Genomic DNA, 227,372 nt, shown 5'->3' with positions numbered 1-227,372 from the left:
CCCGCCGAGCACGCCCGCGTCAACCCGAACTCCTTCATCGAGGCCGCCGACGCCGACGAGTTGCGCGACTTCACCTTCGATGCGCTGTTCTTCGTCAGCCTGGCGGAGCTCGCGTGGGTGTTCGCGCGCTTCTACGACATCGCGGAGGAGCGCTTCTGGCAGATCACCCGCGAGGTGCTGCGCGCCCACGAGGAGCGGCATCCGCAGTGGGCGGCACGCTACGCCCTGTTCGACTGCCTGGCCGACGAGGTCGCTATCGAGATGCTGGCCAGCCGGCGCTTCCAGCCGGAGATCCGCCTGCGCACGCGGCTCGCCCCCAACCCGCTGGCGCAGGCCGGGGAGCGGTGATGAGCCTCAAGTCGCGCCTGCAGGGTAGCGAGCCGGTCTGCGGCCTGTTCTGCTCCACCCCCGCCCCGCTGACCGTGGAGCTGATCGCGGCCGCCGGCTACGATTTCGTCATCGTCGACCTCGAGCACACCCTGATCGGCGGCGAAACCCTCGCCGCTATGCTGCTCGCCGCGCGGGCGAGCAGCATAGCGGCGCTGGTCCGGGTTGCCGCCCCGCATCAGGTACTGCAGGTGCTGGATGCCGGCGCCGAGGGCATCGTCTTTCCCCGCATCCGCTCGGCCGAGGCCGCGCGCGAGGCGGTGCGTCTGAGCCACTTCGCCCCGGCCGGCGAGCGCGGGCTCAACGCCACCTGGCACAGCCGCTACGGGCGCGACGACCTCGTCACGGTGCTTGATGGCGTACGAGACCAGACTGTGGTGGTAGCGATGATCGAGGACCGCGACGGCCTCGAGCAGGCCGAGGCCATCGCCGCGGTGGAGGGCGTTGACGTCCTGCTGGAGGGCGCAGCGGATCTCTCGCAGTCGTTCGGCCTGCCCTGGCAGACCCGCGATCCCGAGGTGCGCGCAGCGGTTGCGCGCATCCATAACGCCGCGCGCCGGCACGGCAAGACGTTCTGTGCGTTGCCGCGTGCCCCCGAAGACTTCCACGCCTGGCGCTGGGACGCTGTGCGCATGTTCGTCCTCGGCGACGACCGCGGCATCGCCCGCCGCGCGATGGTAAGCCACCTCGCCCAGCATCGTATTCAGGACTCCGCACAATGAACCTGCAAGCCTTGCATCAGTACCTGCATGGGCGCACCGAACCCGTGTGCGCCTACCTCTACGACCTCGCCCATCTGCGCCGGCACGTGCAGGGGCTGCGCCGCAGCCTGCCCGACCAATGTCAGCTGTTCTATGCCATCAAGGCGAACAGCGACGCCCCGATCCTGCAGGCGCTGCTCGGCCATACCGACGGCTTCGAAGTGGCATCCCTGGGTGAGATCGAGCGCGTGCGCGCGGTGGACGGCGGCATGCCCATCGCCTTCGGCGGTCCCGGCAAGACCGACGCCGAGTTGGAAGGCGCGCTCGCGCACGAGGTCGCGCTGATCCACGTCGAAAGCGAGCATCAACTGCGGCGCCTGGACTGGATCGCGCGCCGCCGCGGGCGGGTTGCGGACATCCTGCTGCGCGTCAATCCCGAGCACGTACCGCAGCAGGCCGCGCTGCGCATGGGTGGGCAGGCGACCCAGTTCGGCATCGAGGAGGCACGGATTCCAGACCTGATCGAGCTCGCCCGGACCTTGCCGGGCGTCCGCCTGCGCGGGTTCCATATCCATGCCATCTCCAACAATCTGGATGCGCAGGCGCACCTCGCCCTGCTCGAGCACTACTTCGATCTGGCCGAAGCCTGGCACCAGCGCCACTGCCTCACCATCGACTGGCTCAACGTCGGCGGCGGCATCGGCGTGAACTACGCCGACCCGAGCGCGTCCTTCGCCTGGGAAGGCTTCTGTGCCGGCCTCAGCGCCCTCATCGCGGCGCGCCGGCCGGCGTGCCGCATCGTCTTCGAATGCGGGCGCTTCCTCACCGCCGACTGCGGCTACTACCTCACCGAGGTCACCGACATCAAGACCGCCCGCGGCCGCCACTTCGCCATCCTGCGCGGCGGCTCCCACCACTTTCGCCTGCCCGTGTCGTGGCAGCACGATCATCCCTTCGTCGTCCTGCCGCGCGATGTCTGGCCCTATCCCTTCGCGCGTCCGGCCGTGCACGGCGCCACGGTCACGCTGTGCGGCGAACTGTGCACGCCCAAGGACATCCTCGCGCGCGACGTCCCCGTCGAGCGCCTGCGCGCCGGCGACTGCATCGCCTTCCTGCTGGCCGGCGCCTACGGCTGGCACATCTCCCACCACGACTTCCTGAGCCACCCGCATCCGGAACGCGTGTTCGTGGACGGCTGATCCCTCGGGCGTCGTTTTCGAGTCGTGCGAGTGCCCGGAATGAGCGCGGCGAGCAAATCAAGGCATATTTAATGCGATAACTTCTCATTCGTATCTAACAGGGTGTTGCATTGCGCCGCACCCATTCATTTCGTCCACCAAGCCAGCCAGCACCCGCAGCCAGCCAAGCAAAACAGAAAATCCGGAGGTTCGACTGCATGAAGCACATAACATTGACACGAAAGACCGTCCTTTGCCTGGCGCTCGCCGCCGCCTGGCAGGCTCAGGCGGCTGACGACACCGCCACCGCAACGGGAGGCGAGCGCACCCTTGACACCGTCGAGGTCTTCGCCACCGAGGCGAACAGCTGGCGTGCCGGCAGCATCGGCGTGGGCGCCTTCCGCGACACACCGGCGAAGGAAGTGCCGATGACCGTAAACGTCATCGATCGCGATCTCCTCGACGCGCAGCAGGCCAACAGCCTGTACGAGGCGATGAAGAACACCGCCGGCGTCACCCGAGCCCAACTCGGCGCCACTGCCTACGACAACCTGTCGATCCGCGGGCTGCTGGTCGACAACCGCTCCAGCTACCGCCTGAACGGCGGCCTGCCGATCGTGAACCTCATCGACCTGCCGCTCGAGAACAAGGAGCGCGTCGAGGTGCTGAAGGGCGTGGGCGGCCTTTACTATGGCTTCGTGCCGCCCTCGGGCATCATCAACCTCATCACTAAGCGCGCCGGCAGTACGCCCGTCACGGCACTTCAGCTTTCCACCGACGACAACGGCAGCTTCGTTGCCGGCGTGGACGTGGGCAGGCGTTTCGGTAACGAGGGGCAGTTCGGCGCACGGGTGAACCTCGTCGGCGGCAAGTTGCAAAGCGCAGTCGACGGCGCCGACGGCGACCGCTACCTCTTCGCTGGCGCCTTCGACTGGAAGGTCACCGATCGCTGGCTGCTGAAGCTCGACGTCGAGGACATCGCGAAGGATGTCGTCGAGCAGTCGAGCATCCTCGCGCTGCCCGCGGTGAATGGCAAGATCACCCTGCCGCGGATCCCCGACCCGCGCAACCGCATCGCACCCGACTGGGCGAACTACGACGCCAAGGGGCAGAACGTGCAGCTGCGCAACGACTTCGCGCTGACCGACAACTGGGTGTGGACGGTGGAAGCGGGGCGTTCCGAGCTCGAACGCGACCGCAACTTCTCGCGGATGAGGAACTACGACGTGACGACCGGCGAGGGCATACTGGACATCTTCCGGACCAGAAACCAGAAGTTCATCAACCGCAACGTGCGGACCGAACTCGCCGGCCGCTTCGAGACCGGGCCGGTGACGCACGACTTCACCTTCGGTCATTCCCGCAACACCCTCAGCACGTCGCTCGGCAACACCCACACGGTCAGCGTTGCACAGAATCTCTACAATCCGCGCGACATCGCCGAGATTCCGGTGGCCCATGGCCAGGACGCGCGCTCCTCCCACACCCGTGACCGCGGCTGGTATGTCTTCGACCGCGCTGCGCTGGGCGACTGGCTGCTGATCGCGGGCGCGCGCGCGAGCAAGTTTGAGTTCGAGCATGCGACGGACAAGAGCCAGGACTACACCAAGCGCAAGATCAGCCCGACCGTCGCCGCGGTGTGGAAGCTCACCCCCGCCACCAACCTCTACGCCGGCTACCTGGAGGGCATGGAGGACGGCGGCATTGCGCGGCCCACCGCCGTCAATGCCGGCACTTCCCTCGAGCCGCTGGTGACGCGCCAATGGGAGGGCGGCGTCAAGACCGAATGGCGCGGCGTGCAGGCCAACGCGGCGCTGTTCCAGATAGAGAGGCCGATGAACGGCGAGGTGGACGGCATTTACCAGCGCCTCGGCGAGGCTCGCCTGCGCGGCGTCGAGCTGTCGGCCGGCGGCCAGATTTCGCCGCGCTGGGGCATCTTCTCGTCCATGCAGTGGATCGATGCCGAGTTCACCAAGGCCGAGAACGACCAGCGCATTGTCGGCAATCGCCCGGCCAACACGCCCGGGGTCACGGCGAGCCTCTTCGTCGAGCATCGCCTGGCGGCGATCCCGGGTCTGGCGCTGTCAGCCGGCGCCTACTACACCGGCAAGCGCGAGGTCGATGCGTTTAACCGGGCCGAGGTCGACGGCTTTACCCGCTACGACCTCGGCGCCCGCTACCGCACCAAGATCGTCGGCAACCAACTCGACCTGGCGGCAACCGTGGAGAACGTGACCGACAAGCGCTATTGGGCGGCCGCCGGCGACAGCAAGGTGGACTCGAACGCCCCGCTGCTCGCGGTCGGCATGCCGCGCACGCTGCGCGTGTCGGCGAAGATAAGCTTCTAAGCCGGGCCCGGGCGGGAATATCTCCGTGATCCACCTGCATCGCCGCCCGCCCACGAGCCGGGGGAATTCACAGAAGTGGCTGCGCCGCATCCATGCATGGTGCGGCCTGGCGCTCGCCGCCATGATGCTGCTCTTCGCGGTGACGGGCTTCCTGCTCAATCACCGGGCGGTGATGAAGATCCCGGCGCTCGATCGCACCGAGATCACGCACCTGCTGCCGGTCGAGCCGACGACGCCCGACCCGGCGGCGCTTGCCGCCGGGCTCGCCCCCGCGCTCGGTGTGTCGCCGGAAGCATTCAAGGCACGCATCGAGCCGGCGCGCACAGTCCTTTGGGCCGACGGAGAACTGCGCCAGCCCGAGCGCTGGCTGCTGCGCGCCGACACGCCATCCGAGACGGTGCAGGTGGAACACTGGGTGGGGAGCCGTCAGGCCGAGGTGAAGCGCACCAAGCCCAACCTGTGGCTCTACCTCGCACGGCTTCACATGGCGATCGGCACCGGTCCGACGTGGATTTTGCTGTCCAACGCAGCCGCACTCTCGCTCGGCTTCCTCGCCATCTCCGGCTTCTGGCTTTGGGGCCGGCTGCACGGCTCGCGCCGCCGACTCGTCGTGCTTGCTGGCGGCGGGCTGACGGCGGCCGTGATCCTCGCCTGGCTCGCCGGCTGAATCTGCGTTCCCGCATGCTGGATGGTCGTGGCGAGCCCTGCTTGGGCAGTCGCGTTCATGCCGAGGCTGGGCTATCTCGGGCTGCGGCTTGTCCGCTCCTGTCCTGACCTCAGAGCGGCTGCGCAAGCCCGGCGTGGGAAAGTGAGGGTCGGTGCCGGCAGGTCGGCTTGCGCAACATTCATTTCGGGGCCTGCTCAATGTTCACTCACGTTGCGGCCTGCGTGCTCGCCAAGTCCCTGAAGGACCCTCTACACTGAAGGCTTCAACCGCTTTGTTACCTCCACGATTGCTCCAGTTACTACCGGCCGGAGCGAAAGTTGTCGGGCAGGATTCGCACCCGCTGCGAAACAGCGCCTTGGCACGGCGCACGACAAAGTAAAATTACCAGCCCCCCAACAAACCGGCACAGCGGCGATTCACATTGTTTGCTGATGCGGCCTCCCCGGATGGCGATGGTATCGGCTCGACATCGCCGAGAGCCGATCCATGCAATCCGCCCTACCGTCCCGTTGGATGGCGCGCAGTGGCCTGTTGCTGGCCACCACCCTGGCGGCAGGCTGCGCGAGCGCACCGCCGTCGTCGCCTCCTGTCGCCCCAGCGCAAGCCGTCGAATCGGTGGCGCCACCACCGGATTACGTCCCGGTGGTGCGCTACGGCCGCTATACCCTGGTCGAGCTCGCACCGACCGCTGCCCAGCAGGACCTGCTGCTGCAGGTGGTCGACGTGGCCGTGCCGCACACCCTGCACGCCAGCGTTGGCGATGCCGTGCGACACGTCCTGCAGCGTTCCGGCTACCGCTTGTGCGACGCGCACGATGCCGATGCGCTGCTGACCTTGCCGCTGCCTGCGGCCCACTACCGGCTCGGTCCGGTCGTGCTGCACGATGCACTGCTCACCTTGGCCGGCCCGGCCTGGAATCTGCAGGTCGATCATGGCACACGCCGGGTCTGCTTCACCCGAGCACCTGGCGCACAGGTGGCCGTACTCGAAGGCCGTCTGGCCGACCTTGCCGAGCAGGTCGAACTGGTTCGGCGGCAACCCGCCGCCGTGGCACAGGCACGCTACGACACCGAGCACCGGGCCGTGACCCAGCGTCTGGCCGACATCGAACTGGCGCTGGGTGAGCGCTTGGTCGCCGGCGATCTGCGGCCTCTGCAGGATCGCCTGGCTCACTTGGAAGCGCGGCAGGCACAGCGCCCGATATCCCAAACCGCGCCGCGTCCCCCCGCCCCGGAGACACCCAGGCCGAAACCGGCCGGGCCGTCTTTCCAGGTGCTCGGTGTCGAGTTGCGCGCCGACGAGCGCTTCCTGTCGATCCGGCCTCATGGCGCGAGCGCGCTGTCCCAGGTCCGCCTGCTGCGTGTCGGCGAGGAAGAAGACGGGTGGCGGCTCGAAACCATCGAAGACGGAAGCGCCACGTTCCATCGGGCCGGCGAGCGGCTTCGCATCGCCTTCCCGGCGCATCAGGGCGGCTCACGATGAAGCGCCTCCACCTGGTTCCGATCCTCGCGGTACTCCTGTCGGCGCTTGCCCTCCCCCAGGCCGCCGCGACCGCACAGGACACCGGAGGCAGCACAGCCTCTGTGATCGTGCCCAGCCGCGAACGGCCGGTGACCACGATCCGCAGCGAGGAGCAGCAGGCACGCGACTGGGGCCTGCAGGCCGACGAATGGGCGCGCTACCGCGAACTGATGCAAGGCCCCCTGGGCATCTATTCGCCCAACCTCGACCCACTGACCGCGCTTGGCATCGAAGCGCGTTCCGACGAGGAGCGTCGCCGCTATGCGGAATTGCAGGTGCAGGTGGAAGCCCGCCGCGTCGAAAAGATGCTCGCCTACCAGCGCGCCTACGACGCAGCTTGGCAGCGGCTGGCACCCGGCATGCAGCGGGTCAGCCTGCCCGGTATCAGCCCGGCCGCATCGTCCGCCAGCCTCGCACAAAGCACTGGCCGCACCGCGGTCTTCGTCAAGGATGGCTGCGCTGCCTGCGACCAGGCGGTGCAGCGGCTGCAGGCGTCCGGCGCCGAGTTCGACGTCTACGTCGTGGGCAGCCGTGCAGACGATGCGCACATCCGCGACTGGGCGCAGCGTGCGCGGATCGACCCGGCCAGGGTGCGCGCCCGGCAGATCACCCTCAACCACGACGACGGGCATTGGCTGTCCCTCGGCCTGCAGGGCGAGTTGCCCGCCGTCGTGCGCCAGGTCGGCGGGCAATGGCAGCGGCTGCCCTGACCCGTTGCCACGCCATGCTTCTGCTGCTGGGAAGCGTACTGGCCGGCTTCGTGCAGGCGCAGGAGGTTCCGCCACCGGCCTACCAGATCGCGGCGCAGCGCGCGGGCATCCCCTCGACCGTGCTCTATGCCGTAGCGTTGCAGGAGAGCGGCACCCGCTTCAACGGTCGTCTCGCTCCCTGGCCCTGGACGCTGAACGTGGCCGGCGCCCCGCACCGCTTCGCCACCCGCGCGGAAGCCTGCACCGGACTGCACCAGGCCCTGCGCGAAGTCCTGCCCACCCGCATCGACGCCGGCCTGGGCCAGATCAACCTGGGCTACCAGCGCCATCGCTACGAGCAACCCTGCGAACTGCTCGATCCCTACCGAAATCTCGAGCTCGCCGCCGAGATCCTGCGCGAGCAGCACGCACCGGACCAGGACTGGCTGGTCACGATCGGTCGGTACCACCGGCCCGCCGGTGGCGCACCCGCCGCGCGCTACCGCCACAGCGTCGGCCGGCACCTGGCCCGTGTGCTCGGCGAACCGGTGCCGGACCACACCCCCTGGAGGACCTTGCCATGAAACGCGATCGCTTCCGCGCGGCTGTGCCGTGGGTAATGGGACTGCTGTCGCTCGCCGCGACGCCGGCCGCCCTCGCGCAGTCGCCGCCGTTGATCGTCGTCGAGGATCGCGGAGGCGCATCCGCGTTGCCGTACTACCAGGCGCTCGACCTCCAGCCGCGTGCCGGGGACGCGCCACCGCCACGCATCGAAGTACCCCGGATGCCAGATTACCCCTTCGATGAAGCGGCCATGCTGCCGGTACGCTCGGCCAGCCTGTCGCCGGGCGACGTGACTCGCCGGGTGATCCAGGCACCGGGACTCACCCCGCTGTTCCTGGTCGGCGACGATGACCGCTCGCGCGCCTGGCTGCGCCAACGGGCACAGGCCTTGCGCGATCTGGGCGCCGTGGGTCTGGTGGTACAGGTCGAATCGCCGCAGGCCCTGGCCGCGCTGCGGGCCCTGGCACCCGGCCTGACCCTGGCGCCCGTCTCGGGCGACGAACTGGCCCAGCGCCTGGGACTGCGTCACTACCCGGTACTGGTCACCGCCACCGGCATCGAGTAGTGAGGCCTGCGCCATGGCCCAGCCGCATGCCGTCGAAGTCCTGCTGCGGCCAGCGGTGGAGCTATACACCGTTGCCGTCTGCGCGGGCGCCGCGGTGGTGTGCGTGGTGGCACCGTGGTCGCTCGCGCTGAATCCGCTGATGGGTCTCGGCAGTGCGCTGGCGTTCCTGGCGTTCGGTGCGATCCGCCTGCACGATGCCTGGGCCATCCTGCGCTACCGCCGCAACATCCGCCGTCTGCCACGCTACGTGATGACCAGCCGCGACGTGCCGGTGAGCCAGCACCGCCTGTTCATCGGACGCGGCTTCCGCTGGGAGCAACGGCACACGCACCGGCTGGTGCAGACGTACAAACCCGAGTTCCGCCGCTACACCGAGCCGACGGCGTTCTATCGGATGGCGCGCCGGCTGGAAGCGCGGCTGGAGTTCGCGCCGCCACCGCTGTCGAAGCTGGCGCGCGTGCTGGCTTGGGACAGCCCGCTCAACCCGGCCCGGCCCCTGCCGCCGGTGGGCGGCCTGCCGCGCCTGCACGGCATCGAGCCGCACGAGGTCGACGTCACGCTGCCGCTGGGCGAGCGCGTCGGCCACACCCTGGTGTTGGGCACCACGCGGGTCGGCAAAACCCGCCTGGCCGAGCTGTTCATCACCCAGGACATCCGCCGCAAGGTGGGCGGCGAGCACGAGGTCGTGATCGTGTTCGACCCCAAGGGCGATGCCGACCTGCTCAAGCGCATGTACGTCGAGGCCCGCCGCGCCGGGCGCGAGGGCGAGTTCTACGTCTTCCACCTCGGCTGGCCCGACATCAGCGCCCGCTACAACGCCGTTGGCCGCTTCGGGCGCATCTCCGAGGTGGCCACCCGCATCGCCGGCCAGCTCTCCGGCGAGGGCAACAGTGCGGCGTTTCGCGAGTTCGCCTGGCGCTTCGTCAACATCATTGCCCGCGCCCTGGTCGAGCTGGGGCAGCGCCCGGACTACCTGCTGATCCAGCGGCACGTGGTGAACATCGACGGCCTGTTCATCGAGTACGCCCAGCAATTCTTCGCGAAAACCGAGCCCAAGGCCTGGGAGATCATCGTCCAACTCGAAGGCCGCCTGAACGACAAGACCATCCCGCGCCACATGGTCGGGCGCGAGAAGCGCGTGGTGGCGCTCGAGCAGTACCTGTCGCAGGCGCGCACCTACGATCCGGTGCTCGACGGCCTGCGGTCTGCGGTCCGTTACGACCGAACCTACTTCGACAAGATCGTGGCTTCGCTGCTGCCGCTGCTGGAGAAGCTCACCACGGGCAAGATCGCCCAGCTGCTGGCACCGAACTACTCGGACCTGACCGACCCGCGGCCGATCTTCGACTGGATGCAGATCATCCGCAAGCGCGCGGTGGTCTACGTGGGCCTGGATGCGCTGTCCGACGCCGAGGTGGCGGCCGCGGTGGGCAACAGCATGTTCAGCGACCTGGTGTCGGTCGCCGGTCACATCTACAAGCACGGCATCGACGACGGCCTGCCGGGCGCGGCCGCCGATACCAAGGTGCCGATCAACGTCCACGCGGACGAGTTCAACGAGCTGATGGGCGACGAGTTCGTCCCCCTCATCAACAAGGGCGGCGGCGCCGGCATGCAGGTCACGGCCTACACGCAGACGCTCTCGGACATCGAGGCGCGCATCGGCAACCGTGCCAAGGCCGGCCAGGTCATCGGCAACTTCAACAACCTGTTCATGCTGCGCGTGCGCGAGACCGCCACCGCCGAGCTGCTGACGCGGCAACTGCCGAAGGTCGAGGTCTATACGACCACCCTGGTGAGCGGCGCCACGGACAGTTCCGACATCCACGGCCCAACCGACTTCACCAGCAACGCGCAGGATCGCATCAGCACGTCGAGCGTACCCCTGATCGAGCCCGCGCACGTGGTCGGCCTGCCCAAGGGCCAGTGCTTCGCCCTCATCGAGGGCGGCAACCTGTGGAAGGTCCGAATGCCGCTGCCGGCGCCCGATCCGGACGAGGTCATGCCCAGGGATCTCCAGCACCTCGCCGGCTACATGCGCCAGCACTACGCCGAGGCCGGCGAGTGGTGGGATGGTCCGACGCTGCCCGCCCTGCAGGATGACGACACGCTGCCCGAGGACCTGATCAGGGAAACGCAGCCGGCAACATCCGACACGCAGGACGATGAGGCGCGGCCGTGAAGGACCCGGCTGTCACCATCCAGCAACAACGGGCACGCCAGCATGGACTGATCATCGGTCTCATCACCCTGCCCTGGCGCCTGTTCGGCGTGCTGGTCGCCTCGCTGCTGTTGTCCATCGTCATCGAGTGCGTCGGGATGCACCTGTTCTGGCCCGACCAGGGATGGCGCCACGCCCAAGGCATGCTCGATTACGAGCTCGAGCAGATCTCCACCCACTTCACGCGCAGCACCGTGGTGCAGGAACCCGGCCGCACGGCGCGCTGGGTGGTGGAAGGCGCCTACGAGTGGATCTTCGTGAAGACCGGCCTGCTCGAATGGATGCGCGACGCCTCAGCCCAGGCCAGCGCGCCCAGCCGCAGCAGCAGTCGCGACTTCCGCTACTACCTCAGCCAAGTCTACGTCTGGACCGAAAGCTACCTGATCGCCGCCGCCTTCACCACGCTGACCTTCCTCGTCCGCCTGCTGGTCCTGGTGCTGACGCTGCCGCTGTTCCTGCTCGCGGCCTTCGTCGGCGTGGTCGACGGGCTGGTGCGGCGCGACATCCGCAAGTTCGGCGCTGGGCGGGAATCGGGCTTCGTGTATCACCGGGCCAAGGCCGCGCTGATGCCGCTGGTGGTGCTGCCGTGGGTGATTTACCTGGCGTTGCCGGTGTCCGTGCACCCGCTGTTGGTCCTGCTGCCGGGGGCGATGCTGCTTGGACTGGCAGTGAACATCGCGGTGGGGAGCTTCAAGAAGTACCTTTGAAAAATCCAGTCGGCCATTGGCGGTTTTCTCCAGCAAGACCACACGTTACTTCTCAGTCAGAGTTCTGATCAGGTTTGGATGGCGACCGCCCACGCCATCATCAACAGGTCTAGCAAACCCACATGGCTAAACGGATGGATAGCGATTGACATTGGCCTTTACCGTCGCCTCTACCCTCAGACGCGCACATCCTTTGCTGGCGCGCGAGATGGGGTGTTGTGTGGGGCATCGAGTCTTCGACTTCATAGTCACTGGTCCTACCCTTGAGATCGCAGAAAAGTAACCTGCCGGTGCGGGAGTCTGCCAACTCAATCACTTGAATAGTCCGGGGTTCCTATCCGGCTGAAATAGGCACCAAATCGCTCGACCAACGAAGGAATAAACAACGGGGACAGCGAGGCGAAACGGAGGCCCGTGAGCTCATTGAAGGCCTGTTCGGCGGTGATGGCCTTTAAGTTATGGAACTGGACCATCCATGGACCTCTGGCTTGCCCGGCAGCGTCCCGCATTGGATGCAGGAAATGCTGTTTCGGCATTCCATCATGTTGTATCAGTTTCTTCATCTTATCCTTCGACTTACCGCTGTCAGTAGCCTCCAACTCTTTCCAACTGTTGGAGATGTCCTCGCAAAACGCCAACAGGATCGTTGCAACCTTTCCCTGGTTCGCCAAGTCGCAGCGTGGGGTAACCACAACCCATGATCCGCCTTCGTATTGAACAAGGTCACCGGTATCGAGTCGAGCCTTCAACGGGGGAACGAAATAAGCCTCTTCCGGGTGCGTTGCATCGCCACCAGCGTTAAGCATGGAGTCATGCACATGCGCAACAACATGACGAGCAACAACTTCGGTTAGATCCGCGCCGTGCACTGTTGAACTGGTCCAGTGACTCCAGCGGGGCCAGATCGAACGGAAGAATACCCTGGCCGTCTCTCTGTTGAACGCACTCTTAGCACCTCTCAGTCGCAGGAAGACATCCTTGTTCTCTCCCAGCCAAGTGAAGACCTGCTCCATACCGTCGGCCTTGTCCATGACCCTGACCTGAGGGCAGTCGTAGCTAGCCGTATCGGCATCAGCCTGCTGCCCTGTATAGACCACCACACCAAGAGGCTGGACTTCAAGAATGTGGCGAACCAGATCATTGCCCTGACTGTTGATCTCGGCAACACCTGGTTCAACCTGCAATCGGAGATCCACGACAGCGGCATCAAGTCGATGCAGATCAAGTTGCCGCTTAGCATCCGTGACGTTCTGGGAAGTCGTCATCTGGATACGGAAGCCCTTGTTCTCCTCGTCCGCATTGTGGGCGGCAATCGCATCCTTCCATTCGAGTATCTTTGAATCCTCGTCCTCCACGACGAGGATCTTCAATTCCGGGACTGGTGATATCATTTCTGCGGCGCCCTCTGCATCTCAATCGCGAAAGTTGTCTCATCCGCCTCGGCATCAAAGGCAACGTCCCCCTTGCTCGCCCGCATCGCCTCCCTGGCTATGGCGAGCCCGATCCCGGAACCCTCGGTCTTGAGAGAAAAGCCTGGGCTGAACATCCGCGCATGGAACCGTTCGTCGATCAAAGGCCCATTATTCGAGATCGAAATTCGAACGTACTTCTTTGACTGGCTGACGGAAAAGACGAGCCTTCTCGGTTTCGTCGGGCTCGTCCCAAGCCAATGGACGGCATTGTCGATGACATTGAGAACCGCAGCCATAAGATCAGACTCATAGCCAACGACGAGCGTGACCTCATTAGGCAGGTCATAGGTCACATCGATAGCCGTGTCGGCAATCGCATCACTAAAGAGCGTTAAGCATCGGCGCAACACCTCTTGGACATTGAATGCCTTGGGACGCCCACGCCTCTTCCCCGAAATGGGATCAAGCGACTTGAACAACTTGCTCAGATGTCCGGCCGACTGGCTGATTGAACCGGCGTCCTTTCCGAACGTGCTCCGAAAGTGCCTTCCGAAGGCGCTCTGCTCTTCAAGCCGCGGGGCTCCGTCGGCGAGTCTCTTGGACCGTGTAGAAATGTCAGAGAGGAATCGACGTCCATCATGCAGAACCTGGGCCACAACCAGACCGAGCGCTGATCTGGACGCCAAAGCCTGCTGATAGGTCTCAAGCTCGTCGATCGATGTTTTCAGTGCTGCACTGTCCTGCCTGATCGCGCGTTCGACCTTCTCCCGATACTTGAGCGGCAGATCCGCCACTACCCTGCTCGTCGCTCGCAGATTGGCCTTGCTTCTGACCTCACCGGTATCAACGGTCGTCTTTCTGCTGAGACCAGCACTCTGCCGGAAGTCCTGTCGCATCGACTCAACGTGAGCAAGTACGTCGGCTATCAGGCGCTTGAGCCGGACGAACGAGCCATTGTGTTCAAGACCTTCCCGGCTGCTCCGTTCGACTAGACCCGAGGCATTCTCATCGGGAATCTCTACCACACCCCAGACCTGATTCAGGCCCAACTTTCGTGAAGGATTCTGGACCCTCATGCGCTCCAGTTCGAGCCAATCGGTTTCCGCATCGCCATAGGGACGGATTCGAAAACCTCCTCGATAGATTCCTATCCCGATATTCTCATCAAGCACTCTTCTGGCATCAAGGCGGCCAATGGCCCCCAGACCCAGCTTCTGGAATAACTCCACAATCGCATCGCCTTCTCGATCGTAAATGTTCAATCGCAGGCTGGCCTTGCCGCAAGGCTCCTCTTCCGCTGTCAGCTCCGATGCAGGAATCTCGATGGACTGTGGCTTGGCGTCTCCACGCTGGTTTATAAAGGTCCCCTTGAAGCGCCCGTTCGCATCGAACGCCCCCTTCACCATGTAGTGGAAAACACGATCGATACTGAGGGGCCGGATCTCGGTGGGGTCCCGCGAGCCGGCGTCCTCACTCTCGATGAGATCAAGTGCGCCGGAGACCAGCCGCGGCCCATCGAAACCGTGTACGTCTTGCGTGAATCCAGACAAGTCGAGATATATCCGGAAGTCTCCCTCCTTGGTCGCGATGGGTGACACCATGCGACGCAGCTCGCGAACCAGAGCTTCCAGTTGCTTCTTCGTCCAATGGTCTCTCAGTGCTCTAATCTGAAGCGCAACCCCAGGTACTTCATCACGCTCGCCAGGCTTGGTAGCCAAGTCGATCTCCACCTCGTCGAGGTACTTGGATTGCTCAAAGTGCCTCCAGTCGATCTGGATTTCACTGACTTCAAGCCTGCGCCCTGATACCTTGCGTGCCGCCCGGAGGTGGAGCAACCGCCCGAGCCTGGCCGTCGCGAAACGGCCAACACCCTTGGCGCCGAGCATGATGCGACCGCCGGGGCTGAGACGTCGTTCCACCTTGTCGCTGGTCGCAGGCTCAAACCACTTGTCGACAAGATCTGCGGCCGACATACCGTGACCAGCGTCAGTCACCGTGATAAGGCCCGCATCACCCTCCCACCGCCCATCCTCAGGCGGAACGATCGCGATATGCACGGAGGGTGAGTCAGCATCAAAAGCGTTCTTGACTAGCTCGATGAGAGCTGCCTCAGGACCGCTGATGAGCTGGTCCCCAATGGTCCTGACTATCCTTGCCCGAGGTCTCAACCGCGGCATAGACGCTCCTATTTCTCTGTTCTGATACCTTCCTATCAAGGATGCTCTGCTGATAGGCCTAGTTGTGAAGCACAATACGTAATGTCGATCAAGTTTTAATCCGAAGGCAGGTGTAGCGCGTCCGATGTTTCTCCAGACCGGTGGCAGCCGGAAATCCGATTTCATTGACGAACTGTCGAAGGCGGCGCTGGCGTTGCTGCCGTGGCTGACCTACCTAGAGTTGCTGGTGCCCCAACCCCGTTGCTTAGCCCGCAGGGGGCTTGCGATGACCACGAATATCACGGCAGCGATGTTCTAAGAAGCATCCGTGCTTGGCGGAGATTCTATTCAATTTCCATATCATTCAGCAGCCTGCCTGGAACGTCGAGAAAGTCAGACCACCCACAGTCCACTTCGCTCGACTTTCAGGTTGATGTTCATAAGCAGACTGCAAATCGGGAATCTCAACGATCCGCTCGACAAGTTCAATCAATCCACGTTCAGCGGACTCCCGTGACGCGATTTCTGTCGCCAGCAGCAGTTGAGGCCAATTTGCATAAAGCGCCTTCCGCAGCAAGGCAATATCCTTCAACTGATGAGCATAATGCCTTGCGATAACCATTCGATAAATCTGAAGATCTGGAATGGTAGCGCGAAGCCGCAGAGCGCCTCGGAATCCTTCCTGCCCAACACTATAGAGCCAACTGTCGACGGTTTGCAGCCATCCATCGACCTGTTCCACAAGACGACCGCCGCGGGTTCGCTCCGTATGAAGATTGAATCCATAAAGATCCTGATGCTTCAATTGGCATAACAGGATGATTCCAGTAGTTCTCTCAATCACGACAAGATCGATGTCTGTCAGCATTTTCCCGTCGGACTTAACTTTTAAATTCTCAATAAAATCAAGCCCATTGAAGGACGCCCCCAGAATTCGTTTGACAGCCTTCTGCAGAGACACTTCTCTCGAGCACTGATTTCGGTCGTAATCCTTCTGAAAACGGAGCCTTAATGCCTCAAGCATATACCTCACAGGCTCGCTTCGCGCCCCCGAAAGACACCGAATGAACCCCTGCTCAGAGCATTGTACAATCAGAGGCGTCGGGGAGCCGGGCGCAGACACAAGCTCCAAGCTGTGCCTACCGCAGGAAAGAACATCAAACACAGTTCTCGCCTCATCCACTCCTAATTCTTCGAAGTCATCATAAGCGCTGCCAAAGTAGTTTACTGCCTCCCTTAGATCTGCAATAAACGGCTCAACGTCTGAGGTAATGGTGAGCACGTTCTCCAGCCTTATCGATCCATCCTTATTGACCAGCGCTTCCGCAAATCTCTCGTGCCTCATGGAATTCGACAGCAAGAAGGTGAGAGCGAGGACATAGTGCTGGTAACGCACACCTCCGAACCTCAGGGCATAGTGAAAGCTGTCGAAACCTTCCTGCAATTGGATACTGTGGTAGGCCAGACCGAAGAAGTAGTCGTCGAGCAGTGGATCGGCGTCATATCCAATGAAATGAGTTCCCCATGGTCGAACTAGGGCAGATAGCTTCTCCCCCACTTCCCTCTCCAACTTCCGAATCGGCTCCACCTGCATGAGACGCTCGAATCGCTTCTTGGATTCAGATGTAAACCCCTCAAGGACATCCTGCTCATGGCCGGAGCTGTTGACGAGTTTTTCTGGCAGCATCACGTTGAACTCGCCTTGCTCGCCTTCAGAAATTTCGCCCACGCCCATGGCAACGTACTGAGCGATACGGCGACCGTGTTGAATCATTCCCAGAGCTGAGGCCAGCTCCAGAACGGCCTTCGACAGTTCGGGCCGCCTTGGAAAAGAGACCACCGGGACATCGAACGATGGACGACTGCTGAGCGCGAGATGGATCAGTCGAACCACCCCAAGCTGGAGAATGTAGTAGTGCTCTTGCTGTTCGAAGGTTGGTTCTTGAGTTCTTGTGATGTTGTAGTAGTACCAGTCGAGCTCACTCAGCGCGCACCTGAGTTGGATGCCAAGACGGTCGCCAGCCAGCCGAGGAACCAGCTTGGCCTCTTCTTTGTTGAGTGATTCGAAAAAGTTACTGACCGCTGAGCCCATAGGCAAATGTTTCGCTTTATGGGCGCCTCGAAAAACCTCGGCACCTCTGTGATTGGTAAAATTGGATTGTCCTGATTTCGTTCTCTGCCGCCAGCCATGAAGAAACGCACCGCCATCAAGACCGACCTGTTCGCCGACGAGCATCACCGCAAGAAGATCGACACGCTCGGAGATCCACTGGCCGAAATCGAGTCGTACATCGACTTCGGGGCGTTGGCGGCGGAAGTGGATCGGGTGGCGCCGCGTCCGGTGAGTCCGCAAGGCGGTCGTCCGCCGTATCCGACCGAGACGATGGTACGCATTCTGGTGTTGAAGCGGCTGTACAACCTGTCGGATGAACAGATGGAGTATCAGTTGCTTGACCGGATGAGCTACAAGCGCTTCTGCGGGTTGGCCAGCGCGATCAATATTCCGGATCGAACGACGATGTGGACGTTCGAGAATCGCATCGGTGAAGCCGGCGCGAAGGTCCTGTTCGACGGCGTGTCGGCCCAACTGCTCAAGCGCGGTTTCATCGCCCGCGGTGGTCAGATCATCGACGCCACGCTGGTGCCCGCGCCCAAGCAACGCAACAGCCGTGAAGAGAACAAGCTCGTCAAGGAAGGGGCGATGCCGGCCGACTGGAAACCGGCCAAACGGCGCCAGAAAGACACCGATGCCACCTGGACCAAGAAGCACGGCAAGAGTCACTTCGGCTACAAGCTCTCGATCAACGTCGACAAGAAGTACAAGGTCATCCGCAAGATCGAGACGGGTACGGCCAGCATCCACGACAGCCAGCACTTCGAGAGCGTGTTCTACACCCTGAACACGAGCCGAGACGTCTATGCGGACCGGGGCTACACGTCCAAGGGGCGTGAAGACTGGTTGAAGGACAAGGGTTACCGGAACCAGATTCAGAGAAAGGGTACGCGCAACAAGCCGCTGTCTGAGTGTCAGCAAGGGCGTAACCATCGCATCGCCAAGACGCGCGCCCGTGTCGAGCACGTGTTCGCGGCCATCGATCAGATGGGCGGCAAGCTGATCCGCACGATCGGCCAGGCGCGGGCGAACTTTGCGATGACGATGATGGCCACCTGCTACAACCTGAAGCGGCTGGTGTACTTCCAGAAGGCCGGAATCGAGGCTTTTTGACGCCCGAAATGGGCCGAATCGCCGGTTTCCAGGGCGATTCGAAGAGAAAACGGGGCGACACCGCAGAGAAAAGCGGTGATTTGCCGGAGAAATTGAACCGAGTTCGGTCGCTGTCATTGTTTGGCGGCGGGATTCAACGAAAACCCCGCGTTATTCGAGGTGCCCTTATGTTCGAGCTGGCAGAAGGCATCCCGCTCGCGTTGAGAACCTAGCCATCAACCACAACCCCTTCCACACGCCCCTTTTCAAGGGCGTCGAGAAGAATCGCGCACTGCTTCTCGGTGGGAATTTTCGCAGGTATCTGCATGGCCACCCTGAGCACGCCGTCCTCCTTCGGCGTGAGCAGATCCTTCTCAAGCAGCGACTGATGAATGCGAGCCCATTCCGCAGCGGGAACAGCCAGCACTTTTCGCTGCGCCTCGATGCCGTTGTCGATCCTCTGCGTCTGCTTCGCAGTCTTCACGATCGCTGCCTGATCATCCTGCGGAACAAGTCGATCGTAGAACTCGGGCGGGAGGAGATTGGCAATGGCGTCGGTACGAGCCTGTATCCTCGTCCAGCACGCCTCCTTCTTGCACCACTCGGAAATGTTGGAAATGCCTTGCGGTGGTCTGATGATGTCGTCGTTCACGACCCCCGACACAACAGCGATGGCACTTTCGAGCACTGGGTCGACCTTCTGCGCATTCCAGATGCCCAGAAAGTCGATGCTCTCCTTCCTGAGCTTCGTAATGTCACCGAGTACCGCCAGCGTGTAGGCCACGATGTTTGCTCGGTACCCGCCGTTGTACCAGGGCTGTGCAGAAACGATGCGCTCCGTGGCGCGGAAGATCAACCCGCGCGCGACAGCCCTCTTGAAATAGAACTCATTGAACGCGTCGGATGATTTCTCCCACTCGCTGCCGATTCGGGCGGCGTAGCGCGCAAAGTTCTTCTGGGAGCCAAGATTCACCCACCTGGGGTGGTCATCCCAGACATTCTCGAACTTCGCAAGATCCGTCTTCGTGAACATCTGTGGCTTGGGATGCTCCGCCTTGAAGCGACGCTGTTCCGCAGGTGTGAGCTTCGACTGTGCATCGGCATACTGGCCGCGTGCGCGCTCATAGAACCACCGCGTCTCGCGCGGGGCGCCCTTCTGCGCCGGCGCCCAGATCCGCCGGGAAAACCCTTCCATCCGCACATGGAACGGGTGGTTCGAGAAGAAGTCTGCGGCATTCACCCGATTCTGGGTGTTCGCGTACTCCGATATCCTTGGAACGACCGTTTCGCTCTGTTGGCTGTCGATGACGGACAGCTTCAACTGGACGAATATCTGGGAAAGATCTGCCTTGTCCCGCTTCCGTGTATGGAACAGCGATGCTGTGGTCTGGCCCCCATTGACGATCTGAAGGTCGACAACCCTTGTGATCGCCAGACCGAAATCCGTCGTCGCGGTCTCGACACTCTGTGCAGTAGCCGTGATCCCGTTGTTGTAGGCAAAGAACATCCCAGGTTCGTTCAGGATCGTCGCCCTTATTCCCTGGTTCACATTGCCGCGCGCCTGCAGGAACGTACGGACGTTCTGCTCAAGCAAACGCGCTCCGAATCTTTCGTACAGGGTCGCCAGCACCTCGGCAGGCATGACCATCAGATAGGATTGATAGGCATCGGTCCCCAGGTGTGCGGGAAGGCAGGCGATGCCCGTGCCGAACATCTGCTCGAAGTCGAGGTCGAGTGGCTCCTTGTGGCTGCGGGAGCTTCGCTGACGATGAAGTCGTGAGATGTCCCAGATGTGGTGAGCAGCCGGAACACCTGCCACTTCCGCATCGGGAAGAGCCTGGAATTTGTCGCTGAGCGTGCGCTCGGAGAAGAGAACCAGGTTGACCTGCCGAATGGCATCCTTGCGATCGGCAATCTGCCTGGCAAGGCCGTACTCCGGCGATGTGACCTCCAGTTCGCCGGCCAGGCCCTTGTTGGCACTGGCCTCGAAGAAGTTAGCAACACGCTTGAATGCCGCGGCCACTTCCGTTCTCGTGAGCGATGCCAGCTCGTTTCGGGAGTCGAAGTCCGCGATGAAGAGGTCCAGAACTCCTTCGTCATTAAACCAGTAGCCGTCCACGCGCATACCACGCTGCGCCCGGAAATGGCAGAGTTCGAACCCTTCCGTGAAGCCTGTCTCGACAAGGTCGTTCGCGATGGCCTCCATGAATTCGGAGAGCTGGAAGCTGCCATTGGCCTCGGCGCCCGCCAGAAGTTCCTGTCGGAAGTCGTGGAAGAATTCTTCGCCGGTCTGTTCCATCAATCCTCCCCGAAGATGGCTGCTTCGTCACACTCGTACGGAGCAATCGTTTCCAGCCTGATGTCGTAGGCCACGTTGGCAATCCCTGGCGGCAGTTGCGACCGCATCAGACGCGGAAATCCGTCACCAACACGATAGCTGCGCACGTCGCTGACGACAAAGCGAGGCTCATCGTAGTCAGGGAGCGGCGCATAGCCGTGCGCAACCAGCTTCCGGTCAAAGGCCTCGACGGCGTCCGCCTCGCCGAGCCGTGCCTGGACTGCAGTGACGATCTCGTTGAGCGATCGAGCTCCTGCCGCGTCGACCAGACTGCTCAGCCGGTACACGCGCAGGAACAGCGCATCGTTCAGGGATTCGAGCTGGTCTTCCGATGAAATGCGGACGCTGCTCCGCTCTGCGCCAGAGAGCGATTTGACCTCGACGGCTGTGTTGCCAAAGATGAAATCCTGATGTGATCGTTCCGGACCGAGCCAGGCTTCGACGGCGTCACTGCTCAACATCTGCCGATCGATCAGTTCCGTCAGAAAGACGATTTCGGCGAAGAGACCGCGGACTTCCTCGATGGACAGGTGCTGACTCCGGCCTGACAGGAAGGTCTTCCAACGGCGGATGTGTGCCAGAGAGACTGCGAGAGAACTCGCCGAGTCGGTGGCGTGCTCCAGCGAGGATGCAAGGGTGCGGCACAGTCCTTCGAAGAGATCGCGGTCGACCTGCCTTTCTAGGGTGAGGACCAAGTGCTGCCGCCCCTGATCTCCGGCACGAAGATCGACATCGATGCCGTTCACCGTGACCGCATTCTTCCGGTACTCGGCTGCGTGGTCGCCCTGAAGCTCCACGATGAACAGGCAGGCGCCACCGGCATCACGCCCCCAGAAACAGGGCACGGCCGTTCCCGCCGCAACCTGGCGGACATTGAAGTCCGCTCCCGGAACGGCGATGTCATCCCACGGAGAGGACTCAGGCATCGTAGTCATCCTCCTCGTCAGGATCGTCGGCGTAACCCTGCATCTGCTGGAGCCAGACCTTGTTCACGACGACATTGATGGTCGTCGAATAGTCCCCGTAGGGAAAACTGACGCCGAAGGCGGCGATCGGTCCTGTCACGGCCTCGCCCTTGGGCTCCAGGCTGTGAATCATGAGGAGCGGCTTGTTCCGGACCATACGGTAATGTGTGTCGGATACCGCTCCTGAGCCATCTTCGCCGCCAGCCAGCGTCCTGGCCTCATTGCGTTGTGCGTCGCTGAGCCCGAGCTTCTCGTCGCCACGCGAGGCAACCCTGTCCTTGTTCAGGCGCCACGAAGTGCCGTTCGGCTGATCCTTCCCGACGACGCGCACCTGATTCCTCAGGGTGAACGGGGTTTCACCGCCTGAGCCACCCGAAGGGGAAATCAGCAGAACATCGGCCAGCGGGCGCTTCGTCGCAATCCGTTCGAGATAGCTCGCCACGTCCGACTTCTGTCCGGCAAAGGTCGAATGGCATTCGAACCGGGTGAGGAAGTCGTCGATCACCTCGATGGGCACGTCCCTGAAGATGACGCCCTTTTCGGTGGACTCCTCCGGTCGTCCGCCGAATCCACTCCGCCAGTGATCGGCGATCAGCGCAAGGTTCCTGGCATTCACGTCGGGGTCGGTGGAGACAATGTAGCTCTCCCGCAGTCGCCCACTGAAACTCTGCTCGACCGTGACCTCCTGGCCCGATCGCATCTTGTTCGCCGCCGTGATCAGCAGGCTGTCCGGATGCGAGCGGACGTACAGGCCAAAATCCTTCGGGCTGAGGCGATCGCGCCGCATGCGCTTGACCTGCTGTACAAGCTCTTCGGCGGCATCGGCGATGTGGGAGTACCAGTTGATCGAGTCGCGCGAGAGATGGACGCGGCAGAGGTCCTCGAAGCCCGGCCGGTAACCGAACCAGCGGCCCATCTGCATGAGGGTGTCGTACATCTTCGTGTTGCGGTACATATAGCTGACGGTCAACCCCTCGATGGTCAGGCCTCGGGAGAGGCTCAGACCACCGACCGCGACCGCGGTCAACCCGACTCCTTCCTTCGCGTAGCGGGCGTAGTCGAGCACTTCGTCACTCTTGCTGTTGATGACATAGAGGTGGAGATGCTCGAAGACACCGCTGAGGGCAGTCTTCACTTCCGCCCAGGTAAACCCAGCATCGGCATACTCGGCATCGAAGGCATGCTTCAGGCCCTGCATGTACGCGTTTCTTGAGGAAACCTCTTCCGGCATCGCGTAGTTGGCGAGAACCGCTTCCCTGATCTTCTTCTCCCTGAGACTCAGGAAGTCACGCACGGCCTTCTGAACGGGTACGAAGCGCGACACATTGACCATCATTGAGCAATGCTTGCCGGTCTGCCCACGCAGGTTCCGGATGGCGCGGGCGACGATGAATTCGTCGAGTGCGCGATAGAGGCTGGGGGGCAACTCGTGGACGGGATCGTCACGCTTGTGGGCGTACGGGATGAGATCCTCGCAATCGTCGATCGGCCTCACGATCGATTGACTGGTCGCCTCGTCGAGGAACACCTTCTCGGCACCGAAGTACGTCGTTGGCGCGTCCAGGCAATAGATGAAGTCGCGCGGGAACAGCTCCTCACGCACATCATCGCCATAGGCGTCGGGGTTGATGAAGATGTTGGCGAACGGTGTCGCCGTGTAGCCGACATAGCACGATTTCGCGAACAGCCCGAGGATGCGCCGGATCATCGCATTCGTTCGGGTCGGATCCAGATCCTCCTTGTTCGTGTTGATCGACGCGTTGTCGGCCTCGTCGTCAATCAGCAGCATCGGCACGTCGGAAATCCGGCCATCGCCCTCGGCGTTCAGCTCCTTCAGCCACTTGTAAAGAGCCGTGAGCGTCGTGACGTTCTTCTTGATGACCAGAATGATCGGCTTGCTGAAGTCGTTGATCTTCCAGCCGCTCTTTTCCGCCGTGTTCTTGTTGAAGTCCTCGTTGATGTTGGTGAGGGTGGCCGGATGCGGATAGCCCGGCGCGAGGCCGACACCGATGTTGCGACGATCCTCGGGATCGCTGGATCGGCCGATGAAAGCCTCATCGATGCGCTGCTGCGTCTGCTTTCGCAGATTGTTGTGAATGCCGGCGACGACGATGATGAACTTGTAGCCAGCGTCGGCGGCGCGTGCTATCAGGCCGGTGTAGTTGGCCGTCTTGCCCGACTGCACATGACCGATGACAAGTCCGCGACGGTTCCAAGTTGTGCCCTCGCTCAACGGGTCCTGCAGGTGGCCGAGAATGCGGGTCGTCACATCGCTCAGCGACTGGACCATCTGCGGTGGCCAACCTTCCTTGAGAAGAAAGTTTCCATAGGATTCCGCATAGGTCCAGGCGACATCCTCACGCTTGTGGACCCACTGATCATCATGCTTCGCAGTGACATCCACCAACGAAACACCGGCGCCCATGCGCGTGTCGACCGAGATCATCGCCTCGGTGACGATATTGCGGAGATCACCCGTATAGCCGAAGATCGCGGCGATCTGTCTCGCCTTCTCCTCCACCTGCTCGCGCGTCGGCGTCTCGGCCATGTTGGCAAGACCCGAGATGAGCGCGTTGGCGATGTTCCGTTCTTCCGTGATGACTGTGAGGCTCATGCAAAGGTCTCGCTGATGAATTTTTCGGCCAGTTCGATCTGGCCATCGAAAAGGTGCGTCGAGCGCACGATCTGGAGAAAGGCATTCGGGTCGCCCGGCCCGTCGCCGTAGAGCACCTTCCTGAGACTCTTCAGGCGCTCCAGAGTCTGACTTTCATCCACCCCCCTCTGGTTGATCTCGCGCGGATGGGTCGAGTAATCGGAATAGATCATCTCCACCGGCAGGGCGGCGGCAATCGAATCCAGCAGGACACGAAGCAGATCCGCATTCTCGGGCGAAAGTCTTGTGCCCAGGGATGCGATGAGCGGGTGCTGCTCGTTGATTGCGAAACGGATGCCGCCGTGATCGGCGTAGCGCTCCCAGAACGGGGCCTGGCTTTCCTGAAAAAGCCTCTGCCCGCGTCCCCGATGCACCGTCACGCTGCGGGCAGTGATCCTGTTGATGATCTGACGCAGGCGCTCCCGCACCGCATGCGGCGGGCGGGCACGCGATTTCTTGATGTCGATGGTCCAGGCTTCGTCCAGACTGTTGGGAAAGTCGATCTGTACCCGCGCCAACTTGGTGGCCTCACCCTTCGGCACGAGTCTGAACCAGTCGCCCCAGGCCATCAGACGGCCGTTTCGATAGATGTAGCCCCCCTGATTGGAGATGAAGTCGCTGCGATCCTGGTAGTAGTCGTACTCGGACGCGGACAGCCGACTGTGGTGAGGAAGCACGTAGGGCTGCAGACGCACCTCGGCATCACCAATGCGGACGATCTCCTCCGGAAGCACCTGAGTTGCAGGATTTTTCCTGCAGAAGGGATCGAAAGCGGCAATGGGACGGCCATTGATGGTGAGCGAAATTCTGGAATGCCCCTTGACCTCGCCCGAAAGGAATCGATGAAAAACGAGGGAAAGGTGCCGACCCACCGCCTCAAGCTTCTCGTTCACGATTTCCTGCCGACGATCGCCTGCCTCGTCCTCCATCAACCGGTCGAGTTCTCGCCAGATGACGGCAGTCCCGCGCTTGTCAAGGCGCTCGACATAAGGCAATGCCGCGATATCGCTCCCATCAAGAACGCTCAGAATCCAGTCGTCTGCAACATCGATGCGATCCAGGCTCCATTCGGCACCGGAGATGGAAGCACCCGTCGTAGTCACCACAGTCAGGGACCGGCATTGAGAGAACGACGCCGTCTTGAGCCCGAGACCAAAGCGCCCGAGATCCTTTGGTGAGCGTACCTGCCTAGGGTTGCCAGTTCCATGACGCATTGCAGCCAGCAGCTCGCGTTCCGTCATTCCCTGGCCGTTGTCGAGAATGACGACAAGAGGTTGCTCACCGGAGACATCGCAAACGATGTCGATCCTGTCTGCGCAGGCAGAAATGCTGTTGTCGATCAGATCCGCGATGGCCGTTTCGAGCGAGTATCCCAGATCCCTCATCGACGCCGAAAGGCAGGCCGCACTTGGTGGGTGTCTGTGTTCCCGTGCCATCAAGATACCCCTCGTGATTTCTCGCGAATCAGCTGCATGCTAAGCTTCCAGAAGCCCTCTCGCGGATCGCGTCCCCTCGACTGGATTGGCTGAGGATGCGTGAAGTAGTGGTTTCTGCAGACATCCAAGTGAAATGCCCCCAAGGCCATGCGCGTCCCGACCACCCCTCAGCGCAGCCGCATGATGTCGAACATTCGCGGAAAGGACACTTGGCCGGAACGGACTCTTCGCTCCCTTCTTTTCGCCAAGGGGTTCCGATATCGACTTCATGTCAGAACGCTGCCGGGCTCCCCCGACCTTGTGTTCCCGAAGCGCAGAGCGGTGGTGTTCATCCACGGCTGCTTTTGGCATCGACACGAAGGCTGCCGCTACACCACCACACCCCGGACCAACGAAGAGTTCTGGCAACGGAAGTTCTTGGGCAATGTCGACCGCGACAGGCGGCACGTGGAGGCGCTCCGGGCTCTTGGCTGGCGCGTGGCCACCGTCTGGGAGTGCGCCCTGAAGCGTTCGGTCGAGGACACTGCGCGATCGGTTGAGGAGTGGCTGCATGGCGATGACGAAGCTATGGTGATCGGTCAATCTGCCACTGCAAGCAACGGGACTTGAACCTTCTCGGAAACGCCGTGCTGTGCGCTTTCCATCGGTTTGTTGTACATGCGGTCACTGACTTGGCTGCAGTTCTTTCTGTTCATCTCGTTCAGCATGTTGCGCACGATCTTGGCCAACTTGTACGCCAGCAGCGGAGGAACGGCATTTCCAACTTGAGTATATTGCTCCGTGCGGTTGCCCGCGAAGAAATAGTTGTCGGGAAACGTCTGCAGGCGTGCCGCCTCCCTGACGGTGAGACTCCTGCACTGGGAAGGGTCGTAGTGAATGTAATAGTGGCCGTCTTTGGCAATATGCGCCACGACCGTGGTTGCTGGCTGGTTTCTGCACTGTACGCGGAACCGGTCCTTGAACGGAATGACGTCGGCCTCGCTCCGGAATTGCACATTGAGGTGATCGGGCAACAGCTCTGGTGGGAAGACATCCAGTCCAGGGGAATACCCCCGCGAATGGGCAAAGGCTGCCGAAAAAAGGTATCGGGCAAGATCGGAAGCCATGTGCGACCGCGCTTCATGCTGGCATATGCCTCCCAGGCTTCGATCATGCAGCCACTGCTGCAGCTCGGTCGGTTCTTTCGGCCTTCTGTACTTCCGCGAAATGAAGGCTCCTCCCGCGCTGGAGCTGGTCGCTGCAGCGGCAAAGGTACGCATCGAGTCCGTCATGGCGGCCTTGTCTTCCGCCCGCCATCCCTTTACGCAGGCAGGCGCGGCCTGAACGGCCTTTCGCCATGCTTCCGTCGAGTCCCCTCTGGAGAGTCTGCTCCGAATCCTCGGCAGATCGTCAATGGTCTGCCCGACAGTCACAGGCTTGAATACGGGCATCAACAACTGATGCTGAGGGACGCCCAGGCCCTTCCGAACTCCAAGCAGGATCACTCGATGCCTGCTCTGGGGAATTCCATAGCGTTCGGAATGGATGAGGTAGTCTGCGGGCTCCAGGGAGTCGCTGTTTCCCCTCTTGGTGAAAGAGCGAATTTCATACTCCAGCCCCTCTGCGGGCGAGGACAGATCCGCAATGATCTTCTCGAACATCGGGTTCCCTGAGTGTTTCGACGACAGCAGTCCCTTGACGTTTTCCATCACGAAGATGGTCGGTCTGTGAACCTGGATGATCCGCAGGTACTCCTTGTAGAGAAAGTGCTTCTCGTCCTTGTGAAAGTTCTTGTCGTTGGCACGCCGTGACCGTCCCGCCAGCGAATATGCCTGGCAGGGTGGACCTCCGATAAGTACCCAGGTCTCCTTTCCATTCAGTGCAGCCCGGATTTCGGCGTCGATGCTGGCTTCATCGGACTTGCCAAGCTCCAGGCATCTCGCCTCCCTGACGGCGTGCTCGAAGGCACTGGCCACGGCAGGGATCCGGCGAAATGTGGCCTCGTCGATCTCACCGCGTATGTAGCTGTAGTAATGCCTGACATCCCTGGTGCCGCGCAGGCGCCTGAATGCCGCTCGCAGCATCAGCGTGCGATGCGCGACCTGCGTCTTTTCGATAGATAGCCCGATCTCGAAGAATGGCTGCCGTCTGCGTCCCCTGAGAGACGCAAACCCCTCTCCGAGCCCTCCCGGGCCCGCAAAGAGGTCGATTATCGGAATCGGCATTTCTTGCCTTCCTGATGTTCGCCATTGATCGCAGATTTGACTGTGCCGATCTCACAAGAACTCATTCGTATCACATCCCCAGCTCCTGAGCCTGACGGCTCAGTTCATCCATGGCCTGCGCACTGGCTTGCTCCCTCGCGCCCTTGAACTGCAGCAGATCGGCAAGACGAATACGTCGGTGCTTGCCCGTGCGAAGAAAGGGCAGCTCTCCATCCTCCAAGAGCTTCACCAAGTGGGGTCTGGACACATTGAGCAGATCGGCGGCCTCCTGCGTGGTCAGCTCAGCGTGTACCGACATGACCCTGACTGCATCGCCTCTGGCCAGTCCGTCGAGAATTTCCTCTACGAGGCGCAGTGTCGAGACGGGCAGTTCCATCTCATGTGCACGGTCAGCGTCATCGAAGAACTGAACGCGCCTGGTTTTACGTTTGCCGGAAAGACAGAAGGCGAGAGCACGCTTTCCCCGGGAGGCCAGCTGGACTTCCTGTTCATCAGGCAGCTTCATGCGGGCATGCGCTGAGGTACTCATTTGTGGGCTCGGTCAGATGAAGTGCATGACAGCGCATTCTAGAACGGAACAGTCGAAAAACGAAATAAACGCAACATTGCAACGAGTGTTTCGACAGTGGTGGCAGGCCTTGTAGTTTGGCTGGCCGACTCCCGCTTCGATACACCAATCCGGTCACTCTGCTGTTCGCTTTGATTGAGGCATCTCCGATGACATTGCCGCAGCATCATGCCATTCACCCCGACGGGAATTGGCATGACGCACCGGATCGACAGTCAAGTGCTTGGGACGAGCCTTTCGGAGGCGCTGCTGCTGGCCGGACTCATGCTCTGGCAACCTGCAGCCACAGCAAACGACGCCGTCGAGCGCGAACAGCTTGTAGCCCTGGTTCGCCAAGTCGACCTGATCGACCGCTTGGTCGAGCACGCGGCCAACACCGCGCCGCAGGAACGCGCCCGCTATCACTTCGACTACGCCCGCCTGCAACAGGACGTCGAGCGCATCCGCCAGGGCCTCCACAATTACCTGACACCCCAGCGCGCCCAGCCGCGCGATCCGATCGAACTGCTCGGCGACTACCGCCAATCCAACCGCCCCTCCGACGGCGAGGAGGCCCAATGAACGCCGCCCAGATCAGCGCCTTTCAGGCCAACGGCGGCTTCACACCCTCGGTCGTCGCCACCGTCGTGCTCAGCCTCGTGTTCGCCGTCCTGCTGCTATGGGGCGTGTGGGCCATGCGCACCGCCTATACGGGCTGGGCCGAGCAACGCCTCTCCCAACGCCAGTTCCTGGGCGTCGTCGTGCGCTTCGTCGCGATGTACCTGGTGCTGACCTACTTCCTCCTGTCCTGACCCCGACGAAAGGCCCGACACCATGAAGACCCCTCCAATCTCCCGCCGCCTCACCACCTCCGCCCTCGCGCCGCTGGCATTGCTGGGCCTGCCGCTGTCGGCTATGGCGCAGGGTCTGCCGACCATCGAGGACCCGTCGCGTGGCACGGGCAGCGGCATCATGCAGACGCTGCAGAACTACGGCTACGACATCGTGCTGCTGGTTGCGCTGCTCGTGGTCGCCTCGATGTTCGTGGGGGTGTGCTACCACGCCTACACGCGCTATTCGGAGATCCACACCGGCCGCGCCACCTGGGGCCAGTTCGGGCTGACGGTGGCCGTGGGCGCGATCCTGCTGGTGGTCGGCATCTGGCTGCTCACCAAGGCCACGGGCGTGCTGTAAGGGCCGGCTGGTGATGGCCGCTTCGACCGATACCGCACACGATGGGCTGGTGACCTTTCTGCCGCACCGGCTGAACCGCCAGCCGGTCGTGGTCCGGGGCCTGACCGCCGACGAACTGTGGATCTGCGCCGGGTTGTCCGCCGTGGCGGGGTTCGTCGTCGGCGTGCCGCTGGCCTGGGCCACGCACAGCATCGCCATGGTGCCCACGGTGGTCGTGGCCGGGGTCGCGCTGGGCGTCTTTGCCGGCGGTGGTTTCCTGCGCCGCCAGAAGCGCGGCCGGCCCGACACCTGGTTGTACCGGCAGCTCCAGTGGCGCCTGGCGCTAAGGTATCCGCTGATCGCGTCCTGGCTTGGGGAACATGGTCTCATCACCCGCTCGGGCCGTTGGACGACGCGCAGGACCACCCGGCGCACTCGCGGACGAGGTGCGACATGAGCCGCTTCAGGAACGAAGTCTTCCATCTGCAGGCGCACGTGCGCACCTTGCGCCTGACCGCCGGCGCGCTGTTCGTGGTGGCGCTGCTGCTCGGCTTCGGCTGGTGGAGTGCACCCAAGCAGCTCACCATCCACGTACCGCCGGACCTGCGTTCGGGCAGCACCCGCAAATGGTGGGACGTACCGCCCGAGAGCGTCTACACGTTCGCGTTCTATGTCTGGCAACAGGTGCAGCGCTGGCCCACGAACGGCGAGGAGGACTATGCGCGCAACCTGCACGCGCTGTCGGCCTACATCACGCCCGCCTGCCAGGTCTTCCTGCGCCAGGACTACGAGCATCGTCGCCGCAGCGGCGAGTTGCGCCAGCGGGTGCGCGGCATCTACGAGATTCCGGGCCGCGGCTACGGCGACAACCCCACCGCGCGGGTAAAGACGGTTTCGAGCCGCGACTGGATCGTGACGCTCGACGTGAGCACCGACGAGTACCACGGTGGCGAACAGGTCAAGCGTGCGACGGTGCGCTATCCGCTGAAGGTGGTCCGCCAGGACGTCGATCCCCAGCGTAACCCCTTCGGCCTGGCGCTCGATTGCTATGCCGGCGCGCCGCAGCGCATCGAGGCACCACCGCTGGAGCAATCGCCGGCCGCCACGCCCAGCGGGGGCACCGGTTTCCCGCGTGGAGGCAATCCATGAAACGTCTCGTCCTGATCATCGCGGCCGGTCTGCTGGTGGGCCTCGGCCCGGTGCCGTCCGGCCACGCCATCGAGATCCTGCGCTGGGAGCGCCTGCCGCTGGCCGTGCCGCTGGTGGTCGGCCAGGAGCGCGTGGTCTTCATCGACCGCAACGTGCGCGTCGGCCTGCCCGCGAGCCTGGGCGGTCGCCTGCGCGTGCAGAGCGCGGGCGTCGCGATCTACCTGCGGGCGAGCGAACCCTTCGCACCGACACGGCTGCAACTGCAGGACGTGGAATCCGGCGCCATCATGCTGCTCGACATCGCCGCCGAGGACGCGAGGGACGGAGAATCGCCGCTGGAGCCGGTGCGCATCGTCTCTGTGGGTGCGGCCACCGGACACGGACGTGCCGCAGGTGCGAACGACCCGACGCAGACGGGACAGCCCGCCGCACGCCGCCAGACGCCGGTGCCCGTGATCCTGACCCGCTACGCGGCGCAGAACCTCTACGCGCCGCTACGCACCGTCGAGCCCGTCGCCGGCATCGGGCGCGTGAACCTGCGACGCGACCTCGCCCTGGACACGCTGCTGCCCGCGCTGCCGGTCCGGGCCCGCGCCATGGCGGCGTGGCGACTGGAGGACCAGTGGGTGACCGCGGTGCGCCTGACCAATACCTCATCCCGCTGGCTCGAGCTCGATCCCCGGGCGCTGCAGGGCGACTTCGTGGCGGCGACGTTCCAGCACCCTGACCTGGGGCCGGCTGGCGATTCGACCGATACCACCATGGTCTATCTGGTCACCCGGGGCCGAGGCCTTGCCGAATCGCTGCTGCCGGCGCTGAGCCCCATCGATGCCGGCATGAACCTGCCGCCGGCCGCTGCGGCCGGGAGGGACTCCCATGACGAGTAACCCGCTCCTGAAGTGGCTGCTGATCCCGATGGCGCTGCTGCTGGTGTTCGTCGGGGTCAAGCTGTTCTCCGGCGGCGACGCCGCGCCGAGCGCGCCGGATGCGACCAGCCAGCTCACGCCCGAGGAGATGAAGGCGCTGGGCATCGCAGGCGACACAGCACGCGATACCGTCGCCACGCTGGTCGCACAGGTCCGGCAGCTGCGCGCCGAGTTGCAGACCGCGCTGGGCGACAACCGCCAGCACAAGGCCGAGAACGAGCGCCTGCGCGCACGCGAGGGGGCGATCGACCAGCGCATCCAGAGCGCCCTCGACAGCGAACGCCGTCGCCTGGAGCAGGAGCGCAGCCAGGCCGCCAACGACCGGCAGCAGACGCAGGGACTAATGCAGGAACTGCAACGGCGCCTGGACGGCCTGTCCGCCAAGGGCGATGCCTCCGATCTGCCGATTGGTCTGGGCCTTGGCGAAGACGATGGCCTGCGGTTCGGCAAGGACGACATCCGCTGGATCGAACCGGACGATGCCCGGCACGACAGCAAGGGCGGCGCCTCCGGCACGCTGCTGCCCAGCTTCCCCAGCAGCTTCGGTCCGGCCGAATCGGCGCCGCCAACGGCCGCCGCCGTCGCCACCGACGAAAACGTCGCACGGGCGACGGGAAGCACGACCGAGGCCGTCTATACCGTGCCCGCGAACGCCACATTGATGGGCTCGGTCGCGATGACCGCGCTGATCGGCCGCGTCCCCATCGACGGGACGGTCAACGACCCGTATCCCTTCAAGGTGCTGATCGGCGCTGACAACCTCACGGCGAACGGCATCGAGATTCCCGACGTGGCCGGCGCGGTCGTCAGCGGCACGGCCTCGGGCGACTGGACGCTCTCGTGCGTGCGCGGGCAGATCCGCTCCATCACCTTCGTGTTCCACGACGGCACCATCCGCACGGTGCCCGAGGACGACGGCCGCCGCAGCCAGCACAGCACCAGCCTGCAGGACGGCCTGGGGTGGATCAGCGACCCTTACGGAATTCCCTGCGTCTCGGGCGAGCGGCGCAGCAATGCCCAGCAGTATCTCGGCTCACAGGCCCTGATCACCGCGGCCGGCGCGGGCGCGGCCTCGCTCATCCAGTCCGACAACGGTAGCGTGGCCGTGGTCTCCAACAGCAACGGTTCGCTGGGCACGGTCGGCATCAGCGGCAACGAGGCGATGGGCCGCATTCTCGCCGGCGGCGTGCGCGACATGGCCGACTGGGTGAACAAGCTCTACGGGCAGGCCTTCGCGGCGGTCTACGTGCAGCCCGGCGCCCGGGTCGCCGTGCATCTGGAGCAGCCGCTCGCCATCGACTACGACGCCAAGGGGCGTCGTGTGAACCACCAACTGGGAGAAGCGCATGTGCCCGACCTGGATTGACCGGCCGATGGCCTTGCTTGTTGTCGTCGCCTCGATCGCCCTCGGCGGCTGTGCGACCCATTCGGAGAAGCTGCTGCCGCGTGGCGAGCGCACCATGCTCGACATCTGGCAGCATGAGACCGGGGGCGGCCCGGGCGGTCAGGCCGGCCGCCAGTTGCTCGACGCGCGCCAAATTCTGCGCCGTCCGCTCACCGACGCTGATGCACAGGCGACGACCGCCCTGAACACGGCCTTCACCCGCAGTGCCGCCAACGAGATCCATCGCCAGTTCCACCGACTGCCGAATCCCGACCTGGTGATGTACGTCTTTCCACACCTGGCCGGCACCGATCCGGTGCCCGTGCCCGGCTACAGCACGGTGTTTCCGCTCTACCAGAGGGTGCAGTACGCGCTGCCCGGCGAGCGCGTGGAGGACTACTGATGGGCTGGAAGCTGCCGTGGCCGCGCCGGCCGGCATCCACATCGGCACAGGCCGCCGTGGAGCCGGATGCCTGGGAGCGGCATGTGGCGACCTTGGCCGCGCACGGCATCGGCGCGCCGGGCGCCGCAGCCGCACTCGCAAAGGGCGGACGCCGGCCGGCCACGCAGGCCGACCATGCCGCCCTCTACGACGTCGCGCGCTCCTTCGCCGACCTGCTGCCCTGGGTCGAGTACCTGCCCGGCTCGAAGTGCATGCTGCTGGAGGACGGCCAGTCGGTGGCGGCGTTCTTCGAGCTCCTGCCTATCGGCACCGAAGGGCGCGAGCTGGCCTGGCTGTGGCAGGCGCGCGATGCCCTGGAGAACGCGCTGCAGGATTCCTTCGACGAACTCGACGAGAACCCCTGGGTCGTGCAGCTCTACGCGCAGGACGAGGTCGACTGGGACCACTACCTGCGCGCGCTGACGAGCTATCTGCATCCTCGCGCGCGGGGCAGCGCGTTCAGCGACTTCTACCTGCGCTCGATGGCCCACCACCTGCGCGCAATCGCCAAGCCGGGCGGCCTGTTCGAGGACACCACGGTCACCCGCCTCCCCTGGCGCGGCCAGACCCGGCGCGTGCGCATGGTGGTCTACCGGCGCACGCCAGATGCCGCATCGACGCGGCGCGGGCAGACACCCGAGCAGGCGCTGACGACGATCTGCGAGCGCCTCGTCGGCGGCCTGGCCAATGCCGGCGTCAAGGCCCTGCGCATGGGCGCGGCCGACATCCACGACTGGCTGCTGCGATGGTTCAACCCGAACCCCACCATGCTTGGAACGGCGCCTGAGGATCGCGAGTGCTTCTACGCGCTGACGCGCTACCCCGAGGAGCTGGACGAGGGCGAAATCGAGCTCGCCAGCGGCACCGACTTCGCCCAGCGCCTGTTCTTCGGCCAGCCACGCTCGGACGTGGCGGCCGGCCTGTGGTTCTTCGACGGCATGCCGCACCGGGTCGTCGTCGTGGACCGCCTGCGCACGCCGCCCACCACCGGCCACCTGACCGGCGAGACCCGCAAGGGTGGCGATTCGATGAACGCGCTGTTCGACCAGTTGCCCGAGGACACGGTGATGTGCCTGACGCTGGTCGCCACACCGCAGGATGTGCTGGAGGCCCACCTCAACCACTTGGCGCGCAAGGCCGTCGGCGAGACGCTGGCCTCGGAGCAGGCCCGCCAGGACGTGCAGCAGGCACGCGGCCTCATCGGCAGCGCGCACAAGCTCTACCGGGGGGCGCTGGCCTTCTACCTGCGCGGGCGCGATCCGGCGCAGCTCGATGCCCGCGGCCTGCAACTCGCCAATGTCCTGCTCAACGCCGGCCTGCAGCCGGTGCGCGAGGAAGACGAAGTGGCGCCACTGAACACCTACCTGCGCTGGCTGCCCTGCGTGTTCGACCCGGCCGCGGACAAGCGCCAGTGGTACACCCAGCTCATGTTCGCGCAGCACGCGGCGAACCTCGCGCCGGTGTGGGGGCGCAGCCAGGGCACGGGCCATCCCGGCATCACCTTCTTCAACCGGGGCGGTGGCACGATCACCTTCGACCCGCTGAACCGGCTCGACCGGCAGATGAACGCCCACCTGTTCCTGTTCGGCCCTACCGGGTCGGGCAAGTCGGCCACGCTCAACAACATCCTCAACCAGATCACGGCGATCTATCGGCCGCGCCTCTTCATCGTCGAGGCCGGCAACAGCTTCGGCCTGTTCGGCGACTTCGCTGGACGGCTGGGTCTGTCCGTCCACCGCGTGCGGCTCGCCCCGGGTGCGGGCGTCAGCCTGGCGCCGTTCGCCGATGCCTGGCGCCTGGTCGATACGCCGAGCCAGGTGCAGACGCTGGATGCCGACGCGCTCGACGAGGACCTCGCCGAGGCCGGCGCGGCCGGCGGCGACGATCAGCGCGACGTGCTGGGCGAGTTGGAGATCACCGCGCGGCTGATGATCACCGGCGGCGAGGACAAGGAGGAAGCGCGCATGACGCGCGCCGACCGCAGCCTGATCCGCCAGTGCATCCTCGAGGCCGCGCAGCGCCGCCACGGCGAAGGTGGCGAGAAGCGCACGGTGCTGACCCGCGACGTGCGCGATGCGCTGCGCGAACGCGGGCACGACCCGAACCTGCCGGAAGCCAGGCGCGGGCGTCTGCTGGAGATGGCCGACGCGATGGAGATGTTCTGCCAGGGTGCCGACGGCGAGATGTTCGACCGGCCCGGCACGCCCTGGCCCGAGGCCGACATCACCATCGTCGACCTGGCGACCTTCGCGCGCGAGGGTTACAACGCCCAGCTCTCGATCGCCTACATCTCGCTGATCAACACCGTCAACAACCTCGCCGAGCGCGACCAGTTCCTCGGGCGGCCGATCATCAACGTCACCGACGAGGGCCACATCATCACCAGGAATCCGCTGCTCGCGCCCTACGTGGTCAAGATCACCAAGATGTGGCGCAAGCTCGGCGCCTGGTACTGGCTGGCGACGCAGAACATCGACGATCTGCCCAAGGCGGCCGAGCCGATGTTGAACATGATCGAGTGGTGGATCTGCCTGTCGATGCCGCCCGACGAGGTGGAGAAGATCGCGCGCTTTCGCGAGCTGTCGCCGGCACAGAAGGCGCTGATGCTGTCTGCGCGCAAGGAGGCGGGCAAGTTCAGCGAGGGCGTGATCCTTTCGAAGTCGATGGAGGTGCTGTTCCGCGCCGTGCCGCCGAGCCTTTACCTGGCGCTCGCGCAGACGGAGCCCGAGGAGAAGGCGGAGCGCTACCAGCTCATGCGCCGGCACGGCATCGGCGAACTGGAGGCGGCCTTCATGGTGGCCGAACAGATCGACCGGGCGCGCGGCATCACGCCGCCCGCATCGACGCTGCCGCCGCAGGACCTGATCGCCTCCGACGAAGCCGAAGGCACCGCCATGCCCGAATCCACCGAAATGCCTGCCGCAGCATGCGTTGAGCTTTCGCTGTTCGAAACCAACCTTGGTCGCCAAATCGAGGGCTTACTGACTGGCTTGTACGATGTCGGCTTGGCGACGTCATGCGAGGCGAGCAACGGATTGACTGCCAAGCCCGTCTGGCGGGAACCGCTTGCGCTCGCAGTGCCGGCGCGCTCTCCCCTCCTCGCCTACACGCACGTCCCGTTGCCCGAGGCGAGGCGCTACCCGATGGTGCTATGGGATCCGGCTGCCTGCGCGGGCATCCATCTGCAAGTCGATCGCATCCTTCACGACGTGATCGACGCCCCAATCGTGGCCGAGCGCGTCGCGTCCTCGGCCTTGATGATGACGCTCGTGGCTGCGGGCTACGGCACCGGCCTGGCGCCGACCGCACAGATCGTGGCCTATCGCCCACTCGGCGTGTTGATGCGACCACTGGCCGGGCTGTCGCCGCAGTTGATCGCCTACCTGCTGCGGCCGAAAGCAGAAGCCAGCGACAGCTTGTCTCGGTTCGCCCAGCGCGCCATATGCGTGGGCTCGATACATCTGGCCAATCGGGTCGGGGAGGCATCACCGGATCCGGCCTAGACCCACTCGCTGCGGTACCGTCACCATGCGTACCGGCCTGCGTTTCCCTCAGGGCGCCGGGCGCGGTTCACGTCGCGTTGCAAGACCGGGCGGCAGCCACCTTTTCGTCACACAGATCCGCCCAGTCCTGCCACAAGACCCGCAACTCGTCGCCGAACCGAGCCCGGTTGTAGGCGGCCCGCACACGATCCGCTTCCTTGTGAGCAAGTGCCACCTCGATCACGTCCGGCCGGTACTTGCCCGACTCGGTTGCCCATGTGGAAGCCATGGCGCGCAGGCCATGCACTTCCATTACATCGGCGAACCCCCAGCGCTTGCGCCAGTTGGTCAGGGTCATTCGATGCATCGGCTGCGACGGATGCCGGCGGTTTGGAAATACTGTGCCGTCAGCCTTCGACCCCAACTCACGAAGCAGCGTGACGGCCTGCCGGCTCAGGAAGACGCGATGCGCCTCCCTGCCCTTCATGCCCTCAGCCGGAATGACCCACGTCCCGGCTTGCAGGTCAAACTCCTCCCAACGCGCGCCGGTGACCTCGGACGTACGAAACCAGGTCAGTACCAGCAGTCGCAGCGCCGCCTTGGTCGTCGGATCGGTCTCAGGCGCATCGTCGAGGGTCTTCAGAAACTCACCCAGGCGATTGAGCGGCAGCGCCTTGCGCGGCACCTCCGACCGCTTCGTCGCATTCACCAGCGCGCGAGCGCGCGGTGTCGGGTTCGCATCAACCAGTTCCGCATCTTCGGCGTATTCGAAGATCTGCTGGATGTAACCGCGACAGTGGCGCGCGGTCACTGGCGCAAGCTGGTCAAGCTCGGTGAGCATTGAATGCAGTTCTTTCCGTGTGATGGCGCTGATGGACTTTGCGCCGATCGTCGGCATGACGTGCTTGTCGATCATGGCGCGGCGGTGCTCCACGGTCCTCGGAGCAAGGTTCGCGGCGGTGGCCTGTTGCCACTTCTCGGCGATTGCTCGAAAGGTGTGCTCGTCGAAAGCTTGGGCTTCTGCCGCCCGCCGCTTGGCTTCCTGCTCCGCGTAGCTCAGTGGGTGAATGCCGCGCGCCACGAGCCAGCGCGCCGCACGATGGGCGATGCGGGCATGCTCAAGAGAGACATCGGAATAGGCGCCGACCGTGAGGATCTGCTCCTTGCCACCAAGGCGGTAGCGGTAGCGGTAGCGCCAGACCTTTGCACCGCTCGGCGGGATATGGAGAGTGAGCCCCCCACCATCGGCGAACTTGGTGGGTGCCGCGCCCGGCTTCGTGGCGCGCACCTTTGCGGCGCTCAAGGCGCGGGTGAAGTCGTCCGACGTCAGCCGGTTCTCTTCGGACAGGTCGAGCAGGATGGCCAGCGGAGTGTGTGCGGACATGGCGGAATCTCTTCCGTTCTTTACCCACACGAGGACCGGAATGCAATGGACGAACAAAAACGCCCCTGGAAAGACCCAAGGGCGTAATTCTTTATTTTTCAGTTAATTACCGCGAAACACCAGACATCCATGGACCTCTCTGGATGTCCTCAGACCGGCATGTTCATGATGTCCTGGTAAGCCGTGACCAAGCGGTTGCGCACCTGCACCATCTGCTGGAAGGACAGACTCGCCTTCTGCAGGTTGACCATGACGTCCTGGAGATTGACGTTCGGGTCGCCGGCTGAGAAGTTCTGCGCCATTGCCCTGGCCTCGCCCTGGGCCGCACTGACGTCCTTGAGCGCGTTTCCCAGCACGTCGGCAAAGTTCACGCCACCGGCCGGCGCATCGGCGGGCGATACGGCCTTGCCTTGTGCAGCCTGCGACACCGAGCGCAGCTCGCTCAGCATCTGGTCGATTCCACGGGTATCCATGTGCGTTCCCCAGCCTCAGGGTGTTCGGTGACGTCAGTGTAGCAGAGCAAACGGCATGCCACCGGCTACGATGGCAGCGGCGACGGAGTCGCCTCGGCTCGCTTCAGGCCCTGCAAGCCCCTTGGTCATCCTGTCGACACCCGACAATCAGGCTCAGCAGTCATACCCTTCGGTACGGTACTGCTGCAGCTTGTAGCGCAGGGTGCGCTCCGAAATGCCAAGCTTTTCAACGGTCTTCTTGCGCGAGCCACCCAATTCGCGCAAGGTCGAGAGGATATGTTCGCGCTCCAGATCCTTCATGTTGGCAGGACGCTGGGGCCCGGCCCCGGAGGCCGCAGAAGCAGGAAGCAGGCCAGCATCTGCAGCCGCCGGCGCGGCCTGCAAGGGCGCCTGGGCCGGCGGCGTCGGGAAGATGGGCGCAATTGCCGACATCGAAGCGGCAGATATTGCCGACACAGCGGCAACATCTGCCGCTCCCGGGTTCCAGTGCGGCAGGCATAGCCTCACCGTTTCCGCGCTCACCTCATCCCCTGTGGTAAGGATGAGCACGCGGTGCATCGTATTCTCGAGCTCGCGGACATTACCGGGCCAGCCGTATCGCGGCAGCAAGGCCTCGGCCTCGGGCGAGAACCGCACCAGGCGCTTCAGACGGGCCGCATGGCGTGCAAGGAAGTGGCGTGCGAGCGGAACGATGTCGCCCGGGCGCTCGCGCAGCGCAGGAATCGCAATCGGGAATACGTTGAGACGGTAATAGAGGTCTTCGCGGAAACGCCCGGCAGCGACCTCCGCAGGCATGTTGCGGTTGCTGGTGGCCAGCACGCGGATGTCGAGTTCCACCGGTTTCTTGCCGCCCACGCGCTCGACCTCGCGCTCCTGCAGCACGCGCAACAGCTTGGCCTGCAAGCCCAGAGGCATCTCGGAGATCTCATCGAGCAGGATGGTGCCACCCTGTGCCTGCTCGAACTTGCCCGGCTGGGCGGACTGCGCACCGGTGAACGCGCCCTTCTCGTAGCCGAACAGCGTCGCCTCCAGCAGGTTCTCGGGAATGGCCGCGCAGTTGATGGCGATGAAGGCCTTGCCGGCGCGCGGCGAATGCTCATGGATGTAGCGCGCAAACACCTCCTTGCCGGTCCCCGATTCGCCCGAGAGCATGACCGTAGCGTCGGTCTCGGCGACACGCGCGGCGAGCGCGAGCAGGTTGCGCGTGTGCGGATCCTCGGCGACGGTATCCTCCGCATCGGGCTGCACGGCGGCATAGCGGCGCACGTTCTCGAGCAGCACCTCGGGCTCGAAAGGCTTCATGAGGAAATCGCAGGCGCCGCCGCGCATCGCAGCTACCGCTTTGTCCACGTCGCCGTAGGCGGTCATCAGCAGCACTGGCAGTTGCGGCCAGCGCGCGCGGATCTCATGCAGGAGCTGCAGGCCGTCCATGGGCTGCATGCGCAGATCGGTGACCACGAGGTTGAAATGCCCCTCTTCCAGTGCGGCCAGAGCAGCGGGCCCACCGTCGGCGCCGACGACGCCGTGGTGGGCCATCTCCAGGGTGAAACAGACCGCATCGCGCAGCGCAGCGTCGTCCTCGACGACAAGGATGTTCAGGGTGTCGATCATGTGGGTTCGTCCCCATTCGAAGCGGAGGCCGTGACCAGTGGCACGGTCAGCGTGAATTCGGCGCCCTGCCCAGGACTGGACCGCAGCGTGATGTCGCCGCCATGGGCGCGCGCAACACCGCGCGCGATCGCCAGCCCAAGGCCCGTGCCCTCGGCGCGTGTCGTGAAGAAGGGCTCGAAGAGACGCTCCTGGAGTTCGGGTGCGACGCCTGCGCCGCCGTCACGTACGGTGAAGCGCACTGCGGCGCAGCCGATGCCGGACTCTGCCGCATCGACCTCGACCGCAGCGAAAGCAAGCTGCCCCCCCTGCGGGCAAGCCTGGATGCCATTTTCCAGCAGATTGGTGAGCGCCCCACCCAAGGCCTTGCGGTCGCCCAGGACACGGGCCTGAGGGCAGGCACACGCGCTTTCGAAGCGAAGCTGGCGTGCGCGCGCCAGCGGTTCGAGCGTATGCGTGAGCTCGGTCACCAGTTCGCACACTTCGAAGCGGTGGCGCCCCGTGCTGTCGCCACGGGCGAACAGCAGCATGTCGCGAATCAGGCGCTCAAGGTAACGCAGGCGCTCGAGCGCGCGATCCGCCACATTGATGCGCTGCACCGGATCGAGCTCGGTCTGGCGCAGATTACCCGTGTAGAGCAAGGCGGCGGCCAGCGGTGTGCGCAGTTGGTGCGCCAGGCCGGCGACCATCTCGCCCATCGCCGCGAGACGTTCGTTACGCTCGGCGGTCAGGCGCATGCGGAAGGTATCGGTGATGTCATGTAGCAACACGATGCGCTCCTCGCCCGATTCCAGCTCGGCCTCGGTCATCGCGACGCGGCGCGCTTCGGCTCCGGGGTCGATGCGCGCCCCGCGCAGCAGGTACTCGCCGGGCGTCTCGGTTTCCTCCAGCGCTCGCAAGGCCTCATCCCGCCCACTACCGGCAAGATCACGACCAAACAGCTCACCAGCCGCACGGTTGGCCTGAACGATACGCCCCATCCGATCGAGCACGAGAACGCCCGCTGGCAGCGCCCCCATCAATACGGAGAGGCGCTCCGTGAGCTGCCCCACCTGCTCCTGCAGCGCCGCATAGGCCGAGGACAGCTCCTCCGATGCGCGACTGAAGAGCGCGAAGGCTTCGGCAAGCTGGGCGGCGTCGAGTGCAGGTGCAGGCGCCGCCATGCCGCCTGCCGGCGCAGTACTTGCAGCGGCGTCGGATGGTGCGATCTGGGCAGGAGTGTGCGCGGAATCCGTTTTCACGAGATGCACTGTAGCGGGGAAGAGCGCTATCTTAGCCGGCAAACAGGCGGCAAAAAATGCCGCTTATCGAATCACGGGACTTGCAGCGGCAGGCGGACAATGCCGCCATCGGAAGAAGCGCACGCGACAGGACAGCCACCATGGCCGCAGCAGACAATACCGCAGAGCTCCCACCAGGCACCGCACCCGCAGCAGCGGATTCCCGGCTGCAGCAGGCAATGCAGAACATCAACGCGCTGTCGCAACGGCAGAAGCTGGCCGCCGCCGCTGCGATCGCGCTTGCAATCGCGCTCGTGGTGGGCGTGCTGCTATGGAACCGGGCGCCCGACTACGCCGTACTTTTCTCCAACCTCGATGAGCGCGACGGCGGCCAGATCATCACCGCCCTGCAGCAGCAGAACGTGCCCTACCGCATGTCTGCCAACGGCAGCGCGATCCTCGTTCCGCAGGCGCAGGTTCACGAGACACGGCTGCGCCTGGCAGCCGAAGGCTTGCCCAAGGGCGGGCTGGCAGGCTTCGAACTGATGGACGGGCAGAAGCTGGGCATCTCGCAGTTCAATGAGCAGGTCAATTTCCAGCGCGCGCTCGAAGGCGAGTTGTCGCGCACCGTGCAGTCGATCGATGCGGTCGCGGGTGCCCGGGTCCACCTGGCAATGCCCAAGCAGACCTCCTTCCTGCGCGACGAACAGCGCCCGACCGCCTCGGTGATGGTCAACATGCGTCCGGGCCGGGTTCTGAGCCAGAACCAGGTCGCCGGCATCGTGCATCTGGTGTCGTCGAGCGTGCCGCGCATGACCGCCGATGGCGTCAAGATCATCGACCAGAATGGCAGCCTGCTCACCGAGCAGGCCGATCCGCTCATGAATGCCGGGCTCAATGCGCGCCAGCTCGAATACGTGCGGGCGATGGAGAAGGCCTTCATCGAGCGCATCGAGAACATCCTGATTCCCATGGTAGGCAAGGACAACTTCCGCGCCCAGGTCGCCGCCGACGTCGACTTCAACCAGGTCGAACAGACTGCAGAGACCTTCAAGCCCAACCCCTCCCCCGACCAGGCCATCCGCAGCCAGCAGACGAGCGAGTCGATCAACCCGCTGCAGGGGCCGCAAGGCGTGCCCGGCGCGCTCACCAACCAGCCCCCGGTGCCGGCCACGGCGCCCCTCACCGCCCCGCCGGTCGCGGGTGGCCCGGGCGGCATCGGCGCGGCAAACGTCAGCAGCAACCGCAGCGCGGTGCTCAACTACGAACTCGACCGCAACATCCAGCACATCAGGCAGGCGGTAGGACAGGTCAAACGCCTGTCGGTGGCCGTCGTCGTCAACAACCGCAACGTCCCGGGCACAGACGGTACGCCGACGAGCGTCCCGCTCACCGATGAAGAGATCGCCCGCATCACCAACCTGGTGCGCGAGGCGGTCGGCTACAACGCCGATCGCGGCGACAGCATCAACGTGGCCAACAGCCCCTTCGCCGACGATGGGGCCGAGCCCGCCCTGCCGCTGTGGAAGGATCCGGAGATCATCGAGCTCGGCAAGGAAGGCCTGAACTGGCTGCTCGTGCTGCTGGTGGTGCTGCTCGCCTACTTCGGCGTGATCCGCCCCCTGCTGCGCACCGTGCTGCCGCCACCGCCCGCACCCGAGTCCGCCGCAGGCGAGGAAGGAGAGGCGGCCCTCGGCGAGGACGAGGAAGGCGTGCGGGTCACGCTGTCGGGCGAAGCCGAAGAGACCTTCGAGGAGCGTCTCGAGCGCATCCGCCAGCTCGCCCGCGACGACCCGAAGACCATGGCCAATCTGCTCAAGAGCTGGATGGGCACGAATGAGGAGGCGCGCAAGTGACCACGCCTGAAGAAGGCCTAGAGAAGGCCGCCATGCTGCTGCTCACCCTCGGCCCTGATGCAGCCGCAGAAGTGCTGCGCCAGCTCGGCCCGCGCGAGGTGCAGAAGCTCAGCCTGAAGATGGCCGAAATGCCCGGCCACACACGCGAACGCGTGCTCCCCCTGCTCGACGAGGTCGACGCGCACTTCGGCAAGGGCGCGATGATCCAGCCCGACGAAGCCCAGTTGCGCGAGATGCTTACCAAGGCGCTCGGCGACGAACGCGCCGGACATCTCCTCGCACGCATGATGAGCGGCTCGGACACGGCGGGCATCGAAAGCCTGAAATGGATGGACGCAGCGACAGCCGCCGACCTGATCAAGAACGAGCACCCGCAGATCATCGCCACCATCCTCGTTCACCTGGAGTATGACCAGGCGGGTGAGATCCTCAAGCACTTCAACGACCGCCTGCGCAACGACGTTGTGCTGCGCATCGCCACCCTCGACGGTGTGCAGCCCTCGGCGCTCAAGGAGCTCAACGATGCGCTGACGCGAATGCTTTCGGGCGCGTCCAGCGTCAAGAAGGCGGCAATGGGCGGCATACGCCATGCGGCCGAGATCCTCAACTTCGTCGGATCGACGCACGAGACGGCGGTCATCGACAACGTCCGCGAATACGACCCGGACCTGGCACAGAAGATTCTCGACGAGATGTTCGTATTCGAGAACCTGCTCGACATCGACGACCGCGGCATCCAGACCCTGCTGCGCGAAGTCCAGTCCGACTCGCTCATCATCGCGCTCAAGGGGGCACAGCCTGACCTGCGCGAAAAGGTCTTCAAGAACATGTCGAGCCGAGCGGCCGAGATGCTGCGCGAAGACCTCGAAACCCGCGGCCCGGTGCGCTTGTCCGAGGTCGAGGCCGAGCAGAAGGAGATCCTCAAGATCGTCCGCCGCCTGGCCGAGGAAGGCCAGATCATGCTCGGCGGCAAGGGCGGAGACGATGGCTTCGTTTGATCCGCGCACGAGCGCTGAGCCCCGGGAAGCGGCATGAGCATCTCCCGCCACCAGGCCGTTGGCGCCTACAGGCGCTGGACGCCCGCCGACTTCGACGCCAAGGCCGATGGCGCCAGGGGCGATGACGCCGAGGCGCAGGCCGCCAACGCACTCGACGCCCCTGCGCCCCCGCCGCCTCCCCCGTCGCCGGCCGCCGCACCAGAAGTGCCGCAACTGCCGCCGGACTTCCGCCTGCCCACGGCGGAGGAAATCGAGCGCATGCACGAGGAAGTACGCCGGGCCGGCTTCGAGGAGGGCCGGCGAGAAGGCTTGGCCGAAGGCCTGGAGGCCGGACGCAGGCAGGGCTACGAGGAAGGCCACGCACTGGCAGCGGCGGAAGCGGCCCGGGTCGCACAGCTGGTGGCCGCGCTCGAGGACGCCATGCAGACCCTCGATGCCGAGGTCGCCGAAGAGGTCATGGCGCTCGCCATCGAAATGGCGCGGCGTATCGTCCGGGTCACCCTCGAACACCACCCCGAAAGCATACTCGACACCGTCCGCGAAGCCTTGCTCCAACTGCCCCAGGGACATGCGCAGATCCATCTCCACCCCGAGGACCTGGATCTCGTGCGCAGGAATGCAGGCGACCAGTTCGCGCACGGCGGCCACCGCCTGCATGAGGACCTGCGCCTTCAGCGCGGAGAATGTCGTGTCGAAGGCCAGGGCACGCTGGTGGACGCAACCCTGCAGACACGCTGGCGGCGTGTGCTCGAGTCGATAGGCCACGAGAAAGCGGCGTGGGCAACGACAGACACCGCCGGGCTGGCAGCAGACGACGCGGACGGGGCACCGCAGCCCCCCCTTCAGCCGGAGCCCGACGACGGCAACTCGACCGCCCTTCCCCCGCCGGATGACGAAGACGGGGTGCAACGACCGCGCGCAACTGGCACGGAGTCACCCGGCGCATGAACCCGCACACAGCCCTGTGGCGCAGCTTCCTCGCCGACGGTCGTCGCCTGGTGGAAGACTGCAGCCCGCTCGAGACATCCGGCCGTCTCACGCGCATCAACGGCCTGGTCATGGAGGCCGCCGGCATCAAGCTGCCGCTGGGCGCCGGTTGCCGCATCCTGGTACCGGGAGGCGGTTCGGTCGACGCAGAGGTCGTGGGGTTCAACGGCGACAAGTTGTACATGATGCCGACCGACGACGTCTTCGGTCTCGCTCCGGGGGCGAGGGTACTGCCGATCGAGGTCGGCGTACCGCGCCTCGTGCCCGGGCGGCGCATCGGGCCGCGCCGGCGCGCCGCCGACCGCGCCAAGCACCTGCCAGTCGGCGACGCGTTGCTCGGCCGGGTAGTGGACGGCGCCGGCCGCCCGCTCGACGGCCGCGGCCCACTCGGCACCCAGGAGACGCGCTCGCTGCAAGGCCGCGCCATCAACCCGCTGTCGCGGGCACCGATCACCCAGCCGCTCGACGTCGGCATCCGCGCCATCAATGCGCTGCTGACCGTCGGGCGCGGACAACGCCTGGGCCTGTTCGCCGGCTCCGGCGTCGGCAAATCGGTCCTGATCGGGATGATGGCGCGCTACACCGAAGCGGACGTGATCGTCGTCGGGCTGATCGGCGAACGGGGCCGCGAAGTGAAGGAGTTCATTGACCAGAGCCTTGGCGCCGAAGGCCTCGCGCGCTCCGTAGTGGTTGCGGCACCAGCCGACACCAGCCCGCTGATGCGTCTGCAGGGCGCCGCCTATGCAACGACCGTGGCCGAGCACTTTCGCGACCGTGGCAAGCAGGTGCTGCTGATCATGGACTCGCTGACCCGCTACGCGATGGCCCAGCGCGAGATCGCGCTGGCGATCGGCGAGCCCCCGGTGACGCGCGGCTATCCTCCCAGTGTGTTCGCCAAGCTGCCCGCGCTGGTCGAGCGCGCGGGCAACGGCCCCGAAGGCGGCGGTTCGATCACCGCGTTCTACACCGTACTTGCCGAGGGTGACGACCAGCAAGACCCGATCGCCGACTCGGCCAGGGCAATCCTCGACGGGCACTTCGTGCTCTCGCGCAACCTCGCCGACCAAGGCCATTACCCTGCCATCGACATCGAGCAGTCGATCTCACGCGCGATGCACAACCTTGTTGGCGACGATCACTTCGCCGTGGTACGTCAGTTCAAGCAGCTGTTCTCGCGCTACCAGCGCTCACGCGACCTCATTGCCGTAGGCGCCTACCAGGCCGGCGGAGACGCGGTGCTCGACGCCGCAGTGCGCCTGTACCCCAAGCTGGAAGCCTTCCTGCAGCAGGGCATCAACGAGCGCGAAACACATGACGGCGCGCTCCAGAAACTGGCTGGAGTATTCGGCTGAGGCCGGCCGGCCGCGCCACACCCGACGATACGCGGCAGCGCCGGTTCGGTAACCAGGCAATGACGATATACAATCGGGATTCCCGACCGCAGCCCACCGACCGGCAACCGATGACTTCGCGTTTCCATCTCCAGCCCTTGCTTGACCTTGCCGCCACCCGGACAGACGAAGCCGCCCGCAAGCTGGGCGAACTCGTCGCCGCAGAACGCGACCAGGCCCAGAAGCTCGAGATGCTCGAGGCCTACCGTGCGGAATACAACGAGCGTTTCATGCAGGCCGCGCGCGACGGCATGAGCCCCGACGCCTGGCGCAACTTCAGTGCCTTCATGGGCAAGCTCGACGAGGCCATCACGGCCCAGCGCAAGCTCGTCGAGCAATCGCAGGTGCGCACGGCACAGGGCCAGCAGAGCTGGATCGCCCAGCATTCGCGTCTGAAGGCCTTCGACACACTCTCGCAACGGCATCAGTCCGCACTGAACCGGGCCGAGGCCAGGCGAGAGCAAAAGCAGGCCGACGAGCATGCTGCGCGCAGGTACCACAGCGACGGCAACGACGATGACGAGCTGGCATAAAGCCGCTCACCCTTGATGGCATAAGCCTTGCTTCAGGCTGTTCAGCGGATCCTTCGATCACCGCCTGCCAGTAAGGGACCATGATATGTCTGCACTGCCTTCCGCATACGCCCCCGCGCGCACCCAGACCTCGGCCGTGAGCCTGCTCACCGGCCAGTCCGAAACCGCCTCGACCTCTGCCCGCAGCGCGCGCAGCGACAACCGTGGCGGTGTCCGCGCAGACGTCTTCTCCCAGACCCTGCAAAGCCGCATGCCCGAGCGCCCCCGCAACGATGGCCCGCGCACGCCCGACAGCCCCGGCCCGGAGCGCAAGACCACAAGCCCCAGCCGGGAGGCCTCCGCACGCGAGCGCCCAGCCTCCTCCACCGGCGAGCGCCAGGCTGACTCAACCCAGCCGGCAGATGCGCGGCCTGCAACACAGTCAGCAAACAGTGCCGGCAGTACCGAAGCGGCACGCGAGCAGACAGGCTCGCAGCCCGAATCTCAGCAGGCCGAGTCCGGCAGCAACGCCGATACGTCCGTACCGGCCTCGCTTGCCGGGTTGCCGGCAGCCATTGCCGCCCTGCTCGCCGGACAGCGGGACAACAAGGTCGTGGAAGACGGCACGGACAGCCTGCTCGCGAACGCCAACGGCGGCAAGAAATCACCGCATAATGCGTCCGCGCTGGCAGGGCTGGGCAAGAATGCCGCCGAGGCCCAGACCACCCCCGAGCTCCAGGCCAAGGCAGTCGTGACGAATGCCGTGTCGGCGACCATGGCCGCGCTGCGCACGGCGGACGCAAATCCGGCCCTGGCCAGGGACGGCGCCGACGCCCACACCCAGCTGCAGGGCAGCGCCATGCACCTGCACGCATCAACGCAGGTGCTGCGTCCAACCCAGGGCATGCAGGCTGCCACGCAGCTGCACGTCCCCACCCCGGTGGGCCAGCAGGCCTGGGCCGAGGACGTCGGCAACCAGGTGCGCTGGATGCTCGGCCGCGCCGAGAGCAAGGCGGAACTCGTGCTGACACCGCCGAACCTGGGCAAGCTCGAGGTGTCGATCAGCCTCAACGGCGACCTGACGACTGCGCAGTTTGTCGCCTCGAGCCAGGCAGCACGCGACGCACTCGAGCGTGCCATGCCGCAACTGCGCGAAATCCTCGAGCAGGCTGGCATCATGCTGGGCAATGCGGACGTCAGCACCTCCGGCCAGCAGGGCGGAGACGGCGAGACTGCGGGCCGCGAGCAGGGTCGTGGAGCTGGCGAGGGCGAAGGCCTCGCCGCGGGCACAACGCCAGGCGGCAGCAGCGCCTGGGTGAAAGAGCAGACGGGGATGGTGGACACCTTCGCCTGAAGCGCGCGAATTGGGGCTGCTCTGCCCCACTTATCGGCGCTTTGGCTTGCGTGCCCCTCCCTGATAATTTGATTCGTATACAAGGAGAAAGGCATGGCGAAGGCACCGGCAAAGACGGACGATGGCGATGAGGTCCCCAAGAAGAAGGGCAAACTCGGGCTGATCATCGTCATCTTGCTGCTCGTGGTACTCATCCTCATCGCGCTCGGCGTCGGTGCCTTGGTGCTGCTCAAGGGCGGCAAGGACAAGGGCGCAGACGAGGCCGCAGCGGCTCCGACTGCCGCCCCGCAAGCGCAGGCGCAGTTGCAGACTGCGGGCACGGTCGACCTTACCAAGCCGCCGACCTTCGTCCCGCTCGACGCCTTCACCGTCAACCTGCGCCGGGACGAGGGCGATCACTACCTCCAGGTCGTGGCCGTGATGCGCATTGCCGATGCCACCATGGAGGCCACGCTCAAGGCCTTCATGCCGGAGATCCGCCACCGCATCAACCTGCTGCTGTCTTCCAAGCTGCCTTCGGAGGTCGCCACCGTCGAAGGGCGTGAATCGCTGTCGCTGGAGATCACCCAGCAGGTCAACGAGGCGCTGGGTTTCCAGCCGGTACGCGACGCCAGCGGACGCCCCATCCCCAATGGCCCCGTCCAGGCGGTGCTCTTCACCTCCTTCATCATCCAGTAGGACGCTGAACCATGTCCTCGGACTTTCTCTCCCAGGAAGAAGTTGATGCCCTGCTGCGGGGCGTCACCGGGGAGTCGGACGAGCAGCCTCAGGACGAGAGCGACACCAAGGGCACCCGGCCCTACAACATGGCGACGCAGGAGCGCATCGTGCGTGGGCGCATGCCCACGCTCGAGCTCATCAACGAGCGCTTCGCACGCTATCTGCGCATCGGCCTGTTCAACTACATGCACCGCAACGTCGAGGTTTCGGTCGGCCCGATCAAGGTACAGAAGTACGCCGAGTTCATCCGCAACCTGGTCGTCCCCACCAACCTCAACCTGGTGACGGCCCGCCCGCTGCGCGGCACGGGCTTGATGATCTTCGACCCGAACCTTGTCTTCCTGGTGGTGGACAACATGTTCGGCGGCGACGGGCGCTTCCACACCCGCGTCGAGGGGCGCGACTTCACCCCGACCGAGCAGCGCATCATCCAGGGCATGCTCAATGTGGTGTTCACCGAATATGCCCGCGCCTGGGCGCCGGTATTCAAGTTCAATCTGGAATACGTGCGCTCGGAGATGAACTCGCAGTTCGCCAACATCGCCACCCCATCGGAGGTGGTGGTCGCGACCAGTTTCACGATCGAGCTCGGCGGCTCACCAGCAGAAATGCACATCTGCTTCCCCTACTCCATGCTCGAGCCGATTCGCGATCTGCTCTACTCGACCATGCAGAGCGACCAGCTGACGTCGGACCGCCGATGGATCAAGCTGCTGACACGTCAGCTGCAGACCGTCGACGTGGCCCTGACCTGCAATTTCGGTACCGCCGGCCTGAGGCTGCGCGACATCGTCGAGATGCGGGTCGGCGATGTCATCCCGCTCAACGTCCCTGCCGAGCTGGTCACCGAAGTGGACGGCGTGCCCGTCTTCAAGTGCCACCACGGCACCAAGAACGGACGCTACGCGGTCAAGCTCACGCAGTTTGTCCGTGCAGACGAAGGCGACATCCCCAGCCAACCCGGAGAACAAGATGGCTGATGACAATTCGAATGACACGCCGATCAGCGAGGACGACTGGGCGGCAGCAATGATGGAACAGGCGTCCGCCGAATCGGGCGGAGACGGCGAGGCAGAGCGTGTCGCGGCCGAACTCGCGGCGGCGGCGATGGACAGCTCGCCCTACCAGGCCAAGCCGGCAAGCCAGCTGTTCGAGGAGTTCGGTGGCAGCGGCGACAAGCAGAACTCGCTCAACGACTTCGACATGATCCTGGACATCCCGGTGCAGATCACCGTGGAGCTGGGACGCACGAAGCTGTCGATCCGCAACCTGCTGCAACTGGCCCACGGCTCGGTGGTCGAGCTCGACGGCCTGGCCGGCGAGCCGATGGACGTCCTCGTCAACGGCACCCTGATCGCGCAGGGTGAAGTCGTCGTCGTAAACGACAAGTTCGGTATTCGCCTGACCGACATCATCACGCCTGCCGAACGCATGCGGAAGATCCGCAACTGAGCACCCGATGCCTGCCCGACACCCCACCTTGCGCGCTCGACATGCTGTGATGGCCCTGCTCGCTGCGAGCCCGGGCGCGACGCTCGCGCAGGGCGCACCCGTGCCCGAACTGGGCGCCAGCCTGGTGCAGATGGCACTTGGCCTGGCTGCGGTGATCGCCGTCCTGCTCGCCAGCCTGTGGGCGATCCGCCGCCTGGGCGCACCGCGTGGCAGCGCCGCCGCGATGAAGGTGCTGGGCGCCGCTGCCGTCGGCCCGCGCGAGCGCGTGGTCCTGGTCGAACTCGGCGAGCAGGTGCTGGTGCTCGGCGTCGCGCCCGGCTCGGTGACCAAGCTTCATGAACTCAAGCGCAGCGAACTGCCGCAGGGACAGGATGCGTCCGGACAGGCAACACCGCCCGGGCGCAGCTTCGCCAGCTGGCTCAAGCAGGCATCGGAGCACCGCAATGCGAGCTGAACCAGGCCGCAAGCCTTGCCCGGCGGTCGGCCGCCAGCTGATCCTGGGCTGCCTGCTCGCAGGGCTGCCGCTGCTGGCCACCGCCCAGGCCTTGCCCGCGCTGACAACCACCGATGCCCCTGGCGGCGGCACCACCTACAGCCTCACCATCCAGACGCTGTTGCTGATGACGCTGCTGAGCTTCATCCCGGCAATGGTGCTGATGATGACCAGCTTCACCCGCATCATCATCGTGTTCTCGCTGCTGCGTCAGGCCATGGGCACGCAGACCGCGCCGCCAAACCAGGTGCTGCTCGGGCTGGCGCTGTTCCTGACCTTCTTCATCATGTCCCCGGTTGCCGAGCGCGTCTACACCGATGCCTACCTGCCCATGTCGGAGGGTGTCATCCAGTTTGACGAGGCACTCGAGCGCGCCTCCGTACCGGTCAAGGCCTTCATGCTCAAGCAGGTGCGTGAGCCGGATCTCGACCTGTTCGCCAGGCTTGCCGAAGTTCCGGCGGTGGACAAGGCGGAGGACCTGCCGATGCGCGTGGTGATCCCGGCCTTCGTGACCTCCGAGCTCAAGACCGCCTTTCAGATCGGCTTCATCATCTTCATCCCCTTCATCATCATCGACATGGTGGTCGCCTCGGTGCTGATGTCCATGGGCATGATGATGATGTCGCCGGTGATCGTCTCGCTGCCGTTCAAGATCATGCTTTTCGTACTCGTCGACGGCTGGACACTGCTCATTGGCTCTCTGGTACAGAGCTTTGCCGTCTGACGGCTGCCCTCAGGAGAATCACCATGACCCCCACCGCCGTCATCGAACTCGGGCGCCAGGCCGTCGAAGTCACCCTCATGGTGTCGGCACCGCTTTTCATCGCCGCGCTTGCAACCGGTCTGATCATCAGCATCTTCCAGGCAGCGACCCAGATCAACGAGATGACGCTCTCCTTCGTGCCCAAGCTGGTTGCGATCTTCGTCACCCTCGTGCTTGCCGGCCCGTGGATGATCACCCTGCTGACCGACTTCATGCGCCGGCTGATCAGTTCGATCCCGGTGATGATCGGCTAGCGCCCGCGCGCCGCGCCGACCGCCCCCGCACTGCAGTCCCCCGATGCTCAGCGTAACAGCTGCCCAGCTCGACGCCTGGCTCGCGGCGCTGATGTTCCCGCTCGGGCGCCTGCTGGGTCTGTTCACGTCCGCGCCGATCTTCGCCAACCGCGGCGTGCCAATGCGCATCCGCCTTGCCACCGGGATCGCGGTAGCGCTCGCCGTGCTGCCGGTCATGCCGCCGATGCCGGAGGTGCCGCCCAATTCCGGTCTGGGGCTGGTGATCTTCGGTCAGCAGGTCTTCATCGGCATCGCCATGGGCTTCATGATGCGCATCGTGTTTGCCGCGGTGGACATGGCAGGCGCGCTCATCGGCATGCAGATGGGGCTGTCGTTCGCGATCTTCTTCGACCCCGATGCCGGCGGCCAGACGGCGGTGCTGTCCGACTTCCTCAACCTGCTCGCCACCCTGCTCTTCCTCGCCGCCAACGGCCACCTGGTGCTGCTGGAGATCATGGTGCGCAGCTTCGAATGGCTGCCGGTGAGCGTCGAGCTGATCCGTGCGGACGGCTGGGCCTTCATCGCGCGCACCGGCGTCACGGTATTTACTGCCGGCCTGCTGCTGGCCATGCCGATCATCGGCATGCTGCTCGTGGCCAACATCTCGCTCGGCGTGCTCACACGCGCGGCACCGCAGCTGAACCTGTTCGCGGTCGGTTTCCCGGTCACGCTCACCGCCGGCTTCGTCGGCCTGCTGTGGCTCATGACCAACTTCGCACCGGTACTGCAAAGCCTGTTCGAGCGCGGCTTCGACAGCATATCGATGCTGCTCGACGCCCTCGCCCCCCTTCCCGCGCCGACGCGCTGAACCGCTGGCGCGTCAGTGCGCTTCAGAGCGTCGGGAACATGTGCGAGCGCACGAATCGGATCTCGGCGTTTGCGTAGCGGCGGGCAAAAGGCCGGGTCGATTCCACGCCCTCCTCGTAATGAACCACTTCGTAGCCTGCGAAGCCGCCAGCCTCTACGATATCGCGCGCATTGCGCGCAACGACCTGCCGCGCCTCGCCGTCACCACCGGTATTGAGCGCCTTCATACGCAGCGTCATGCGCACCCGGTCACGCCCGGCCTCGCGCACCTCGATCCGCCACGTCGGCGCGAGCGGGTCGTAGATCGCGAAGGCGACCAGTGCGCCTGCGATGTACTCGGGCTTGAGCATCTTGAGCTCGCTCAACATCATCGCGCCGCCCACGACCGCCGCAGCCGGGCCTGCCTGCTCGATGGCGACCTGCGCGGGCGCAGGCCCGGTGTCGCGGACCTGAGCCTCCTGGCCGGACGCGCAGGCCGTCAGGCAAGCCGCTACGCTCAGGGCGAGAACGGTACGCATGATCGGCCTCAGTTGAGATAGTTGAACAAGGACAAGCCCGACACCCGCATGAACGACTGCTGCGCCGCCTGCAGGTAGGTCTGCTGCTGCGTCAGCCGCGAGATCGCCTCGGCGTAATCGACATCCTGCAGGCCCGAAAGCGTGGTCGCATACTGGAGATCGAGATCACTGCCGAGATTGGCCAGCGCCTCGGTCTCGGTGAGCTGCGAACCGATCTGGGCGCGCGTCCTGAGCAGGCTTTCCTGGCCGGCATCGAAGGTCTCGAGCGCGAACGCAACTGCGCCGGTCATGCCCGACACACCCGGCTTTTCCAGGGCTGCGGCAAACATCGCCATATTGTTGAGCAGATTGGTCGAGGGCACGAAGACCTCATACGCAGCGGGGCTTGCGGCCGGCGTCGCGGAGAGGTCGAAGGTGATGCCGTCGATCGTGGGGGTGCTGCGGATCGCGAAGCTCCCCGGGCTCGGCGCCACGGGCTGGCCGTCCTGGCCGATGCGGGTGACCGAGTAGCTTGCCGCGAGGGCGTCGTATTCGAACTGGTAGCGCGTGCCCTCGCGCACGGCACTCGCGTCGACCGCGGTGACGGCGGGACCATCGGCGCCCGCAGCGCCCGCGCTCGAGTACACCTTGATCGACGCCGGGCTCAGCGCCAGCGTGCGATCGAATACGTCCGAGCCCGGCAGGCTGACCGCCATGTAGCGCGACGCCGAGACCTGGATGCTACGCTCGCCCTGGTCGCCGTTGTAGGCCACACCGGACAAGCCGCCGCTGTAGGGCTGCTGCTGCGAACGGTAGCCCCCGAAGATGTAGTCGCCCGTGCCATCCTGGCTGTTCGCCAGTGCCAGCATGGCCTCGAACTGCGCCTTCATGTCGGCTGCCATGTAGCGAAGGTCTTCCGACGCGAGGGTGCCATTGCCGGCCTGCACCGCGCGCTCGCGCGCGTACTGCAGCACACTGCCGGCACTCTGCAGGCGGGACTCGAGCAGCTTCATGGCATCGTCGGCATAGCCGATGTTGACCGAGAACTGGCTGTTGACCGCCTTTGTCTGCCCCAACTCGAGCGCCCGGGCCGAGGCAATCGGGTCGTCCGCCGGGGTGAGCACCCGGCGGCCGGTCGACACCTGCTGCTGGGTCTGCAGGATGTTCTTCCACTGCTGCTGGATCGAGCCGACGCCCTTGTCGTAGATCATGCTGGTCGAAACACGCATGATGAGCTCTCCTTGATGCCGGCTCAGCGGCCGATGCTGATGAGTTCGTCGAACAGGCGCTGCGCGACGGTCATGACACGCGCGGAAGCCTGGTAGGCGAGCTGGAAGCGGACGAGGTTGGCAGCCTCCTCGTCGAGATTGACGCCGGACATGCTGTCGCGCGCCGTAGTCGCCTGGGCCAGCAAGGCATCCTGGGCAGCCTCATTGACCTGCACCTCGCGGGTCTTGTTGCCGACCGTGCTGACGGTCTGCGCGTAGCTGGACTGGAAGGTCGCCGTCGGCCGGCCGTTGGCGTCTGCCAGCAGTACCTTCCTGGTCTGCAGCGCACCAAGGGCAACCGCGTTGCGGCTGTCCGACACGCCCGCGGCAGCGGGCGCAAAGTCGAAGCGGTCCCCGCTTTGCGGCGCACCGTTGATGTCGACATCGAAGCTGTAGCCGCCTGGCTCGGCGATACGGAAGCGGACACCGGACGCATCGGTGGTCGGGTTGAAGGCGGCACTCGCGGTCGCAGGCCCGCCCACCGGCACCCAATCGCCGCTGCTGGGCTGGAACTCCAGGCGCTGGATCGTGTACCCGCCCGTGGTCGGCAGATTCAGGTTGGCGCCGTCGAAGCTCAGCGCGAACGACGAAAATGCAGGCGCGGTACCGGGTAGATCGCCCACACTCAGCATCTCGATGCCAGAGGCCTTGGCCGTGCCTTGGTTGCTGAGCGGCAGGTTCGCCATCACCGGGCTACCGGCCGCGACCGAGTGCGGATCCGCGATCGCCACCGCGATGTCGCGCGCCGCATTGCGCGTTGCCTGGACCAGCGCCGTCTGGCCTGCGCCCAGGGTGCCCCCGGCAAACGCAAGCCCATCAATCTGGAAGGTGCCGGTCGCGGCGGGGTCGGTCGACGGCGGAAAGAGCTGGCCGTCCGACAGCCGCCGCACCCTGAAACCGCCTGCCCCCTCCCCCACGACCTGGTAATCGCTCGCCTGCAAGCGCGCCGCATCGGTGAGCGCCACCGTCACGCCGGTTCCCTGCGGCACGACGCCGATCGGAGGCATCTGGAAGAAGCCGTCCCCCAGCCTGCCCTCCAGCGTCACCCCCAGCGCATGCTGGTCATTGAAGGCCTTGGCCATGCCCAGGGCAATCAAGCCGAGCTCGTTCTGGACGCGGTCAAGCGAGCTCTTGCGGAACTCGAGCAGCCCCCCGAGTTCGCCGCCGCCGAGCAGCGACTCCGCGATCTCGATGGTGTTGCCGCCAGGCACCTTCATGGAGATCGCGCCCCGCTTCGGATCGACCTGGCTCGGGATGACCTCGAACTCCGACACGGTCCCGCGCAGGACGAGAGGCTGGCCCGAGCCGATGAAGACCGACACCCCGCCATTCGCCTTGGTGCCATCGGTCTCGGCCACCACCGAGATCTGCACCAACTTGTTGAGTTCTGCCAAAAGCTGGTCGCGCTGGTCGAGCAGGTCGTTGGCGGGCGTGCCCGCTCCACCGGCCTGCGCGACCACGATGCGCTGGTTCATCTCGGCAATGGCCTTGGCGTAGGTGTTGATCGACTCGACGGTCTGGACCAGATTGCCCTCGACGCCCTGGCGGATCTCCTCGAGGCGGGTGTTGAGCGCCTGGAAGCGCGAGGCCAGCGCCTGGCCGTTGGAGATCAGCGACTGGCGAGCGGCCACGCTGGTCGGGTTGGACGCCACCTCCTGCACGCCGGCAAAGAAGTTCGCCAGGGCCGGCGACAGGCCGGTGGTGCTGTCGGCGAGCAGGTTGTTGATCTGGCCGATCTGGCTACCGTAGGCCGCATACTGCGCACGACGGTTGTCGGCTTGCGTGACCTGCGCCTCCAGGAACTGGTTGTAGGAGCGCGTGATGCCGGTGACGTTGGTGCCCTGGCCGAAGAAGCCTGCGCCGGTAAACAGGGGCTCGCGCGCGCCCTGGCTGACCGTCTGACGGTGATAGCCGGTCGTCCCCGCATTGGTGATGTTGTGACTGGTGGTGTTGAGCTGGGCCTGCGCTGCATTGAGGCCCGAGACACCGATGTTGAGCATGCCAGCCATGATCCGAGTCCTGTTCCAGTGATTCCTTGCAGGTACTCAGCAAATACCTTGCCAGCCCGCGGGCGGCAATATCAGCCCATGCCTGCCAGCGCGTTGCGCAGGGTAGCGCCGCCGATGATGCGGGTGAGCTTGTCGGCATAGTGCGGATCGGTGGCATAGCCGGCGTCCTGCAGCGCACGAGCGAATCCGGCTGCGCTGGTCGAGCCCAGCACCGCGCCATAGCGCGGACTGCGCGTCATCAGCCGGGCGTAGTCGGCGAAGGACTCGGCATAGGACGAATAGGCGCGGAAACGCGAGGGTTCGGCATACGCCTGCCCGCCCGCATATTCGGTAACGGTACGGTCGACCGTCTCGCCCTGCCAGTTGGACCCGGCCTTGATGTTGAACAGGTTGTGGCTGGGGCGCCCATCGGCATGACGCAGCTGCTTTTCCCCCCAGCCCGTCTCCAGGGCAGCCTGCGCCACCATGAAGGCGGCCGGGATGCCGGTCTGCTTGCTGGCCTCCAGCGCATGCGGCCAGACATCGGCGACGAAATCGCGCACCTTGGCCACGACATCGCCAGCCGCATCGCGCGCCTGGCGGATCGCATCGGCGAAGCGCGACTGCGTGAGCGCAGACTCGGCCGCGGCAAGCGCATCCCCGCCGGCAAGCGGGTCGGTACCGGCGGACGACGTGCCGGCGGCAAGGCCGGCACGCTGCATCACGGCAGAAATTGCCGGCCGGCGCGCCACGCCGGCAAGATCGAAGCCGCCGGCGACGCCAGCCGACGGCACCAGCGCATCGATCGCGCTCGCGCTGTCGGGCCGGCCGCCGAGCTGGCGGAAGATCACCTCGGACAAGCCGGTGCCGCGGGACTGCGATGCATTGAGCGCAAGCTGCTGGTCGAGCAAGCTCTGGTACATGCGCGTCTGCTCGCTGTCGAACATGCTGCTCGAGGGCGTGGCCTCGCGCATCGACTTGAGCGCCATCTGCAGGAACAGCGCCTCGAACTGGCGCGCAGCCGCGCGCAGCGTCTCGTTCGACTGGCCGTCGGTGCGCGCCAGGCGCTGCAGGTCGCGCAAGGAGTTGGGGTCGAAGGCGTTGAGCTGGACGCCGGCGTTCATGGCTCGAGCCTCAGATGATCTCGAGTTCGGCGCGCAAGGCACCCGCAGCCTTCATCGCCTGCAGGATGCTGACCAGATCCATGGGCTTGGCACCCAGCGCATTGAGCGCCTTGACCACATCGGCGAGGTTGCCGCCGGCGCGCACGTTGTGGATGCTGCCACTGTCCTGCTGGATATCGACCTGGCCCTGGTTCTGCGCAGTCACCGTCTGGCCCTGCGACAGCGGATTGGGCTGGCTGACCTGCGTCTCGCTGTTGACGGTGACGGTGAGATTGCCGTGCGACACCGCCACGTTCTGCAGCGTCACGCGCTGGTTCATCACCACCGAGCCGGTGCGCGAGTTGACGATCACCTTGGCCACCTGCTGCTCGGGCGTCACCCGCAGGTTCTCGATCTGGGCGAGGAACGCGACCCGATACGACACATCGGTCGGTGCCCGCACCTCGACGCTGCGGCCGTCCAGCGCACGCGCCGATCCGGGCGACACCGCATTGATCGCATCGACGACGCGGCGTGCCGTACCGAAGTCGGTCTGATTGAGCTCGAGCATCACATAGTCACCCTGCCCCACCGAGGATGCGACCGCGCGCTCGACCGTCGCCCCCGCGGGGATACGCCCTGCAGCGAGGTGATTGATCGTCTGCGCCGCACCGCCGGCCTGGGCGCCGGCACCACCGACGACGAGGTTGCCCTGCGCCACTGCATATACCTGCCCGTCGGCGCCCTTGAGCGGGGTCATGATCAGCGTGCCGCCGCGCAGGCTCTTGGCGTTGCCGATCGACGACACCGTGACGTCGATCGCCTGGCCGGGCCGTGCAAACGCGGGCAGGTTCGCAGTGACCATCACGGCGGCCACGTTCTTGAGCTGCATGTTGGTGCCCTGGGGCACGGTCACACCCATGTTGCTGAGCATGTTGACGATGCTCTGCTTGGTGAAGGGCGTCTGCGTGGTCTGGTCTCCGCTACCATCGAGGCCGACGACGAGGCCGTAGCCGACGAGCTGGTTGTCACGCACGCCGGCGATCGAGGCGAGATCCTTGATGCGCTCGGGGGCAGCCTCGGCGGCAGAGGAGAGAAAGATGCCAGCGGCCACGGCAACCGCCACGGCACGCATCAGCAAGGTCTGGATCCGGAGCATGGCGAGCCTCGATCAGAAGGGCAGCACGGCAAGGAAGAAGCGCTGCAGCCAGCCCATGGTATTGGACTGGTCGATGAAACCGCTGCCGCGATACTCGATGCGCGCATCGGCCACCTGGGTGGACTGGACGGTGTTGCTGGAGGTCACGGTGTTGGGATCGACCACACCGGAGAAGCGGATGAACTCGCTGCCCTGGTTGATCGCCAGCATCTTCTCGCCTGACACCAGCAGGTTACCGTTGGGGAAGACGTCGATCACGGTGACCGTGACCGTGCCGTTGAAGGCGTTGTTGGCGCGCGCGCTGCCGCTGCCGCTGAAGTCGGAATCCACACCGGCCTCGACGCCCAGGCCGTTGAGCCCGCCCAAGGGCAGGCGCGAGGTCGCGGTGATGCCACCCGACATCTCGGAGCCACGGCTCGCGCTGGCGTTCGCGCTCTTGGTGGCCGTGTTGCGCTCGACCAGGTTGATCGTGATGATGTCGCCGACATGGCGAGCACGCCTGTCCTCGAACAGGGGCCTCGCCGCCGCAGCCTGGTAGATGGCACCGTTGGCCGGTGGCTGGGCCATGCGCTCGCCGGGGCGCACGCTCATGGGCTGATGCACTGCCGTGGGCGGGACGCTGTCGATGGATGCGCACCCCGACAGCAGGGCAAGGGCCAGGAGTGCGAAGCTGCGGATGACGGACATGGCCGCGCCCTCAAAGCTGGGTCAGCCGACCGAGCATCTGGTCGGATGTCGAGATCGCACGCGAATTGAGCTCGTACGCGCGCTGGGTCACGATCATGCTGACGAGTTCCTCGGCGACGTTGACGTTGGAGGTCTCGACGTAACCCTGGTTGATCACCCCGGCGCCATTGGTCCCGGGCTCGGTCGGCGTCGCCTCGCCGCTCGATGCGGTCTCGTAGAACAGGTTCTCCCCCGCGCTCTGCAAGCCACCGGGGTTGATGAAGGTGGCCACCTGGATCTGCCCCACCGGCTGCGGCTCGACCTGGTCCGGCACGGTAACGGTGACGGTACCGTCCTTGCCGACAGTGATCGAGCGGGCATTGGCCGGGATCTGGATGGCGTCGAGCAGCGGATAGCCGCTGGCGGTGACGACGTTGCCCTGGTTGTCCAGTTGCAGCGCCCCGTCGCGGGTATAGGCGGTGGAGCCGTCGGGCATCGAGATCTGCAGGAAGCCGTTGCCCTGGATGGCGAGGTCGAGCGCCCCCCCGGTCTGTTGCAGGCTGCCCTGGGTGAAGATGCGCTCGGTGGCGACCGGGCGTACGCCGGTACCGATCTGCAGCCCGCTCGAGACCTGGGTCTGCTGCGTTGTCTGCGCGCCGGGCTGGCGGATGGTCTGGTACAACAGGTCCTCGAACACCGCGCGCTGGCGCTTGTAGCCGTTCGTCGACACGTTCGCCAGGTTGTTCGAGATCACATCCAGCGAGGTTTGCTGGGCATCCAGCCCGGTACGGGCGGTCCACAACGAGCGGATCATGATGAAGTCCTCTGTTCTGCCTTGCCGCTGCGGCAAAGGCTGCCGCAGGGTGGCGGCGTTTGCCGCAATTTCACGGGATCAGTCTAGCCCTCGGACGGGCCAGGCGATTGCACGATAAGCAACGCAAAAACCGTGCTAATCGCCGCGCCCCGCGGGCAGGACATCAACGCCAGGACAGCACCTGGCTGGCGGCACGGTCATTGGCCTCAGCGTTCTGCAGCATGCGCACCTGCATCTCGAACTGACGCGCCAGCGAAATCATCTGCACCATCTGGTCAGCCACGTTGACATTGCTGCCCTCGAGGTAACCGCCTGCGACCTGGACATTGGGATCGACCGGCGCGGCGGCACCGTCGGCGAGGCGGAACAGACCGTCGTCCCCGCGCACGAGATCGGCCTCGGGCGGATTGACCAGCTTGAGCTGGCCGACGAGGTTCACGACCCCGTCGTCGGGGTTGATGGACGAAATCGAGCCGTCACGGCCGATGACGATCTCGGTATCGGGCGGCAGCGTCACCGGGCCACCGTCGCCAATCACGGGCAAGCCATCGCGCGTCTGCAGCACCCCTGCCGGGCTGAGCGCCAGACTGCCATTGCGGGTATAGGCCTCGCTGCCGTCCGGCTGCTGAACGGCCAGCCAGCCCTTGCCTTCGAGCGCAACGTCGTAGGGCCGTCCGGTGTATTGGATCGGCCCCGGAGCGAAGTCGTTGGCGATGCTGGCGTCGACCGCGAACGAGCGCGTGCGAAAGGCCTCGGTCTGGATCTCGACCGCTCTCAGCTTGTGCAACTGCGAGCGGAAACCGGTCGATGCCGCATTGGCGATGTTGTTGGACACCGCCGCCTGCTGGTCCATCGTGCCCTTGGCACCGGTCATCGCGGTGTAGATCAGGCGATCCATGTTCGACTCCCTTCGTTCTGTCGGCCGGCAGCCGGATCAGGCATCAGCGCAGATTCACCAGCGTCTGCAGGATCTGGTCCTGGGTGCGGATCGATTGCGCGTTGGCCTGGTAGTTACGTTGCTGGATGATCATCTGCACCAGTTCCTGGGTCAGATCGACGTTGGATTCCTCGACCTGACCGGCCGAGATCACGCCATTGAGCCCGTTGCCCGGCTCGCCGCGGGCAAAGCCGCCGGACTCCGGGGTCTCGACCCAGTAGTTGTTGCCGATGGGCGACAAGCCGTTGTTGTTGCGCACGGTCGTCAGGTTGACGATCGCGATGTCCTTGGTGATGCCGTTGGTGTAGCGCGCCTGTATGACGCCGTTGCGGCTGATCGCCAGGCCGGCGATCTCGCCCGGAGCCGAGCCGTTCTGGGTAAGCTCACGCGGGGTCGACTTGCCGCCGAACTGGGTGATCGAGTTCATCGCCAGTTCGATCACGCTCGGCGCGATCGCATCGCTGCCGAGCGTGGCGCTGAACACCGAGCCGTTCAGGGGCGGCGTGACCCCAGGAGCCGTCACCTGGGGCGTCACGCTGGCGATGCGGCCAAGGCCATCGAAGCCAAGGCGCGAGTTGTAGGTGAGCGAGGCCGTGTCGTTGTCGGCAACGGTGTACAGGTCCCACTCGCTGTAGGTCGGCGGCACGGTCGCGGCATCGACGACATCGGTGCGGCGCACGAAGTAGAACGATAGCGAGTGCTCCTTGCCGAGCGAGTCGAAGATCTTGAGCGCGGTCGAGTAGGTGTAGGTGCTGGCGTCGTTCGGGTTCGGCGGAACACTCCCTGGCAGGGCCGGCGGGGCGGGGTCGGGGATCGTCGCCGCATCCGCGCTCAGGTTCAGGCTCAGGCCCACCTCTGAGGTCGCAGCCGCACCGACGCCGGTCGACGGGATCACCATCGTGCGGAACGAATCCGCGGTGACCGAGGCGGGAGCACGCACGTCACCCGAGATGGGGTCCACGACCTGGTAGCCCATCAGCCGGTCACCAAGCGCCGTGATGATGTAACCCTGCTTGTCGATGTTGAACTGGCCGTTGCGCGTCAGCGCATAGCCGCCGTTCTGCAGTTCGACCTCGAAGAAGCCGTTGCCGTTGATCGCCATGTCCAGCGGATTGCTGGTGGTGGTGATGTTGCCCTGGTTGAAGGTCTGCCGCACCGCCTGTACCGCACTGCCGATGCCGATCTGCACCTTGGACACCGCACCGGTGAGGGAGGACGCATAGGCGTCGGCAAACACCGTGCCGGAGTTCTTGAAGCCCACCGTGCTGGCGTTGGCGACGTTGTTGGAGATGACGTCAAGCGCTTTGGAGGAGGAGTTCAGGCCACTGAGGCCCTGCTGAAATGCCATGGTCGCTGCTCCGGATCAGAGGATCTGCTTGATGTCCGCAACCTTGAACACGCCAAGGTCACCTACCTGGAGGTCCGTGCCGCTGTTGCCGCGCACGATGCTGGTGACCGGACCGAACTGCAGCGTGCGCCCGCCGACCGCCTCGTTGCCCAGCGTCGCCGACAGCGACAGGGTGTAGATGCCGTCGGCAGCGCGCGAACCGTCATCGGCCGAGCCATCCCAAACGAAATTGTGACTGCCAGCGGTAACCGCGTCGAAATCCATCTGCTTCACCGCGAGCCCGGCGCTGTCGCGCACCGTCAGCGTGACGCGGTCGGCCGGGCCGTCGATCTCGAAGCCGCCCACGGCCCCGGCCTCGGTGAGGGCCAGGCTGCGGCCTTCGACCAGCACCCCGCGACCAAGCAGCGCCGCCGCATTGAGCCCCTCCGACGACGCCCGGGAATCGAAGAAGGACTGCACCAGCTTGTTCAGCCGCTCGATGCCGTCGACCGTGCTCATCTGCGCGAGCTGGGAGGTCATCTCCGCGTTCTCCATCGGGTTCATCGGATCCTGGTTCCTCAGCTGCGTCGTCAACAGCTTGAGGAAGCGGCCCTGCTGGTCTTCCTCGGGCTTCTGGACGGGTTCGCTGCGGGCCAGGCTGGCCAGCACGCTGTTTGCAGTCTGGTTGTTCGAGACGGTGGTCATGGTGTGCTCCTGCTAGCGGCATCGTTTGCCGGACGGGCTTACTGTCCGATCTGCAGTGTCCTCTGGAGCAAGGTCCGTGCCGTGTTCATGATCTCGGCGTTGTTCTGGTACGAGCGTGAAGCGGAAATCATGTTCACCATCTCCTCGGCAACGTTGACGTTGGGCATCTCGACGTAGCCCTCCGCGTTTGCCGCCGGGTTGTTGGGCTCGTACACGAGCCGCATCGGCGCCGCACTGTCGACGATCTGCGTGACCTGGACGCCGATCGCGCCGGGTCCGGCGACCGGACGGGCGGCGAACACCACCTGCTTGGCGCGATAGGGTTCGCCGGTCTCGGTCGTGACGCTGTCGGCGTTGGCGAGGTTGGACGCCGTGGTGTTGAGGCGCATCGACTGCGCGTTGAGCGCAGAACCTGCAATCTGGAAGACGTTGAGCATGCTCATGGCTGGACTCCTTACTGACCGGTGAGCGCGGTGTTGAGCGAACGCAGCATGCCGTTGATGAAGGTCACGCTCGCCTCGTAGCGCAGCGCATTCTCGGCAAACGCGGCACGCTCGATGTCCATGTTCACCGTGTTGCCATCGACCGAGGACTGCAGCTCGGTACGGTACTTGGCGTAGTTCTCCGCGCTCGCAGAGGCACCACCCGTGATGTGTCCGGCATGCGTGGTCTGGAGCGCAACACCGCTGCGCGCGGCTGTCATCGCCCCTTGCAGGGCGCTCTTGAAGTCGATGTCGCGCGCCTTGAAGTGCGGCGTATCAGCGTTGGCGATGTTGGAGGCGAGCAACTCCTGCCGGTACGCCTGCAGGTTCAGCGCGGTCTGGTGGAAACGGAACTGGTTGTCGACTAGGGTCTTCATCGCATGGCCTCGGGAACGGGCTGCACCATCGCGGCACGGGTGAATGCGGCATGGCGGGCTTCCATGAACCCGTGGTCGCAGCTTTCATGCCAGCCATGTTACGAGGCATGGCGGGCCTCCACTCTCGCGATAAGACCGCGGAAAGCAGCCCTTCTTTGCCGCTTGCCCGCGCATCGCGGCAAAAGCTGCCGCCTTGCCCTGTCCCTCGGAGCGTGCTGCAATCCCACCCATGAACACGTCCGCGACCTCTTTCCCTCGCGCCCGCCCGGGCACGCCGGGACGCGGCCCCAGCCGCTGCATCGGCGCCCTGCTCGCCAGTACGATCGTGGCGACGGCCGCCTCCGCCCACCAGCCCTCGGAGCCGATCGAACACGCGGTGCAGGCGTTTCTGGAGCACGAGGTCCAGGGCATGCCCGGCGACATCCGTATCGGCGTAAACCGCTTCGACCCGACAAACCGGCTGCCGGCCTGCGCCAGCATCGTCCCCTTCCTGCCGCCAGGGGTGCGCCCGTGGGGTGCGATCAGCGTGGGCATCCGCTGCGACGCGCCGATGCCATGGACCGCCTACGTTCAGGCACGGGTGCAGGTGTTCGGCCCTTACCTCGTCGCTGCACGGGCCTTGCGCTCATCGGAGCGCCTCGACGCCGTCGATGTCGAAGTCCGCGAGGGCGAACTGAGCGCCCTTCCAGACAACGTCCTTTCGGCGCCGGAGCAGGCCGTGGGTCACATCACCCGCTTCGCGGTAGCCGAAGGCATGCCGCTGCGCGCAAGCGTGCTCCGGCAAGCCAACGCGGTCAGCCGCGGCCGCCCCGTCCAGGTGTACACTCAGGGCGAAGGCTTCACCGTCTCCGGCGAAGGACAGGCACTCAACGACGCAGCGCCCGGAGAACGCGTCCGCGTACGCCTGCCTGGCGGACAGATCGTCCACGGCGTGGCGCGTGCCGACGGCGGTGTCATGCTGGGTTTTTGATACGGCGAGGGCACACGCTTCGACATAGCGGATAATTCGCTAAAGTTTAGCGAAGGGGTGCCGTAGACCCTTTCGACTCATAGTGTTCCTGGAAACCATCATGAAGATCGAAAGCTCGGGCAAGGCCTACGTCCCCACGCCCGCACAGGACAACCGCGCGCCAGCTGCGCGTGCCAAGACCGAAGCACAGAGCAGCGCCGAAAGCGTCCAGATCTCGCCGATGGCCTCGCTCATGCGCAAGGCCGAAAGCACGATCTCCGGTACGCCCGAGGTCAACATGCAGCGCGTCGACGAGATCCGCCAGGCCATCTCCGAGGGCCGCTTCAAGGTCGACGCCAGCCGGATTGCCGACGGGCTCCTCGACAGCGTCAGGGAAATGCTGGGTTCGCGCGGGTAAGCCAGGAGCGTTAAGATTCGCGCACGCGAACTTCCTGCCCACGCCGGCCCGACCCCATGCAGACTACCGCCCAACCGCCAGCAGAACTCCAGCGCATCGCCCTCCTGGTCGAGGCCGAACTGCTCCAGCTGGGTGAGTTCCTCGCCCTGCTCGACCGCGAGGAGGCCGTGCTGATCAAAGGCGACACCGACGCCCTGCTGGCCATCGCCAACGAGAAGAACGAGCGCTATCGACAGCTGCAGCGGCTCACCGACGAACGCAGCCGCCTTCTGGGGCGTGCCGCGCTCACCAGCGCAGACGCGGCCATGCGCACGCTTTTCGGCAACCTGCCGCGCGTGCTGGTGCGCTGGGACGAACTGGTCAGCGCGGCCCGCCAGGCCCGCGACCGCAACGCGCTCAACGGCAAGCTGATCCTCGAACGCATGGCCGGCAACCAGGCTGCCCTGTCCATCCTGCTGTCGGCCGCCAACCACCCGCAACTGTACGACGCCGACGGCCTCTCCAAGCCTACCGGCGGCGGCCGCATGCTCGGCAGTGCCTGAATCTTTATCCAGTCCTGCAGTCTCATCAGCCACGCGCTCTCTGCTATCCTTGCGCCCTTCGTGACACCGAACGGGCGCGCAGCATGGCTGGCAAGCAAGACACTCCAAAGCAGTACGACGAATCGTCCTTCCGAGTCCTGAAGGGGCTGGAGCCGGTGCGCGAACGCCCCGGCATGTACACCCGCACCGACAGCCCGGCGCACATCATCCAGGAAGTGATCGACAACGCCGCCGACGAGGCGCTCGCCGGCTTTGCGAAAAAGATCCAGGTCACCCTGCACCTCGACGGCTCCATCACCGTCGCAGATGACGGCCGCGGCATTCCGGTCGGCCTTCATCCCGAAGAAGGGGTGCCGGTAGTGGTGCTGGCCTACACCCGGCTGCACGCTGGCGGCAAGTTCGACAAGCGCGAGGGCAACTCGGCCTACGCCTTCTCGGGCGGCCTGCACGGCGTCGGCGTGTCGGTGACCAATGCGCTGTCGACCCGCATCGAAGTCGAGGTGAAGCGCGACGGCAAGATCCACCGCATCGACTTTGCCGACGGCGGCGAGACGATCAGCCCGGTACGCATCGAGGGCGAATGCGGCCGCCAGACCGGCACCCGGGTGCGGGTGTGGCCGGACGGCAAGTATTTCGAGTCGCCGCGCGTGCCAATGAACGAACTCGAGCGCCTGCTGCGCTCCAAGGCGGTGCTGCTGTCGGGGGTCGCGGTGCGGCTCGACATCGAGCAGGCCGGCGGCCCGGTGCTGACCAAGACCTGGTCCTACCCCGAGGGCCTGGCCGGCTACCTCAGGGAACTCGCTGGCGACATCGAGGCGGTGGCGCCGATCTTCACCGCCGAGAAGTACGCGGGCAAGGACGACGCCAGCTTCGCCCCCGGCGAAGGCGCAGCCTGGGCGCTGGCCTGGTTCGAGTCGGCCGTGCCCAGCGAGTCCTACGTCAACCTGATCCCCACGGTGAATGGGGGCACCCATGAGTCGGGCCTGCGCGCCGGCGTGTTCGAGGCCATGAAGTCCTTCATCGACCACCACACCCTGCTGCCGCGCGGCGTCAAGCTGCAGCAGGAGGACGTGTGCGGGCGCATGAGCTTCGTCCTCTCGGCGCGCCTGCTCGACCCACAGTTCCAGGGCCAGGTGAAGGAAAAGCTCAACTCGCGCGAGGCGGTCAAGCTCGTCTCCAGCCAGTTGCGCGACCCCTTCGAGATCTGGCTCAACAACCACGTCGAAGCCGGCAAGGCCATCGCCGAACTGTCGATCAAGCAGGCGCTGGCGCGCCAGAAGAGCGCGCAGAAGGTCGAGAAGAAGAAGACCTCGGGCGTCGCCGTGCTGCCCGGCAAGCTGTCGGACTGCGAGTCCGAAGATCTCGCCGACAATGAACTCTTCCTGGTCGAGGGCGACTCCGCTGGCGGCTCGGCCAAGATGGCGCGCAACAAGGAGACCCAGGCCATCCTGCCGCTGCGCGGCAAGGTGCAGAACGCCTGGGAGATCGACCCGGATCGCCTGTTCGCCAACGCCGAGATCCACGACATCGCGGTGGCCTTGGGCGTGGATGCGCACAAGGCCGACAGCGACGTTGACCTCTCCGGCCTGCGCTACGGCAAGGTCGTCATCATGTCTGACGCCGACGTGGACGGTGCCCACATCCAGACCCTGCTGCTCACACTGTTCTTCCGCCACTTCCCAAAGCTGATCGAGCGTGGCCATGTGTACGTGGCGCAACCGCCGCTGTACCGCGTCGACGTACCGGCCCAGGGCAAGAAGCGCCCGCCGCGCCGGCTCTACGCGCTCGACGAGGGCGAACTCACCGCGATCCGCGACCGCCTCGAGAAGGAAGGCTTCAGGCCCGACGCGATCGAGATCGGCCGCTTCAAGGGCCTGGGCGAGATGAACCCCGACCAGTTACGCGAGACCACCATGGACCCCGCCACCCGCCGCGTGCTGCCGGTGAAGGTGCGCAGCGGCGCACTCAAGGACACGCTGAGGATGTTCACCCTGCTGATGGGCAAGGGCGAGGCCTCGGGGAGAAGGGCGTGGATGGAGGAGAAGGGCGACAGCGTGGAGGCGGATATTTAAGCGCCAGCGGGTACATCGACATTGCCCGATCAGACCACTGGAACTAAAGTAGTGACATTCACTACTTTAGTTTCTAGCGAAGGACCCGATATGCATACCGTCTCCGCTGCCGAAGCAAACCGACAGTTCTCCAGCCTGCTGCGCCAAGTGAGCCAAGGTGAAACCGTTACGGTCCTGTCCCACGGTCGCCCTGTTGCAACCATCAGCCCCGCTGTCGTCGGGACGGAACTCGACCACGATCGAACCAAGGCGCGCGCTCGCCTGCTTGCCCGGCTGGATGGGGAGCCCGTTGCGGACAACCGCAACTGGACCCGCGCCGAATTGTACGACCGCGGCCAATGAAGATCGCTCTCGACACCAACATCCTCGCCTATGCGGAAGGCGCCGGCGACAATGCACGTTGCGCTGCGGCCCGGGTGCTGCTCGGAACACTCTCGGCGAGCGAGGTGATGATTCCCGCCCAGACGCTGGGTGAGTTGTACCGGGTCCTGACCGGAAAGCTCAAGCGCGACGCCGAAGCGGTTCGCACAGCCCTGCTCGACTGGTCCGATGCCTACGAGGTGGCCGATTCGACCTGGCCGAGCTTTCAGGCGGCCATCGACCTGGCCTGCGATCACCGCATGCAGGTTTGGGATGGCCTGATCCTCTCGGTCGCTGCGGAAAACCGTTGCCGCCTGCTGCTGAGCGAGGACCTGCAGCACGGCTTCACCTGGCGCGGCGTCACCGTCATCAATCCTTTCGAGCATGTCGCACACCCGCTACTGCTCGCAGCCTGCAGTTCGAATACATGAGTACAGACACTCCCGATCTCTTCGATGCGCCTGACGCATCCGAATCCGTAACGCTCGCGACCTCAACGCCCACTGCAGTGAAGAGCACCTCAGGTACGGCGCAGGATACGGGCGCCGACGAGTCACCGACGGCCACCGGCGCGAACCTGCCCCCGCCCCCCGCACCGCCCGCCGCCCCCGAGCCCGAACCCGAGGACGACAGCACCCTGGCGCTCGACCGCTACGCCGAGCGCGCCTACCTTGCCTACGCGATGAGCGTGGTGAAGTCGCGCGCGCTGCCGCAGGTCGAGGACGGCCTCAAGCCCGTGCAGCGCCGCATCCTGTACGCGATGAACGAGATGCGCCTGTCGTCCACCTCCAAGCACGTGAAGTCGGCGCGCGTGGTCGGCGACGTGATCGGCAAGTACCACCCGCACGGCGACTCCAGCGTCTATGACGCCATGGTGCGGGTGGCGCAGGATTTCTCGCTGCGCTATCCGCTGGTCGACGGCCAGGGCAACTTCGGCTCGCGCGACGGCGACTCGGCGGCGGCGATGCGCTACACCGAGTGCCGACTGACGCCGATCGCCGAGCTGCTGCTGTCCGAGATCGACCGCGGCACGGTGGACTTCATCCCCAACTACGACGGCGCCTTCGAAGAGCCGCAGCTGCTGCCGGCGCGCCTGCCCTTCGTGCTGCTCAACGGCGCCTCGGGCATCGCCGTGGGCATGGCGACCGAAATCCCGCCGCACAACCTGCGCGAGGTGGCCGAGGCCACCTGCCACCTCATCCGCCACCCCGAGGCAACGCTCGAGGACGTGCTCGCCATCATCCCCGGCCCCGACTTCCCCGGCGGCGGCCAGCTCATCTCCACGCCCGAGACCATCCGCGACGCCTACGCGGCGGGCCGCGGCAGCCTGCGCCTGCGCGCACGCTGGAAGATCGAGGAACTCGCCCGTGGCCAGTGGCGGGTAATCGTCGAAGAGCTGCCGCACGGCGTCTCCGCCGCGCAGGTGCTGTCCGAGATCGAGACCCTGACCAACCCGCAGCCGCGCGCGGGCAAGAAAGAAGTCTCGCAGGAGCAGAAGAACCTCAAGCAGCTCGTGCTCGGCGTGCTCGACACCGTGCGCGACGAATCCAGCGACAAGGCCCCGGTGCGCATCGTGCTGGAGCCCAAGTCCAGCCGCCAGAACCGCGACGAGTTCATGGCGGTGCTGCTCGCCCACACCAGCCTGGAGACCTCGGCCTCGGTCAACATGACCATGATCGGGCGCGACGGTCGACCGCAGCAGAAGAACCTGGTGCAGGTCCTGCGCGAATGGATCGACTTCCGCTACGTCACCGTCGAGCGCCGCACCCGCCACCGCCTGGACGAGGTCGACCGCCGCATCCACATCCTCGAAGGCCGCATGATCGCCTTCCTGCATATCGAGGAAGTGATCCGCGTGATCCGCGAGTCGGACGAGCCCAAGCCGGCGCTGATCGCCGCCTTCGGCCTGTCCGAGACCCAGGCCGAGGACATCCTCGAGATCCGCCTGCGTCAGTTGGCCCGCCTCGAAGGCTTCAAGATCGAGAAGGAACTCGCCGAGCTCAAGGACGAGCGCGCCGGCCTTCAGCACATCCTGGACAACCGCGCGGCGATGACCAAGCTGATCCTCAAGGAGATCCAGGACGACGCGAAGAAGTATGGCGACGACCGCCGCACCCTGGTCGAAGCGGTGGCCGCGGTGGCACCTGCCGAGATCAGCGTGCCGGACGAGCCGGTCACCGTGATCGTGTCGAAGAACGGTTGGGTGCGTTCGCGCCAGGGTCACGGCATCGACCCCGCAGGCATCGCCTACAAGGCCGGCGACTTCGGCTTCGCAGTGATCGAGACGCGCACCACCTGGCCGCTGATCGTCATCGACAGCAATGGCCGCGCGTACACGGTAAAGGTGTCCGACCTCCCCGGCGGGCGTGGCGACGGTGCGCCGATCACCACCCTGGTCGAGTTCCAGGACGGCGGCAAGCTCGCCCAGGTGGTCACCGACACGCCGGACGCGGTGTACTTCTTCGCCAACAGCGGCGGCTACGGCTTCCTGTGCAGCGTTGCGGACGCCAGCAGCCGCCAGCGCGCGGGCAAGGCCTTCATGAGCCTGGAAAAGGGCGAGAAGGTATTGGCGCCGGCCAGGGTGTTCGGCGACTGGATCGCCGCGGCGTCCGAGAACGGCCGCCTGCTGGTCTTCCCCCGCCCCGAAATGAAGACCCAGAGCGGCGGACGTGGCGTGATCGTCATGGCACTGGACGAGGGCGAGACGCTCGCCGCCGTGGCCGTACCTGCAGACGACGCAGTGCTCACGGTCAAGGGCTCAGGCCGCGGCGGCAAGGCGGTGAGCATCGAACTGAAGCCCTCGCAGCGCGAACCCCTGCGCCACCGGCGTGCACGCAAGGGCGTGCCGCTGACCCCGAAGGTGAAGCCGGAACAGCTCTACTGAAGCAGCGCCCCGTGCCCCCAGCTTTCGGGCCGGGCACGGCCGGCATGCCCGGACACAAGCTAGTGCCGGGTGTTCCCGTTGCGCCCCTGCTCCACCCGCTTGTGCTCGATCATCTCGCCAATCAGCCGGATGACCTCGCTGCTGGCCGCTTCGGCGGCGCGCATCTCGTCCACGATGCGCTTGAAGACGGCCTCGTCGTGCAGCCAGTCTCCCCGCGAAGCCTCCACCGCACGCTGCACGCCGTCATGCACCGCATGGTGCGGCCTCTCCAGGCTGCGATAGGCGGGTGCTCCCGCGAACGCCCGTGCCCCGTCGCCTTCGTAGTACCAGTGGCCGAGCCGGCACGTGCGCGCCGTCACCGAGACTTCCTCGACGCGCTCGCGCCCGCCGCTCTCCACCGCGACATGGGCGTTCTGCATGTAGATGATGTGGTCGACCTTGACCAGCGTGCCGAAGACTCGCTCGCGGGCAGTACCGATCAGGCGGATGGTCTCGTCGGCTGACTGGGCCACGTCGGCGAACCCATCGGCAAAGAGCCTCACGCGGTCGGTAACCTCCGCAACCTGGCCGCTGACCCCACCGGTCTGGTCGACCATCTCATCCACGCAGGCGCGCAGGCTGCGTACGACCTTGCCGATCTCCTCGGTGGCCTGGCGCGTGCGATCCGCGAGCTTGCGCACCTCGTCGGCAACGACGGCAAAGCCGCGACCGACCTCTCCGGCGCGAGCAGCCTCGATGGCTGCATTGAGCGCGAGCAGGTTCGTCTGCTCGGTAATCTCGGAAATGAGCTTCACCGTGTGGTCGATCTCCTGGCTCGAGGCACCCAACTCCCCCGCCGCACTCCCCATGCGCTGCATCCGGCCATGCATCGAGGTCATGGTGGCGCGCAGGTCGGCCACCGTCTCGCTGCTGTCACGCGCCCCCCTGCCGTTGCGCTCCGCAATGTCGAGTACGTCGCTCATCAGCTCGGACACGTTGAGCATGTCGTTCTGGTTGATCCTGAGGTTCTTGAACAGCGAGCCGGCGTTCATCTCGTGCAGGTTGGCCGACAGGCGGTTGCGCCGTGAGAACTCGTCCGCCTTGAGCATGGCCTCGAGCGCGTGATTGATCTCGTGTTCGGACTTGCCGAAATCCCCCGGCATACCCATGGGGAGCGCAGGGCGGGTAAAGTCGCGCCGTGCAGCCCGCTCGAAGCAGTTCGACACATCCTTGAAGTAGGTTTCGACCACATCCATGAGGTCGTTGAAGTTCCAAGCAACGTGGCCGATCTCGCCCAAACCCGAGACATTGGTGATGCGATGGTGGGTATTGCCCTTGCGCGCCGCCACGATCGCCTCGTTGAGGCGGGTCACCGCGTCCAGCGTACGGCGGTGATGCACGAAGGAAAACACGACGTAGGCCAGCGTCCCCAGCGGCAGCAAGGTGTTGAGGACATTCCAGCCCGAAGTCCATACATTGAAGCCAGCCAGCATCCAGACGGTGCCGATGTAGATTGCACACATCAGGGTGAACTGCTGCGACGCAAACAGCCGCCCGCGGCTGGTCCCGCTCGTTTGTGCGAGAACTCTCGTGCTGCTCATCGACTCACTCCCCGTTCTTCAGGTGGCGCTTGTAGCAATCGAGCACGAAGGCCTCGTAGCTCGTGCTGCGGGCCTCGAGCTGACGCGTGAGCCAGGCGATCGAGGCATCCGGCGCATCCTTGGCGCCTGCGCGGGCCTCGATTGCGCACATCTCGCGATACAGCGGCTCGATCTCCCGTATCGCGCCGGTCGGCGCCTGCCGGCGCACCGAGTAATAGCCGATCAGCCGGCCGTCGGAATGGTCGGGCGTGACGTTCGCGAACACCCAGTAGTAGGCGCCATCGGCGGTGATGTTCTTGACGAAGCCGAACCACTCGCGGCCTTCGCCCAGGGTTTTCCAGAGCAAGCGGAACGCCCCACGCGGCATGTCGGGATGACGGATCACGTTGTGCTGCTTGCCAAGCAGTTGCCGCTCCGAAAAATTGGCAACACGCATGAAGACGCGGTTGGCATAGGTGAGGATGCCCTTGACGTCGGTCTTGGAGACGATGATCTCATGCGCATCGAAACGCACCTCTCGATCCACCGGGATAATGCCGCTCTTCATTCAGGTACCACTCCAGGAAGCAGGACGCGGGCAAACCAGTCGCAACGCATGCAGCGAGGGCCTGCGAGTGCAGGTCCAGGGCATACGCCGCATGGCCGTATCATCGCTCATATCGGCCTGCCAGCGACCAACTTGAGGGCGCTTGTAAACATATCCTGCGCCCTGGAGACGGCCTGCAAGCTGAGGCGTGCGGCGTTGCCCGGCGGCTCAGAATCCGTCGGGCAGGATCGAGCGAATCGGATCGCCCGCAGGGATGCTGGCCGGCCGCGGATCGGGGGCGACGTCGGCCGTCCGCGACTCGATCAGGATCGTCACCCGCCGATTGCGGCCACGCTCTTCTTCCGTGCTGTTGCCGGCGACCGGGCGCTGGTCCGCGTAGCCCGCCACCGTCAAGCGATCGGGCTGCACGCCACTGTCGATGAAGAGCCGCGCCACCGTGGATGCACGCACCGCCGAAAGCTCCCAGTTGGACGGAAAGCGGAACGTACTGATCGGCACTGCATCGGTATGGCCCTCGACGGTGATCGGAAACCCCGCCGGCGCCAGCACCTGGGCAACGGCCCGCAGCGCATTGACCGCCTGCGTGCCGAGCGCTGCATCGCCGGGTGCGAACAACAGGCTGGCGTTGATCTCGACGCTGACGCCGAATGCCCCTTCGGTGACGTTGACCTGGCCGGCCTGCGTCAACGGGTTGAGCACGCGCCGGATGTCGTCCGCCATGTTGCGCATGCGCTGCGCCATCTCCCGGCGCCGGACCTCGGCCTGCGGATCGACCGCCGGGACGGCCTGCGCAGTGACTGGTCGGGGTGGCACCACGGTGACCTGGGGCAGCGCGATCTGCTCGCTGCTGTCGTTGACGGTGACGTTGCGAAACGCCTGGACGAGCGAATCGGACAGCACCCGATACTTGCCCTCGTTGATCGAGGACAGCGAATACATCACCACGAAGAAGGCAAACAGCAGCGTGATGAAGTCGGCATAGGAGACCAGCCAGCGCTCGTGGTTGTCATGTTCTTCGTCGAGCTTGCGCCTGCGCCGCATGGCCGCCCCGCCCTCAGACGACGTAGCCCTGCATGCGGCTGGCGATGATGCGTGGATTGTCGCCGTTGGCAATGCCGACCAGCCCGTCGATGAACATCTCGCGCTGGGTCGTGAGGGTGATGATATGGGCTACGAGCTTCTTCGCGATCGGCAGGAACACCAGGTTCGCGAAGCCGACGCCATAGATCGTCGCGACGAAGGCCACGGCAATGCCGGCACCGAGCCGCGACGGATCGGAAAGGTTCTCCATCACGTGGATCAGGCCCATGACTGCGCCCAGGATGCCAATGGTGGGGGCGTAACCGCCGGCCGCCTCCCACACCCGCGCGGATTGGCGCAGCTGCCCTTCCCAGACGCCGACCTCGACCTCCAGTATCTCGCGCAGACGGTTGGGCTCGACACCGTCGACGAGCAGCTGCAGCCCCTTGCGCATGAAGGGGTCGGACAGCCTCTCGATCTGGTTCTCGAGCGTCAGCAGCCCCTCCTTGCGCGCCACATGGCTCCAGTTCTCGACCTGCTCGATGACCGCCTGGGAGCTCATCGCCGGCGGAACGAACACCCAGCGCGCCATGCGCATGCCTTCGACGAAGCTGCGCAGCGGGCTCTGCAGCATCACCGCACCCAGCGTGCCGCCAATCACGATCAGGAAGGCCGTGGGCTGCACCAGCGAGGAGATATGCCCGCCCTCGAGCACCTGGCCGATCACGATGGCCGCAATGCCGAGCGTCAGGCCGACGAGGCTGATCTTATCCATGATGAGGCGTCAAGATACGCACACGCATCCTTGTCAGGGCTTGTGTTCAGTTGGCCGCCTTCTTGGGCGGTCGCCCGCGCCGGCGTTGTGGTGGCAGCGTGGAGCTGCCTTCGAAGAGCCCCGCACGCAGGCGCGCCACGGCCTGGCCGTGCAACTGGCAGACCCGCGACTCGGTCACGCCGAGAACCGCACCGATCTCGCGCAGATTGAGCTCTTCGTCATAATACAGGGCCATCACCATCTGCTCGCGCTCGGGCAACGCGCAGATCGCGTTGACCAGGCGTTCGCGCATCTCGCTGTCCTCGAGCAGGTCGAGCGGATTGCTGTCCGTGGCTGCCAGGTGACGCTCGAGGAAATCGTCGTCCTCGTCGCGGTTGAAGTCCTCGAGATAGACGAGCTGGTGGCCGCGTGCCTCCTGCAGCATGCGCTGGTATTCGTCGAGCGAGACCCCGAGCGACTCGGCAAGCTCCGTCTCCGAAGGCTGGCGGCCGAACTGCTGCTCGAGCGCATGGATCGCCGCCTCGATACGCCGCATGTCGCGGCGCAAACTGCGCGGCAGCCAGTCGTTCTCGCGCAAGCCGTCGAGCATGGCGCCGCGGATACGCTGCACTGCATAGGTCTCGAACTGGGCACCGAGGCCTTCTTCATAGCGGCCGAGCGCATCGAGCAGCCCCATGAGGCCGTTCTGGATGAGGTCATCCACATCCACGCTGGCCGGTAGCCGGGACATGAGCTGGAAGGCGATGCGCTTGACGAGCGGCGCATACGCTTCGATGAGGCTGCTCTTGTCGAGGTTGCCGTTGGCGTCGTACATCCATTCAACCTGTATCTTGGGACGACGCGAGCCCCTGCCCGCGCTGGCTCCGCTAACCGGAGGCGGTGATTTTCCCGCAGCGGGGGCGGGATTACCAGCGGGAATATTGAAAGCCATGACGGGACTCAGGCACGCATCACACGTGGTGCGCGTGCCATGGCATTGATACGACGCATGAATGCAGCGCCTGCGTCGCGCGAATTCCACTGCAGCGGCTGGCGCAGACCATTGGCGATGTCATCGCGTTCGACCTCGCCGAGCCAGGCCAGCGGCACACCGACATGTCGGCGCACGAGTGCTTCGAGCGTGGCGAAGAAGGCTTGCGCATCGCTGCGGTCGCGCGCCCGGCTGACGGCAACATGCACCGAACCTGCACCTGCCGAAGCCAGACCCTTGATCACCCGATAAGCCTCGGTCGCACCGCTCGCGCAGGCCTCTGCCACCACCAGCCGGCATGGCGCCGCATTGACGAAGGGCGACGGCTGCGCTGCCGCCTCGCCCGCGCCATGCACGAGGACGAAGCCCGCATGGCGGTGCAGCAAGCGAAGCGCCTCGACCAGGCAGGCACGGCGTGCATCGTCGAGCAACGGCAAGGCCAGCGCGGCCGCCGCCACGGGCACCCGCCCCACCAGACCGGGCACCGGCTGCACCACCGCGGCAAGAGTCGTACGCCCGTCCAGCACCTGCAGCAGGTCCGTGCCCTCGCCCGTACCCAGCACGCCGCCCAGGGCGTCCTGGCCCTGGGCCTCGTCCAGAATCAGCACGCGCTCGGCGCGGCCGGCCAGCCGATGAGCAGCAAGCACGGCCGTGTGGCTGCGCTGCCGGCCACACGCATACAGCGCCACCACCACCGGCGGCGCGCGGCGGAACAGGCGCCTGAGGCCTGCCGCCTGGTCTTCGCGTCCGTCGATCATGTCAGGCTCCCATGCCGGCTGCGGCGAGCAACATGCCCGCCTCGTCGCCATCGAGGCGCCACGGTGACTCGCCCGCATGCTCGCGCAGCGCGCGGTGCAGCAAGTAGGCGCGATTGGGCAGGTGCAGATCCTCGGGCACACGCTGACCATTGGTCAGATAGCGGATGTCGAGCTCATGACGCACGGCCACGTCGAGCGCCGGCGCCAGCGCCGCGGACTCATCAACCTTGGTGAAGATGCAGCCGGCGAGGTCGTTGCCGGCGTAGGCGCGGACGACGTCGTCGAGCGTATCCCCGCGCGCGGTGGCGTTGAGCAGCAGCAGACGGCGCACGTCTCCGGCCGCCGACAGCATCGCCGCCTGCTCGCCGACCAGGCGATCGCGCTGGCTCATGCCCATCGTATCGATCAGCACCATGTGCTTGTTGCGCAGACCCGCCAGAGTCTGGCGCAGGTCGGCACCATCGCGCACCGAATACACCGGCACCCCCAGGATGCGGCCATAGATGCGGAGTTGCTCCTGGGCGCCGATGCGGTAGCCGTCGGTGGTGATCAGGGCCAGCTTGCCGGCGCCATGGCGCACCACGCAGCGCGCCGCGAGCTTGGCCGTGGTCGTGGTCTTGCCCACCCCGGTCGGCCCCACCAGGGCATACACGCCGCCGCGATCGAGCAGATCCTCGTCGGACGAGCGCGCACGCATCATGCGGTCGAGCATGCTGCCCACTGCCTCGCGCGCTTCGGTGCGGCTCGCATCCTCGGGGACGGCCTCGACCAGCTTGCGCGCGATGGCCGCCGAGAACCCAGCCTCGAGCAGCTCGCCCAGCATCGCTGCGCGCGCGGGCGCGTGGCGCCGGGTCTCACCCCAGGCGAATCCGGCCAGCTGACGCTCGATCATGCCGCGAATGCCGGCCAGTTCAGACATCAGCCGGGCGTTGGTCTCCTGCAATTCGCGCACACGTGCGCCGCCAAACTCGTCGCCCTGCGCCGCCGCACGGGTGACTGCCGGCGCACTCGCCTGATCGCTGCGACCGCGCGCCGATGCCGACCGCAGCACGGCTTCGCGGCCACGCATGGCGTAATCGGCGGTCTCGATCCGCGGCGGGTTGAACGGGCGCACCACCGGGCCGGTGCTCTCCGCGCTCGGCTCCGCACGCTGTCCGCCGCGCGCCGCCGAGCGCGCTGCGCTCGCCGCCAGGGCAGACAGACTGACCTGGAAATCGCCTTCATCGGCCAAGGGGGCGGGCGCACGCTGAACGGCCTCGGCCTGGGGGCGGGAACCGGACGCAGACTCGTCCGCCACCCTGCCCTGGCCACCGCTGCGCGCAGCCATCGTGGCGCGGTTGGCCGCCTGCAGCGCACCGACGGCGTCGCCGGGCAGGGCAAGAATCTCGACGCCGCCGTCGACCGCACGGTTCGACAGCACGATCGCATCGGGACCGAGCGCCTCCTTCAGAGCGCGAAGGGCTTCACGGGCGGTAGGGGCAAAGTAGCGTTTGACGTTCATGGCGGTTCTCCCGGCGGTCGATGTCGACCACTGCTTGATGGGAATTATCGCCACACCCCGTCAATGCCCAGGGGCCGAATAAAGCGGCTTTACCCCGTCTATTCGGACCTCACTGCGCGCGCCGCGCGATACCCTGGCGCGCGCCTGCGGTCAGCCCTGCGCCCCCACCATGGCGGTAACGCGGATGGTGCGGCTCTCGGGCACCTCGGAGTTGGAGATGACCTTGAGGCTGGGCACCGCACGGCGCAGGAAGCGCGACAGCAGCGTGCGCAACTGCGAGGGCACCAGCAGCACCGGCGGCAGGCCGATGTCCTCCTGGCGCTGGGCGATCTGCGCAGTCTGGCGCAGCAGGGTGTCGGCCAGCCCGGGTTCGATCGCCCCGCCTTCGCTGCCCACGCTCATGGCCTGCAGCAGGATGCGCTCCAGCCCAGGCTCCAGCGCCATGACCTGGACTTCGCCATTGCCCGGGAAGAGGCTCTGGATGATCGCGCGCCCAAGCGCCTCGCGCACGCGGGTGGTGAGCTGCAACGGGTCCTGGGTACGCGGTGCATGCTCGGCCAGCACCTCGATGATGCTGCGCATGTCGCGGATGTTGACGCCTTCCTCGAGCAGGTTCTGCAGCACGCGCTGCAAGGTACCGATCGCCAGCGTCTTCGGCACGAGATCCTCGATGAGCTTGGGCGAATCCTTGCCCACGTGATCGAGCAGCGCCTGCGTTTCCTGGCGACCGAGGAGTTCGGCAGCATGGTTGAGGATGACATGGTTGAGGTGGGTGGCCACCACCGTGCTCGCGTCGACCACCGTATAGCCCAGGGCATGCGCCTGGTCACGCGTAGCCGTGTCGATCCACACCGCGGGCAGGCCGAACGCGGGATCGGTCGTCTCGCGCCCGGCCAGCGGGCCGGACACCCGCCCCGGGTTGATGGCGAGGAACTGGCCTGGATAGGCCTCGCCAGCACCGACCTCGACGCCCTTGAGCGCGATGCGGTAGCCGTTGGGCTTGAGCTCCAGGTTGTCGCGGATATGCACCGGCGAGGACAGGAATCCGACCTCCTGGGCAAACTTCTTGCGCAGGCCGCGGATACGCTTGAGCAGCTCGCCGTCCTGGCCCTTGTCCACCATCGGAATCAGGCGGTAGCCGACCTCGAGGCCGAGCACGTCCACCTGCGAGACGTCGTTCCAGCTCGCCTCCAGCGCATCGGCCTGAGGCTGCTGCACGGGCGCCTCGGACTCGGGCCGTGCTGCCGCTACCTCCTCGGCAACGCGCTGCCGGCGCAGCCACGCGAGCGCCCCGAGGCAGGCCGCAATCAGCAGGAAGACCAGGTTGGGCATGCCCGGGATCAGGCCGAGCACGCCGATGATGATGGCGGTCAGGGTCATCACCGTGGGGTTGGAGAACACCTGCGCAATGACCAGCCCACCAATGTCGCCCTCGTCGCCGACGCGCGACACCACCAGGCCGGCGGCCACCGAGATGATCAGCGCCGGAATCTGCGCCACCAGCCCGTCGCCGATGGTGAGCAGGGTGTAGGTGCGCCCCGCCTCGCCCACCGCCATCTCGTGCTGCATGACGCCGACGAAGAGGCCGCCGAGGATGTTGATCACCAGGATGATGATGCCGGCAATGGCGTCACCGCGCACGAACTTGGAGGCACCGTCCATCGCACCATAGAAGTCCGCCTCCTGGGCGATCTCCTTGCGCCTGCGCTTGGCCTCCTTTTCGTCGATGAGGCCGGCGTTGAGATCGGCGTCGATCGCCATCTGCTTGCCGGGCATCGCATCCAGGGTGAAGCGCGCCGACACTTCCGCGATACGCCCCGCACCCTTGGTGATCACCACGAAGTTGATGATGGTGAGGATCACGAACACCACCAGGCCAACCGCCGTATTGCCGCCCACCAGGAAGCTGCCGAAGGCCTCGATCACCTTGCCTGCCGCGTCGCCGCCACCGTGGCCTTCGAGCAGCACGATGCGGGTGGACGCTACGTTCAGCGCCAGGCGCAGCAAGGTGGTGACGAGCAGCACCGTGGGGAATACCGAGAAGTCCAGCGGGCGCTTGGAGTACATCGCCACCAGCATCACCATCACCGAGATCGCGATGTTGAAGGTGAAGAACACGTCGAGCAGGAACACCGGCAGCGGCAGCACCATCATCGACAGGATCATGACGATGAGAATTGGCGCGGCAAGCTGGCGCAGGTTGGCCGAAGTCAGCAGCTGGCGCAGATTCAGGATGTCGTTCATGGGCATAAGTCAGGCGTTCATTCCCCAGGCACGCCGGGATCCATGCCGGCCGGAACCGGCAGCGCAGCCGGCACGGCCGGCGGCAGGCCACCCTGCTTGATCCAGGCGTCGAGCTGGTACACATAGGCCATCACCTCGGCCACCGCGGTGTACAGCGCGGCCGGGATGGAGGCTTCGAGTTCGCAATGGGCGTACAGCGCACGTGCCAGCGGCGGCGCCTCGAGCATCGGCACGCCATGTTCGGCGGCAATCTCGCGGATCTTCAGCGCCAGCTCGCCACGCCCCTTGGCGACCACCACCGGCGCCCCCATGCGTTCGGCGTCGTACCGCAGCGCAACCGAGAAGTGCGTCGGGTTGGTGACCACCACATCGGCCTTGGGCACCTCGGCCATCATGCGCCTGCGCGCCATCTCGCGCTGCAAGGCACGGATGCGGCCCTTGACCATCGGGTCGCCCTCCTGCTCCTTGTTCTCGCGCTTGACCTCTTCCTTGGTCATGCGCAGCTTCTTCTGGTACTGCCAGAGCTGGAAAGGCACGTCCATGAGCGCCAGCAGGCCCAGGCTGAGCGCGATCAACAGCGCGCCAAAAGCCACGATGCTGGAGAAGTCGGCCATGCCGACCTCGAGCGGCTCGACCATGAGGTCGAACAGGTGGTCCTTGTTCATCCACAGCACCAGCGACGCCACCCCGCCCACGACCAGCGACTTGAGGATGGCTTTCACCATCTCCGCCAGGCCATGCACCGAGAACATGCGGCCCAGGCCCTGGATGGGATTCATGCGCCCGAAGTTCGGGCCCAGCGCCTTGGGCGCGAAGACCAGCCCACCGAGCAGCACCGGTGCCGCAACCGCCGCGATCAGCAGGATGAAGAACAGCGGCATCAACGTCAGCAGGGCTCCGCTGAGCATGCGGTTGAGCACGTCGAGCATCAGCACATGGTCGAACACCGTCGCACGATCGAAGGCGAAACCGTTGCGCACGACCCCTGCGATGCGCGTCGCCATCCAGTTGCCCAGCAGCAGCAGCGCCGCAGCGCCGGTCACGGTGACGAGAAAGGTCGACAGCTCCCGCGATTGCGGGACCTGGCCTTCCTCGCGTGCCTGTTCCAGACGTCGCGGTGAGGGGGCTTCTGTCTTCTCGAGGTCGCTTTCTTCGGCCACGGCCGGCTCCGTCCGCCCCCCGCTCCGCCCGGATGGACCTGGACGCGAGAAGACGTGTGCGGATTATCGGCGCACGGCGGCAATATCTGCCGCCCGATAAAAGCCCGGAAAGCCAGCTAATTCCTGTCTTGGCCCGCGTCGGCAGGCCGCTGTTCAGCGTGCCGGGGGCAGTGCAGCAAAGCCGCGCAGCACGTCGCCCGCCTGGATGCCACGTTCGGCGAACCAGCCGATGTTCATCTCCAGCGCGAAGCGCGCCGGGGCTGCTGCACAGTGGCTGGTCTCGGTCTGTGGCTGCATGTCCTCTATGTTGATGATCCTGGCCTCGGCGTCGAGGAAGGCAACCGACAAGGGCAGGAAGGTATTGCGCATCCACATGCAGTGCCGCGCATCCTCTGGGAACACGAACACCATGCCACGATGCAAGGCCATCGCCTCGCGGTTCATCAGGCCGACCTGGCGCGTCTCGAAGGTATGCGCAACCTCGGCCTCGATGCGGTACATGCCCGCGCCCAGTTCGGCGACCGGCATGGCAATCTGCGCCAGTGCCGCAGCGCCGGGCACAAGCGCGACAAACGACAGGCAGGCATGGGCAAGCAGGCGGCGAATCATCATCCTCGGGACCCCGTTCGAGACATCGTGCGCCGCATCTTACCTGCGCCCTGCATGGGCTGACGAGCCGCAGCCCGCTCCCCTTTGCCGTACCCGCCCCGCGCCGTCGCGCCCCCGCCCGCCCCGGGTAGCGGCGGCAAGTCGGCGGCAGCCGCCTCGCGCCACTGCCCCGGCGCCAGTCCGTGCAGGGTCCACGGCCCGATCGCCAGCCTCACCAGGCGCAGGGTCGGGCACCCCACCTTCGCGGTCATGCGCCTTACCTGGCGGTTCTTGCCCTCGCGCAGCACGATCTCGAGCCAGCTTGTCGGCACGCTCTTGCGGAAACGCACCGGCGGCTCGCGCGGCCACAGCCAGTCAGGCTCGCCAACGCGCCGCGCATCACATAGCCTGGTATGGAAGTCGCCCAGGTCCACACCCGCGCGCAAGCGCGCCAGGGCGGCATCGTCGGGTTCGCCTTCGACCTGTACGAGGTAGGTCTTGGGCAACTTGTGGCGAGGATCCGCAATGCGGTGCTGCAGCCCGCCGTCATCGGTCAGCAGCAACAGGCCCTCGCTGTCGGTATCGAGCCGGCCCGCCGCATAGACGCCCGGCACGGCGACATAGTCCTTCAGCGTGCGACGCCCATCTTCGTCGGAGAACTGGCACAGCACGCCGTAGGGTTTGTTGAGCAGGATGAGACGGGACATGGCAGGCGGACCGAGGCGTGCGGGAGGGCAGATTATCGCGCGATCGCCCCGTGCCGCAGTGCCGCAGCATGAAACGGAGGCGGCTCGGGGCCAATGGGTCGCTGGGCAGGACCTTGGTCTACGTGCGAAAGGAGTTCCCCTTGAAGGTCAATCCTCCTCTACCCGAAGCTCAGCCGGCGGCCCTCGCGCACAAGTGCGGAAAAGGCGTGCGCCTCGAGCGGAGCGCTGAAAAGGTAACCCTGCATTTCATCGCAGTTGTGGCGGCGCAGGAAGTCGAGCTGGGCCCGTGTCTCGACCCCTTCGGCAACCACCGTCTGGCCGAGACTGTGGGCGAGCGAGATCACCATCAGCGCGATTGCGGCATCCTCGGCTGAGGTCATGAGATCGGTCACGAAGGTCCGGTCGATCTTGATGCTGTCGATGGGAAAGCGCTTGAGGTAATTGAGGCTCGAGTAGCCGGTGCCGAAGTCGTCCAGCGAAATCTGCACACCGAGCGCCTTGAGAGCCCTTAGCGTGGCAATGGTGGCCGCAGGGCTGCGCATCACACCGCTTTCGGTGACCTCGACATGCAGCTGCTTCGGCGCGACGTTGGACGAGCACAGCGCCGCTGCGAGCACACCGACGAGGTTCTCGTGCTGGAACTGGCGGGCCGACACATTCACCGCGACGCTCACATCGCACAGCCCCTGCTCGCGCCAGTCGCGCAGTTGCCGGCACGCGGTCGCAATCACCCACTCACCGACGGGTACGATCAACCCGGTCTCCTCCGCAAGCGGAATGAAGTCGCCGGGCGGGATCAGCCCGAGGGACGGGTGGCGCCAACGGATCAGCGCCTCGGCGCCGACGACGCAGCCGGTGCGCAGCTCGACCTTGGGCTGGTAGTGCAGTTCCAGTTCGTCGTGCTCAAGTGCGTAACGCAAGCCGTTTTCGAGCTCGAGCCGCTCGAGCGTGCGCGCGTTCATCTCGGGTGCGTAGAACTGGAAGCGATTGCCGCCGAGATCCTTGGCGCGGTACATCGCGACGTCGGCATTCTTCACCAGGGTCGGGACGATCGCACCATCACGCGGGTAGAGCGACACGCCAAGGCTACCGTTGACAACCAGGTCATGCCCCGACAGCCTCATCGGCGCCGCCACGGCCACCAACAGCTTGGACGCGATGGTCGCCGCGTCATCCTCGGCGCCGAGTTCCGGCAGCACGATCATGAATTCGTCCCCACCCAGCCGCGCCACCGTGTCGCCCTGGCGCACGCAAGCGGCGAGACGACGAGCGACCTCGCAGATCAGCTCGTCGCCAACAGTATGGCCGAGACTGTCATTGACGAGCTTGAAGCGATCCAGGTCGAGCAGCATCACTGCCACCGCCCAGGCACTACGCTCGGCATGGACAATCGCCTGCTGCAGTCGGTCGTTGAGGAGATTGCGGTTCGCAAGGCCGGTCAGCGCATCGTGATTGGCCTGCTGCTCGAGCTGCTCCTCGTAGCGCATGCGTTCGGTCAGATCATTAAGGATGGCGATGAAGTGCGTCACCCGGCCACCGTGATCGCGCACCGACGCCAGCGCGATCTCGTTCCAGAACAAGCTGCTGTCCTTTCGATAGCAGCGCAGCGTGACGCGGGCATCGCGTCCCCAGCGGACCGCCTCGCGCAACCGCTCGATGTCGGCTTGGTCCCAGTCGCGACCGATCAGCAGGCGCGCATTGCGACCGATCGCCTCATCGGGCCCATAACCGGTCATCAGCGTGAAAGCGGGATTCACGTAGAGAATCGGATTGTCGGCCGCCTGGTCGGCCGCGCTGATGACGATCGCATTGATACTCTCCTCGATCGCACGATTGTGCAGCCTGAGCGTCGCCTCGATGCGTTGCTGGGCAGCGCGCGCGCGCAGGGTGCGGATGCCGTAGGCGATGTCGTCGGCGAGTTCGACGAGAAGCTCGACCTCGTCGGCGTCGAAAGCATCCTTCTCGGCCGCGACGATGCACAGCACGCCAAAGCTGTCGGATTCGTGGGCCAGCGGAAGCACGGCCGCAGCATTGAAGCCACGTTCGAGCGCCACCGCCCGCCAGCGCACGACACGCGGGTCGCTGCCGATGTCATGCACCACCTGAGGCTTGCCGGTGCGCACTGCCTCACCCGCCGGGCCGCGGCCAAACTCGTTGTCGGCCCACGAGAGGCGGAACGAGTTCAGCTGCCCGGTGTCGTCCCCCGCACTCGCGACGGTCTCGATCGTGCAATCCTGATCATGCCGCGCCATCCCAATCCAGGCCGAGCCGTAGTTGCCTAGCGCGACGAGAAAACCACACATTTCCTCAAGCAACTGGCGCTCGTCGGTCGCACGCACGAGCGTGCGGTTGCACTCGGCCATCACTCTGCGGGCACGCAGCACCCGCCGCAATTGTCCTTCGGCACGCTCACGGGTCGCGACCTCGCCCGCAAGGTCAGCGGCCCGCCGCTCGAGCTGGCCGTAGAGGTTCCAGTTTTCGTAGATGTGGCCTGCCTGCGCAGCATGGGCGCCCGAGATCCATTCGTCCTCAGCGGTAAACTCCGACGCACCGAGCTTGTCCAGCAAGCAGACCCAGCCGAACACCGAGGTCGCCGAAGCGATTGGCGCTGCAACGCCGCAATGCACGGCAGGGAAATCGCGCGGCAGCCCCACACCTTCAGGCCGCCCGTCGGCATTGACGAAGCGCACGGGCCTGCGCTCGGCGAGCACGCGCCGAAACGGCCCCTCGTCGAATCTGCGACCCTGCAGCCCCTGTGCCTGCTCCGGCGACAGGCCGCAACCGAGCACGAAAATCGATCGGCCGTTGCCGCGGTGCTCGAAGCAGAGAATCGCGTAGCGCGCTCCCGTCAGCGAACGCGCGCCCTGGCACACCTTGTTGAGCAGCACTAAAGTATCCCGCTCGGCAGACAACTGCAGGTTCAGCTCGGTGAGCGCCGCGAGGCGCTGGTTGGCACGCTCGAGCTCGGCAGCCTTCTCGGCCAGCTTGTCAGTCAGCACCCGCAGGTGTTCGCGGTCGAACGCCTCGTCGGTGCCTACGGCAGCCGCCCCCTTGGGCTCGTTCGCGAGAGCCTCGTCAATGGCTGCGAGGATCGCCTCGGGGCCGGAGGGTTTGGCCAGGATCCTCGACACGCCAAGAATCGTCGCCAGCTTGCTCGCCTCGCGCTCATGGTAGTTCGCGGTGTAGAACATCACCTGGGTGTCGGCAACCGCCGGCTCCGCGCGCAGCCTACGCACGAATTCGTATCCGTCCATCGTCGGCATCAGGATGTCGCAGATCACCAGTTGCGGGCGCTCGGCCCGCACGATGGCGAGTCCCTCGGCGCCATCGCCAGCCTCGAAGGTCTCATGACCATCGTAGCCGGCAAGGGTGGCGATCAGCTCGCGATTCGCCGGATGATCATCGATGATCAGAAGCTTCGCCATCTCACTGCTCCTCTACGGCCCAGACGATGAACCCGCGTGGCGCCGCCCGGCCTGCAGGAACTTCTCAACCTCGCCGATGAAAGACTCGGGCACGATGGGCTTCGACAAGTAGCCGTCGAAGCCCGCATCCATCACGCGTGTACGATCGGCCGCCATCGAGAACGCGGTGACCGCGATCACGGGGAGCCCGTCCAGGGTCGCGTCCTGACGGATCCGGCTGAGTAGCTCGAAGCCGTCCATCACTGGCATCCTCAGGTCGCTGATGACCAGATCCGGGCGGGGCAGCTGATGCACGAGCGCAAGCGCCTGCTCCCCGTCCTCGGCGCGCAGTACGGTGTGGCCACCCGCCTCCAGCAGGTAGCCGACCAGTTCCAGGTTGGCCTCGTTGTCATCGACGATGACGATGCGGGCAGCCATGGTCATCCTCCCGGCAGCACGAGTGTGAAGCTGCTGCCCCGGCCCGGCGCGCTCTGCACAATGATCCGCCCGCCCAGCGCCTCTGCAAGCTTCTGGCTAAGGTGCAGACCGAGTCCGGTACCCTCGGCCCCCTCGGCGCCCTTGCCGCGTTTCGCGGTAATGCGCGAGAAGGGCGCGAACAGGCGTGTCTGGTCCTCCTCGCTGATGCCCATGCCGGTGTCGCTCACGGTCACTGCGACCACCCCCGCCGCACCTTCCCGCATCCGCGCCAGGCGCAGGACCACGCAGCCTTCCTCGGTGAACTTGATGGCGTTCTGCACGAGGTTGATCACGATCTGGCTGAACGCACGCCGGTCGGTGCTGAGCGGGCAGGCTCCCGGCGGCGCCTCGACGCTCAGATCCAGGCGCCGCCGCTCGGCCTCGGGGCGCAAGGTCCCGACGATATCGTCGATGAGCGCCCGGCAATCGATGATCTCGGGGCTGAGTTCGATCTTGCCCGCCTCGATCTTCGCAATGTCGAGCAGGTCGTTGATCAGCGCAAGCAGATGCTGGGCGCTCGATTGCACGGTGCGCAACTGCTTGTGCTGCGCCTCGTTGAGTGGGCCCGGAAGCTTCATCAGCAGCGTGCCGGTGAAGCCGATGATCGCATTGAGCGGGGTACGCAGCTCATGGCTCATGTTGGCGAGGAAGTGGTCCTTGGCCGCGTTCGCCCGCGCCAGTTCGACGTTCTTCTGCTGCAATGCGCACTCGAAGCGCTTGCGCTCGGTGATGTCGCGGATGGCACTGGAGACCAGCATCCCATCCTCGGTCTCGAGCGGGCTCAGACTGATCTCGACCGGAAACTCGTCGCCGTTCTTGCGCCTGCCATACAGCTCAAGTCCCACGCCCATCGGCCGCACGCGCGGATCGGCGAAGAAGGCCTTGCGGTGCCCCGGGTGTTGCGACCGGTAGCGCTCGGGCAGCAGCATCTCGATCGACTCGTCGGCAAGCTCCGTGCGCGTGTAGCCGAACAGCCTCTCGGCCTGGGTGTTGACCAGCACGATGCGGCCCGCGCGGTCGACGATGACCATCGCATCAGGAGCCGACTCGAGCAAGCCCCGGAACTTCTGCTCCGCCTTCTTTCGCCCGCTGACATCGCGGATCGCGCTCATGACGAAAGCGCCCTCATCCGTGGCGAGCGGACTCAAGCTGATCTCGACCGGAAACTCCGTACCATCCTGGCGCAGACCGAACAACTCCAGGCCACTCCCCATCGTACGCGTGCGCAGCTGGCCGAAATAAGTGACGCGATGCCTCACATGCGCGCCACGGAAGCGCTCGGGCAACAGCGACTCGACCATCCTCCCGTGTAGCGTGCCCGAGGCATAACCGAACATGGCCTCGGCCTGACTGTTCGAGAATACGATGTACCCGGCCGCATTGATCATCACGATCCCGTCCGGCATGGATTCGAGCAGGTTCCGATAGCGCGCATCCATCAGCTTCGCATCACGGGCGGCCTTGAGCTCGGTGACGTCCTTGATGGTGACGACGACGTGCTCGGCTTGCCCCGAGGCATCCGGCACCGTCCTGCACAAGATGGAGACGTAGAGGAGCGAACCATCCTTGCGCCGGCGCAATGACTCGATCGCGGCGTAGCCATTCTCGAGCACCTCGCGCATCATCCCGCGCTCATCGTCGAGACCGTCGGCGGGCACCAGGATCTCGCTCAGCGCGCGCCCCACCACCTCATCCGCGCGGTGGCCAAAGATCTCTTCGGCACGACTGCCCCAGTACAGCACCGTCCCCCTCGGATCAACCACCAGGACGGCATCGGGACCCTCTTCGAGAAAAAGTCCGCACGCATCGGTTGCCATGCCTACCCCCTCCGCAAGCTGCCGCACCCGCTTGCCCACAAGCTGCCAGGTTGTGGAATCTGCAGCGGCACTGGTGGCAAAGGGCCGGACGCTCAAGCCGACGATCAATTCGGTCTGCGCGGCATCGACAGCCATGCTCATGACAAAGATATAGCAGCGTCCCACCCGAAGATCAAACTGCGCGACCGGATTGATCGTCCGCTACCGATCGCCGCGAGACACCACCCGCGAAGCGGCGACACCCCCTTCGCGGGGCTCGGTCGACCAAGGGGGAGGCTCGATGTGGGCGGCTTTCGCCCGCACGATGGAGGGCGATTGATGATTGAGGTGCGCACGACAGAAGGGCGCGCAGGAGCCGGAACCATGCAAACGGGGGTGGCGGAGGCGGTGAGATTCGAACTCACGAGGGGCGTAAACCCCTGACGGTTTTCAAGACCGTTGCATTCAACCGCTCTGCCACGCCTCCGCAAGGCCGCGGATTATAGCGCAAGGGCCGACGGTGCGCATTTGCCGCAAGCGTCACCCATTTCCCGCAGCCATGCTAGCGAACACCCCCAGCGTTTGCCCCCACTGTAGGAGCGGCGCCAGCCGCGAGGGAGTGGGAGCGATAGGCGTGAGTGTTCGCGCCAAAGATCTCGCGGCTGGCGCCGCTCCTACAGTGGGTTTCATGCGGCTGCGGGCCGTTGACGGTGTGGTGCTGCACGGCGCAGCTCATTGCCGCGCCGTGCGACGCTCTGTCAGGCGTCCTGGCCCTGGATGCGCATGTCCAGGCGTTCGAGCAGGCTGCGGTCGCGGCCGGTCTGCGGGTTGGGGGTGGTAAGCAGGTGGTCGCCGTAGAAGATCGAGTTGGCGCCGGCCATCAGGCATAGCGCCTGGAGCGCCTCGTCCATCTGCTCGCGGCCGGCGGACAGGCGCACGTAGCTGGTGGGCATGGTGATGCGGGCGACGGCGATGGTGCGTACGAACTCGAACGGGTCGATCGGATCGACGCCGGCCAGCGGGGTGCCGGGGATGGGCACGAGGTTGTTGATCGGCACCGACTCCGGGCAGGGCTCGAGGTTGGCCAGCTGGGCGATCAGGCCAGCGCGGTGGCTGCGCGTCTCGCCCATGCCGACGATGCCGCCGCTGCACACGTTGATGCCGGCAGAGCGCACGTTGTCGAGGGTGTCGAGGCGATCCTGGTAGGTGCGCGTGCCGATGACCTTGCCGTAGTACTCGGGCGCGGTGTCGAGGTTGTGGTTGTAGTAGTCGAGGCCAGCCTCCTTGAGCGACTGCGCCTGGTCCTGGTCGAGCATGCCCAGAGTCATGCAGGTTTCCATGCCGAGCGCCTTCACCTCGCGCACCATCGCAGTGACGCGCTCCATGTCGCGCGCCTTGGGCGAGCGCCAGGCGGCGCCCATGCAGAAGCGACTGGCGCCCTGGGCCTTGGCGGCGCGCGCGGCGGCGATCACCTCGTCTACCGGCATCAGCTTGGCGGCCTTGACGTCGGTCTCGAAGTGCGCGGACTGCGAGCAGTAGCCGCAGTCCTCTGCGCAGCCGCCGGTCTTGATCGACAACAGCGTCGACAGCTGGATCTCGCTCGGGTTGAAGTGTTCGCGATGCACCTGCTGGGCGCGAAACACGAGGTCCATGAAGGGCAGCGCGAACAGTGCTTCGACCGCCTCCACCGACCAGCGTGCCTGGCCCGTGGGCGACAGGGTTGCGGGCGCGGCGCTGCGGCGCAGGGATTCGGGCGAGATGGTGGCCAAAGTGCTCATGGTGTCTCCGTTGTAAGGTCTTGAGTCTTGAAGAGTGTGTGCAATGCGGGAACGTTGAGGTAAGGCGCGATGGCCTCCGGCGTCGGTGCAGGCAGGCGCGGGATCAGGCCCAGGCAGGGCGCACTGCCCAGCCCGTGGGCAAGTGCGTCGAGGTTCTCGGCAACCCACGGCATGTCGGGGTCGACAGTGTTGGCCACCCAGCCGCACAGGTGCAGGCCGCGGGCACGGATGGCCTCTGCACTGAGCAGGGCGTGGTTGATGCACCCCAGACGCAGGCCGACCACCAGCAGCACCGGCAGGCCAAGCTCGACAGCGAGGTCGGCGGAGTCCCACGCCCCGTCCGGCCCGGCGGCGTCGCCCAACGGCACGCGGAACCCGCCCACACCCTCGACCACGACGCGGTCGGCACGCTGCGCCACGGCCGCGACCGCTGCAAGCACGCCGGCACGCTCGATACGCCGGCCCTCGAGCGCGGCAGCGACATGGGGTGCGCAGGCAGCGGCGAACTGATAGGGGCAGATCTCAGCGGCGGTGATCGGCATGGAGGCTGCTGCGCGCAAGGCGTACACATCCTCGTTGATGCATTCACCATCGATAAGCTCGGTACCGGCTGCGATCGGCTTGAGGCCAGCGGCGCGCAGGCCGCACTTGCCGAGCAGGGCAACGATGGCCGCGCTGACCCGGGTCTTGCCGATTTCGGTGTCGGTGCCGGTGACGAAGATGCCTTTTGAGGCGTCGATCAAGGGTGCTCTCCTTCACTCGCGAGCTGCGCCAGTGCGGCGCACAAGCGGTCTACGTCGGCGCGGCTGTGCGCCGCGCTCAGGGTTATGCGCAGGCGCGCGCTGCCTGCCGGCACGGTGGGCGGACGGATGGCGGGGACGCGCAGCCCGCACGCCTCCAGCGCCGCCGACAGTGCGACCGCGGCAGCATTGTCGCCCACGATGAGCGCTTGGATGGCGGTCGCGGACTCGGCGAGCCGCCAGCCGCAGTGCGGGTGTGCGGCGATGACAGCGGCGAGCCCGGTGCGCAGCGCTTCGACCAGCGCATTCAGGTGACCGCGCCGCGCCGCGCCCTCCTCGCCCGCGATCAGCGCCAGGCTTGCCAACTGTGTGTGGGCGAGCGCCGGCGACGGCGCCGTGGTGTAGATATAGCTGCGCGCGCCCTGCACCAGGGCTTCGACAACCAGCGGGTGGGCGGCGACGAAGGCACCGCTCACGCCCGCAGCCTTGCCCAGCGTACCCATGTAGATGATGCGTTCGCTGCGCAGGCCGAAATGAGCGAGCGCGCCCTGCCCGCCTTCGCCCAGCACGCCAAAGCCGTGGGCGTCGTCCACGATCAGCCAGGCATCGTGGCGCTCGGCCAGGGCGAGCAGTTCGGGCAGCGGCGCAATGTCGCCGTCCATGCTGAACACCGCATCGGTGACGATGAGCCGCAGCGCCGCGGTGCTGTCGGCAAGCATGGCGTCGAGCAGGTCGAGCCGTGCATGCGGGTAGCGCCGCATCCTGGCCTCGGCGAGCAGGCCGCCATCGATCAAGGAGGCGTGGTTGAGCTTGTCGGCGAAGATCACCGCCTCAGCGTCGGCCAGGGTGGTGAGCAAGGCCAGGTTGGCCATGTAACCCGAACAGAAGCCCAGCACCGCCGCCTGCGGGATGTACGGCGCCAGCCAGCGCGCGAGTTCATCCTCGAGCGCCGCATGGGGCGTGGCGTGGCCGCTCACCAGTGCCGATGCGCCGCTGCCCACGCCCCAGCGCCGCGCGCCCGCGGCAAGCGCGTCGATCAGCACGGGATGCGCGGCCAGGCCGAGGTAGTCGTTGCTGCAGAAGGCAAGCAGCGCACGCGTGCCCTCGCCACCCTCGGCCAGATGCTGGAGGGGAGCGCACGCTGAGTCAGCGACACGCCGCTGCCGCCACAGTGCGGCCGCCTCGCGCTCACGCAGTCGGCGGTTCAGGTGTTCGAGCAACATGATGAGGCGCGGCCCGGGCCGCATCGGCCAGGGTCTGTTCAAGGGTGTCGAGGGTGCGGGCGGCCAGCCAGGCCGCGAGTTCGTCATCGAGCACGTAGGGCGGCATCAGATACACGGTGCGACCGATCGGGCGGATCAGCAGCCCCCTGGCCCTGCCGGCAAGGTGGAAGCGCTCGGCGAAGCGCTCGCCGGCATGGGGCTCGCGCACATCGAAGGCCCAGATCATGCCGCGCTGGCGCAGGTGTTCGATACGTTCATCCTCGGCCAGCGGCGCCAGCGCCGCGCTCAGCGCGGCGGCAGGTGCGCGGTTACGCGCGATCACATCGTCCTCGGCAAAGCGGTCGAGCACGGCCAGCGCCGCCCTGCACGCCAGTGCGTTGCCGGTGTAGGAGTGCGAATGCAGGAAGCCGCGCGCGATGTCGTCATCGAGAAAGACGCGATAGATCTCGTCACGCGTGAGCACCAGCGACAAGGGCAGGTAGCCACCGCTGATGCCCTTGGACAGGCACACGAAATCCGGCCATACGGCGGGCTGGGCGGGCGCGGCTGCCTGCTCGAAGGCGAAGAAGCTGCCGCTGCGGCCACAGCCCACGGCAATCTCGTCGGCGATCAGGTGCACCTCGTAGTCATCGCACAGGGCGCGCAAGCCGCGCAGATAGGCCGGGTCGTGCATCGCCATGCCGGCAGCGCATTGCACCAGTGGCTCGACGATGAAGGCAGCGATGTGTTCGTGACGGGACTCGAACAGGACGCGCACCTCGGCCAGCGCACGCGCGGCCACGTCGGCCGGGCTCTCGCCCGCGGCAGCAAGCCGTGCATCGGGCGAGGCGACGAGGTGGGCGCGCATCAGCAGCGGGTCGTAGGCGTCGCGAAACACGGCGACGTCGGTGACGGCCAGCGCGCCCAGGGTCTCGCCGTGATAGCCCTGGCGCACGCAGACGAATTCGCGCTTGTTGCCGCGCCCGCGGTTGCGCCACGCATGGAAGCTCATCTTGAGCGCGATCTCGACCGCAGAGGCACCGTCGCTGGCATAGAAGGCATGGCCGAGGACGCCGCCGGTGAGCGCGTTCAGGCGCTCGGCCAGTTCCACCGCCGGCGCATGGGTGCAACCGGCCAGCATGACATGGGGCAAGGTATCGAGCTGGTCGCGCAGCGCGGCATTGAGGCGGGCGTCGGCATGGCCGAACAGGTTCACCCACCACGAGCTGTTGGCGTCGAAATAGCGCCCGCCCTCGTAGTCGTACAGCCACGGCCCGCTCGCGCGCGCGATCGGCAGCGGCGGCACCGTCTGCGCGCGCTGCATCTGGGTGCAGGGGTGCCATACGCTGGCGAGGCTGCGGCGCTGCCAGGCAGCGTTCGGCGCTTCGCCCGCAGTGGACGAGAAACGAGGGTCTGATGCGGGACTCACCACGAGCTCATTTTGTATTCATAATTACGGACAGACGGCGCGCCATTCTCCCAGCACGGGGGGCAAATGTGAACCCTCGCTACGGCGACCCGGCCCACTCTTTCAGCCGCGCTCGAAGAGCGCGACCGACTCCACATGCGAGGTCTGCGGGAACATGTTGGCAATGCCCGCCCCACGCAGCACGTAGCCCTTCTCGCGCACCAGCACGGCGGCGTCGCGTGCCAGCGTCGCCGGGTTGCAGGACACATACACGATGCGCGCTGGCGAATGCTCACCGCCAAGCGCCTTCGCGACCGCAATCGCACCTTCGCGCGGCGGATCGATCAGCATCTTGTCGAGCGGGCCGAGCGCGGCCAGGCTGTCCTCGGTGGCCTCGAAGAGGTTCGCGGCGTGGAACTCGGTGAGGTTGTCGAGGCCATTGCGGCGGGCATTGTCGAGTGCGCGCGCGACCAAGGCATCGCTGCCCTCGACGCCAATGACCCGGGCCCCAAGACGCGCGATCGGCAGGCTGAAGTTGCCCAGGCCGCAGAACAGGTCGGCGATGCGCTCACCCGCACGCGGCGCGAGCAGTTGCATGGCGCGGCGGATGAGCAGGCGGTTGATGTGTACGTTGACCTGGGTGAAGTCGGTCGGGCGGAAGTCCATGCGCACGTCGAACTCGGGCAGCGTGTAATGCAGCGCACGCTCGGCGGACGGATCGAAAGGTATGGCCGTGTCTGGCCCACCCGGCTGCATCCAGGCCTGGATGCCCTCGGCTGCGGCGAAGGCGGCGATGCGCTTCTCGTCTGCGCGGCTGAAGGGCTGCAGGTTGCGGAACACGAACACCGTAGCGTCGTCACCGATCGCGATCTCCACCTGCGGCAGGCGGTCGGCGATCGACAAGCCGGCGATCATCTCGCGCAGGCGCGGCAGCAGGGCCGAGATGCCTGCGGGAAGAACCGGGCACTCGCGCATGTCAACGATGTAGCTTGAACGCCGCTCGTGAAAGCCGATACGCAAGCCGCCCTTGCTCGGCACGAGGCGAACGCCAAGACGGGCGCGATAGCGGTAGCCCCAGGCCGGTCCATTGACTGCCGGATAGATGATGGCGGGCCGCAGTTTGCCGATATGCCAGAGCGCATCTTCCAGGATGCGCTGCTTGGCCGCGGCCTGGGCGAGCGGGTCGAGGTGCTGCATCGAACAGCCGCCGCACACACCGAAGTGAGCGCACCGCGGCTCGACCCGCTGGGCGCTGGAGCGCAGGATTCGCACCGCAGTCGCCTGCTCGTAGTTCGGCCGGCTGCGCTGGACCTCGTACTCGACACGCTCTCCGGGGAGACCGCCTTCGATGAAGACGGTCTTGCCGCCGACATGGGTAACGCCACGGCCTTCGTGGTCGAGTGATTCGATGGTGGCGATGCTCATGACGGTGCGCAGGCGGGGCGGGAAACTCGGGAGGGCAATTCTACCGCGGGAGCACTGCACCGCGCGCGGCGCCCCGGTGCAGCACCCGAGCACACCCGGCATCTGACATCCGGATACAAAGTCGCTCGAAACCAAAACGCCAAGCCATTGTTTACAAGCATGTTGTCAACAACCCGAAAGCTATTGCGCTGCAGCAGTCCGAGCAGCCGTACATGCTAATATGCCCGCGTCCAGTCAGCCCTCGAGGTTGGCAGACACCTACACAAACCAAGAATCCCTTCTACAAAAGGAAGACACGTGATGAAGCATCCCCTTCTCGTTGCCGCCCTCGTCGCCGTTGCCGTTGCCGCTTGCGGCAAGAAGGAAGAGCCCGCCGTCCAGGCTCCGCCTTCGGCTCAGGAACAGATGAAGGAGTCGGCAGCACAGGCCGTAGAGGCCGCCAAGGAAAGCGCAGCTGCTGCGGGTGAAGCCGCCGCTGCCGCAACCGAAGCTGCCAAGGAAGAAGCTGCAGCCGCGGTCGAAGAAGCGAAGGAAGGCGCCGAAGAGGCCAAGTCGGCAACCGACGCCGCTGTCGAAGCGGTCAAGGAAGAAGCTGCTGCTGCGGTCGAACAGGTCAAGGACGCCGCCGAGGCAGCAAAGGCCGAAGCGGCCGCTGCGGTGGACGCGGCGAAGGAAGCGGCCGGCGCAGCCGTCGGCGCTGCCAAGGAGGCGGCGAAGGACTGAGTCGCCCTCGCCACCCAACAAAAAAGCCGGCTTGCGCCGGCTTTTTTGTTTCGTGCGCAGTGTCGATCAGCGCAGTTGTTGCTGCAGCAGGCCCAGCATGCGGCGAGCGGTGTCCGAGTTATCGACGCCGCCCTCGCGGCTGAGCACACTGACGCGCGATGCGTCGCCCTGCCCTTCCACACGCAGGCGGTATTCACTGCCAGCCTGGGCCGGCTTGTCGTCACTGCGCCAGAACGCGAGGCGGGACAGGAAGCCCTTGTTGGGGCTGCGGTTGTCCGCATCCGGATCAACGTAGCGGACGTAGTACAGGCCCTGTGCGCGATCGCGGTCCTCGACCGTGAAGCCGATGCGGTCGAGTGCGAGGCCAACCCTGCGCCAAGCGCGGTCGAAGGGCTCCTCGACCTGCAACGCAGCCTGACCATCGGCCGCGGAAACGACTCGCGCGCGCTCGGGCGCGGCTGGCGCAACCAGTGCAGCCTCGGCACGCGCCTCCTCGGCCCCGAGGTGCACCATCAGGCGCCGCAACATCTCGGCCTCGAGCTCGGGGTCGGCAGGACGCGGCTGCCAGATGGTCGAGTCCTTCGCCTCAGTCGGATAGATCTCGATCATGCCGCGGTGACTGACGTAGATCTCCAGCGTCCCGGCGTCCTTGCCCTGCTCGAAGCGGGTGCGGAACTTGTCGCGCTCGGGGGTCGAGAACAGGCCGTCGAGTACGCGGCCGATGGTCGAACGCACGAAGTCCTGCGGAATCTTGGCACGGTCTTCGGCCCAATCGGTTTCCATCACGCCGATTTCCGGGCTGTCGATGTTGAGGATGAACCCCATCTCGAGCCAGAAGTCCTTGACCTTGGGCCACAACTCGGCGGCATTGCCACCGACCACGAGCCAACGCTGGCTGCCTGCGCGCTCGATGCGCATGGTGTCGGAGCCGGCCAGCACTTCGGGACTCCCGCTCGCGACCGTCGAGCGTCCCGCACGGTCGGCCTCATAGGCCGAGTAGGTCGCGATACCGGTGCCCGCGGTATCCGGCACGGCAAAGCGGTCGTCGCGCCGCGGCGCGGTCAGGTCGGGCGGAACCTCGAGCGGCCGCTCGATCTGGCGTGCGCTCTTGTAGTCGATGCGCTTGCCTTCGAACATCGAAGTCGAGCAGCCGCCAAGCGCCAGCGAGAGCGCGACCAGGGAAAGGGAAGTGCGCGTGGAACGATTCATGGAATACCTGGACAGAGGGTTTCGGTTCAGAACTGGATGCCGGCCTTGCTCAAGGCCTTGCGCACACGCTCGTGGTACGCCTCGGCCAAGGGCGTGAGCGGCAAGCGGATGCCATCGCCGATCAGGCCCATGCGAGCAACCGCCCACTTGACCGGAATGGGGTTCGCTTCGCAGAACAGATCGCGATGCAGACCCGTGAGCGCAGCATTGGTTTCACGCAGGGACTTCATGTCACCCGCAGCGGCCGCTGCGCACAGCTGGTGCATGGCACGCGGCGCCACGTTTGCGGTGACCGAGATGACGCCATGGCCGCCCAGCATCAGGAAGGCGGCAGAGCTCATGTCGTCGCCGCTGTAGAGGCCGAAGCCCGCCGGCGCGCGCTCGATGAGGTCGCAGGCGCGATCGAGGTTACCGGTAGCGTCCTTGAGGCCGACCACGTTGGGGATCTCGGCCAGCCGCAGCGTGGTGTCGTTGCCGAGATCTGCAACCGTGCGCCCGGGCACGTTGTAGAGGATCAGCGGCAGTTCGACCGCCTCGGCAATGGTGCGGAAGTGCCGGTAAAGGCCTTCCTGCGACGGCTTGTTGTAGTAGGGGACGACCGACAGGTGGGCATCGGCGCCGGCACGGGCAGCAAAACGAGCCAGCTCGACCGCCTCGGATGTCGAGTTGGCACCTGTTCCGGCGACGACCGGGACCCGCCCAGCCACGTGCTCGACGGTGCAGCGGATCAACTCGCAGTGTTCATCGACACTGACCGACGGCGACTCGCCAGTGGTGCCGACGATGACGATGCCGTCCGTACCTTCGGCGATGTGCCAGTCGATGAGCTTGCGCAAGCTCGGGAAATCAAGACTGCCGTCGTCATGCATGGGCGTGACGATGGCGACAAGCGATCCGGTAATCATGGCGTGGGGGCGTGCGTAAAAGATTCGATTCTAACCGATCGCCGGATTCGGGCCAGCCTCGCGCGCGTGGAGGTCACGCACGCCGGGCCAGCCCGCAGCGGCAGGCTCAAAGATCTGCAAGCGCCTTGATGTGGGCAACGACCGAGCGCGCCAGCGACGACAGCGAATAACCGCCCTCGAGGATGGACACGATGCGGGTATGCCCACAGTCCGCAGCGACCCCCTTGATCTGCTCGGTCGCCCACACGTAGTCGGCCTCGACCAGGCCAAGCGAGCCCATGTCGTCCTCGTAGTGGGCATCGAAGCCGGCAGAGATGAAGATCATTTGCGGGTTGTGGCTGCGCAGCGCAGGTACGACGACATCGCTGAAGACCTGGCGGAACGCATCGCCGCGGGTCCCCGCCGGCAAAGGCACGTTGCACATGTGCGCGGGCGGATTGTCCGTTCCGCTGTAGGGGTAGAAGGGATGCTGGAAGATCCCCGCCATCATCACCCGCGGATCGTTGCGGAAGATGTCCTCGGTGCCGTTGCCATGGTGGACGTCGAAGTCGACAACCGCGACGCGTTCGAGCCCATGGGCCTCGAGCGCATGCCGTGCTGCGATGGCGACGTTGTTCATGAAGCAGAAGCCCATCGCCTTCGCACGCTCGGCATGATGGCCGGGCGGACGCACGGCGCAGAAGGCGTTCTCGATCTCGCCCTTCATGACCAGGTCGGTGGCGAACACCCCGGCACCGGCCGAGCGCAGCGCCGCCTTCATCGTGCCCGGCGACATCGCGGTATCCGGATCGAGGTGGCGAATGCCGTGCTCGGGCACGTTGCCCACGAGGTCGTCCAGGTACTCGGCCGGATGTACGCGCAGAATCTGCTCGCGCTCGGCAACGGGCGCGTCGTAAAAGGAGATGTACATGTCCAGACCAGCCGCGATAAGCCGGTCGTTGATCGCCGACAGCCGGTCCGCGCATTCGGGGTGCATCGATCCCATGTCGTGCAGCCAGCAGTCACGATGCGTGATGAATGCCGTCGTCGTCATACTCCTCCCTCTCATCTCGAGAACAATGATTCGGCCTCAAGTGGCGCGTGCGCGCCCGGGCCCATTATTGACCTGGCAACGTCACCCCTTGCCGCGGGAGCGCTGCTCTTTGTCGTCTATTATCACCGCTTCCAAGCCAATTTCACAGTACGCGCCACGATGCCCCTGCACCATGCGAATCGCCTGCTCGACGCAGCAGGCCGGATCATCCTCGGCAAGGACCGGGAGCTGCGTCTCGCCCTTGCCTGCCTCGTTGCCCGCGGCCACCTGCTGATCGAGGACGTTCCGGGCGTGGGCAAGACCACGCTCGCGCATGTCTTCGCAAGGCTCACCGGGCTGCAGTTCCAGCGCATCCAGTTCACCAGCGACCTGCTGCCGGCCGACATCCTGGGCGTGTCCGTGTTCGATCGCGAGTCGAGCGCGTTCCGCTTTCATCCAGGGCCGGTGTTCGCCCAGCTGATCCTCGCCGACGAGATCAACCGTGCCACCCCGAAGACGCAGAGTGCGCTGCTCGAGGCCATGGAGGAGGGCCAGGTCACCGCCGACGGCGGCACCTTCGCGCTCCCCGAGCCCTTCTTCGTGATCGCAACGCAGAACCCGGCACACCAGATCGGCACCTTCCCGCTGCCGGAGAGCCAGCTCGACCGCTTCTTGCTGCGTATCAGGCTGGGCTATCCCGATCGCGAGGCCGAGCGTGCACTGCTGATGGGCGAAGACAGGCGCGGCATGCTCGGGCGCCAGGCTGCTGTGATCAGCCCGGCGGCGCTCGTCGAGTTGCAACAGGCGGCCATGCGTGTCCATGTCTCGGCGGCCCTGGTCGATTACCTTCAGGCTGTGCTCGAGGCCAGTCGCGGCAACCCCGAGCTTGCCGGCGGACTCAGCCCGCGCGCGGGCCTGGGCCTGCTCGCGGCAGCGCGCGCCTGGGCGCTTATCGAAGGTCGCGACCACGTCCTGCCCGAGGACGTGCAGACCCTCTTCCCCCACGTCGCCGGCCATCGGCTGCACCTGGCCGGCGACGGCCGCCCGGTACCGGCGGCAACGCTGACGCGTCTGCTGCACGCGGTCAAACTCGTCTGATGATGAGGCCAGGGCAAGGCCGCGCGCTGCGCATGCTGGAACGGGCCGAGCGCTGGCTGTTCCGTATCGGCACCCCGGAGCCGGCGCCGATCCGCCTGGTGCAGCGACGCATCTACGTACTGCCTACCCCGGCCGGACTCGCCTTCGCCGCCGCCCTCGCGACCATGTTGCTGGCCTCGATCAACTACAACCTCAGCCTCGGCTACGGCTTCGTGTTCCTGCTCGGCGGGACGGCCATGGCGAGCATGGTGCATGCGTTTCGCAACCTGCTTGGCCTGTCCATCCGCGCCGAGCGCTGCGAGCCCGTGTTCTGCGGCGACACCGCCGGCTTCGTGTTCAGCATCGACAACACGCGTAACCGTCGACGCCCTTCGCTCAGCCTGCGCGCACACGGCCAGCAGGTCGGCTTCGACGCCGGCCCCGCACAGCTCACCCGGGTATGCCTGCCCTGCCCGACGACACGGCGCGGCCAGCTCAGCCCTGGGCGCACGGTCATCCAGACGACCTGGCCGCTTGGCCTGATCCGGGCGTGGAGCGTATTCGTGCCCGAGCAGCACTGCGTCGTATACCCTGCGCCCGAACCGGATCCGCCCGCGCTGCCGGAAGATGCCGGTGCCGATGCCGGAATGCGCGGACGCAGCCGCGACGGCGACGACGATTTCACCGGCCTGCGCACCCACCGCAGCGCGGACTCGCCGCGCCACGTTGCATGGAAGGTACTGGCGCGCGGCGGGCCGATGCTCACGAAATCGTACGCCAGCTGGAGTTCGCCCGACCTCGTGCTCGACTGGTCGCAGCTACCACAGCAGCTCGACGATGAACGCCGGTTGTCGCGCCTGACAGCCTGGCTGCTCGCGGCAGAACAACACAACCGGCGCTACGCTCTCAAACTGCCCGGATGCGAAGTCGCGAGCGGCCAGGGCAAGGCCCACCTCGCGTGCTGCCTCGGCGAGCTTGCCCGCTTTGGCGCGCCACGGGAGGAGGCATGATCGGCCGGCTGCTGCGCGCCCTTCCCATCCGGCGCCACTCAACGGCGCCGCCGGAGCGCGCCCTGGACCGTCGTCAGGGCGCCTGGCTGTTGGGCGGCGCCGCGCTTACCCTCGCCCCGCATGCGCTATGGCTGCCGGCCTGGGCGAGCGCTCTTGCAGCCCTGCTGCTGGGCTGGCGCGGGCTGCTGTGGCGAGGCAAGCGGCCACCGGCGCGCCTGCTGCTGCTTGCCGTCGCGGTAGCGGTTGCCGTGGGCGTCCGCCTCGAGTTCGGCCATTTTTTCGGCCGCGAACCAGGCGTGACCCTGCTGGCCCTGCTGCTCGGCCTCAAGCTGCTCGAGTCGCGCGCAGCGCGCGACATTCGCGCCGGGGTGCTGCTGTGCCTGTTCCTGCAACTCGCCATCTTCCTCGAAGATCAATCCTTGCCTGTCGCTGCCCTCGCCCTGGCGGCAAGCCTGGTCACCCTGGGCGCGCTGGTGGCGCTTGCCGACCCGGGCGGACCGCAACGCGAACACCTGCGGACGGCGACACTCCTGGTCGTCCAGGGCCTGCCCTTCATGCTGCTGTTCTTCGTGCTGTTCCCGCGCGTGCAGGGGCCGCTCTGGGGCTTGCCTGCAGATGCGTTCAGCGCGCGCACGGGTCTGTCCGAAACCATGGATCCGGGCTCGATCAGCGAGCTGAGCCTGTCCAGCGCGATCGTCATGCGCGCGGTGTTCGACGGCGCACCGCCCGCGCCGACCCAACGCTACTGGCGCGGCCCGGTGCTCACCGAGTTCGACGGCCGCACCTGGCGCGCAGCCCCCTTCGTTGAGGCCGAGACGCCGTTCTACGCGGTGTCCGGACCTCGGCTCGACTACACCCTCACCCTCGAACCCCACAACCGGCGCTGGCTGCTTGCCCTCGACTTTGCCGGCGGCGCAAGTCCGGCGATACGCCATGCAAGCGACTACCACGCCCTGGCGGTGACCCCGCTGCGGGTACGTAGCCGCCTTGCCCTCACCGCTTACCCTGACACCCTCACTGGGCTCGAGGAGGACGCCGACGTGCTGTCGGCCGCCTTGCGCCTACCGGCCGACAGCAACCCGCGCAGCCGCGCGCTTGCAGCCGAACTGGCCGCGGGTGCGGCATCCGACCGGGAGACACTGGCGCGCGTGATCGACTACCTGCGCTCGGGCCGCTACATCTACACGCTGCGCCCGCCTCTGCTCGGTCGCCATAGTGCGGACGAGTTCCTGTTCGACACACGCAGAGGCTTCTGCGAACACTTCGCCTCGGCGTTCGCCGTGCTGATGCGCGCAGCCGGCGTGCCGACACGGGTGGTGACCGGCTACCAGGGCGGCGAGATCAACCCGGTCGACGGCAACCTCGTCGTGCGTCAGTCCGATGCGCACGCCTGGAACGAGGTCTGGCTCACCGGCAGCGGCTGGGTGCGCGTCGACCCTACCGCGCTCGCCGCCCCCCAACGCATCGACGACGGTCTCGCGGCTGCGCTTGCCGAGTTCGACGGCCTGCCGCTGATGCTGCGCGCCGACATGGAATGGCTACGCGCGCTGCGCTACCAGTGGGAGGCGGTATCGAATGCCTGGAACCAGCGCGTGCTGGGTTATGACACCGAGCGCCAGCGCGCCCTGCTCGCCCGCATCGGGTTCGAGCGCGTCGATGCGACCACGCTTGCTGCAATCCTGAGCCTGGCCACCGCTGCACTGTTCGGCGTGCTTTATCTGTGGGCCATCAGGCAGCGGCGTGCGCAGGACCCTCTGGAGCGACAGTGGGCCCGCTTCTGCACGCGCATGGCGCGCCAGGGACTGGGGCGCGAACCGTGGGAAGGCCCGCTCGACTACGCCGACCGGCTCGCGCGCGCGCGCCCCGGGCAGGCAGATGCGTTACGTACGATCTGTGCAAGCTACGCCAGCCTGCGGTATGGTCGGGACGTCGACAAGGACGCGCTCAATGCCCTGCGCCACCGCATCGATGCCCTTCGCAACCCGTAGCCACCGAATGCCATGCCCCGCCTCTCAGCCTCCAGGCCGCTGCGCCAGCTCGCAGCACTGCTTGCACTTGCCCTGCCTGCCCCCCTGCTTGCCTCCTACGCCGACCGCGATGATGCGCGCAGCTTCATAGCCGAGGTCGCCGCCCGCCACGATTTCGACCCAGCCGAGCTCCACGATGCGCTCGGCCGCGCCCGCCACGACGCCAGCGTCATTCGCCTGATCACCCCGCCTGCGCGCCGCGGCGCCAGGTCATGGCAGAACTACCGCAGCCGCTTTCTGGACCGCACCCGGATCGAGGGCGGCCTCGCCTTCTGGCGCGAGCATGAGCACGAACTGGCACGCGCCGAGCGCAGCTTCGGCGTACCTGCCGAGGTCATCGTAGCCATCATCGGCGTGGAAACGGTGTATGGCCGCCAGACCGGCAACTTCGAGACGCTGTCGGCCCTTGCCACCCTGGCCTTCGACTATCCGCCCAGGGCTGAGCTGTTCCGCCGCGAACTGGAGTCGCTGTTCGTGCTCGCACGCCAGCAGGGCCGCGCACCGGACAGTTTCACCGGCTCCTTCGCGGGAGCTCTCGGCTATCCCCAGTTCCTGCCCAGCAGCGTGCTTGCCTACGCGGTCGACTTCGATGGCAACGGCCGGATCGACTTCGAATCCGACGCCATCGACGCCATCGGCAGCGTGGCGAATTACCTCAAGGTGCATGGCTGGCAGACTGGCGCCCCCGTCGCCGAGCGCGCCCGGCTGGCGCCGACCACCGACGCAGCAATGCTCGTAGCCGCCGGCATCGAGCCAGCTCTGGACCCTGCCACCCTCAGCGCTGCCGGCGTGTCCACCCTCGACGGCGGCAGCGCGGCAGCCACGGCAACCCTGGTGGACCTCGAAACGCCCGGCGCAGACACCGAGTACTGGTTCGGCTACCGCAACTTCTATGTCATCACACGCTACAATCGCAGCAGCTTCTACGCGATGTCGGTATATGAGCTTGCCGAGGCCCTCAGGCTGCGGCGCCTGGTAGACGAGGTCCGCGCCCAGAGGCGCTGAGGAACACAGCGATGAGCCCGATGCCGAACACCGAATCCGCGGCCACCCTGCAGCCGGCGCCGCTCACACTCGCCGACCTGAAGGCGGCGATCGCGACGGGTATTGCACAGTATCGCGCTGCACCAGGACTCAGTAGCGCCTTCGCCGGCGTCTTCGTCGCGCTGGGCCTGCTCATGTACGTCGTCCTCGAGTTCGCGACCATCGCACCGATGAGCTTGTCGCTGGCGGGCGGCTTCATGCTCGTGGGGCCGGCGCTGCTTGCCGGGTTCTTTTCGGTGGCGGACAAGCTTCGCGCTGGCCGACGGCCAAGCGTGGGCGACGTGTGGGACGGCTTCAGGCAACTGCCACGCGGCGGGTGGGTGATCTCGTTCGTGTGCGGGCTGCTGTTCCTCATATGGATCACCGACGCCGGCATTCTTTACGGCTTCATGGTCGGGCGTGAGCCGATCGGCTTCCTGCGCCTGCTCCACCTAGAGGAGATCGTCGTCAGTTATGCCGGCTACAGCGCCATCATGGGTGCCGTGCTGGCATTCATCCTGTTCGCCGTGTCGGCGTTCTCGCTACCGCTCATCTTCGATGGCCGGGCGCAACTTGTTTCCGGCGTGGTCGCGAGCGTACGCGCGGTGTTCGGCCGCTTCGCCGTGATGATGTGCTGGGCCGGCGTATTGTCCTTGGTGATCATCGCCAGCGCCCTGTTCCTGCCGCTGCTGCTCGTCAGCCTGCCGGTCATGGCCTACGCGAGCCGCGAGCTTTATCTGCGCACTTTCCCGCGCTGAGCCACGCCGGCAGGACAAACGCTAAAGCAGTGCGTCGCGCGAGATGCCGTGCCGCTTCAGGATGCGACGCAATTGACCCAGCGCTTCGAGCTGGATCTGGCGTACGCGCTCACGGGTAAGCTCTAGCCGGCTGGCGAGCTCTTCCAGGGTCAGCAGTTCGCACTCGTCGATACCGTAACGATGCCGGATCACCATGCGCTGCTTTTCGCTGAGCATCTTGATCCATGCACGTACCAGATCCTCGATCTCCGCACAGTGAATCTGTATCTCGGGCGTAGGCTGGTGCTCGTCGGCGAGCGATTCGCCGATCGAGAGGTTCGGATCGATATCGAGCGGCGCGTCGAGCGAGGCCGTGTGTTCGCTCAACGCGAGGGTACTGCGAACCTCTTCGACCGTCTTCCCCAGCCGCGCCGCGATATCCTCGAGCGTCGAAATGCCATTCGAGGCAGCCTCGATACTGCGCTGCGCACGCAGGACCTGGTTGAGCTCCTTGACCACATGTACCGGCAGACGGATCGTGCGCGACTGGTTCATGATCGCGCGCTCGATATTCTGGCGGATCCACCACGTCGCGTATGTCGAGAAGCGGAAGCCACGCTCGGGATCGAACTTCTCCAGCGCGTGCATGAGCCCGAGATTGCCTTCCTCGACCAGATCGAGCAAGGGAATGCCGCGGTTGAGGTAATGCTTGGCGATATTCACGACCAGGCGCAGATTGCGCTCGATCATGGTCTGGCGCGCCTCGAAGTCGCCGCTGCGCACGCAGCGAGCCAAGCGCAACTCATCTTCCGCCGAGAGCAGCGGGTTGGCACCGATCTCGTTCAGATAGAGCTGCGTGACGTCACTGAAAAAATCGTTCTCGACGACCGGCGTGGGGTGACTGGCAAACACCTCCACTTCGGGCGGAAGATCCGGTTCATGACTCTCCAGGTCGTCAAGACTTGCCGGCTCCTCCATGCGTCCCCCTTATCGTGCGGGCAAGTATCCCATCGGATCGACGGCCTTGCCCTGCTTGCGAATCTCGAAGTGCAGCTTGGGTCGATCGGCTTCCGAACTGCCCAGCTCGGCGATCTTCTGTCCCTGCACCACCTCGTCGTCTTCCTTGACGAGCAGCTTGTCGTTGTGAGCATACACGGAGTTGTACTCCTGGTTATGCTTGATGACGATCAGCTTGCCATAACCACGCAGACCGCTGCCAGCGTACACCACCTTGCCCGAGGCCGCGGCATGGACCGGATCGCCAACACGACCGGCGATATCCACACCCTTGTTGGTCGCCTCGTTGAATCCGGCGAGGATCGCCCCATTGGCCGGCCATCGCCATTGCCCACTGACCGCGGGCCCGGCGGGCGGTGCAACAGTCGGCGCGGGCGGCGGCACGACCGGCTCGGCGATGGTCACACGGCCACCCACCGGCTCCTGCTTGAGCGGCACCACGCCAGCGTCCGCTCCGCTGGGCGGAACAGGTGTGGCGATCGCACCCGTCGCGGGCGAGGGCACGGGCGTGACGGCCGCGGTCACCGTGCCCGGCGGCGCGACGAGCAGGGTCTGGCCGACCCGAAGCTGATTGGGATCGGTGATGCCATTCCACGACACCAACTCGGGGAGCGTCACCCCATACTGGCGCGCGATCGCGAGCAGGGTCTCACCCTGGCGCACGGTATGCAGCCCCTGAGGCTGGGCCGGCACGCCCCCGACAGGCGCAGCCGGTGCCACTACACCACTGCCGTCGCGAACCGGCGCCGTCACCTTGGAGGCGCAGCCGGCGAGAAGACCAACCGCCAGCAAAATCGCTATCGAGCTTGAACGTGTTTGCATCCGAAAATACCGTCTCTCATTCTGTACCTCCGAGAAGCGGAACGAAGCGGACTGCCTCGTGCCACGTTTCCCGGAATAGGTTGCCTTGTCGCTCTACCAGGAGCAAGCGCTGTTCGCCGCCCCCGACCGGCACGATCAGACGCCCACCGGGCGCCAATTGTTCCTTCAGCGCAGGGGGCAGGCCCAGAGCCGCCGCCGCAACGATGATGGTGTCGAACGGTGCCGCCTCTGGAAGACCCAGACTACCGTCAGCAAGTTTCAGGCGTACGTTGGGAAGCCGCAAGGGCCGCAGGTTCGCGCGCGCACGATCGAGCAAGGGCCGTATGCGCTCGACAGCGTAAACCTCGGTCGCGAGTCGGGACAACACCGCAGCCTGATAGCCACAGCCTGCCCCCACTTCGAGCACACGCCCCAGCGAACGCCCAGCCTGCAACAGCTCGATCATCCTGGCGACCACGAAGGGTTGCGAGATGGTCTGCTGATAGCCGATCGGCAACGGCGTATCGTCGTAGGCGCTGAACGCCAGACCCTCGTCGACAAAGGCGTGACGCGGTATGGCCTGCATGGCAGCGAGCACGCGCTCGTCACGGATACCCTGGCTGCGCAGCCGCTCCACCATGCGCGCACGCGCGCGTGTCGCCTGCCCAGCGTCGCCAGTCCTTGCGATCACTGCTTCAACCAGTCGAATACCGGCGAAATGAGGCCGGTGTGGGTGAGATCGATCTGCAGCGGCGTCACCGAGACAAAGCCATTGGCGACCGCATGAAAATCCGTGCCCTCACCAGCGTCGGCCGCGCCGCCCGCAGCGCCCACCCAGTAAACCGTGTCGCCGCGCGGGGTCACGCTACGCACCACGGGCTCGGCCTTGTGGCGCTTGCCCAGGCGGGTGACCTTGACGCCTTGCAGACGGTCGTATGCCACATCGGGCACATTCACGTTGAGCAGGACAGGATGCGGAAACGGGTTACGCATGAAGCGTTCGGCGAGGTCGCGCGCGACACGCGCAGCCGATGTGAAATCGCTTGCCGACTTGCTCACCAGGGACACTGCGATCGAGGGTACGCCGAGCAGGAAGCCCTCGGTTGCGGCGGCGACGGTTCCGGAATAGACCGTATCGTCACCCATGTTGGCGCCATGATTGACACCCGAGACAACCATGTCCGGGAGATGCTCGAGCATGCCCGTGACAGCCAGGTGTACGCAGTCGGTCGGCGTGCCGTTGACATGATAAAAGCCGTTGGCCGTACGCTTCAGCGAAAGCGGACGATCGAGCGTGAGCGAGTTACTGGCCCCGCTGCGATCGCGCTCTGGCGCGACCACCGTGACCTCACCGAGGGTGCCGAGGGCTTCGGCGAGCGCCGCAATCCCGGGGGCGAAATAACCGTCGTCGTTGCTGACCAGGATACGCATCTGAAATCGGAGCAGAGTGCCGTCTGATGCGGCAGGGGAAGAAATGTTAGCACAGCGTGCTGCCACTGCCGGGCAGCGAGCGGTGAAAACAAAAAAACCGGCAAAGGCCGGTTTTTTTGATTGGTCGGGGCGGCGGGATTCGAACTCGCGACCCCTTGCACCCCATGCAAGTGCGCTACCAGGCTGCGCTACGCCCCGACACAAGCCGCCATTATAGCAGCGTTTTCAGAAATTACCAGAAACTGCTTCCGAAATATTGCTCATGCACGCAAGACCTCGAGCACCTTGACCAAGCCTGCACGGACCTCGGCCACCACCGCCTTGTATCGCTCGACCTCGACCCCGTTCTCCTGCTCCTGGATCGCAGACTCGCCGAGGCGATTGCGCGCACCGGAGATGGTGAAACCCTCCTGGTACAACAGCTGCCGGATGCGCCGGATGAGCAGAACCTCATGGTGCTGGTAGTAACGGCGGTTGCCGCCCCGCTTAACCGGCTTGAGCTGGGTGAACTCCTGCTCCCAATAGCGCAGGACGTGAGGCTTCACGCAGCAAAGGTCGCTGACCTCTCCGATCGTGAAATAGCGCTTCGCCGGAATTGGCGGCAGCGCTTCGACGCCGATTTCAGGGCTGCTTGCTTGCATCGCTGAGTTGCTCCACCGCGGCCTTCAGTTTCTGGCTGGCATGGAAGGTGACCACCCGCCGGGCGGTGATCGGGATCTCTTCACCAGTCTTGGGATTGCGCCCGGGGCGCTGGGGCTTGTCACGCAACTGGAAGTTGCCGAAGCCCGACAGCTTCACGCTGTCGCCCCGCTCGAGCGCCATCCGGATCTCCTCGAAAAAGCCCTCGACCATGTCCTTGGCTTCGCGCTTGTTCAGCCCGACCTGATCGAACAGCAGATCGGCGAGTTCGGCCTTCGTCAAAGTCATGTCAGTCCCCTGCTCCACGCAGACGTGCGCCGAGTACCGCTTCGGCCTGCCTGACAAGTAGTGTGACGACTGCCTCAACTTCGCCCTCTTCGAGTGTGCGCTGAGTATCTTGCATCGATACCCTGAAGGCAAGACTCTTCTTGTCCGGGTCGATGCCCTTGCCATGATAGACGTCGAACAGCTCGATCTCGCGCACGATGGCCGGCGCAGCGGCACGCAGCACCTCCACGACCTTGCCGGCATTGACCTCCACGCCCACCACAAGGGCGAGGTCACGAGTCACTGCGGGCATGCGGGAAATCTCGGCGTAGGCCGGCATCTCTGCAGCGAGCAGTGCATCGAGCTCGATCTCGAATACGACCGGCGCACTGCCGAGCTCATAGCGCTGCACCCAGACCGGGTGCAGCTCGCCGAGGATGCCGATGCTGCGCCCGTCGAGACGGACGCTTGCAGCGCGCCCGGGGTGCAGGGCTGGATGCGACAGGCGCTCGAAGTCGAGCCGGCGCGGGGCGAACAGCGCTTCAAGGTCGCCCTTCACATCGTAGAAATCGACGTTGCGCGCCTTCTCGCCCCATTGCTCGGGCACTACCGTGCCCGCCGCCAGTGCGGCGAGCTTCATGACCTGATGAAAACCGGCAACCGGCTCGCCGTCAGCTTTGCGCTCGAAGGTGCGAGCGATCTCGAACACGCGTACGCGGTCGGTCTGGCGCTTGCGGTTGGTGGCGAGGTTACCGACGAGGCCACCGATCAGGCTCGAGCGCATGACGCTGAGCTGGCTGGCGATCGGGTTGGCGAGGCGGATGGGTTCTTCGTTGGCGCAGAAATCGCGCTCCCAGGCCTCCTCGACGAAGGCAAAATTGATCACCTCCTGATAGCCGCGCGCCGCCACCAGATGGCGCAGCGCCCATACCGGACGGCTGCGCTCAGAGCGCGGCAGCATCATCAGGCTGCCCTGCGGTGCAACCGCGGGAATGTTGTCGTAGCCGTGAAGACGCGCAAGCTCCTCGATAAGGTCTTCCTCGATCTCGATATCGAAACGCCACGACGGCGGCGTCACAAGGAAGTCATCACCGCTGCGCTCGACTGCAAGGTGAACGCGCCGCAGGAGTTCGAGCATCGCCTGGTCGTCCAGCGTGATGCCGAGCACACGGCGCGCGCGCGCCGGCCGCAAGCGTACCGGCGCGCGCGCCGGCAATGCGTCGGCAGCGACAGCCTCTTCAACCGGTCCGGCCTCGCCGCCGCAGATATCGAGGATGAGGCGGGTCGCACGCTCGATGGCAATGCGCGCCAGCTCGAAATCGACGCCGCGCTCGAAGCGGTGCGAGGCATCCGAACTGAAGCCGTAGCTGCGCGCCCGCCCGGCGATGGCATCGGGGGCGAAGAACGCGCTCTCGAGAAAGACCTCGGTGGTGTCGAGCGTGATGCCGCTCTCCTCACCGCCCATGATGCCGGCCAGCGCAAGCGCGCGCGATTCGTCGGCGATGAGCAGCGTGTCAACCGCGGGCGTCACGGTTTGCTCATTGAGCAGCAGGACCGTTTCGCCCTCCTGCGGCAAGCGAACGTGGATCGCGCCCTGCAGTCGGGTGTTGTCAAAGGCATGCAGCGGCTGGCCGAGCTCGAGCATGACGTAGTTGGTGACATCGACCAGCGCGCTGATCGCACGGATGCCACTGCGTGCCAGTCGGCGCACCATCCATTCCGGCGTGCGTGCGCGCGCATCGACGCCGCGCAGGATGCGACCACAGTAACGCGGGCAGGCCTGCGGTGCATCGAGCACGATGCCGCGACGGGCCTCGAAGCTCGGTGCGACCGGGATGACCGCCACGGGGCGCAACTCGACACCGGTCACCGCCGCCACCTCGCGTGCGACGCCCGACAGGCTCAGGCAGTCGGCGCGGTTGGGGGTGAGCTTGATGGTGAACAGGGTGTCGTCCAGCCCCAGGTAATCGCGGATGTCCGCGCCCACAGGGGCGTCATCGGGCAGGGCATAAAGGCCGCCATGATCTTCCGAGAGCCCAAGCTCGCGCGCCGAACACAGCATGCCGAAGGACTCCACTCCACGCAGCTTGGCAGCCTTGATGGCGAAATCGCCCGGCAGCACGGCACCCACGCGGGCGCACGGCACCTTCATGCCGGCCGCGGCATTGGGCGCCCCGCAAACGATCTGCAACAGCTCGGCGCCACCGGCATCGACCTTGCACAGCTTGAGCTTGTCGGCGTTGGGGTGCTTGTCGGCCTCGACAATGCGCGCGACCACCACGCCGCTGAAAGCGGGTGCCGCCGGCTCGGCCTCCTCGACCTCAAGGCCCGCCATCGTCAGCAGGTGGCCAAGTTGGGCGCTATCGAGTTGCGGATCGACGAAGGTCCGCAGCCACTGTTCAGAGAATTGCATGATTCCTTAACCCGGATTGCGTGAATTGGGCGATGCGAGGGGGCAGCGCAGGCTCAGCGGAACTGGCCCAGGAAGCGCAGGTCACCCTCGAAGAACAGGCGCAGGTCGTTGACACCGTAGCGCAGCATGGTCAGGCGATCCGGCCCCATCCCGAAGGCAAAGCCGGTGTAGCGCTCGGGGTCAATGCCACCGAAACGCAGTACGTTCGGATGCACCACGCCGCAACCCGCGATCTCCAGCCAACGACCTTCCAGTGCGCCGCTCATGAAAGCGACGTCGATCTCGGCCGAGGGCTCGGTAAACGGGAAGAAGGAGGGGCGGAAACGGACCTGCAGGTCATCGGTCTCGAAGAAGCGGCGCAGGAAGTCGGCCACCACGCCCTTGAGATCGGCAAAGCTCACCTTCTCGCCCACCCACAGGCCTTCGACCTGATGGAACATCGGCGAATGCGTGGCATCGGAATCCACCCGGAACACCCGTCCGGGCGCAATGACGCGCAGATCGGGCATGGTGTCGAGATCCTTGCAACGCTCGACATGCGCCTGCATCGCACGGATCTGCACAGGACTGGTGTGCGTGCGCAGCAGCACGTCGTCGTGGCCTTCGAGATAGAAGGTGTCGTGCATGGAGCGCGCCGGATGGTTCTCAGGGGTGTTGAGCGCGGTAAAGTTGTGCCAGTCGGTCTCGATCTCGGGGCCGTCGGCAACGACGAAGCCGATCGACGCGAACAGCTGCTCGATGCGCTCCAGCGTACGACTCACCGGATGCAGCCCGCCCTGGACGCCACCGCGCCCCGGTAGGGTCACGTCGAGCGCCTCGGCAGCAAGCTGGGCCAGCAGCGACGCCTCGCGTAGCGCATTGCGCCTGGCCTCGAGCGCCCCCTCGATGGCCACCTTGGCGGCATTGATCGCGGCACCCGCTTCGCGCCTGGCCTCGGGCTCGAGCTTGCCGAGCGACTTCAGGCGCTCGGTGAGCGAACCAGCCTTGCCCAGGTAGCGCGCCTTGGCCTGTTCGAGCTGCGCGCCATCGGCGGCGGCGGCGAAATCGAGCGTCGCCTGTTGTACGAGTTGATCGAGCTGTTCCATGTTCCTGCCCTGGCCGAATGCGGTGTTGCTTGGAAAGTCGTGCAAAGTTCAGAAAAAAAAGGAGGCCAGGCCTCCTTTTTTCGGACTGCGTTCGATTACGCAGCGAGTTTGGCCCGGGCTTGTTCGGCAATCGCGGCAAAAGCCGGCTTGTCGAACACAGCCAGGTCGGCCAGCACCTTGCGGTCGATCTCGATCGCAGCCTTCTTCAGGCCATTCATGAAGGTGCTGTAGGTCAGGCCGATCTCGCGGGCAGCCGCGTTGATACGGGCGATCCACAGGGCACGGAACTGACGCTTGCGCTGACGACGGTCGCGGTAGGCGTACTGGCCAGCCTTCATCACCGCCTGCTTGGCGATGCGATAGACATTCTTGCGACGGCCGCGATAACCCTTGGCCTGGACGAGGACTTTCTTGTGACGAGCGCGGGCGGTTACACCACGTTTAACGCGAGGCATTGCGGTCTCCTATCAAGCGTACGGAAGCATGGCACGAATCAGCTTTTCATCGGCAGCATGAACTTCGGTCATGCCGCGCAGCTGACGCTTCGCCTTGGTCGTTTTCTTGGTCAGGATGTGGCGCTTGAACGCCTGGGACCGCTTGATCCCACCGCTGGAGCGGACCTTGAAGCGCTTCTTGGCGCCGCTCTTGGTCTTCATCTTGGGCATTGCTGAGACTCCATGTTTTTGGATGACACCAGGTAGCGCCGATGAGCCCCGACGCATTTTGTTACCCGGCACCACTTGTTTTCCGCCGGCAGGACCATTCCGGCCAGCGGTCTCACCCCTTGCGAGGCAATTTCGTCACAACCGAGCCGCGCGGCTCAGTGCTTCTTCTTTGGCGCGATGATCATGATCATCTGGCGCCCTTCCATCTTCGGCATCTGTTCGACCTGACCCTGTTCTTCAAGGTCCGCCTTGATGCGCTCGAGCTGACGCAGACCGAACTCCTGGTGGGCCATCTCGCGGCCGCGGAAGCGCAAGGTCACCTTGCACTTGTCGCCTTCATCCAGGAAGCGCTTGAGGTTGCGCAGCTTGATCTGGTAGTCGTTTTCGTCGGTTCCGGGACGGAGCTTGACCTCCTTGACCTGAACCTGTTTCTGCTTGAGTCGGGCTTCGTGGGCCTTTTTCTGTTCCTGATACTTGAACTTGCCGAAATCCATCAGCTTGCACACCGGCGGTGCAGCCATGGGAGCAATTTCGACAAGGTCCAGCCCGGCGTCTTCGGCCATGTTCAGGGCTGTGTTCAGGGACACGATTCCGAGCTGTTCGCCTTCTTCGCCAACCAGCCGGACCTCGGGCGCGTTGATCTCCCTATTTACGCGCTGCTTCTTATCTTGAGCGATGGTTCAACTCTCCACGAAAACCAAAATCAGACCGCACCGGCCTTCGCTTCAACCTCGCGAAGCCAGCGTTCGATCAGCGAATCGAGGGACATTTGGCCAAGATCCTGGCCACCCCGCGCACGTACGGCCACCAGGCCCGCTGCTTTTTCCTTGTCGCCAATGACGATCTGGTAAGGCAGCTTCTGCACGCTATGTTCGCGGATTTTATAGTTAATCTTCTCGTTGCGCAAATCCGCCTCGACGCGGAAGCCCGCTTTCCTGAGCCTGGCAACGACGTCAGCCGCATACTCACCCTGGGCTTCGGAAATGTTCATCACCACGGCCTGCACCGGCGCAAGCCACAGCGGCATGGCGCCGGCGTGGTTCTCGATCAGGATGCCGATGAAGCGCTCGAGCGAACCGAGGATGGCGCGGTGCAGCATGACCGGCACCTTCTTGGTGTTGTCCTCGTCCACGTACTCGGCACCAAGCCGCACCGGCAGGTTGAAATCGAGCTGCAAGGTACCGCACTGCCACACGCGCCCCAGGCTATCCTTGAGCGAGAACTCGATCTTGGGCCCATAGAAGGCCCCCTCGCCCGGCTGCAGGTCGTAGCTGAGCCCCTGTGCGCCGAGCGCCGCAGCGAGCGCCGCCTCGGCGGCATCCCACTGCTCGTCGGTACCGACACGCTTCTCCGGCCGCGTGGACAGCTTGACCAGCACGTCGGTGAAACCAAAATCGGAATAGACCTTCTGCAGCAGGCGAATGAACTCGGCCGACTCGGCCTGCACCTGACCCTCGGCACAGAAGATGTGTGCGTCGTCCTGCACGAAGTTGCGCACGCGCATGATGCCGTGCAGCGACCCAGAGGGCTCATTGCGATGGCAGGAGCCGAACTCGGCCATGCGCAGCGGCAGGTCACGATAGCTCTTCAGACCCTGGTTGAAGATCTGGATGTGACAAGGGCAGTTCATCGGCTTGACGGCATAGTCGCGCTTCTCGGACTGCGTGGTGAACATCAGGTCCGAGTACATGCCCCAGTGACCCGACTTCTCCCACAGCGAGCGATCGACGATCTGCGGCGTCTTCACTTCCTGGTAGCCATGCTCGCAGATGATCCTGCGCATGTACTGCTCGACCTGTTGCCACAGCGTCCAACCCTTGGCATGCCAGAACACCATGCCCGGTGCCTCGTCCTGGATATGGAAGAGATCGAGTTGGCGACCGAGCTTGCGGTGGTCGCGCTTCTCAGCCTCCTCGATCATGTGCAGGTAGGCGTCGAGCTCGTCCTTCTTTGCCCATGCCGTGCCATACACACGCTGCAGCATCTCGTTCTTCGAGTCGCCCCGCCAATAGGCTCCGGCCAGCTTGGTCAGCTTGAAAACCTTGAGCTTACCGGTCGACGGCACATGCGGCCCGCGACACAGGTCGATGAAATCGCCCTGCCGATAGAGCGAGACTTCCTCATTGGCCGGAATCGAGGCAATGATCTCCGCCTTGTAGTGCTCGCCGACACCCTTGAAGAACTCCACCGCCTTGTCGCGCGACCATACCTCGCGATGCACCTGGATCTCGCGCCTGGCGATCTCGTTCATGCGCGCCTCGATCGCGGCGATATCCTCAGGCGTAAACGGGCGCTTGTAAGAGAAGTCGTAGTAAAAGCCGTTATCGATGACCGGGCCGATGGTGACCTGCGCCTCCGGGAAGAGCTCCTTCACCGCGTGCGCAAGCAGGTGCGCCGTGGAATGGCGAATGATCTCCAGCCCGTCCTCGGACTTGTCGGTAACGATCGCCAGTGCCGCATCTGTCTCCAAACGATGAGAGAGATCGACTAGACGATCACCAACCCGCCCCGCCAAGGCCGCCTTGGCCAGACCAGCGCCGATCGAGGCAGCCACCTCCCCCACCGTCACGGGGTGATCGAAGCTGCGTACAGAACCGTCAGGGAGCGTGATGTTGGGCATGACTTGAGCCTCGATCCGGATTCAGTCCCGACCAACGACCGGGATGCGATGCAAAATTGTGGACGAAAAAAAAGCGCGGTCTAGGCGCGCTTTTTTCTCTAGCAGACAAGCGGAGCCGACCTGATCAGTTTCCGGCCTGAGTGGTAGTTCGGAACATGAATCGACTCCAAAATCTTGGTAGGCGCGATTGGATTCGAACCAACGACCCCCACCATGTCAAGGTGGTGCTCTAACCAACTGAGCTACGCGCCTGCTGAAGACACGCATTATAGACAGCTCTTCAGCATTGTCAAAGACTTTTTTGAAGAATCGCTACAAGCTGGATTGTCCTCAGGCTTTGAGCCGGCGCACCACGAACAGGATCACTACTGCGCCCACGACCGCACCAACGAAGCCGGCAGCCTCTCCCACATGGTAGATCCCGAGGAACTGCCCCCCATAGGTGGCAAGCATCGAGCCTCCGATGCCCAACAAGGCCGTCATGACGAGCCCCAGCCCGTCCTTTCCGGGATGCAGCAGGCGTGCGATGAGGCCCACAATGAGGCCGATGAGAATGGTGCCGAGGATGTCCATGAAGCGCCCCTCCGAAGTACCCTTGGCTGGCCCAGGCGCTCACGCCGTCGGCCAGGCCTCCAAAAACTGCCGCCAGTGCGGTGCATCCAGCCGCGCCAACGCGCTGCGCACGACCTCGACCTCGTCGGCCCACGCCTTGGCGTCGAGGTGGCCACGCATGCGTTCGAACCGCAGGTATACCAGATAAGTATTGACCACATCCGTCTCGCAATAGTCGCGGATCTCGGCAACCCGTCCGTCCTGGAAGGCCTGCCAGACTGCTGAACCGTCCATGCCGAGCTTGCCCGGATACCCCATCAGCTTGGCCAGGTCATCCAGCGGCGCATTGGCGCGCGGCTGATACATGGCGAGCAGGTCCATGAGATCGAGATGGCGGCTGTGGTAGCGCCCGATGTAGTTGTTCCACTTGAAATCGCGCGAGTCGTGGTAGTCACCCTCACCCTGATCCCAGTAGCGCGGCGCACAGACACCATGGAGCATGCCACGGTAATGCAGCACCGGGAGGTCGAAGCCGCCGCCGTTCCACGACACGATCTGCGGCGTGTAGCGCTCGATCCCATCGAAAAAACGCTGGATGATCTCGCCCTCGCCCACATCCGGCTCGGACAGCGAGAACACGCGGAAGTGCTGTGCGTCGCGCAGCACACAGGAAATCGTCACCACGCGCTGCAGGTGGTGAGGCAGGAAATCCGTGCCATGGCTCGCCCGGCGCTGCTGGAAGGCCCACTCCGCGACCTCGAAATCCGACAGTGCGGCAGGCAGCTCACCGAGCGCGCGAATGCCGTCGACATCCGGAATGGTCTCGATGTCAAAAACGAGGACGGGCATCACTTGCGGACCCAGTTGCCGCCCTGCTGCACGTACCAGCCGGGCTGCGCGCGGTCGATCCAGCGTTGCGCAAAAGTGCGCCGGACATCGGCCTCCCACTCGGGACGGCCATTGGCGCGCGCGATCTCGCGATACAGCGCCGCACGATCGGCGTTCTCTGCGGCGAGCAGGCTATTCGCTTGCGCGCGCTGCGCCAGCGGGATCGCGCTGGCGTCGCGCAGCGCGACACTGCCATCGGCGGCAAGACCGATTGCCCCCGCCGCGTAAAGCGGCGCAAGCTGGGCGTGACGCTGCTGCATCGACTGCCGTAGTGCCGAGACTGCAGGCGTATCGATCTCGAGGTTACCCTGGGCATGAACGGCGCTCATGCCTCCGAGCGCCAGACACAGCAGCACGCACCAGCGTGTGAGTACCATCGACAGGTTCATTTGGAATCTCCTTGTGCGGCGGGCGTCTCGGCTGCAGCACCCTCGCGCAGTTGCCACACCTCGTCGATGATGCGATCGGCCGCCTTCTCTGCCGCTGCGGCAGGAAAGTAGATGTTGATGGTGACACAGGCCGAGGCCACGACGGCGAGCACCGTGACGGCTAGGCGACGCAGCCACGGCGCAGCCTGGGACGGCATGGGCACGGTGGACGAAACGGAATTGGATGCCACGGGATCCTCCTGCATGGGTTCGGAAGCCGGCGCTCAGCGCAGTTCGGGAGAGACGTTGTCGGCCATGACGCGCTGCAGGCGTTCAACCAACTCGTTCCAATTGACGCGTCGATTGTAGCCGATGACATCCAGCGCCGGGACGCCCCCGCCACGCACGATCACGAAGCCGCCATCCGCGCGCGCGCCGCCCTCCACACCATCCATCATGCATACACCGGCGCGCAACCGGCATGTCAGCCCGAGCTCGCGATAGCCGAAAGTATCGAAGATGCCCAGCAGGCTGCGCTGAACGGCCGCCATCGCCCCGCCACCGCCCAGGGCGCTGATGTTCTGCACTGCACGCTGGCTGATGCGGCGCGGATAGCGCCCCGGGCTGCTGCTGATACGGGCATCGAAAGCGACCGGACGCCAACGCACCAACTCCAGGCCTGCGAGGCTCAGGTCCACGAAGCCCGTGACGCTGCCGAAACTGAAGGTATCGGTCAATTGGGAAAGGTCGAGACGGCGCCCCTCGATGTCCGCGCTCAAATGCGAAGCAACCCCGAAGGGCTCGACAAGACGCAGGCCGGTGGCCTGAAGATAGCCATCGAACACCGATACGACGAGCGCACCATTCAACGTAATTTCACCCGGACTGACCCGTACGTCGGGCAGGGAAGCCGCGAGCACGCCCCCCATCCGTGGCATCTCGAGGGCCTCGGTCAGAAGCGGCATCGACACCGGCTCGATCACCACGCCCCCCACGCCCTGCCAACCGGCATCCGTGTGCGCGAGCGTGAGGTGCTCGATGACGAGGGCGCCGTCGAGCACAGGCAAACGGGCGGGCGCCAGGCTCAGCGAGCGCCCGTCGAGGCTGGCCTCGAGCTCGAAACTGCCCAGCGCGATCCGCTCCCATTGCCCACCACCAATCCGCAGCCGGCTTGAAGTGCTCGCACCTGCGTGCCACGCGAGGGTGCCACCGACAGGCCCAAGCGCGAAGCCGCCCCCGCCCGCAGCGCCGACGAAACCGAACCCAGCACCTTCCAGCCGGACATCGATTTGGGCCAATACCCCGTCCTGCAGCCGTAACAACCCGTCCAGTTGTCCGCCGAAGTACATGCGGTCGGCACTCGCCGGCGCAATCAAGGGCGCGATCCAGCGCGGCCCAAGCACACCGAGGTCAGCGTTGGTCAGTTCGAGTTCAAGCTCGAGTACGGCTGCCGTGTCGAGCTCGACACGCGCACTCGCATCCAGCCTGCCCACCCCCTCCAGCGCCACCTCGCTGCGCTCCACGACGACGACCCCACCCTGCAGGCGCCCCTGCGCACGCACGCTCGGGCCAGCCTCGAGGTACAGCGGGTGCAGATAGGCGGCCCCATGTCGCCACTCGACCTCGCCCTGCCACGCCCAACCGTCGTCGAGCGCCCGTGCCGTGCCTGAGATTGCGAGCTCGAGCGACTCGCCCGCCTGCAAACCGTCCGCGCTACCGAAGCCGGCATCGAACAGGCGCACATCGATGCTGACGCGCGCAGGCGAATTGCCGTCTGCACCCCAGCGCAATTCCCCATCCAGGGTAGCAACAGGGCGGAAACGCTCGAAAAGTGTGTCGATGTCGGCGTCCAGACCCGCCAGCACCGCGTGCAGCTTGTCCAGAGCAAGCCGATCCGCCCTCGCCCGCAGGCCGCCACCCTCGAAGGTGAGTCCGAGTCGCCCGCCATCGGCGAAGGTCAGACCGAGCTCGCCTCGACCATCGCCAGCCAGCTCAAACTCGGCCACCAGCGGCAAGACCCTGCCGGCGACGCTCAGGCGCGCAGCACCGCAGTGCACCGCATCGAACGTCAGGGTGGCATGGCTGCAGCGCAACGCCAGGTCGCGCCACTGTCGCTGCCCCAGGCGCAGCCGGTCCACGCGCAACACCGCCGCGCCAGACTCGTATTCCAGGCTTAGCCGCTGCAGGGCCAGCATCGGGCTGGCGAGGTCGCCCAGGCGCAGCGCCAGGCGGTCGACGGCAGCCGCGGGCGCAAGTGACCACAGCACAGCCGCCGACAGCAGGAACAGAATGAGCAGCCGGCCCCGGCAGACCGTGCCGCGCAGCGAGAGCTCAGGCGGGGAAGACACCCGTCGACAGGTAACGGTCGCCACGGTCGCAGACAATCGAGACGATCACCGCGTTCTCGACCTGCTCTGCTACGCGCAGCGCGACATGCAGCGACCCGCCCGACGAGATGCCTGCGAAGATGCCTTCCTCGCGCGCCAGCCGGCGCGTCATCTCCTCGGCCTCGGCCTGACTCACACGCTCGACCCGATCGACGCGTGGACGCTCGAAGATCCGCGGCAGATAGGCCTCCGGCCACTTGCGGATACCGGGAATCTGCGAACCCTCCTCGGGCTCGCAACCGATGATGCAAACCGCCGGGTTCTTCTCCTTGAGGAACCGGGAGGTACCCATGATGGTGCCCGTCGTGCCCATCGAGCTGACGAAGTGCGTCACCGTACCAGCGGTCTGCTCCCAGATCTCGGGTCCCGTGCCCTCGTAATGGGCGAGCGGGTTGTCCGGATTGGCAAACTGATCAAGGATGATGCCCTTGCCCTCGTCGCGCATACGCTCGGCGATATCGCGCGCCATCTCCATCCCGCCCGAGGTCGGCGTGAGCACGAGCTCTGCGCCGAACGCGCGCATGGTCTGGCGCCTTTCCACGCTCTGGTTCTCGGGCATCACCAGGATCATGCGGTAACCGCGCATCGCGGCAGCCATCGCCAGCGCGATCCCGGTATTGCCGCTGGTGGCTTCGATCAGCGTATCGCCGGGCTTGATGTCTCCGCGAGCCTCCGCCCGCATCACCATCGACAGCGCCGGACGGTCCTTGACCGAGCCCGCCGGGTTGTTGCCCTCGAGCTTGGCGAGGATCACATTGTTGCGGCCGGCGTTGATGCGCTTGAGGCGCACCAGCGGAGTGTGGCCGACGTAGTCTTCTAGGGTCCTGAAGTCCATTGTGTTCATTCGCGCTCGTTGGAAAGGGGAGACACTGGATGGTTACCGCGATCGAACGCGGAGACGATGCTCAGGGCACGAGATCGAACTCTTCCGTTCGTCGCGGCGGATAGGTTTCCCAGCCACCGCAGGCAGGGCAACGCCAGTGGAACTGGCGTGCCTTGAAACCACACGCGTCGCACCGATAACGGGCCACGCGCCGGGTGTGGCCATGGATCAACTGCTTGACCAGTTCGATATCGCCACGCTGCTCGACGGGAGCCGCAAGCAGGGCTGCCTCGAGCAGTTTGTCCAGACCGAGCAGGGTCGGATTGCGCCGCAACTCCTCACGCACCAGCTCGTACGCCGCCTTCGGCCCTTCGCGCTCCATCTCCCACTGAAAGAGCTCGTCGAGCAAATCCAGCGAGGCATGGGACGACAGCCAGGCGCTCAGCAGCTGGTGCCCCTGCTCCACCAGGCCGCGCCTGCCATAGGCCTCCATGACACGCTCGGCGACCAGCGAAAGGTAGATCGGGTTCTGGTTCTCCACCCGCTTCCAGGCTTCGAGTGCTGCCTCATCGTCGCCGTTCGCGGCGTGCAGATCACCAAGCAGCAGACTGGCCCGCACACTACGTGGATTGACCACAAACGCCCGCTCCAGGTGCCCGCCAGCCTCATCGGGGCGGGAGTTGGCTATCGCAGCCGCAGCAAGCTCGCAGTGAAAGTTGGCGACCTCGGTGCGCCACAGGTGACTCTCGTGTTGAGGCAGGGCCTGCGCGACATCGATCGCCTTGGCCCAGTCCTTCTCCTGCTGGTAAATCTCCAGCAGGTAACGCAGCGCGACGTCGTTCGCCGGCGTGCCGCGCAGCCGCACGAAGACGGCCTCGGCGCGATCGAGCAGTCCCGCCTTGAGGAAATCCTGGCCAAGCTCGCCCAGGGCCTGCAGGCGCTGCTCCTCGCTGAGGTCTTCGCGATCGACGAGCAGCTGGTGGATACGGATCGCGCGGTCGGTCTCTCCACGCCGCCGGAACAGGCTGCCGAGCGCAAAATGGAGCTCAACCGTGTGCGGGTCGATGCGTACGGCCTCGACGAAGGCGTCGATCGCCTTGTCGGGCTGCTCGTTGAGCAGGAAGTTGAGTCCGCTCAGATAGGAGCGCGGCAGGGAGCGCGACTCCTTGACGACCTGGCGAATATCAATGCGCGCAGCCAACCAGCCGAGCGCGAAGAACAGCGGCAGGGCCAGAAGCCACCAGAACTCGATTTCCATGAGGCCTCAAGGCATGGGCAACTGGGCTTCGCCCGCTGCCGGGCCGACCTGAGGTTGCGCCCTGTCGCGCTCGGCTTGCTCGAGCTGACGGCGCAGGCGGGAGATCTCCCGACGCTGACGCATGAGCGACGCAAGGGTCGCCGTCACGCCCAGCAGGGCCCCTGCCGCGAAAGTCAGGAGAATGACGAATACCAGGGGAAGCTGCCACTGACTGCCGAAGAAGAAGCTCAGGGTCACAAGATGATCGTTCTTGATCGCGAACCCGAACAGCAGAAAGAACAGCACCAGGCGGATGAACCAGATGATTGCGCGCATGGCCGGCATTATCCCCGAGCAATGAACAAAAAAGAAGGCGGCCGCAGCCGCCTTCCATTATTGCCTGTAAATCCGATCGCCGCGCGGTCACGTGCCGCTGAGGTCCACCCGCTCGCGCAACTCCTTGCCCGCCTTGAAATGCGGGACGTATTTTTCCGGCACATGCACCTTCTCGCCGGATTTCGGGTTGCGCCCGGTACGGGGGGGACGGTAGTTCAGCGCAAAGCTGCCAAACCCGCGGATCTCGATGCGATCACCGCGCGCCAGCGCGTCAGTCATCGCATCGAGGATCATCTTGACCGCGTAATCGGCGTCCTTTGCGACCAGCTGGGGAAAACGCTCCGCCAGCTGGGCGATCAGCTCCGATTTGGTCATGATCGGTCAGCTTACTGCTTCTGCTCGTTCAGCTTGGCCTTGAGCAGGGCACCCAGGTTGGTCGTGCCAGCCGAGCCCGAACCTTCCGAGGCGAGCTTGTTCATGGCTTCGGACTGCTCGGCCTGATCCTTGGCGCGGATCGACAGGCTGATCGAGCGGGTCTTGCGATCGACGTTGATCACCAGCGCCTCGACCTCGTCACCTTCCTTGAGGACGGTGGTCAGGTCATCAACGCGATGGGCAGCCGCTTCGGAAGCGCGCAGGTAGCCTTCGACGTCGTCACCCAGCGAGATCACCGCACCGCGGGCCTCGACCGACTTCACGGTGCCGCGCACGAGGCTGTTCTTCTCGTGGGTGGCAATGAAGTTGGTGTAGGGGTCGCCTTCGAGCTGCTTGATGCCGAGCGAGATACGCTCGCGCTCGACGTCGATCGCCAGCACCACGGCCTCGACCTCGTCGCCCTTCTTGAACTTGCGCACAGCGTCTTCGCCGGACTCGCTCCAGGACAGGTCGGACAGATGCACCAGACCATCGATGCCGCCTTCCAGGCCGATGAACACGCCGAAGTCGGTGATCGACTTGATCTGGCCACGGACCTTGTCACCCTTCTTGTGGTTGATGGCGAAATCGTCCCACGGGTTCGACATGCACTGCTTCATGCCCAGAGAGATGCGGCGACGGTCTTCGTCGATCTCGAGGATCATCACTTCGACCTCGTCGCCCAGCTGGACGACCTTGGTCGGGTGGATGTTCTTGTTGGTCCAGTCCATTTCGGACACGTGCACCAGGCCCTCGATGCCCTGCTCGACTTCGACGAACGCGCCGTAGTCGGTGATGTTGGTGACCTTGCCGAACAGACGGGTACCCTGCGGGTAACGACGCGAGATGCCGACCCACGGATCTTCGCCGAGCTGCTTGAGGCCGAGCGAGACGCGGTTCTTTTCCTGGTCGAACTTGAGCACCTTGGCTTCGATCTCGTCACCGACGTTGAGCACTTCGCTCGGGTGACGGACGCGGCGCCAGGCCAGATCGGTAATGTGCAGCAGGCCATCGATGCCACCCAGGTCGACGAACGCACCGTAGTCGGTGATGTTCTTGACGATCCCCTTGATGACGGTGCCTTCCTTGAGGTTCGAGAGCAGCTTCTCGCGCTCTTCGCCCATCGACTCTTCCAGCACGGCACGACGCGACACCACGACGTTATTGCGCTTGCGGTCGAGCTTGATGACCTTGAATTCGTATTCCTTGCCTTCGTACGGCGTGGTGTCCTTGACCGGACGCATGTCGACCAGCGAACCCGGCAGGAAGGCGCGGATGCTGTTGGTCATGACGGTCAGGCCACCCTTGACGCGGCCAGTGATGACGCCCTTGACCAGGGAGCCTTCGTTGAGCGCCTTCTCGAGGTCGTTCCAGGCGGCGATGCGCTTGGCCTTCTCGCGCGACAGGCGGGTTTCGCCGTAGCCGTCTTCGAGCGCGTCGATGGCCACATGGACGAAGTCACCGACGTTGACCTCGAGTTCGCCGCGATCGTTGCGGAACTCCTCGATGGGCACGTAGCTTTCGGACTTCAGGCCGGCGTTGACGACGACGAAGTTCTGGTCGATGCGCACGACTTCGGCGGTGATGACTTCACCGGCGCGCATTTCCTGGAGGGCGAGGCTTTCCTCGAAGAGGGCGGCAAAGCTATCTTCGAAGGAGGGGGTGGCGTTGGACATAGGGATAAGGATCCGGCACCGCCGTGGGACGGCAAACATGGTTGGTTCAAGAAAAAACGCGCCGAAGCCCACGCTTCTGCGCGACGGTTTCAGGCCGGACGCCTAGCCACCCGCCCGAACGAGGTCGAGCACGAAGGCCACGGCCTCGTCGACGGACCTCTCGGTGGTATCGAGCAGCACCGCATCCGGCAGTTTCACGAGGGGCGCGACAGGCCGGGCGGCATCGCGCGCATCCCGTTCCTGAAGGTCCTTCAGAAGACTTTGGATATTAGCAGGCATTCCCTTTTCCATCAACTGCTTATAGCGGCGCTCGGCACGCGACTCAGCGCTGGCGGTCAGGAACACCTTCACCCCGGCGTCGGGGAACACCACTGAGCCGATATCGCGCCCCTCGGCCACCAGGCCGGGGCCGATGCGATAGTCGCGCTGGCGGTCGAGCAGGGCCTCGCGCACCTGCCCCAACACCGCCACCTTCGACGCCCCGACCGAGCAGGCCTCGGTGCGGATCGCATCGCTGACATCCTCGCCTGCGAGCAGGATAAGGCCGTTCTCGAAACGTGCCGGGAGGTCCGCGGCAATCGCTGCGACGCCCACCTCGTCATCCAGCGCAATGCCTGCACGCATGGCCGCAAGCGCAACCAGTCGGTACAGCGAGCCGCTGTCCAGACAATGCCAGCCCAGCGCCTCCGCCACGCGCGCCGCCACCGTCCCCTTGCCCGAAGCCGACGGCCCATCGATGGCGACGACCGGCACGGCTCGCGCCACCTGCCCGAACACGTCGAAATAGCCCGGGAAGGTCTTGTTGACGCAGCGCGGATCGTTGATGCGGAGCCGGCATCCGCCCAGCGTGACGAGCGAGAAGCACATGGCCATGCGATGATCGTCGTAGGTATCGATCGCTGCCGGCTGCAGGCGCGCCGGCGGCGTCACCACGAGGTAGTCCTCGCCCTCCTCGATCTGCGCCCCGACCTTGCGCAGCTCGATCGCCATCGCCGCGATGCGGTCGGTCTCCTTGACGCGCCAGCTGGCGATATTGCGCAGCCGGCAGGGACCGTCGGCAAACAACGCTGCCACCGCCAGCGTCATCGCCGCGTCCGGGATGTGGTTGAGGTCCAGATCGAAGGCCTTGAGGCCTCCCTCGACCGGCGCCGCGGCCTCGATCCAGTTGTCTCCCATGGTGATGCGGGCGCCGAGTTGCTCGAGCGCTTCGGCAAAGCGTACATCGCCCTGGATGCTCGCCCGCCCCACCCCTTCGACCCGCAGCGGGCCACCGCCGATCGCACCCGCCGCCAGAAAGTACGAGGCCGACGACGCGTCGCCTTCGACGAACACCGTTCCGGGGCTTCGATAGCGGGCGCCGCCGGGCACGACGAAGCGCTCCCAGCCATGCTGCTCGACCTGCACGCCGAAGCGCGCCATCAATTCGAGCGTGATGCGGATGTAGGGTTTGGAGATGAGTTCGCCGACGACCTCGACCGTCGTTTCCACCCCTGTCAGCGGCAGCGCCATCAGCAGGGCGGTAAGGAACTGGCTAGACACGTCGCCCCGCACCCTGACCACACCGCCCGGGCGGATGCTTGCCGGTCGCAGGTGCAGCGGCGGATAGCCCTCGTTGGCCGTGCACCTGATGTCGGCACCGAGTGCACGCAGCGCGTCGACGAGGTCGCCGATCGGGCGCTCATGCATGCGCGGCACACCCGAGAGGCGGTACTCGCCCCCCGACAAGGCCAGGGCTGCGGTCAACGGCCGGAAGGCGGTACCGGCATTACCAAGGAAGAGCTCGGCATGCTTGACCGGAAACGGTCCGCCAACGCCCCGCACGCGGTAGTCAAGCGAGTCGCCATTGCGCTCCCAGCACACGCCAAGCGTCTGCAGGGCGTCGAGCATGCGCTCGACATCGTCCGACAGCAGCAGATCGCGAATCTCGGTCTCGCCCTCGGCAAGCGCAGCAAGCAGCAGGACCCGGTTGGAAATGCTCTTCGAGCCCGGCAGGCGAACCGTACCGGCTGCACCGAGCATCGGCGGCAAATCGAGAAATTCCATCATCACCTCTCAGGGATCGCCCCACGATGCGGGGCGGGAAGAACGGGGGCGGCTCCAGCGGCGAGCACAGCGGTCACAGCGCCACTCTCGGGTCGGCCAGGACTGCAGCCGATGCGGCGGCACCGCCGCGCTATTCTGCGGCCTGTACCGGCAAGCCCTCTGCCCATGCATTGCGCGCCCGGCGTGCACGCTCGAACACCGCCTCGAGACCGGCGCCATCACCGGCCTCGAGCAGCCCACGCAGGTGCGCGAGCTCACCGAGATAAGCGTCAAGCTCGTCGAGCAAGGCGACCCGGTTGGCGATGCAGATATCGCGCCACATCTCGGGATGACTGCCCGCGATGCGGGTGAAGTCGCGAAAGCCGCCCGCCGCATGGGAAAACAGCAAGGGCGCGTTGGGTCTGCGTGCGAAGTCATCGACCAGGCCGAACGCCAACAGGTGCGGCAGATGGCTGACCGCCGCAAAGACCCGGTCGTGCTCGCCGGGGCTCATGTCCACCACGCGTGCACCACAGGCTTCCCAGGCGGCACGCACGAGCTCGACCGCTGCTGCGCGACTCTCGGGCAGCGGGGTCAACACTGCCTTGCGTCCGATGTAGAGCTCGGCAAACGCGGCTTCGACGCCGCTCTTTTCCGCACCTGCAATCGGGTGCGCAGGCACGACATCGGCAAGTGCGCCGGAGAGGTGGCGGTGCACCGCCTCGATCACGTCACGCTTGGTGCTGCCCGCATCCGTGACTACCGTACCTGGCCGCAGGTGAGGCGCCATCGCCGCCATGATCGCGTCCATCTGGCCAACGGGCGCTGCAAGCAGGACCAGGTCGGCGCCGTCGAGCGCATCCGCCCAGCCGGCCGCGACCTCGTCGATCACACCCAGCGCGAGCGCCCGCTGCAGGGGCTCGGGGCGCCGCCCCACGCCGACAACCCGCCCCACCTGCCCGGCACGGCGCAAGGCAAGGGCAAAGGAGCCGCCGATGAGGCCGACGCCGCAGATGACGAGCTTGCCGATCAGGGCCATCCTGCACCCTCCACTCAGGACAGGGCGCGGCGAAGCGCAGCGATGAAACGGGCGTTCTCTTCGGGCAGGCCGATCGAGACACGCAGCCAGTGCGGCATGCCATAGGCTGCAATCGGACGCACGATGACGCCCTGCTTGAGCAGTGCCTGGTTGATACCGATCGCATCACCGACCTTGAAGGTGACGAAGTTTCCAAACGACGGAATCCACTCCAGCCCCAGTTCGGCAAAGGCCTGGGTGAGTTGGACCATGCCGCGTCGGTTGATCTCGGCACTGCGGGCGATGAACTCTTCGTCGCCCAGCGCCGCCTCGGCCGCCGCCAGACCGACGCTGGTCACGTTGAACGGCTGGCGAACCCGGTTCATCAGATCGGCCACCTCGGGATGCGTCACTGCGTAGCCGACGCGCAGCCCGGCCAGGCCATAAGCCTTGGAGAAGGTGCGCGAAACGAGCAGGTTCGGATAGCGCCCTACCCAGGCCATCGCATCGTAGCGCTGCTCGGGCGCAAGGTATTCGGTATAAGCCTCGTCGAGCACCACCAGCACATGTTTGGGCACCGCGCTGATGAACGCCTCCAACTCGCCCCCCGGAACGAAGGTGCCGGTGGGATTATTGGGATTGGCGACGAAAACCACGCGCGTCTGCGGCCGGATCGCAGCCAGCATCGCTGCCAGATCATGACCGAAGTTGCGCGCAGGCACCTCGATTCCACGCGCGCCGCGCGCATGCGTCGCCAGCGGATAGACCGCGAACGCGTGCTGCGAATAGACCGCCGACAACCCCGGCGCCAGAAAAGCCTGCGACACCAGTTCCAGGATGTCGTTGGAGCCGTTGCCGACCACGATCTGCTCAGGGGCCACGCCAAACTTGTTGCACAACGCGCTCTTGAGCGCGAAAGCGCCACCGTCCGGGTAGCGCGCCACATCGCCTATCGCATCGCGTGCGGCGTCGCGCGCCGCAGGGCTCATGCCGAGCGGATTCTCGTTCGATGCGAGCTTGACGATGCTCGATTCGGCCAGCCCCATCTCGCGAGCGAGCTCCGAGATGGGCTTGCCCGGCTGGTAGGCCATGATCGAGCGGATGTAGTCGGGTGCCAGCGAGGCGATGCTCATCGTCTTCTCCTGTTTGTTCTGCATGCCGGTCGGGCTGCAGCATCAAGCGTCGCGCACCGGCGCCAGCCGCGCGCGCTCGCGCTGTGTCAGATTGCCGCCACCGGATACGAGCCGATGACCTTGACGAACGCTGCGCGATCGTTGAGTTCGGCAAGCGCAGCCGCCACCTCGGGATCGTCGCGGTGTCCATTGATGTCCGCGTAGAACACATACTCCCACAGCCCCGAGCGCGCCGGCCGCGACTGCAGCTTGGTCATGTCGACCCCATGGCGGGCCATGGGTTCGAGCAGGCCATGGATGGCGCCCGGACGGTTCGGTGCCGAGAACACCAACGAGGTGCGATCCTGGCCGGAGGGGCCCGCGTCGTGGTCGGCGATGACCAGGAAGCGCGTCGTGTTGTTGGGATCATCCTCGATGTTGGGGGCGAGAATGTTGAGGCCGTAGAGTTGCGCGGCCGCCTCACCGGCAATGGCGCAGGACTCCGGATCCTCCGAGGCCATGCGCGCGGCCTCGGCATTGCTCGCCACCGGGATGCGCGGCAGATGCGGCAGGTTGCGGTTCAGCCACTCGTGGCACTGCGCCAGCGACTGGGCATGCGAGTAGACACGGCGGGCCGCGCCGATGCCGTCGGCGCGCGACATCAACTGCTGGTGGATGCGCAAGCGCACCTCGCCGCACACCTTGAGCGGATTGGCGAGGAGCAAGTCAAGCGTGCCGCCCACCGCCCCCTCGGTAGAGTTCTCCACCGGCACCACGCCGTAGTCGGCATTGCCTGCCTCGACCGCTCGAAAGACGTCGTCGATCGCCGCCATCGCCATGAAATTGGGCGCGGAGCCGAAATGCTTGCGGCTGGCACTTTCGGAGAAGGTCCCGGCCGGGCCGAGATAGGCCACGCGCAGCGGCTGCTCCAAGCCCAGGCAGGCCGACATGACCTCGCGGAAGATGGTCTTCACCGCATCGGGTGACAAGGGCCCGGGGTTGAGCTCGGCCAAGCGGCGCAGCACCTGGGCCTCGCGCTCGGGGCGGTAGTACATGACGCCGCGTTTGATCTCCCCGACCCGTTGCGCGCAGCGCGCGCGCTCGGACAGGCGGGCGAGGATTTCCTCATCGAGGCGGTCGATCTCGTTGCGCAGTTTCAGCAGTTCGTCGCTCATGCTCGGCCCATGGCCCCCTTCAAGTTCCGCGTGTGGTTCTCGTTCGTGTGCTGCCCGGCGCGCTCAGCCGCGGCGAGCAGCGAAGTCGCGCATGAAATCGACCAGCGCCTGCACGCCTGCGATCGGCATCGCGTTGTAGATCGACGCCCGCATGCCGCCGACCGACTTGTGCCCCTTCAGCTGCACCAGGCCGGCCGCTCTCGACTCTGCCAGGAAGGCCTCGTTCAAGGACTCATCCTTCAGGAAGAAGGGCACGTTCATGCGCGAACGGCAAGCCGGGTCGATGCGATTCTCGTAGAAGTCGCTGGCATCGAGGAACTCGTACAGCAGCTTCGCCTTGGCGATGTTGTGCGCCTCGACCGCCGCCAAACCGCCCTCGCGCTTGAGCCACTGGAAGACCAGGCCGGCGATGTAGATCGCGTAGGTGGGCGGCGTGTTGTACATCGAGCCGTTGTCGGCCACGGTCTTGTAGTCGAAGGCGCTCGGGCAGTGCGGCATCGCGCGCCCGAGCAGGTCCTCGCGCACGATCACGATGGTCAGGCCCGCCGGGCCGATGTTCTTCTGTGCGCCGCCGAAGATCAAGCCGTACTTGGCCACGTCGATCGCGCGCGACAGGATGTGCGAGGACATGTCGGCCACCACCGGCACCTCGCCGCGGCCGATCTGCGCCAGATCGGGCTCGAAGGGGTACTCGACGCCGCCGATGGTCTCGTTGGTGCAGGTGAACACATACGCCGGATCGGCAGACAGCCTCCAGTCCGTCATCGGCGGCACGGTCGCGAAGCCGCTCGCCTCGGAGGTGGCCGCGATGTTCACCTCGGCGTACTTGCGCGCCTCCTTCTGCGACTTCTGCGACCACGCGCCGGTAACCACATAGTCGGCCACGCGCTTGCCGCCCATCAGGTTCATCGGGATGATCGCGTTCTCGGCGATCGCGCCGCCCTGCATGAAGAGGATGCGGTAGTTCGCCGGCACCGCCAGCAGCTCGCGCAGGTCCGCCTCAGCCTGGGCAGCAATGGCGGTGAACTCCTTGCCGCGATGGCTCATTTCCATCACGCCCATACCGCTGCCTTGCCAGTCGAGCATCTCGTCGGCGGCCTGGCGCAGCACCTCTTCGGGCAGCGCCGCTGGACCCGCGCTGAAGTTCCATACGCGACTCATCAGGCGCCACCCTCCTCGCCATCGGCAGATCCGTCAGCAGCATCGCCCGCCTCGCCCGCAGGCCTCTGCACCGAGGCGGCTGCCTCCTCCTCGGTCTCACCTTCGCCATTGACGCGCATGCTCTCGTCCGACTCGGACTCGGCCACCTTCTCGACGCTGGCAAGCCAGGTGCCTTCATCGAGGCTGATCAGCGTCACGCCCTGGGTCGAACGACCCATCTCGCGGATGCTCTCCACACCAGTGCGGATGAGCACGCCGCCGGTCGAGATCAGCATGATTTCGTCACTGGGCTCGACCAGCACCGCAGCCACCAGCTTGCCGTTGCGGTCGCTGGTCTGGATCGCGATCATGCCCTTGGTGCCGCGGCCATGGCGGGTGTATTCGGCCACCGGCGTGCGCTTGCCGTAGCCGTTTTCGGTCGCAGTCAGCACCGACTGCGACTCGTCCTTGGCCACCAGCATGGCGATCACCGACTGGCCGTCCTCGAGCATCATGCCGCGCACGCCGCGCGCATCGCGCCCCATCGGGCGCACGTCGGTCTCGGCAAAGCGCACCGCCTTTCCGGCGTCGGAGAACAACATCACGTCGCACTGGCCGTCGGTGATCGCCACCCCGATCAGGTGGTCGCCGTCGTCCAGATTGACGGCGATGATGCCGGCCTTGCGCGGGTTGGAGAACGCGGTGAGCGCCGTCTTCTTGACCGTGCCTTCCGAGGTCGCCATGAACACGAAGTGCTCCTCGTCGAACTCCTTGATCGGCAGCACCGCAGTGATCTTCTCGCCTTCGATCAGCGGGAAGAGATTGACGATGGGCTTGCCGCGCGAGTTGCGCGTACCTTCGGGCACCTCGTACACCTTGAGCCAGTAGCAGCGCCCGCGGCTGGAGAAGCACAGCACGGTGTCGTGGGTGTTGGCGACAAAGAGATGGTCGATGAAGTCCTCGTCCTTCATCGAGGTGGCCTGCTTGCCGCGGCCGCCGCGACGCTGGGCACGGTAGTCGGCCAGCGGCTGGCGCTTGAAGTAGCCGGTGTGCGACAGGGTCACGACCATGTCTTCCGGCGTGATCAAGTCCTCGATGTTGATCTCGGCGGTGTTCATCACCAGCTCCGAGCGGCGCGGGTCCCCAAACTGATTGCGGATCGCACCGAGCTCGTCGACGATGATCGCAGTGATGCGCTCGGGGCGCGCCAGGATGTCGAGCAGGTCGGTGATGACGTCCATCACCTCGCGGTATTCGCCGACGATCTTGTCCTGCTCGAGGCCGGTCAGACGCTGCAGGCGCAGTTCGAGAATCGCCTGGGCCTGGGTTTCGGACAGACGGTAGCCCTGCGCCTGCAGGCCGTACTGCGGATCCAGCCCTTCCGGCCGGTAGCTGTCGGCGAGCGCGCGCGACAGCATCTCTTCGACCAGCGCCGAGCGCCACTCGCGCGCCATCAGTTCGCGCTTGGCGTCGGAAGGCGTGGGCGCGGCCTTGATCAGCGCAATAATCTCGTCGACGTTGGACAGCGCCACCGCCAGACCTTCGAGGATGTGACCGCGGTCACGCGCCTTGCGCAGTTCGAAGATGGTGCGGCGGGTGACGACCTCGCGACGATGCTCGAGGAAGCACACCAGCATCTGCTTGAGGTTGAGCAGGCGCGGCTTGCCGTCGACCAGCGCCACCATGTTCATGCCGAAGCTGTCCTGCAGCTGGGTGTGCTTGAACAGCTTGTTGAGCACCACCTCGGGCATCTCGCCGCGCTTCAACTCGATCACCAGGCGCATGCCCGACTTGTCGGACTCGTCGCGGATCTCGCTGATGCCCTCGATCTTCTTCTCGTTGACCAGCTCGGCCATGCGCTCCTGCAAGGTGCGCTTGTTCACCTGGTAGGGCAGCTCGTCAACGATGATGGCCTGGCGGTCGGTCTTGCCGATGGGCTCGAAGTGGGTGCGCGCACGCATGATCACGCGACCGCGGCCGGTGCGGTAGCCCTCGCGCACGCCAGCAAGGCCGTAGATGAGGCCCGCGGTCGGGAAGTCCGGCGCCTGGACGATGTCGATCAGCGCCTCGATATCGGTGTCCGGATCCTCGAGCAGCTTCAGGCAGGCGTCGACCACCTCACCGAGGTTATGCGGCGGGATGTTGGTCGCCATGCCGACCGCGATGCCGCTCGAACCATTGATCAGCAGGTTCGGAATGCGCGCCGGCATGACCAGCGGCTCCTTCTCCGAACCGTCGTAGTTCGGGCCGAAGTCCACCGTTTCCTTGTCGATGTCGGCCAGCAGCTCGTGGCCGATGCGCGCCATGCGGATTTCGGTGTAACGCATCGCCGCCGCGTTGTCGCCATCAACCGAGCCGAAGTTACCCTGGCCATCGACCAGCATGTAGCGCAGCGAGAAATCCTGCGCCATGCGCACGATGGTGTCGTACACCGCAGTATCGCCGTGCGGGTGGTACTTACCAATGACGTCACCGACGATACGCGCTGACTTCTTGTAGGCGCGGTTCCAGTCGTTGGACAGCTCATGCATCGCGTACAACACGCGCCGATGCACCGGCTTGAGGCCGTCGCGCGCATCCGGGAGTGCCCGACCCACGATCACGCTCATTGCGTAATCGAGGTAGGAGTGCCGCATCTCCTCTTCAAGGCTGATCGGCAGAGTTTCCTTGGCGAACTGAGTCATGCTGGGAGCGGGCGTACCGCGTTTACCAAAACGCGAAATATTAACACGCGCGCCCTCCGCCCGCCCCGCCTTGGGCATCGGCGCATGCTCAAGACACGATCACTCCAGCGCGGCGATGGCATCCTCGCGCCAGAAACGTAGCGCTGCGTAATACCCCTCCCACACGCAGCCGTTGCAACCGCGCCCGCAGCAGCTGTCGGGCACTGGCGGTGGCGCGCGCAGGGCAAGGCCGCGCGCCTGCAGCGCCAGCTGCACCAGACTCACCAGCGCTTGCGCCTCGGCAAGATTGCGCATCGGCAGCGCAACCAGATCGCTCGTTCGCATGCTTCAGTTCCTCGGCCGAAAAAATGCGGCTCCAGCCCTTGAAATGACCAGACCGACCCCAATTTACCAGCGTCAGGAATTTACGGGAGCCTTATCCATGCAGGAACAGAACCCTTCGACGACGCCCGCCGATGAACTGGAAGTCCAGGCTACCACCGCCGAACACGCCGCCAGCGATGCGTCCAACGCGATCGACAGCATGCCCAGCCTCGAGGAGAGCCTGCGACAGGCCGAACTGAAGGCCGCCGAGCATCACGACGCCTGGCTGCGCGCCAAGGCCGAGACCGAGAATGTGCGTCGCCGCGCGCAGGAAGACATCGGCAAGGCCGCCAAGTTTGCCGCCGAGAAGTTCGCCAGCGCGATGCTGCCGGTCAAGGACAGCCTGGAGGCAGCCCTCGCGGTGGACAACCAGACCGTTGAGAAGCTGCGCGAAGGCGTCGAGTTGACGCTCAAGCAACTTGTCGCCGCTTTCGAAGGCGCGAGCCTGGCCGAAGAGAACCCCGTTGGCCAGAAGTTCGACCCGAACAAGCATCAGGCGATCAGCGCGGTCGAGTCGGACGCCGAACCCAACACCGTGGTCACGGTGCTGCAGAAGGGCTATCTGCTCAACGAGCGCGTCCTCCGCCCGGCACTGGTCATGGTGGCAAAGGCCAAGGGCCAGTAAGGAATCTGCGCGCGGCGGCTTGAAACCGTTGCGCGCCCCCCCATATTCGATCCAGACCGGCGCGCTACGAGCCGCGCCTCCAAATAAAGACTGAACTGACTGAGAAGGAACACTCATGGGCAAGATCATCGGCATCGACCTCGGCACCACCAACAGCTGCGTCTCCGTGATGGAAGGCGGCAAGCCGAAGGTCATCGAAAACTCCGAAGGCGCGCGCACCACCCCGTCGGTGGTGGCCTACGCCGAGGACGGTGAAATCCTGTGCGGCGCGCCGGCCAAGCGCCAGGCCGTCACCAACGCCAAGAACACCCTGTTCGCAATCAAGCGCCTGATCGGCCGTCGCTTCGAAGAGAAGGAAGTCCAGAAGGACATCGCCATGATGCCCTTCACCATCGCCAAGGCCGACAACGGCGACGCCTGGGTTGAAGTGCGCGGCAAGAAGATCGCACCGCCGCAGGTTTCCGCCGAGATCCTTCGCAAGATGAAGAAGACCGCCGAGGACTACCTCGGCGAGGAAGTGACCGAAGCAGTCATCACCGTGCCGGCCTACTTCAACGACAGCCAGCGCCAGGCCACCAAGGACGCCGGCCGCATCGCCGGCCTCGAGGTCAAGCGCATCATCAACGAGCCGACCGCGGCCGCGCTCGCCTTCGGCATGGACAAGAAGCCGGGCGACTCCAAGATCGCCGTGTATGACCTCGGCGGCGGCACCTTCGACATCTCGATCATCGAGATCGCCGACCTCGACGGCGAGCACCAGTTCGAAGTGCTGGCGACCAACGGCGACACCTTCCTGGGTGGCGAGGACTTCGACCAGCGCATCATCGACTACATCGTCACCGAGTTCAAAAAGGAACAGGGCGTCGATCTCAAGAACGACGTGCTCGCACTGCAGCGCCTGAAGGAAGCGGCCGAGAAGGCCAAGATCGAGCTGTCCTCGGGCCAGCAGACCGAGATCAACCTGCCCTACATCACCGCCGACGCCTCAGGCCCGAAGCACCTGGCGATCAAGATCACCCGCGCCAAGTTCGAGTCGCTGGTCGAAGACCTGATCGAGCGCTCGATCGCGCCCTGCCGCATCGCCCTCAAGGACGCCGGCCTCAAGGTGTCGGACATCGACGACGTGATCCTGGTCGGCGGCCAGACCCGCATGCCCAAGGTCATCGACAAGGTGAAGGAATTCTTCGGCAAGGAACCACGCCGTGACGTGAACCCGGATGAGGCCGTCGCCGTCGGCGCCTCCATCCAGGGCGGCGTGCTGCAGGGCGAGGTCAAGGACGTGCTGCTGCTCGACGTCACCCCCCTGTCGCTGGGCATCGAGACCCTGGGCGGCGTGATGACCAAGCTGATCCAGAAGAACACCACGATCCCGACCAAGGCCAGCCAGGTGTTCTCCACCGCCGACGACAACCAGAGCGCGGTGACCATCCACGTGCTGCAGGGCGAGCGCGAGATGGCCTCGGGCAACAAGAGCCTGGGCCAGTTCAACCTCTCCGACATCCCGCCGGCGCCGCGCGGCATGCCGCAGATCGAGGTCACCTTCGACATCGACGCCAACGGCATCCTGCACGTGTCGGCCAAGGACAAGGCCACCGGCAAGGAGAACAAGATCAAGATCCAGGCCAACTCCGGTCTGTCGGACGAGGAAGTCGAGCGCATGGTGCGCGACGCCGAGGCACATGCCGAGGAAGACAAGAAGGCCCACGAACTGGTCGACGCCCGCAACCAGTGCGACGCGCTGATCCACTCGACCAAGAAGGCGCTGGGCGAGTACGGCGACAAGCTCTCCGACGACGAGAAGGCCAAGATCGAAGCCGCAATCAAGGACGCCGAAGAGGCGATCAAGAGCGGCGACAAGGACACCATCGAAGCCAAGAGCCAGGCCCTGGCCATGGCCGCGCAGAAGCTCGGCGAGCAGATGTACGCCCAGGCCCAGGCCGAAGGCGGTGCCCAGGGCGCAGCCGGTGGCCAGCAGGCTGGCGGCAAGGCCGAGGATGCCGACGTGGTGGATGCCGAATTCACCGAAGTGAAGGACAAGAAGTAATCGTCACTCTGGCGACCCCTTCGCGGCCGAGCCCCGCCGGAGCCCTGCTCTGGCGTCGGCTCGGCCTTTGCTTGAGACCAGACTGAGCGACGCACCATGTCCAAAAGGGATTACTACGAAGTCCTCGGCGTCAACCGCGACGCCGGCGACGATGAGATCAAGAAGGCCTACCGCAAGCTGGCCATGAAGTTCCACCCGGACCGCAATCCGGACAACAAGGAAGCGGAAGAGAAGTTCAAGGAGGCCAAGGAGGCCTACGAGATGCTCTCCGACCCGCAGAAGAAGGCGGCCTACGACCGCTACGGCCACGCTGGTGTCGACCCGTCGATGGGTGGCGGCGGTCAGGGCTTCGAGGGCGGCTTCGCCGATGCCTTCGGCGACATCTTCGGCGACCTGTTCGGCGGCGGAGGCCGCGGCGGCCGCTCCAACGTCTATCGCGGCGCGGACCTGCGCTACAACCTCGAGATCACGCTCGAGGAGGCTGCGCGTGGCGCGGAGAAGACCATCCGCATTCCCACGGTCGAGGAATGCGGCACCTGCCACGGCAGCGGCGCCAAGCCCGGCACCCAGCCCAAGACCTGCCCGACCTGTAACGGCCACGGCCAGGTGCGCGTGCAGCAGGGTTTCTTCTCGATCCAGCAGACCTGCCCGAAGTGCCATGGCAGCGGCAGGATCATCCCCGACCCCTGCCGCGACTGCGGCGGTGCCGGCAGGGTGAAGAAGCAGAAGACGCTGGAGGTGAAGATTCCCGCCGGTATAGACGAAGGCATGCGCCTGCGCCACGCCGGCCATGGCGAACCCGGTGTCAACGGTGGCCCGCCGGGCGACCTCTACGTCGAGATCCACATCCGCAAGCACGCGGTGTTCGAGCGCGACCACGACGACCTGCACTGCGAGATGCCGATCAGCATCACCACGGCAGCCCTCGGCGGCGAGATCGAGATTCCGACCCTCGAAGGCATGGCGCGCCTGAAGATCCCGGCCGAGACCCAGAGCGGCAAGGTCTTCCGCCTGCGCGGCAAGGGCATCAAGAACGTACGCAGCCATGCGCATGGCGACCTGATGTGCCACGTCGTAGTCGAGACGCCGGTCAGTCTCACCGATCGCCAGAAGGAGTTGCTGCGCGAGTTCGAAGAGATCTCCAGCGGTAACGCCGACCGCCACAACCCCAAAGCCAAAGGCTGGATGGACAAGGTGCGCGACTTCTTCGGCAACTGAGCCCGGGCTACCCATCGGAAGAACGCCCGCCCTGCAATGCAGGAGCGGGCGTTTTTACATCTCTTGCAGTCCGTGGCCTGGGCCTCGTGCGCCGGTGCGCACTACCTCAGGCGTCAGGCGCGGCGCCAGGTCGTGCCGCCAGGCCCGTCCTCGAGGACGATGCCGGCCGCAGTCAGCTCGGTCCGGATCCGATCAGCCTCGGCGTAATCCTTTGCCTTCTTGGCTGCGGCGCGCGCGGCAATGCGGGCTTCGATCTCCCCGGCGTCAAGGCCTGCCGCATCCGCAGCGCCGGCCTGCAGGAAAGCCAGCGGATCGCGCTGAAGCAGGCCCAGCACGCCTGCCAGAGCCTTGAGTTGCCGCGCCAGAGCGGGCGACACACTGCGGTTGACCTCGTTCGCCAGCTCGAACAGCGCCGCGACCGCCTCCGCGGTGTTGAAGTCGTCGTCCATCGCCGCGCGGAAACGCCGGGCGTGAGCCTCTTCCCAATCCACCTCGGCATCGCCCTGCACCGGCACGTTCTTCAGCGCGGTATAGAGGCGCGTGAGCGCGTTGCGGGCGTCCTCGAGGTGGGTGTCGGAGTAGTTGAGCGCGCTACGGTAGTGCGCACGCAGGATGAAGAAGCGCACCACCTCGGGGTCGTACTTCTGCAGCACCTCGCGGATGGTGAAGAAGTTGCCGAGCGACTTCGACATCTTCTCGTCATCGACGCGCACGAAGCCGTTGTGCATCCAGTAATTGACGAAGGCGTGGCCGTGCGCGCCCTCGGACTGGGCGATCTCGTTCTCGTGGTGCGGGAACTGCAGATCCATGCCGCCACCGTGGATGTCGAAGTGGTCGCCAAGCAGGTCCGAGCTCATTGCCGAGCACTCGATGTGCCAGCCGGGCCGGCCCTCGCCCCACGGCGACGCCCACTTCACCTCGCCAGGCTCTTCGGTCTTGGCGTGCTTCCACAGCACGAAGTCGAGCGGGTCGTTCTTGTCCTGCGCCACGTCGACGCGCTCGCCGGCGCGCAGCTCGTCGAGCGACTTGCCCGACAGCTTGCCGTAGCCCTCGAACTTGCGCACCGCGTAGCACACGTCGCGGTTGGCTGCGACGTAGGCGAGGCCTTTGTGCTCGAGGCGCGAGATCAGCGACTGCATCTGCGCAACGTAGTCGGTGGCGCGCGGCTCGTGGTCGGGGCGCAGCACGCCCAGCGCATCGGCGTCCTCGTGCATCGCCGCAATGAAGCGGTCGGTGAGCGCGCGGATGGTCTCGCCATTCTCCTGCGCGCGACGAATGATCTTGTCATCGATGTCGGTAATGTTGCGCACGTAGGTGACGTCCAGCCCGCTCGCACGCAGCCAGCGCGCCACCATGTCGAACACCACCATCACGCGTGCATGCCCGAGGTGACAGAAGTCGTACACCGTCATGCCGCAAACGTACATGCGGACCTTGCCAGGTTCGATGGGCGTGAAGACTTCCTTGTTGCGCGACAGGGTGTTGTAGATGTTGAGCATCGGGATGACGGAAATACCGAAGATGAAGCACGCTGTGAGCGCGATTGTGAGGGGTGGGGCTTGTTGCTAGAATCTTGCGTCCAGCGGGCTCCAGGCCCGCATCGGCAGGGCGCAAATATACCACGGCAGCGGACCTCGCCCTTTCGTCATCCCTGCCTGCAAGGAAGGTTCGCGACATCTGTGCGAGAGCCTGCGCCAGTCCTGAGATGCCTTCACGCCCGTGGCCATGCGGCCAAGCACCGGAGACCCCATGAAAAAGCAATTGATCGCCTTTGCAGTGCTCGCAGCGAGTGCCTTGAGCACGCTGGCCGCCAACCCGATGGTCGAACTCAAGACCAACCAAGGCGAGATCGTGGTCGAACTGTTCGCCGACAAGGCGCCGAAGTCGGCAGAGAACTTCGTCCAGTACGTCAAGGACGGTCACTACAACGGCACCATCTTTCACCGTGTGATCGATGGCTTCATGGTCCAGGGCGGTGGCTTCGACGCCGACATGAAGCAAAAGAGCACCCGCGCCCCGATCGAGAACGAAGCGAAGAACGGCCTCAGGAACGAACCCGGCACCCTGGCCATGGCGCGCACCGCCGACCCGCACTCGGCCTCGGCACAGTTCTTCATCAACCTCGTCCCCAACACCTTCCTCGACTACCCTTCGCGCGACGGCTGGGGCTACGCCGTGTTCGGCAAGGTGGTGAAGGGCATGGACGTGGTCGACAGGATCGCCAAGGTCCCGACCGCGAACCGCGGTTTCCACCAGAACGTGCCGGTCGAGCCCGTGATCGTGGAAAGCGCCCGCCTGCTCGACGCTCCGGCAGGCAAGGCCGGCAAGTAAGAAGGGCCCTTCAATGGACGGGCGAGCGCACGCACTGCCCGGACGACAACAACCTCCCCAGGAGAGCACCACATGGCAGTCAAGTTGCACACCAACCACGGCGTCATCACCCTCGAACTCGACGCCGACAAGGCACCGGTCACGGTCGCCAACTTCCTCGCCTATGTGGAAGCCGGCCACTACGACAACACCATCTTCCACCGGGTCATTGACGGCTTCATGATCCAGGGCGGCGGTTTCGAGCCCGGCATGAACCAGAAGCCCACCGGCGAACAGATCAAGAACGAAGCCGACAACGGCCTGAAGAACGAACGCGGCACCATCGCCATGGCGCGTACCCAGGCGCCCCACTCCGCCACCGCGCAGTTCTTCATCAACGTTGCCGATAACGACTTCCTCAACCACCGCTCGCCCGACACCCAGGGCTGGGGCTACTGCGTGTTCGGCCGTGTCACCGAGGGCCTGGATGTGGTCGACTCGATCCGCAAGGTCAAGACCGGCTCCAGCGGCTTCCACCAGGACGTGCCCAAGGAGGACGTGGTCATCGAGCGCGCCGAAGTCGCCTGATCGTGACCACGCGCAGCGCCTCGCAAGCCAGCCCGCAGCCGGCGGTTCCGGACGGGTCTGGCGCGCCGATGCCGGAGGCCGCACGCGCGGCCCTTCCGGCATTGTTCATCTCCGACCTGCACCTGAGCGAAGACGAACCAGCCAACGTCGAGGCCTTCCTCGCCTTCCTGGAGGGCCCGGCACGCGAGGCGGCGAGCCTGTTCATCCTCGGCGACCTGTTCGAATACTGGGCGGGTGACGACGATCTTGCCACGCCCTTCAATGCGCGCATTGCAGAAGCAATCCGCACGCTCTCGTGCAGTGGCACCGCAGTGCACTTCATGACCGGCAACCGCGACCTGCTTGCCGGCCCGGCCTTTGCGACCGCGATCGGCGCGACCCTGCTCGATGACCCCGCATGCGTGCGCTTCGGTGACGCGGCAAACGCCCCCGTGCTCCTGCTCTCACACGGCGACGCCCTGTGCACAGACGACCTCGCCTACCAGGCCTACCGCCGCCAGGTACGGGACCCTGCCTGGCAAGCCGGCTTCCTCGCTCAACCCCTGGCTGCACGCAAGGCATTCATCGCCAGCCTGCGCCAGAAGAGCGAAACCGCCAAGGCCGGAAAATCGATGGAGATCATGGACGTCAACGCGGAGGCGGTCGCAGCCCTGCTCCGCAGCCACGACTACCCAATCCTTGTTCACGGCCACACCCACCGCCCGGACCTCCACGCGCTGAAGGTCGATGGCCGCGAGTGCGCGCGCCACGTGCTCTCCGACTGGCGGGGCGCCGCCTGTTGGCTAGCCTTCGACGGCAGCCGGTTCAGCGCCCACACCGACACAAGCGCCGGCTGAGCAATCCGGCTGTGCGCTCAGCGCGCCAGGCCGCGCGCCAGGTCTTCCTTGATGTCGTCGACGTGCTCGAGACCGACCGCCACGCGCAGCAGGCCGTCGCCGATCCCCGCGCTGGCTCGCGCCTCGGCGCTGATGCGGCCGTGAGTGGTGGTCGCAGGATGCGTGATCGTGGTCTTGGTGTCGCCCAGATTGGCCGTGATCGAGATCAGCCGGGTCGAGTCGACCACCTTCCAGGCGGCATCGCGACCGCCCTCGACGTCGAAACTGACGATTGCTCCACCCGTCTTCTGTTGGCGCATTGCCAGTTCGTGCTGGGGGTGAGAGCGCAAGCCAGGGTAGTACACCCGCGCCACACCAGGCTGGGCTTCGAGCCATTTCGCCAGCTCCAGCGCGCTCGCCGACTGCGCCTCCATGCGTACGCGCAAGGTTTCAAGACCCTTGAAGATCACCCAGGCATTGAAGGGCGACAGCGTCGGCCCGGCTGTGCGCAGGAACTTGAACACCTCGTCGGTAACGAGCTTGCGGCCCGCCACGGCCCCGCCCAGTACCCTGCCCTGGCCGTCCAGATACTTCGTCGCCGAATGCACGACGACATCCGCACCCAAGTCGAGCGGACGCTGCAGGGCCGGTGAGCAGAAGCAGTTATCGACGGCCAGCAGCGCCCCGGCCTCGTGTGCGATGTCTGCCACGGCCGCAATATCGATCACTTCGGTCAGCGGATTCGAGGGCGTCTCGGTAAAGAACAGCCGTGTCCTCGGCTGCGTGGCATCGCGCCAGGCATCGAGGTCGGTGGTCGGGACGAAGGTCGTTTGAATGCCGAACCTGGAAAGGATGCCGCCGAACAACTGCTGCGTGGCCCCGAACAAACCATTGGACGCGACCACATGGTCGCCCGCCTGCAGCGTCGCCATTGCGAGTGCAAGAATCGCCGACATTCCGGAGGCAGTCGCTACACAGCCCTCTGCGCCTTCAAGCGCAGCAAGCCGGGTCTGCAGCGCACTGACTGTCGGGTTCGAGAAACGGGCATAGACATAGCCCTCCTCCTCACCCGAGAAGCGCGCCGCCGCCTGTGCTGCGTTCTCGAACACGAAGCTGGAGGTCAGGTACATCGCCTCCCCATGTTCTCCGAACTGGCTGCGCTCGATGCCCGAACGCACGGCGAGCGTGTCGGGGTGAAGAGAATGCGGATCTGGAAGGCTCATGTTCGCTGCAATCGGATGTTCAGGAGGCTTGCGTGCAGGACGTCAGCAGGCTCAGTGGTCGCCAGCGGAGGCGAGATTGAGGTCGAGCTGGCCGCCCTCGCCGCCCTCGCCGTCGTCGCCATGGTCGCCGGCATCACCCTTGCCCGCCGCGGGCTCGCTACGCTGATTCTCGACGCCGTTCAGATACTCGGCCGTGATGTCGCCGGTAATGTAGCTGCCATCGAAACAGGACGTCTCGAAAAAGCTAAGGGCGGGATTGAGCGCCCGCACGGAAGCCTTCAGATCGTCGAGATCCTGGTAGATGAGGCCGTCAGCCCCGATCTCGCGGCAAATCTCCTCATCGTTGCGATCCGAGGCGATCAGCTCACCGCGCGTGGGCATGTCGATCCCATACACATTGGCATAGCGCACGGGAGGCGCCGCAGACGCGAGGTAGACCTGGGTCGCGCCAGCTTCGCGCGCCATATTCACGATCTCCTTGCTCGTGGTGCCACGGACGATCGAGTCGTCGACCAGCAACACGCTCTTGCCCTTGAACTCCTGGTGAATCGTGTTGAGCTTCTGGCGCACAGACTTCTTGCGCGTCGCCTGGCCCGGCATGATGAAGGTGCGCCCGATGTAGCGGTTCTTGACGAAACCCTCGCGGAAGGGCAAGCCCAGGCGATGCGCCATCTGCATGGCCGACGGCCGGCTCGAGTCCGGGATCGGGATCACCACGTCGATGTGCACCTTGGGCATGGTCCGCTTCATCTTGTCGGCCAGGAACTCGCCCATCTTCATGCGCGACTCATAGACCGACACGCCGTCGATGATCGAATCGGGTCGCGCCAGGTAGACGAACTCGAACATGCATGGCGCGTGCACCGTCTTGGCCGCGCACTGGCGGCTGTGGAAGCGCCCCTCGATATCGACCAGCACGGCCTCGCCCGGCGCGACGTCACGCAACAAGCGGAAGCCCAGCACATCGAGGGCGACCGACTCGGAGGCGACCAGCCACTCGCTGCCCGCAGCCGTGTCGTTGCGGCCGATGACCAGCGGTCGGATCCCGTACGGATCGCGGAACGCCAGCAGCCCGTAGCCGGCGATCATGGCAACGACCGCATAGGCACCACGGCAGCGCCGATGCACGCCGGCCACTGCGGTGAAGATCGCGTCCTCGTCGAGCTTGAGCCCCTTGCTGGCTGCCTGCAGTTCATGTGCCAGCACATTCAGCAGCACTTCGGAATCGCTGCTGGTGTTGATGTGGCGCAGGTCCGAGAGGTACATCTCGCGCTTGAGTTCGTCCGCATTGGTCAGGTTGCCGTTGTGCGCGAGCAGCAGCCCGAACGGCGAGTTGACGTAGAAAGGCTGTGCCTCGGCCGCGTTGTAGGCCGAGCCCGCGGTCGGATAACGCACATGGCCGATTCCCCAGTTACCGGTCAAGTTGCGCATGTTGCGCGTACGAAAGACGTCGCGCACGAGGCCCGAGCCCTTGTGCATGTGAAAGCGCCCGCCCTCCGAGGTAGCAATGCCCGCCGCATCCTGGCCGCGGTGCTGCAGGACCTGCAGTCCATCATAAAGAAGCTGGTTGACCGGAGAAGTCGCGACGACACCGAGAATTCCACACATGGAGGTATGCCTATCTGAATCGAATCTTGTCGGCCACCTCGTCGGGCAGCCAGGGTTTTGCAGCAATCACGGCCGATTCCATCGGCGCCGAAAACAGCGCCTGCGACCACCAGGGCTCGCGCGCCACGCCCGCGATACCGCCGACCAGGACGACGACGAACGCGACCGCAAGCCCGCGTGCAACGCCGAACAATGCACCGAAGAAGCGGTCCGTCGCCCCCAGGCCGGCAGCGCGCAACAGCTCCCGCAGCAGGTAGCGCAGCAAGGCCGCGATCAGCAGCACTGCAACCACCACCAGCGCGCCGCCCGCAACCTGCCTCCACACCGGCTCCACGATCATGCCGGTGAAGAACGCCGCTGCCTGTTCGTTATAGCGCCAGGCCGCAAAAAGTGCTGCCACCCAGGCCAGCAGGGCGACAACCTCGCTCACCAGCCCTCGCCACATGCCGATCGCAGCCGAAAAGCCGAGCACACCCAGGAAGACGTAGTCGAACACTGTCATGGCTGCGTCTCAACGCGGCTGCAGGACGGCCTGATGGCCCGACGCCTTCAGGCGCGCGGCCACCGAGTCGGCTGCCTGCCGGCCCGTGATCGGGCCGACGCGTACTCGTGTCACGCTGCCCGAGCGCTCGGTGAAGGCCTGGAAGCCCTGCGCCTTGAGTTCATCGGCAAGGCGGGCAGCCTTGGCGGCATCGCTGAAGGCGCCGACCTGGATCACGAAGGCCTCGCCACGTGGCGGCACGGGCTGGCCCGAAAGGATCGCGCGCACCCTCGCCTCCTCGTCGGCATCGGTTGCCGCTCGGCTTGGCGCCGGCTTTGCCGCCGGCGATGCCTCCTGGCGCACCGGCGGCGCCTGAGGCGCCACCGCAGGCGGCCGCGCTGTCGTGGCAGGCGCAGGCGGCGGAGCCGCAGGCGTTTTCTCTACAGGGGGCGGCTCGACCGGATCGACCGCAACCAACTGCGGGCCATCGGCGGCCACATCGTCATCCTCGGATACGGCAGGTGGCACGGCCGCCACAGACTCCGCGGGAGCAGCCGGCCGTTTCAGCGCAGGGGCTGCGGCCCGATCGGGGATCGTGATCTGGATGTCCTGCACCGAAGGGTGCGGCTCCGGGTCCATCATCATGGGCAACACGATGGCAGCCAGCAAGGCGAGCGCAACCGCGCCGACCAGACGTCGGCGCGCGCGCTTCTTGATATCCACGTTGTCAGCGTCACTCACCGGGAGAACCTCATCGCTGGCGTGCGGCCTTGATCGCCGCAAGCACATCGGCCACTGTCAGGAACGAGCCAAAGACGACGATTCTATCACCCTCGGCTGCAGCATCTTGCGCTGCAGCAAACGCAGCAGCCGGCTGTTCGTAGCAACGGATATCGCCCGCACCGCCAGCCGCGCGCACACGTGCGGCAAGGTCTTGTGCCGAAAGGCCGCGCGCGCCGGGCAGGTCGGCGAGCAGCCAGTGGTCGACGCGCCCAGCCAGACGCTCGACCACCCCCTCGACGTCCTTGTCTGCCAACATGCCGAGCACGGCCCATGTTTCCGGAAAGAAACCCATGCTGCCGAGGTTCTCGGCCAGCACACCCGCTGCCTGCGGATTGTGCGCGACGTCGAGCACCACCGCCGGGCGCCCCGGCAGCACCTGAAAGCGCCCGGGCACCTCGACCAGCATCAGTCCCTGACGCACATGCTGCATGGACACGGGCAGCCGCGCACGCAACAACTCGAGCGCGGTGATGACCGCAGAGGCGTTGAGCAACTGGTTGGCACCGCGCAAGGCCGGATATGCCAGCCCGCCACGCTTTACGAGACCGCCCTGGGCACGCGGCCGCTCGTACCGCCAGTAGCCCCACTGCTGGCGGTCACCACCAAAACCGAAATCCCGGCCGCTGATCCACAGCTCTGCCCCAATGGCCGCAGCATGGTCCACCAAGGTCGCAGGTGGCTGGGGGTCTCCGCACACGGCCGGACAACCCGTGCGAAAGATACCCGCCTTCTCGTAGCCAATCGCCTCGCGCGAATCGCCGAGGAACTCCATGTGGTCCATTGCCACGCTGGTCACGATCGCGCAGTCGGAATCGAAAAGGTTGACCGCATCGAGCCGGCCACCCAGACCGACCTCCAGGACGATTACATCGAGCCCTTCGCCCGCCAGCACCGACCACGCCGCAAGCGTGCCATGCTCGAAATAGGTCAGCGGCGTGTCGCCGCGCACCGCCTCGACGGCGGCAAAGCCTTGCACCAGGCGCTCGTCGTCGACATCCCTGCCGTCGATGCGAACACGCTCGTTGTAGCGCAACAGGTGGGGCGATGTGTAGCAACCGACGCGATAACCTGCCGCCAGCAGAATGCCCTCGAGCATCGCACAGCACGAGCCCTTGCCGTTGGTACCGCCGACGGTGATGACCAAGGCCTCGCTGCCTGCAGCCATCGCCTGCTGGACCTTGCGCACACGCTCGAGACCGAGCTCGATGCGTTGCCCATGGCGCTGCTCGAGCAAGGCCAGCCAGCCCTCGAGGCTGGCTGGCAGCCCCGGATCCGCAACCACCGCAGGCCTCACGCCGAAACCGCGTCCGCAGGCTGGCGCGTCAGCATGGCAAGCACGCCTGCGATCTCGTCGCGCATCTCGCGTCGATCCACGATCAGGTCGATCGCCCCTTTGTCGAGCAGGAACTCGGCGCGCTGGAAGCCTTCTGGCAGCTTCTCGCGCACCGTCTGCTCGATGACGCGCGGGCCGGCAAAACCGATGAGCGCGTTCGGCTCTGCGATCACCACGTCGCCCATGAAGGCAAAACTGGCGGACACGCCCCCCATGGTGGGGTCCGTCAGCACGGTGACGAAGGGCAGCCTGCGCTCGGCAAGACGCGTGATCGCAGCCGTGGTCTTGGCCATCTGCATCAGCGACAGCAACCCCTCCTGCATGCGAGCACCACCCGAGGCGGTAATGCAGATGAAGGGGATGCGCTGCTCGTAGGCACGCTTGGCGCCGCGCACGAAGCGCTCACCCACGACCGAACCCATCGAGCCGCCCAGGAACTCGAATTCGAAGCAGGCCACGACCACCGGCAGGCTCTTGATTGCGCCCTGCATCACCACCATCGCGTCTGCTTCGCCTGTGTCGGCGGTCGCGGTCGACAAGCGCTCCGGATACTTGCGCGAATCCTTGAACTTGAGCGCATCGACCGGCGTCACCTCGGCACCGATCTCGACCCGCCCCTCGGCGTCGAGCAGCACGTCGAGGCGCCTGCGCGCGCGCAGGCGATGGTGATGCCCGCACTTGGGGCAAACGCCCAGGCTGCTGTCGAGGTCCGAACGGTAAAGCACCGACTCGCAGCCTTCGCACTTGCTCCACAAACCCTCGGGAATCGACTTGCTGCGCGCGGACACCTCGCCGCGCTTGATCTTGGGCGGCAGCAGCTTTTGCAACCAACTCATTGAGTCACTCCTTTACCGGTGGCGAGGTCGTCAAGCGCGCAGCGGATGTCGCGCATGAAGGCGGCAACGCGTGCAACCTCCTCGCCAGGGTTGTTCTCGATCTCTTCGATGATGCGGCTGCCGATCACCACCGCGTCGGCCACTGCACCAACCGCGCGCGCACTCTCCGCATCGCGGATGCCGAAACCGACGCCCACCGGCATGCCGACGGCCGCGCGGATGTCCGGAATGCGGCGCGCAACCTCCTCGACGTCCAGCTTTGCGCTACCGGTGACGCCCTTGAGCGAAACGTAGTAGATGTAGCCGCTGCCGGCAGACGCGACGTCCGCATAGCGCTGCTCGGACGAGGTCGGCGCGAGCAGGAAGATCGGATCGAGGCCACCGGCCTTGGCCGTGGCGGCAAAACCGACGCACTCTTCTGGCGGGTAGTCGACCACCAGCACGCCATCGACCCCGGCTTCGGCCGCGGCACTGACGAAGCGCTCGGCCCCCATGGCCTCGATCGGATTTGCATAACCCATGAGCACCACCGGCGTGGCGGCATCGGTTGCGCGGAACGCCCGTACGATCTCGAGCACCTTGCGCAGGCTCATGCCCTGAGCCAAGGCACGCTCGGATGCGCGCTGGATGGTCGGGCCATCGGCCATGGGGTCGGAGAACGGAACGCCCAGCTCGATGATGTCGGCGCCCCCGTCGACGAGGGCCTGCATCAGCGGCAGGCTCAACTCAGGACTCGGGAAGCCGGCAGTGACGAAGGGGATCAGCGCCTTGCGGCCTTCGGCCTGCAGGCGCTGGAATACGGTCTGGATTCTTGACATGTCTCGATCACACAGCGGGCCACCATGGCGGCCCGCGTTGGTTCAGAACTCGATACCGGAACGCTCGGCGACGGTGTGCATGTCCTTGTCGCCACGGCCGGACAGATTGACGAGCAGGACCCGGTCCTTGGGCAGGGTCGGCGCCAGCTTCGCGGCATAAGCCAGCGCATGCGAGGACTCGAGCGCGGGAATGATGCCCTCGAGCCGGCAAAGATCGTGAAAGGCCTTGAGTGCCTCGTTGTCGGTGATGCCGACATAGGCGGCACGGGCACTGTCCTTGAGCCAGGCATGCTCAGGACCGACACCAGGATAGTCGAGCCCTGCCGACACCGAGTGCGTCTCGATGATCTGTCCGTCCTCGTCCTGCAGCAGGTAGGTACGATTGCCGTGCAGCACACCCGGCCGACCAGCCGTGAGCGAGGCCGAGTGGCGACCACTGTCGAGACCGTCGCCCGCCGCCTCGACACCCACGAGCTTGACGCCGGGGACGTCGAGGTAAGGATGGAAGATGCCCATCGCGTTCGAGCCGCCACCGACGCAGGCGATGACGTAGTCGGGCTGGCGCCCCGCCATCTCCGGCATCTGCTCGATACACTCCTTGCCGATCACCGACTGGAAGTCGCGCACCATCATCGGATACGGATGCGGCCCCGCAACCGTGCCGATGATGTAGAACGTGTCGGCGACGTTGGTGACCCAGTCGCGCATGGCCTCGTTGAGCGCATCCTTGAGGGTCTTCGAGCCGGACTCGACCGGCACCACGGTGGCACCGAGCAGCTTCATGCGATAGACGTTGGCCGCCTGGCGCTTGACGTCCTCGGCGCCCATGTACACCACACACTCCATGCCGTAGCGCGCGGCCACGGTGGCGGTGGCGACGCCGTGCTGGCCTGCGCCGGTCTCGGCGATCACGCGCGGCTTGCCCATGCGGCGGGCCACCAGGGCCTGGCCGATGCAGTTGTTCACCTTGTGCGCGCCGGTATGGTTGAGGTCCTCGCGCTTGAGGTAGATCTGTGCGCCACCGAGCAGACCCGACCAGCGCTTGGCGTGGTAGATCGGACTCGGACGACCGACGTAGTGCTTGAGTTCGTATTCGAACTCGGCGATGAATTCCGGATCGGCCTGGCAGGCTGCGTAGGCTTCGCGCAGCTCGGCCAGTGCGGGCATCAGCGTTTCGGAAACGAAGACGCCCCCGTACGGGCCGAAATGCCCGCTCGCGTCGGGAAACTGGTAAGGCGTGTCAGCCATCTGCATGTCGAACTCCGGCTATGAAGGCAGCGATCTTCGCCGCATCCTTGATTCCCTTTTCACTCTCGACCCCGCTCGACACATCGACCGCCCACGGGCGCAGTCTGCGCACCGCGTCGCCGACGTTGTCCGCATCCAGACCGCCGGACAGCACAAGCCGGCCGCCGAACCCGGGAGGGATCAGCGACCAGTCGAAAGTCTTCCCGCCGCCACCATAGCCATCGACGAACGCGTCGACCAGAATACCGCTGGTGCCGGGATACGAAGCTGAGAATTCTACCAGATCGACCCCGGGGCGCATCCGCGCGGCCTTGATCCAGGCCCGCCCGAAACGCGCGCACTCGGCCTGCGCCTCATCGCCATGGAACTGCAGCAACTGCAAAGGCACGCGCGCCAGCACGGCTTCGACGTCCGCCGCCGCTGCATTGACGAACAGACCGACGGAACTCACGAAGGGCGGCAACAGGGCAACCAGTTCGGCCGCCTGTTCGATGCCGACTGCACGCGGACTGGGCGGATAGAACACGAAGCCGATGGCGTCAGCCCCCGCGTCGACGGCGGCGCGCACGTCTTCCGGCCTTGTCAGGCCGCAGATCTTGATTCGGGTACGGGGCATTCAGGCGAGGGGTAGCTGGGGCAGCGCGATGATACGCCCATCGTCCGGCAGCGGCCAGCGCGACGGGTAGCTCACGCCGCACAGGTAAAGCCCGTCAGGCGCAAAGGTGGGCGCAGCCCCGCAACGATCGCAGGACTCGAGCAACTCACGCATCCAGGGCACGGGATAGCGCCCCTTGCCAACGTACACAAGCGCACCGACAAGATTGCGGATCATATGGTGCAGGAAGCCATTGGCACGAAAATCGAACAGCAGGTAATCGCCTTGCCGGGAAACCGCCGCCTCATGCATCAGCCGCACGGGCGTCTTCGCCTGGCAGCCGGCGGCGCGGAAAGCGCTGAAATCATGCACGCCCACCAGGCACTCCGCGGCGGCGGCCATACGAGCCTCATCAAGCGGCAGGTGGAACCAGCCTACCCTGCCCGCAAGCAGCGCCGGGCGCGTTGGCGTGTTGTGCAGGATGTAACGATAGCGCCGGTCGGTGGCGAGAAAGCGCGCATGAAAGGTGTCGTCGACCTCCACTGCCCAGCGCACCACCACCGCCGCTGGCAGCAAGGCATTGACGCCGCGGACCCAAGCGCTCGCCGGACGATGCGCATCGGTGTCGAAATGCGCAACCTGCACGCTGGCGTGCACCCCGGTATCGGTACGGCCGGCACAGTGCAGCCGCACCCGCTGCGCCGCAATCTGGCCAAGCGCAGACTCCAGCACGTCCTGCACGGTACGCCCGTGCGCCTGACTCTGCCAACCACAGAAGGCATCGCCGGCGTACTCCACGCCGAGCGCAATTCGCTTCATGCCACACTCCACCAGATCAGCGCCGCGAACACAGCGATCGCAACCAAGCCATCGACCAACCCCAGGCGTTCTCGGAGGATACGCACCGATTCGCCGTCGCCTCCGCCCTCGTCACGCCCAGTCGTATCCGCTCGCCCACGCTCGCACTCGTCTTCCAGCCAGTGCCTCCAGTCACCGTGCTGAGTGCCGCGCGGACTCGCCTCGACCAGGCGCAGGACGAGCAGCAGCCGCAAGGCGAGCCGCTCGGGCGGCACGCCGAGCACACGCAGGGGCGAGGCAAGCGCATGCAGGCCACTGACCAGGCGCTCGATCGGCAACCGCTCGAGCAGCAACGCGACCGCACACACGACTGCGAGCAGGCGCCCCGCATGAAGCAAGGCGAGCATCGCCCCTTCACGGCTGGGCCCCAGTCTCGGCCAGTCGACCCACAAGGCCTCCCCTGGGGTGAACCAGGCAAACAGGACCACGATGGCGAGGAGCAGGATGCGGACACGCCGCACCAGCCTCCATGCACGCACGCGCGCCCACAGCAGTGCGGCGCACGCACAGGCAAGGACGGCAACGCCGAGCGCGGATATCGGCAACAACTGCACCGAAGCAACCGCGGCCAGCCAGAGAAGAAGGATCAGGCCTGAATGCATCTTCGTGAACGAACCGGGCCGCTGCAGGCTGGCCCGCAGCGGCCCGTGACATGGCCAGCCTCAGCCGAGGCGGGCGATCATCTCCTGCGCCGTCCGCTGTTGCCTGGACGACCCCTCGCCGAGCACCTCCTGGAGCAGTTCGAGCGCGCCTTCGTTGTCGCCCATCTCTTCGTAGGCACGCGCGAGCTCAAGCTTGGTCTCGGCCTCCTCGTTGTCGGCTTCATCAGCCGCCGCCTCGACGACCTCGGGCAGCGGTTCGTCATCGACCGCCTGCGGGCGCGGTTGGCCGATGTCGGTGGATTCTGCCTCGAAAGGTACCGCTGTCATCTCCGGCACACCCTGATCGTCGAAATTCTCCAGATCGAGGTCGATCGAGGTCAGGTCCAGCCCAGCTGGCCCCATGGTTGCCGGGATATCGGTTGCAGAAGGCGTATCGATATCGAAGTCGAACTCGAGCAGGCTGCTGTCGAAACTCGTCTTCTCGAGATCGACGATGCGCTCGTCGCCCTGCACCTCGCGCCCCTCGACACTCGAGACACCCTCGGCATCCGCCGGGAACGCCTCATCGCCGTCACCGGATGCCGGGAGGCTAGAAGCGACGACGGTGGCGTTCAGGTCGAGCAAGCCGGATGCGGGCGGCTCGGACTCCATGTCAGGCAACTCGAACTCGAGCCCGCTGACCAAGCCATCGGTGCTCTCGAACTGGGTCGCAGTGGCATCGCTGGCAGTCGGCTCGGGGAGATCGCCAAGCTCGGGCGCCTCCTCCACCTCAAGCGCCTCAGCAGCACCAGCGGGCGGCTCGGCTGCCGCTGCAGGCACTTCAAAATCGCCGATGTCCAAGTCGAACACCAGCCCACCGTCCTCCTCCTGGCGAGCCTCGACCGCCGCAGCCTCGGCCGCAGGCTCACCGGACACCGCCAGATCGAGCGAAGCGACGTCCTGCACCTCGTCAAGATCGAGTTCGAAATCGATCACCTCATCGTCGATCTGGAGCGCGGCCTGATCCTCCTCGACGGAGGCTTGCGGCGGCAGGGTGTCGGGCAGCTCACCTTCGGCGTTGGTGAGACGACTCAAGTCGCCCGGAACCGTCCAGGTGTCGCGCAGCTGGGACTGACTGGGCTCAACTGGAGACGAGATGGTGAAATCGAGCGCGGACAACTCCTGCGCGGCCTGCTCCTGCTGATCGCCAGCAGCGGCAGACGGTACCTCTTCTGCCTTGACCGCAGCCGTCGCCAGAGCCGCTCCGGCTGCTGCCAGCGCGACACCCTGATCGACCGGGGCGCGCGCACCGCCCTGCTGAGTAGGCGCATCATCCAGCGCCGTCGCAGGTGCAGGTGCCGACGCTGCTGCCGGTGCCGCTGCGGCAGCGTAAAGCGGATTATCGGGATCGAGCTTGCGCCCCATCGCCGCGGCCTTCTCCCAATCGCGGCCGTTGCCAGCGCTCTGCGCGTACAGCTCGGTCGCCACGGTCTCGAACTGGCGCGCGCTGCGTCGCTGCGCGTAGATCTCCAACAGCTTGAGATGAATCGCCGTGCGACCCGGATCGGCCTTGAGCGCGTCAAGCAGAATCTCCTCCGCCTGAGCATCGCGACCGTAGGCCATGTAGACGTCAGCCTCCGCCACTGGATCGACCCCCTCGTCGGCGTCGATCGCGGATAGTCCGGATTGGCTGAAATCCGTGTGCATGATGCTCGTGGCACCCGTATCCACGCTCTGCCCGCCGCTACCGAAGACGGCCTGGCTGTTGCCACCCAGGGCATCGGCGTCGAGCGCCGAGGAAGCAGCCTGGATTTCCGCCTCCTTGCGTCGCTGACGAAGCTTCAAGCCGAGCAGCGCCAGCAACAGTGCGAGTACGCCACCACCCCCTGCGAGCACCGCGGGATCAGCCATCAGGCTGTCGACAAGACTGGGCTGCGGCGCAGGCGCTGCCGGCGCGACGGCGGGTGCGGGGCGTTCGGCTGCGGCCGGCGCGGAGACCGGCGCCTGGTCGGGCTGGTCCGAGACGGCTGCGGGTGCGGCTGCGGGTGCGGCTGCGGGTGCAGGCGCGGGTGCGGGTGCCGCCTCCTGCGCCACCGGCTCGGCGGGCGCAGCCCCTTCCTCGTCGCTCACAGGCGCAGTCTCGCCCTTCGCCTCGGCTTCGTCCTGGACGGTTGCCGGCAAGGTCTCGGTGACGGCACCCGGCGCAGTCGCCGACTCGGCCGCGGGCGCAGCCTCGGCCTGCTGCTGCAGCTGCCCCATCGTACCGCTCTGCAGTTCGAGCAGCTGCTGCAGATCGCGAATACTCTTCTCCAGTTGCGCCAGCCGCTGATTTGCCTCCTCCAGCGCACGCTCGCGAGACCCGAGCTCTTCCTCGAGCGCAGACAGGCGGGCCTGGGCGTCACTGTCTCCACCACCGGTCTGCGTCCGCGACACACGCACCTGGTCGCCAGCCTGCTCGACCCGGGCTGCCTCCTCCACGCGCGGCGTGATCCGGCCCACGCTCTCTTGTTCGGTACGAGCCGTCACGGGCGCCTGCTGGGCGGCCGAGCGCGCAAGTCCGCGCCGGTAGGCCTCGAAATCGGCGGACTGGGCACGGATCTCGCGCCTTGCCTCGGCAGCGTCGATCGCGCGCACCGCATCCGCCCCCGGCAGGGTCAGCACGGCACCGCTGCGCAGGCGGTTGATGTTGCCGTCATCGAAGGCCTGGGGATTGGCACGCAGCAAGGCAACGAGCATCTGGTCCAGCGTCGATCCCGGCTGGGCGTGAGCGGTCGCGATACGGTGCATCGTGTCGCCGCGGCGCACGGTATAGGTACCGGAAGGCGCGCGTACCGCAGCCGCCCTTTGAGCAGGTGCTGGGGCTGCTTGCGGGCGCGGCACCGGCGCTGCTGCCGGCGTGTCCACGCTCGCCGCCAACGGGCGCGGCGCAGCGATATCGACCGGATCGAGCAGGAAGGTGTACTCGCGTACGAGCCGCCCGCCCCCCCAGTCGAGCTCGACCAGCAGATCCACGAATGGGTCGTTGACCGGCCGATCACTGGTCAGTCGCAGCACCGGCCGCCCGCCCCGCGTATCGACACTGACACGAATCGCGCTCACCGCACTGCCATAGGTCAGATTGGCCTGGCGGAACGCATCGGCTGAAGCGATACGTGCATTGAGGGTCTGCAACTCCTCTGCAGTCGCGCTGACCTGGATCTCAGCCCGTAGCGGCTGCCCTAGGCCGCTGTACACGTTGATTTGCCCAAGCCCCGCAGCCTGGGCGGCAAACGGCATGGCTGCGATCGAGAGGGCAATCAGGGACGCCCTGAGCGACTTTGTCATAGTGTGTTTCAAACCGCGTTTCCCCCGAAGCTGAAGTCGACGGTCAATAGCGCCATGGAATTGCCTAGGAATTTAGCATTTTCCGCGACTTCCCGCATGCCGGGGCCGCACTTCGACGAAACAGACGTGACCGAATACCTAATTCCCGCGCCCCCTCACAAACAAAAAGGGGGCAAGCGCCCCCTTTCTTAACGTCACTGACGAGCAAATCTTAACGCTCGAGCAGGATGCGCAGCATGCGGCGCAGCGGCTCTGCCGCGCCCCACAGCAACTGGTCGCCAACAGTGAAGGCGCCAAGGTACTCCGGCCCCATCGCCATCTTGTGCAGGCGGCCGACCGGAATGCCCAGCGTACCGGTGACGGCGGTCGGGGTGAGCTCGCGCTCGGTGGTCTCGCGATCGTTGGGCACCACCTTCACCCACGGGTTGGCACCCGCGATGATGTCGGTAATCTCGTCGAGCGGCACGTCCTTCTTGAGCTTGATGGTCAGTGCCTGCGAATGGCAGCGCATCGCGCCGATGCGCACGCACAGGCCGTCGATCGGGATCGAGCCCGGGCTGCGGAAGGCCGGATTGCCCAGGATCTTGTTGCACTCGGCGCCGCCCTTCCACTCTTCCTTGCTCTGGCCATGCTCGACCGGTACATCGATCCAGGGGATCAGGCTACCGGCGAGCGGGGTATTGCGGAAGTTCTTCTTGGGGAAAGCGTCCGAGCGCATGGTCTCGGCGACCTTGCGGTCGATCTCGAGGATGGCCGAGGCCGGATCGGCGAGCAGATCCTTGACCGAGTCATGAATGGTGCCCATCTGGCTGATGAGTTCGCGCATGTTCTGCGCGCCGGCACCCGAGGCCGCCTGGTAGGTCATCGCCGAGATCCACTCCACCAGACCATGCTTGAACAGGCCGCCCAGGCCCATCAGCATCAACGATACGGTGCAGTTGCCGCCGATCCAGTTGCGCCCGCCCTTGGCAAGTGCAGCATCGATGACGTTGCGGTTGACCGGGTCGAGAATGATCACCGCGTCGTCATTCATGCGCAGCGCGGAGGCCGCATCGATCCAGTGGCCATTCCAGCCCGTGGCGCGCAGCCTGGGGAAAACGTCCTTGGTGTAATCGCCGCCCTGGCAGGTGATCACGATGTCGCAGGCCTTGAGCGCGTCGATGTCGGTCGCGTCCTGCAGCGGCGCAGCCGCCTCCTTGCCGCCGAAGGACGGCGCCTTGCCGCCAGCGTTGGAGGTGGAGAAATAAACCGGCTCGATGAAGGCGAAGTCGCCCTCTTCCACCATGCGCTGCATCAGCACGGAACCCACCATGCCGCGCCAGCCAACCAGACCAACTCGATTCATGTTCATCACTCTCAGCTAAGACGTTTTCTGAAATCCAACCGCGAAGCAACAGCTTACAGCGCAGCGAGCACCGCGTCGCCCATCTCGCGCGTGCCGACCCGCTTCGTACCCGGTTCATGGATGTCGCCGGTACGATAACCTTGGGCGAGCACCTTCTTGACCGCACTCTCGACTCGCCGGGCAGACTCCTCCTGATTGAAGGTATAGCGCAGCATCATCGCCGCCGACAGGATGGTGGCGAGCGGGTTGGCAAGGTCCTTGCCGGCGATATCCGGCGCGGAACCGTGCGAGGGTTCGTACAGGCCCTTGTTGTTGGCGTCGAGCGAGGCGGAGGGCAGCATGCCGATCGAGCCGGTGAGCATCGAGGCTTCATCCGACAGGATGTCGCCGAACATGTTGCCGGTGACCATCACGTCGAATTGCTTGGGCGCACGCACGAGCTGCATGGCAGCGTTGTCGACCAGCATGTGGCTGAGCTCGACGTCCGGGTAGTCCTTGGCGAGCTCCTCGGCGATATCGCGCCACAGCTGTGTCGTCTCGAGCACATTCATCTTGTCGACAGAGCACAGGCGCTTGCCACGCTTCTGCGCCGCCTCGAAGGCCACCTTGAGGATGCGGCGGATCTCGTACTCGGCATAGATCATGGTGTTCCAGCCTACGCGCTGCTGCGTGCCCTCGACCTCGCGCACCTCGATGCCGCGCGGCTGACCGAAGTAGATGTCGCCCGTCAGCTCGCGCACGATCAGGATGTCCAGGCCAGCGACGATCTCGGGCTTGAGCGAGGAGGCGTTGGCGAGTTCGGGGTACAGAATCGCCGGGCGCAGGTTGGCGAACAGCCCGAGGTCCTTGCGGATGCCCAGCAGGCCGCGCTCCGGGCGCTGGTCGCGCGGCAGCGTATCCCACTTCGGACCACCGACTGCTCCGAGCAGCAGCGCATCGGCCGCGCGCGCGAGCTTTTGCGTGGCTTCCGGATAGGGGTTTCCGGTGGCATCGACCGCGCAACCGCCGATCAGCGCCTCTTCCATCTCCATCTTGAGATCGAGCGCCTTCAGCACGCGCACGGCCTGCGCCATGATTTCGGGACCGATGCCGTCACCCGGCAGCACGCAAATCTTCATCGAAGTGTTTTCCTTGGTTTCACTAAGCGCTGCAGCTTCGAAGCCGCACGCTCAGGCAAAGTAATAGGGATGTTCGGTACGGCGCTTGTCTTCGAAGGCGCGGATCTTGTCGGCATGACGCAGGGTCAGACCGATGTCGTCCCAGCCGTTGAGCAGGCATTCCTTGCGGAAGGGGTCGATGTCGAAGGCGATCGACTTGCCATCCGGGCGGGTGATCGTCTGGGCGGCCAGATCGACACGAAGACGATACCCTTCAGCGGCCTCGCACTGGCGGAACAGCTCGTCGACCTCGGCGGCGTCGAGTTTGATCGGCAGCAGGCCGTTCTTGAAGCTGTTGTTGAAGAAGATGTCCGCGAAGCTCGGCCCGATCAGGACGCGGAAGCCATAGTCCTCGAGCGCCCAGGGGGCGTGCTCGCGCGAACTGCCGCAACCGAAATTGTCGCGCGTGAGCAGGATCTGCGCGCCCGTGTAACGCGCCTGGTTGAGCACGAAGTCGGGGTTGAGCGGGCGCTTGCTGTTGTCCTGGCCGGGCTGGCCGACATCGAGATAGCGCCACTCGTCGAAAGCGTTGGGGCCGAAGCCGCTGCGCTTGATCGACTTCAGGAACTGCTTGGGGATGATCGCGTCGGTGTCGACGTTGGCGCGGTCGAGCGGCGCAACCAGACCGTCGAGCGTGGTAAACGGCTTCATTATTTGACTGCCCTCTGGATGGCCTCGCCACCCTTTTCGATGTCCTTGCCGATGCCCTGCACGGTGTTGCAGGCGCCGAGCGCAAGCACGGCGAACACGGCGGCGCAGAGGCTTGCGATGGTTCTCTTCATCGGAAACGCTCCTCGGGAAGCGCGCGCTCAGGCGAGCGTGCGCACGTCGGTGAAGTGGCCGGTCACCGCGGCGGCAGCGGCCATGGCCGGGCTCACGAGATGGGTGCGCCCGCCTGCGCCCTGGCGGCCCTCGAAGTTACGGTTCGAGGTCGAGGCACAACGCTCGCCCGGCTCGAGGCGGTCGGCGTTCATCGCCAGGCACATCGAACAGCCCGGCTCGCGCCACTCGAAACCAGCGGCGAGGAAGACCTCGTGCAAACCCTCGGCTTCGGCCTGACGCTTGACCAGACCGGAGCCCGGCACCACCAGCACGCGCTTGACGTTGGCGGCCTTCGTGCGCCCCTTGGCAACCGCAGCGGCCTCGCGCAGATCCTCGATGCGCGAATTGGTGCAAGAGCCGATGAAGACCTGGTCGACCTTGATCTCGGTGATCGGGGTGTTGGCCTCCAGCCCCATGTACTTGAGCGCGCGCTCGACACCCTCGCGGCGTACGGGGTCTGCAACCGCAGCGGGATCCGGCACGCAGCCATCGACTGTGGTGACCATCTCGGGCGAGGTACCCCAGGTCACCTGCGGCAGGATGTCCTCGGCCTTGAGCTCGACGACCTTGTCGAACTCCGCGCCCTCGTCGCTGTGCAGACTGCGCCAGTAATCGACCGCCTTGTCCCAGGCCTCGCCCTTGGGCGAGAACGGACGGTCCTTGAGGTAGTCGATGGTGGTTTCGTCCACGCCGACCATGCCGGCGCGCGCGCCCGCCTCGATCGCCATGTTGCAGATCGTCATGCGGCCTTCCATCGACAGCGCACGAATCGCACTGCCGCCGAACTCCATCGCGTAGCCGGTGCCACCGGCCGTGCCGATCTTGCCGATGATGGCGAGCACCACGTCCTTGGCCGTGACACCGGCGCCAAGTTGGCCGTCGACCCTGACCAGCATGGTCTTCGACTTCTTCTGCAGCAGGCATTGGGTGGCCATGACATGCTCGACCTCGGAGGTGCCGATGCCGTGCGCCAGACAGCCGAAAGCGCCATGCGTGGAGGTGTGCGAGTCGCCGCACACCACGGTCATGCCAGGCAGCGTAGCGCCGTTCTCGGGCCCGATCACGTGCACGATGCCCTGGCGCTCGTCCTTGAATGGGAAGTAGGCAAGCGAGCCCACCTCGCGAATGTTGGCATCGAGCGTCTCGACCTGCTGGCGCGACACCGGATCCTGGATGCCCAGATCCCAATGGTCGGTCGGCGTGTTGTGGTCCGCCGTGGCCACGATCGAGCTGATCCGCCATGGCGTGCGCCCGGCCAGCTTGAGGCCTTCGAAAGCCTGCGGGCTGGTCACCTCATGGACAAGGTGGCGATCGATGTAGATCAGCGCCGTACCGTCAGCCTCCTGATGGACGACGTGACTGGACCAGAGCTTTTCGTACAAGGTTTGAGCTTGCATCCCGGGGATTCCGCGTCAAGAAAAATATCGATTATTTCACAAAGGCTGCGAGACTGAACAGCCGCCCGACTCAGCGCCATCGGGCTCAGCGCCGCGCAGCCTGGTACAGCGGCATGACGCGGGCGGCGTACTCAGCCAGGTCGCGCTGGCGACTGGCGTGCGAGGGGTGGGTCGACAACCACTGCGGCGGCGCCCCAGCCGACTGGGTCGACATCTTGTTCCACAAGCTCACCGCGGCACGCGGGTCGTAGCCCGCGCGCGCGGCAAGCTCGACGCCGATTCGGTCGGCCTCGATCTCATGCTCGCGAGAGTTGGGGAGCTCGAAGGTCACTTTTGCCACCGTGCTCATCAGATCCTGCCCAACCTGGCCGACGCCAAGCAGGGCACCAGCCACTGAGACCCCCAGCCCGGTGGCCATCGATTTCGACACCTGCTCGCGGGAATGCTCGCGCAGCGCATGCGCGATCTCGTGCCCCATCACGGCGGCGATCTCGTCATCAGTCAGCCTCAAGCGCTCGATCAAACCGGTGTAGATGGCCATCTTGCCGCCCGCCATGCACCAGGCGTTGAGCTCGTTGGAGGAGAACACATTCACCTCCCACTGCCACGCCGGCGCATCGGCGCGGAATACGCCCGTCTGCGCAGTCAGTCGTGCGACGATGGTGCGCACGCGCTGGACCATGGCCGGATCACGATTGAGCGCATTCTTCTGCCTCGCCTCGGCAAGCATCTGCTGGTACTGCTGCCGCGAAGCCTGCTCGACCTCCTTGGCGGACACCATCATCATTTGCGAGCGTTGCACACCCACGGCGCCGCCGCCCGTGGTTTGCACCGTCTGACACGCAACCGTCATCGTCGCCACGATGACCACGGGCAAAACGCCCCTCACAAGTCCCTTCATCGTTCCAAGCTCCTCAACCCGCTCGTCCTTCGTCCGCATCGGCAGCTACCCGCCAGCCAGCCAGCAGCCAGACCAGGCCAGCCAACGCGAACACCGAGCCCATCGTATAGGTCCAGGCCGCACCCAGCGTTTCCCAGGTGTAACCGCTCAGCAGGCCACCGAGCATGCCGCCGGCACCGAAGGAGATGCTGCCGTACAAGGCCTGCCCACGCGATTGGAGCCGTCCCGGGAACCAGAGGTTCACCACGGCGATCGCTGCCGCGTGGTAGGCGCCGAAGGTGGCACCGTGCAACAGCTGGGCGAGTACCAGCAGAGCGAGGCTGTCCGCCCCCCAGCCGATCATCGCAAAGCGCAGCACCGCACAGGCAAAGGCAAAGAGCAGGATCGTTCGCAGCCGGACGTAGCGCACCAGACGCGGCATCAGCATGAAGACGACAATTTCGGCAAGCACACCCAGCGTCCACATCCAGCCCACCAGGGATGTGTCATAGCCATGCTCGACCAGGAAGATCGAGTAGAACACGTAGAGCGCGCCGTGCGCAGCGGACATCAGGAAACAGGCGCCGAGCAGCGCACGCACCTCGGGCCGGCGCAGGGTCTCGCCCATGCTGGCCGCCGCGCGCGGCTCGGGAGCGCGCGCAGCCTCCGGCACCACCAAAGCGCACACGAGGATGCCGGCGAGGATGGCTGCGGTCACCCACAGCACGGCATCGATCGGCAGATGGTCGAGCAGGTAGCCGAGCCCGAGCACGGCTGCGATGAAGCCGACCGATCCCCACACACGGATGCTGCCATAGCGGTGCGCGGCCGTCCCGAGGTGGGAGAAGGTCAGGCCCTCCACCAGCGGCAGCGCCGCGCTCCAGAAGAAGGCCATCAGCGCCATGGCCGCGAACAGGCCGGTGAACTCGGTGGTGAGGAAGAAGCCAGCGAACCCCGCCAGTGCCGCGATCGCCGACAGGCGCACGATGGCAACGCGTGCGCCAAGCTTTTCGGCGAGCCAGCCCCACAGGTTCGGCGCCAGCACCCGCATCAGCTGCGTCAGCGACATCAGGATGGCGATGTCCGTGGCCGACAGGCTGACCGACTGCAGGTAGAGCGTGAAGTAAGGCGAGAACGCGCCGACGAAGGCGAAGTAGAAGAAATAGTAGGCGGACAGGCGCCAGTAAGGGACCATGCCGACGAAGTCCGCAACAGCCGCGCGTCAGCGCGGCGAAGGCAGGCGCTGGTGCCCCTGGGGCGCGAGTGCGGCAATCCGCGGCGTGTCGGTACTGACGTCGCCGCACTGCGCGCGGTGGCGCAGCGCGTGGTCGATCAGAACCAGCGCGAGCATCGACTCGGCGATCGGCGTGGCGCGGATACCGACACAGGGATCGTGGCGCCCGTGCGTATTGACGATGACCGGGTTGCCGGCGCGGTCGATGGAGCGGCGGTCGAGGCGGATGCTCGAGGTCGGCTTGATCGCGATGCTGGCGATGACGTCCTGGCCGGTGGAGATGCCCCCCAGCACGCCGCCGGCGTGGTTGGACAGGAAGCCCTCGGGCGTCATCTCGTCACCGTGCTCGGTGCCACGCTGGGCGACTGAGGCAAAGCCAGCACCAATCTCGACGCCCTTGACGGCATTGATGCCCATCATCGCATAGGCGATGTCGGCGTCCAGGCGGCCGTAGACCGGCTCGCCCCACCCCACGGGCACGCCGCTGGCGACCACATCGATGCGCGCACCAATTGAATCGCCCGACTTGCGCAGCTCGTCCATGTAGGCCTCGAGTTGCGGCACGATGGCGGCATTGGGAGCGAAGAAGGGATTGCCATCGACCTCGTCCCAGGACACGAAGGGAATCTCGATAGGCCCGAGCGCGGTCATGCAGGCACGGATGACGATACCGTAGCGTTCCTGCAGCCACTTGCGCGCGATCGCGCCCGCCGCGACGCGCACCGCAGTCTCACGCGCCGACGAACGTCCGCCGCCGCGGTGATCGCGCAGGCCGTATTTCTGCAGATAGGCATAGTCCGCATGCCCGGGGCGGAAGGTATCGGCGATGTTGCCGTAGTCCTTGCTGCGCTGGTCCTGGTTGCGGATGAGTAACGCGATCGGCGTGCCGGTGGTCACGCCCTCGAACACACCCGACAGGATCTCCACGGTGTCGGGCTCGCGGCGCTGGGTAACGTGGCGCGAAGTACCCGGCTTGCGGCGATCGAGTTCGGCCTGGATATCGGCCTCGCTGAGCGCGAGCCCCGGCGGACACCCGTCAACCACGCAGCCGATGGCCGGGCCATGCGATTCGCCAAAGGACGTGACGGTGAAGAGCGTGCCGAAGGTGTTGCCGGACATGGAAGGATTCGCCTCTCGTAAGCGCCGCACCTGACCGCAGAGGCCACGGCTGCAGCGCGACTGGTTGCATCATGGAAAAGGGGATGGGGCGTGAGTCTAGCACGCAAGCCCATCCCCTCTGCGCCGCCGGGCCGATGACCGCAGCGGTGCCACGCACCGGCGCTCGGGCGATCAGTGGAAGAAGCTCTCCAGACGCTCGAAGACCTCGTGCTCGGCGCCGTGCCGGCGTACCGCCAGCACGTCTTCGAGCTTCTCGACCTGGCGCACCATCTGCTCCAGGCGCTGGTCGTCGAACACCAGCAGCCAGATACGCGAGCGCTTGCCGTCCGATACCGGCATGCACAGGATGCCCTCGACGTTGAACGCCCTGCGCGCAAATAAATTGCAGATGTGGCTCATCACCCCGGGGTGGTTGTTCACATCAATTTCGAGAACGACCTTGGCGCAGCTCGTCTGCGGCAGCGGGTCGGCAACCTGTTCGATCATCATCAGCCTCCGATCATCTCGGTGTTGGCCGCACCGGGCGGCACCATGGGATAGACAAATTGTTCGCGGTCAATCGTCGCATGGATCAGGCACGGACCCGGAGCACGCAGGGCTTCGGCAAGCGCCATACGCGGATCTTCGGCCTTGTCCAGATCCACCGCAGGCACGCCGAAGCCTTCAGCGATCTTCACGAAATCGGGCTCGGTGCGGTACTTCGAGGCGAACAGGCGCTTGCCGTAGAACAGCGTCTGCTGCTGGTACACCAGGCCGAGCGCATTGTTGTTCATGAGCACGATCTTGACGTTCAGGCCTTCCTCGGCCAGCGTCGCGAGCTCCTGGATGTTCATCTTGAAGCTGCCATCGCCCGAGAAGCACACCACGGTGCGCTCCGGCTCGGCAAGCGCCGCACCGATCGCCGTCGGCATGCCGAAGCCCATCGTGCCCAGGCCACCAGAGGTGAGCCACTGGCGCGGACGACGGAAGGGATAGGCCTGCGCAACCCACATCTGGTGCTGGCCGACGTCGGTGGCGATCACCGCCTCGTCATCGAGCGCATCGGCCACGGCCTGGATAAGCCCGTAGTGGCTGCGCGGATCCTCGATGCCGGGGAGTTGCATCGGGAAGCGCGTCTTCAGGTCCGCGACCTTCGACAGCCAGGCCTCCCGGATGATCGGATCGATGCGCGGCAGAAGCGCCGCCAGGGCGACATTCACATCGGCATGGATGGCGACATGGGCATTCTTGATCTTGTGCAGCTCGGAGCGGTCGACATCGATATGAACGATGCTGGCCCTCGGGCAGAACTGCGCCGCCTTGCCAATCGCGCGATCGTCGAAACGGGCGCCGACGCAGATCAGCACATCGGCTTCCTCGAGCACGAAATTGGTGTAGCGCGCGCCATGCATGCCGAGCATGCCGATCGACAGGTGGTGATCCATCGGCATTGCGCCAAGAGCCATCAAGGTCATCGTGGTCGGCAGCCCGGCGCGCTCGGCCAGCTGGACCGCAAGCGGCGCCGCACCCGAGTGCACCACGCCGCCACCGAGATAGAGCACCGGCCGCTGCGCACCGTTGATCATGCGCGCTGCCTCTTCGATGGCAGCGAGGTCGAGCGCGGGCGTGGGGTCGGGCACCGCTGGCGGAGGCAGCTCCTCGATGCTGATGAGCTGGTTCTGCACGTCCTTGGGCACATCAATCAGCACCGGACCGGGACGGCCGGACATGGCAATGCGGAAGGCATCAGGGACGACCTCCAGCAACTCTTGTGCCGAACGCACAAGGAAGTTGTGCTTGGTGATCGGCACCGTGATGCCATAGATATCCACTTCCTGGAACGCATCCGTGCCGATCATGGCCTGCGGCACCTGGCCGGTGATGACCACCATCGGGATGGAGTCCAGGCAAGCGTCGGCGATGGCGGTGACCAGATTGGTCGCACCCGGGCCACTGGAGGCGATGCACACCTGGGGCACGCCGCTCACGCGTGCCATGCCCTGGGCCATGAAGCCCGCACCCTGCTCGTGGCGGGCAAGCACGTGACGGATCAGCTCACTGGACGACAAGGCGTCGTAGAACGGCAGGATCGCGCCGCCTGGCACGCCAGCGACGGTACGCACGCCCTGACGCTCGAGAAGACGCACGATAAGTTGCGCGCCGGTAAGTTGAATCATGTTGCTCTCCTTCGTTGCGGATTCGACAGCCAGACCGACGAGCCAAAAAAACAAAACCCCCGCCGGCCTTGCGCGCCGACGGGGGTTTGGAATCTTGCTGCTGGAGTGTTCTGTCCCGTTACGACGCGCGTTGTCCTACGCTTACTACGCGTACTACGACGACAGCGAGGAAACGGGCGGACAGGGTCATTACGGATTATCGACTTGAACTCGGAACGTCTCTTTGCAGACTGCGGCCGATTCTAATGACTAATCGCCGCATTGCACAAGAGACTTTTTCGATTGGCAGCCCGCTGCGCCCTGGCGGGAGGACTGATCAAGCCGGCCCAACCAGCCCAACCAGCCCCGACGCGCGCGCAACCATCAGGCAGCCCCACGCAGCTCCCGGCGCAAGATCTTGCCCACGTTGCTCTTGGGCAGTTCGTCGCGGAACTCGACATGGTGCGGCACCTTGTAGCCGGTCAACTCCTTGCGACAATGCGCAATCAGCGCCTCGGCGGTGAGCGCGGGGTCCTTGCGCACCACGAACACCTTCACTGCTTCGCCGCTGCGCTCGTCGGGAACACCAACAGCGGCCACCTCGAGCACGCCCGGATGACTGGCAACGACATCCTCGACCTCGTTCGGATACACATTGAAGCCCGAGACCAGGATCATGTCCTTCTTGCGGTCGACCAGCGTGATGAAACCCGCTGCATCGATGACCGCAATGTCACCCGTGCGCAGATAGCCGTCAGACGTGAATACTCTCGCCGTCTCTTCAGGGCGATTCCAGTAACCTCGCATGACCTGAGGCCCACGCACGCAAAGCTCTCCACGCTGCCCGACTGGCTGCTCGACCCCATCGTCATCACGGATACTGATGTCGGTCGACGAGATCGGCAAGCCGATCGCGTGGTTGAACTCCTTGAGATCAAGCGGATTGAGAGTAACCGCCGGAGACGTCTCGGTCAGCCCATACGCCTCGACCAAAGCCACGCCGGTCACCTTCTTCCAGCGCTCGGCAACCGCTTGCTGCACCGCCATTCCTCCGCCCAGGGACACATGAAGCGAAGAGAAATCGAGCTTGGCAAAATCGGGGTTGTTCAGCAAGGCATTGAACAAGGTGTTCACGCCGGTGATCGCCGTGAAGCGATGCTTCGCAAGCTCCTTGACGAAGCCCGGAATGTCACGTGGATTGGTGATCAGGATGTTCGTCGCGCCCACCTTGAAAAAGGTCAGGCAGTTCGCGGTAAGCGAGAAGATGTGATATAGCGGCAGCGCGGTGATGATGATCTCCTGGCCCTCGCGCACCACCGGCCTGATCCACGCATGCGCCTGCTGCATGTTGGCAATGATGTTGCGATGCGTCAGCACCGCCCCCTTGGCCATGCCGGTCGTACCGCCGGTGTACTGCAAGAAGGCAATGTCTTCATGTCCCACATCGACCGGCTTCAAGGCATGGCGGGCACCGCGCTGCAACGCGTCCGAGAAGCGTACGCTGCCGGGCAAGGACCACGCAGGCACCATCTTGCGTATCCGGCGCACGACGAAGTCGACGATCGCCCCTTTCGGGAAGCCGAGCAGCTCGCCAAGACTGGTGACGACCACATGACCGAGGGAGAGCTTGCCGATGACGCTTTGCAGCGTATGGGCAAAGTTCTCGAGGATCACGATCGCCTCGACGCCCGCATCCTTGAGCTGGTGCTCGAGCTCGCGCGCCGTATAAAGAGGATTGACATTGACGACTGTGTAGCCGGCTCTCAGCGCACCATAGAGCGCTACCGGGTACTGCAGCACATTCGGCATCATCAGGGCGACACGAGCCCCCTTTGCGAGCCCCAACTCCCCCTGAAGAAAAGCGCCGAAGCGCGCACTCAGGGCGTCGAGTTCGGCATAGGTGATCGTCTTCCCCATGCAGTAGAAGGCATCACGCTGCGAAAACTGCGCGACGCTCTTCTCGAACAGATCACCGAGCGAGCGGAACTGGTCGACGTCAATTTCGGCCGGTACGCCCGCGGGATAGCTCTTCAGCCAGATTTTTTCCACGCTACCTCCTCCTGTTGCTGGAAACTGCCGAACCGCATGATTGCCGTTCGGCCCCGCCCTCCCGAGGCGTCGGGTCAACCCGTGAGGGCAGCCCCGCAATTCCAACTTGATCGCGCCCGATTATTTTGGGTTGGGCGTCAATCGGACGAAAACAGATTCGTCACGGAGGCGTGGCGACACGGTCGCCACAAGCCGGAGTCGCTACTCCAGCGTCTGTTCAGCGCTCCTCCTGTTCGGCCTCAGGCCAATTCCTGATGTAGTTCTTGAGCATTCGGTTCTCGAAGCTCTGCTCTTCGAGCACCGCCTTGGCCACATCATGAAAACTGACGACACCCAGCAGCGTATGATCTTCCATGACCGGCAGATAACGCTGGTGATGCTCGACCATGAGGCGCCTGAGCTCGTCCATCTCCATGTTTGGCGAAGCAGCGAGCGGATCTCTCAACATCACGTCCTCGACGCACAGAGCCTGCCAGTCAGCGCCGCCCTTCTGCACGGCCTGGAGGACCTGACGGAAGGTCAGCATGCCCACCATTTCGCCACGCGAGAACACGACGAGCGAGCCCACGTCCTGCTCGTTCATGATCTCTACGGCTTCTGCAATGCTCTTCTTCGGGGAAATGGTGAAAAGCACCTTGCCCTTGATCGCCAGGATCTCGCTCACCAGCATGTCGTTCTCCGAACCTCGTCGGTTTCAGTGTCAAGTCTGCGCCATATTAGTGCATCGATGCGGCAGCGCATAGCCGCCATGCACGCCGATGGGTGCAATCAGCGCACAAGCTCGTCGAGCTTACCCTTGACCTTCGCCCAGTCCTCAGCATCGGGCAAGGGATCCTTGCGCTCGACGATCGGCTTCCACTGCCTGGACAGCTCCGCATTCAGCGCAATGAAGTGCTGCTGATCCGCAGGCACATCGTCCTCTGCATAGATCGCTTCCACCGGGCACTCGGCCACGCAGAGCGTACAGTCGATGCACTCCTCGGGATCAATGACGAGGAAGTTGGGCCCCTCGCGGAAGCAATCGACCGGACACACGTCCACACAGTCGGTATATTTACAGCGAATGCAGCTTTCGGTGACGACGTAGGTCATCGCAGGATCTCCGTTTGTCAGGCGCCCAGACCACCCATCGACGAGGCGCAGGACGTGAATATAGTCCAGCCCATTGTTTTTTTGCCACGCCTCGGCGCTCAGTTTATTGGTCAGCCATCAATCACGCTTGACGGCCGCCGAACCTTCGCATAAGTTTCGCCAAGCTTCCTTTCCGGAAGGCTTCCCCTTCCGCCAACCGCGCCCCGTAGTCCAGCCCACCCCTACCGCACAACGGCTCGGGAGGCAATCGTCGAGCGCGGCGTCCAGCAGCAAGCCCCATACAAGCATCACAACACAACGAAGTCATCGGCTTTCGTCAACACCCGCTAGCCCTTAAGTGAGGAATCATGAGCGAGCATATCCACTATGTGACTGACGGCAACTTCGAGTCCGAAGTGCTGCAGTCCCAGACCCCGGTGCTGGTCGATTACTGGGCCGAATGGTGCGGCCCCTGCAAGATGATCGCGCCCATCCTCGACGACGTCGCCAAGGACTACGCCGGCAAGCTCAAGATCGCCAAGCTCAACATCGACGAGAACCAGGAAACGCCGGCCAAGTACGGCATCCGGGGCATCCCGACGCTGATGCTGTTCAAGGGCGGCAACGTCGAGGCGACCAAAGTGGGCGCCCTTTCCAAATCTCAACTGACCGCCTTCATTGACAGCAACATCTAAGCCGGACCAGGCTCCGGCCCGCTCTCGCGGCTCCTCGCGTGCCCGTCGCCGTGGCTCGCGTAACCGAGACGGTAATCCCCCCCAGAATCAGCAGAACGACAACGATCTGTTCGACGTCGACAACGGTGGCGAGGAAGGCAACTCCACGCCCCGCGATCCCGACGTGCCTGCTCTGCACCTGTCCGAACTCAAGGCCCTGCATGTCAGCGAACTGCTGCAGATGGCAACGGACGCCGGTGTCGAGGGCGCGAACAGACTGCGCAAGCAGGAACTCGTATTCGCGCTGCTGCGCAACCGTGCCCGCAGGGGCGAACCGATCTGTGGCGATGGCGCACTCGAAGTGCTGCCTGACGGCTTCGGCTTCCTGCGCTCCCCGGACACCTCGTATCTCGCTGCGACCGACGACATCTATGTGTCGCCATCGCAGATCCGGCGCTTCAACCTGCGCACCGGCGACACGATCGAGGGTGAGATCCGCACGCCCAAGGACGGCGAGCGCTATTTCGCGCTCACCAAGCTCGACAAGATCAACGGCCGCCCGCCGGAAGAGTGCAAGAGCAAGATCCTGTTCGAGAATCTCACGCCCCTGCACCCGCAGGAGTGCCTGAAGCTCGAGCGTGAGGTCCGTGGCGAGGAGAACATCACCAGCCGGGTGATCGACATGATCGCGCCGATCGGCAAGGGCCAGCGCGGCCTGCTCGTGGCCCCACCCAAGAGCGGCAAGACGGTGATGCTGCAGCACATCGCGCATGCGATCACGGCCAACCACCCGGACGTAAAGCTGATCGTGCTGCTGATCGACGAGCGCCCGGAGGAAGTGACCGAGATGCTGCGCTCGGTGAAGGGCGAGGTCGTAGCCTCCACCTTCGACGAGCCCGCCACCCGTCACGTCCAGGTCGCCGAGATGGTGATCGAGAAGGCCAAGCGCCTGACCGAGCACAAGTACGACGTGGTGATCCTGCTCGACTCGCTCACCCGCCTCGCACGCGCGTACAACACGGTGCAACCGGCCTCGGGCAAGGTACTGACCGGCGGCGTGGACGCCAACGCACTGCAGAAGCCCAAACGCTTCTTCGGCGCCGCGCGCAACATCGAGGAAGGCGGCTCGCTCACCATCATCGCCACCACGCTGGTCGACACCGGCAGCCGCATGGACGACGTGATCTACGAGGAGTTCAAGGGCACCGGCAACATGGAGCTCCACCTCGACCGCCGCATGGCGGAGAAGCGGGTCTATCCAGCGATCAACGTCAACCGTTCCGGCACCCGTCGCGAGGAGCTTCTGCTCAAGGCCGACGTGCTGCAGAAGGTTTGGATCCTGCGCAAGCTCCTGTACGGCATGGATGACATCGACGCGATGGAATTCCTGCTCGACAAGATCAAGGCCACCAAGGGCAACGCCGAGTTCTTCGACGCAATGCGCTCAGGCCGAGGCTGATTCACTTGCCCTCTGCATCAACACAAACGCCACCTCACGGTGGCGTTTGCATTTGGGCGCCGCCGGCTCCTCCAGGGCTTGCGCCCCGGAGCGCCGAGCGCATCACTTCGCGGGGTAGTCGAAGAAGCCCTTTCCACTCTTGCGCCCGAGATAGCCCGCCTCGAGCATCTCGACCAACAACGGCGCCGGGCGATACTTCGGATCCTTGGTGCCCTCGTACAGCACCTGCATCACAGCCAGTTCCACATCGAGACCGATGAGATCACACAGGGCGAGCGGTCCGATCGGATGGTTGCAGCCCAGCTTCATCGCCTCGTCGATCTCTGCCGCAGTCGCCAGCCCCTCGCCGAGCGCGAATACTGCCTCGTTGATCATCGGGCACAACAGGCGATTGACAACGAAACCCGGGCTGTTCTTCACCTTTATCGGGGACTTGCCGATCGACCGCGCAAGCGCCTCGACGGCTTCATAAGTCGCATCGGAGGTCTGCAGCCCCTTGATGAGCTCTACCAGCGCCATCATCGGCACCGGATTGAAGAAGTGCATGCCGATGACCTGGGCCGGCCGCTGCGTGCTGGCAGCAAGGCGGGTGATCGAGATCGACGAAGTGTTGCTGGCGAGAATGGCCTCAGTTTTGGTCAGCGCATCCAGCTCTGCGAAGATCTTGAGCTTGAGATTGACGTTCTCGGTCGCAGCCTCGATGACGAGGTCGCAATCAGCCAACGCGGAAAGCGCCGTCGCCGTGCCGATGTGCGCCATTGCCGCAGCCTTCTGCTCGGCACTCATCTTTTCCTTCTTCACCAGGCGATCGAGACTGGCGCCAATGGTATCGAGGCCACGCTTAACCTGCGCCTCGGCCACGTCCATCATCACCACATCCATCCCTGCAACCGCGAAGGCTTGGGCAATACCATTGCCCATCGTCCCTGCGCCAACGACACCAACCTTGGTGATACTCATCGTACTTGCTCTCCCGACTGGTTATAAGACACGCACGGACAGACGCACAGGCACGCCCTTTTTCCATACCGTAGCGTATGTTATGAACTTTAGCTGATTCTGCTCACCAGCACCAGCCGGGAAAGCAAAGGCGAGATGGGCACAGATGGGGCAATGGAAAAAGCCCCGAGTCAGAAACCTGACTCGGGGCTTTTTGGTGGCGGAGTGGACGGGACTCGAACCCGCGACCCCCGGCGTGACAGGCCGGTATTCTAACCGACTGAACTACCACTCCGCGCTGATCGACTTCGTGTTTCCACGAAGCTGCAGATTGATCTTTATGACGACCAAGCTGCAATGTTGGCGTCCCCACGGGGATTCGAACCCCGGTTATCGCCGTGAAAGGGCGGTGTCCTAGGCCTCTAGACGATGGGGACTGCAAGCCTACTACTGCAAAAAACCATTTGGTGGAGGTAAGCGGGATCGAACCGCTGACCTCTTGCATGCCATGCAAGCGCTCTCCCAGCTGAGCTATACCCCCACAACAAGTCGGCGATTATAGCTTCTGATCAAGCTCACCGCAAGTGCATCGAATTGTCACCTTCGCTGCACATCAGAGCAAAGCTCTGTTGAAACTGGCGGAGTGGACGGGACTCGAACCCGCGACCCCCGGCGTGACAGGCCGGTATTCTAACCGACTGAACTACCACTCCGCACTAACCTGCACCGGCCTTGCCGGCTTTGCCCCCAGCTCAATGCTGGGCGCTTTGTCTGGCGTCCCCACGGGGATTCGAACCCCGGTTATCGCCGTGAAAGGGCGGTGTCCTAGGCCTCTAGACGATGGGGACTGCGTACTACCAATTCTTCTTTGTGGTGGAGGTAAGCGGGATCGAACCGCTGACCTCTTGCATGCCATGCAAGCGCTCTCCCAGCTGAGCTATACCCCCGTCACCGAAGAGCGCGCATTATAGGAACTAACCCCCACCTTGTAAACCCCCTTGTCACACAATTTCAATTCCTGCCCCCATCTCGCCCTTCTCGCTCAGGCACGCAGCGACAGGACCTTGCCAGGATTCATCAAACCCAGTGGGTCGAGCGCGCGCTTCACAGCCCGCATCATGTCGAGCTCGACCTCAGACTTGTAGCGCAGGATCTCATCGCGCTTGAGTTGGCCAAGCCCATGCTCGGCGGAGATCGACCCGCCAAGGGCTGCAACCTCGTCATGCACGATGCGATTGATCTCAGCCGTGCGCGCTATGAAGGCCGCGTTGGCCTCGACCAGGGGTTGCGATAGATTGTAATGGAGGTTGCCATCGCCGATATGGCCGAAGGCGACGATACGAACACCGGCGTAGCGCGCCTCGAGCACTGCCTTCGTGCGCTCAAGAAACTCCGGTATGCGACTGACCGGCACCGATATGTCGTGCTTGATGCTGACTCCCTCCAGACGCTGTGCCTCGGAGATCTGCTCGCGCAAGACCCACAACTCAGCCGCCTGCGCCTCGGAGGTCGCAAGCACGGCGTCGAGTACCAGGCCACGAGCCATCGCCACCGCCAACGCCTGCTCAAGTTTGGTCGCCAACCCTGAATCGAGCTGTGGGTCGGTCAACTCCAGCAGCACGCCCCAGTCGTGGCCCCGAGCCAATGGGGCACGTGCCCTGGGAATGTGAGCGAGTACGAGTTCAAGCGCGCTGCGACCGACGATCTCAAACGCGCTCACGCGCTCACCGCAGGCGTCGCGCATCAGCCTCAGCAGGTGCACGGCCGCGCGCGGATCGGGCACACCGACCCAGGCGGTGGCACGAGCCCGCGGCAGCGGAAACAGCTTGAGCACTGCTGCGGTGATGATGCCTAGCGTACCTTCCGCCCCCACGAACAGGTGCTTGAGATCGTAGCCAGTGTTGTCCTTGCGCAGGCCACGCAGTCCGTCCCAGATCCGTCCGTCAGGCAGCACTACCTCGAGCCCCAGCACCAGCTCGCGCATATTGCCGTAGCGCAGCACCTGCACGCCGCCAGCGTTGGTCGACAGGTTGCCGCCGATCTGGCAGCTACCCTCAGAGGCCAGTGACAGCGGAAACAGCAGATCTTCGGCGGCAGCAGCGGCCTGCACGCTTGCAAGCGTGCATCCGGCCTCGACGCAGATCGTGCCGTTATCGACATCGAGCGCGCGCACACGGTTCATTCGCCCCATGCCGATCACCACCGCACGCCCGTCGGCGAGCGGCGTGGCACCGCCACACAGGCCGGTGTTGCCGCCCTGAGGCACCATCGGCACGCCCGCGTGCGCGCAGGCGGCCACCACGGCAGCGAGTTCTGCGGTGGTGGCCGGCCGGACGACGGCCTGAGCGGTGCCGTGATAACGCCCCCGCCAGTCGGCAAGGCTCGGCGCCATGTCACCGGCCGCGGTAAGGACGTTCGGCGCCCCCACAATGCCTTGCAAGAGCTCGATCAGGGATGCCATGCCCGCCTCCTCAGTCTGACCTGCCGGTGAGCTCGCGCAACACCGTACGCACGCGGCCGACGGCAGCGACGCCTTCGGCAATTGCCTCATCGGCGCGATGGTAGTCCATCAGGCCGAGCTGGCCGACGCGCGGCGAGATGAGCACGTCGGCAGGATCGCCTGCAAGGCGACTACGAGCGATCCGGACCTGCATGATGTTGATGCTGGAGCTGATCACTGAAGCGAGTGAAGGCGAACTGTCGCTACCGAATGGGATTGCCGCCGACAAGGCATCAATGTCGTCACGCGAGAGTCCCAGGCCGGCCAGCAGGCGCTCGGTCCAGCCGGCCTCGGTTTCCTCGATCGGCACGGGCGCCGCAGCCGTTCGGCGCAGCGCACGCCCGACCATATCCGACCCCAGATCGACCGCAATGACCACATCGGCACCCATCGCCCTGCACAAGGACACCGGCACGGGGTTGACCAGCCCGCCATCTACAAGCAGATGACCCTGGTACATCACCGGCGTCATCAACCCGGGCAACGCAATCGATGCTCTCACGGCTGCGGACACGCTGCCGTCGTGCAGCCAGACTTCACGGCCACTACCCAACTCGGTCGCCACGCAGGCAAAGCGAGCATCGAGCTCGGAGAAGTCGCGATCGATGAAATTGCGCTCGAAGAAACTGATCAGCTTCTGGCCCTTGATCAGGCCACCACGCAGCGACACGTCGAGCAGGGACACGACGTCCTGCCACTTCAGTGTCTCGGCCCAGCGCGTGAGCTTGTCGAGGTCGCCCGAAGCCGCAGCTGCACCAACGAGCGCGCCGATCGAGCAGCCGCTGATCACACGCGGCGCAATACCCTCCTCTGCCAGCGCCCGCAGCACCCCCAGATGCGCCCACCCGCGCGCGGCACCACTGCCCAGCGCCAGGCCAATGACCGGCTCGTGGCCACCATCACGCTGCGGCGGCAGGGCGAACGCCCCCGGAGGAGTCAAGGCCCTGCTCCTGAGACGAACGCGTTTGCCGCGCCGTCAGTCGAGCCTTTCGGCGTAGAGGTCATGGACATCGCAATCCGTGATGCGGACTCGCACGAAGTCGCCCGGCTCCAGCCCTTCGGCATCGGGGATGATCACCAGGCCGTCGATCTCGGGTGCGTCACCTGGCGAGCGCGCCAGCGCGCCATCCTCTTCGATCTCATCCACAAGGACGGTCATCTCGCGGTCGATCTTTGCCTCAAGGCGCTGCGTGGAGATATCTTCCTGGAAGTCCATCAGCCGCGCCCGTCGCTCCTCGCGTACCTCGTGCGGGACGGCATCCGGCAGCTCGTTTGCCGCGGCCCCCTCGACCGGCGAATAGGCAAATGCCCCCACGCGGTCAAGCTGCGCCTCCTCAAGGAAGTTGAGCAGCATCTCGAAATCTTCCTCGGTCTCGCCGGGGAAACCGGTGATGAAGGTCGAACGAATAGTGAGTTCGGGACAGATGCTGCGCCACTTGCGCACGCGCTCGAGCACGTTCTCGGCATTGGCGGGCCGTTTCATCGCCTTCAGGATGCGCGGGCTGGCGTGCTGGAAGGGTACGTCGAGGTAGGGCAGGATCTTGCCCTCGGCCATCAGCGGGATCAGCTCGTCGACGCTCGGGTACGGATACACGTAGTGCATGCGGATCCAGATGCCGAGCTCGCCCAGCGCACGCGCCAGGTCCACAAGGCGGGTCTTGAGTGGCCGCCCACCCCAGAAGCCGGTCCGATACTTGACGTCGACGCCGTAGGCGGAGGTGTCCTGGGAGATGACGAGGATTTCCTTCACGCCAGCATCGGCAAGCGCCTCGGCCTCGCGCATGACCTCGTGGATAGGTCTGCTGACCAGGTCGCCACGCATGGACGGAATGATGCAGAAGGTGCAGCGGTGATTACAGCCCTCGGAGATCTTGAGGTAGGCGTAATGCTGCGGCGTCAGGCGAATGCCCTGCGGCGGCACCAGATCTGTGAAGGGGTCATGAGGCTTGGGCAGGTGCTTATGCACCGCATGCATGACCTCTTCGGTAGCATGCGGCCCGGTGACCGCGAGTACCTGGGGATGCGCCGCCAGCACGACATCGTCTTTGGCGCCAAGGCAGCCGGTGACGATGACCTTGCCGTTCTCGGCCAGCGCCTCACCGATGGCATCGAGCGACTCCTCGACCGCGGCATCGATGAAGCCACAGGTGTTGACCACCACCAGGTCGGCGTCGTCATAGGTGCCGGAGATGCTGTAGCCCTCGGCGCGCAATCGGGTGAGGATGTGCTCGGAGTCGACGGTCGCCTTCGGACAGCCGAGGGAAACGAAGCCGACGCGCGGCAGGTTCGGGGTCTTGAAAGTGGTCATGCGTGGGGAAACCTGTCCGGGGGTCGGCACGAGGGGGTGGCAGAAAGGTTCAGCCGCCCCGCTCGCGTCAGGGCATCACTTGTGGGCGTCGCCCTTGCCGGTCGCGGCGGGCGCATCGGCGCGCTCGTCGCCGGATTTGACGTAATTGGGGAACTGGAAGCCGGTGAACATGTTGCGCGTCTGGCTCTCGAGCTGGCTTTGCATCTGCTCGAACATCTTCTTCGACTGGTCGACGTAGGCGCCCATCATGCTCTGCAGCGCGGGCCCCTGGAAATTGAGGAACTGCGCCCACAGGTCCTGACCGACCGGGCTGTTCTCGCCATAGATCGCGCGCGCCTGGTCCTGAAGCTTTCCCTGCATCTCGGTGAACGCCTTGATGTTGCTTTCAAGGTACTTCCCCATCATGCCTTGCATGGCGTTGCCGTAGAAACGGATCATGTGCGCCAGCAGGTCGCTGGTGAACATGGGCGCACCGCCCGCCTCTTCCTCGAGAATGATCTGGAGCAGGATGCTGCGCGTGAGCTCCTCGCCGGTCTTCGCATCGACGACCTGGAACTCCTCGTTGTTGAGCACGAGCTCCTTGACGTCCGAAAGCGTGATGTACGAACTCGTACGCGTGTCGTACAGGCGACGATTGGGGTACTTCTTGATCAGGCGCTGCTGTTCCTGCATTTCTCCATCTCCTCGACGGCGGTCCGTCCCGCTCTGGGTTGCGGGATCGATTATATCGCGGTGCGAAAACGAAACCCCGCCATTCGACGGGGTTTCGTGATTTCACGCATGCTGCAATGCAGCCATCAGCACATGTGCAAGCCGCCGTTGATGTTGATGGTGGCGCCGGTGATGTAGGCTGCCTTGTCCGACGCGAGGTAGGCGCACAGATCGCCAATCTCGTCCGGACGACCGAGGCGCTTCATCGGCACGGTGTCGATGATGCCTTGGCGGATGTCGTCGCGAATGGCCATGACCATGTCGGTGCCGATGTAGCCCGGTGCGACGGCATTCACGGTGACGCCCTTGGTCGCCAGCTCGGCGGCAAGCGCCTTGGTGAAGCCGAGCACACCCGCCTTGGCTGCCGAATAGTTGGTCTGGCCAGCCTGGCCCTTGACCCCGTTCACCGAGGAGATGTTGACGATGCGCCCCCAGCCACGCTCAGCCATCTTGGCCGACACATGGTGCGTGACGTTGAACAGGCTGTTGAGGTTGGTGCTGATCACCGCGTCCCACTGGCCCTTCTCCATCTTCGGGAAGAACTTGTCGCGGGTGATACCGGCGTTGTTGACCAGCACGTCGATCGGGCCGACCTCGGCCTCGATGCGGGCAACCATGGCGGCGCAGGACTCGTAGTCCGAGACATCGCCCTCAGCCGCGACGAAGTCGAAACCCAGGTCGCGTTGGGCAGCCAGCCAGCCTTCCTTCTGGTCGAAGCCAGGCAGGCAGTTGGCGACAACCTTCATGCCATCCTTGGCCAGCGATTGACAGATCGCGGTGCCAAGCCCACCCATGGCGCCAGTGACGAGAGCGATTTTCTGGGACATCTTGAGATCCTTCAGGAGCAATTTTAGATGCCGACACTCCAGGCTAGACCGGATCCTGGATCACATTCGGCGCTTCTTGCGGCAGCGCATCAACTGCCTTGCGTTCGCATTATAAACACTGTTGACAAATCTTGTTGCAACGCAATAGAACGTGGCATCGAGGCGAAAAAAAAGCGCCCCCTCAGGAGCGCTCCACTGCCGGCTCGGCAAGCCTGCAGGCAGGAATCAGAACATGTGCTGACCGCCGTTGATCGAGATGTTCGCGCCGGTGACGAACGCCGCCTCTTCCGACGACAGGTAGGCCACCAGACCGGCGATCTCTTCCGGCTTGCCAAGGCGCGACACGGGAATCTGCGGCAGGATCTTCGAGTCGAGGATCTCCTGCGGGATGGCCATCACCATCTTGGTGCCGATGTAGCCCGGCGAGATGGTATTCACGGTCACGCCGTTACGTGCGACCTCGAGCGCAAGCGCCTTCGTGAAGCCGTGCATGCCGGCCTTGGCAGCTGAATAGTTGGTTTGACCGAACGCCCCCTTCTGACCGTTGACCGAGGAGACGTTGATGACGCGCCCCCACTTGCGCTCGACCATGCCGTCCATGACCTGCTTGGTCATGTTGAAAACCGAGTCGAGGTTGGTGCTGATCACCGCATCCCAGTCCGCCTTGGTCATCTTCTTGAACGTCATGTCGCGGGTGATACCGGCATTGTTCACCAGCACATCGACCGGTCCCACTTCCCGAGTCACCTGCTCCACGCAAGCCTTGGCCGAATCGAAATCGGCAACGTCGCAGGGATAGGCCTTGAAGCCGTAGCCCATGTTGTTCATGGTCTGCAGCCACTCTGCCGCCTTGCTGTTACCCGGCGAATGCGTCGTCACAACCTTGTAGCCCAGCGCCGCGAGCTTGATGCAGATCGCCTCGCCCAGACCACCCATACCACCGGTTACCAGTGCAACTCTAGACATTGTTCTCTCCTCTCCCTAGACGGGGTTCTTGTGTGCCGGACGGGCTTCAATCGTGACGACAGCGCCCGCCCCAACGCTGTCGCCGCAAATCTGGTCGAGACAGACGGATCAGGCACGCTCCTTCACGTAGCGTCCCGGAGCCGGCTCGATCGGCTCATAGCGCGTGCTGCCGAGACGCCCTCGCGCCGCAACCTGCTTGCCGCCATGCGGACGCAACCATTCGATCCAGTTCAGCCACCAACTGCCCTTGTGCTCTGTCGCACCTTCGAACCACTCATCAGGGTCGGTCGGCCGCCCTTCAGCGGTCCAGTAGCTGCGCTTGTTCTTGGATGCCGGGTTGATCGCACCAGCGATATGCCCGCTCGCGCCGAGCACGAACGTGGTGTCGCCGCCCAGCAGGTTGCGCGCAAGGTAGGCGCTCTTCCATGGCACGATGTGATCTTCGCGTGCCGCAAGCAGGTAGGCGGGCATATCCACCTTGGCAAGATCGACCTTCTGCCCCAGCATCCGGAGCTTGCCCGGCACTCGCAGGTTGTTCTCGAGGTACATGTTGCGCAAGTACCAGGTCAGGAAAGGCCCGGGCAAGTTGGTCGAATCAGAATTCCAGTACAGCAGGTCGAAGGCCGCAGGCTTGTTGCCCTTGAGGTAGTTGCCGACGACATACTGCCAGACCAGATCGTTGGCACGCAGGAAGGAGAACACGTTCGCCAACTCCTGCCCCTTGAGCACGCCGCCCTTGCCGATCGCTGCCTCGCGCGCGGCCACGCCGGCCTCATCGACCAGGCAGCCCAGCTCGCCCGCATCCGAAAAATCGAGCAGCGTCGTCATCAGAGTGAGGCTCGCCACCGGGTCCTCACCACGCGCCCGCGCCACCGCGAGCGCCGAGGTCAGGATGGTGCCGCCGACGCAAAAACCGAGCACGTTGGGTTTCTTTACGCGGGTCACCGCGCGCACGACATCCAGCGCTGCCAGCGGCCCCTTCTCCAGGTAATCGTCCCAAGTGAAATGCCCGCCCGACTCCGGACGGGGGTTCCGCCAAGACACCAGGAATACGGTGAAGCCCTGCTCTACCGCGAATCGAACCAGGGAGTTCTCCGGCTGCAGATCCATGATGTAGAACTTGTTGATGCAGGGCGGCACGATCAGCAGCGGCGCCTGCGCCACCTTCTCGGTCAGCGGGGCGTACTGGATGAGCTGCATGAGCTCGTTCTCGAAGATCACCGAGCCCGGCGTCAGTGCCAGGTTACGGCCGATCTCGAAGGCCGAGTCATCGGTCATCGAGATGCGCCCCTTCTCGAGGTCGCCGAGCAGGTTCTGCACGCCACGCGTGATGCTCTCGCCCTTCGTCTCAAGCGCGGTCTTGATGAACTCGGGATTGGTCGCCGCAAAGTTGCTCGGCGACAAGGCATCGATGTACTGCCGGGTCAGGAACTGAATGCGCGACTTCGCGCGGCCGTCGGCGATCGGCATGGCCTCGGCAACCTGGGTGAGCAACTCGGCGTTGAGCAGGTAGGCTTGGCGCAGGTAGTCGAACACCGGACTCTCACTCCACTCCGGCGCGGTAAACCGTCTGTCGCCCGGCGGCGGCTGAACAACGGCCGGCGCAGGCTCGCCGTCCTTACGCGCAAGCATCGACGACCACAGCTGGGCGTGCTTCTCCGCGTAGGCCTTCTGGATGGCGCCAAGGGTCTCCGTCTCGGGCAGCGGCAGCTTGGGAGCCGCTACGCCCGAGGAATCCTGCATTGCCGCATGCTGTCGCGCCAGCGCGTCGAAGAAGGTCTTCGCCATGGACTGTCCCGCCTCGAACATGGCCTGCACGCCAGGCGGCGTCCCCTTACCCGCTGAATCCGACATTCACATCTCCCCAAGCTGGTGGCGACGGCCGGCGGCCATCGCGTGCTGATTTGTGCTGCATGGCAATCCCGATCCGGCGTCGCAGCGGCGCTACAATTGGCGCATGTACCTGATTCCGATTGCCTGGCTCTATGTCGCCATCCTCGTCGCCGTGTCCGAGGACACCGTCGTCGCTGGCGTGTTGACCTTCGTCTTTTGGGGCATCGCCCCACTCGCCCTCTTCATGTGGATCTTCGGTACCCCGGCCCGCCGGCGGCGCCAGCGCGAACGCGAAGCCCTTGACCGCAACGATAGAGCCGAAACGGGCCCTGATCAATAGCCCAAGCCGTTTGGAGGTCGATGCGAAGCGGGTGCCGGCCATGCCGGAGCCCGGAATCAGTGCGCATCGAGCCAGACCAGAGACGCAAAACGGCCCGTCCTTGCATCACGGCGATAGGAATAGAACTGCCGTGGCGACGAATAGGTGCACGCCCCGCCGCCATCGACACGCTCAACGCCAAGCCTGCGCAGGCGCAGGCGGGCAAGCATGAAGAGGTCAGCCATCCACTTGCCAGGCGCAGCGCCCGCCACGAAAGCCTGCGCGGCCTCCTCATCACTGTCGGCGAGCGCGCACCGGACATCGTCACCGACCTCGAAGGCACCAGGGCCGATCGCCGGCCCCAACCACGCACGCAGGCTGGATGGCGCAACCGCCATATGCGCGACCGTCGCCTCGACGATACCCGCCGCCAACCCGCGCCATCCGGCATGCACCGCTGCCACGACCGTGGCGTCGTCATCGCACAGCAGCACCGGCAGGCAGTCCGCCGTCATCACGGCGCACACCCGGCCCGGCGTCCTTGAAACTGCGGCATCCGCACGAACATGGCCCGTCACCGACTCGGCGTCGACCACCGTGCATCCATGTACCTGATCGAGCCAGGCCGGCTCCGAGGGCAGATGGGCGCGCAACCGTGCGCGATTCGACGCCACCGCCGCCGGGTCGTCACCTACATGAGCACCCAGATTGAAGCTGGCAAAGTCGCCCGCACTAACCCCGCCCTCGCATGTCGTCAGCAATGCACCGACACCCTTGGGCAGAGCCCAGTCCGGGCACAACAAGCCAGGAACCAGCGGCCGACCAACCGTCGGCGAGTGCCCCCCGCTCACGCCAGTTCCTCACGCAAAGCCTGCAGCAGCATGGCGAAGTCGGCGGGCATGGGACACTCCCACGCCATGTCATCACCACTCTGCGGATGGCGCAAACCCAACCTGAAGGCGTGCAGCGCCTGGCGCGCAAAGCTGTCGAGCAAGGCTGAGCCCGTGCGACGCTGACCATAAACGGCGTCGCCCACCAAGGCGTGGCCAACATGCGCCATATGGACCCGGATCTGGTGCGTGCGCCCTGTCTCCAACCTGCACTCGACCAAGGTACAGCGCGCAAAACGCTCTCGCACAAGGTAATGGGTGACGGCCGGGCGGCCGTTGCCGACCACCGCCATCCGCGTGCGCAGACTGGGGTGGCGCCCGATCGGCGCATCGACGCTTGCGCCCGCCGTGAGTTCGCCCTTGACCAGCGCCCAGTAGTGGCGCTTGACGGTTCGCGCCTGAAGCTGGCGCACCAACTCCGTCTGCGCAGCGAGCGTCCTGGCCACGACAAGCAAGCCGCTCGTATCCTTGTCGAGCCGGTGCACGATACCCGCCCGCGGCACTGCCGCCAGCGCCGGGTCGTGGTGCAGCAGTGCATTGAGCAGCGTACCGCTCCAGTTGCCGCTGCCAGGATGCACGACCAACCCGACCGGCTTGTTGATCACGAGCAGGTGCGCATCCTCGAAGACGATGTCGAGCGGGATGTCCTCGGGCTGCTCGGCGCCAAGTTCGGGCGCGGGCGGCGGCGCGATCTCGACGCATTCACCGCCCCACACTTTGCGCTTCGGGTCAGGTGCGTTGCCATCGAGCAGGACGTAGCCATCGCGCATCCATGACTGCAAGCGACTGCGCGAATGCTCAGGGCGCAAGCGGGCGAGCGCCTGGTCCAGGCGCAGGCCTGCAAGTTCATCAGGAATCGTCAGCGCTTCGAGCGAGTCGGGCTCGTCGGCTGGGATATAATCGGCGCGTTCATTCACGCGAGTGTCTTCGATGGCCAGGTTCACCCTCGGAAGTTTAACGGCAAAAGCTGTTCTTATTGGCGCCCTGCTGGCCGGTGGCTGCGGGCTACTGCCCGATCAGGTCGACGAAACAACCGGCTGGAACGCCCAGCGGCTGTATTCCGAGGCAAAGACTTCGATGTCCGAAGGCGCCTACGACCGGGCTGTCACCCTGTTCGAGAAGCTCGAGGCACGCTATCCCTACGGCAGATTTGCCCAGCAGGCCCAGATCGAGGTCGCCTATGCGTACTTCAAGCAGGGGGAACAGGCGCTGGCACTGGCAGCAGCAGACCGCTTCATCCGGCTGCACCCCAACCATCCCAACGTCGATTACGCCTACTACCTCAAAGGCCTGATCAACTTCAACGAAAACCTTGGCCTGCTCGCCAACCTGTCGCGCCAGGATCTCTCCGAGCGCGACCCCAAGGGCGCTCGCGAAGCGTTCGACAGCTTCCGCGAACTCGTCGAGCGCTTCCCGGACAGCCGCTACGCGGACGACTCGCGCGCGCGCATGCAGTACCTGGTCAACTCGCTCGCCTCGCACGAAGTTCACGTCGCGCGCTATTACTACAACCGTGGCGCCTACGTTGCCAGCATCAACCGCGCTCAGACGGCAGTTACGAACTTTCCCCAGGCGCCGGCCATCGAGGAAGCCCTGTTCCTGCTCGTCAAGAGCTACGACGCGCTGGGCATGACCCAACTGCGCGACGACGCCGAGCGCGTCATGCGCACGAACTTCCCTGACAGCGTCTATTTCCGTGGCGGACCGGCAAACACCAAACCGTGGTGGCAGCTGTGGTGAGATAGCCCCGGGCAGGGGCTATGCCCTGCAGGACATGAAGAAAGGCGCCCACGGGCGCCTTTCTTCATTGGCCCACCGACCGAGCCGCAGCCGGTGGCGCAGCGGGCCTCGACCCGCTGCCGATCCAGATCAGGCGCCGAAACGGGCCTTGAACTGCTGGCGATAACGATGCAGCAGCGGCTCAGTGTAGCCGCTGGGCTGGGCGCAGCCTTCGAAGATCAGCGCACGCGCAGCCGCGTAGGCCACGGAAGCACCAAAGTCCGGCGCCATCGGGCGATACAGCGGATCACCGGCATTCTGGCCATCGACTACCGCAGCCATGCGCTGCAGCGTGGCCTCCACCTGCTCGGCGCCGACCACGCCGTGGCGCAACCAGTTGGCGATGTGCTGGCTGGAGATGCGCAGCGTGGCACGGTCCTCCATCAGCCCGACGTTGTTGATGTCGGGCACTTTCGAACAACCGACGCCTTGCTCCACCCAACGCACCACATAGCCCAGGATACCCTGGCAGTTGTTGTCGAGCTCCTGCTGCAGCTCGGCCTCGCTCCAGTTCGCCTGCTCCACCACCGGGATGGTGAGCAGATCGTCGAGCAGGGCCTCGGCCTGCGCGTTGAGATCGAGCTTCTCGATCTCCTGCTGCACCGCGGCCACGCTGACCTGGTGATAGTGCAAGGCGTGCAGTGTGGCGGCAGTCGGCGACGGCACCCAAGCGGTGTTGGCGCCCGCCTTGGGGTGGGCGATCTTCTGCTCCAGCATCGCCGCCATCAGGTCCGGCATGGCCCACATGCCCTTGCCAATCTGGGCGCGGCCACGCAGGCCGGCGGCAAGACCGATCAGCACGTTGCGGCGCTCGTAGGCCGCGATCCACTTGCTGTTCTTGATGTCGCCCTTGCGCATCATCGGACCGGCTTCCATGGCGGTGTGCATCTCGTCGCCGGTGCGGTCAAGGAAGCCGGTGTTGATGAAAGCAACACGCGCGGGCGCAGCGGCAATGCAGGCGCGCAGGTTCACGCTCGTGCGACGCTCCTCATCCATGATGCCGAGCTTGACCGTATGGGCCGGCAGGCCGAGCAGCTGCTCGACACGGGTAAAGAGTTCGTCGGCAAAAGCGACTTCGGCAGGTCCGTGCATCTTGGGCTTGACGATGTAGATGCTGCCCTTACGCGAATTGCCGCGGCGGCCGAGGTCGCGCTTGGCGATCAGCGTGGTCACCACCGCATCCATGATGCCCTCGGGAATCTCCTTGCCCTCACCCCACAGGATGGCAGGATTGGTCATCAGGTGCCCCACGTTGCGCACGAACAGCAGCGCACGGCCATGCAGTTTCACCACCTTGCCATCGGCGCCGGCGTACTCGCGGTCGGCATTCAGGCGGCGGGTCATCTGCTTGCCGCCCTTCTCGAAGCTGTCCTCGAGCGTGCCGCTCATCAGACCAAGCCAGTTGCGGTAGGCAACGATCTTGTCGTCGGCATCGACTGCAGCGACCGAGTCCTCGCAGTCCATGATCGTCGACAGTGCGGCCTCCATCAGCAGATCATTGACGCCAGCCGCATCGGTCTTGCCGATGGCGCCGTCGCGATCGATCTGGATCTCGATGTGCAGGCCGTTGTTGCGAATCAGGAGCGCGCTCGGCGCTGCGGCCTCGCCCTGGAAGCCGATGAACTTCTCGGGCTGTTGCAGGCCGACGGTACTGCCATTGCGCAGCGCAGCCACCAGCTCGCCAGCGGACACGGTGTAAGCGGTGACATCGGCGTGCGAGGCGCCGGCAAGCGCTGCGGCCTGGTCCAGCACCTGGCGACCGAAGGCGATCACCTTCTGTCCACGCACAGGATTGTAGCCCTTGGTGAGTTCGGCGCCGTCCTTCTGGGGAATCGCATCGGTGCCGTAGAGCGCGTCGTAGAGCGATCCCCAGCGCGCATTGGCAGCATTGAGCGCATAGCGCGCATTCATTACCGGCACAACGAGCTGGGGCCCCGCCTGAACGGCGAGCTCGTCATCGACATTGGTGGTGCTGACCTTGGCATCAGCCGGGACCGGGAGCAGGTAGCCGATGGAGGCCAGGAAGGTCTTGTAGGCAGCCATGTCCTTGATGGGGCCTGGATTGGCACGATGCCAGGCATCAACCTCGGCCTGGATGCGATCGCGCTCAGCGAGCAGGGCTGCGTTTCGGGGGGCCAGATCATGCACGAGCGCATCGAACCCGCTCCAGAACGCGGCAGGGTCCACACCGCTGCCCGGCAGGGCCTCTTCCTCAATGAATCGCTTCAGGCTGGTGGCCACCTGAAGACGCTCGCAGGTCACTCGTTCGGTCATGTTCGGGCTCTCTGTACTTGATGTTGACACCACGCCCCTCCTTCGAGGGTGCTTAACCAACGAAGGATGCGATCGAATCGCGCGCGGGTCAATACTCTGAAGCCAAAAGTCTTCTATAAGACACAACATATATCGAGATTCTCCGCACAAGCGCTCAGCCCTCCCCAAGCCGACTGCTCGAGAGGTCTCTGCACGACGACCTCGTCGCCGCGGATCACCGGACGTATCATGCGTTTACCTGCCATGGAATGAACGCCCCCAGAGAACACACACAGTGCGCGCCAACCGATGAACCTTCGTGCCCGGTTCCTTGAACTGCAGACCTTGCTAGCTGAACACGAAGAGATCTGGCGCCCAGCTCCGTTTCATTCAGTCAGTCCCCGGTGGAGGGACCACAGACCCGCGCTTGCGACCGCTCTGGAGGCGCTGGACGACGAGGCGGTCAAACGCTTCGGGCTCGACCCCGAAGCCTGCGCAGACTGGCTCGCGGCTTACCTGCCCGCGCTAGGCATGGTGAACAAGCTCTCCGAAGTCCCTGCGCTGCCCGCTCGCTCACTACCTGCTTCCCGTGCGCGCGAGGATGACGGCATGCCAGGACGCAAGCGCGCGCAAGTCGAAGCATTTGTCCGTCACATCCCGGCCACCGTGACCCCTGCGCTTGAGTGGTGCGCAGGCAAGGGCCACCTCGGCCGCAAGGTTGCACTCACCGACCAGGTACCGGTGGTCTCGCTCGAGCTCAACCCCGCGCTGTGCGCCGACGCCAAGAGCCTTGCCACCCGCAAGGGTGTCGACCAGGAGATCTTGTGCGCCGACGCGCTCACCGCGAGCGGGCACGAACACGTGCGCGGTCGCACAGTCTTCGCGCTCCACGCATGCGGCGAACTCCACCGCAGCCTGGTACGCAACGCACATACTGACGGTGCCGAGGCTTACCGGATTTCTCCGTGTTGCTATCACCTGGGAAGCGAAGACCCCTACCAACCCCTGAGCAGCGACGCCTCGCTGATGCTCGACGCCTCAGCACTACGGCTCGCTGTAACCGAGTTGGTTACCGCACCAGAGCGCGATCGCACTCGTCTCGCGCGCGACCAAGCCTGGAAGCTTGGTTTCATCGCGCTACGCACTGAAGTCGAGGGTGAAACGCGACGCCCTTTCCGTCCCGTACCTGCGGCCTGGTTTGACGGCAGCTTCGATGACTTCTGCCGCAGACTGGCGATCCGCGAGCATGTAAGGCTGCCCGCGAATCCGGCATGGGCGGACTGGGAGCATGTCGGCTGGAAGCGACGTGACGAAGTACTTCGCCTAGAACTCGTGCGCCACGCCTTCCGGCGCGGTCTGGAATTGTGGCTGGTACTCGATCTCGCGCTGGGCCTGGGCGAGCGTGGTTTCGACGTTGTCCTGGGAAGGTTCTGCGAACGCAGCCTGACACCACGCAACCTGCTCGTTATCGGACAGCGGCGACCAGATTCACGCACTGCGACATAGCGAAGCGCCCGTTTTACGCTACCGCCCAGCCTACTCCACCACGATCTGCCCCGAGCGTCCTGGACCGCAAGGGAGTTCGATCGTGACTGATGTGCCCTTGCCTTCCTCGCTCTCGATCCTGACTCGCCCACCCAAGATACCGGTCACCAACTGGTGGGTTATGTGCAAGCCCAACCCAGATCCCCCCTGCCCCATCCGAGTGGTGAAAAATGGATCGAACACGCGCTTGAGATTAACGGCAGAAATACCGCAGCCGTCGTCGCTGACGACCAGCCTCAGCCAATCCTCCCCAGCGGGAGCTGCCGTGAGGGTGATCGCACCCCGATCACGTCCCTCGAAAGCATGGACAAGGGCATTGTTGATGAGGTTGATCAGCACCTGCCCGAGCGGCCCGGGATAACTGTCCAGCTTCAGCCCAGCGGGCACCTCGTCCACCAGCCGGAAGGGGGTACGGCGGATACTCGGCTTCATCGCCAGCCCCACCTCCTGCACGACCTCGCGCAGATCGAATGGGCGACGCTGATCGCTGGTCTGGTCCACGGCGAGCTGCTTGAAACTGCCGATCAGCTCGGCCGCCCGACTGAGGTTGCGTTCGATGATGCGCCCCGCCTCGTCCACACAGGCAAGGAAGTCGTTGAAGACCGATCGCGTGAAACCCGTCGCCACACGTGCGTTGAACTGGCGGTAGACATCGTTCAGCGTACTCGACGCAGTGACCGCGTTGCCGATTGGCGTGTTGAGCTCGTGGGCCACGCCCGCGACCAGGGCGCCAAGCGAAGCCAGTTTCTCGCTCTGCAGCAGCTCGTCCTGGGTACGGCGCAGATGCTCGAGCGCAGCCTCGAGTTCGCGCGTCCGATCGGCGACTCGACCCTCTAGTGTAGTGCTGCATTTTGTTTGGAACTTAAGCGGCTGTTTGCGCGGATGACCTTCTGCAGGATGTCGCGAGCGCTCTTGGTCCAGATGAAGGGCTTGGGGTCAGTGTTGTGGTGAGCGATGTATTGATCAATGGCGGTGATGAGTTCGGAAACGCTGGTGAAGACCCCACGGCGCAGTCGCTCGGTGGTGATGTCACGAAAGAAGCGTTCGACCATGTTCAGCCAGGAGGTCGAAGTAGGCGTGAAATGCATGACGAAGCGCGGATGCTTGGCCAGCCACTCTTGCACGACAGGATGCTTATGTGTCGCGTAGTTGTCGGCGATCAGGTGCAAGGTCTTGTCCTTGGGCGTTTCACGGTCGATCTTTTTCAGGAACTTCAACCATTCGGCGTGGGTGTGCCGCTGCTGACATTGGCCGATGACTTGCCCATCGAGCACGTTGAGCGCGGCAAACAGGGTCGTCGTGCCGTTGCGCTTGTAGTCATGAGTCATGGTGGCTGCCCGGCCCTTTTTCAGCGGCAGTCCCGGTTGTGTGCGATCCAGCGCTTGCACCTGGCTTTTCTCGTCGCAGCACAGCACCAAGGCGTGTTCGGGCGGGGCCATGTACAGACCGACGATGTCTTCAAGTTTCTCGACAAACTTCGGATCGCGCGAGACCTTGAAACCACGCACGATATGCGGCTTCAAGCCGGCCGCTTTCCAATGGCGCGAGATGGTGGTCGCGTGAACGCCCAGTTTCGCCGCCATCTTGCGGCTACTCCAGTGCGTAGCCGTTTCCGGTTTGCTCTGCGTGGTCAGCTCCACCAACTGCGCCAACTCCACCTTCTTCGGCGGCGCACCCCGTGGCAAGTCGCGCTCGATTCCCGCAAGCCGCATCTCGGCATAGCGCCCACGCCAGCGGGCCGCTTGAATTCGCCCGATGCCCAAATGTTCCGCAATCTGCAGGTTCTGCATGCCCTCGGCGGCCAGCAACACAATGCGGGCGCGCTGCGACAACCTGACGCTCGTGAGCCGCGAACTCGTCAGCTTCATCAACTCCGCTCGTTCGTCCTCGGTCAAAACAATCTCTGGCGCAACCCGCATTCGACCCTCCGCTCCGCATGCATGAAGCATGATAGCGGAAGTCGTCAATTAAGTATGCTTAAGAGCGCAGCACTACACTAGCGTAGCGTTCAACTCGAGCACTTCACGTTCACGCTGCTTGCGGACACTGATATCGCGCGCGACACCGATTACCAGCCGCTCGCCGTTTTCGTCGAACCCACTCAGCGCCACCTCTGCATCGAAGGTGCCACCGCCGCCGCGCGAGTGAACCCATTCGAAGCGTTGCGGCTGCCCCGCACGCGCCGCGGCCAGGTAGCGCGCAGCCAACTCGGCGGAGGCGCCCCCACGCTGCATGGGCGGTGACAACGTCAGGGGCGAGTGCCCGATGATGTCCTCGCGTGCCCGCTCGTACATCACCAGCGCGGCGTCGTTGCAGTCGATGACGATGCCGTCGCGAACGAGGAACATGGCGTCATTGGAATGCCGCACCATGTGCGCCAGCCGGCGCATGTGCTGGGCGGCCTGATCCCGCTCGATGGCGGCGCCGATCCAGCGCGCGAGCAACTCCACGAAGTACTTCTCACCGGCGCTGAAAGGCGTCTGTCTCGCTTCAGCCGCAGCGAAACCGAGGCAACCGTATAGCCGTCCGCCCACCTCAAGGCGGATACCGATGTAGGTCTCGAAGCCAAGCATGCGGTAGCTCGGGTGATCGCGCGCGGCCGAGGCCCCAACGGACTCGAAGGCCTGGATGCAGCCCGCACGCACCGGCAGGTCGCAGTAGCTCGACGCGAGTTCGAACTCGCTGCCCTGGACCAAGCCGGACTCACTCGAGGCATGGATCGCCGTCACTCGGCAGCGCTCGTCATGGATCTCGCAGATCACCGCGATCTCGATACCCAAGAACTCGGCCCCCAGACTCAGCGCAGTGGACAGTTGCTCGGCAAGCGTGAGCGCACTGCGCGACGCGATGTCGTTGAGCACCGCAAACGCCCTCACCTGGCGTTCGACCTCGAGCGCAGCCTGCTTCTGATGAGTGATATCGAGCACGAAACCGTCGAGATAGCGCGGCCCGCCATCGCGTGGCGGAACAACCGCACCGTACTCCGCCATCCAGTGCACCTGCCCATCGGCGCCCAGCATGCGGTACTCCATCTCCCAGCTCCCAGCCTCCTCGACGGCATGCTTGACCAGCTCGGATACCCAGGCGATATCCTCCGGATGCACGCAGCCGCCCAGGGTCCGCCCCCCGGCAACGAGGAAATCCGCCGTCGGATAGCCGACGATATGCTGATCCCTGCCGCTCATGAAATGTGCTGTCCAGTTCTCGTCGTCAAGGCAACGAAAGACCGTGCCCGGGAAGTGCTCGATCAGTGTACGTAGCTTGGTTTCACTGTCCTGCAGTGCGCGCTCCGCCGCACGCCGCTCGGCAATCTCACGACGCAGTGCCTCGACGACCTTGCGGCGCTGCCGCAAGATGAAGCTCAGCAGCCCGACCACTGCAAGAAGCAAGGCAGCAAATACGGACAGTGCGATCGTCAGGTGCTGCGCACGCTGCGCGAGTCGGGACGCGCCCCTATCCTCGCTCGCGACCGTACCGACCGGAGCCGCGCCCTGCCCCTCTCCCCGCGCCGACAACCCAGTCGGGGAGAAGTCGACACCTGCCGGCACCTGCTGAACAGCGGCCTGCGGCACGGCAGCATGCACGCCAAGCGGAACGGCAGCGATCAACAGCAACACCGATAACCCCGCCGCGAACCATGCGCGTGGCAATGATGGCATTTGCATCGACTGTGACCCCACTGGAGCATGCCGCGAAACAGGGGGCGCAAGACCTGGCCAAGGGGCGTGCGACTGATCGCCGGTTGCCATCGGGCTGCGCAAGGACGGGCCTGTCAGCGAGGCCACCCAAGCATTGTCGCCAAGTTCGACAGACGTTTCCAGTGCGCGTCTACAAGTGCGAATTGGGGCTGCATGCGGACCTTCGGCAATGAGCGCTCCCGTCTCCCGACGCCTGTGGGCCGTCACATCGTCCGGCCGACTGGCTTGCGCAGCATCAATACACAGGTCCTCATGGACTCCAGCGGAGACGTCGGAACGTGTGATACGCCGCCACGACACCTCCACATCCGACTCAGCAGGCAAAATGCGCCAGAAATGGCAGCAATCACCGCCATCTTAGGCAGCAGAAGTCACTCCAAAGCCGGCGTCTTGTCCCGAGGCTCCAGCTTTGGCGCAGATATTTCAAGCGCAATCCTGCTTCCGCAGAGTTGGCACGCCGATTGCGCATGCCTTGACAGAGCGAGGCCTGGCCAGCACGGGAAGCCATTATTTTTAGCTATCAAAATTAATCACTGAATAAGGTTGCCATAAATATTAGAGCACTCTAATGTTATAGCCATCGAAAGACACTCCCGTCTCCCTAGGAGCACGATCATCGAAAACGCACAGCAATTCAGCTTTCCCCGCCTGAACGTACCGGCCCCTGGAGCCGAACCGCAAGGAAGAACGATGAACGCCCCCGCCTCCTCCGCCACGCCCGCCGCTGCGCACGACGCGCATGGCGGACGGCTCGCACATTTCCCGGTCGCCCTGTTCTCCACCGTGATGGGCATGGCGGGCCTCACCATTGCCTGGCTCAAGGCCCATCACATCGGTGGCATGCCGATCGAGATCGGCGTCGCGCTGCGCTGGCTGGCGAGCGCGCTGTACCTGTTCCTCCTCGTGATGTACGGAGCCAAGCTGCTGCGCCACCCCGAAGCGGTGAAGGCCGATCGCGCCCATCCGGTGCGTCTGAACTTCTTCCCCGCCATCTCCATCGGCCTGCTGCTGCTGTCGATCGCCTGGGCGCAGGACGCCCCGACCGTCGCGCCGTGGATGTGGGGCATCGGCGCCGCGGTGCATCTCATGTTCACACTGTTCGCCATGAGCAGCTGGATCCACCACACCCACTACGACATCAAGCACGCCAACCCGGCCTGGTTCATCCCCGTGGTGGGCAACATCATCGTGCCGATCGCCGGCGTGCGCTTCGCGCCGGCGGACATCAGCTGGTTCTTCTTCAGCATCGGGTTGGTGTTCTGGCTGGTACTGATGACGATCGTGCTGTACCGGCTGTTCTTCCACGAACCGCTGCCCGCGCGCCTTACACCCACGCTCTTCATCCTGATCGCGCCGCCTTCGGTCGGCTTCCTGGCCTATGTCGCACTTACCGGCCAGGTCGACGCCTTTGCCCGCGTGCTCTACTTCACCGCGCTGTTCCTGACCCTGCTGCTGGCCAGTAACGCCGTGCGCTTCTTCCGCCTGCCCTTCTTTATCTCGGCGTGGGCCTACTCCTTCCCGCTGGCGGCGATGACGATCGCCACCTTCGAGATGAGTGCGCGCAGCGGACTGCCTTTCTACGCGGGGCTTTCCTGGCTGATGCTCGCGGTGCTCAGTGGGGTCGTAGCGCTGCTCGCATGGAAGACCTTGGCTGCGGCTCACCATGGCAAGATCTGCTTGCCGGAATAGACGTGCGACACGAGCGCATCCTGCGCGATGAGCGCATTCTCAACACTTCAACATGGAGGTTTGGCCATGCAACGTGCTGACATCCAATCCTTTTTCGATCCGACCACCTTCACCGTAACGCATATCGCCTCTGACCCGGCTAGCCGCCGCGCGGCAATCATCGACAGCGTGCTCGACTACGACCCCAAATCCGGGCGCACATCGCGCACCTCCGCCGACAAGGCCATCGCTTACGTACGCGAGACCGGTCTGACGGTCGACTGGCTGCTCGAGACCCACGCCCACGCCGACCACCTGTCTGCCGCGCCTTACCTCAAGCAGCAGCTCGGCGGCAAGATCGGCATCGGCGCGCATATCCGCCAGGTGCAGGGCGTGTTCAAGGACATCTTCAACGCCAAGGACATGAACACCTACGGCGCCGAGTTCGACCACCTGTTCGAGGACGGCGAGCGCTTCCGCATTGGTGAGCTGGACGTCGAGGTGATGCACACCCCCGGCCATACGCCGGCCTGCCTCACCTACATCGTCGGACCGGACGCCTTCGTCGGCGACACCCTGTTCATGCCCGACTACGGCACCGCGCGCTGCGACTTCCCCGGCGGAGATGCAGCCATGCTGTTCCGCTCGATCCGCAAGGTGCTCTCGCTGCCACCCGAGACGCGGCTGCACCTGTGCCACGACTATCCGCCCGACGACCGCGCCCCGGTGTGGGAAACAACGGTCGCAGAGCAGAGGGCGAAGAACATTCACATCCATGACGGCGTGACCGAGGCCGACTTCGTCGCCATGCGCACCGCGCGCGACCGTACGCTGGCCATGCCGACGCTGCTCCTGCCGGCGATCCAGGTCAATGTGCGTGCGGGCGAGCTGCCACCGGCCGAGGACAACGGCGTGCATTACCTGAAGATACCGATCGATCTGCTTTAGGCACGCCATCCCATGCCCACGACGACGGCCGCCGCCCCCCGCACCCTGCTCGCGCGCTGGCACGACTACCGGCTCGGTGCACTCAGCGACGACCTGATCGCGGCAGTCATCGTCACCATCCTGCTGGTACCGCAGAGCCTGGCCTACGCCATGCTTGCCGGCCTGCCGCCGGTGGTGGGCGTGATGGCGAGCCTGCTGCCCATCGTCGCCTACGCCGCCTTCGGCTCCAGCAGCAGCCTCGCCGTGGGGCCGGTGGCGGTGCTGGCGATGATGACGGCGCAGGCGGTCGGCGGCGTCGCCGCCGCGCATCAGATCACGCCGCACCTGGCGGCACTGGTACTGGCGCTGGAGATGGCGGCGGTATTTCTCATCGCCGCGCTGTTCCGCCTCGAGACGCTGGCGGCGCTGCTCGGCACGCCGGTGCTGCACGGCTTCATCACCGGTGCCGCGCTGGTGATCGCGATCGGCCAGCTCCCCGCACTGCTGGGGGTGCAGGCTGGCGGCAGCACGGTAGTCGCACTGTGGCAGTCGCTCGCCGGCGCCAGTCACCCGTTGCCCCATGCGACCACCGCACTCATCGGCGTGCTGGCGCTTGCGCTGATGTGGGCCCTGCGCCGGCACGGCAGCCCCGTGCTGCAAGGCCTGGGCTTCAGGCCCCGGACTGCGCAGTTGCTGGCGCGTACCGCGCCCATCGTCGTGGTCGCGGCTGCGATCGCCTGGGTCGCCGGCTTCCCGCACCTGAATGAGGGAGTCGCCCTGTCGGGCGGCATCAGCCTTGGCGAGGGCCTGGCCTTCCCAATGCCGTGGACGGCGCCCTTGCCGGTGTGGCGTGAACTGCTTGCCCCGGCGGTACTGCTGGGACTGGTGGCGTATGTCGAGAGCCTCGCCGTGGCCGAGGCCCTCGGCGCACGCCGCGGCGAGAAGGTATCGCCCCGGCGCGAACTCTTCGGCCTGGCAGCGGCCAACGCCGCGGCCAGCGTGTCCGGCGGCATGCCGGTCACCGGCGGCTTCGCGCGCAGCATCGTCAACTTCGACGCCGGCGCTCGCACGCGCATGGCCGGCGTGTGGACCGCGCTCTTCCTCGCGCTGGCGATCGCGCTGCTGGGCGACGTGCTGCACTACCTGCCGCGCGCCGTACTTGCCGCGACCATCGTCGTGGCCGTACTGTCGCTGGTGGATTTCGCGCCCTTCGTGCTGGCGTGGCGCTACTCGCGCACCGAGTTCGCCCTGATGCTGATGGTGGCGGTGCTGACGCTGACGGTGGGGGTGAAGGAGGCCTTGCTCGCCGGTGTGGTCGGTGCCGTCGGCCTGCTGCTGCAGCGCACCGCCCGCCCCCACTGGACCGAGGTCGGGCGCCTGGCCGGCACCGACGTATTCCGCAACGTCAATCGCTTCGAGGTAGAGACGCTGCCCGAGGTCCTGTCGATCCGGGTCGATGAGAGTCTGGTGTTCACCAACTCACGCTGGATCTCCGAGACGCTGTCGTCTGCCCTGGCGCGCCGCCCGAACCTGCGCCACGTGGTGCTGATGATGAGCGGGGTCAATGGCATCGACCTCACCGGCCTAGAGGTCCTGATGCAGCTAGATCGCGAACTGCGCGCCAAGGGCCTGCAGCTGCATTTCTCGGAACTGAAAGGTCCGGTGCGGGACCGCCTGGACCGGACCGGGGTGACAGCGTGGCTGTCGGGCCGCATCTTCATGACTCAGGCCGAAGCCTTCAATACCCTCGCCAGAAACTGCTGCGGCGCCCACTGACGCGGGCGCAATGCACGCCTTGACGCAGCCACTGCGGCCTGCGTCCGCCTAGCTGGCGTCGCGCGCGTGATCGTGCGCCACTGCGGGCTTCTCCACGCCCCGCGAGCCGGCACAAGTGCTCACAGCGTTCCGTGACGCCGCGCTCTGGCGCACAACCTTCCACCGCTGCCACTTTGACACTTCAAGGGTGCACGAACTGCCACATCTGCAGACAGCAGCAGTGACAGCCCTCTCCCCTGAGCAAGGGATCTACCCGCAAGTACCTTGATTCAACTCAAATCCAGCCCATTCGGCGACGCTGGCACGGGACTTGATAAGCACCCCCTTATCAAAAGGAGTTCCGCATGAACCTGCCAGATCAAGGCCTGCTGCGCCATCTCGTCGTCGTCGTACTGATCAAGCTCGCGCTGATCACGGCGCTGTGGTGGGCCTTCATCCGCGACGCACGCGTATCGGTCGACAGCTCGACCATGGCCGCACAGGTTTCCCGTTCAACTCCGCCATCGCATCGACCACCTCCAGGAGAAACCCATGGTCAGTGAGCAACTCGTCGACCTGTCGCGGCTGCAGTTCGCAGCCACGGCGATGTACCACTTCCTCTTCGTGCCGCTCACGCTCGGCATGGTGTGGATGCTGGTCATCATGGAAAGCGTCTATGTCATGACCGGCAAGACGATCTACAAGGACATGACCCGCTTCTGGGGCAAGCTCTTCGGCATCAACTTCGCACTGGGCGTCACCACCGGCATCACGCTGGAGTTCCAGTTCGGCACCAACTGGGCCTACTACTCGCACTACGTGGGCGACATCTTCGGTGCGCCGCTGGCGATCGAGGGTCTGATGGCCTTCTTCCTCGAATCGACCTTCATCGGTCTGTTCTTCTTCGGCTGGGACCGCCTGTCGCGCCAGCAGCACCTGCTGGTGACGATCCTGATGGCGGTGGGCACCAACCTGTCGGCGCTGTGGATCCTGATCGCCAACGGCTGGATGCAGAACCCGGTGGGTTCCGAGTTCAGTTTTGAAACCATGCGCATGGAGCTCACCGACTTCTGGGCGGTGGTGTTCAACCCGGTGGCACAGGGCAAGTTCGTGCATACGGTGTCGGCGGGCTACGTGACCGGCGCCATGTTCGTGCTGTCGATCTCGGCCTGGTACCTGCTGCGCGGGCGCGATGTGGAGTTCGCCAAGCGGTCGTTCCGCATCGCTGCGGCCTTCGGCTTCGCCTCGATCTGCTCGGTGATCGTGCTTGGCGACGAATCCGGCTACGCGCTCGGCGAAGCACAACAGACCAAGCTCGCGGCAATGGAGGCGATGTGGGAGACCGAACCAGCCCCGGCCAGCTTCAACGTCATCGCCGTGCCCAACGAAGCCGAGATGAAGAACGACTTCGCCATCCATATTCCCTGGGTGATGGGCCTCATCGGCACGCGCTCCCTCGACAAGGAGCTGCCCGGCCTGAACCAGATCTACGCCCTGAACCGCGAGCGCGTAACCGTAGGCGTAGAGGCGGTGAAGCTGCTCGAGGCGCTGCGCAAGAACCCGCAGGACGCAGCACTGCGTGAAGCCTTCGACAAGGTCAAGAGCGACCTCGGCTTCGGCCTGCTGCTCAAGAAATACGTCGCCTCGATGGACGACGTCACCCCCGCGCTGATCGACCGCGCCGCGCGCGACACGCTGCCCAAGGTGGCGCCGCTGTTCTGGACCTTCCGCATCATGGTGGCTTTGGGCTTCGCGATGCTGGCGCTGTTCGGCCTGGCGCTGTGGTACTCGATCAAGGGCGACTTCGCACAGCGGCCGTGGCTGCTCAAGTGGGCGCTGTGGTTCCTGCCGATGCCGTGGCTGGCCTGCGAGATGGGCTGGTTCGTCGCCGAGTACGGCCGCCAGCCGTGGACGATCTACGGCGTGCTGCCCACCCACCTGTCGGTGTCCACGCTGACGGTGGAAAGCCTGTATGGCTCGCTGGCTGGCTTTGTCGGCTTCTACACCCTGCTGCTGATCGTCGAGATGGTTCTGATGATCAAGTTCGCCCGCCAGGGGCCGGGCAGCCTGGGCACCGGCCGCTACATGAACGAAACCCAGCACGCCCACGCCTGATCCCGGAGCGGACATCATGATCTTCGACTACCCGACCCTGAAACTCATCTGGTGGCTGCTGGTGGGCGTGTTGCTCGTCGGCTTCGCCATCATGGACGGCCACGACATGGGCGTGGGCACCCTGCTGCCCTTCGTCGGCCAGAACGACGAGGAGCGCCGCGTCGTCATCAACACCGTCGGCCCGCACTGGGACGGCAACCAGGTGTGGTTCATCACCGGCGGCGGTGCCATCTTCGCCGCCTGGCCGATCGTCTATGCCACAGCCTTCTCGGGCTTCTACTGGGCGATGCTGGCGGTGCTGTGGGCGCTCTTCTTCCGCCCGGTGGGCTTCGACTACCGCAGCAAGATCCACAACGCCGCCTGGCGCAGCACCTGGGACTGGGGGCTCTTCATCGGCGGTGCAGTGCCGCCGCTGATCTTCGGCGTGGCCTTCGGCAACCTGCTGCAAGGCGTGCCCTTCCACTTCGACGACACCCTGGTGTCCCACTACACCGGCAGTTTCTGGGGCCTGCTCAACCCCTTTGCGCTGCTCGCCGGCGTGGTGAGCACGGCGATGATCACCTTCCACGGCGCGATCTATCTTGCGCACCGTACCGAGGGCGACATCCAGCGCCGTTCGATAACCGCCGCGCTGGTTTTCGGCGTGCTGATGCTGGTGGGCTTCACCGCCGCCGGGCTATGGATCGCCAACGGCAGCTTCGGCTACGCCATCACCTCGGCGGTGGACACCGCGGCGCTGCCCAACCCACTCGCCAAGACAGTCGAACTGCAGCCCGGCGCCTGGCTGGCCAATTACGCCAAGGCGCCGCTGACGATGCTGGTGCCGGCGCTGGGCTACGCCGGCGGCATTGCCGCGCTGTTGCTGGTCTGGAAGGGGCGCACCCTGGCCGCTTTCGTTGCTTCGTCGTTCGCCATCGTGGGCGTGATCGGCACCGCTGGCGTATCCATGTTCCCCTTCGTGATGCCCTCCTCGACCGTGCCGGGCGCCAGCCTCACCGTGTGGGATGCGGTCTCAAGCCAACGCACGCTGGGCATCATGTTCTGGGCCACGCTGATCTTCATGCCGATCATCGTTGCCTACACCAGTTGGGCCTACAGCGTGATGGCAGGCAAAGTCACCGCGGCCTACATCCGCGAGAACGAGCACTCCGCATACTGAGCGCGCACACGAAACAAGGAGAACGACATGTGGTATTTCGCCTGGGTCCTGGGCATCGGCTTCGCCGTGCTGCTGGCCATCCTCAACGCCCTGTGGGGCGAAAATGAACAGGCGCGCGAAGAGGCACGCGCCGACGCGCTGCGACAGCCCCGTCTCGACGCCGATCCGGTTCACCCGAACGGCAGCGGCGCACACTGAAGGCGGCAAGGAGGCCACGATGAACACGAAGGTCGCCCCCCACCCGCCCGCCGCGCCGACCGGCGGGATCAGCCTGCTGCCGCTGCTGACAGCCATCGCGATCATGCTCGGCATCACCGCCTGGCCCGCCGCCCTCTCCGGTCCGCAGGGCGGCGCGGACCACTGGGCCGCTATGGCACTGTTCTGGGCCATGAGCGCGGGCTTCGTGCGTGGCGTCGGCTTCGTACCACGACACCTGGCCTGGCGCCTGATGTTCTCGGGTACCGCCTGTCTGCTCGGCATCGCCCTGGCCGTCGTACGCCTGGCGTCCTTGCACGGCAGTCCTGTGTAACCTCGGTGACATAGCGCTGATCACACCGCCTGTCTGCGCGAGAGCGGCTTTGCCAAAGCACGCTACGTCATCAACGGTTTCCAGGGCGAAGTGATCAAGGAAGGAACACAGGCCGGATTCCGCCTCAAGAACGGCTGGCAGAACAGCGGCCAACCGTGGTCGCCCAAGATGAACGCTGACAAGGACCATCGCCTCGGCCTGCGCCGCGTAAACGCAAAAAAGCCCCTCGAAACAAGGGGCTTCAGTGCTCTGGCGGAGACGGAGGGATTCGAACCCTCGATGCGAGTTTTAGCCCGCATGCTCCCTTAGCAGGGGAGTGCCTTCGACCTCTCGGCCACGTCTCCATCAGGAAGGCGCGATCATAGCGAGTTCGGGGCTATCGGTCAAACACGTTCACGCGCCTTTTTCATGCATCGCACCATTGGCCGAATCGAGCCGCCCCCCCCGAAGGAAGGTCAGCACACGACGGCGTCAAGCTGAACTATTAGTGCCATTGTCGTATCCAATTTGACGTGAAAGTGCCTCGTCACTACCGTTGAAGGCGTCAGGACAGGAATTTGCCGGAGGACGCCGGCAGACAGAGCACATCAGGCAAAAAATCACAGATTTCAACTAAAACAACAAAAACCACATTGTATGAGGAAAGGATAGTGATCTATACTTCATACACCCTATGACTTAGGTCATAGGAAACCCATTCACCCCATGCCAGAGTCGACCCCGTTGCCGTGTCCACCTTGGTCAAGAGAAAAAGGAATACCGTAATGAAAGTCACCGAAAAAATCGATGTTCGCGAAATTCGCCGAAAGCTCGGCCTGAACCAGTCGCAGTTCTGGTCCAAGATCGGCGTGACCCAGAGTGGCGGGTCGCGTTACGAAAGCGGGCGCAACATTCCTCGCCCCGTGCAGGCGCTGCTGCGCCTGGTGCATGTCGAGCAAATCGACATCAACAAGGTCAAGCGCGACGACGTGGATGTCGCCGAGTACCTCAAGGCGACCAACCCCGAGCTTTACAAGACGCTCAAGAAGGAAGCTCGTGCCAAGCGCAAGGAGCGCTGATCACCGGGCAATCGAACTCAAGGGCTGACGGATACCGTCAGCCCTTTTTTTCTGATGCGCTCGGCAATCGCTTCGAGTTCGTCGCTGGTCAAGGCGCTGAGTCGTGACGCCTCCGCCTGCATGGACGGACGTGCAACTCCGTACAGCAGCACCCCGCGCAAGTGCTCCAGTCCGGCCGCCTCGAGCACCCCGAGATAAGCCTCGATGTCCGCGTCCGCGGGTACCTGACCATCCCAACGGAACATGCAGGTCTGAACCCAGGTCGGACAGGCCAGCGCGCAGCGCTGCAAGTTGCGCGCGACGGCCTCCGGCTCCAGGTGTACGCCATTGATGCGCTCGATACCGTCCACCGTGCCTGCATCGACCTTGAACCACACCTCTCCCCCCGCATCCGCCAGCCGGCGCACTGCGGAGAGGACGCGTGCCTGGCCCAACAGGCTGCCATTGGTGATCAACCTGAGCGGCACGGCATCCGCCGCAAGGCCGAACTCCGCCTTGAGCCCGGCAACCAGCTCGACCGCCTCGCCGAAGACCGCCGCACTCGTCGGCTCGCCGTTTCCAGAGAAGGCAATGTCGCGAATGACACGCGCACCATCGGGAACGTGGCGCGCCATCCAGCTGCCGTGGATGAGGTCGGCGAGGAAGCCGCGCAATTCGTCCTGCAGTCGGGCAAGATCGATCTCCGGTGCCTTGCCCCGCACCAGGCCAGGCACCTGGCAATACACGCAATGCCAGTTGCAGGCATTGTTCGGGTTGAGGTTGATGCCGATCGACACCCCACCTGCTCGCCTTGACAGCACCGGATACACATAGGTGAGCCCGGCGAGATCGCGGTCGTGGTTTCGGATGTCCAGGGTGCTGGCACGGTTTGCCGGTGCACCCGAAGAAATGGAAGAATTCATCGTCAGCTCAGAGACTTGCAATTTCCGTGGACACCGGCAGCAGCGCCCCCGGTGCTATAATCCGCGCCCCCACAAGAGAGAGTCGCCATGCGCATCACCCGCCGCCTCGAGTTCGATGCCGGTCACCGGATCCCCGACCATGCCAGCCAATGCCGCCACCTTCATGGGCATCGCTATGCGCTCGAGATCACCCTTTCGGGCGAGGTGATCAAGGCCGACGGCCTTCCGGTCAATGGCATGATCATGGACTTCGCCGACGTCAAGCGCATCGCCAAGGAACTCGTCGTGGACCGCTGGGACCACGCTTTCCTGGTCTATCGTGGCGACACCCGGGTGCTCGACTTCCTCACCTCGATGCCCGAACACAAGACCGTCGTGCTGGACCTCGTTCCCACCGCCGAGAATCTCGCCGCGGAGGCATTCCGCCTGCTCGATCCCGCCTACCGCGACACCTACGGCAACCATCTGCGGCTCGAGCGCGTACGACTATACGAAACGCCCAACTGCTGGGCAGATGCCGTACGCACCTGAAGAAGCCCGGCCTGCCGGGCGCCGCTGTTCAGACAGCGTAGCGGCGCAGGCGCAGGGCGAACTCCTGCAGCTGGGCAATCCCGCTTTGCTCGGCGCGCGTAACCCAGTCCTGCAGTTGCGCCAGCAGTTGCTCACGCGATGCATTGGAGCGTGCCCAGATCGCCGCCAGCTCCTCGCGCATCGCAACCACGGTTGCCAGCGCCGGGCTCATGCCGACGGCGACGCGCACCTGCTCCTTCTGCGCGTCGCCAAGGTGGCGCTCCTCGCCGGACAGCACCCAGCGCCGCACTGCCCTGACGTCCAGACCGCTCACCGCATCGCGCTTGACACGCTTCAACTCGGCAGCGCAAAGCTTGCGCAGCGAATGCATGTAGTTCGTCATCACGTCGTAGCGGTGGGTGACGACCGCCTGCAAGGTATCCAGGTCCGGCACCGCCTTGGCCTCGACCAGGCGCGGCTTGGGGATCGTCTTCTTGACCTTCGCCAGACCAAGCATCTCCAGCATGCGGATGTACATCCAGCCAATGTCGAACTCATACCAGCGCGCCGACAGCTTGGCCGACGTCGCGAAGCTGTGGTGGTTGTTGTGCAGCTCCTCACCGCCGATCAGGATGCCCCAGGGCAGGATGTTGCGCGATGCATCGCTGCAATCGTAGTTGCGATAGCCCCAATAGTGCGCGAGCCCGTTGACCACGCCTGCCGCCCAGAAAGGGATCCACACCATCTGCACCGCCCAGATCGTCAGGCCGATCGGACCGAACGCAATGAGATCGATGACCAGCATGATCGAGACGCCGAGCACGGAATGGCGATACACGTTGCGTTCGAGCCAGTCGTCCGGCGTACCGTGGCCGTAGCGTGCGAGCGTTTCGGCATTCTTGGCCTCGGCACGATAGAGCTCCGCCCCCTGCCATAGCACCTTCGCCAGGCCACGCGTCTGCGGGCTATGAGGATCTTCGACCGTCTCGCATTTGGCGTGGTGCTTGCGGTGGATCGCCGCCCATTCGCGCGTGACCATGCCCGTCGTGAGCCAAAGCCAGAAGCGGAAGAAGTGACTGGGCACAGGGTGCAGGTCCAGCGCACGGTGCGCCTGGTGGCGATGCAGAAAGATCGTCACCGCAGCGATGGTGACGTGGGTGAGCGCGAGTGCGACGACGACATAGCCCCACCAGGGAAGATCGAACAGCCCGTTATACATGCGTGACAACACCTCTGAGGAACACAGCGCTTGGATTCTACGCCAGCGCGCGCAGCAAACCGGAAACCACTACCCGGAACGCGCCGCCGCGCGCATACGCCAGCTTGAGACCGGCGCGCACGACCAAGCGTTCAATACGCTTTCACGCCGTCCACAATCGGGTCAAGGCCGCCATGGCAGCGACTTGACAGGCGTAGCTTCGGCACGGTGGCGCAGCCAATTGTCGCGGTAGGCGCGTGCCAGCTCGCAATGTCCGCGCACGATGAGCAGATTTTCCGCGTTGCGATTGTGTGCCGACCAGGTGAAGTTGTAGGAGCCGGTGAGCACCGCACAGGCCGGCCCCTCGGCATCGGCAATGATGAGCTTGTTGTGGGCGGCGTTGTACTTGGTCTCGAAAGCGACCGGCACCCCGCCCGCCAGCAAGCGCGGGATGGCATTGCCCTTCTCGCGGCGGTTCATCTGCGCGTCGGCCAGCACCTCCACCTTCACGCCACGCTGGCGCGCCGCCACCATGGCATCGGCGATGCTGCGGCTGGTGAACACGTAGGCCTGCACTTGCAGGCTTTTGCGCGCAGCCGCAATGAGATCGATCACGACCTGCTCGGTGTTGTCCCTGGGCGAGAAGGCCAGCTCTACCTCGCCCTTGGCGGCAAAGCGCTGGCTGGCCAGCGCCGGCGTAACGAATACCACACCGGCCGCGAGCAGCACTCCGGCGCAGATACCAAGGCCGCAGCGCGCGTGCTCAAGCCTCGGCACGGCGCTCCATCACGGCAGCAAAGAACCCGTCGGTGTCGTGCACATGGGGCATCAGGCGCAGGCGCTCGCCAGTGGCGACGACCACCCCCTGCTTGTCGAGGATGTCCTGGGCCGACAGCTGCGCGAAGCCAGGGTGCGCAGCCAGGAAGGCGTCGACGATGGCATCGTTCTCTTCCGCGAGCAGACTGCAGGTGGCATACACCAGGCGGCCTCCCGGGCGCACCAGACGCGCCGCCGCAGCCAGGATCGCCCCCTGCTTGGCGACCATCTCCTCGACTGCTGCAGGCGACTGGCGCCATTTCAGGTCCGGATTGCGGCGCAAGGTACCCAGGCCGGTGCATGGCGCATCGACCAGCACGCGGTCGGCCTTGCCGGCAAGGCGCTTGACCTTGGCATCGGCCTCATGGGCAATCAGCACCGGGTGCACGTTCGACAGACCGGCGCGGGCCATGCGCGGCTTGAGCTTGGCCAGCCGCTTGTCCGACACATCAAAGGCATACAGTCGGCCAGTCGAGCGCATCAGCGCCCCCAGCTGCAGCGTCTTGCCACCCGCGCCAGCGCAAAAATCGACCACCAACTCCCCGCGCCGCGGCTGCACCAGCAGGCCAAGCAGCTGGCTGCCCTCGTCCTGGACCTCGAAGCTGCCGTCCAGGAACAGCGGGTGCTTTTGCAGCGCCGGTTTGGCCGCGAGCCGGATGGCCTGCGGCGACAGCCTGCCGGGCTCGGCGGCAACACCACCGGCCTGCAGCTGCGCCAGCACCGCGTCGCGGTCGGCCTTGAGCAGGTTCACCCGCAGGTCGAGCGGCGCCGGCCGGTTCAGCCCATGTGCAAGCGCCACCAGCTCGGCTTCGTCCATCTGCTGCAGCAGCCGCTCAGCCAGCCAGTCGGGCAGGTCGACGCGCTCGGCGAGACTCATCTCGCCAGCGTCGGCAGCCTTGACGGAAGCAAGCCAATCGCTCTCGGTAGCGCTCACCAGGCCCTCGAAATTACGCATCGGCCAGCCTTCACCACGCGCGAACCAGGCCAGCAGCAGCATGCGCGGCGTGGCCTCCGCACCGGCCAGCCGGCGCAGCCAGCGCAAACGGCGTAGCACGCCATACACCGCCTCGGCAATGAAGCCGCGGTCGCGATGTCCGAGCTCGCGGTTGTCACGGAAATGGCGCGACAACACCGCATCGGCCGGGTACTCGAAGGCGAGCACTGCCCCCAGGGCCTGGGTTGCCTGAATGAATAGCTGCCGCGAAATCCCCGCCCCGGTGACAGCGCCTGCCTCTTGCGGGCGCGCCGCCCTGTCGGTTCGGCCGGTCGTGGCAGTTCTGCCTGCCGTGCGCGGGCGGCCGGGTTTGCTCGTCTTGGTCATGTCAGTTCTTGGTTCCTGTTGCGGTCGCCGCCGGGCGTCCCGTTTCAATCGCGGCGGCGCGCTGATCCAGCACTCCGCCCTTTTCGTCCTCGATGCGGATGCGCACCGGCAGCAGCCCATGGTCTACCGACAGCCAGATCCGGATGTTCAGCCCGCCATCCTCGGCGTGCGCGCGCAGGCGCAAGGTCTCCACCTTGCCGATGGGCAGGCTCAGAGACTCCTTGCCGTCCGGCTCCAGCACTGCGTCCTTGACGCTCTTGTTGGTGATGACCTGAAGACTGACAGGCCTGCCATTACGGGCGACGTGGCTGGCCTGGTGCCACAGGCTGAGCAGATCCTGCGCCCCCGCCTCGAGCGTACCGCTGCGCCGCTCCGCACCATCGCGGCGGATGCTGACACGCCCTGCCGGCCAGTCGAAATGCGCTGCCTCGCTCTTGCGTCCGCGCTGCTCGACACTGAACAGCTCGGGCCGCAAGCCCGCCCCGCTCAGCAGCCCACGGCTGTGCTGACGGTACTGCAAGCCGAACAGACCCGCGAGCCCGCGCGCCTCAAGCTCGAGTTCGAGCTCATAGCGTCCATCCGCAAGGGACCAGCTGTGCTGGGCACTGCCAACCTTGAAGCCTTGAGAACCGTAATGAACGTCGAAACGCATGCTGCCAGTCGCCGGCGGATCGGCAAAACCCGCTGCTGCGGCCGCGGGCACCAGGCAGGCCAGGGAGAGCAGCACGACAAAGCGCAGGCTGCCGCTCACGACACGCCCCCACCCGAGGGCTCGAGGCGCGGCGAAACAAGTGCAGGCAGCGGCTCATCAGGCGCGTCGCGCAGGCTCACCCGTCCGTGCGCATCAATGGACAGCCGCCCGTCAACGAACCAGCGCACGGCCTGCGGATAGATGCGGTGCTCCTGCTCGAGAACGCGCGCGGCCAGTGCCGCCTCGTCGTCACCGCAGCGCACCTCGACCGCCGCCTGGACGACGATCGGGCCGCAATCGAGTTCGGCAGTTACGAAATGCACCGTCGTGCCGTGCACCCTCACCCCGGCCTCGAGGGCGCGGCGATGCGTGTTGAGCCCGGTGAAAGCAGGCAGCAGCGAAGGGTGGATATTGAGCAAACGGCCCTCGTAATGGCGCACGAAGCCAGCAGTGAGCAAGCGCATGAAACCGGCAAGCACCACGAGATCCGGACGGTGGGCGTCAATGGCCTCGATCAGCGCCGCGTCGAAACCCTCGCGATCCGGATAGGCGGTGTGGTCGACCACCGCGGTGTCGATGCCGTGCTCACGCGCAAAGACAATGCCCGGCGCCTGCGGCCGGTTGCTGATCACCGCGGCGATGCGGGCGCCGGGTATGCGTGAACGCACAATGGCTTCCATGTTGCTGCCGCGGCCGGAGATAAGGATGACGATGGACTTCATGGCAATGAGGGAGTCGGGAAACAGGGTCCAGCACGGGCACTTTCAAAGTAGCTGGCTGGCTCAATACACAGGCAGGAAGACCGCGGTGCCGAGGTTCTGGACCACGCGTGTGACGGTGCGGTCGGTTTCGTCCTCGACGATATCGGCGAGCGCATCGAGCAGCCCGATGATGCGACCGAACTCGCGCTCGAAGCTCAGGTTGGCAACCTCGCCCATCTCGTTGGACAACAACAGCGGGCGCCCCGAAGGGTCGCGCGCCGTCGCGAGCTTCCACGCTGCAATCTCTACGTTACGGGCGGCATTGTAGATGTGCTGGGGCTCCAGATCATCCAGCATGTAAAAAACTTCGCGATCGCCGAGGGCGGCCTGCACCATGCTGGCGAGCCCGACGACGAGGGCCTGGACCCGGTCGCCGCGATACTCCGGATGCAGCGCAATCTGCATGGCGTCGAGGTCGCGACGGTTACCCAGCGATGCAAAACGCCAGCGATGCTTCTCGTCGAAGATCCTCGAGATCGCTGCCTCGGCACTGCCCGCACCGCCCTTGCGCCACTCACCGGGATTGCGCTTGTACAGCTTGTCGGCAAGGCGGCGCAAGCTGGCGAACACATGTTGCTGATGGCGCTCTGCGACGCGGTTGATATCGGTCTTGAGCAGCTGGCGCAGGTCGAAACCACGCGCGCGCTGCTCAGAAGGCGCCGTCCCCGGCGACGAGCAACCACCGAGCGCCACCGCTAGCGCCAACATCAGGCAGGCCACACCGAGGTGGGCGCCTGCGGCCCGTGCCGGCAACCCCCGCTCAGCTTGATGCATCTGCCCTGTGCCCCCGCTATTGCCCCTGACCCTGGATCATAACCGAGCGCTTGCCGATCATGCCCTGCCCCTCGAGCCAAGGCGCGCACGGCCGGCGCCGCGGCCCGGCCTGCAGCTCAGCGCCTATAATGCGAGGCCGCCCAGCCGTCGGCTCATCATCCAAGCACGCCATGCCCCACATACACCGCCTTCCCGACCTGCTGGTCAACCAGATCGCCGCAGGCGAGGTTGTCGAACGCCCGGCCTCGGTCCTCAAGGAGGTACTCGAGAACGCAGTGGATGCCGGCGCGCGTGCGATCGAGGTCCAGCTCGAACAGGGCGGCGTGCGCCGCATCAGGGTCACCGACGACGGCTGCGGCATCGATCGCGAGGAGCTTGCCCTCGCCCTCGAACGTCACGCCACCAGCAAGATCGCGTCGCTCGACGACCTCGAGCGCGTCGGCACCATGGGCTTTCGGGGCGAAGCGCTCGCGGCAATTGCCGCCGTCGCCCGCACCACGATCACCAGCCGCGCCGAAGCTGCGACTCACGCCTGGCGCATCGACGGCAGCGATCGCAGCATCGCGCCTGCCGCGCTCAACCAGGGCACCGTGGTCGAAGTCGCCGACCTCTATTTCAACACCCCGGCACGACGCAAGTTCCTAAAGACCGAGGCCACCGAGTACGCGCACTGCGACGACGTGTTCCGCCGCGTCGCACTCGCCCGTCCGGACATCAGCCTGCAGCTCGCACACAACGGGCGCGTGACCCATCGCCTGCCGCCCTCACCTTCCGCGCAACGGGTTGCAGCCTTGATGGGGGACGACTTCGTTGCCCAGGCGCGCCAGGTGGAAGCAGATGCCGGGCCGCTGAGGCTGGCCGGCTTCGCCTCACTGCCCGCCTACTCGCGGTCGAGCCGCGACGCGCAGTTCTTCTTCGTCAATGGCCGTTTCGTGCGTGACAAGCTGCTCACCCATGCAGTGCGCGAAGCCTATGCCGACATCCTGCACGGCAGCCGCCATCCGGCGTATGTCCTTTTTCTTGAGCTCGACCCGGCGGGCGTCGATGTGAATGTGCACCCAGCCAAGATCGAGGTGCGCTTTCGCGAGGCGCGTGCGGTCCACCAGTTCATCTACCACGCGCTGAAGCGCACGCTCGCCGAAAGCGGTGCAAACCGCATCGAATCGGACGCGAGCTCGACTGCGCCGCAGCATCGGGCAGCGTCCGCCGACGGCATGCTTGACATGGCCGCCACGTCTGCGCTCACCGGCAGCAGCACGGGCAACGCCGGGACTCAGACCTGGCACGCCTGGTCTGCCGCCCCAGCGCGCCAAGGCCAGCTCGCCATGGAAGCCGCAAGCCGCAGCTACCTGGACTTCGCCGCTGGCGCCCGCCCTGTCGGCGGCGCTGCGCCAGTCCAGGCCGCGGCAAGCACAACCGCATGGCCAACCAGGGCCCTGTCTGCAGACGAGGGCGCGGCGCCACCGCTCGGCTTCGCGCTCGCCCAACTGCATGGGGTCTATATCCTGGCGCAGAACACGCATGGCCTGGTGCTGGTGGACATGCATGCAGCGCACGAACGCATCCTTTACGAGCGCCTGAAGACGGTGCTCGATGGCCGGCCCGCCGTCCAGCGCCTGCTCATTCCAGCCGTGTTCTCGGTCAGCACCAAGGACATGGCCGCCGCAGAGGAATGCCGCGAAGTCCTCGCCGGCATGGGGTTCGACGTGAGCACCGCCGGGCCGCAGGAACTCGCCGTACGCAGCGTGCCTGCCCTCCTCGCCGGCGCCCCCGTGGCCGAACTGATGCGCCAGCTCCTCCAGGAACTGCGCGAATACCCCGCCACCGAGGTGGTGACGGCGCGCCGCAACGAACTGCTCGCTACGATGGCCTGCCATGGCGCAGTACGTGCCAATCGCCAGCTCACCCTGCCCGAGATGAATGCGCTGCTGCGCGACATGGAGGCCACGGAGCGCGCAGACCAGTGCAACCACGGACGTCCGACCTGGACGCAGTTCAGCATGGCAGAACTCGACCGCTTCTTCATGCGCGGCCAGTAGTGCCAGCACCCCAGTAGCGCCGGCGCGCCAAGACGCGAGCCCCTGCGCGTACCTATAAGCTGTAGATCAGCGCCCCCATCACGACCACGGCGACCGTCGCCCACCCCAGGCGGTCGACGTAGCGATGCAGCACGGCCTCCATGCGCTCGCCGCCCCAGGCCATCAGCCCGGCTACAAGGAAGAAGCGCGCCCCACGGCCCACCAGCGAGGCCAGCACGAAGGGCGCCAGCGCCATCGACGCCACGCCCCCTGCGATCGTGAACACCTTGTACGGAATCGGCGAGAAGCCCGCGACGAAGATTGCCCAGAAACCCCAGGTATCGAACCAGGCTACCGCCTGCTCGTAGGCCGCCCAGTAGCGTGTCTCCCGCAGCCACGGCTCAATCGCGTCGAATGCGAAGTACCCGATGAGATAGCCAAGCAAGCCGCCCGCAACCGAAGCCAGCGTCGTGAGCAAGGCGAACCACATTGCCCGCCGCGGGTTTGCCAGGCACATCGGCGCCAGCATCACATCAGGGGGAATCGGGAAGAATGACGACTCCGCAAAGCTGAGCCCACCTAGAAACCAGGGGGCGCGTCGATGCCGCGACCATGCCATCGTCCGCGCGTACAACGGCGAGAAGATCTTCAAGACAACACTCCGGAGGGATTTCGAAGACGAACCCGGTTCCAGCAGCGACCGGGCGAGGCGCGATGATAACCGCAAGTCCATGACCTGCGCTTGTCGGCTTCGTCGGCACCGCCTTGCGGATGACCCTGGCTTGCGCACTTCCCCACAAGGTCCGAGAATCAGGGCCTTAGCGACTGCCAGTCCGTAACGCGAACCAACGCCATGCCGACCCGCCTCCTGCAATCCATCTCCCTGCGGCTCGTGCTGATCGTGCCCTATGTGCTGCTCCTCGTTGGCCTCGCCGTGGCCCTCGGGGTGCTCTCCTATTCGGCGGGAAGCCGCGCCCTGTCTACAGTCTCGGGTCAATTGCTGCTCGAAACCGTCGGTCGGATCACTCAGGCAGTCGACCGGCACGTCGTCGGTTCGAGCGCAGTGCTCGAGTCGGCCTTCCCCGAGGGCATGCCCGCACCACCGACCATCGAGCAGGACTTCCACGACATCCGCAACCGCTTCTGGGTGGCAACCTCCATCCATACCGACCCGAACGACTACGTTTACTATGGCAACGAAGCTGGCCAGGGGCTCGGGCTGTATCGCCGCTCGAGCGAGGAGGTCGAGCTGCGCATGAAACTGCGCGCGGATGAACATCGCGCCATCTACCGCTACCAGGGTGTCGACGGCCACCTCGAGTTCGTCCGCCGGGAAACCACGCTGTTCGATCCGCGCACACGCCCGTGGTATGCAAACGGCAAGACGACCGACGGCCACACCTGGACGTCGGTTTACATCGATTTCGGCACCCTGCAGCTGGTCGCGACGCGTGCGCGCCGCGTGCTGGGACCCGACAATGAATTCGCCGGCGTGGTCGCCACCGACGTCGCGCTCAAGGCGCTCAATGACTTCGTCGGCCGCCTCAAGGTATCGCCCAACGGCATCGCCTTCATCGTGGAGCCGGACGGCAATCTGATCGCCTCGTCAGCGAGCGCCAACGTGGTCGTGCTGCCCGATGGCAGCTACGGGCGGCTGCAAGCGGCGGAGAGCGACCACCCCTTGCTCAAGGCGAGCTACCTGACGGTACGCGACCGCATTGCGGTCGTCAGCGACGAGAAGCTGCCGCGGGTATTCGAGTTTGTCGACCCCGAGGGCAACCAGATCCATGCCGCCATCGACCGCGTGCGCGATGCAGCAGGCCTCGACTGGGTTACCGTGGTCGCAATGCCAGCCAGCGACTTCCTCGGCGACGTCATCGAGAACGTACGCCGCACGGTCGTGCTGGCGACCATCGCCGTGATGGTCGCGGTCGCGATCGGCCTCGGCATCCTGAGTTGGGTGTCGCGCGATCTGCGCAGCTTGGCGGCCGTCGCCAGCCGCATCGGTGACGGCGACCTCGAGACGCCGGTCGGCATCGTGCGCCGTGACGAGATTGGCGAGCTTGCACGCAGCTTCGAGCGCATGCAGGACCGCCTGCGCACCGACCGCCTGACCGGGCTCGCCAACCGCGAGGCCCTGCTCCAGCAGTTGCAGCGCCGCATCGAGCACGCACGCAACGACCGGCGCAACCCACATGTCGGCGTGCTGTTCATCGACCTCAACCGCTTCAAGAGCATCAACGACAACCACGGTCACGAAATCGGCGACCAGGTGCTGCAGGAGATTGCCAACCGTCTCGCGCACAGCGTTCGCGCGGAAGACCTCGTCGCCCGCTACGCCGGGGACGAGTTCGTGATCGTCACCGACAACGTCACCGACCGCCCCGCACTCGATCAGGTTCGTCTCCACGTCGAAGCGGTACTGCGCGCGCCCCTCACCACACCCCAGATCGCAGGCCTCGGACTGAGCGTCGGCGGCGCGATCGGTGGCGCACTCTATCCCGACGATGGCGACAGCCCGGAGAGCCTGCTCCGCCATGCCGATCACGCGATGTATGCGGACAAGCTCGACCGGCGCAGATCCGAGCCCTCGGGCGTGGTCCGTTTTCCCCAGCGACCGTGAGCAGCCCTCGGGACAAGCTGTGGATAAATGTGGCAAGCCCTTGACGCATCGAGAGTCGGTGCCGCTGCCTCTATTTTAGGCAGCGGCATTCCAGGCATGTGTGTCCGCAACTGCAGCGTTCAACACCCCTTCCTGGCTCGGGTGGAGGATAATCCGCGCCAACGCACTCATCTCCAGCGCAGCATGCGTGCCCCGGCCTCCATGACCCGCACGCCGACTGCTGCTACCGGATCCACTTGAGCAACTCGAACCCCTGTCGCGCAGAAGCCGCGGACACCGCCCCCTCCTCCCTCACCGCATGTGCAGCTGAGGGATTGCCGCGCCCACCCGCCCTCCTCCTCCTCGGGCCGACGGCCAGCGGCAAGACGGCCTGTGCGCTCGCGCTTGCGCAACGGCTCCCGGTCGAGATCATCAGTGTCGACTCGGCCCTGGTGTATCGCGACATGGACATCGGCACGGCCAAACCCAGTGCCGAAGAGCAGGCCTCCTGCCCGCATCACCTGATCGACATCATCTCCCCGGAAGAAAGCTATTCCGCGGCCCGCTTTCGCGCCGACACGCTGCGCCTGATGTCAGAGATCACGGCGCGCGGGCATGTTCCATTGCTCGCAGGAGGCACCATGCTGTACTTCAAGGCCCTGCGCGACGGCCTGTCGGATTTGCCGGCGGCAGACGCGACCCTGCGCCGCGCCATTGACGACGAAGCGGCTGCGCGTGGCTGGCCAGCCATGCACGCCGAACTCGCCCGCCTTGACCCCGAGGCCGCGGCCCGCCTGGAGCCCGGTGACGCCCAACGCATCCAGCGTGCCCTGGAGATCGTGCGCCTGACTGGCCGGCCCCTGGCCGAGAGTTATGAGCGCAAGGAAGACAGCACCCTGCCCTGCAGACTGCTGCCCATCGCACTTGCACCCTCGGCTCGCGAGGTGCTCCACACTCGCATCGAGCAGCGCTTCGACGCCATGCTGCATGCCGGTTTCATCGACGAGGTCCGCCAGCTGCGCCACGACTATCGGCTCGACCCGGCCATGCCGTCGATGCGCTGCGTCGGCTATCGCCAGGTCTGGGAGTATCTTGACGGTGACCTCGGCTACGATGAACTGCGCTTCAAGGGCATCGCTGCCACCCGCCAGCTCGCCAAGCGCCAGCTCACCTGGCAAAGACAGTTCCGCGAAACATGGCCGGACCTGATCGAGCTCGACTGCCTGCGCCCGGACCTCACCGAGGCCGTGCGCGCGGCGGCATTCCGCCTGCTCGACAGCTGAGCGCAAGTACCCCGCCGCCCCACTCCCACCAGCCCATTTCTTACCCCAAGCAACGGAAACCCATGGACGAACAGATCATCAGCGACGTCGAGCAGTGGCTCGACGAAGTCGTCATCGGCCTCGAGCTCTGTCCCTTCGCCGCCAAACCACGGCGCGAGGGGCGCGTGCGCATCGCCGTCAGCCATGCGCACGACGAGGAAGCGCTGCTCAACGACCTGCAGGCCGAACTCGAGCGCCTGTCGGACACCCCGGCGGAACAGCTCGAGACCACGCTGCTCGCCATCCCCGACATGCTCGAGGACTTCGCCGACTACAATGATTTCCTCGATGCCGTAGACCTCTGGGTCGAGCACTTCGGCTGGGAAGGCGAACTGCAGGTCGCAAGCTTCCATCCCCAGTACCAATTCGCCGACACCGACAGCGATGACCCGGGCAACCTCACCAACCGCTCGCCGTGGCCGCTGCTCCACATCATCCGCGAAGAGAGCCTGGAGAAGATCATCGCCCACTACCCCGACGTGGATGCCATCCCTGAGCGCAACGTCAAGCGCATGAAGGCGCTCAGCGCCGAGGAGCGCCACAGACTCTTCCCCTACCTGTTCGGTTGAACGCCCGCGCCGCGCCCCACAGCTCAGCGGGGCCGGGTACAGGTCGGCTGCAGTAGGCGCGGCGCCAGCCGCGAGGGGTTGAAGACGACGCCGCGGGAACATTGCCCCAGAAAAAGCTCGCGACTTGCGTCGCTCCTACAGCAGGGCTGCATGCCGTGCGATTTTCCGCTTGGGCGCCAGCCGCGGGGGCTTGCAGGTCACGGGCAGACACTCGCGGAGGCACAGGGAGAGGAGTAGACTGCAGCTAACAGATCGCGACTTTTCCCAAGCCTGAAATGCAGGAGAGCCTATGTTTCCCGAATACCGCGAACTGATCACCCGTCTCAAGAACACCGACCGTCACTTCACCCAGCTCTTCGAGCGCCACAACGAACTGGATCACAAGATCAAGAACGTCGAGGCGAACATCGAGCTCGGCACTCACGAAGAAGTCGAAGTGATGAAGAAGGAAAAGCTGCTGATCAAGGATCAGATCTATGCGCACCTGAAGAAGGTCGAGACCGCAGGCTGACAACGGCACACACGGTCAACGGGGCCCGCACTCACGCCACGGGCGGGGTGCGGGCCCGATCGCTTGTTCAGGTCTGGATCTGTGCCGATGCCCCGTCTGGCAGCGCCTCACGCTCACGACGCGCCAGCAGCGTGTAGACGGTCGGCACCACGAACAGCGTGAAGAAGGTACCGATCAGCAGCCCGCCGACAATCACCCAGCCGATCTGCTGGCGGCTCTCGGCACCGGCACCGGTCGCCAGCGCCAGGGGCACCGCCCCCAGCACCATCGCCCCAGTCGTCATCAGGATCGGGCGCAGTCGCAGCACCGCGGCTTCGACCACGGCCTCGCGCAGGGCTTGACCCTGCTCGCGCAGCTGGTTGGAGAACTCCACGATCAGGATGCCATGCTTGGTGATGAGGCCGACCAGGGTGACCAGGCCGATCTGGCTGTATACATTGAGGGTGCCGCCAGTCAGCCACAGCGCACCAAGCGCCCCGGTCATCGACAGCGGCACGGTGAGCATGATGATGAAGGGATCGCGAAAGCTCTCGAACTGCGCCGCCAGCACCAGGTAGATGAAAGCCAGCGCGAGCACGAACACCAGCGCCAGGCTAGCCGAGCTCGACTTGAACTCGCGCGACTGGCCGTCGTAGTCGGTACCGTAGCCCGGCGGCAGGAGGCGCTCTGCGGTCGCCTCCATCCACTTCAAGGCCTCGCCCAGCGTGTAATCGGGCGCCAGGTTGGCCGAAATCGTCACCGAGCGGCGCTGGCCGAAGTGGTTGAGTTCGCGCGGCGCGACGCGCTCGCTCACCTTAACGACGCTCGCCAGCGGCACCATGTCGCCGTTGCGCGCCCGCACATAGATGTCGCGGATGTCACGCGGGTCACGGCGATCGTCCGCCGCCACCTGGACGATCACTTCGTACTGCTCGGCGTCCTGCTTGTAGCGCGTGACCTGGCGGCCGCCGAGCATGGTCTCCAGCGTACGGCCGATGACATCGACGGCCACCCCGAGGTCTGCAGCGCGGTCGCGATCGACCTCCACCGCCAGCTCGGGCATGGTGAGCTTGAGGTCGGTGTCGGGCGACACCAGGCCAGGGTTGTCGCGCATCGCATCGAGAAAAGCCTCGGCGACGGCGGCAAGCTCCTCGTAGCTGTCCGAGGTCGACACCACGAAGCTCACCGGCCGCGAACGTGCCCCCTGACCGAATGACGCCGGCAGGCTGGGAAAGGCATTGACCCCGGTCACGGCACGCATGCGCGGCTGCAACTCGGAGGCGATCTCGGATGATCTGCGCGCGCGCGCGCTCCAGTCGGCGAACCCGACAAAGGAGATACCCTGCGACACCGTCGGGTTGCCGGTGATCACGAGGTAGCGGTCTACCTCCGGGATGCTGGCGTAGATCTCCTCGAGCTCGCGTGCGTAGCGCGCCATGTAGTCCAGCGTCGCGCCTTCCGGACCGTTGAACAAGCCGACCACGCGCCCTCGATCCTCGAGCGGAGCGAGCTCGGTCTTGAGCTGCCCCATCAGCCACACCGAGCTCCCGGCAACCACGGCAAACACCAGCATCACCAGCCAGCGCAGCTCCAGCGAGGCCGACAACACGCGACGATAGCCATGAGTCAGCCCGCTCAGGAAACGTTCGATGGCGTTGTACACCGGTCCATGCGTGCGCTCGTGGCGCAGCAGCTTCGCGCACATCATCGGCGACAGGGTGAGCGCGACAAAGCCCGACACCAGCACCGCCCCCGCCAGAGTGAGTGCGAACTCGGTAAACAACTTCCCCGTGCGCCCGGTCATGAAGGCCACCGGCGCATAAACCGCGGCCAGGGTGATCGTCATAGCCACGATCGCGAAACCGATCTCCCTGGCACCCTGGAAGGCTGCCGCCAGCGGCGCCATGCCTTCTTCGATATGGCGATAGATGTTCTCCAGCACCACGATCGCATCGTCCACCACCAGCCCGATCGCCAGAACCAGCGCCAGCAGGGTCAAGGTGTTGATCGAGAAGCCCAGGGCATACATCAGCGTGAAGGCGCCGACCAGCGACACCGGGATCGTTACCAGCGGCACCAGCATCGCACGCCAGCTGCGCAGGAAGAACAGGCACACGCCGGCCACCAGCAGCACCGCCTCCCAGATCGTGGCGAACACCGCATCGATCGAGCGCTCGATGAACACCGTAGTGTCGTTGGCAATCGTCATCGACATGCCTTCCGGCAGCTCCGCCTGCAGGCGTGGCAGCATCTCGTCAAGGCCGCGCTTGAGGTCGAGCGGATTCGCAGTGGCCTGCTTGATGAGGCCGATAGAGATCGCCGGCCGGCCCATGAAGCGTACCGAAGTGCGTTCGTTCTCGGGCGCCACCTCGACACGGCCGACGTCGCGGATACGCACCGGGTAGGCGTCGGGGGTGCCGGCCTGGCGCAGCACTACCGCCTCGAACTGCGCCGGCTCGACCAGGTCGGTCTGCGCCACCACCGCGAACTCGCGCTCGCGACTCTCGATGCGTCCGGCGGGCAGCTCCACATTCTGGCGCCGGATGGCGTCTTCCACATCCTGCACGGTGAGCCCGAAAGCCGCCATGCGGTCGCGGTCGAGCCAGATCCTCATCGCATAGCGGCGCTCTCCGAACACGCGCGCATCCGCTGCGCCAGGCAGGGTCTGCAGGCGCGGCTTGATGATGCGGCTGGCAAAGTCGCTCATCTCCAGCGGCGAATGGCGGTCTGACGAGAACGCAACCCATATGATCGGGCTGGCGTCAGCCTCGACCTTGGCGATCACCGGCTCATCGATATCGTCGGGCAGGCGCTGGCGTACGCGCGAAACGCGGTCGCGCACGTCGGCCGCTGCGCTGTCGGCATCGCGCTCGACGCGGAAGCGTACCGTGATCTGGCTGCGCTCCTGACGGCTGATCGAGGACAGCACATCCACGCCCTCGATACCGGCGAGCGAATCTTCAAGCGGCTTGGTGACCTGGGACTCGACGATCTCTGCGCTCGCACCGCGGTAACGGGTATCGACCGTCACCACCGGCTCATCGATATTGGGGTACTCGCGCACGGTAAGCCGCGAGTACGACATCATCCCGACCAGCAGCACGAGCAAGGAAAGCACGGTGGCGAACACCGGACGGCGAATGCAGATGTCTGAGATGCGCACGCTGCCTGCCTCAGTCCGCCGCCAGCGCCACGCCGCTGGGCGCATCCGCGAGCGTCACCTGCGCACCGTCGCGCAGCTTCAGTTGGCCGGCCGTCACCACGACCGCACCTGCGGACAAGCCCTCGGTGATCTCGACGACAGCATTGCGGCGCACCCCGGTACGGACATCCACCCTGCGCACTGTGTCATCGACGACCTGATAGACGTACTGCACATTGCCCGGCGCCGGCACCAACGCCGCCTCCGGCACCACCAGCACGCCACTACGCTCGGCGAGGATCACGCGCACACGCGCGAAAACCCCGGGGCGCAGACGGCCGTCCGGGTTGTCCAGGTTCGCACGTAGCCGCACTGCCCGCCCCTGGGCGTCCACGAGCGGATCGACTGCATCCACGACAGCATTGAAACGCTCGCCCGGCAGCACGTCGCTCGATACCTCGACCACCTGGCCACGACGCACACGGTCCAGATACTGCTCGGGAAGGCGGAAATCCACCTTGAGCGTCGCGATATCCTCGAGGTTGATCAGCGCATCGCCGTCCTTCACGAAATCGCCCGGGCTCACGCTGCGAATGCCCACTACGGCGTCGAAGGGCGCACGGATCTGCATGCGCTCGAGCCGCGCCTGCGCCAGCGCCACACCCGCGCGTGCCACCTCAAGTTGAGCACGCGCGGTGTCGAGGCTGCTCTGACTGACGAACTTACGTGCAAACAGATCCTGGGTCCGACCGAAATTGGACTCAGCAAGGGTCAGGTTGGCGCGCGCCTGTTGTAGTTCGGCGCGCTGCACCGCGGCATCGAGCTCGACCAGCACCTCGCCACGCTCCACTGCCTGTCCGTCGCGAAAGCGGATCGCTGCGATCCTTCCCGACACTTCGGGGCGCAGCACGACCGACTCGTTCGACACCAGCGAGCCCACCGCCGCTACATCGTCTGCGAGGGCCAGCGCCCGTACCGTCTGCGCCTCGACCCGCACAGGCGCGGCGGCGCCCGTTGCAGTCACGGTCGCCGCGAGGCCCGGACGATCGGCCTTCAGCCCCCCCGACTGCTCGCGGTTGACATACCAGGCGAGCGCAGCCACGACGGCAAGGCCAGCGAGGCTCAGTGCCAGGACGGGAGTACGACGTGAAGACATGATGCCTCTATGGTTTCCATTGCAAAGCGCAGGCGGGCGGGGATGCTACGCCGCCAACGGCGCCCGGCGCCATCATGGCACCAGCCCAGAAGACGGACCGGCCTGTGCGCCATTGGTTTCCCGGCGCGCAAGGGCCTCGCGGTGCCGCAACACAAAGTATTCAATCCTCGGGAAGCGGCCACTTCGGGTTCCACGCCACTTCCCAGAGGTGACCATCGGGGTCCTGGAAGTAAGCGGCGTAGCCCCCCCAGAATGTGTCGCGCGCGGGTTGCGGAATGGGCGCACCGGCCGCCTTCGCCTGCGCCACCACGGCATCGACCGCATCGCGACTGGCCACGTTGTGGCTGAGCAGGCACTCGGTGGAACTCCTCGCGCCGACTGTCACGCCCGCATCGTGGGCCAGGCTCGCGCGCTCAAAGAGCGCCAGCTTCAAGCCCGGCTGGAGGTCGAAAAAGACTACGGCGCCATGCTCGAACTCGGTGCCGACGATCCCCTTGGTCGGCCAGCCCAGGCCATCGCGGTAAAAGCGCAGCGCACGCTCGAGCTCATCCACCCCGAGGGTGATCACCGTGACGCGCGGCTTCATGAGGCAGACCTCATCGACATTGCAGGTGGCCCGACTGTACATGTACAACGCACTGCATCGCACCGCACTGGCAGTTACGCAAGGTGGACACGGCAGCGCCCGCGGCGCCGAGATCGACACCGCGCGAGCACACGCAGTCGAGCGGCTCCAGGCTGGGCAGGCCCTGCGCCCGGCTTTCGGCGGCCGACGGCGCAGCGCTGAGCACGACGACCGACACCGCGGTCGCAAGCACTGCGGCACCACTCATGAGCAAGGTCCGGATGTTCATGGTCTGATACTCCCTGATGTTGAGGGCTGGACTGGCGGACAGCGTAGCAGCAATCCCCGCCTCAGTCCTCGCCGCGGGCGCACGCCCACAGGAGCAGCGCCGCAAACACGAACAGCAGCGCCCACTTCAGGGACGAACATGCGGTCGACAACAGGTAGGTCAGCGGCGTATCGAATCGCGGCACCTCCGTGAGCCAGGCATGAAAGGCATTCTCCGCCGCATCGAAGGCAGCCGCCAGCGGCAGGCACATGCGCGCAAACGCCCTCCCAGCCCGCCCCAAGGGCTCGAACACATGGGTACGCGTGGCGAGCAGCCAACCGAACGCCGCGTAGGACAGCAGCAAGACATGATCGACGACGAGATGGCGGCGGTAACGTTCAAGATCCTCGGGCGGCCAAAGGTGAACGATCTCGCCGAACGTGCGCGGCGACCAGGCGAACTGCAGTGCCAGGACACCCGGGCTGAGCGGCCAGAGGTAAACCGTGATGGCGGCAGACAGGACCAGCGCAAGCAGACCGCTCATCCAGACCCATCTCATCGAGGTAGCGCCTCCCCGGGGCGTGATGCGGCATCCTCCGCGCTCGGCAGGTCGCACGCACCCCGCACCACTTCGATGACATCGCCCGATACGCTCAGCATCCCGCCCTCTCGCTGCAGATCCGCTGCCGAGTCTAACCGACGACACCGCAACGTGCAGGGCGATTGCCTTCTTTGCGCGCCGCCCTCCCACGCGACACCAGGCTTGCGTGCGAGCGCCGCAGCGGCGCTATGATGCAGCCTTCGCTCCCGGATGGTGCGGCGCAAAATGAACGACTATCTCCCGATTACGGACCCCGTCCTGGTGTTCGCACTCGTCGCGTTGCTGATCCTGCTTGCCCCCATCGTGATGGGGCGCTGGCGCCTGCCTGGCACGATCGGTCTGCTGCTGGCGGGTGCCATACTCGGCCCCAATGCCCTCGGCGTACTCGCCCGCGACCAGTCGTTCGTGCTGTTCGGCACCGTCGGCTTGCTGTACATCATGTTTTCCGCCGCGCTCGAGATCGACCTCGTCGTGCTCAAGCGCTACCGCATGCACAGCCTCGTCTTCGGCCTGCTCACCTTCGCCATTCCGCAAGGTGTGGGCACGCTGGTGGGGTACTACGTCCTCGGCTTCAGCCTGCCTGCAGCGATTCTGCTCGCAAGCCTGTTCGCATCGCACACACTGCTGGCGTACCCGGTCACCCGACAGCTCGGCATCGCACACAATCAAGCCGTCACCACTGCCATCGGCGGCACGATCATCACCGACACCCTCGCCCTGCTCGTACTCGCCGTGATCGCCGCGTCGACACGTGGCGACACTGGGGACTACTTCTGGCACACGCTGGTCGGAAGCCTCGTGCTCTATGGCGTGATCGTGCTGTTCGGCCTGCCCAAGCTCGCACGCTGGTTCTTCCGCAATGTCGGACGCAACGGGGTGTCGGAGTTCGTCTTCGTGCTGTCGACGGTGTTCGGCTGCGCCGGCATGGCGCACCTTGCCGGTTCGGAACCGATTGTCGGCGCCTTTCTCGCCGGCCTTGCGCTGAACCGGCTGATCCCGCACAACAGCGCACTCATGAACCGGATCCAATTCACCGGAGAAGCGATCTTCATCCCCTTCTTCCTGCTTTCGGTCGGCATGCTGCTCGATGTCAGCGTGCTTGTCGCAGACGTGCGCTCACTGTCGATCATGCTCGCCATGCTCACCTCCGTGCTGGTGACCAAGTGGCTTGCCGCCGCCGCCACTCGCGTGTTGCTCGGCTACAGCCGCGAGCAGGCCGGCCTTGTATTCGGTCTGAGCGTCGCTCAGGCCGCGGCTACGCTGGCGGCAACCATCGTCGGCTACGATCTGGGCCTTTTCGACGATGCGGTGGTCAACGGCGCGATCATGATGATGCTGGTGACCTGCATCGTCGCCCCCCTGCAGGTCGATCACCACGGCCGCAAGATCGCCCGCCAGAGTGCAAGCAACGACAACGCGGTGATCGGCTCGAAGCAACGCATCCTCGTCAGCCTGTCCAGTCGTGCGCCACACAAGGCCTTGCTCGACCTGGCGATGATGCTGCGCGAACCGGACCAGCAGCAGCCCATATTCCCGTTGACGGTCATCGAGGACAGGGAGGACGCGAACGAAAAGGTCGTAGCGGCAGAACGTGTCCTGTCACGCGCAACGAGCTACCTTTCCGCTGCCGACGTGGGCTCGCAGCCGACCACCCGCATCGACCTGAACCTTGCATCGGGCATCCTCAAGGCGCGGCGCGAGCTAAGTGGAACCGACGTCATCGTCGGCTGGAGCGAACGCACCACGGCACCCGAGCTGTTCTTCGGCTCGCTGGTCGAGAACATGTTGACCGAGCGCGAATACAACCTGATCGTAAGCCGCCCCAGGACACCCCTGAACACCTGCAGCCGGCTGCTTTTCGCCATTCCACCCGACGCCCGCCACGAACCCGGCTTTCCGCTCGCCGTGCGTCTGGTCAAGCGCCTTGCCAGACAGCTCGACGGCACGCTCGTGATCCTCACCGAAACCAAACAGGAGGCCGAGGTCAGCAAACGCGTCAAGGGCATTGCACCACAGTGCGAGGTACGCACGCTGGGGCTGGCGAAGTGGTCGAATCTGATCCGCGTCATCAGCGACAAAAAGGGCCCGGGAGACGCCCTCGTCCTTTATGGCGCGCGCGTCGGCGGTCTCGCCTGGCGCCCGGCGATGCGCTTGCTGCCCGGGCGTCTGGCCGGCATCTTTCCGGAGACGAACATCCTGCTCGTCTATCCAGCCATACCGCGTGACGAGCGTGGCGACGACCTCGCCCTGGGGGCGGGCGCGCAAACGGTGATCGATGTCAGCGATTCGAACCGGAGAGTAAGCATCTGAACGCCCCGCCCCCCGGTAGGAGCGGCGCAAGCCGCGAGGGGTTGAAGGCGACCACGCCGGATGACCGCTCAAAAAAGCTCGCGGCTGGCGCCGCTCCTACAGGAGAGCGCCGCAGCGTTTGTTCCCGCCGTAGGAGCGGCGCAAGCCGCGAGGGGTTGAAGGCGGATATGCATCTATCTGCTGCGGGCGGCCGACGCTGCACCTGGCCGACCGGATCAATGCCGTCGCCGCAGCACGACGGCATAGATGAGCACATTGGCAACGATCACGACGCCTGCGAGCACAACTTGGATCTGCGGCGTCAACCCGGGCGGGTAGATCAGCGCCAGCAGGTAGTGCTCGATGAAGCCGGCCGTGTAGCCCGCTTGACCGGCCTTCGCGCGCAAGAGATTTTCCAGCGGCGTGAGCGGGCAGATACCCCCGCTCAGCTCGATGAACACGCCCCAGGCCACGGCCGGCAGATGCAGAAGCGGCGCCCACCTCCAGCGCAGCGCAAACAGCCCGCCCAACACGACGAACAGGATGAAGCAGAGGTGCAGTACCAGCACGCCGTCGGCCGCCACGCGGTAGATCACGGTCGAGCCTCCTCAGGCATCCTGCCCGGCACACGGCGCCCGCCGGGGTGCCATGCCCCGGCCCCGCCGCCGCTGTCGACCTCAGCCGACGATGGTCTGCGCCTCTCCAGCCTTGCGCGCATCGATGCGGCCGATCCGGTACACCGCCTCGCCCGCCGCCTTGAGCGCAGCCTCGGCCGCATCCGCATCCGCCGCTGCAACGACGACCGCCATGCCGATGCCGCAGTTGAACACGCGGTACATCTCCTGCATGTCGACGTTGCCTTCCTTCTGCAGCCACTGGAACAGCGGCGGCAGCGTCCAGCTCGCGGCGTCGATGCGGGCGGTGAGCTCGTCGCGCAGGATGCGCGGCACGTTCTCGGTGATGCCACCGCCGGTGATGTGGGCCATGCCCTTCACCACACCGGGTTGCGCCTGCATCAGCGCCAGTAGCGGCTTGACGTAGATGCGGGTCGGCTCCATCACCACGTCGCGCAGCTTGCGGCCGTGGAAGTCGGCGTCGAGGTCGGGCTGGGCGACGTCGATGATCTTGCGGATCAGCGAGTAGCCATTGGAGTGCGCGCCGCTCGAGGCCAGGCCGAGTACCACGTCGCCCGGTACGATCCTGCTGCCGTCGATGATGTCGGCCTTCTCCACCGCGCCAACGGCAAAGCCGGCGAGGTCGTACTCGCCGGCCGGGTACATGCCCGGCATCTCGGCGGTCTCGCCGCCAATCAGCGCGCAACCGGCCAGCTCGCAGCCCTGGGCGATGCCCTTGACCACGTCGGCGGCAGTGTCTACGTCGAGCTTGCCGCAGGCGAAGTAGTCGAGGAAGAACAGCGGCTCGGCACCCTGCACCAGGATGTCGTTGACGCTCATTGCCACCAGATCCTGGCCAACGGTGTCATGCTTGTCGAGTTGGAAGGCGAGCTTGAGCTTGGTGCCGACGCCGTCGGTGCCCGACACCAGCACCGGCTCCTTGTACTTCTTCGACAGTTCGAACAGTGCGCCGAAACCGCCGATGCCGCCCAGCACCTCGGGACGCATGGTGCGCTTGGCGAAAGGCTTGATGCGGTCGACCAGGGCGTCGCCGGCTTCGATGTCCACACCGGCGTCGCGGTAGGAAAGGGAGGCTTGATTGGGAGAGGTGGGTGCGCTCAAGGTCGGTCCTCTGGGCTCGCAAGAAATGCAGGGCGGGGCCACCCGGCGGCGCACTCAACTTGAGGCCGCCACGCCAAGTGGCTACATTTACGGGTTCCGCGGGCGGCTGACGCCCGCGCCAAGTCCGCGATTTTACTTGAAATGAACACTGCCCGCGCCGATCGCCTGCAAACCCGCGTCTGGATGGCGACCGGTATCGCACTGGTCGGCCTGTTCTGGCTGCTCGGCCCGATCCTGACGCCCTTCGTGATTGCCGCGGTGTTCGCCTACATCTGCGACCCGGCCGTCAATTGGATGGTCGCGCGCCGGGTGCCACGCGCGCTCGCCGTACTGCTGGTGATCATCGGCCTCGGCCTGGTACTGGTGGCCCTGGCCTTGATCCTGCTGCCAATGGTGTATCGCGAAGGCGTACTGCTGGTGCGCCGCCTGCCCGAGCTGATCGAGCTCTTCAATGCCGAGGTCGCCCCCCTGCTGCAGGCCCGGCTGGGCGCAGAGATCAAGCTCGATGCCGAGCAGTTCCGCAAGCTCCTGACCGACCACTGGGACAGTGCGCAGGACCTGCTGCCGATCATGCTCGGGCACCTCAAGACCGGGGGCATGGCGGTGATCGCCTTCGTCGCCAACCTGTTCCTGATTCCGCTGGTAATGTTCTATCTGCTGCAGGAGTGGCCGCGCATCCTTGCCGAACTGCAGCGCATCGTGCCGCGGCCGATGCTCGAGCGCACGCTGCGCATCATCGGCGACATCGATTCGGTGATGTCCGAGTTCCTGCGCGGCCAGCTCTCGGTGATGCTGCTGCTCGCGGTCTTCTACAGCGTCGGGCTGTGGCTGGCCGGACTCAAGTTCGCCCTGCCGGTGGGCGTGCTTACCGGCCTGCTGGTGTTCATCCCCTTCGTCGGTTTCGGTGGCGGCCTGTTGCTGGCGATCATGGCCGCGCTACTGCAGGGCGAGGGCATCACACCGCTGCTCGGGGTTGCCGTGGTGTACAGCCTCGGCCAGCTGCTCGAGAGCTTCCTGCTCACCCCCTACCTGGTCGGCGAGCGCATCGGCCTGCACCCGCTGGCGGTCATCTTTGCGCTCATGGCGTTCGGCCAGCTGTTCGGCTTTGTCGGCGTGCTGGTGGCGCTGCCAGTGAGTGCAGCATTGCTGGTGGGTCTGCGCGAGATACGAGGTGCCTGGTACGCCAGCCCGGTTTACCTGGGCCGCGACGGTGCTACGCCACCTACCGCTGACGAGGGCGAAAAATGAAACAGCTCGTCCTCGACATCCGCCCTGACACGCCACCGACCCTGGAGAATTTCGTCGCCGGCACCAATGCCGAGCTGGTCGCAACCGTATCGCTGCTCGCCAGCCTGGGTACGGCGCGGCAGCTGCCGGTGCGCCATGTCTACCTCTGGGGCGCGCCCGGCAGCGGACGCAGTCACCTGCTGCGCGCAGCGGCGGCCCTCGCGCGCGAAAGCGGCCGCCCCGCTCACCTGTTCACCGCTGCCGACATCGACGACAACCTGCCCGAAACGCCCGACGCCATGGTGGCGGTGGACGATGTAGACCAATTGGGCGCCGAGGCCCAGATCGCGCTCTTCAACGCCTTCAACCGTGCCCGCGGCAACGGCCAGTCGCTGCTGCTCGCCGGTCCGTCAGCCCCGCTCGGCCTGAACTTGCGCGAGGACCTGCGCACCCGCATCGGCCAGTGCCTGATCTACGAGGTACAGCCGCTCGACGACGATTCGCGCGCTGGCATCCTCGGCACGCTCGCCGAGCGGCGCGGCCTGCGTCTGTCGGACGAAGTGATCGACTTCCTGCTGCGCCATGGCCGCCGCGACCTCGCCAGCCTGCGCACCGTGCTCGATGCGCTCGACGCCGCCTCGCTCGAACGCAAGCGTCCGATCACCCTGCCCCTGCTGCGCGAGATGATGCAGCACGGGCTCGAGATCTGAGCCCTCTCACGCACTCAGCCCCTCACCAATACGACCTACCAGCCAACGGAGCACCGCCTTGAACCTCGCCCTCTTCGACCTCGACAACACCCTGCTTGCCGGCGACTCGGATTTTGCCTGGGCCCAGTTCCTGATCGGCAAGGGCGTCCTCGACCGCGAAGTCCAGGAAGCGAAGAACATCGAGTTCTATGAGCATTACAAGGCCGGCACGCTGGACATCTTTGCCTTCCTCGACTTCCAGCTCGCACCGCTGGCGCGCCACCCGCGCGCCCAGCTCGACACCTGGCATCGCGAGTTCATGGACGTCGTGATACGCCCGATGATCACAGCCAAGGCACGAACGCTGGCCCGCCAGCACATGGACGATGGCGCTCTGGTTGCGGTAGTGACCGCAACCAATGCCTTCGTCACCGGACCGATCGTGCGCGAGTTCGGCATCCCGCACCTGGTAGCGACGATCCCCGCCCAGGAAGGCGGCGC

The 227,372-nt window shown here is 65.2% G+C and carries 211 protein-coding genes and 10 tRNA genes (2 of these 221 cut by a window edge); 80 read left to right on the top strand and 141 right to left on the bottom strand.

The genetic code is table 11. The features are described from left to right. The 11 genes from LQF09_RS08365 to LQF09_RS08315 form a co-directional block, all read left to right on the top strand. Positions 1 to 348 carry the 3' end of an IucA/IucC family protein gene (locus tag LQF09_RS08365; protein ID WP_270069657.1) on the top strand. Its footprint begins 1,431 nt before the window's first position, so the window shows 348 of its 1,779 coding nt (coding positions 1,432–1,779); the start codon falls outside the window, past its left edge; its stop codon occupies positions 346 to 348. Next, the gene (locus LQF09_RS08360) at positions 348 to 1,109 is read left to right on the top strand and encodes an HpcH/HpaI aldolase family protein (protein ID WP_270069656.1); all 762 of its coding nucleotides are present in this window, start codon (positions 348 to 350) and stop codon (positions 1,107 to 1,109) included. The genes LQF09_RS08365 and LQF09_RS08360 overlap by 1 nt, the downstream gene beginning before the upstream one ends. Continuing rightward, positions 1,106 to 2,287 carry a type III PLP-dependent enzyme gene (locus LQF09_RS08355; protein WP_270069655.1) on the top strand — a complete coding sequence of 394 codons (1,182 nt, stop codon included), beginning with the start codon at positions 1,106 to 1,108 and terminating at the stop codon, positions 2,285 to 2,287. Before LQF09_RS08360 ends, LQF09_RS08355 begins: the two co-directional genes overlap by 4 nt. Before the next feature lie 197 nt (positions 2,288 to 2,484). Next, positions 2,485 to 4,614: a TonB-dependent siderophore receptor gene (locus LQF09_RS08350; protein WP_270069654.1), complete on the top strand. Its 2,130-nt coding sequence runs from the start codon at positions 2,485 to 2,487 to the stop codon at positions 4,612 to 4,614. Positions 4,615 to 4,639: 25 nt separating this feature from the next. Beyond that, positions 4,640 to 5,281, top strand: coding sequence for a PepSY-associated TM helix domain-containing protein (locus tag LQF09_RS08345; RefSeq protein ID WP_270069653.1), 642 nt, complete (start codon positions 4,640 to 4,642; stop codon positions 5,279 to 5,281). A 486-nt stretch (positions 5,282 to 5,767) separates the two neighbouring features. Then, positions 5,768 to 6,763, top strand: a complete 996-nt coding sequence (gene pilL2, locus LQF09_RS19685) for a PFGI-1 class ICE element type IV pilus protein PilL2 (RefSeq protein WP_443081777.1) — start codon at positions 5,768 to 5,770, stop codon at positions 6,761 to 6,763. Beyond that, positions 6,760 to 7,512 carry a TIGR03759 family integrating conjugative element protein gene (locus LQF09_RS08335; protein ID WP_270069652.1) on the top strand — a complete coding sequence of 251 codons (753 nt, stop codon included), beginning with the start codon at positions 6,760 to 6,762 and terminating at the stop codon, positions 7,510 to 7,512. Before pilL2 ends, LQF09_RS08335 begins: the two co-directional genes overlap by 4 nt. Beyond that, complete coding sequence (locus tag LQF09_RS08330) at positions 7,494 to 8,075, top strand: transglycosylase SLT domain-containing protein (RefSeq protein WP_270069651.1); 582 nt, start codon at positions 7,494 to 7,496, stop codon at positions 8,073 to 8,075. Before LQF09_RS08335 ends, LQF09_RS08330 begins: the two co-directional genes overlap by 19 nt. A gap of 35 nt (positions 8,076 to 8,110) precedes the next feature. Beyond that, positions 8,111 to 8,620, top strand: coding sequence for an integrating conjugative element protein (locus LQF09_RS08325; RefSeq protein ID WP_270069866.1), 510 nt, complete (start codon positions 8,111 to 8,113; stop codon positions 8,618 to 8,620). A gap of 13 nt (positions 8,621 to 8,633) precedes the next feature. Beyond that, positions 8,634 to 10,802: a type IV conjugative transfer system coupling protein TraD gene (traD, locus tag LQF09_RS08320; RefSeq protein WP_270069650.1), complete on the top strand. Its 2,169-nt coding sequence runs from the start codon at positions 8,634 to 8,636 to the stop codon at positions 10,800 to 10,802. Continuing rightward, on the top strand, positions 10,799 to 11,548 hold the full coding sequence (locus LQF09_RS08315) for a TIGR03747 family integrating conjugative element membrane protein (RefSeq protein ID WP_270069649.1): 750 nt from the start codon (positions 10,799 to 10,801) through the stop codon (positions 11,546 to 11,548). Before traD ends, LQF09_RS08315 begins: the two co-directional genes overlap by 4 nt. A 308-nt stretch (positions 11,549 to 11,856) precedes the next feature. Here LQF09_RS08315 and LQF09_RS08310 read toward each other — a convergent pair whose 3' ends face one another. Further along, positions 11,857 to 12,918 carry a histidine kinase gene (locus LQF09_RS08310; protein WP_270069648.1) on the bottom strand — a complete coding sequence of 354 codons (1,062 nt, stop codon included), beginning with the start codon at positions 12,916 to 12,918 and terminating at the stop codon, positions 11,857 to 11,859. A 17-nt stretch (positions 12,919 to 12,935) separates the two neighbouring features. Then, positions 12,936 to 15,176 carry a sensor histidine kinase gene (locus tag LQF09_RS08305; protein ID WP_270069647.1) on the bottom strand — a complete coding sequence of 747 codons (2,241 nt, stop codon included), beginning with the start codon at positions 15,174 to 15,176 and terminating at the stop codon, positions 12,936 to 12,938. A gap of 85 nt (positions 15,177 to 15,261) precedes the next feature. On the opposite strand from LQF09_RS08305, the gene LQF09_RS08300 reads away from it, so the two are divergent. Further along, a complete protein-coding gene (locus LQF09_RS08300; protein WP_270069646.1) occupies positions 15,262 to 15,435 on the top strand; it encodes a hypothetical protein in 174 nt (57 codons plus the stop codon). Between the two features lie 45 nt (positions 15,436 to 15,480). Here LQF09_RS08300 and LQF09_RS08295 read toward each other — a convergent pair whose 3' ends face one another. Further along, positions 15,481 to 17,352, bottom strand: a complete 1,872-nt coding sequence (locus LQF09_RS08295; RefSeq protein WP_270069645.1) for a hypothetical protein — start codon at positions 17,350 to 17,352, stop codon at positions 15,481 to 15,483. Here LQF09_RS08295 and LQF09_RS08290 point away from each other — a divergent pair. Then, the gene (locus LQF09_RS08290) at positions 17,305 to 18,342 is read left to right on the top strand and encodes an IS5 family transposase (protein ID WP_270068863.1); all 1,038 of its coding nucleotides are present in this window, start codon (positions 17,305 to 17,307) and stop codon (positions 18,340 to 18,342) included. The two genes, LQF09_RS08295 and LQF09_RS08290, sit on opposite strands and share 48 nt — an antisense overlap. Before the next feature lie 208 nt (positions 18,343 to 18,550). Here the strand turns inward: LQF09_RS08290 and LQF09_RS08285 are convergent, their stop codons facing one another. Genes LQF09_RS08285 through LQF09_RS08270 form a run of 4 tightly spaced genes read right to left on the bottom strand, consistent with a single transcriptional unit; the run spans position 18,551 to position 25,713 of the window. Beyond that, a complete protein-coding gene (locus LQF09_RS08285; protein ID WP_270069644.1) occupies positions 18,551 to 20,620 on the bottom strand; it encodes an AIPR family protein in 2,070 nt (689 codons plus the stop codon). Beyond that, positions 20,620 to 21,585: a PD-(D/E)XK motif protein gene (locus LQF09_RS08280; protein ID WP_270069643.1), complete on the bottom strand. Its 966-nt coding sequence runs from the start codon at positions 21,583 to 21,585 to the stop codon at positions 20,620 to 20,622. The genes LQF09_RS08285 and LQF09_RS08280 overlap by 1 nt, the downstream gene beginning before the upstream one ends. Further along, a complete protein-coding gene (locus tag LQF09_RS08275) occupies positions 21,578 to 24,238 on the bottom strand; it encodes a Z1 domain-containing protein (protein ID WP_270069642.1) in 2,661 nt (886 codons plus the stop codon). Before LQF09_RS08275 ends, LQF09_RS08280 begins: the two co-directional genes overlap by 8 nt. Further along, the gene (locus LQF09_RS08270) at positions 24,235 to 25,713 is read right to left on the bottom strand and encodes an ATP-binding protein (protein ID WP_270069865.1); all 1,479 of its coding nucleotides are present in this window, start codon (positions 25,711 to 25,713) and stop codon (positions 24,235 to 24,237) included. The genes LQF09_RS08275 and LQF09_RS08270 overlap by 4 nt, the downstream gene beginning before the upstream one ends. Positions 25,714 to 25,860: 147 nt before the next feature. Here LQF09_RS08270 and LQF09_RS08265 point away from each other — a divergent pair, with 147 nt between their 5' ends. After that, the gene (locus LQF09_RS08265; protein WP_270069641.1) at positions 25,861 to 26,322 is read left to right on the top strand and encodes a very short patch repair endonuclease; all 462 of its coding nucleotides are present in this window, start codon (positions 25,861 to 25,863) and stop codon (positions 26,320 to 26,322) included. Here LQF09_RS08265 and LQF09_RS08260 read toward each other — a convergent pair. Further along, complete coding sequence (locus LQF09_RS08260) at positions 26,292 to 27,917, bottom strand: DNA cytosine methyltransferase (RefSeq protein WP_270069640.1); 1,626 nt, start codon at positions 27,915 to 27,917, stop codon at positions 26,292 to 26,294. The genes LQF09_RS08265 and LQF09_RS08260 overlap by 31 nt on opposite strands. A 70-nt stretch (positions 27,918 to 27,987) precedes the next feature. Beyond that, positions 27,988 to 28,422 (bottom strand): helix-turn-helix domain-containing protein, encoded by a 435-nt coding sequence (locus LQF09_RS08255; protein WP_270069639.1) that lies wholly within the window; start codon positions 28,420 to 28,422, stop codon positions 27,988 to 27,990. Between the two features lie 258 nt (positions 28,423 to 28,680). Here LQF09_RS08255 and LQF09_RS08250 point away from each other — a divergent pair, with 258 nt between their 5' ends. The 9 genes from LQF09_RS08250 to LQF09_RS08210 are packed head-to-tail and all read left to right on the top strand — an operon-like array spanning position 28,681 to position 37,041. Further along, positions 28,681 to 29,046, top strand: a complete 366-nt coding sequence (locus tag LQF09_RS08250) for an integrative conjugative element protein, RAQPRD family (RefSeq protein ID WP_270069638.1) — start codon at positions 28,681 to 28,683, stop codon at positions 29,044 to 29,046. After that, complete coding sequence (locus LQF09_RS08245; RefSeq protein ID WP_270069637.1) at positions 29,043 to 29,276, top strand: TIGR03758 family integrating conjugative element protein; 234 nt, start codon at positions 29,043 to 29,045, stop codon at positions 29,274 to 29,276. Before LQF09_RS08250 ends, LQF09_RS08245 begins: the two co-directional genes overlap by 4 nt. Before the next feature lie 22 nt (positions 29,277 to 29,298). Then, complete coding sequence (locus LQF09_RS08240; protein WP_270069636.1) at positions 29,299 to 29,658, top strand: TIGR03745 family integrating conjugative element membrane protein; 360 nt, start codon at positions 29,299 to 29,301, stop codon at positions 29,656 to 29,658. A gap of 13 nt (positions 29,659 to 29,671) precedes the next feature. Further along, the gene (locus tag LQF09_RS08235; protein WP_270069635.1) at positions 29,672 to 30,094 is read left to right on the top strand and encodes a TIGR03750 family conjugal transfer protein; all 423 of its coding nucleotides are present in this window, start codon (positions 29,672 to 29,674) and stop codon (positions 30,092 to 30,094) included. Further along, positions 30,091 to 30,786: a PFL_4703 family integrating conjugative element protein gene (locus LQF09_RS08230; RefSeq protein WP_270069634.1), complete on the top strand. Its 696-nt coding sequence runs from the start codon at positions 30,091 to 30,093 to the stop codon at positions 30,784 to 30,786. Before LQF09_RS08235 ends, LQF09_RS08230 begins: the two co-directional genes overlap by 4 nt. Next, positions 30,783 to 31,673 carry a TIGR03749 family integrating conjugative element protein gene (locus LQF09_RS08225; RefSeq protein WP_270069633.1) on the top strand — a complete coding sequence of 297 codons (891 nt, stop codon included), beginning with the start codon at positions 30,783 to 30,785 and terminating at the stop codon, positions 31,671 to 31,673. Before LQF09_RS08230 ends, LQF09_RS08225 begins: the two co-directional genes overlap by 4 nt. After that, positions 31,663 to 33,078: a TIGR03752 family integrating conjugative element protein gene (locus LQF09_RS08220; protein WP_270069632.1), complete on the top strand. Its 1,416-nt coding sequence runs from the start codon at positions 31,663 to 31,665 to the stop codon at positions 33,076 to 33,078. The genes LQF09_RS08225 and LQF09_RS08220 overlap by 11 nt, the downstream gene beginning before the upstream one ends. After that, complete coding sequence (locus LQF09_RS08215) at positions 33,059 to 33,499, top strand: TIGR03751 family conjugal transfer lipoprotein (protein ID WP_270069631.1); 441 nt, start codon at positions 33,059 to 33,061, stop codon at positions 33,497 to 33,499. Before LQF09_RS08220 ends, LQF09_RS08215 begins: the two co-directional genes overlap by 20 nt. Beyond that, positions 33,499 to 37,041 (top strand): conjugative transfer ATPase, encoded by a 3,543-nt coding sequence (locus tag LQF09_RS08210; RefSeq protein ID WP_443081776.1) that lies wholly within the window; start codon positions 33,499 to 33,501, stop codon positions 37,039 to 37,041. The genes LQF09_RS08215 and LQF09_RS08210 overlap by 1 nt, the downstream gene beginning before the upstream one ends. A gap of 67 nt (positions 37,042 to 37,108) precedes the next feature. On the opposite strand, the gene LQF09_RS08200 is transcribed toward LQF09_RS08210, so the two are convergent. The 4 genes from LQF09_RS08200 to LQF09_RS08185 form a co-directional block, all read right to left on the bottom strand. Beyond that, the gene (locus LQF09_RS08200; protein WP_270069630.1) at positions 37,109 to 38,404 is read right to left on the bottom strand and encodes a tyrosine-type recombinase/integrase; all 1,296 of its coding nucleotides are present in this window, start codon (positions 38,402 to 38,404) and stop codon (positions 37,109 to 37,111) included. A gap of 149 nt (positions 38,405 to 38,553) precedes the next feature. Then, positions 38,554 to 38,877 carry a flagellar hook-basal body complex protein FliE gene (gene fliE, locus LQF09_RS08195; RefSeq protein WP_002924091.1) on the bottom strand — a complete coding sequence of 108 codons (324 nt, stop codon included), beginning with the start codon at positions 38,875 to 38,877 and terminating at the stop codon, positions 38,554 to 38,556. A gap of 153 nt (positions 38,878 to 39,030) precedes the next feature. Beyond that, positions 39,031 to 40,488: a sigma-54-dependent transcriptional regulator gene (locus tag LQF09_RS08190; RefSeq protein ID WP_270069629.1), complete on the bottom strand. Its 1,458-nt coding sequence runs from the start codon at positions 40,486 to 40,488 to the stop codon at positions 39,031 to 39,033. After that, a complete protein-coding gene (locus LQF09_RS08185) occupies positions 40,485 to 41,648 on the bottom strand; it encodes a sensor histidine kinase (protein WP_002924087.1) in 1,164 nt (387 codons plus the stop codon). The genes LQF09_RS08190 and LQF09_RS08185 overlap by 4 nt, the downstream gene beginning before the upstream one ends. A 218-nt stretch (positions 41,649 to 41,866) precedes the next feature. On the opposite strand from LQF09_RS08185, the gene fliF reads away from it, so the two are divergent. The 13 genes from fliF (at position 41,867) to fliR (ending at position 53,332) form a co-directional block, all read left to right on the top strand. Further along, the gene (gene fliF, locus LQF09_RS08180; RefSeq protein WP_002924086.1) at positions 41,867 to 43,561 is read left to right on the top strand and encodes a flagellar basal-body MS-ring/collar protein FliF; all 1,695 of its coding nucleotides are present in this window, start codon (positions 41,867 to 41,869) and stop codon (positions 43,559 to 43,561) included. Beyond that, positions 43,558 to 44,559 carry a flagellar motor switch protein FliG gene (fliG, locus tag LQF09_RS08175; protein ID WP_002924085.1) on the top strand — a complete coding sequence of 334 codons (1,002 nt, stop codon included), beginning with the start codon at positions 43,558 to 43,560 and terminating at the stop codon, positions 44,557 to 44,559. Before fliF ends, fliG begins: the two co-directional genes overlap by 4 nt. A 33-nt stretch (positions 44,560 to 44,592) precedes the next feature. Beyond that, positions 44,593 to 45,507: a flagellar assembly protein FliH gene (locus tag LQF09_RS08170; protein WP_270069628.1), complete on the top strand. Its 915-nt coding sequence runs from the start codon at positions 44,593 to 44,595 to the stop codon at positions 45,505 to 45,507. After that, on the top strand, positions 45,504 to 46,898 hold the full coding sequence (gene fliI / locus LQF09_RS08165) for a flagellar protein export ATPase FliI (protein WP_002924080.1): 1,395 nt from the start codon (positions 45,504 to 45,506) through the stop codon (positions 46,896 to 46,898). Before LQF09_RS08170 ends, fliI begins: the two co-directional genes overlap by 4 nt. A gap of 110 nt (positions 46,899 to 47,008) precedes the next feature. Then, complete coding sequence (fliJ, locus tag LQF09_RS08160; RefSeq protein ID WP_002924072.1) at positions 47,009 to 47,470, top strand: flagellar export protein FliJ; 462 nt, start codon at positions 47,009 to 47,011, stop codon at positions 47,468 to 47,470. An 85-nt stretch (positions 47,471 to 47,555) separates the two neighbouring features. Then, the gene (locus LQF09_RS08155) at positions 47,556 to 48,803 is read left to right on the top strand and encodes a flagellar hook-length control protein FliK (RefSeq protein ID WP_270069627.1); all 1,248 of its coding nucleotides are present in this window, start codon (positions 47,556 to 47,558) and stop codon (positions 48,801 to 48,803) included. A 93-nt stretch (positions 48,804 to 48,896) separates the two neighbouring features. Further along, positions 48,897 to 49,481 (top strand): flagellar basal body-associated FliL family protein, encoded by a 585-nt coding sequence (locus tag LQF09_RS08150; protein WP_002924063.1) that lies wholly within the window; start codon positions 48,897 to 48,899, stop codon positions 49,479 to 49,481. 11 nt (positions 49,482 to 49,492) lie between these two features. Continuing rightward, entirely contained in the window at positions 49,493 to 50,503 is a 1,011-nt protein-coding gene (fliM, locus tag LQF09_RS08145; protein ID WP_002924061.1) for a flagellar motor switch protein FliM, read from the top strand. Beyond that, positions 50,496 to 50,975: a flagellar motor switch protein FliN gene (gene fliN / locus LQF09_RS08140; RefSeq protein ID WP_002944001.1), complete on the top strand. Its 480-nt coding sequence runs from the start codon at positions 50,496 to 50,498 to the stop codon at positions 50,973 to 50,975. The genes fliM and fliN overlap by 8 nt, the downstream gene beginning before the upstream one ends. 7 nt (positions 50,976 to 50,982) lie before the next feature. Then, positions 50,983 to 51,429, top strand: a complete 447-nt coding sequence (fliO, locus tag LQF09_RS08135) for a flagellar biosynthetic protein FliO (RefSeq protein ID WP_270069626.1) — start codon at positions 50,983 to 50,985, stop codon at positions 51,427 to 51,429. Further along, positions 51,419 to 52,192 (top strand): flagellar type III secretion system pore protein FliP, encoded by a 774-nt coding sequence (gene fliP, locus LQF09_RS08130; RefSeq protein ID WP_002924056.1) that lies wholly within the window; start codon positions 51,419 to 51,421, stop codon positions 52,190 to 52,192. The genes fliO and fliP overlap by 11 nt, the downstream gene beginning before the upstream one ends. 23 nt (positions 52,193 to 52,215) lie before the next feature. Then, a complete protein-coding gene (gene fliQ / locus LQF09_RS08125) occupies positions 52,216 to 52,485 on the top strand; it encodes a flagellar biosynthesis protein FliQ (protein ID WP_002924051.1) in 270 nt (89 codons plus the stop codon). A gap of 43 nt (positions 52,486 to 52,528) precedes the next feature. Beyond that, positions 52,529 to 53,332, top strand: a complete 804-nt coding sequence (gene fliR, locus LQF09_RS08120) for a flagellar biosynthetic protein FliR (protein ID WP_002924049.1) — start codon at positions 52,529 to 52,531, stop codon at positions 53,330 to 53,332. Positions 53,333 to 53,354: 22 nt separating this feature from the next. Here fliR and LQF09_RS08115 read toward each other — a convergent pair whose 3' ends face one another. The 12 genes from LQF09_RS08115 to flgB all read right to left on the bottom strand — a co-directional run bounded on the left by LQF09_RS08115 (position 53,355) and on the right by flgB (position 64,654). Next, positions 53,355 to 53,849, bottom strand: coding sequence for a hypothetical protein (locus LQF09_RS08115; protein ID WP_002924046.1), 495 nt, complete (start codon positions 53,847 to 53,849; stop codon positions 53,355 to 53,357). An 8-nt stretch (positions 53,850 to 53,857) separates the two neighbouring features. After that, complete coding sequence (flgL, locus tag LQF09_RS08110) at positions 53,858 to 55,057, bottom strand: flagellar hook-associated protein FlgL (RefSeq protein ID WP_270069625.1); 1,200 nt, start codon at positions 55,055 to 55,057, stop codon at positions 53,858 to 53,860. A gap of 23 nt (positions 55,058 to 55,080) precedes the next feature. Beyond that, positions 55,081 to 57,105, bottom strand: a complete 2,025-nt coding sequence (flgK, locus tag LQF09_RS08105; RefSeq protein WP_270069624.1) for a flagellar hook-associated protein FlgK — start codon at positions 57,103 to 57,105, stop codon at positions 55,081 to 55,083. Positions 57,106 to 57,176: 71 nt separating this feature from the next. Continuing rightward, entirely contained in the window at positions 57,177 to 58,208 is a 1,032-nt protein-coding gene (flgJ, locus tag LQF09_RS08100; protein ID WP_270069623.1) for a flagellar assembly peptidoglycan hydrolase FlgJ, read from the bottom strand. Positions 58,209 to 58,218: 10 nt separating this feature from the next. Continuing rightward, positions 58,219 to 59,346, bottom strand: a complete 1,128-nt coding sequence (locus LQF09_RS08095; RefSeq protein ID WP_002924039.1) for a flagellar basal body P-ring protein FlgI — start codon at positions 59,344 to 59,346, stop codon at positions 58,219 to 58,221. Between the two features lie 12 nt (positions 59,347 to 59,358). Continuing rightward, positions 59,359 to 60,033, bottom strand: coding sequence for a flagellar basal body L-ring protein FlgH (locus LQF09_RS08090; RefSeq protein ID WP_002924034.1), 675 nt, complete (start codon positions 60,031 to 60,033; stop codon positions 59,359 to 59,361). A gap of 10 nt (positions 60,034 to 60,043) precedes the next feature. Beyond that, on the bottom strand, positions 60,044 to 60,826 hold the full coding sequence (flgG, locus tag LQF09_RS08085) for a flagellar basal-body rod protein FlgG (protein WP_002924033.1): 783 nt from the start codon (positions 60,824 to 60,826) through the stop codon (positions 60,044 to 60,046). Positions 60,827 to 60,989: 163 nt separating this feature from the next. Then, positions 60,990 to 61,724: a flagellar basal-body rod protein FlgF gene (flgF, locus tag LQF09_RS08080; protein ID WP_002924032.1), complete on the bottom strand. Its 735-nt coding sequence runs from the start codon at positions 61,722 to 61,724 to the stop codon at positions 60,990 to 60,992. A 43-nt stretch (positions 61,725 to 61,767) separates the two neighbouring features. Continuing rightward, a complete protein-coding gene (gene flgE / locus LQF09_RS08075; RefSeq protein ID WP_270069622.1) occupies positions 61,768 to 63,111 on the bottom strand; it encodes a flagellar hook protein FlgE in 1,344 nt (447 codons plus the stop codon). Between the two features lie 15 nt (positions 63,112 to 63,126). Then, a complete protein-coding gene (locus LQF09_RS08070) occupies positions 63,127 to 63,795 on the bottom strand; it encodes a flagellar hook assembly protein FlgD (protein ID WP_270069621.1) in 669 nt (222 codons plus the stop codon). 38 nt (positions 63,796 to 63,833) lie between these two features. Then, positions 63,834 to 64,238, bottom strand: a complete 405-nt coding sequence (flgC, locus tag LQF09_RS08065; RefSeq protein WP_002924029.1) for a flagellar basal body rod protein FlgC — start codon at positions 64,236 to 64,238, stop codon at positions 63,834 to 63,836. A gap of 11 nt (positions 64,239 to 64,249) precedes the next feature. Beyond that, positions 64,250 to 64,654 (bottom strand): flagellar basal body rod protein FlgB, encoded by a 405-nt coding sequence (flgB, locus tag LQF09_RS08060; protein ID WP_002924027.1) that lies wholly within the window; start codon positions 64,652 to 64,654, stop codon positions 64,250 to 64,252. A gap of 229 nt (positions 64,655 to 64,883) precedes the next feature. On the opposite strand from flgB, the gene flgA reads away from it, so the two are divergent. The 7 genes from flgA (at position 64,884) to parC (ending at position 71,879) form a co-directional block, all read left to right on the top strand. Then, positions 64,884 to 65,624 (top strand): flagellar basal body P-ring formation chaperone FlgA, encoded by a 741-nt coding sequence (gene flgA / locus LQF09_RS08055; RefSeq protein WP_270069620.1) that lies wholly within the window; start codon positions 64,884 to 64,886, stop codon positions 65,622 to 65,624. A 100-nt stretch (positions 65,625 to 65,724) separates the two neighbouring features. Continuing rightward, positions 65,725 to 66,021: a flagellar biosynthesis anti-sigma factor FlgM gene (gene flgM, locus LQF09_RS08050; RefSeq protein WP_002924025.1), complete on the top strand. Its 297-nt coding sequence runs from the start codon at positions 65,725 to 65,727 to the stop codon at positions 66,019 to 66,021. A 56-nt stretch (positions 66,022 to 66,077) separates the two neighbouring features. Beyond that, positions 66,078 to 66,563, top strand: a complete 486-nt coding sequence (locus LQF09_RS08045) for a flagella synthesis protein FlgN (RefSeq protein WP_002924024.1) — start codon at positions 66,078 to 66,080, stop codon at positions 66,561 to 66,563. Positions 66,564 to 66,646: 83 nt separating this feature from the next. After that, complete coding sequence (locus tag LQF09_RS08040) at positions 66,647 to 68,635, top strand: DNA topoisomerase IV subunit B (RefSeq protein WP_270069619.1); 1,989 nt, start codon at positions 66,647 to 66,649, stop codon at positions 68,633 to 68,635. Between the two features lie 90 nt (positions 68,636 to 68,725). After that, positions 68,726 to 68,977, top strand: a complete 252-nt coding sequence (locus LQF09_RS08035; protein ID WP_002924022.1) for a type II toxin-antitoxin system Phd/YefM family antitoxin — start codon at positions 68,726 to 68,728, stop codon at positions 68,975 to 68,977. Beyond that, positions 68,974 to 69,426, top strand: coding sequence for a PIN domain-containing protein (locus tag LQF09_RS08030; RefSeq protein ID WP_002924020.1), 453 nt, complete (start codon positions 68,974 to 68,976; stop codon positions 69,424 to 69,426). Before LQF09_RS08035 ends, LQF09_RS08030 begins: the two co-directional genes overlap by 4 nt. Continuing rightward, positions 69,423 to 71,879, top strand: coding sequence for a DNA topoisomerase IV subunit A (parC, locus tag LQF09_RS08025; RefSeq protein WP_002924018.1), 2,457 nt, complete (start codon positions 69,423 to 69,425; stop codon positions 71,877 to 71,879). Before LQF09_RS08030 ends, parC begins: the two co-directional genes overlap by 4 nt. A 59-nt stretch (positions 71,880 to 71,938) precedes the next feature. On the opposite strand, the gene LQF09_RS08020 is transcribed toward parC, so the two are convergent. From LQF09_RS08020 to rlmD, 20 genes are all read right to left on the bottom strand, one after another. Continuing rightward, positions 71,939 to 73,381 (bottom strand): methyl-accepting chemotaxis protein, encoded by a 1,443-nt coding sequence (locus LQF09_RS08020; protein ID WP_443081780.1) that lies wholly within the window; start codon positions 73,379 to 73,381, stop codon positions 71,939 to 71,941. Positions 73,382 to 73,463: 82 nt separating this feature from the next. Further along, positions 73,464 to 74,006, bottom strand: coding sequence for a PAS domain-containing protein (locus LQF09_RS08015; RefSeq protein ID WP_002944022.1), 543 nt, complete (start codon positions 74,004 to 74,006; stop codon positions 73,464 to 73,466). Positions 74,007 to 74,213: 207 nt separating this feature from the next. Further along, complete coding sequence (gene motD, locus LQF09_RS08010) at positions 74,214 to 75,047, bottom strand: flagellar motor protein MotD (protein WP_002924004.1); 834 nt, start codon at positions 75,045 to 75,047, stop codon at positions 74,214 to 74,216. Between the two features lie 13 nt (positions 75,048 to 75,060). Further along, positions 75,061 to 75,801 (bottom strand): flagellar motor protein, encoded by a 741-nt coding sequence (locus LQF09_RS08005; protein ID WP_002924003.1) that lies wholly within the window; start codon positions 75,799 to 75,801, stop codon positions 75,061 to 75,063. Positions 75,802 to 75,847: 46 nt separating this feature from the next. Next, complete coding sequence (locus tag LQF09_RS08000; protein WP_002944024.1) at positions 75,848 to 76,615, bottom strand: RNA polymerase sigma factor FliA; 768 nt, start codon at positions 76,613 to 76,615, stop codon at positions 75,848 to 75,850. Between the two features lie 125 nt (positions 76,616 to 76,740). Beyond that, positions 76,741 to 77,529 carry a MinD/ParA family ATP-binding protein gene (locus tag LQF09_RS07995; protein WP_002924001.1) on the bottom strand — a complete coding sequence of 263 codons (789 nt, stop codon included), beginning with the start codon at positions 77,527 to 77,529 and terminating at the stop codon, positions 76,741 to 76,743. 1 nt (position 77,530) lies between these two features. Continuing rightward, positions 77,531 to 79,030, bottom strand: coding sequence for a flagellar biosynthesis protein FlhF (gene flhF, locus LQF09_RS07990; protein WP_270069617.1), 1,500 nt, complete (start codon positions 79,028 to 79,030; stop codon positions 77,531 to 77,533). A 150-nt stretch (positions 79,031 to 79,180) separates the two neighbouring features. Then, positions 79,181 to 81,274, bottom strand: coding sequence for a flagellar biosynthesis protein FlhA (flhA, locus tag LQF09_RS07985; RefSeq protein WP_002923998.1), 2,094 nt, complete (start codon positions 81,272 to 81,274; stop codon positions 79,181 to 79,183). A 17-nt stretch (positions 81,275 to 81,291) separates the two neighbouring features. Beyond that, positions 81,292 to 82,434 carry a flagellar biosynthesis protein FlhB gene (gene flhB / locus LQF09_RS07980; protein ID WP_270069616.1) on the bottom strand — a complete coding sequence of 381 codons (1,143 nt, stop codon included), beginning with the start codon at positions 82,432 to 82,434 and terminating at the stop codon, positions 81,292 to 81,294. 153 nt (positions 82,435 to 82,587) lie between these two features. Further along, a complete protein-coding gene (locus LQF09_RS07975) occupies positions 82,588 to 83,046 on the bottom strand; it encodes a DUF192 domain-containing protein (RefSeq protein WP_270069615.1) in 459 nt (152 codons plus the stop codon). Next, positions 83,043 to 83,729, bottom strand: a complete 687-nt coding sequence (locus LQF09_RS07970) for a pseudouridine synthase (protein WP_270069614.1) — start codon at positions 83,727 to 83,729, stop codon at positions 83,043 to 83,045. Before LQF09_RS07970 ends, LQF09_RS07975 begins: the two co-directional genes overlap by 4 nt. A gap of 158 nt (positions 83,730 to 83,887) precedes the next feature. Beyond that, complete coding sequence (locus LQF09_RS07965) at positions 83,888 to 87,154, bottom strand: EAL domain-containing protein (protein WP_270069613.1); 3,267 nt, start codon at positions 87,152 to 87,154, stop codon at positions 83,888 to 83,890. A gap of 12 nt (positions 87,155 to 87,166) precedes the next feature. Beyond that, complete coding sequence (locus LQF09_RS07960) at positions 87,167 to 87,571, bottom strand: response regulator (RefSeq protein ID WP_270069612.1); 405 nt, start codon at positions 87,569 to 87,571, stop codon at positions 87,167 to 87,169. 2 nt (positions 87,572 to 87,573) lie between these two features. After that, positions 87,574 to 89,427, bottom strand: coding sequence for a PAS domain S-box protein (locus LQF09_RS07955; RefSeq protein ID WP_270069611.1), 1,854 nt, complete (start codon positions 89,425 to 89,427; stop codon positions 87,574 to 87,576). A 376-nt stretch (positions 89,428 to 89,803) separates the two neighbouring features. After that, a tRNA-Ser gene (locus tag LQF09_RS07950) sits at positions 89,804 to 89,893 on the bottom strand. Between the two features lie 271 nt (positions 89,894 to 90,164). Next, positions 90,165 to 91,184 carry a biotin synthase BioB gene (gene bioB / locus LQF09_RS07945; protein ID WP_002923952.1) on the bottom strand — a complete coding sequence of 340 codons (1,020 nt, stop codon included), beginning with the start codon at positions 91,182 to 91,184 and terminating at the stop codon, positions 90,165 to 90,167. After that, a complete protein-coding gene (gene bioD / locus LQF09_RS07940) occupies positions 91,181 to 91,927 on the bottom strand; it encodes a dethiobiotin synthase (RefSeq protein ID WP_002923951.1) in 747 nt (248 codons plus the stop codon). Before bioD ends, bioB begins: the two co-directional genes overlap by 4 nt. Further along, on the bottom strand, positions 91,924 to 93,147 hold the full coding sequence (locus tag LQF09_RS07935) for an aminotransferase class I/II-fold pyridoxal phosphate-dependent enzyme (RefSeq protein WP_270069610.1): 1,224 nt from the start codon (positions 93,145 to 93,147) through the stop codon (positions 91,924 to 91,926). Before LQF09_RS07935 ends, bioD begins: the two co-directional genes overlap by 4 nt. Beyond that, the gene (gene bioA / locus LQF09_RS07930; RefSeq protein WP_270069863.1) at positions 93,113 to 94,450 is read right to left on the bottom strand and encodes an adenosylmethionine--8-amino-7-oxononanoate transaminase; all 1,338 of its coding nucleotides are present in this window, start codon (positions 94,448 to 94,450) and stop codon (positions 93,113 to 93,115) included. Before bioA ends, LQF09_RS07935 begins: the two co-directional genes overlap by 35 nt. Positions 94,451 to 94,657: 207 nt before the next feature. Continuing rightward, on the bottom strand, positions 94,658 to 95,959 hold the full coding sequence (rlmD, locus tag LQF09_RS07925) for a 23S rRNA (uracil(1939)-C(5))-methyltransferase RlmD (protein WP_270069609.1): 1,302 nt from the start codon (positions 95,957 to 95,959) through the stop codon (positions 94,658 to 94,660). A gap of 300 nt (positions 95,960 to 96,259) precedes the next feature. Here rlmD and LQF09_RS07920 point away from each other — a divergent pair, with 300 nt between their 5' ends. Then, a complete protein-coding gene (locus tag LQF09_RS07920; RefSeq protein ID WP_002935714.1) occupies positions 96,260 to 96,682 on the top strand; it encodes a hypothetical protein in 423 nt (140 codons plus the stop codon). A 66-nt stretch (positions 96,683 to 96,748) separates the two neighbouring features. On the opposite strand, the gene bamC is transcribed toward LQF09_RS07920, so the two are convergent. The 3 genes from bamC to LQF09_RS07905 form a co-directional block, all read right to left on the bottom strand. After that, positions 96,749 to 97,891: an outer membrane protein assembly factor BamC gene (bamC, locus tag LQF09_RS07915; protein WP_002923942.1), complete on the bottom strand. Its 1,143-nt coding sequence runs from the start codon at positions 97,889 to 97,891 to the stop codon at positions 96,749 to 96,751. A gap of 26 nt (positions 97,892 to 97,917) precedes the next feature. Beyond that, complete coding sequence (gene dapA / locus LQF09_RS07910; RefSeq protein WP_270069608.1) at positions 97,918 to 98,796, bottom strand: 4-hydroxy-tetrahydrodipicolinate synthase; 879 nt, start codon at positions 98,794 to 98,796, stop codon at positions 97,918 to 97,920. 106 nt (positions 98,797 to 98,902) lie between these two features. Continuing rightward, positions 98,903 to 99,829, bottom strand: a complete 927-nt coding sequence (locus LQF09_RS07905) for a histone deacetylase family protein (protein ID WP_002923940.1) — start codon at positions 99,827 to 99,829, stop codon at positions 98,903 to 98,905. Between the two features lie 159 nt (positions 99,830 to 99,988). Here LQF09_RS07905 and LQF09_RS07900 point away from each other — a divergent pair, with 159 nt between their 5' ends. Genes LQF09_RS07900 through LQF09_RS07880 form a run of 5 tightly spaced genes read left to right on the top strand, consistent with a single transcriptional unit; the run spans position 99,989 to position 105,703 of the window. Next, entirely contained in the window at positions 99,989 to 100,906 is a 918-nt protein-coding gene (locus LQF09_RS07900; RefSeq protein ID WP_270069607.1) for an AAA family ATPase, read from the top strand. Then, positions 100,906 to 101,895, top strand: coding sequence for a DUF58 domain-containing protein (locus LQF09_RS07895; RefSeq protein ID WP_270069606.1), 990 nt, complete (start codon positions 100,906 to 100,908; stop codon positions 101,893 to 101,895). The genes LQF09_RS07900 and LQF09_RS07895 overlap by 1 nt, the downstream gene beginning before the upstream one ends. Then, complete coding sequence (locus tag LQF09_RS07890; RefSeq protein ID WP_270069605.1) at positions 101,892 to 103,883, top strand: transglutaminase TgpA family protein; 1,992 nt, start codon at positions 101,892 to 101,894, stop codon at positions 103,881 to 103,883. The genes LQF09_RS07895 and LQF09_RS07890 overlap by 4 nt, the downstream gene beginning before the upstream one ends. Positions 103,884 to 103,895: 12 nt before the next feature. Then, positions 103,896 to 104,927, top strand: a complete 1,032-nt coding sequence (gene mltB / locus LQF09_RS07885) for a lytic murein transglycosylase B (RefSeq protein WP_002935717.1) — start codon at positions 103,896 to 103,898, stop codon at positions 104,925 to 104,927. Between the two features lie 11 nt (positions 104,928 to 104,938). Next, the gene (locus LQF09_RS07880; RefSeq protein WP_002923929.1) at positions 104,939 to 105,703 is read left to right on the top strand and encodes a DUF2189 domain-containing protein; all 765 of its coding nucleotides are present in this window, start codon (positions 104,939 to 104,941) and stop codon (positions 105,701 to 105,703) included. 21 nt (positions 105,704 to 105,724) lie between these two features. On the opposite strand, the gene rpoS is transcribed toward LQF09_RS07880, so the two are convergent. From rpoS to LQF09_RS07725, 31 genes are all read right to left on the bottom strand, one after another. Then, positions 105,725 to 106,660: an RNA polymerase sigma factor RpoS gene (rpoS, locus tag LQF09_RS07875; RefSeq protein ID WP_002923926.1), complete on the bottom strand. Its 936-nt coding sequence runs from the start codon at positions 106,658 to 106,660 to the stop codon at positions 105,725 to 105,727. Positions 106,661 to 106,669: 9 nt separating this feature from the next. Next, complete coding sequence (locus LQF09_RS07870; protein WP_198291860.1) at positions 106,670 to 107,521, bottom strand: peptidoglycan DD-metalloendopeptidase family protein; 852 nt, start codon at positions 107,519 to 107,521, stop codon at positions 106,670 to 106,672. 16 nt (positions 107,522 to 107,537) lie between these two features. Next, the gene (locus LQF09_RS07865; RefSeq protein ID WP_002923923.1) at positions 107,538 to 108,140 is read right to left on the bottom strand and encodes a protein-L-isoaspartate(D-aspartate) O-methyltransferase; all 603 of its coding nucleotides are present in this window, start codon (positions 108,138 to 108,140) and stop codon (positions 107,538 to 107,540) included. Positions 108,141 to 108,187: 47 nt separating this feature from the next. Then, positions 108,188 to 108,931, bottom strand: a complete 744-nt coding sequence (gene surE / locus LQF09_RS07860; RefSeq protein WP_002923920.1) for a 5'/3'-nucleotidase SurE — start codon at positions 108,929 to 108,931, stop codon at positions 108,188 to 108,190. A 121-nt stretch (positions 108,932 to 109,052) separates the two neighbouring features. After that, positions 109,053 to 109,129 (bottom strand) — tRNA-Pro (locus LQF09_RS07855). Between the two features lie 62 nt (positions 109,130 to 109,191). Continuing rightward, positions 109,192 to 109,572, bottom strand: coding sequence for a MerR family transcriptional regulator (locus LQF09_RS07850; RefSeq protein WP_002923855.1), 381 nt, complete (start codon positions 109,570 to 109,572; stop codon positions 109,192 to 109,194). After that, positions 109,553 to 109,858 (bottom strand): integration host factor subunit alpha, encoded by a 306-nt coding sequence (locus tag LQF09_RS07845; RefSeq protein ID WP_002923852.1) that lies wholly within the window; start codon positions 109,856 to 109,858, stop codon positions 109,553 to 109,555. Before LQF09_RS07845 ends, LQF09_RS07850 begins: the two co-directional genes overlap by 20 nt. A gap of 1 nt (position 109,859) precedes the next feature. Continuing rightward, complete coding sequence (gene pheT, locus LQF09_RS07840) at positions 109,860 to 112,250, bottom strand: phenylalanine--tRNA ligase subunit beta (RefSeq protein WP_270069604.1); 2,391 nt, start codon at positions 112,248 to 112,250, stop codon at positions 109,860 to 109,862. 53 nt (positions 112,251 to 112,303) lie between these two features. Further along, positions 112,304 to 113,335 (bottom strand): phenylalanine--tRNA ligase subunit alpha, encoded by a 1,032-nt coding sequence (pheS, locus tag LQF09_RS07835; protein WP_002923847.1) that lies wholly within the window; start codon positions 113,333 to 113,335, stop codon positions 112,304 to 112,306. 95 nt (positions 113,336 to 113,430) lie between these two features. Beyond that, a complete protein-coding gene (gene rplT, locus LQF09_RS07830) occupies positions 113,431 to 113,790 on the bottom strand; it encodes a 50S ribosomal protein L20 (RefSeq protein ID WP_002923846.1) in 360 nt (119 codons plus the stop codon). Between the two features lie 12 nt (positions 113,791 to 113,802). Beyond that, entirely contained in the window at positions 113,803 to 114,000 is a 198-nt protein-coding gene (gene rpmI, locus LQF09_RS07825; RefSeq protein WP_002923845.1) for a 50S ribosomal protein L35, read from the bottom strand. A gap of 155 nt (positions 114,001 to 114,155) precedes the next feature. Further along, positions 114,156 to 114,620 carry a translation initiation factor IF-3 gene (infC, locus tag LQF09_RS07820; protein ID WP_333482880.1) on the bottom strand — a complete coding sequence of 155 codons (465 nt, stop codon included), beginning with the start codon at positions 114,618 to 114,620 and terminating at the stop codon, positions 114,156 to 114,158. 83 nt (positions 114,621 to 114,703) lie between these two features. Then, the gene (gene thrS / locus LQF09_RS07815; RefSeq protein ID WP_270069603.1) at positions 114,704 to 116,620 is read right to left on the bottom strand and encodes a threonine--tRNA ligase; all 1,917 of its coding nucleotides are present in this window, start codon (positions 116,618 to 116,620) and stop codon (positions 114,704 to 114,706) included. Positions 116,621 to 116,795: 175 nt separating this feature from the next. Further along, a tRNA-Val gene (locus LQF09_RS07810) sits at positions 116,796 to 116,872 on the bottom strand. Between the two features lie 78 nt (positions 116,873 to 116,950). Next, positions 116,951 to 117,193, bottom strand: coding sequence for a GlsB/YeaQ/YmgE family stress response membrane protein (locus LQF09_RS07805; protein WP_270069602.1), 243 nt, complete (start codon positions 117,191 to 117,193; stop codon positions 116,951 to 116,953). A gap of 39 nt (positions 117,194 to 117,232) precedes the next feature. Then, on the bottom strand, positions 117,233 to 118,021 hold the full coding sequence (locus LQF09_RS07800; RefSeq protein WP_198291858.1) for a 3'-5' exonuclease: 789 nt from the start codon (positions 118,019 to 118,021) through the stop codon (positions 117,233 to 117,235). Beyond that, positions 118,021 to 118,449 (bottom strand): YdbL family protein, encoded by a 429-nt coding sequence (locus LQF09_RS07795; RefSeq protein WP_002923834.1) that lies wholly within the window; start codon positions 118,447 to 118,449, stop codon positions 118,021 to 118,023. Before LQF09_RS07795 ends, LQF09_RS07800 begins: the two co-directional genes overlap by 1 nt. Further along, positions 118,446 to 118,679, bottom strand: coding sequence for a hypothetical protein (locus tag LQF09_RS07790; RefSeq protein ID WP_002923831.1), 234 nt, complete (start codon positions 118,677 to 118,679; stop codon positions 118,446 to 118,448). The genes LQF09_RS07795 and LQF09_RS07790 overlap by 4 nt, the downstream gene beginning before the upstream one ends. Before the next feature lie 33 nt (positions 118,680 to 118,712). Next, positions 118,713 to 120,776, bottom strand: coding sequence for a hypothetical protein (locus LQF09_RS07785; protein WP_270069601.1), 2,064 nt, complete (start codon positions 120,774 to 120,776; stop codon positions 118,713 to 118,715). Continuing rightward, positions 120,760 to 121,650: a cysteine synthase CysM gene (cysM, locus tag LQF09_RS07780; RefSeq protein WP_270069861.1), complete on the bottom strand. Its 891-nt coding sequence runs from the start codon at positions 121,648 to 121,650 to the stop codon at positions 120,760 to 120,762. Before cysM ends, LQF09_RS07785 begins: the two co-directional genes overlap by 17 nt. Before the next feature lie 70 nt (positions 121,651 to 121,720). Further along, positions 121,721 to 122,896: a lipopolysaccharide assembly protein LapB gene (gene lapB / locus LQF09_RS07775; protein WP_270069600.1), complete on the bottom strand. Its 1,176-nt coding sequence runs from the start codon at positions 122,894 to 122,896 to the stop codon at positions 121,721 to 121,723. A gap of 6 nt (positions 122,897 to 122,902) precedes the next feature. After that, a complete protein-coding gene (locus LQF09_RS07770; RefSeq protein WP_002923824.1) occupies positions 122,903 to 123,211 on the bottom strand; it encodes a LapA family protein in 309 nt (102 codons plus the stop codon). Between the two features lie 87 nt (positions 123,212 to 123,298). Next, the gene (locus tag LQF09_RS07765) at positions 123,299 to 123,586 is read right to left on the bottom strand and encodes an integration host factor subunit beta (RefSeq protein WP_002923822.1); all 288 of its coding nucleotides are present in this window, start codon (positions 123,584 to 123,586) and stop codon (positions 123,299 to 123,301) included. Positions 123,587 to 123,597: 11 nt separating this feature from the next. Continuing rightward, complete coding sequence (gene rpsA / locus LQF09_RS07760) at positions 123,598 to 125,301, bottom strand: 30S ribosomal protein S1 (protein WP_270069599.1); 1,704 nt, start codon at positions 125,299 to 125,301, stop codon at positions 123,598 to 123,600. Between the two features lie 102 nt (positions 125,302 to 125,403). Next, a complete protein-coding gene (locus LQF09_RS07755; RefSeq protein WP_002923820.1) occupies positions 125,404 to 127,344 on the bottom strand; it encodes a bifunctional 3-phosphoshikimate 1-carboxyvinyltransferase/cytidylate kinase in 1,941 nt (646 codons plus the stop codon). A 130-nt stretch (positions 127,345 to 127,474) separates the two neighbouring features. Beyond that, positions 127,475 to 128,362 carry a prephenate dehydrogenase gene (locus LQF09_RS07750; RefSeq protein WP_002923819.1) on the bottom strand — a complete coding sequence of 296 codons (888 nt, stop codon included), beginning with the start codon at positions 128,360 to 128,362 and terminating at the stop codon, positions 127,475 to 127,477. Between the two features lie 14 nt (positions 128,363 to 128,376). Then, positions 128,377 to 129,474, bottom strand: a complete 1,098-nt coding sequence (hisC, locus tag LQF09_RS07745) for a histidinol-phosphate transaminase (protein ID WP_002923818.1) — start codon at positions 129,472 to 129,474, stop codon at positions 128,377 to 128,379. 86 nt (positions 129,475 to 129,560) lie between these two features. Beyond that, positions 129,561 to 130,628, bottom strand: a complete 1,068-nt coding sequence (gene pheA, locus LQF09_RS07740; RefSeq protein WP_002923817.1) for a prephenate dehydratase — start codon at positions 130,626 to 130,628, stop codon at positions 129,561 to 129,563. 63 nt (positions 130,629 to 130,691) lie between these two features. Beyond that, positions 130,692 to 131,789 (bottom strand): 3-phosphoserine/phosphohydroxythreonine transaminase, encoded by a 1,098-nt coding sequence (serC, locus tag LQF09_RS07735; RefSeq protein WP_002935738.1) that lies wholly within the window; start codon positions 131,787 to 131,789, stop codon positions 130,692 to 130,694. Then, positions 131,789 to 134,452, bottom strand: a complete 2,664-nt coding sequence (gene gyrA / locus LQF09_RS07730; RefSeq protein WP_270069598.1) for a DNA gyrase subunit A — start codon at positions 134,450 to 134,452, stop codon at positions 131,789 to 131,791. The genes serC and gyrA overlap by 1 nt, the downstream gene beginning before the upstream one ends. A 99-nt stretch (positions 134,453 to 134,551) precedes the next feature. Continuing rightward, a complete protein-coding gene (locus tag LQF09_RS07725; protein WP_002923814.1) occupies positions 134,552 to 134,776 on the bottom strand; it encodes an oxidoreductase-like domain-containing protein in 225 nt (74 codons plus the stop codon). Positions 134,777 to 134,873: 97 nt separating this feature from the next. On the opposite strand from LQF09_RS07725, the gene grpE reads away from it, so the two are divergent. The 3 genes from grpE (at position 134,874) to dnaJ (ending at position 138,702) form a co-directional block, all read left to right on the top strand. Then, positions 134,874 to 135,440, top strand: coding sequence for a nucleotide exchange factor GrpE (gene grpE / locus LQF09_RS07720; protein WP_002923811.1), 567 nt, complete (start codon positions 134,874 to 134,876; stop codon positions 135,438 to 135,440). A 115-nt stretch (positions 135,441 to 135,555) separates the two neighbouring features. Beyond that, positions 135,556 to 137,484, top strand: a complete 1,929-nt coding sequence (gene dnaK, locus LQF09_RS07715; protein WP_002923810.1) for a molecular chaperone DnaK — start codon at positions 135,556 to 135,558, stop codon at positions 137,482 to 137,484. Positions 137,485 to 137,580: 96 nt separating this feature from the next. Next, on the top strand, positions 137,581 to 138,702 hold the full coding sequence (dnaJ, locus tag LQF09_RS07710; RefSeq protein WP_002923808.1) for a molecular chaperone DnaJ: 1,122 nt from the start codon (positions 137,581 to 137,583) through the stop codon (positions 138,700 to 138,702). Between the two features lie 113 nt (positions 138,703 to 138,815). Here the strand turns inward: dnaJ and cysS are convergent, their stop codons facing one another. Then, complete coding sequence (gene cysS / locus LQF09_RS07705; protein ID WP_270069597.1) at positions 138,816 to 140,201, bottom strand: cysteine--tRNA ligase; 1,386 nt, start codon at positions 140,199 to 140,201, stop codon at positions 138,816 to 138,818. 250 nt (positions 140,202 to 140,451) lie between these two features. Here cysS and LQF09_RS07700 point away from each other — a divergent pair, with 250 nt between their 5' ends. From LQF09_RS07700 to LQF09_RS07690, 3 genes are all read left to right on the top strand, one after another. Next, entirely contained in the window at positions 140,452 to 141,033 is a 582-nt protein-coding gene (locus LQF09_RS07700) for a peptidylprolyl isomerase (protein WP_002923804.1), read from the top strand. 72 nt (positions 141,034 to 141,105) lie between these two features. After that, positions 141,106 to 141,600, top strand: coding sequence for a peptidylprolyl isomerase (locus LQF09_RS07695; protein ID WP_002923803.1), 495 nt, complete (start codon positions 141,106 to 141,108; stop codon positions 141,598 to 141,600). A gap of 68 nt (positions 141,601 to 141,668) precedes the next feature. After that, positions 141,669 to 142,436, top strand: coding sequence for a UDP-2,3-diacylglucosamine diphosphatase (locus tag LQF09_RS07690; protein ID WP_002923802.1), 768 nt, complete (start codon positions 141,669 to 141,671; stop codon positions 142,434 to 142,436). 17 nt (positions 142,437 to 142,453) lie between these two features. Here the strand turns inward: LQF09_RS07690 and LQF09_RS07685 are convergent, their stop codons facing one another. The 25 genes from LQF09_RS07685 to fdxA all read right to left on the bottom strand — a co-directional run bounded on the left by LQF09_RS07685 (position 142,454) and on the right by fdxA (position 169,333). Beyond that, entirely contained in the window at positions 142,454 to 143,638 is a 1,185-nt protein-coding gene (locus LQF09_RS07685; protein WP_002923801.1) for an O-succinylhomoserine sulfhydrylase, read from the bottom strand. 51 nt (positions 143,639 to 143,689) lie between these two features. Continuing rightward, the gene (gene purF / locus LQF09_RS07680) at positions 143,690 to 145,246 is read right to left on the bottom strand and encodes an amidophosphoribosyltransferase (RefSeq protein WP_002923800.1); all 1,557 of its coding nucleotides are present in this window, start codon (positions 145,244 to 145,246) and stop codon (positions 143,690 to 143,692) included. 10 nt (positions 145,247 to 145,256) lie between these two features. Then, positions 145,257 to 145,748: a CvpA family protein gene (locus LQF09_RS07675; RefSeq protein ID WP_002923799.1), complete on the bottom strand. Its 492-nt coding sequence runs from the start codon at positions 145,746 to 145,748 to the stop codon at positions 145,257 to 145,259. A gap of 9 nt (positions 145,749 to 145,757) precedes the next feature. Continuing rightward, on the bottom strand, positions 145,758 to 146,468 hold the full coding sequence (locus LQF09_RS07670; RefSeq protein ID WP_270069596.1) for an SPOR domain-containing protein: 711 nt from the start codon (positions 146,466 to 146,468) through the stop codon (positions 145,758 to 145,760). Positions 146,469 to 146,478: 10 nt separating this feature from the next. Further along, entirely contained in the window at positions 146,479 to 147,792 is a 1,314-nt protein-coding gene (gene folC, locus LQF09_RS07665; protein ID WP_002923797.1) for a bifunctional tetrahydrofolate synthase/dihydrofolate synthase, read from the bottom strand. 8 nt (positions 147,793 to 147,800) lie between these two features. Continuing rightward, entirely contained in the window at positions 147,801 to 148,679 is an 879-nt protein-coding gene (accD, locus tag LQF09_RS07660) for an acetyl-CoA carboxylase, carboxyltransferase subunit beta (protein WP_002923796.1), read from the bottom strand. Next, a complete protein-coding gene (gene trpA, locus LQF09_RS07655) occupies positions 148,676 to 149,497 on the bottom strand; it encodes a tryptophan synthase subunit alpha (RefSeq protein WP_002923795.1) in 822 nt (273 codons plus the stop codon). Before trpA ends, accD begins: the two co-directional genes overlap by 4 nt. A gap of 42 nt (positions 149,498 to 149,539) precedes the next feature. Next, the gene (gene trpB, locus LQF09_RS07650; RefSeq protein ID WP_002923792.1) at positions 149,540 to 150,751 is read right to left on the bottom strand and encodes a tryptophan synthase subunit beta; all 1,212 of its coding nucleotides are present in this window, start codon (positions 150,749 to 150,751) and stop codon (positions 149,540 to 149,542) included. Further along, positions 150,738 to 151,361, bottom strand: coding sequence for a phosphoribosylanthranilate isomerase (locus LQF09_RS07645; protein ID WP_270069595.1), 624 nt, complete (start codon positions 151,359 to 151,361; stop codon positions 150,738 to 150,740). Before LQF09_RS07645 ends, trpB begins: the two co-directional genes overlap by 14 nt. Beyond that, the gene (gene truA, locus LQF09_RS07640) at positions 151,362 to 152,159 is read right to left on the bottom strand and encodes a tRNA pseudouridine(38-40) synthase TruA (RefSeq protein WP_002923788.1); all 798 of its coding nucleotides are present in this window, start codon (positions 152,157 to 152,159) and stop codon (positions 151,362 to 151,364) included. After that, positions 152,156 to 152,800: a CbiQ family ECF transporter T component gene (locus LQF09_RS07635; RefSeq protein ID WP_270069594.1), complete on the bottom strand. Its 645-nt coding sequence runs from the start codon at positions 152,798 to 152,800 to the stop codon at positions 152,156 to 152,158. Before LQF09_RS07635 ends, truA begins: the two co-directional genes overlap by 4 nt. Positions 152,801 to 152,860: 60 nt before the next feature. Beyond that, positions 152,861 to 156,103, bottom strand: coding sequence for a FimV/HubP family polar landmark protein (locus LQF09_RS07630; protein WP_270069593.1), 3,243 nt, complete (start codon positions 156,101 to 156,103; stop codon positions 152,861 to 152,863). Positions 156,104 to 156,314: 211 nt separating this feature from the next. Then, entirely contained in the window at positions 156,315 to 157,448 is a 1,134-nt protein-coding gene (gene asd / locus LQF09_RS07625; protein WP_002923783.1) for an aspartate-semialdehyde dehydrogenase, read from the bottom strand. Between the two features lie 53 nt (positions 157,449 to 157,501). Continuing rightward, positions 157,502 to 158,566, bottom strand: coding sequence for a 3-isopropylmalate dehydrogenase (gene leuB / locus LQF09_RS07620; protein ID WP_002935761.1), 1,065 nt, complete (start codon positions 158,564 to 158,566; stop codon positions 157,502 to 157,504). A gap of 51 nt (positions 158,567 to 158,617) precedes the next feature. Continuing rightward, positions 158,618 to 159,256, bottom strand: a complete 639-nt coding sequence (leuD, locus tag LQF09_RS07615) for a 3-isopropylmalate dehydratase small subunit (RefSeq protein WP_002923781.1) — start codon at positions 159,254 to 159,256, stop codon at positions 158,618 to 158,620. Continuing rightward, positions 159,256 to 159,387 (bottom strand): entericidin A/B family lipoprotein, encoded by a 132-nt coding sequence (locus LQF09_RS07610; RefSeq protein ID WP_002923779.1) that lies wholly within the window; start codon positions 159,385 to 159,387, stop codon positions 159,256 to 159,258. The genes leuD and LQF09_RS07610 overlap by 1 nt, the downstream gene beginning before the upstream one ends. A 27-nt stretch (positions 159,388 to 159,414) precedes the next feature. Then, the gene (gene leuC / locus LQF09_RS07605) at positions 159,415 to 160,824 is read right to left on the bottom strand and encodes a 3-isopropylmalate dehydratase large subunit (RefSeq protein WP_002923778.1); all 1,410 of its coding nucleotides are present in this window, start codon (positions 160,822 to 160,824) and stop codon (positions 159,415 to 159,417) included. Between the two features lie 85 nt (positions 160,825 to 160,909). Beyond that, positions 160,910 to 161,725, bottom strand: coding sequence for a M48 family metallopeptidase (locus LQF09_RS07600; RefSeq protein ID WP_002923776.1), 816 nt, complete (start codon positions 161,723 to 161,725; stop codon positions 160,910 to 160,912). Positions 161,726 to 161,738: 13 nt separating this feature from the next. Beyond that, entirely contained in the window at positions 161,739 to 162,899 is a 1,161-nt protein-coding gene (locus LQF09_RS07595) for an MFS transporter (protein ID WP_002923775.1), read from the bottom strand. 27 nt (positions 162,900 to 162,926) lie between these two features. Continuing rightward, complete coding sequence (gene aroC / locus LQF09_RS07590) at positions 162,927 to 164,057, bottom strand: chorismate synthase (protein WP_002923774.1); 1,131 nt, start codon at positions 164,055 to 164,057, stop codon at positions 162,927 to 162,929. A gap of 171 nt (positions 164,058 to 164,228) precedes the next feature. Continuing rightward, positions 164,229 to 164,546 carry an acetolactate synthase small subunit gene (gene ilvN, locus LQF09_RS07585; RefSeq protein ID WP_002923773.1) on the bottom strand — a complete coding sequence of 106 codons (318 nt, stop codon included), beginning with the start codon at positions 164,544 to 164,546 and terminating at the stop codon, positions 164,229 to 164,231. Further along, positions 164,546 to 166,213, bottom strand: a complete 1,668-nt coding sequence (gene ilvB, locus LQF09_RS07580; protein ID WP_002935767.1) for an acetolactate synthase large subunit — start codon at positions 166,211 to 166,213, stop codon at positions 164,546 to 164,548. Before ilvB ends, ilvN begins: the two co-directional genes overlap by 1 nt. A gap of 363 nt (positions 166,214 to 166,576) precedes the next feature. Further along, the gene (locus LQF09_RS07575) at positions 166,577 to 168,241 is read right to left on the bottom strand and encodes a long-chain-fatty-acid--CoA ligase (protein WP_270069592.1); all 1,665 of its coding nucleotides are present in this window, start codon (positions 168,239 to 168,241) and stop codon (positions 166,577 to 166,579) included. Positions 168,242 to 168,458: 217 nt separating this feature from the next. Beyond that, complete coding sequence (locus LQF09_RS07570) at positions 168,459 to 168,911, bottom strand: CBS domain-containing protein (RefSeq protein ID WP_002923770.1); 453 nt, start codon at positions 168,909 to 168,911, stop codon at positions 168,459 to 168,461. Between the two features lie 98 nt (positions 168,912 to 169,009). Then, complete coding sequence (gene fdxA / locus LQF09_RS07565; RefSeq protein ID WP_002923768.1) at positions 169,010 to 169,333, bottom strand: ferredoxin FdxA; 324 nt, start codon at positions 169,331 to 169,333, stop codon at positions 169,010 to 169,012. A gap of 347 nt (positions 169,334 to 169,680) precedes the next feature. Here fdxA and trxA point away from each other — a divergent pair, with 347 nt between their 5' ends. Together trxA and rho are read left to right on the top strand one after the other, a co-directional pair. Further along, positions 169,681 to 170,007 carry a thioredoxin TrxA gene (trxA, locus tag LQF09_RS07560; protein WP_002923767.1) on the top strand — a complete coding sequence of 109 codons (327 nt, stop codon included), beginning with the start codon at positions 169,681 to 169,683 and terminating at the stop codon, positions 170,005 to 170,007. A 172-nt stretch (positions 170,008 to 170,179) separates the two neighbouring features. Next, positions 170,180 to 171,445: a transcription termination factor Rho gene (gene rho / locus LQF09_RS07555; protein ID WP_157354431.1), complete on the top strand. Its 1,266-nt coding sequence runs from the start codon at positions 170,180 to 170,182 to the stop codon at positions 171,443 to 171,445. A gap of 102 nt (positions 171,446 to 171,547) precedes the next feature. Here the strand turns inward: rho and LQF09_RS07550 are convergent, their stop codons facing one another. From LQF09_RS07550 to LQF09_RS07485, 14 genes are all read right to left on the bottom strand, one after another. Next, a complete protein-coding gene (locus LQF09_RS07550) occupies positions 171,548 to 172,405 on the bottom strand; it encodes a 3-hydroxybutyryl-CoA dehydrogenase (protein ID WP_270069591.1) in 858 nt (285 codons plus the stop codon). Positions 172,406 to 172,602: 197 nt separating this feature from the next. Beyond that, a tRNA-Asp gene (locus LQF09_RS07545) sits at positions 172,603 to 172,679 on the bottom strand. A gap of 66 nt (positions 172,680 to 172,745) precedes the next feature. Further along, a tRNA-Glu gene (locus LQF09_RS07540) sits at positions 172,746 to 172,821 on the bottom strand. Between the two features lie 28 nt (positions 172,822 to 172,849). Continuing rightward, positions 172,850 to 172,925 (bottom strand) — tRNA-Ala (locus LQF09_RS07535). Between the two features lie 95 nt (positions 172,926 to 173,020). Then, positions 173,021 to 173,097, bottom strand: a tRNA-Asp gene (locus LQF09_RS07530). 59 nt (positions 173,098 to 173,156) lie between these two features. Continuing rightward, positions 173,157 to 173,232 (bottom strand) — tRNA-Glu (locus LQF09_RS07525). A gap of 23 nt (positions 173,233 to 173,255) precedes the next feature. Continuing rightward, a tRNA-Ala gene (locus LQF09_RS07520) sits at positions 173,256 to 173,331 on the bottom strand. A gap of 95 nt (positions 173,332 to 173,426) precedes the next feature. Continuing rightward, a complete protein-coding gene (locus LQF09_RS07515; RefSeq protein WP_002923763.1) occupies positions 173,427 to 174,845 on the bottom strand; it encodes an FAD-binding oxidoreductase in 1,419 nt (472 codons plus the stop codon). A 10-nt stretch (positions 174,846 to 174,855) separates the two neighbouring features. After that, a complete protein-coding gene (rssA, locus tag LQF09_RS07510) occupies positions 174,856 to 175,824 on the bottom strand; it encodes a patatin-like phospholipase RssA (RefSeq protein ID WP_002923761.1) in 969 nt (322 codons plus the stop codon). A 36-nt stretch (positions 175,825 to 175,860) separates the two neighbouring features. Further along, on the bottom strand, positions 175,861 to 177,192 hold the full coding sequence (rimO, locus tag LQF09_RS07505; protein ID WP_002923760.1) for a 30S ribosomal protein S12 methylthiotransferase RimO: 1,332 nt from the start codon (positions 177,190 to 177,192) through the stop codon (positions 175,861 to 175,863). Positions 177,193 to 177,267: 75 nt separating this feature from the next. Beyond that, positions 177,268 to 177,864 (bottom strand): polyhydroxyalkanoate synthesis repressor PhaR, encoded by a 597-nt coding sequence (phaR, locus tag LQF09_RS07500; protein WP_270069590.1) that lies wholly within the window; start codon positions 177,862 to 177,864, stop codon positions 177,268 to 177,270. Between the two features lie 125 nt (positions 177,865 to 177,989). Then, complete coding sequence (locus tag LQF09_RS07495; protein ID WP_002923757.1) at positions 177,990 to 178,730, bottom strand: beta-ketoacyl-ACP reductase; 741 nt, start codon at positions 178,728 to 178,730, stop codon at positions 177,990 to 177,992. A gap of 225 nt (positions 178,731 to 178,955) precedes the next feature. After that, on the bottom strand, positions 178,956 to 179,696 hold the full coding sequence (gene phbB / locus LQF09_RS07490) for an acetoacetyl-CoA reductase (protein ID WP_002923756.1): 741 nt from the start codon (positions 179,694 to 179,696) through the stop codon (positions 178,956 to 178,958). Positions 179,697 to 179,804: 108 nt separating this feature from the next. Beyond that, the gene (locus tag LQF09_RS07485; RefSeq protein WP_037983905.1) at positions 179,805 to 181,550 is read right to left on the bottom strand and encodes a PHA/PHB synthase family protein; all 1,746 of its coding nucleotides are present in this window, start codon (positions 181,548 to 181,550) and stop codon (positions 179,805 to 179,807) included. Positions 181,551 to 181,653: 103 nt separating this feature from the next. Here LQF09_RS07485 and LQF09_RS07480 point away from each other — a divergent pair, with 103 nt between their 5' ends. Next, on the top strand, positions 181,654 to 181,869 hold the full coding sequence (locus LQF09_RS07480; protein WP_037982202.1) for a hypothetical protein: 216 nt from the start codon (positions 181,654 to 181,656) through the stop codon (positions 181,867 to 181,869). Positions 181,870 to 181,925: 56 nt separating this feature from the next. Here the strand turns inward: LQF09_RS07480 and pgeF are convergent, their stop codons facing one another. Both pgeF and rluD read right to left on the bottom strand, forming a co-directional pair. Beyond that, positions 181,926 to 182,699, bottom strand: a complete 774-nt coding sequence (gene pgeF / locus LQF09_RS07475) for a peptidoglycan editing factor PgeF (RefSeq protein WP_232433188.1) — start codon at positions 182,697 to 182,699, stop codon at positions 181,926 to 181,928. Next, a complete protein-coding gene (gene rluD, locus LQF09_RS07470) occupies positions 182,696 to 183,655 on the bottom strand; it encodes a 23S rRNA pseudouridine(1911/1915/1917) synthase RluD (protein WP_386041131.1) in 960 nt (319 codons plus the stop codon). The genes pgeF and rluD overlap by 4 nt, the downstream gene beginning before the upstream one ends. Positions 183,656 to 183,668: 13 nt before the next feature. On the opposite strand from rluD, the gene LQF09_RS07465 reads away from it, so the two are divergent. After that, positions 183,669 to 184,478, top strand: coding sequence for an outer membrane protein assembly factor BamD (locus tag LQF09_RS07465; RefSeq protein WP_037982179.1), 810 nt, complete (start codon positions 183,669 to 183,671; stop codon positions 184,476 to 184,478). Positions 184,479 to 184,607: 129 nt separating this feature from the next. On the opposite strand, the gene LQF09_RS07460 is transcribed toward LQF09_RS07465, so the two are convergent. Continuing rightward, positions 184,608 to 186,791 carry a malate synthase G gene (locus LQF09_RS07460; RefSeq protein ID WP_270069589.1) on the bottom strand — a complete coding sequence of 728 codons (2,184 nt, stop codon included), beginning with the start codon at positions 186,789 to 186,791 and terminating at the stop codon, positions 184,608 to 184,610. 288 nt (positions 186,792 to 187,079) lie between these two features. Here LQF09_RS07460 and LQF09_RS07455 point away from each other — a divergent pair, with 288 nt between their 5' ends. Then, entirely contained in the window at positions 187,080 to 188,276 is a 1,197-nt protein-coding gene (locus tag LQF09_RS07455; protein WP_037983903.1) for a methyltransferase, read from the top strand. A gap of 30 nt (positions 188,277 to 188,306) precedes the next feature. On the opposite strand, the gene LQF09_RS07450 is transcribed toward LQF09_RS07455, so the two are convergent. Then, the gene (locus LQF09_RS07450) at positions 188,307 to 189,029 is read right to left on the bottom strand and encodes a sensor histidine kinase (protein WP_270069588.1); all 723 of its coding nucleotides are present in this window, start codon (positions 189,027 to 189,029) and stop codon (positions 188,307 to 188,309) included. Here LQF09_RS07450 and LQF09_RS07445 point away from each other — a divergent pair. Next, on the top strand, positions 189,021 to 189,152 hold the full coding sequence (locus tag LQF09_RS07445; RefSeq protein WP_270069587.1) for a hypothetical protein: 132 nt from the start codon (positions 189,021 to 189,023) through the stop codon (positions 189,150 to 189,152). The two genes, LQF09_RS07450 and LQF09_RS07445, sit on opposite strands and share 9 nt — an antisense overlap. On the opposite strand, the gene LQF09_RS07440 is transcribed toward LQF09_RS07445, so the two are convergent. Both LQF09_RS07440 and LQF09_RS07435 read right to left on the bottom strand, forming a co-directional pair. Then, positions 189,149 to 190,234: an IS630 family transposase gene (locus LQF09_RS07440; protein ID WP_270069586.1), complete on the bottom strand. Its 1,086-nt coding sequence runs from the start codon at positions 190,232 to 190,234 to the stop codon at positions 189,149 to 189,151. The genes LQF09_RS07445 and LQF09_RS07440 overlap by 4 nt on opposite strands. A gap of 72 nt (positions 190,235 to 190,306) precedes the next feature. Continuing rightward, entirely contained in the window at positions 190,307 to 191,923 is a 1,617-nt protein-coding gene (locus LQF09_RS07435) for a PAS domain S-box protein (RefSeq protein WP_270069585.1), read from the bottom strand. A gap of 780 nt (positions 191,924 to 192,703) precedes the next feature. Here LQF09_RS07435 and LQF09_RS07430 point away from each other — a divergent pair. The 8 genes from LQF09_RS07430 to LQF09_RS07395 all read left to right on the top strand — a co-directional run bounded on the left by LQF09_RS07430 (position 192,704) and on the right by LQF09_RS07395 (position 200,166). After that, complete coding sequence (locus LQF09_RS07430) at positions 192,704 to 193,702, top strand: SLAC1 anion channel family protein (protein WP_270069584.1); 999 nt, start codon at positions 192,704 to 192,706, stop codon at positions 193,700 to 193,702. Positions 193,703 to 193,768: 66 nt separating this feature from the next. Further along, positions 193,769 to 194,629, top strand: coding sequence for an MBL fold metallo-hydrolase (locus LQF09_RS07425; RefSeq protein ID WP_270069583.1), 861 nt, complete (start codon positions 193,769 to 193,771; stop codon positions 194,627 to 194,629). Positions 194,630 to 194,641: 12 nt separating this feature from the next. Further along, positions 194,642 to 196,384: a SulP family inorganic anion transporter gene (locus tag LQF09_RS07420; protein ID WP_270069582.1), complete on the top strand. Its 1,743-nt coding sequence runs from the start codon at positions 194,642 to 194,644 to the stop codon at positions 196,382 to 196,384. 344 nt (positions 196,385 to 196,728) lie between these two features. Continuing rightward, the gene (cydP, locus tag LQF09_RS07415) at positions 196,729 to 196,926 is read left to right on the top strand and encodes a cytochrome oxidase putative small subunit CydP (RefSeq protein ID WP_002923728.1); all 198 of its coding nucleotides are present in this window, start codon (positions 196,729 to 196,731) and stop codon (positions 196,924 to 196,926) included. Next, positions 196,916 to 198,478: a cytochrome ubiquinol oxidase subunit I gene (locus tag LQF09_RS07410; protein WP_002923727.1), complete on the top strand. Its 1,563-nt coding sequence runs from the start codon at positions 196,916 to 196,918 to the stop codon at positions 198,476 to 198,478. Before cydP ends, LQF09_RS07410 begins: the two co-directional genes overlap by 11 nt. Before the next feature lie 16 nt (positions 198,479 to 198,494). After that, positions 198,495 to 199,637 (top strand): cytochrome d ubiquinol oxidase subunit II, encoded by a 1,143-nt coding sequence (gene cydB / locus LQF09_RS07405; RefSeq protein WP_270069581.1) that lies wholly within the window; start codon positions 198,495 to 198,497, stop codon positions 199,635 to 199,637. A 27-nt stretch (positions 199,638 to 199,664) separates the two neighbouring features. Then, positions 199,665 to 199,835: a cytochrome bd-I oxidase subunit CydX gene (gene cydX, locus LQF09_RS07400; RefSeq protein ID WP_002923724.1), complete on the top strand. Its 171-nt coding sequence runs from the start codon at positions 199,665 to 199,667 to the stop codon at positions 199,833 to 199,835. Between the two features lie 19 nt (positions 199,836 to 199,854). Then, complete coding sequence (locus LQF09_RS07395; RefSeq protein ID WP_002923722.1) at positions 199,855 to 200,166, top strand: cyd operon YbgE family protein; 312 nt, start codon at positions 199,855 to 199,857, stop codon at positions 200,164 to 200,166. Between the two features lie 250 nt (positions 200,167 to 200,416). On the opposite strand, the gene LQF09_RS07390 is transcribed toward LQF09_RS07395, so the two are convergent. Further along, positions 200,417 to 200,510, bottom strand: a tRNA-Ser gene (locus LQF09_RS07390). A gap of 420 nt (positions 200,511 to 200,930) precedes the next feature. Between LQF09_RS07390 and LQF09_RS07385 the strand changes: the two genes are divergently transcribed. Next, on the top strand, positions 200,931 to 201,224 hold the full coding sequence (locus LQF09_RS07385) for a helix-turn-helix domain-containing protein (protein ID WP_002923721.1): 294 nt from the start codon (positions 200,931 to 200,933) through the stop codon (positions 201,222 to 201,224). A gap of 17 nt (positions 201,225 to 201,241) precedes the next feature. On the opposite strand, the gene LQF09_RS07380 is transcribed toward LQF09_RS07385, so the two are convergent. Beyond that, on the bottom strand, positions 201,242 to 202,126 hold the full coding sequence (locus LQF09_RS07380; RefSeq protein ID WP_002923718.1) for a radical SAM protein: 885 nt from the start codon (positions 202,124 to 202,126) through the stop codon (positions 201,242 to 201,244). Positions 202,127 to 202,213: 87 nt separating this feature from the next. Between LQF09_RS07380 and queD the strand changes: the two genes are divergently transcribed. Continuing rightward, positions 202,214 to 202,657 (top strand): 6-carboxytetrahydropterin synthase QueD, encoded by a 444-nt coding sequence (queD, locus tag LQF09_RS07375; protein ID WP_002923714.1) that lies wholly within the window; start codon positions 202,214 to 202,216, stop codon positions 202,655 to 202,657. 28 nt (positions 202,658 to 202,685) lie between these two features. Here the strand turns inward: queD and LQF09_RS07370 are convergent, their stop codons facing one another. From LQF09_RS07370 to LQF09_RS07345, 6 genes are all read right to left on the bottom strand, one after another. Further along, complete coding sequence (locus tag LQF09_RS07370; protein WP_002923713.1) at positions 202,686 to 203,855, bottom strand: DesA family fatty acid desaturase; 1,170 nt, start codon at positions 203,853 to 203,855, stop codon at positions 202,686 to 202,688. A 162-nt stretch (positions 203,856 to 204,017) separates the two neighbouring features. Further along, positions 204,018 to 204,611, bottom strand: a complete 594-nt coding sequence (locus LQF09_RS07365) for a phospholipase D family nuclease (RefSeq protein ID WP_002923712.1) — start codon at positions 204,609 to 204,611, stop codon at positions 204,018 to 204,020. Continuing rightward, entirely contained in the window at positions 204,598 to 205,971 is a 1,374-nt protein-coding gene (locus LQF09_RS07360) for an RsmB/NOP family class I SAM-dependent RNA methyltransferase (protein ID WP_270069580.1), read from the bottom strand. The genes LQF09_RS07365 and LQF09_RS07360 overlap by 14 nt, the downstream gene beginning before the upstream one ends. A 1-nt stretch (position 205,972) precedes the next feature. Beyond that, a complete protein-coding gene (locus LQF09_RS07355) occupies positions 205,973 to 206,722 on the bottom strand; it encodes a DUF3108 domain-containing protein (protein ID WP_270069579.1) in 750 nt (249 codons plus the stop codon). After that, positions 206,719 to 207,384 carry a phosphoribosylglycinamide formyltransferase gene (gene purN / locus LQF09_RS07350; protein ID WP_002923706.1) on the bottom strand — a complete coding sequence of 222 codons (666 nt, stop codon included), beginning with the start codon at positions 207,382 to 207,384 and terminating at the stop codon, positions 206,719 to 206,721. The genes LQF09_RS07355 and purN overlap by 4 nt, the downstream gene beginning before the upstream one ends. A 60-nt stretch (positions 207,385 to 207,444) precedes the next feature. Continuing rightward, a complete protein-coding gene (locus LQF09_RS07345) occupies positions 207,445 to 208,143 on the bottom strand; it encodes a hypothetical protein (RefSeq protein ID WP_270069860.1) in 699 nt (232 codons plus the stop codon). Positions 208,144 to 208,367: 224 nt separating this feature from the next. Here LQF09_RS07345 and mutL point away from each other — a divergent pair, with 224 nt between their 5' ends. Further along, a complete protein-coding gene (gene mutL, locus LQF09_RS07340; protein WP_270069578.1) occupies positions 208,368 to 210,236 on the top strand; it encodes a DNA mismatch repair endonuclease MutL in 1,869 nt (622 codons plus the stop codon). 52 nt (positions 210,237 to 210,288) lie between these two features. Here the strand turns inward: mutL and LQF09_RS07335 are convergent, their stop codons facing one another. Further along, on the bottom strand, positions 210,289 to 210,867 hold the full coding sequence (locus tag LQF09_RS07335) for a YqaA family protein (RefSeq protein ID WP_037983899.1): 579 nt from the start codon (positions 210,865 to 210,867) through the stop codon (positions 210,289 to 210,291). A 201-nt stretch (positions 210,868 to 211,068) separates the two neighbouring features. Between LQF09_RS07335 and LQF09_RS07330 the strand changes: the two genes are divergently transcribed. The 4 genes from LQF09_RS07330 (at position 211,069) to LQF09_RS07315 (ending at position 215,219) form a co-directional block, all read left to right on the top strand. Then, complete coding sequence (locus LQF09_RS07330; protein WP_002923702.1) at positions 211,069 to 212,838, top strand: diguanylate cyclase domain-containing protein; 1,770 nt, start codon at positions 211,069 to 211,071, stop codon at positions 212,836 to 212,838. A gap of 314 nt (positions 212,839 to 213,152) precedes the next feature. Beyond that, entirely contained in the window at positions 213,153 to 214,100 is a 948-nt protein-coding gene (miaA, locus tag LQF09_RS07325) for a tRNA (adenosine(37)-N6)-dimethylallyltransferase MiaA (protein WP_002923700.1), read from the top strand. 62 nt (positions 214,101 to 214,162) lie between these two features. Further along, positions 214,163 to 214,708 carry a DUF1415 domain-containing protein gene (locus LQF09_RS07320; protein ID WP_270069577.1) on the top strand — a complete coding sequence of 182 codons (546 nt, stop codon included), beginning with the start codon at positions 214,163 to 214,165 and terminating at the stop codon, positions 214,706 to 214,708. A gap of 289 nt (positions 214,709 to 214,997) precedes the next feature. Further along, entirely contained in the window at positions 214,998 to 215,219 is a 222-nt protein-coding gene (locus LQF09_RS07315; protein WP_002923690.1) for a YdcH family protein, read from the top strand. A gap of 67 nt (positions 215,220 to 215,286) precedes the next feature. Here LQF09_RS07315 and LQF09_RS07310 read toward each other — a convergent pair whose 3' ends face one another. From LQF09_RS07310 to LQF09_RS07290, 5 genes are all read right to left on the bottom strand, one after another. After that, on the bottom strand, positions 215,287 to 218,361 hold the full coding sequence (locus LQF09_RS07310) for an efflux RND transporter permease subunit (protein WP_270069576.1): 3,075 nt from the start codon (positions 218,359 to 218,361) through the stop codon (positions 215,287 to 215,289). A 10-nt stretch (positions 218,362 to 218,371) separates the two neighbouring features. Further along, entirely contained in the window at positions 218,372 to 219,496 is a 1,125-nt protein-coding gene (locus tag LQF09_RS07305; protein ID WP_002923684.1) for an efflux RND transporter periplasmic adaptor subunit, read from the bottom strand. Between the two features lie 160 nt (positions 219,497 to 219,656). Next, positions 219,657 to 220,082, bottom strand: a complete 426-nt coding sequence (locus tag LQF09_RS07300) for a VOC family protein (RefSeq protein ID WP_002923681.1) — start codon at positions 220,080 to 220,082, stop codon at positions 219,657 to 219,659. 10 nt (positions 220,083 to 220,092) lie between these two features. Next, on the bottom strand, positions 220,093 to 220,350 hold the full coding sequence (locus tag LQF09_RS07295; protein ID WP_002923679.1) for a hypothetical protein: 258 nt from the start codon (positions 220,348 to 220,350) through the stop codon (positions 220,093 to 220,095). A 61-nt stretch (positions 220,351 to 220,411) separates the two neighbouring features. Beyond that, positions 220,412 to 220,888, bottom strand: coding sequence for a hypothetical protein (locus LQF09_RS07290; RefSeq protein ID WP_232433186.1), 477 nt, complete (start codon positions 220,886 to 220,888; stop codon positions 220,412 to 220,414). A gap of 267 nt (positions 220,889 to 221,155) precedes the next feature. Between LQF09_RS07290 and LQF09_RS07285 the strand changes: the two genes are divergently transcribed. Continuing rightward, positions 221,156 to 223,240, top strand: coding sequence for a cation:proton antiporter (locus LQF09_RS07285; protein ID WP_232433185.1), 2,085 nt, complete (start codon positions 221,156 to 221,158; stop codon positions 223,238 to 223,240). A 215-nt stretch (positions 223,241 to 223,455) separates the two neighbouring features. Here the strand turns inward: LQF09_RS07285 and LQF09_RS07280 are convergent, their stop codons facing one another. After that, positions 223,456 to 223,815 (bottom strand): DUF2784 domain-containing protein, encoded by a 360-nt coding sequence (locus LQF09_RS07280; RefSeq protein ID WP_002923670.1) that lies wholly within the window; start codon positions 223,813 to 223,815, stop codon positions 223,456 to 223,458. 81 nt (positions 223,816 to 223,896) lie between these two features. Then, entirely contained in the window at positions 223,897 to 224,955 is a 1,059-nt protein-coding gene (gene purM / locus LQF09_RS07275) for a phosphoribosylformylglycinamidine cyclo-ligase (RefSeq protein ID WP_002923667.1), read from the bottom strand. Between the two features lie 141 nt (positions 224,956 to 225,096). Between purM and LQF09_RS07270 the strand changes: the two genes are divergently transcribed. The 3 genes in view from LQF09_RS07270 to LQF09_RS07260 are tightly spaced (at most 58 nt apart) and all read left to right on the top strand, a layout consistent with a single transcriptional unit that may run on beyond the window. Then, positions 225,097 to 226,203: an AI-2E family transporter gene (locus LQF09_RS07270; RefSeq protein WP_002923664.1), complete on the top strand. Its 1,107-nt coding sequence runs from the start codon at positions 225,097 to 225,099 to the stop codon at positions 226,201 to 226,203. Beyond that, positions 226,200 to 226,892 carry a DnaA regulatory inactivator Hda gene (hda, locus tag LQF09_RS07265; protein WP_002923662.1) on the top strand — a complete coding sequence of 231 codons (693 nt, stop codon included), beginning with the start codon at positions 226,200 to 226,202 and terminating at the stop codon, positions 226,890 to 226,892. The genes LQF09_RS07270 and hda overlap by 4 nt, the downstream gene beginning before the upstream one ends. Before the next feature lie 58 nt (positions 226,893 to 226,950). Beyond that, positions 226,951 to 227,372 carry the 5' portion of an HAD family hydrolase gene (locus LQF09_RS07260; protein WP_270069575.1) on the top strand. The gene runs 241 nt beyond the window's last position, so 422 of the gene's 663 nt are visible here — the first part of the coding sequence; it begins with the start codon at positions 226,951 to 226,953; its stop codon lies beyond the right edge, outside the window.

This window comes from Thauera sp. WB-2 (assembly GCF_027594845.1).
GTDB classification, from domain to species: domain Bacteria; phylum Pseudomonadota; class Gammaproteobacteria; order Burkholderiales; family Rhodocyclaceae; genus Thauera; species Thauera mechernichensis.
Note: the sequence above shows the minus strand (reverse complement) of the source record. Positions and strands in the feature narration are given on the sequence as shown.

What these genes read in the sequence shown, in the direction of transcription:
- LQF09_RS08040 (WP_270069619.1), top strand. Translation starts at nt 66,647, where the DNA reads ATGGCTGGCAAGCAAGACACTCCAAAGCAGTACGACGAATCGTCCTTC.
- LQF09_RS08335 (WP_270069652.1), top strand. Translation starts at nt 6,760, where the DNA reads ATGAAGCGCCTCCACCTGGTTCCGATCCTCGCGGTACTCCTGTCGGCG.
- LQF09_RS08350 (WP_270069654.1), top strand. Translation starts at nt 2,485, where the DNA reads ATGAAGCACATAACATTGACACGAAAGACCGTCCTTTGCCTGGCGCTC.
- LQF09_RS07270 (WP_002923664.1), top strand. Translation starts at nt 225,097, where the DNA reads ATGAACACTGCCCGCGCCGATCGCCTGCAAACCCGCGTCTGGATGGCG.
- parC (WP_002924018.1), top strand. Translation starts at nt 69,423, where the DNA reads ATGAGTACAGACACTCCCGATCTCTTCGATGCGCCTGACGCATCCGAA.
- fdxA (WP_002923768.1), bottom strand. Translation starts at nt 169,333, where the DNA reads ATGACCTACGTCGTCACCGAAAGCTGCATTCGCTGTAAATATACCGAC.
- LQF09_RS07465 (WP_037982179.1), top strand. Translation starts at nt 183,669, where the DNA reads ATGGCCAGGTTCACCCTCGGAAGTTTAACGGCAAAAGCTGTTCTTATT.
- LQF09_RS07970 (WP_270069614.1), bottom strand. Translation starts at nt 83,729, where the DNA reads ATGTCCCGTCTCATCCTGCTCAACAAACCCTACGGCGTGCTGTGCCAG.
- LQF09_RS07330 (WP_002923702.1), top strand. Translation starts at nt 211,069, where the DNA reads ATGCCGACCCGCCTCCTGCAATCCATCTCCCTGCGGCTCGTGCTGATC.
- LQF09_RS07495 (WP_002923757.1), bottom strand. Translation starts at nt 178,730, where the DNA reads ATGTCCCAGAAAATCGCTCTCGTCACTGGCGCCATGGGTGGGCTTGGC.
- LQF09_RS08275 (WP_270069642.1), bottom strand. Translation starts at nt 24,238, where the DNA reads ATGAGCCTCACAGTCATCACGGAAGAACGGAACATCGCCAACGCGCTC.
- LQF09_RS07675 (WP_002923799.1), bottom strand. Translation starts at nt 145,748, where the DNA reads ATGACAGTGTTCGACTACGTCTTCCTGGGTGTGCTCGGCTTTTCGGCT.
- LQF09_RS07765 (WP_002923822.1), bottom strand. Translation starts at nt 123,586, where the DNA reads ATGACCAAATCGGAGCTGATCGCCCAGCTGGCGGAGCGTTTTCCCCAG.
- LQF09_RS08070 (WP_270069621.1), bottom strand. Translation starts at nt 63,795, where the DNA reads ATGACCACCGTCTCGAACAACCAGACTGCAAACAGCGTGCTGGCCAGC.
- LQF09_RS08325 (WP_270069866.1), top strand. Translation starts at nt 8,111, where the DNA reads ATGGGACTGCTGTCGCTCGCCGCGACGCCGGCCGCCCTCGCGCAGTCG.
- pilL2 (WP_443081777.1), top strand. Translation starts at nt 5,768, where the DNA reads ATGCAATCCGCCCTACCGTCCCGTTGGATGGCGCGCAGTGGCCTGTTG.
- LQF09_RS07880 (WP_002923929.1), top strand. Translation starts at nt 104,939, where the DNA reads ATGAGCCCGATGCCGAACACCGAATCCGCGGCCACCCTGCAGCCGGCG.
- flhA (WP_002923998.1), bottom strand. Translation starts at nt 81,274, where the DNA reads ATGAACGACATCCTGAATCTGCGCCAGCTGCTGACTTCGGCCAACCTG.
- LQF09_RS08250 (WP_270069638.1), top strand. Translation starts at nt 28,681, where the DNA reads ATGACGCACCGGATCGACAGTCAAGTGCTTGGGACGAGCCTTTCGGAG.
- LQF09_RS07995 (WP_002924001.1), bottom strand. Translation starts at nt 77,529, where the DNA reads ATGATCGACGGACGCGAAGACCAGGCGGCAGGCCTCAGGCGCCTGTTC.
- LQF09_RS07295 (WP_002923679.1), bottom strand. Translation starts at nt 220,350, where the DNA reads ATGAACATCCGGACCTTGCTCATGAGTGGTGCCGCAGTGCTTGCGACC.
- fliM (WP_002924061.1), top strand. Translation starts at nt 49,493, where the DNA reads ATGTCCTCGGACTTTCTCTCCCAGGAAGAAGTTGATGCCCTGCTGCGG.
- LQF09_RS07460 (WP_270069589.1), bottom strand. Translation starts at nt 186,791, where the DNA reads ATGACCGAACGAGTGACCTGCGAGCGTCTTCAGGTGGCCACCAGCCTG.
- LQF09_RS08020 (WP_443081780.1), bottom strand. Translation starts at nt 73,381, where the DNA reads ATGTGTGCAATCTACATCGGCACCGTCTGGATGCTGGCTGGCTTCAAT.
- LQF09_RS07700 (WP_002923804.1), top strand. Translation starts at nt 140,452, where the DNA reads ATGAAAAAGCAATTGATCGCCTTTGCAGTGCTCGCAGCGAGTGCCTTG.
- LQF09_RS07795 (WP_002923834.1), bottom strand. Translation starts at nt 118,449, where the DNA reads ATGAACCTGTCGATGGTACTCACACGCTGGTGCGTGCTGCTGTGTCTG.
- hda (WP_002923662.1), top strand. Translation starts at nt 226,200, where the DNA reads ATGAAACAGCTCGTCCTCGACATCCGCCCTGACACGCCACCGACCCTG.
- LQF09_RS08280 (WP_270069643.1), bottom strand. Translation starts at nt 21,585, where the DNA reads ATGCCTGAGTCCTCTCCGTGGGATGACATCGCCGTTCCGGGAGCGGAC.
- dnaK (WP_002923810.1), top strand. Translation starts at nt 135,556, where the DNA reads ATGGGCAAGATCATCGGCATCGACCTCGGCACCACCAACAGCTGCGTC.
- cysS (WP_270069597.1), bottom strand. Translation starts at nt 140,201, where the DNA reads ATGCTCAACATCTACAACACCCTGTCGCGCAACAAGGAAGTCTTCACG.
- flhF (WP_270069617.1), bottom strand. Translation starts at nt 79,030, where the DNA reads ATGAACGTCAAACGCTACTTTGCCCCTACCGCCCGTGAAGCCCTTCGC.
- dapA (WP_270069608.1), bottom strand. Translation starts at nt 98,796, where the DNA reads ATGATTACCGGATCGCTTGTCGCCATCGTCACGCCCATGCATGACGAC.
- serC (WP_002935738.1), bottom strand. Translation starts at nt 131,789, where the DNA reads ATGAGTCGCGTATGGAACTTCAGCGCGGGTCCAGCGGCGCTGCCCGAA.
- LQF09_RS07850 (WP_002923855.1), bottom strand. Translation starts at nt 109,572, where the DNA reads ATGCAAGCAAGCAGCCCTGAAATCGGCGTCGAAGCGCTGCCGCCAATT.
- LQF09_RS07630 (WP_270069593.1), bottom strand. Translation starts at nt 156,103, where the DNA reads ATGACAAAGTCGCTCAGGGCGTCCCTGATTGCCCTCTCGATCGCAGCC.
- LQF09_RS07800 (WP_198291858.1), bottom strand. Translation starts at nt 118,021, where the DNA reads ATGCCCGTCCTCGTTTTTGACATCGAGACCATTCCGGATGTCGACGGC.
- LQF09_RS08285 (WP_270069644.1), bottom strand. Translation starts at nt 20,620, where the DNA reads ATGGAACAGACCGGCGAAGAATTCTTCCACGACTTCCGACAGGAACTT.
- cydP (WP_002923728.1), top strand. Translation starts at nt 196,729, where the DNA reads ATGAACCTGCCAGATCAAGGCCTGCTGCGCCATCTCGTCGTCGTCGTA.
- LQF09_RS07955 (WP_270069611.1), bottom strand. Translation starts at nt 89,427, where the DNA reads ATGGCAACCGATGCGTGCGGACTTTTTCTCGAAGAGGGTCCCGATGCC.
- LQF09_RS07610 (WP_002923779.1), bottom strand. Translation starts at nt 159,387, where the DNA reads ATGAAGAGAACCATCGCAAGCCTCTGCGCCGCCGTGTTCGCCGTGCTT.
- hisC (WP_002923818.1), bottom strand. Translation starts at nt 129,474, where the DNA reads ATGAGCATCGCCTCGCTGGCACCCGACTACATCCGCTCGATCATGGCC.
- rpmI (WP_002923845.1), bottom strand. Translation starts at nt 114,000, where the DNA reads ATGCCCAAGATGAAGACCAAGAGCGGCGCCAAGAAGCGCTTCAAGGTC.
- LQF09_RS07440 (WP_270069586.1), bottom strand. Translation starts at nt 190,234, where the DNA reads ATGCGGGTTGCGCCAGAGATTGTTTTGACCGAGGACGAACGAGCGGAG.
- purF (WP_002923800.1), bottom strand. Translation starts at nt 145,246, where the DNA reads ATGTGTGGAATTCTCGGTGTCGTCGCGACTTCTCCGGTCAACCAGCTT.
- fliE (WP_002924091.1), bottom strand. Translation starts at nt 38,877, where the DNA reads ATGGATACCCGTGGAATCGACCAGATGCTGAGCGAGCTGCGCTCGGTG.
- flgJ (WP_270069623.1), bottom strand. Translation starts at nt 58,208, where the DNA reads ATGAACGCCGGCGTCCAGCTCAACGCCTTCGACCCCAACTCCTTGCGC.
- LQF09_RS08235 (WP_270069635.1), top strand. Translation starts at nt 29,672, where the DNA reads ATGGCCGCTTCGACCGATACCGCACACGATGGGCTGGTGACCTTTCTG.
- truA (WP_002923788.1), bottom strand. Translation starts at nt 152,159, where the DNA reads ATGAAGCGAATTGCGCTCGGCGTGGAGTACGCCGGCGATGCCTTCTGT.
- LQF09_RS08220 (WP_270069632.1), top strand. Translation starts at nt 31,663, where the DNA reads ATGACGAGTAACCCGCTCCTGAAGTGGCTGCTGATCCCGATGGCGCTG.
- LQF09_RS07750 (WP_002923819.1), bottom strand. Translation starts at nt 128,362, where the DNA reads ATGGCCCTGATCGGCAAGCTCGTCATCTGCGGCGTCGGCCTCATCGGC.
- trxA (WP_002923767.1), top strand. Translation starts at nt 169,681, where the DNA reads ATGAGCGAGCATATCCACTATGTGACTGACGGCAACTTCGAGTCCGAA.
- LQF09_RS07965 (WP_270069613.1), bottom strand. Translation starts at nt 87,154, where the DNA reads ATGGCGAAGCTTCTGATCATCGATGATCATCCGGCGAATCGCGAGCTG.
- fliR (WP_002924049.1), top strand. Translation starts at nt 52,529, where the DNA reads ATGCTCAGCGTAACAGCTGCCCAGCTCGACGCCTGGCTCGCGGCGCTG.
- LQF09_RS08260 (WP_270069640.1), bottom strand. Translation starts at nt 27,917, where the DNA reads ATGCCGATTCCGATAATCGACCTCTTTGCGGGCCCGGGAGGGCTCGGA.
- rimO (WP_002923760.1), bottom strand. Translation starts at nt 177,192, where the DNA reads ATGACCACTTTCAAGACCCCGAACCTGCCGCGCGTCGGCTTCGTTTCC.
- LQF09_RS07315 (WP_002923690.1), top strand. Translation starts at nt 214,998, where the DNA reads ATGTTTCCCGAATACCGCGAACTGATCACCCGTCTCAAGAACACCGAC.
- LQF09_RS07550 (WP_270069591.1), bottom strand. Translation starts at nt 172,405, where the DNA reads ATGAGTATCACCAAGGTTGGTGTCGTTGGCGCAGGGACGATGGGCAAT.
- accD (WP_002923796.1), bottom strand. Translation starts at nt 148,679, where the DNA reads ATGAGTTGGTTGCAAAAGCTGCTGCCGCCCAAGATCAAGCGCGGCGAG.
- LQF09_RS08015 (WP_002944022.1), bottom strand. Translation starts at nt 74,006, where the DNA reads ATGAAGAGCGGCATTATCCCGGTGGATCGAGAGGTGCGTTTCGATGCG.
- flgG (WP_002924033.1), bottom strand. Translation starts at nt 60,826, where the DNA reads ATGATCCGCTCGTTGTGGACCGCCCGTACCGGGCTGGATGCCCAGCAA.
- LQF09_RS07685 (WP_002923801.1), bottom strand. Translation starts at nt 143,638, where the DNA reads ATGAGCCTTCCAGATCCGCATTCTCTTCACCCCGACACGCTCGCCGTG.
- LQF09_RS07420 (WP_270069582.1), top strand. Translation starts at nt 194,642, where the DNA reads ATGCCCACGACGACGGCCGCCGCCCCCCGCACCCTGCTCGCGCGCTGG.
- LQF09_RS08005 (WP_002924003.1), bottom strand. Translation starts at nt 75,801, where the DNA reads ATGGATAAGATCAGCCTCGTCGGCCTGACGCTCGGCATTGCGGCCATC.
- LQF09_RS07290 (WP_232433186.1), bottom strand. Translation starts at nt 220,888, where the DNA reads ATGAGATGGGTCTGGATGAGCGGTCTGCTTGCGCTGGTCCTGTCTGCC.
- LQF09_RS08155 (WP_270069627.1), top strand. Translation starts at nt 47,556, where the DNA reads ATGTCTGCACTGCCTTCCGCATACGCCCCCGCGCGCACCCAGACCTCG.
- LQF09_RS07805 (WP_270069602.1), bottom strand. Translation starts at nt 117,193, where the DNA reads ATGGACATCCTCGGCACCATTCTCATCGGCCTCATTGTGGGCCTCATC.
- LQF09_RS08095 (WP_002924039.1), bottom strand. Translation starts at nt 59,346, where the DNA reads ATGCTCCGGATCCAGACCTTGCTGATGCGTGCCGTGGCGGTTGCCGTG.
- LQF09_RS07865 (WP_002923923.1), bottom strand. Translation starts at nt 108,140, where the DNA reads ATGGTGGAGCGGCTGCGCAGCCAGGGTATCCGTGACGAGCGCGTGCTC.
- trpA (WP_002923795.1), bottom strand. Translation starts at nt 149,497, where the DNA reads ATGTCAAGAATCCAGACCGTATTCCAGCGCCTGCAGGCCGAAGGCCGC.
- LQF09_RS08030 (WP_002924020.1), top strand. Translation starts at nt 68,974, where the DNA reads ATGAAGATCGCTCTCGACACCAACATCCTCGCCTATGCGGAAGGCGCC.
- rplT (WP_002923846.1), bottom strand. Translation starts at nt 113,790, where the DNA reads ATGCCTCGCGTTAAACGTGGTGTAACCGCCCGCGCTCGTCACAAGAAA.
- surE (WP_002923920.1), bottom strand. Translation starts at nt 108,931, where the DNA reads ATGCGTATCCTGGTCAGCAACGACGACGGTTATTTCGCCCCCGGGATT.
- cydB (WP_270069581.1), top strand. Translation starts at nt 198,495, where the DNA reads ATGATCTTCGACTACCCGACCCTGAAACTCATCTGGTGGCTGCTGGTG.
- LQF09_RS07395 (WP_002923722.1), top strand. Translation starts at nt 199,855, where the DNA reads ATGAACACGAAGGTCGCCCCCCACCCGCCCGCCGCGCCGACCGGCGGG.
- flgA (WP_270069620.1), top strand. Translation starts at nt 64,884, where the DNA reads ATGAACACGTCCGCGACCTCTTTCCCTCGCGCCCGCCCGGGCACGCCG.
- fliO (WP_270069626.1), top strand. Translation starts at nt 50,983, where the DNA reads ATGCCTGCCCGACACCCCACCTTGCGCGCTCGACATGCTGTGATGGCC.
- LQF09_RS08190 (WP_270069629.1), bottom strand. Translation starts at nt 40,488, where the DNA reads ATGATCGACACCCTGAACATCCTTGTCGTCGAGGACGACGCTGCGCTG.
- mutL (WP_270069578.1), top strand. Translation starts at nt 208,368, where the DNA reads ATGCCCCACATACACCGCCTTCCCGACCTGCTGGTCAACCAGATCGCC.
- rlmD (WP_270069609.1), bottom strand. Translation starts at nt 95,959, where the DNA reads ATGAGCATCGCCACCATCGAATCACTCGACCACGAAGGCCGTGGCGTT.
- LQF09_RS07845 (WP_002923852.1), bottom strand. Translation starts at nt 109,858, where the DNA reads ATGACTTTGACGAAGGCCGAACTCGCCGATCTGCTGTTCGATCAGGTC.
- ilvN (WP_002923773.1), bottom strand. Translation starts at nt 164,546, where the DNA reads ATGATGATCGAACAGGTTGCCGACCCGCTGCCGCAGACGAGCTGCGCC.
- flgL (WP_270069625.1), bottom strand. Translation starts at nt 55,057, where the DNA reads ATGCGTGTTTCGACCAGCATGATCTACGACAAGGGCGTCGGCTCGATC.
- flgF (WP_002924032.1), bottom strand. Translation starts at nt 61,724, where the DNA reads ATGGATCGCCTGATCTACACCGCGATGACCGGTGCCAAGGGCACGATG.
- LQF09_RS07960 (WP_270069612.1), bottom strand. Translation starts at nt 87,571, where the DNA reads ATGGCTGCCCGCATCGTCATCGTCGATGACAACGAGGCCAACCTGGAA.
- LQF09_RS08045 (WP_002924024.1), top strand. Translation starts at nt 66,078, where the DNA reads ATGCAGACTACCGCCCAACCGCCAGCAGAACTCCAGCGCATCGCCCTC.
- LQF09_RS08300 (WP_270069646.1), top strand. Translation starts at nt 15,262, where the DNA reads ATGTTTCTCCAGACCGGTGGCAGCCGGAAATCCGATTTCATTGACGAA.
- ilvB (WP_002935767.1), bottom strand. Translation starts at nt 166,213, where the DNA reads ATGATTCAACTTACCGGCGCGCAACTTATCGTGCGTCTTCTCGAGCGT.
- LQF09_RS08035 (WP_002924022.1), top strand. Translation starts at nt 68,726, where the DNA reads ATGCATACCGTCTCCGCTGCCGAAGCAAACCGACAGTTCTCCAGCCTG.
- flgC (WP_002924029.1), bottom strand. Translation starts at nt 64,238, where the DNA reads ATGAGCATGCTCAACGTCTTCCAGATTGCAGGTTCTGCGCTCAACGCG.
- LQF09_RS08210 (WP_443081776.1), top strand. Translation starts at nt 33,499, where the DNA reads ATGGGCTGGAAGCTGCCGTGGCCGCGCCGGCCGGCATCCACATCGGCA.
- pheT (WP_270069604.1), bottom strand. Translation starts at nt 112,250, where the DNA reads ATGCAATTCTCTGAACAGTGGCTGCGGACCTTCGTCGATCCGCAACTC.
- LQF09_RS08230 (WP_270069634.1), top strand. Translation starts at nt 30,091, where the DNA reads ATGAGCCGCTTCAGGAACGAAGTCTTCCATCTGCAGGCGCACGTGCGC.
- fliN (WP_002944001.1), top strand. Translation starts at nt 50,496, where the DNA reads ATGGCTGATGACAATTCGAATGACACGCCGATCAGCGAGGACGACTGG.
- LQF09_RS07285 (WP_232433185.1), top strand. Translation starts at nt 221,156, where the DNA reads ATGAACGACTATCTCCCGATTACGGACCCCGTCCTGGTGTTCGCACTC.
- LQF09_RS08330 (WP_270069651.1), top strand. Translation starts at nt 7,494, where the DNA reads ATGGCAGCGGCTGCCCTGACCCGTTGCCACGCCATGCTTCTGCTGCTG.
- bamC (WP_002923942.1), bottom strand. Translation starts at nt 97,891, where the DNA reads ATGAATCGTTCCACGCGCACTTCCCTTTCCCTGGTCGCGCTCTCGCTG.
- traD (WP_270069650.1), top strand. Translation starts at nt 8,634, where the DNA reads ATGGCCCAGCCGCATGCCGTCGAAGTCCTGCTGCGGCCAGCGGTGGAG.
- LQF09_RS08150 (WP_002924063.1), top strand. Translation starts at nt 48,897, where the DNA reads ATGGCGAAGGCACCGGCAAAGACGGACGATGGCGATGAGGTCCCCAAG.
- rpsA (WP_270069599.1), bottom strand. Translation starts at nt 125,301, where the DNA reads ATGTCCAACGCCACCCCCTCCTTCGAAGATAGCTTTGCCGCCCTCTTC.
- LQF09_RS07320 (WP_270069577.1), top strand. Translation starts at nt 214,163, where the DNA reads ATGGACGAACAGATCATCAGCGACGTCGAGCAGTGGCTCGACGAAGTC.
- fliQ (WP_002924051.1), top strand. Translation starts at nt 52,216, where the DNA reads ATGACCCCCACCGCCGTCATCGAACTCGGGCGCCAGGCCGTCGAAGTC.
- LQF09_RS08215 (WP_270069631.1), top strand. Translation starts at nt 33,059, where the DNA reads ATGTGCCCGACCTGGATTGACCGGCCGATGGCCTTGCTTGTTGTCGTC.
- bioB (WP_002923952.1), bottom strand. Translation starts at nt 91,184, where the DNA reads ATGAGCACTTTGGCCACCATCTCGCCCGAATCCCTGCGCCGCAGCGCC.
- flgB (WP_002924027.1), bottom strand. Translation starts at nt 64,654, where the DNA reads ATGAAGACCCTAGTCGACAACCAGTTCCGTTTCCACCAGACCGCGCTG.
- LQF09_RS08245 (WP_270069637.1), top strand. Translation starts at nt 29,043, where the DNA reads ATGAACGCCGCCCAGATCAGCGCCTTTCAGGCCAACGGCGGCTTCACA.
- LQF09_RS07975 (WP_270069615.1), bottom strand. Translation starts at nt 83,046, where the DNA reads ATGATGATTCGCCGCCTGCTTGCCCATGCCTGCCTGTCGTTTGTCGCG.
- flgM (WP_002924025.1), top strand. Translation starts at nt 65,725, where the DNA reads ATGAAGATCGAAAGCTCGGGCAAGGCCTACGTCCCCACGCCCGCACAG.
- LQF09_RS07300 (WP_002923681.1), bottom strand. Translation starts at nt 220,082, where the DNA reads ATGAAGCCGCGCGTCACGGTGATCACCCTCGGGGTGGATGAGCTCGAG.
- grpE (WP_002923811.1), top strand. Translation starts at nt 134,874, where the DNA reads ATGCAGGAACAGAACCCTTCGACGACGCCCGCCGATGAACTGGAAGTC.
- LQF09_RS07360 (WP_270069580.1), bottom strand. Translation starts at nt 205,971, where the DNA reads ATGACCAAGACGAGCAAACCCGGCCGCCCGCGCACGGCAGGCAGAACT.
- LQF09_RS07635 (WP_270069594.1), bottom strand. Translation starts at nt 152,800, where the DNA reads ATGCATTCAGGCCTGATCCTTCTTCTCTGGCTGGCCGCGGTTGCTTCG.
- leuB (WP_002935761.1), bottom strand. Translation starts at nt 158,566, where the DNA reads ATGAAGATTTGCGTGCTGCCGGGTGACGGCATCGGTCCCGAAATCATG.
- LQF09_RS08185 (WP_002924087.1), bottom strand. Translation starts at nt 41,648, where the DNA reads ATGGCGGCGCCTGCACCTGCACTCGACGCCGCCCAGCTTGCCGAAGCC.
- LQF09_RS07725 (WP_002923814.1), bottom strand. Translation starts at nt 134,776, where the DNA reads ATGCGAACGAGCGATCTGGTTGCGCTGCCGATGCGCAATCTTGCCGAG.
- cydX (WP_002923724.1), top strand. Translation starts at nt 199,665, where the DNA reads ATGTGGTATTTCGCCTGGGTCCTGGGCATCGGCTTCGCCGTGCTGCTG.
- LQF09_RS07595 (WP_002923775.1), bottom strand. Translation starts at nt 162,899, where the DNA reads ATGGTCCCTTACTGGCGCCTGTCCGCCTACTATTTCTTCTACTTCGCC.
- trpB (WP_002923792.1), bottom strand. Translation starts at nt 150,751, where the DNA reads ATGCAGATGGCTGACACGCCTTACCAGTTTCCCGACGCGAGCGGGCAT.
- fliF (WP_002924086.1), top strand. Translation starts at nt 41,867, where the DNA reads ATGGCCGCAGCAGACAATACCGCAGAGCTCCCACCAGGCACCGCACCC.
- gyrA (WP_270069598.1), bottom strand. Translation starts at nt 134,452, where the DNA reads ATGACTCAGTTCGCCAAGGAAACTCTGCCGATCAGCCTTGAAGAGGAG.
- LQF09_RS08360 (WP_270069656.1), top strand. Translation starts at nt 348, where the DNA reads ATGAGCCTCAAGTCGCGCCTGCAGGGTAGCGAGCCGGTCTGCGGCCTG.
- LQF09_RS07905 (WP_002923940.1), bottom strand. Translation starts at nt 99,829, where the DNA reads ATGACGACGACGGCATTCATCACGCATCGTGACTGCTGGCTGCACGAC.
- cysM (WP_270069861.1), bottom strand. Translation starts at nt 121,650, where the DNA reads ATGGACTTCAGGACCCTAGAAGACTACGTCGGCCACACTCCGCTGGTG.
- LQF09_RS07645 (WP_270069595.1), bottom strand. Translation starts at nt 151,361, where the DNA reads ATGCCCCGTACCCGAATCAAGATCTGCGGCCTGACAAGGCCGGAAGAC.
- LQF09_RS07770 (WP_002923824.1), bottom strand. Translation starts at nt 123,211, where the DNA reads ATGCGCGCAATCATCTGGTTCATCCGCCTGGTGCTGTTCTTTCTGCTG.
- LQF09_RS08090 (WP_002924034.1), bottom strand. Translation starts at nt 60,033, where the DNA reads ATGTCCGTCATCCGCAGCTTCGCACTCCTGGCCCTTGCCCTGCTGTCG.
- lapB (WP_270069600.1), bottom strand. Translation starts at nt 122,896, where the DNA reads ATGGAAATCGAGTTCTGGTGGCTTCTGGCCCTGCCGCTGTTCTTCGCG.
- LQF09_RS07480 (WP_037982202.1), top strand. Translation starts at nt 181,654, where the DNA reads ATGTACCTGATTCCGATTGCCTGGCTCTATGTCGCCATCCTCGTCGCC.
- LQF09_RS07920 (WP_002935714.1), top strand. Translation starts at nt 96,260, where the DNA reads ATGAAGCATCCCCTTCTCGTTGCCGCCCTCGTCGCCGTTGCCGTTGCC.
- LQF09_RS07455 (WP_037983903.1), top strand. Translation starts at nt 187,080, where the DNA reads ATGAACCTTCGTGCCCGGTTCCTTGAACTGCAGACCTTGCTAGCTGAA.
- LQF09_RS07895 (WP_270069606.1), top strand. Translation starts at nt 100,906, where the DNA reads ATGATGAGGCCAGGGCAAGGCCGCGCGCTGCGCATGCTGGAACGGGCC.
- LQF09_RS07380 (WP_002923718.1), bottom strand. Translation starts at nt 202,126, where the DNA reads ATGAATTCTTCCATTTCTTCGGGTGCACCGGCAAACCGTGCCAGCACC.
- phaR (WP_270069590.1), bottom strand. Translation starts at nt 177,864, where the DNA reads ATGCAGGAACAGCAGCGCCTGATCAAGAAGTACCCCAATCGTCGCCTG.
- LQF09_RS07695 (WP_002923803.1), top strand. Translation starts at nt 141,106, where the DNA reads ATGGCAGTCAAGTTGCACACCAACCACGGCGTCATCACCCTCGAACTC.
- bioA (WP_270069863.1), bottom strand. Translation starts at nt 94,450, where the DNA reads ATGCAGCGCGCGCAGACGGTGCCGCCGCTGCCGATCGCGCGCGCGAGC.
- LQF09_RS08225 (WP_270069633.1), top strand. Translation starts at nt 30,783, where the DNA reads ATGAAACGTCTCGTCCTGATCATCGCGGCCGGTCTGCTGGTGGGCCTC.
- purN (WP_002923706.1), bottom strand. Translation starts at nt 207,384, where the DNA reads ATGAAGTCCATCGTCATCCTTATCTCCGGCCGCGGCAGCAACATGGAA.
- asd (WP_002923783.1), bottom strand. Translation starts at nt 157,448, where the DNA reads ATGAATCGAGTTGGTCTGGTTGGCTGGCGCGGCATGGTGGGTTCCGTG.
- LQF09_RS08000 (WP_002944024.1), bottom strand. Translation starts at nt 76,615, where the DNA reads ATGTACGACGCCAACGGCAACCTCGACAAGAGCAGCCTCATCGAAGCG.
- LQF09_RS07600 (WP_002923776.1), bottom strand. Translation starts at nt 161,725, where the DNA reads ATGAAGGGACTTGTGAGGGGCGTTTTGCCCGTGGTCATCGTGGCGACG.
- LQF09_RS07430 (WP_270069584.1), top strand. Translation starts at nt 192,704, where the DNA reads ATGAACGCCCCCGCCTCCTCCGCCACGCCCGCCGCTGCGCACGACGCG.
- LQF09_RS07755 (WP_002923820.1), bottom strand. Translation starts at nt 127,344, where the DNA reads ATGGAATTTCTCGATTTGCCGCCGATGCTCGGTGCAGCCGGTACGGTT.
- LQF09_RS08355 (WP_270069655.1), top strand. Translation starts at nt 1,106, where the DNA reads ATGAACCTGCAAGCCTTGCATCAGTACCTGCATGGGCGCACCGAACCC.
- LQF09_RS08295 (WP_270069645.1), bottom strand. Translation starts at nt 17,352, where the DNA reads ATGCTCGTCGGCGAACAGGTCGGTCTTGATGGCGGTGCGTTTCTTCAT.
- leuC (WP_002923778.1), bottom strand. Translation starts at nt 160,824, where the DNA reads ATGCAAGCTCAAACCTTGTACGAAAAGCTCTGGTCCAGTCACGTCGTC.
- LQF09_RS07385 (WP_002923721.1), top strand. Translation starts at nt 200,931, where the DNA reads ATGAAAGTCACCGAAAAAATCGATGTTCGCGAAATTCGCCGAAAGCTC.
- LQF09_RS07570 (WP_002923770.1), bottom strand. Translation starts at nt 168,911, where the DNA reads ATGCTGGTGAGCGAGATCCTGGCGATCAAGGGCAAGGTGCTTTTCACC.
- LQF09_RS08265 (WP_270069641.1), top strand. Translation starts at nt 25,861, where the DNA reads ATGCGCGTCCCGACCACCCCTCAGCGCAGCCGCATGATGTCGAACATT.
- LQF09_RS07370 (WP_002923713.1), bottom strand. Translation starts at nt 203,855, where the DNA reads ATGTATAACGGGCTGTTCGATCTTCCCTGGTGGGGCTATGTCGTCGTC.
- flgK (WP_270069624.1), bottom strand. Translation starts at nt 57,105, where the DNA reads ATGGCTGGCATGCTCAACATCGGTGTCTCGGGCCTCAATGCAGCGCAG.
- pheS (WP_002923847.1), bottom strand. Translation starts at nt 113,335, where the DNA reads ATGGAACAGCTCGATCAACTCGTACAACAGGCGACGCTCGATTTCGCC.
- motD (WP_002924004.1), bottom strand. Translation starts at nt 75,047, where the DNA reads ATGCGGCGCAGGCGCAAGCTCGACGAAGAACATGACAACCACGAGCGC.
- flgE (WP_270069622.1), bottom strand. Translation starts at nt 63,111, where the DNA reads ATGGCATTTCAGCAGGGCCTCAGTGGCCTGAACTCCTCCTCCAAAGCG.
- fliI (WP_002924080.1), top strand. Translation starts at nt 45,504, where the DNA reads ATGAACCCGCACACAGCCCTGTGGCGCAGCTTCCTCGCCGACGGTCGT.
- fliP (WP_002924056.1), top strand. Translation starts at nt 51,419, where the DNA reads ATGCGAGCTGAACCAGGCCGCAAGCCTTGCCCGGCGGTCGGCCGCCAG.
- LQF09_RS07890 (WP_270069605.1), top strand. Translation starts at nt 101,892, where the DNA reads ATGATCGGCCGGCTGCTGCGCGCCCTTCCCATCCGGCGCCACTCAACG.
- thrS (WP_270069603.1), bottom strand. Translation starts at nt 116,620, where the DNA reads ATGCCCAACATCACGCTCCCTGACGGTTCTGTACGCAGCTTCGATCAC.
- LQF09_RS08255 (WP_270069639.1), bottom strand. Translation starts at nt 28,422, where the DNA reads ATGAAGCTGCCTGATGAACAGGAAGTCCAGCTGGCCTCCCGGGGAAAG.
- LQF09_RS07870 (WP_198291860.1), bottom strand. Translation starts at nt 107,521, where the DNA reads ATGCAAACACGTTCAAGCTCGATAGCGATTTTGCTGGCGGTTGGTCTT.
- LQF09_RS07410 (WP_002923727.1), top strand. Translation starts at nt 196,916, where the DNA reads ATGGTCAGTGAGCAACTCGTCGACCTGTCGCGGCTGCAGTTCGCAGCC.
- LQF09_RS07305 (WP_002923684.1), bottom strand. Translation starts at nt 219,496, where the DNA reads ATGTCTTCACGTCGTACTCCCGTCCTGGCACTGAGCCTCGCTGGCCTT.
- LQF09_RS07515 (WP_002923763.1), bottom strand. Translation starts at nt 174,845, where the DNA reads ATGGCATCCCTGATCGAGCTCTTGCAAGGCATTGTGGGGGCGCCGAAC.
- LQF09_RS08270 (WP_270069865.1), bottom strand. Translation starts at nt 25,713, where the DNA reads ATGGCACGGGAACACAGACACCCACCAAGTGCGGCCTGCCTTTCGGCG.
- LQF09_RS07425 (WP_270069583.1), top strand. Translation starts at nt 193,769, where the DNA reads ATGCAACGTGCTGACATCCAATCCTTTTTCGATCCGACCACCTTCACC.
- LQF09_RS08170 (WP_270069628.1), top strand. Translation starts at nt 44,593, where the DNA reads ATGAGCATCTCCCGCCACCAGGCCGTTGGCGCCTACAGGCGCTGGACG.
- leuD (WP_002923781.1), bottom strand. Translation starts at nt 159,256, where the DNA reads ATGAAGCCGTTTACCACGCTCGACGGTCTGGTTGCGCCGCTCGACCGC.
- fliJ (WP_002924072.1), top strand. Translation starts at nt 47,009, where the DNA reads ATGACTTCGCGTTTCCATCTCCAGCCCTTGCTTGACCTTGCCGCCACC.
- LQF09_RS08290 (WP_270068863.1), top strand. Translation starts at nt 17,305, where the DNA reads ATGAAGAAACGCACCGCCATCAAGACCGACCTGTTCGCCGACGAGCAT.
- mltB (WP_002935717.1), top strand. Translation starts at nt 103,896, where the DNA reads ATGCCCCGCCTCTCAGCCTCCAGGCCGCTGCGCCAGCTCGCAGCACTG.
- rpoS (WP_002923926.1), bottom strand. Translation starts at nt 106,660, where the DNA reads ATGGAGGAGCCGGCAAGTCTTGACGACCTGGAGAGTCATGAACCGGAT.
- phbB (WP_002923756.1), bottom strand. Translation starts at nt 179,696, where the DNA reads ATGTCTAGAGTTGCACTGGTAACCGGTGGTATGGGTGGTCTGGGCGAG.
- dnaJ (WP_002923808.1), top strand. Translation starts at nt 137,581, where the DNA reads ATGTCCAAAAGGGATTACTACGAAGTCCTCGGCGTCAACCGCGACGCC.
- LQF09_RS08200 (WP_270069630.1), bottom strand. Translation starts at nt 38,404, where the DNA reads ATGTCCGCACACACTCCGCTGGCCATCCTGCTCGACCTGTCCGAAGAG.
- aroC (WP_002923774.1), bottom strand. Translation starts at nt 164,057, where the DNA reads ATGTCCGGCAACACCTTCGGCACGCTCTTCACCGTCACGTCCTTTGGC.
- LQF09_RS07485 (WP_037983905.1), bottom strand. Translation starts at nt 181,550, where the DNA reads ATGTCGGATTCAGCGGGTAAGGGGACGCCGCCTGGCGTGCAGGCCATG.
- LQF09_RS07935 (WP_270069610.1), bottom strand. Translation starts at nt 93,147, where the DNA reads ATGTTGCTCGAACACCTGAACCGCCGACTGCGTGAGCGCGAGGCGGCC.
- pheA (WP_002923817.1), bottom strand. Translation starts at nt 130,628, where the DNA reads ATGAGCGACGAACTGCTGAAACTGCGCAACGAGATCGACCGCCTCGAT.
- LQF09_RS07900 (WP_270069607.1), top strand. Translation starts at nt 99,989, where the DNA reads ATGCCCCTGCACCATGCGAATCGCCTGCTCGACGCAGCAGGCCGGATC.
- LQF09_RS07690 (WP_002923802.1), top strand. Translation starts at nt 141,669, where the DNA reads ATGCCGGAGGCCGCACGCGCGGCCCTTCCGGCATTGTTCATCTCCGAC.
- LQF09_RS08115 (WP_002924046.1), bottom strand. Translation starts at nt 53,849, where the DNA reads ATGCGTACCGTTCTCGCCCTGAGCGTAGCGGCTTGCCTGACGGCCTGC.
- LQF09_RS08240 (WP_270069636.1), top strand. Translation starts at nt 29,299, where the DNA reads ATGAAGACCCCTCCAATCTCCCGCCGCCTCACCACCTCCGCCCTCGCG.
- queD (WP_002923714.1), top strand. Translation starts at nt 202,214, where the DNA reads ATGCGCATCACCCGCCGCCTCGAGTTCGATGCCGGTCACCGGATCCCC.